The 169,742-nt window shown below is 73.4% G+C and carries 142 protein-coding genes and 1 riboswitch; of the genes, 73 read left to right on the top strand and 69 right to left on the bottom strand.

Features of this window, described 5'->3' with window-relative positions:
• Positions 1 to 191 precede the first annotated feature (191 nt).
• Positions 192 to 761: a hypothetical protein gene (locus ABTZ99_RS11350; protein WP_498778619.1), complete on the bottom strand. Its 570-nt coding sequence runs from the start codon at positions 759 to 761 to the stop codon at positions 192 to 194.
• A 112-nt stretch (positions 762 to 873) separates the two neighbouring features.
• Between ABTZ99_RS11350 and ABTZ99_RS11345 the strand changes: the two genes are divergently transcribed.
• Both ABTZ99_RS11345 and ABTZ99_RS11340 read left to right on the top strand, forming a co-directional pair.
• Positions 874 to 1,308 (top strand): Hsp20/alpha crystallin family protein, encoded by a 435-nt coding sequence (locus ABTZ99_RS11345; protein ID WP_498778620.1) that lies wholly within the window; start codon positions 874 to 876, stop codon positions 1,306 to 1,308.
• A 234-nt stretch (positions 1,309 to 1,542) separates the two neighbouring features.
• Positions 1,543 to 2,067, top strand: coding sequence for a DUF6886 family protein (locus tag ABTZ99_RS11340; RefSeq protein ID WP_499610506.1), 525 nt, complete (start codon positions 1,543 to 1,545; stop codon positions 2,065 to 2,067).
• Positions 2,068 to 2,132: 65 nt separating this feature from the next.
• Here the strand turns inward: ABTZ99_RS11340 and ABTZ99_RS11335 are convergent, their stop codons facing one another.
• Positions 2,133 to 2,960, bottom strand: coding sequence for an NmrA family NAD(P)-binding protein (locus tag ABTZ99_RS11335; protein ID WP_499610504.1), 828 nt, complete (start codon positions 2,958 to 2,960; stop codon positions 2,133 to 2,135).
• A 199-nt stretch (positions 2,961 to 3,159) separates the two neighbouring features.
• On the opposite strand from ABTZ99_RS11335, the gene ABTZ99_RS11330 reads away from it, so the two are divergent.
• The 5 genes from ABTZ99_RS11330 to ABTZ99_RS11310 all read left to right on the top strand — a co-directional run bounded on the left by ABTZ99_RS11330 (position 3,160) and on the right by ABTZ99_RS11310 (position 7,666).
• Positions 3,160 to 3,801, top strand: a complete 642-nt coding sequence (locus tag ABTZ99_RS11330; RefSeq protein ID WP_499610502.1) for an HAD family hydrolase — start codon at positions 3,160 to 3,162, stop codon at positions 3,799 to 3,801.
• Positions 3,798 to 4,805, top strand: a complete 1,008-nt coding sequence (locus tag ABTZ99_RS11325) for a phosphotransferase family protein (RefSeq protein WP_499610499.1) — start codon at positions 3,798 to 3,800, stop codon at positions 4,803 to 4,805. Before ABTZ99_RS11330 ends, ABTZ99_RS11325 begins: the two co-directional genes overlap by 4 nt.
• The gene (locus tag ABTZ99_RS11320) at positions 4,805 to 6,016 is read left to right on the top strand and encodes an acyl-CoA dehydrogenase family protein (protein ID WP_498778626.1); all 1,212 of its coding nucleotides are present in this window, start codon (positions 4,805 to 4,807) and stop codon (positions 6,014 to 6,016) included. The genes ABTZ99_RS11325 and ABTZ99_RS11320 overlap by 1 nt, the downstream gene beginning before the upstream one ends.
• A 3-nt stretch (positions 6,017 to 6,019) precedes the next feature.
• On the top strand, positions 6,020 to 6,454 hold the full coding sequence (locus ABTZ99_RS11315; protein ID WP_499610496.1) for a winged helix-turn-helix transcriptional regulator: 435 nt from the start codon (positions 6,020 to 6,022) through the stop codon (positions 6,452 to 6,454).
• Between the two features lie 390 nt (positions 6,455 to 6,844).
• Entirely contained in the window at positions 6,845 to 7,666 is an 822-nt protein-coding gene (locus ABTZ99_RS11310) for an SDR family NAD(P)-dependent oxidoreductase (protein WP_499610493.1), read from the top strand.
• On the opposite strand, the gene nikE is transcribed toward ABTZ99_RS11310, so the two are convergent.
• The 4 genes from nikE to ABTZ99_RS11290 are packed head-to-tail and all read right to left on the bottom strand — an operon-like array spanning position 7,621 to position 12,786.
• Positions 7,621 to 9,210 (bottom strand): nickel ABC transporter ATP-binding protein NikE, encoded by a 1,590-nt coding sequence (gene nikE / locus ABTZ99_RS11305; RefSeq protein WP_499610490.1) that lies wholly within the window; start codon positions 9,208 to 9,210, stop codon positions 7,621 to 7,623. The genes ABTZ99_RS11310 and nikE overlap by 46 nt on opposite strands.
• Entirely contained in the window at positions 9,207 to 10,091 is an 885-nt protein-coding gene (locus ABTZ99_RS11300) for an ABC transporter permease (RefSeq protein WP_499610487.1), read from the bottom strand. The genes nikE and ABTZ99_RS11300 overlap by 4 nt, the downstream gene beginning before the upstream one ends.
• Entirely contained in the window at positions 10,088 to 11,044 is a 957-nt protein-coding gene (locus ABTZ99_RS11295) for an ABC transporter permease (protein ID WP_498778631.1), read from the bottom strand. Before ABTZ99_RS11295 ends, ABTZ99_RS11300 begins: the two co-directional genes overlap by 4 nt.
• A complete protein-coding gene (locus tag ABTZ99_RS11290; protein ID WP_499610513.1) occupies positions 11,041 to 12,786 on the bottom strand; it encodes an ABC transporter substrate-binding protein in 1,746 nt (581 codons plus the stop codon). Before ABTZ99_RS11290 ends, ABTZ99_RS11295 begins: the two co-directional genes overlap by 4 nt.
• A gap of 130 nt (positions 12,787 to 12,916) precedes the next feature.
• Here ABTZ99_RS11290 and ABTZ99_RS11285 point away from each other — a divergent pair, with 130 nt between their 5' ends.
• The 4 genes from ABTZ99_RS11285 to ABTZ99_RS11270 all read left to right on the top strand — a co-directional run bounded on the left by ABTZ99_RS11285 (position 12,917) and on the right by ABTZ99_RS11270 (position 16,688).
• Positions 12,917 to 13,744: a M55 family metallopeptidase gene (locus tag ABTZ99_RS11285; RefSeq protein WP_498778632.1), complete on the top strand. Its 828-nt coding sequence runs from the start codon at positions 12,917 to 12,919 to the stop codon at positions 13,742 to 13,744.
• A complete protein-coding gene (locus tag ABTZ99_RS11280; RefSeq protein ID WP_499610484.1) occupies positions 13,737 to 15,023 on the top strand; it encodes a M20/M25/M40 family metallo-hydrolase in 1,287 nt (428 codons plus the stop codon). The genes ABTZ99_RS11285 and ABTZ99_RS11280 overlap by 8 nt, the downstream gene beginning before the upstream one ends.
• 127 nt (positions 15,024 to 15,150) lie before the next feature.
• Positions 15,151 to 15,798: a hypothetical protein gene (locus tag ABTZ99_RS11275; RefSeq protein WP_499610481.1), complete on the top strand. Its 648-nt coding sequence runs from the start codon at positions 15,151 to 15,153 to the stop codon at positions 15,796 to 15,798.
• On the top strand, positions 15,795 to 16,688 hold the full coding sequence (locus ABTZ99_RS11270) for a hypothetical protein (RefSeq protein ID WP_498778635.1): 894 nt from the start codon (positions 15,795 to 15,797) through the stop codon (positions 16,686 to 16,688). The genes ABTZ99_RS11275 and ABTZ99_RS11270 overlap by 4 nt, the downstream gene beginning before the upstream one ends.
• On the opposite strand, the gene ABTZ99_RS11265 is transcribed toward ABTZ99_RS11270, so the two are convergent.
• From ABTZ99_RS11265 to ABTZ99_RS11255, 3 genes are all read right to left on the bottom strand, one after another.
• Positions 16,669 to 17,097 (bottom strand): MarR family winged helix-turn-helix transcriptional regulator, encoded by a 429-nt coding sequence (locus ABTZ99_RS11265; RefSeq protein ID WP_498778636.1) that lies wholly within the window; start codon positions 17,095 to 17,097, stop codon positions 16,669 to 16,671. The two genes, ABTZ99_RS11270 and ABTZ99_RS11265, sit on opposite strands and share 20 nt — an antisense overlap.
• A 66-nt stretch (positions 17,098 to 17,163) precedes the next feature.
• The gene (locus tag ABTZ99_RS11260; RefSeq protein WP_498778637.1) at positions 17,164 to 17,796 is read right to left on the bottom strand and encodes an AAA family ATPase; all 633 of its coding nucleotides are present in this window, start codon (positions 17,794 to 17,796) and stop codon (positions 17,164 to 17,166) included.
• A 10-nt stretch (positions 17,797 to 17,806) separates the two neighbouring features.
• Positions 17,807 to 18,649 (bottom strand): helix-turn-helix domain-containing protein, encoded by an 843-nt coding sequence (locus ABTZ99_RS11255; protein ID WP_498778638.1) that lies wholly within the window; start codon positions 18,647 to 18,649, stop codon positions 17,807 to 17,809.
• 75 nt (positions 18,650 to 18,724) lie between these two features.
• On the opposite strand from ABTZ99_RS11255, the gene glyA reads away from it, so the two are divergent.
• The 4 genes from glyA to ABTZ99_RS11235 all read left to right on the top strand — a co-directional run bounded on the left by glyA (position 18,725) and on the right by ABTZ99_RS11235 (position 22,877).
• On the top strand, positions 18,725 to 20,044 hold the full coding sequence (gene glyA, locus ABTZ99_RS11250) for a serine hydroxymethyltransferase (protein WP_499610476.1): 1,320 nt from the start codon (positions 18,725 to 18,727) through the stop codon (positions 20,042 to 20,044).
• Between the two features lie 88 nt (positions 20,045 to 20,132).
• Entirely contained in the window at positions 20,133 to 21,188 is a 1,056-nt protein-coding gene (locus tag ABTZ99_RS11245; protein WP_499610473.1) for a winged helix DNA-binding domain-containing protein, read from the top strand.
• A 43-nt stretch (positions 21,189 to 21,231) separates the two neighbouring features.
• Positions 21,232 to 21,753 (top strand): TetR/AcrR family transcriptional regulator, encoded by a 522-nt coding sequence (locus ABTZ99_RS11240; protein WP_499610470.1) that lies wholly within the window; start codon positions 21,232 to 21,234, stop codon positions 21,751 to 21,753.
• The gene (locus tag ABTZ99_RS11235; RefSeq protein ID WP_499610466.1) at positions 21,750 to 22,877 is read left to right on the top strand and encodes an FAD-dependent monooxygenase; all 1,128 of its coding nucleotides are present in this window, start codon (positions 21,750 to 21,752) and stop codon (positions 22,875 to 22,877) included. The genes ABTZ99_RS11240 and ABTZ99_RS11235 overlap by 4 nt, the downstream gene beginning before the upstream one ends.
• Before the next feature lie 84 nt (positions 22,878 to 22,961).
• Here ABTZ99_RS11235 and ABTZ99_RS11230 read toward each other — a convergent pair whose 3' ends face one another.
• From ABTZ99_RS11230 to ABTZ99_RS11215, 4 genes are all read right to left on the bottom strand, one after another.
• A complete protein-coding gene (locus tag ABTZ99_RS11230) occupies positions 22,962 to 24,140 on the bottom strand; it encodes a hypothetical protein (RefSeq protein ID WP_499610464.1) in 1,179 nt (392 codons plus the stop codon).
• Between the two features lie 139 nt (positions 24,141 to 24,279).
• Positions 24,280 to 25,659 carry an aminotransferase family protein gene (locus ABTZ99_RS11225; protein ID WP_498778644.1) on the bottom strand — a complete coding sequence of 460 codons (1,380 nt, stop codon included), beginning with the start codon at positions 25,657 to 25,659 and terminating at the stop codon, positions 24,280 to 24,282.
• Positions 25,660 to 25,693: 34 nt separating this feature from the next.
• Positions 25,694 to 27,271 carry a GMC family oxidoreductase gene (locus tag ABTZ99_RS11220; protein WP_498778645.1) on the bottom strand — a complete coding sequence of 526 codons (1,578 nt, stop codon included), beginning with the start codon at positions 27,269 to 27,271 and terminating at the stop codon, positions 25,694 to 25,696.
• Between the two features lie 136 nt (positions 27,272 to 27,407).
• The gene (locus tag ABTZ99_RS11215) at positions 27,408 to 28,772 is read right to left on the bottom strand and encodes an FAD-dependent oxidoreductase (protein WP_498778646.1); all 1,365 of its coding nucleotides are present in this window, start codon (positions 28,770 to 28,772) and stop codon (positions 27,408 to 27,410) included.
• 219 nt (positions 28,773 to 28,991) lie between these two features.
• Between ABTZ99_RS11215 and ABTZ99_RS11210 the strand changes: the two genes are divergently transcribed.
• Entirely contained in the window at positions 28,992 to 30,173 is a 1,182-nt protein-coding gene (locus ABTZ99_RS11210) for an acyl-CoA dehydrogenase family protein (RefSeq protein WP_499610461.1), read from the top strand.
• Positions 30,174 to 30,268: 95 nt separating this feature from the next.
• Positions 30,269 to 30,724, top strand: coding sequence for an SgcJ/EcaC family oxidoreductase (locus ABTZ99_RS11205; RefSeq protein WP_498778648.1), 456 nt, complete (start codon positions 30,269 to 30,271; stop codon positions 30,722 to 30,724).
• A 316-nt stretch (positions 30,725 to 31,040) separates the two neighbouring features.
• Here the strand turns inward: ABTZ99_RS11205 and ABTZ99_RS11200 are convergent, their stop codons facing one another.
• The 6 genes from ABTZ99_RS11200 to ABTZ99_RS11175 form a co-directional block, all read right to left on the bottom strand.
• Positions 31,041 to 31,505, bottom strand: a complete 465-nt coding sequence (locus ABTZ99_RS11200; protein ID WP_230567897.1) for a peroxiredoxin — start codon at positions 31,503 to 31,505, stop codon at positions 31,041 to 31,043.
• A gap of 25 nt (positions 31,506 to 31,530) precedes the next feature.
• Positions 31,531 to 32,013 carry an SgcJ/EcaC family oxidoreductase gene (locus tag ABTZ99_RS11195; protein WP_498778649.1) on the bottom strand — a complete coding sequence of 161 codons (483 nt, stop codon included), beginning with the start codon at positions 32,011 to 32,013 and terminating at the stop codon, positions 31,531 to 31,533.
• 37 nt (positions 32,014 to 32,050) lie between these two features.
• A complete protein-coding gene (locus tag ABTZ99_RS11190) occupies positions 32,051 to 32,527 on the bottom strand; it encodes an SgcJ/EcaC family oxidoreductase (protein ID WP_498778650.1) in 477 nt (158 codons plus the stop codon).
• Between the two features lie 186 nt (positions 32,528 to 32,713).
• Positions 32,714 to 33,871 carry an epoxide hydrolase family protein gene (locus ABTZ99_RS11185; RefSeq protein ID WP_499610457.1) on the bottom strand — a complete coding sequence of 386 codons (1,158 nt, stop codon included), beginning with the start codon at positions 33,869 to 33,871 and terminating at the stop codon, positions 32,714 to 32,716.
• Positions 33,872 to 33,906: 35 nt separating this feature from the next.
• Positions 33,907 to 35,085 (bottom strand): acyl-CoA dehydrogenase family protein, encoded by a 1,179-nt coding sequence (locus ABTZ99_RS11180; RefSeq protein ID WP_499610455.1) that lies wholly within the window; start codon positions 35,083 to 35,085, stop codon positions 33,907 to 33,909.
• A 96-nt stretch (positions 35,086 to 35,181) separates the two neighbouring features.
• Positions 35,182 to 35,844, bottom strand: coding sequence for a winged helix-turn-helix transcriptional regulator (locus ABTZ99_RS11175; protein WP_499610453.1), 663 nt, complete (start codon positions 35,842 to 35,844; stop codon positions 35,182 to 35,184).
• A 132-nt stretch (positions 35,845 to 35,976) separates the two neighbouring features.
• Between ABTZ99_RS11175 and ABTZ99_RS11170 the strand changes: the two genes are divergently transcribed.
• The 3 genes from ABTZ99_RS11170 (at position 35,977) to ABTZ99_RS11160 (ending at position 39,701) form a co-directional block, all read left to right on the top strand.
• Positions 35,977 to 36,636, top strand: coding sequence for a DUF899 domain-containing protein (locus tag ABTZ99_RS11170; RefSeq protein WP_498778654.1), 660 nt, complete (start codon positions 35,977 to 35,979; stop codon positions 36,634 to 36,636).
• 68 nt (positions 36,637 to 36,704) lie between these two features.
• Positions 36,705 to 38,147 carry a DHA2 family efflux MFS transporter permease subunit gene (locus ABTZ99_RS11165; RefSeq protein WP_498778655.1) on the top strand — a complete coding sequence of 481 codons (1,443 nt, stop codon included), beginning with the start codon at positions 36,705 to 36,707 and terminating at the stop codon, positions 38,145 to 38,147.
• Between the two features lie 117 nt (positions 38,148 to 38,264).
• Entirely contained in the window at positions 38,265 to 39,701 is a 1,437-nt protein-coding gene (locus ABTZ99_RS11160) for an aldehyde dehydrogenase family protein (RefSeq protein ID WP_498778656.1), read from the top strand.
• Positions 39,702 to 39,886: 185 nt separating this feature from the next.
• Here the strand turns inward: ABTZ99_RS11160 and ABTZ99_RS11155 are convergent, their stop codons facing one another.
• The gene (locus ABTZ99_RS11155) at positions 39,887 to 40,522 is read right to left on the bottom strand and encodes a TetR/AcrR family transcriptional regulator (RefSeq protein WP_499610450.1); all 636 of its coding nucleotides are present in this window, start codon (positions 40,520 to 40,522) and stop codon (positions 39,887 to 39,889) included.
• A 107-nt stretch (positions 40,523 to 40,629) separates the two neighbouring features.
• Between ABTZ99_RS11155 and ABTZ99_RS11150 the strand changes: the two genes are divergently transcribed.
• Positions 40,630 to 41,412, top strand: coding sequence for an SDR family NAD(P)-dependent oxidoreductase (locus ABTZ99_RS11150; RefSeq protein ID WP_498778658.1), 783 nt, complete (start codon positions 40,630 to 40,632; stop codon positions 41,410 to 41,412).
• 6 nt (positions 41,413 to 41,418) lie between these two features.
• Here the strand turns inward: ABTZ99_RS11150 and ABTZ99_RS11145 are convergent, their stop codons facing one another.
• Genes ABTZ99_RS11145 through ABTZ99_RS11130 form a run of 4 tightly spaced genes read right to left on the bottom strand, consistent with a single transcriptional unit; the run spans position 41,419 to position 46,764 of the window.
• Positions 41,419 to 43,119, bottom strand: a complete 1,701-nt coding sequence (locus tag ABTZ99_RS11145) for an acyl-CoA dehydrogenase (RefSeq protein WP_499610446.1) — start codon at positions 43,117 to 43,119, stop codon at positions 41,419 to 41,421.
• On the bottom strand, positions 43,116 to 45,293 hold the full coding sequence (locus ABTZ99_RS11140; RefSeq protein WP_499610443.1) for a xanthine dehydrogenase family protein molybdopterin-binding subunit: 2,178 nt from the start codon (positions 45,291 to 45,293) through the stop codon (positions 43,116 to 43,118). Before ABTZ99_RS11140 ends, ABTZ99_RS11145 begins: the two co-directional genes overlap by 4 nt.
• Positions 45,290 to 46,285, bottom strand: a complete 996-nt coding sequence (locus tag ABTZ99_RS11135) for an FAD binding domain-containing protein (RefSeq protein WP_498778661.1) — start codon at positions 46,283 to 46,285, stop codon at positions 45,290 to 45,292. Before ABTZ99_RS11135 ends, ABTZ99_RS11140 begins: the two co-directional genes overlap by 4 nt.
• Complete coding sequence (locus ABTZ99_RS11130; protein ID WP_498778662.1) at positions 46,282 to 46,764, bottom strand: (2Fe-2S)-binding protein; 483 nt, start codon at positions 46,762 to 46,764, stop codon at positions 46,282 to 46,284. The genes ABTZ99_RS11135 and ABTZ99_RS11130 overlap by 4 nt, the downstream gene beginning before the upstream one ends.
• Before the next feature lie 189 nt (positions 46,765 to 46,953).
• Between ABTZ99_RS11130 and ABTZ99_RS11125 the strand changes: the two genes are divergently transcribed.
• Genes ABTZ99_RS11125 through ABTZ99_RS11115 form a run of 3 tightly spaced genes read left to right on the top strand, consistent with a single transcriptional unit; the run spans position 46,954 to position 49,615 of the window.
• The gene (locus ABTZ99_RS11125; protein ID WP_498778663.1) at positions 46,954 to 47,403 is read left to right on the top strand and encodes a GNAT family N-acetyltransferase; all 450 of its coding nucleotides are present in this window, start codon (positions 46,954 to 46,956) and stop codon (positions 47,401 to 47,403) included.
• A 38-nt stretch (positions 47,404 to 47,441) separates the two neighbouring features.
• Positions 47,442 to 48,530 (top strand): epoxide hydrolase family protein, encoded by a 1,089-nt coding sequence (locus ABTZ99_RS11120; protein ID WP_499610438.1) that lies wholly within the window; start codon positions 47,442 to 47,444, stop codon positions 48,528 to 48,530.
• Complete coding sequence (locus tag ABTZ99_RS11115; RefSeq protein ID WP_499610436.1) at positions 48,527 to 49,615, top strand: winged helix DNA-binding domain-containing protein; 1,089 nt, start codon at positions 48,527 to 48,529, stop codon at positions 49,613 to 49,615. Before ABTZ99_RS11120 ends, ABTZ99_RS11115 begins: the two co-directional genes overlap by 4 nt.
• A 56-nt stretch (positions 49,616 to 49,671) precedes the next feature.
• On the opposite strand, the gene rox is transcribed toward ABTZ99_RS11115, so the two are convergent.
• Complete coding sequence (rox, locus tag ABTZ99_RS11110) at positions 49,672 to 51,096, bottom strand: rifampin monooxygenase (protein WP_499610433.1); 1,425 nt, start codon at positions 51,094 to 51,096, stop codon at positions 49,672 to 49,674.
• A 249-nt stretch (positions 51,097 to 51,345) separates the two neighbouring features.
• Here rox and ABTZ99_RS11105 point away from each other — a divergent pair, with 249 nt between their 5' ends.
• The 4 genes from ABTZ99_RS11105 (at position 51,346) to ABTZ99_RS11090 (ending at position 54,448) form a co-directional block, all read left to right on the top strand.
• The gene (locus ABTZ99_RS11105; RefSeq protein ID WP_498778667.1) at positions 51,346 to 51,786 is read left to right on the top strand and encodes a MarR family winged helix-turn-helix transcriptional regulator; all 441 of its coding nucleotides are present in this window, start codon (positions 51,346 to 51,348) and stop codon (positions 51,784 to 51,786) included.
• 8 nt (positions 51,787 to 51,794) lie between these two features.
• Positions 51,795 to 52,757, top strand: a complete 963-nt coding sequence (locus tag ABTZ99_RS11100) for a zinc-binding dehydrogenase (RefSeq protein WP_498778724.1) — start codon at positions 51,795 to 51,797, stop codon at positions 52,755 to 52,757.
• An 85-nt stretch (positions 52,758 to 52,842) separates the two neighbouring features.
• Positions 52,843 to 53,199, top strand: a complete 357-nt coding sequence (locus ABTZ99_RS11095; RefSeq protein ID WP_499610430.1) for a YciI family protein — start codon at positions 52,843 to 52,845, stop codon at positions 53,197 to 53,199.
• A gap of 1 nt (position 53,200) precedes the next feature.
• The gene (locus ABTZ99_RS11090) at positions 53,201 to 54,448 is read left to right on the top strand and encodes an RNA polymerase sigma factor (RefSeq protein WP_499610428.1); all 1,248 of its coding nucleotides are present in this window, start codon (positions 53,201 to 53,203) and stop codon (positions 54,446 to 54,448) included.
• On the opposite strand, the gene ABTZ99_RS11085 is transcribed toward ABTZ99_RS11090, so the two are convergent.
• Positions 54,405 to 55,448 carry a threonine aldolase family protein gene (locus tag ABTZ99_RS11085; RefSeq protein WP_498778670.1) on the bottom strand — a complete coding sequence of 348 codons (1,044 nt, stop codon included), beginning with the start codon at positions 55,446 to 55,448 and terminating at the stop codon, positions 54,405 to 54,407. The two genes, ABTZ99_RS11090 and ABTZ99_RS11085, sit on opposite strands and share 44 nt — an antisense overlap.
• Before the next feature lie 97 nt (positions 55,449 to 55,545).
• Here ABTZ99_RS11085 and ABTZ99_RS11080 point away from each other — a divergent pair, with 97 nt between their 5' ends.
• From ABTZ99_RS11080 to ABTZ99_RS11035, 10 genes are all read left to right on the top strand, one after another.
• Positions 55,546 to 56,100 (top strand): antibiotic biosynthesis monooxygenase family protein, encoded by a 555-nt coding sequence (locus ABTZ99_RS11080; RefSeq protein WP_499610424.1) that lies wholly within the window; start codon positions 55,546 to 55,548, stop codon positions 56,098 to 56,100.
• On the top strand, positions 56,084 to 56,659 hold the full coding sequence (locus ABTZ99_RS11075) for a pyridoxamine 5'-phosphate oxidase family protein (protein WP_498778672.1): 576 nt from the start codon (positions 56,084 to 56,086) through the stop codon (positions 56,657 to 56,659). Before ABTZ99_RS11080 ends, ABTZ99_RS11075 begins: the two co-directional genes overlap by 17 nt.
• A gap of 64 nt (positions 56,660 to 56,723) precedes the next feature.
• Positions 56,724 to 57,227, top strand: a complete 504-nt coding sequence (gene ybiA, locus ABTZ99_RS11070; RefSeq protein ID WP_499610420.1) for a riboflavin biosynthesis intermediates N-glycosidase — start codon at positions 56,724 to 56,726, stop codon at positions 57,225 to 57,227.
• Positions 57,228 to 57,361: 134 nt separating this feature from the next.
• Entirely contained in the window at positions 57,362 to 58,645 is a 1,284-nt protein-coding gene (locus ABTZ99_RS11065; RefSeq protein ID WP_499610417.1) for a GlnX family signal transduction membrane protein, read from the top strand.
• Complete coding sequence (locus tag ABTZ99_RS11060) at positions 58,642 to 59,604, top strand: glutamate ABC transporter substrate-binding protein (protein WP_498778675.1); 963 nt, start codon at positions 58,642 to 58,644, stop codon at positions 59,602 to 59,604. The genes ABTZ99_RS11065 and ABTZ99_RS11060 overlap by 4 nt, the downstream gene beginning before the upstream one ends.
• Before the next feature lies 1 nt (position 59,605).
• The gene (locus ABTZ99_RS11055; RefSeq protein WP_499610415.1) at positions 59,606 to 60,667 is read left to right on the top strand and encodes a hypothetical protein; all 1,062 of its coding nucleotides are present in this window, start codon (positions 59,606 to 59,608) and stop codon (positions 60,665 to 60,667) included.
• Positions 60,664 to 63,213, top strand: coding sequence for a serine/threonine-protein kinase (locus ABTZ99_RS11050; protein WP_499610412.1), 2,550 nt, complete (start codon positions 60,664 to 60,666; stop codon positions 63,211 to 63,213). The genes ABTZ99_RS11055 and ABTZ99_RS11050 overlap by 4 nt, the downstream gene beginning before the upstream one ends.
• Positions 63,214 to 63,215: 2 nt before the next feature.
• Positions 63,216 to 64,184, top strand: coding sequence for a PP2C family protein-serine/threonine phosphatase (locus tag ABTZ99_RS11045; protein ID WP_498778678.1), 969 nt, complete (start codon positions 63,216 to 63,218; stop codon positions 64,182 to 64,184).
• Positions 64,174 to 65,454 (top strand): vWA domain-containing protein, encoded by a 1,281-nt coding sequence (locus ABTZ99_RS11040; RefSeq protein WP_499610409.1) that lies wholly within the window; start codon positions 64,174 to 64,176, stop codon positions 65,452 to 65,454. The genes ABTZ99_RS11045 and ABTZ99_RS11040 overlap by 11 nt, the downstream gene beginning before the upstream one ends.
• Positions 65,455 to 65,458: 4 nt before the next feature.
• On the top strand, positions 65,459 to 66,115 hold the full coding sequence (locus ABTZ99_RS11035) for an FHA domain-containing protein (RefSeq protein WP_498778680.1): 657 nt from the start codon (positions 65,459 to 65,461) through the stop codon (positions 66,113 to 66,115).
• Between the two features lie 212 nt (positions 66,116 to 66,327).
• Here ABTZ99_RS11035 and ABTZ99_RS11030 read toward each other — a convergent pair whose 3' ends face one another.
• A complete protein-coding gene (locus ABTZ99_RS11030) occupies positions 66,328 to 66,648 on the bottom strand; it encodes a hypothetical protein (RefSeq protein WP_499610407.1) in 321 nt (106 codons plus the stop codon).
• Between the two features lie 572 nt (positions 66,649 to 67,220).
• On the opposite strand from ABTZ99_RS11030, the gene ABTZ99_RS11025 reads away from it, so the two are divergent.
• Positions 67,221 to 67,706 carry a MarR family winged helix-turn-helix transcriptional regulator gene (locus ABTZ99_RS11025; protein WP_498778682.1) on the top strand — a complete coding sequence of 162 codons (486 nt, stop codon included), beginning with the start codon at positions 67,221 to 67,223 and terminating at the stop codon, positions 67,704 to 67,706.
• Between the two features lie 48 nt (positions 67,707 to 67,754).
• On the opposite strand, the gene hrpA is transcribed toward ABTZ99_RS11025, so the two are convergent.
• From hrpA to ABTZ99_RS11010, 3 genes are read right to left on the bottom strand one after another with little or no spacing between them, the layout of a single operon-like run.
• Positions 67,755 to 71,657: an ATP-dependent RNA helicase HrpA gene (gene hrpA, locus ABTZ99_RS11020; RefSeq protein WP_499610405.1), complete on the bottom strand. Its 3,903-nt coding sequence runs from the start codon at positions 71,655 to 71,657 to the stop codon at positions 67,755 to 67,757.
• A gap of 41 nt (positions 71,658 to 71,698) precedes the next feature.
• On the bottom strand, positions 71,699 to 72,490 hold the full coding sequence (locus ABTZ99_RS11015; protein ID WP_499610402.1) for a thioesterase family protein: 792 nt from the start codon (positions 72,488 to 72,490) through the stop codon (positions 71,699 to 71,701).
• Positions 72,491 to 72,525: 35 nt separating this feature from the next.
• Positions 72,526 to 73,284 carry an isocitrate lyase/PEP mutase family protein gene (locus tag ABTZ99_RS11010; RefSeq protein WP_499610400.1) on the bottom strand — a complete coding sequence of 253 codons (759 nt, stop codon included), beginning with the start codon at positions 73,282 to 73,284 and terminating at the stop codon, positions 72,526 to 72,528.
• A 260-nt stretch (positions 73,285 to 73,544) separates the two neighbouring features.
• Here ABTZ99_RS11010 and pdxR point away from each other — a divergent pair, with 260 nt between their 5' ends.
• Positions 73,545 to 74,906: a MocR-like pyridoxine biosynthesis transcription factor PdxR gene (gene pdxR / locus ABTZ99_RS11005; protein ID WP_499610397.1), complete on the top strand. Its 1,362-nt coding sequence runs from the start codon at positions 73,545 to 73,547 to the stop codon at positions 74,904 to 74,906.
• Here pdxR and ABTZ99_RS11000 read toward each other — a convergent pair.
• Positions 74,896 to 75,330 carry a YybH family protein gene (locus tag ABTZ99_RS11000; RefSeq protein ID WP_498778687.1) on the bottom strand — a complete coding sequence of 145 codons (435 nt, stop codon included), beginning with the start codon at positions 75,328 to 75,330 and terminating at the stop codon, positions 74,896 to 74,898. The two genes, pdxR and ABTZ99_RS11000, sit on opposite strands and share 11 nt — an antisense overlap.
• A gap of 107 nt (positions 75,331 to 75,437) precedes the next feature.
• Between ABTZ99_RS11000 and ABTZ99_RS10995 the strand changes: the two genes are divergently transcribed.
• The 4 genes from ABTZ99_RS10995 (at position 75,438) to ABTZ99_RS10980 (ending at position 78,854) form a co-directional block, all read left to right on the top strand.
• Positions 75,438 to 75,812 (top strand): YciI family protein, encoded by a 375-nt coding sequence (locus ABTZ99_RS10995; protein ID WP_498778688.1) that lies wholly within the window; start codon positions 75,438 to 75,440, stop codon positions 75,810 to 75,812.
• On the top strand, positions 75,809 to 77,014 hold the full coding sequence (locus ABTZ99_RS10990) for an RNA polymerase sigma factor (RefSeq protein WP_499610394.1): 1,206 nt from the start codon (positions 75,809 to 75,811) through the stop codon (positions 77,012 to 77,014). The genes ABTZ99_RS10995 and ABTZ99_RS10990 overlap by 4 nt, the downstream gene beginning before the upstream one ends.
• Before the next feature lie 117 nt (positions 77,015 to 77,131).
• Positions 77,132 to 78,106, top strand: a complete 975-nt coding sequence (locus ABTZ99_RS10985) for a hypothetical protein (RefSeq protein WP_498778690.1) — start codon at positions 77,132 to 77,134, stop codon at positions 78,104 to 78,106.
• A gap of 31 nt (positions 78,107 to 78,137) precedes the next feature.
• Positions 78,138 to 78,854 carry an MBL fold metallo-hydrolase gene (locus ABTZ99_RS10980; RefSeq protein ID WP_498778691.1) on the top strand — a complete coding sequence of 239 codons (717 nt, stop codon included), beginning with the start codon at positions 78,138 to 78,140 and terminating at the stop codon, positions 78,852 to 78,854.
• An 18-nt stretch (positions 78,855 to 78,872) separates the two neighbouring features.
• On the opposite strand, the gene ABTZ99_RS10975 is transcribed toward ABTZ99_RS10980, so the two are convergent.
• Complete coding sequence (locus ABTZ99_RS10975) at positions 78,873 to 80,159, bottom strand: hypothetical protein (RefSeq protein ID WP_499610390.1); 1,287 nt, start codon at positions 80,157 to 80,159, stop codon at positions 78,873 to 78,875.
• Positions 80,160 to 80,314: 155 nt separating this feature from the next.
• Between ABTZ99_RS10975 and ABTZ99_RS10970 the strand changes: the two genes are divergently transcribed.
• From ABTZ99_RS10970 to ABTZ99_RS10960, 3 genes are all read left to right on the top strand, one after another.
• Positions 80,315 to 81,223 carry a glycosyltransferase family 2 protein gene (locus tag ABTZ99_RS10970; RefSeq protein WP_498778693.1) on the top strand — a complete coding sequence of 303 codons (909 nt, stop codon included), beginning with the start codon at positions 80,315 to 80,317 and terminating at the stop codon, positions 81,221 to 81,223.
• A 6-nt stretch (positions 81,224 to 81,229) separates the two neighbouring features.
• Positions 81,230 to 82,903 (top strand): hypothetical protein, encoded by a 1,674-nt coding sequence (locus ABTZ99_RS10965; protein ID WP_499610387.1) that lies wholly within the window; start codon positions 81,230 to 81,232, stop codon positions 82,901 to 82,903.
• Positions 82,904 to 83,044: 141 nt separating this feature from the next.
• Positions 83,045 to 83,407 carry a VOC family protein gene (locus ABTZ99_RS10960; protein WP_498778725.1) on the top strand — a complete coding sequence of 121 codons (363 nt, stop codon included), beginning with the start codon at positions 83,045 to 83,047 and terminating at the stop codon, positions 83,405 to 83,407.
• Between the two features lie 7 nt (positions 83,408 to 83,414).
• On the opposite strand, the gene ABTZ99_RS10955 is transcribed toward ABTZ99_RS10960, so the two are convergent.
• Complete coding sequence (locus ABTZ99_RS10955) at positions 83,415 to 83,690, bottom strand: ArsR/SmtB family transcription factor (protein WP_230568548.1); 276 nt, start codon at positions 83,688 to 83,690, stop codon at positions 83,415 to 83,417.
• A gap of 119 nt (positions 83,691 to 83,809) precedes the next feature.
• On the opposite strand from ABTZ99_RS10955, the gene ABTZ99_RS10950 reads away from it, so the two are divergent.
• A complete protein-coding gene (locus ABTZ99_RS10950; RefSeq protein ID WP_499610384.1) occupies positions 83,810 to 84,964 on the top strand; it encodes a site-specific integrase in 1,155 nt (384 codons plus the stop codon).
• Between the two features lie 344 nt (positions 84,965 to 85,308).
• Here ABTZ99_RS10950 and ABTZ99_RS10945 read toward each other — a convergent pair whose 3' ends face one another.
• Genes ABTZ99_RS10945 through ABTZ99_RS10935 form a run of 3 tightly spaced genes read right to left on the bottom strand, consistent with a single transcriptional unit; the run spans position 85,309 to position 87,884 of the window.
• Positions 85,309 to 86,004, bottom strand: coding sequence for a histidine phosphatase family protein (locus tag ABTZ99_RS10945; RefSeq protein ID WP_498778696.1), 696 nt, complete (start codon positions 86,002 to 86,004; stop codon positions 85,309 to 85,311).
• Between the two features lie 9 nt (positions 86,005 to 86,013).
• The gene (locus ABTZ99_RS10940; protein ID WP_498778697.1) at positions 86,014 to 86,838 is read right to left on the bottom strand and encodes an undecaprenyl-diphosphate phosphatase; all 825 of its coding nucleotides are present in this window, start codon (positions 86,836 to 86,838) and stop codon (positions 86,014 to 86,016) included.
• On the bottom strand, positions 86,835 to 87,884 hold the full coding sequence (locus ABTZ99_RS10935) for an LLM class F420-dependent oxidoreductase (RefSeq protein WP_499610381.1): 1,050 nt from the start codon (positions 87,882 to 87,884) through the stop codon (positions 86,835 to 86,837). Before ABTZ99_RS10935 ends, ABTZ99_RS10940 begins: the two co-directional genes overlap by 4 nt.
• Positions 87,885 to 88,024: 140 nt before the next feature.
• Between ABTZ99_RS10935 and ABTZ99_RS10930 the strand changes: the two genes are divergently transcribed.
• A complete protein-coding gene (locus tag ABTZ99_RS10930) occupies positions 88,025 to 88,990 on the top strand; it encodes an aldo/keto reductase (RefSeq protein ID WP_499610378.1) in 966 nt (321 codons plus the stop codon).
• Positions 88,991 to 89,064: 74 nt separating this feature from the next.
• On the opposite strand, the gene ABTZ99_RS10925 is transcribed toward ABTZ99_RS10930, so the two are convergent.
• Positions 89,065 to 90,153, bottom strand: coding sequence for a M48 family metalloprotease (locus ABTZ99_RS10925; protein WP_499610375.1), 1,089 nt, complete (start codon positions 90,151 to 90,153; stop codon positions 89,065 to 89,067).
• 170 nt (positions 90,154 to 90,323) lie between these two features.
• Here ABTZ99_RS10925 and ABTZ99_RS10920 point away from each other — a divergent pair, with 170 nt between their 5' ends.
• Positions 90,324 to 91,286, top strand: coding sequence for a YncE family protein (locus ABTZ99_RS10920; protein ID WP_499610372.1), 963 nt, complete (start codon positions 90,324 to 90,326; stop codon positions 91,284 to 91,286).
• Positions 91,286 to 91,498 (top strand): DUF5703 family protein, encoded by a 213-nt coding sequence (locus tag ABTZ99_RS10915; RefSeq protein WP_498778726.1) that lies wholly within the window; start codon positions 91,286 to 91,288, stop codon positions 91,496 to 91,498. The genes ABTZ99_RS10920 and ABTZ99_RS10915 overlap by 1 nt, the downstream gene beginning before the upstream one ends.
• Before the next feature lie 411 nt (positions 91,499 to 91,909).
• Here the strand turns inward: ABTZ99_RS10915 and ABTZ99_RS10910 are convergent, their stop codons facing one another.
• Genes ABTZ99_RS10910 through ABTZ99_RS10900 form a run of 3 tightly spaced genes read right to left on the bottom strand, consistent with a single transcriptional unit; the run spans position 91,910 to position 96,297 of the window.
• Positions 91,910 to 93,007 (bottom strand): SWIM zinc finger family protein, encoded by a 1,098-nt coding sequence (locus ABTZ99_RS10910; RefSeq protein WP_499610370.1) that lies wholly within the window; start codon positions 93,005 to 93,007, stop codon positions 91,910 to 91,912.
• Positions 93,004 to 95,691 (bottom strand): SCO1167/SCO6262 family helicase, encoded by a 2,688-nt coding sequence (locus ABTZ99_RS10905; RefSeq protein ID WP_498778703.1) that lies wholly within the window; start codon positions 95,689 to 95,691, stop codon positions 93,004 to 93,006. Before ABTZ99_RS10905 ends, ABTZ99_RS10910 begins: the two co-directional genes overlap by 4 nt.
• A gap of 24 nt (positions 95,692 to 95,715) precedes the next feature.
• Positions 95,716 to 96,297 (bottom strand): PadR family transcriptional regulator, encoded by a 582-nt coding sequence (locus tag ABTZ99_RS10900; protein WP_499610367.1) that lies wholly within the window; start codon positions 96,295 to 96,297, stop codon positions 95,716 to 95,718.
• A gap of 76 nt (positions 96,298 to 96,373) precedes the next feature.
• Between ABTZ99_RS10900 and ABTZ99_RS10895 the strand changes: the two genes are divergently transcribed.
• Both ABTZ99_RS10895 and ABTZ99_RS10890 read left to right on the top strand, forming a co-directional pair.
• Positions 96,374 to 97,531 (top strand): winged helix DNA-binding domain-containing protein, encoded by a 1,158-nt coding sequence (locus ABTZ99_RS10895; protein ID WP_499610364.1) that lies wholly within the window; start codon positions 96,374 to 96,376, stop codon positions 97,529 to 97,531.
• Positions 97,528 to 98,451, top strand: a complete 924-nt coding sequence (locus ABTZ99_RS10890) for a GNAT family N-acetyltransferase (RefSeq protein ID WP_499610362.1) — start codon at positions 97,528 to 97,530, stop codon at positions 98,449 to 98,451. Before ABTZ99_RS10895 ends, ABTZ99_RS10890 begins: the two co-directional genes overlap by 4 nt.
• 3 nt (positions 98,452 to 98,454) lie before the next feature.
• On the opposite strand, the gene ABTZ99_RS10885 is transcribed toward ABTZ99_RS10890, so the two are convergent.
• The 5 genes from ABTZ99_RS10885 to ABTZ99_RS10865 all read right to left on the bottom strand — a co-directional run bounded on the left by ABTZ99_RS10885 (position 98,455) and on the right by ABTZ99_RS10865 (position 103,587).
• Positions 98,455 to 99,081: a TetR/AcrR family transcriptional regulator gene (locus ABTZ99_RS10885; protein WP_499610360.1), complete on the bottom strand. Its 627-nt coding sequence runs from the start codon at positions 99,079 to 99,081 to the stop codon at positions 98,455 to 98,457.
• A 4-nt stretch (positions 99,082 to 99,085) separates the two neighbouring features.
• Positions 99,086 to 100,636 (bottom strand): hypothetical protein, encoded by a 1,551-nt coding sequence (locus ABTZ99_RS10880; RefSeq protein ID WP_499610357.1) that lies wholly within the window; start codon positions 100,634 to 100,636, stop codon positions 99,086 to 99,088.
• The gene (locus ABTZ99_RS10875; protein ID WP_499610355.1) at positions 100,637 to 101,818 is read right to left on the bottom strand and encodes an FAD-dependent monooxygenase; all 1,182 of its coding nucleotides are present in this window, start codon (positions 101,816 to 101,818) and stop codon (positions 100,637 to 100,639) included.
• A 72-nt stretch (positions 101,819 to 101,890) separates the two neighbouring features.
• Positions 101,891 to 102,652: a putative protein N(5)-glutamine methyltransferase gene (locus tag ABTZ99_RS10870; RefSeq protein WP_499610353.1), complete on the bottom strand. Its 762-nt coding sequence runs from the start codon at positions 102,650 to 102,652 to the stop codon at positions 101,891 to 101,893.
• A 146-nt stretch (positions 102,653 to 102,798) separates the two neighbouring features.
• The gene (locus tag ABTZ99_RS10865; RefSeq protein ID WP_498778711.1) at positions 102,799 to 103,587 is read right to left on the bottom strand and encodes a TetR/AcrR family transcriptional regulator; all 789 of its coding nucleotides are present in this window, start codon (positions 103,585 to 103,587) and stop codon (positions 102,799 to 102,801) included.
• A 77-nt stretch (positions 103,588 to 103,664) separates the two neighbouring features.
• Here ABTZ99_RS10865 and ABTZ99_RS10860 point away from each other — a divergent pair, with 77 nt between their 5' ends.
• Both ABTZ99_RS10860 and ABTZ99_RS10855 read left to right on the top strand, forming a co-directional pair.
• Positions 103,665 to 105,926 (top strand): ATP-binding cassette domain-containing protein, encoded by a 2,262-nt coding sequence (locus ABTZ99_RS10860; protein WP_499610351.1) that lies wholly within the window; start codon positions 103,665 to 103,667, stop codon positions 105,924 to 105,926.
• Positions 105,927 to 106,280: 354 nt separating this feature from the next.
• The gene (locus tag ABTZ99_RS10855; RefSeq protein ID WP_498778713.1) at positions 106,281 to 108,158 is read left to right on the top strand and encodes a S8 family peptidase; all 1,878 of its coding nucleotides are present in this window, start codon (positions 106,281 to 106,283) and stop codon (positions 108,156 to 108,158) included.
• A gap of 87 nt (positions 108,159 to 108,245) precedes the next feature.
• Here the strand turns inward: ABTZ99_RS10855 and ABTZ99_RS10850 are convergent, their stop codons facing one another.
• Complete coding sequence (locus tag ABTZ99_RS10850; RefSeq protein WP_499610348.1) at positions 108,246 to 109,376, bottom strand: cellulose-binding domain-containing protein; 1,131 nt, start codon at positions 109,374 to 109,376, stop codon at positions 108,246 to 108,248.
• Between the two features lie 172 nt (positions 109,377 to 109,548).
• Here ABTZ99_RS10850 and ABTZ99_RS10845 point away from each other — a divergent pair, with 172 nt between their 5' ends.
• On the top strand, positions 109,549 to 114,048 hold the full coding sequence (locus ABTZ99_RS10845; RefSeq protein WP_499610345.1) for a tetratricopeptide repeat protein: 4,500 nt from the start codon (positions 109,549 to 109,551) through the stop codon (positions 114,046 to 114,048).
• Here ABTZ99_RS10845 and ABTZ99_RS10840 read toward each other — a convergent pair whose 3' ends face one another.
• The 4 genes from ABTZ99_RS10840 to ABTZ99_RS10825 all read right to left on the bottom strand — a co-directional run bounded on the left by ABTZ99_RS10840 (position 114,049) and on the right by ABTZ99_RS10825 (position 120,492).
• Positions 114,049 to 116,409 (bottom strand): PEP/pyruvate-binding domain-containing protein, encoded by a 2,361-nt coding sequence (locus ABTZ99_RS10840; RefSeq protein ID WP_499610343.1) that lies wholly within the window; start codon positions 116,407 to 116,409, stop codon positions 114,049 to 114,051.
• 22 nt (positions 116,410 to 116,431) lie between these two features.
• Positions 116,432 to 117,775 carry an MFS transporter gene (locus ABTZ99_RS10835; protein WP_499610341.1) on the bottom strand — a complete coding sequence of 448 codons (1,344 nt, stop codon included), beginning with the start codon at positions 117,773 to 117,775 and terminating at the stop codon, positions 116,432 to 116,434.
• Positions 117,745 to 118,692 carry an alpha/beta hydrolase gene (locus ABTZ99_RS10830; RefSeq protein WP_499610338.1) on the bottom strand — a complete coding sequence of 316 codons (948 nt, stop codon included), beginning with the start codon at positions 118,690 to 118,692 and terminating at the stop codon, positions 117,745 to 117,747. Before ABTZ99_RS10830 ends, ABTZ99_RS10835 begins: the two co-directional genes overlap by 31 nt.
• 144 nt (positions 118,693 to 118,836) lie before the next feature.
• Positions 118,837 to 120,492, bottom strand: a complete 1,656-nt coding sequence (locus ABTZ99_RS10825; RefSeq protein ID WP_499610335.1) for a fatty acyl-AMP ligase — start codon at positions 120,490 to 120,492, stop codon at positions 118,837 to 118,839.
• A gap of 293 nt (positions 120,493 to 120,785) precedes the next feature.
• Between ABTZ99_RS10825 and ABTZ99_RS10820 the strand changes: the two genes are divergently transcribed.
• On the top strand, positions 120,786 to 126,878 hold the full coding sequence (locus ABTZ99_RS10820; RefSeq protein ID WP_499610332.1) for a type I polyketide synthase: 6,093 nt from the start codon (positions 120,786 to 120,788) through the stop codon (positions 126,876 to 126,878).
• 52 nt (positions 126,879 to 126,930) lie between these two features.
• On the opposite strand, the gene ABTZ99_RS10815 is transcribed toward ABTZ99_RS10820, so the two are convergent.
• From ABTZ99_RS10815 to ABTZ99_RS10805, 3 genes are all read right to left on the bottom strand, one after another.
• Complete coding sequence (locus tag ABTZ99_RS10815) at positions 126,931 to 128,112, bottom strand: S8 family peptidase (protein WP_499610329.1); 1,182 nt, start codon at positions 128,110 to 128,112, stop codon at positions 126,931 to 126,933.
• Positions 128,113 to 128,226: 114 nt separating this feature from the next.
• A complete protein-coding gene (locus ABTZ99_RS10810) occupies positions 128,227 to 129,174 on the bottom strand; it encodes a DMT family transporter (RefSeq protein ID WP_499610326.1) in 948 nt (315 codons plus the stop codon).
• Between the two features lie 162 nt (positions 129,175 to 129,336).
• Positions 129,337 to 130,596 carry a cytochrome P450 gene (locus ABTZ99_RS10805; protein ID WP_498778946.1) on the bottom strand — a complete coding sequence of 420 codons (1,260 nt, stop codon included), beginning with the start codon at positions 130,594 to 130,596 and terminating at the stop codon, positions 129,337 to 129,339.
• 103 nt (positions 130,597 to 130,699) lie between these two features.
• Positions 130,700 to 130,812, top strand: a riboswitch (cobalamin riboswitch).
• A gap of 91 nt (positions 130,813 to 130,903) precedes the next feature.
• On the opposite strand from ABTZ99_RS10805, the gene ABTZ99_RS10800 reads away from it, so the two are divergent.
• The 5 genes from ABTZ99_RS10800 to ABTZ99_RS10780 are packed head-to-tail and all read left to right on the top strand — an operon-like array spanning position 130,904 to position 136,568.
• Complete coding sequence (locus ABTZ99_RS10800; RefSeq protein ID WP_499610322.1) at positions 130,904 to 132,205, top strand: peptidase; 1,302 nt, start codon at positions 130,904 to 130,906, stop codon at positions 132,203 to 132,205.
• Between the two features lie 37 nt (positions 132,206 to 132,242).
• Entirely contained in the window at positions 132,243 to 133,067 is an 825-nt protein-coding gene (locus ABTZ99_RS10795; RefSeq protein ID WP_499610320.1) for a hypothetical protein, read from the top strand.
• On the top strand, positions 133,064 to 134,140 hold the full coding sequence (locus tag ABTZ99_RS10790; protein WP_498778950.1) for a CbiQ family ECF transporter T component: 1,077 nt from the start codon (positions 133,064 to 133,066) through the stop codon (positions 134,138 to 134,140). Before ABTZ99_RS10795 ends, ABTZ99_RS10790 begins: the two co-directional genes overlap by 4 nt.
• Positions 134,137 to 135,738, top strand: coding sequence for an ABC transporter ATP-binding protein (locus ABTZ99_RS10785; RefSeq protein ID WP_498778951.1), 1,602 nt, complete (start codon positions 134,137 to 134,139; stop codon positions 135,736 to 135,738). Before ABTZ99_RS10790 ends, ABTZ99_RS10785 begins: the two co-directional genes overlap by 4 nt.
• Positions 135,735 to 136,568: an ECF transporter S component gene (locus ABTZ99_RS10780; protein ID WP_499610317.1), complete on the top strand. Its 834-nt coding sequence runs from the start codon at positions 135,735 to 135,737 to the stop codon at positions 136,566 to 136,568. Before ABTZ99_RS10785 ends, ABTZ99_RS10780 begins: the two co-directional genes overlap by 4 nt.
• Here the strand turns inward: ABTZ99_RS10780 and ABTZ99_RS10775 are convergent.
• The 3 genes from ABTZ99_RS10775 to ABTZ99_RS10765 all read right to left on the bottom strand — a co-directional run bounded on the left by ABTZ99_RS10775 (position 136,513) and on the right by ABTZ99_RS10765 (position 138,977).
• Positions 136,513 to 137,178: a hypothetical protein gene (locus tag ABTZ99_RS10775; RefSeq protein WP_498778953.1), complete on the bottom strand. Its 666-nt coding sequence runs from the start codon at positions 137,176 to 137,178 to the stop codon at positions 136,513 to 136,515. The two genes, ABTZ99_RS10780 and ABTZ99_RS10775, sit on opposite strands and share 56 nt — an antisense overlap.
• A gap of 99 nt (positions 137,179 to 137,277) precedes the next feature.
• The gene (locus tag ABTZ99_RS10770; protein WP_498778955.1) at positions 137,278 to 137,844 is read right to left on the bottom strand and encodes a hypothetical protein; all 567 of its coding nucleotides are present in this window, start codon (positions 137,842 to 137,844) and stop codon (positions 137,278 to 137,280) included.
• Positions 137,841 to 138,977 carry a sugar efflux transporter gene (locus ABTZ99_RS10765; protein ID WP_499610510.1) on the bottom strand — a complete coding sequence of 379 codons (1,137 nt, stop codon included), beginning with the start codon at positions 138,975 to 138,977 and terminating at the stop codon, positions 137,841 to 137,843. The genes ABTZ99_RS10770 and ABTZ99_RS10765 overlap by 4 nt, the downstream gene beginning before the upstream one ends.
• On the opposite strand from ABTZ99_RS10765, the gene ABTZ99_RS10760 reads away from it, so the two are divergent.
• Positions 138,952 to 139,098 carry a hypothetical protein gene (locus ABTZ99_RS10760; RefSeq protein ID WP_499610516.1) on the top strand — a complete coding sequence of 49 codons (147 nt, stop codon included), beginning with the start codon at positions 138,952 to 138,954 and terminating at the stop codon, positions 139,096 to 139,098. The two genes, ABTZ99_RS10765 and ABTZ99_RS10760, sit on opposite strands and share 26 nt — an antisense overlap.
• A 6-nt stretch (positions 139,099 to 139,104) precedes the next feature.
• Here the strand turns inward: ABTZ99_RS10760 and ABTZ99_RS10755 are convergent, their stop codons facing one another.
• The 3 genes from ABTZ99_RS10755 to ABTZ99_RS10745 form a co-directional block, all read right to left on the bottom strand.
• Entirely contained in the window at positions 139,105 to 140,724 is a 1,620-nt protein-coding gene (locus tag ABTZ99_RS10755; protein WP_498778958.1) for a methyltransferase, read from the bottom strand.
• 73 nt (positions 140,725 to 140,797) lie between these two features.
• On the bottom strand, positions 140,798 to 142,174 hold the full coding sequence (locus ABTZ99_RS10750; RefSeq protein ID WP_498778959.1) for an acyl-CoA reductase: 1,377 nt from the start codon (positions 142,172 to 142,174) through the stop codon (positions 140,798 to 140,800).
• Positions 142,171 to 143,238 (bottom strand): acyl-CoA reductase, encoded by a 1,068-nt coding sequence (locus tag ABTZ99_RS10745; RefSeq protein ID WP_499610314.1) that lies wholly within the window; start codon positions 143,236 to 143,238, stop codon positions 142,171 to 142,173. The genes ABTZ99_RS10750 and ABTZ99_RS10745 overlap by 4 nt, the downstream gene beginning before the upstream one ends.
• 398 nt (positions 143,239 to 143,636) lie before the next feature.
• Here ABTZ99_RS10745 and ABTZ99_RS10740 point away from each other — a divergent pair, with 398 nt between their 5' ends.
• A complete protein-coding gene (locus ABTZ99_RS10740) occupies positions 143,637 to 144,581 on the top strand; it encodes an ATP-binding cassette domain-containing protein (RefSeq protein ID WP_499610311.1) in 945 nt (314 codons plus the stop codon).
• Entirely contained in the window at positions 144,578 to 145,390 is an 813-nt protein-coding gene (locus tag ABTZ99_RS10735; protein ID WP_498778964.1) for an ABC transporter permease, read from the top strand. Before ABTZ99_RS10740 ends, ABTZ99_RS10735 begins: the two co-directional genes overlap by 4 nt.
• A gap of 142 nt (positions 145,391 to 145,532) precedes the next feature.
• Here ABTZ99_RS10735 and ABTZ99_RS10730 read toward each other — a convergent pair whose 3' ends face one another.
• Positions 145,533 to 148,616, bottom strand: a complete 3,084-nt coding sequence (locus ABTZ99_RS10730; protein ID WP_499610308.1) for an ATP-binding protein — start codon at positions 148,614 to 148,616, stop codon at positions 145,533 to 145,535.
• 384 nt (positions 148,617 to 149,000) lie between these two features.
• Between ABTZ99_RS10730 and ABTZ99_RS10725 the strand changes: the two genes are divergently transcribed.
• A complete protein-coding gene (locus ABTZ99_RS10725; RefSeq protein WP_499610305.1) occupies positions 149,001 to 150,803 on the top strand; it encodes a Crp/Fnr family transcriptional regulator in 1,803 nt (600 codons plus the stop codon).
• A 7-nt stretch (positions 150,804 to 150,810) separates the two neighbouring features.
• Here the strand turns inward: ABTZ99_RS10725 and ABTZ99_RS10720 are convergent, their stop codons facing one another.
• The gene (locus ABTZ99_RS10720) at positions 150,811 to 152,034 is read right to left on the bottom strand and encodes an FAD-binding protein (protein WP_499610301.1); all 1,224 of its coding nucleotides are present in this window, start codon (positions 152,032 to 152,034) and stop codon (positions 150,811 to 150,813) included.
• Positions 152,035 to 152,204: 170 nt separating this feature from the next.
• On the opposite strand from ABTZ99_RS10720, the gene ABTZ99_RS10715 reads away from it, so the two are divergent.
• On the top strand, positions 152,205 to 154,007 hold the full coding sequence (locus ABTZ99_RS10715) for an outer membrane protein assembly factor BamB family protein (protein ID WP_499610298.1): 1,803 nt from the start codon (positions 152,205 to 152,207) through the stop codon (positions 154,005 to 154,007).
• A 174-nt stretch (positions 154,008 to 154,181) separates the two neighbouring features.
• On the opposite strand, the gene ABTZ99_RS10710 is transcribed toward ABTZ99_RS10715, so the two are convergent.
• From ABTZ99_RS10710 to ABTZ99_RS10675, 8 genes are all read right to left on the bottom strand, one after another.
• Positions 154,182 to 154,589 carry a carboxymuconolactone decarboxylase family protein gene (locus tag ABTZ99_RS10710; RefSeq protein ID WP_499610295.1) on the bottom strand — a complete coding sequence of 136 codons (408 nt, stop codon included), beginning with the start codon at positions 154,587 to 154,589 and terminating at the stop codon, positions 154,182 to 154,184.
• Between the two features lie 71 nt (positions 154,590 to 154,660).
• Positions 154,661 to 156,178, bottom strand: coding sequence for a class I adenylate-forming enzyme family protein (locus ABTZ99_RS10705; protein ID WP_499610292.1), 1,518 nt, complete (start codon positions 156,176 to 156,178; stop codon positions 154,661 to 154,663).
• Positions 156,175 to 157,566, bottom strand: coding sequence for a CoA transferase (locus ABTZ99_RS10700; protein WP_498778973.1), 1,392 nt, complete (start codon positions 157,564 to 157,566; stop codon positions 156,175 to 156,177). The genes ABTZ99_RS10705 and ABTZ99_RS10700 overlap by 4 nt, the downstream gene beginning before the upstream one ends.
• Before the next feature lie 130 nt (positions 157,567 to 157,696).
• The gene (locus ABTZ99_RS10695) at positions 157,697 to 159,250 is read right to left on the bottom strand and encodes a class I adenylate-forming enzyme family protein (protein ID WP_498778974.1); all 1,554 of its coding nucleotides are present in this window, start codon (positions 159,248 to 159,250) and stop codon (positions 157,697 to 157,699) included.
• Positions 159,247 to 160,569 (bottom strand): protoporphyrinogen/coproporphyrinogen oxidase, encoded by a 1,323-nt coding sequence (locus tag ABTZ99_RS10690; RefSeq protein ID WP_499610289.1) that lies wholly within the window; start codon positions 160,567 to 160,569, stop codon positions 159,247 to 159,249. The genes ABTZ99_RS10695 and ABTZ99_RS10690 overlap by 4 nt, the downstream gene beginning before the upstream one ends.
• Positions 160,566 to 161,489 (bottom strand): UbiA family prenyltransferase, encoded by a 924-nt coding sequence (locus ABTZ99_RS10685; RefSeq protein ID WP_499610285.1) that lies wholly within the window; start codon positions 161,487 to 161,489, stop codon positions 160,566 to 160,568. Before ABTZ99_RS10685 ends, ABTZ99_RS10690 begins: the two co-directional genes overlap by 4 nt.
• Positions 161,490 to 161,500: 11 nt before the next feature.
• Positions 161,501 to 162,628: a DegT/DnrJ/EryC1/StrS family aminotransferase gene (locus tag ABTZ99_RS10680; RefSeq protein ID WP_499610282.1), complete on the bottom strand. Its 1,128-nt coding sequence runs from the start codon at positions 162,626 to 162,628 to the stop codon at positions 161,501 to 161,503.
• Positions 162,625 to 163,713, bottom strand: a complete 1,089-nt coding sequence (locus ABTZ99_RS10675) for a DegT/DnrJ/EryC1/StrS family aminotransferase (protein ID WP_498779140.1) — start codon at positions 163,711 to 163,713, stop codon at positions 162,625 to 162,627. Before ABTZ99_RS10675 ends, ABTZ99_RS10680 begins: the two co-directional genes overlap by 4 nt.
• A gap of 298 nt (positions 163,714 to 164,011) precedes the next feature.
• Here ABTZ99_RS10675 and ABTZ99_RS10670 point away from each other — a divergent pair, with 298 nt between their 5' ends.
• The 6 genes from ABTZ99_RS10670 (at position 164,012) to ABTZ99_RS10645 (ending at position 169,711) form a co-directional block, all read left to right on the top strand.
• Positions 164,012 to 165,034, top strand: coding sequence for a Gfo/Idh/MocA family protein (locus tag ABTZ99_RS10670; protein WP_498778980.1), 1,023 nt, complete (start codon positions 164,012 to 164,014; stop codon positions 165,032 to 165,034).
• A complete protein-coding gene (locus ABTZ99_RS10665; protein WP_499610277.1) occupies positions 165,024 to 165,842 on the top strand; it encodes a sugar phosphate isomerase/epimerase family protein in 819 nt (272 codons plus the stop codon). Before ABTZ99_RS10670 ends, ABTZ99_RS10665 begins: the two co-directional genes overlap by 11 nt.
• A gap of 31 nt (positions 165,843 to 165,873) precedes the next feature.
• Entirely contained in the window at positions 165,874 to 167,112 is a 1,239-nt protein-coding gene (locus ABTZ99_RS10660) for a M20/M25/M40 family metallo-hydrolase (RefSeq protein WP_499610274.1), read from the top strand.
• Positions 167,113 to 167,211: 99 nt separating this feature from the next.
• Positions 167,212 to 168,264 (top strand): Ldh family oxidoreductase, encoded by a 1,053-nt coding sequence (locus ABTZ99_RS10655; protein WP_499610271.1) that lies wholly within the window; start codon positions 167,212 to 167,214, stop codon positions 168,262 to 168,264.
• On the top strand, positions 168,261 to 169,292 hold the full coding sequence (locus tag ABTZ99_RS10650) for a Gfo/Idh/MocA family protein (protein WP_499610269.1): 1,032 nt from the start codon (positions 168,261 to 168,263) through the stop codon (positions 169,290 to 169,292). Before ABTZ99_RS10655 ends, ABTZ99_RS10650 begins: the two co-directional genes overlap by 4 nt.
• Positions 169,292 to 169,711, top strand: a complete 420-nt coding sequence (locus ABTZ99_RS10645) for a DUF6917 domain-containing protein (RefSeq protein ID WP_498778988.1) — start codon at positions 169,292 to 169,294, stop codon at positions 169,709 to 169,711. Before ABTZ99_RS10650 ends, ABTZ99_RS10645 begins: the two co-directional genes overlap by 1 nt.
• Positions 169,712 to 169,742 lie beyond the last annotated feature (31 nt).

Raw genomic sequence — 169,742 nt, 5'->3', positions numbered from 1 at the left:
CTTCGGGGCGCTCCCCCCCCCCCCCCCGCCCGGGCCCCCCCGGAGGGGTCGGCCGACCCCTCCACGGCGTCCGGCGGGCGGCACGAGCGCTGCGGGTGACGGCCGGTCGTCCGCCCCTGACGGCAGCCACCGGCCGATGTCAGGGGCGGCCAGTGGTCGCCACGTGGTGGTCAGCGGAGGTCAGGTGGTGGTCACTGGTTGTCGCGGAGCATCTGGTTGTCCCGCAGTGTCTGGGTGTCGCGTCGCACCTCCTCCGCCTGGTCGCCGACGGCCTGGATCTCCTGGGCCAGCTCCGGGTGACTGGTCCGCATCCTGCTCAGCGCCGCCATCAACGGCTCCAGCAGCGCCACGGCGTCGTCGGCCGCCAGCGCCTCGCGCACCACGACGTCCATCCGGCCGACCTGACCGGCCAGGCTGCGCAACGACGCCGCGTTGTCCCGGGCCCACTGCGACACCGCGCGGTCGGCCGCCCGCCGGTCCCGCTCGGCACGCACCCGGCCCTCGGCCGTCGCGCCCAGGTCGGACGGGCGCAGCCGCAGGTACCGGCGCTCCGCCGCCTGTCTGCTGGCCACCCCGAGCGCGGGCGCCAGCTCGGCCCAGCTGGTGCCCAACTCGCGTGCTGCGGCGATCAGCTGCGGTTCCCATCCGGCCAGCTCGTCGCGCAAGCGCCGCAGGAGGACCAGTGCGGACAGCACCTGCCCCGCACTGAGGTCTTCCCCGGTCGCCGCCGCTCGGACGGTCTCGTAATCCCCGATCGCCATGACGTCAACTTACCGACGACATCTGGTCTTGTCAACCGGATGACGACGTGGTACAACTGAATCGCAGCGCAATCACCAGCGCATTGACCACGTAGACCAGGAGGTGTTCCCGATGTTGATGCGCACGGACCCGTTCCGGGAGCTGGACCGGCTGGCGCAGCAGTTCTTCAGCGGGCCGGGCACCTGGTCGCGGCCGACGCCCATGCCGATGGACGCCTACCGCGCCGGGGACCAGTTCGTGGTGGAGTTCGACCTGCCCGGTGTCACGCCGGACGCCATCGACCTCGATGTCGAGCGCAACGTGCTCACCGTCAAGGCCGAGCGTCGCCCCAACCGCACCGACGACGTCGAGATGCAGCTGTCGGAACGACCGCTGGGCGTGTTCTCGCGCCAACTGTTCCTCGGTGACTCGCTCGACGTCGACCGGATCAAGGCGGACTACGACTCCGGCGTGCTGACGCTGCGCATCCCGATCGCGGAGAAGGCGAAGCCGCGCAAGATCGCCATCGGCCAGACCGACGACGCCCCGAAGGAGATCAACGCCTGACACGTCGACGCCGTCGGATACCGGATGTGCGCCGGGTCTACGGCAGGTAGGCCCGGCGCACGTCGTCCACCGACCACGACTTCACCCACACCACCGCACTGAGCCGACGGATCCACCGACGCGGTGCCGCCGCAACGCGGTCGACCGCCCGGTCAATCGCCGGCCCGGTAATCGGCGTGGCATCGGCGGAAATCGGTGGATCGTGCCGACCGGCATCCGACAGGATCGCCGACCATGCGACCGGCACAGGGGGAAGTGCTGCACTTCTCCGAAGACCCCGCGATCACCCGGTTCGAGCCGCACGTCGCCGCCACCGCCCGGCAACCCGAGGCGTACGTGTGGGCCGTGGACCAGGCACGGTCGCCCGACTACTGGTTCCCGCGCCAGTGCCCGCGCGCACTGACGTGGGTCGAACCCACCACCAGCGCCGAGGACCGGGCGTGGCTGGGCGCCGAGCGGGTCCACGCGATCGAGTACGGCTGGCTGCGCCGGATGCAGACCACCCGCCTCTACGCCTACCGGTTCGACGCCGGGGCATTCCGGCCGTTCGGTGAACCGACCAACGCCCACGTGGCCACCGAACCGGTCGAACCGCTCGGCGCGCCCGAAGCGGTCGGAGACCTGCTCGCGTTGCACGAGGACGCGGGCATCGAGCTGCGGCTGATGGCCAACCTGTGGCCGTTCTGGCGGCGGGTGGTCGCGAGCACGCTCGGGTTCAGCGGGATCCGGCTGCGCAACGCCCTGCCCGAACCGGACTGACGAACGCGCGGCCACCACCACCGGACCGGCGCGAACTGGACTGCCATCAGCACGACTGCCGCAGCTCAGCGGAAGTCGGCGGCGTGGTCGCGTGCCCACCGGTCGAACGTCAGGCCGGGCCGACCCAGCACCTGCTCGACGTCCGGCGACACCCAGCTGTTGCCCTCGGGATGACGGCCCATCTCCAGGAACCACTCGGCCACCACGGCCGGGTAGACGTCACGCCACAGCTCACGGGCCTGGGCCGGGGTCAGCTCCACGAACCGCACGTCACGGCCGATCGCCTCACCGATCATCCGCACCGCGTCCCGCCGACGCACGGGGGCCGGCCCGGTCGGCTGGTAGGTCCGGCCCCCGTGCCCGTCCTCCACCAGCGCCGTCACCGCGATCGCCGCGATGTCGTCCTCGTGCACCATCGCGCTGTGCCAATCACCGAACGGCGCTCGCACGACACCCTCGTCGCGGATCGACGGCGCCCACTCCCTCGTGTTCGCCATCAACTCGCCCGGGAACAGGTGCGTCCACTCCATCCCGGAGGCCTCGATCGCCCGGTGGAACACCCGGTGCCACGACTCCAGCGGATCGTCGTCGGACCGGCTCGGGTCGTTGTGCCCGAGATGCGTCACCCGCCGCACCCCGGCGCCCACCAGCGCGTCCACGATGGCCGGGCCGTCGCCTTCCATCGACACCAGGTGCACCCGTTCCACCCCGCGCAACGCCGCCGACAGCGACGCCGGGTCGGTGAAGTCGCCGGCCACCACCTCGACGGCCGCGGGCAGCCGAGCAGCCGCCGGATCACGGGTCAACGCCCGGACCGACCGCCCCGCGTCGAGCAGTCGACGCACCACGCATCGTCCGACGGTGCCGGTCGCACCGGTGACCAGAATCGGCATTGCTTCCTCCGGACAAGACAAGAAGGCACGACTCATAAGCCCTGGTGAGGACCATGGGGAGCACGGTTCGATCGCCGAGTCGGACGATGCCGAAACAAATGCCGAATTGTCAAACACGAACACGCTGTTCACGTTTTCCGGAAATGGGGGACAACGACGCGGGGTTGCCCACATACCGACCGGTCGGTACCCTCGCGACGTGGACGAACGGCGCATCGACGCGGTGGTGTTGGACTGGGGTGGCGTGCTCACGGTCTCCGTGCCCGCCTTCATCGAGGACTGGCTGACTTCGGAGAACATCGACCGGGACCACTACCGCCGGACCATGCGGGACTGGATGGGCCGCGACGCGCTGCCCGACAGCCCGGTGGCCCGACTGGAGACCGGCGAACTCGGGACCGGCGAGTTCGAAGCGCTTCTGGCCGCCGAACTCACCACCCTCGACGGACGCGAGGTGGCGTCGAAGGGCCTGCTGCGCCGCATGTTCGGCAGCGCCCACCCCGACCCGAAGATGGTCGACCTGGTCCGCGAACTGCGCGCCGACGGTCTGCGGACCGTGCTGCTGTCCAACAGCTGGGGCGAGGGCTACCCCGAAGAGCTGCTGCTCGAGCTGTTCGACACGATCGTGATCAGCGGGCGGATCGGGCTGCGCAAGCCCGACCCGCGCATCTTCCAGCACACGCTGGACCAGATCGGCCTGCCCGCCGAACGGTGCGTGTTCTTCGACGACGCGCCGGTCAACGTCGACGCGGCGCAGGCGGTCGGCCTGCACGCCCACCGGCACACCGACGCCGACACGACCCGTGCGGTGATCGCCCAGCTCAGGGGAGTCGCCGCATGACCGAACTACCGGGCCTGGACCTCGACCGGCTCGCCGCGCACCTGGGCACCGGCCCGTTGACCGGCGACCTGATCCCCGGCGGACGGTCCAACCTGACCTACCGCGTCACCGATGGCCACGAGCGCTGGGTGCTGCGCCGCCCGCCGCTGGGCCACGTGCTGGCCACCGCGCACGACATGTCCCGCGAACACCGGGTGATCAAGGCCCTGGCCGACACCGCCGTGCCCGTGCCGCGCGTCGAGCTGCTGTGCGAGGACACCGACGTCATCGGCGCGCCGTTCTACCTGATGGAAGAGGTGCCCGGGGTGGCGCTGCGGCACCGCGACCAGTGCCCCTGGCTCACCCCGGACAAGGCGCGCACCCTGTCCGAACGGCTGGTCGACGTGCTCGCCGACCTGCACGCCGTCGACCCGAAGGAGGTCGGCCTGGGCGACTTCGGCCGACCGGACGGCTTCCTCAAGCGCCAGGTCGCCCGCTGGGGCAAGCAGCTCGACGCCTCCCGCAGCCGTGAGCTGCCCGGCATCGACGAGCTGCGCGACCGGCTCGCCGACAGCGTCCCCGACTCCGCCCGCGCCACGATCGTGCACGGCGACTACCGGCTGGACAACGTCCTGGTCACCGAGGACCCGCTGGACATCAGCGCGGTGCTGGACTGGGAGATGGCCACGCTGGGAGACCCGCTCGCCGACGTCGGCCTGCTGTGCGTGTACTGGAACGGCATCGGCGCGCGCGAGGACGACCCGATCACCGGCACCGTGCCGACGCTGCCCGGGTTCGCCGGCACCGACGAGCTGGTGCGCCGCTACGCCGAGCGCAGCGGCGCCGACACCGGCGGACTGGCCTGGTACACGGCGTTCGCCTACTTCAAGCTCGCCGTGATCCTCGAAGGCATCCACTTCCGCTTCACCCACGGCCAGACCGTGGGAGCGGGGTTCGACCAGATCGGCCAACTCACCCTGCCGCTGGTGCGCCAGGGACTCGCCGCGAGCTCAGGGGAGCACTGATGGACTTCGCCTACGACGCCAAGACCGAGGAACTGCGCGAGAAGCTGCTGCGGTTCATGGACGAGTTCGTCTACCCCGCCGAGCCGGTCGCCGAACGGCAGCTGGCCGACGCCGCGGACCCGTGGGCGCGCCCGCCGGTGTTGGAGGAGCTGAAGGCGGAGGCGCGCAGGCAGGGCCTGTGGAACCTGTTCCTGCCCGACCCCGAGCACGGCGGCGGCCTGACCAACCTGCAGTACGCGCCGCTGGCCGAGATCACCGGCCGCAGCCCGCACCTGGCGCCCGAGGCGCTCAACTGCGCCGCGCCGGACACCGGGAACATGGAGGTGCTGGCGATGTTCGGCACCGAGCAGCAGAAGAAGCAGTGGCTGCGGCCCCTGCTGGACGGCGAGATCCGGTCGGCGTTCTGCATGACCGAGCCGGACGTCGCGTCCTCCGACGCCACCAACATCGCCACCAGCATCACCCGCGACGGCGACGAGTACGTCGTCAACGGCACCAAGTGGTGGTCGTCGGGCGCGATGAACCCCAACTGCGCGATCTTCATCGTGATGGGCAAGACCGACCCGGACGCCGAACGGCACCGCCAGCAGGCCATGATCCTGGTGCCGCGCGACACGCCGGGCGTGCACGTCAAGCGCGGCATGCACGTGTTCGGCTACACCGACGCCTCCCACGGCGGGCACGCCGAGATCGTCTTCGACAACGTCCGCGTGCCGGCCGACAACCTGATCGCCGGCGAGGGCGAGGGCTTCGCGATCGCCCAGGCCCGTCTCGGTCCCGGCCGCATCCACCACTGCATGCGGCTGATCGGTATCGCCGAGCGCGCGCTGGAACTGCTGTGCCGCCGCGCGATCTCGCGCGTCGCGTTCGGGCAGCCGATCGCGCGCCAGGGTGTCGTGCAGGAGTGGATCGCCGAGTCGCGGGTGCGGATCGAGCAGGCCAGGCTGCTGGTGCTCAAGACGGCGTGGCTGATGGACACCGTCGGCAACAAGGGCGCGCACACCGAGATCCAGGCCATCAAGATCGGCACGCCGCTCATGGCCGAGTGGGTGCTGGACAAGGCGATCCAGGCGCACGGCGCGGGCGGCGTGAGCCAGGACTTCCCGCTGGCCGAGCTGTGGGCCGCGGCGCGGACCCTGCGCCTGGCCGACGGCCCCGACGAAGTGCACCGGATGTCGTTGGCGAAGCGGGAGCTCAAGCGGTATTTGTGACTGGTGAGCGACTTCGACGTGTTCCTCGCCGACTGCCCCGCCCGCACGACCCTGGAGGTCGTCGGGCACACCTGGTCGGTGGTGGTCGTCGTCGCGCTGGGCGACGGGCCGCTGCGGTACGGGGAGCTGCTGGACCGGATCGGCGGCATCAGCAACAAGATGCTCACCCAGACCCTGGCCCGGCTGCGGGGCAACGGGCTGCTGACGAGCGTGGACGGGTGGCACGACCTGACCGACCTGGGCCGGTCGCTGCTCACACCCGTCCGCGCGCTCGCGGCGTGGGCCGAGGAGCACACCGGCGAGCTGCTCGACGCCCGGCGGGACGCCGACGTGGACGCGGGCGTAGACGCGGGCGTGGATGCCGACGTGCTCGACGCGGGGCACCAGGCCCCGCCACGGGACGAACCGCTCGACGTGCGGCGGCACGCGGTGCGATAGCAGGGCGGCAGCACGTAGTGCGGCGGGCGCGAGGGCGGCGGGGTCCGTGGGCGGGTAGGCAGGCGGCCGGTGTCCGATGTCCCGAGGCCCGGGGTGGTGGTCCCGGGGGATGTTCAGGGACGGGGTCTACCGGGGCGTCCCGAGGGCGAGTGTCCCGGCGCGACTGTTCTGAGGCGAGTGTCCCGAGGCGGCCTCCGGTGAGCTGGCGGGCCATGGGTTGGTTGCCGGCCTCGTTGTTTCAACCGACGTTCGAGTTCAATGATAACGCCGTATTCTTTGAAGGTCGCGAGCAGGTTCACCCGTTCGTGCACGACACGGGGCGTGAAAGCGCAGGTCAGAGCGATACGTGAGGAACCGATCGGTTCCTGGACCTGCGCGATCATGGCCGACATGACCCGCATCTCCGTCGTCACCGGCGCCAACCAGGGCCTGGGTTTCGCCCTCGCCGAAGGCCTCGCGCACCGCGCCGCCCCGTCCGACGTCGTCTACCTCACCGGCCGCAACGCCGGTCGGGTCGCGGACGCCGCCGCCCGCATCGACCACGCCGCGATCCGCACCCACGTGCTGGACGTCAGCGACGGCCACGCCGTCGCCGCCTTCGCCGACGACCTGCGCGAACGGCACGGTGGGGTGGACGTCATGCTCTCCAACGCCGCCGCCAGGCTCACCCCCGGCGCGCCGTGGGGCGACCAGGTCGGACCCTTCGTCGCCACCAACAACCTCGGCACCACCCACGTGCTGCGCGCGTTCACCCCACTGCTGCGCCCCGGCGGCGCGCTGCTGGTCGTGGCCAGCTCCTTCGGCACCGTGCGCCAACTGCCCCACCACCTGCACGAGCACTTCGCCGCACGGTCGCTCGACGACGTCGACGCCACGATGCTCGCCTGGCGCGACGCCGTGCTCGACGGCACCGCGGCCGCCCAGGGCTGGCCGGACTGGATCAACATCCCGTCCAAGGTCGGCCAGGTCGCCGCCGTGCGCGCGGTGGCCGCCGAACGCCGCGACGCCGACTCGGCCACCGGCACGCTGATCGCCGCCGTCTGCCCCGGCCTGGTCGACACCGACGCCTCCCGCCCGTGGTTCTCCGACATGAGCGGCGCGGCCAGTCCGGCCGAGGCGGCGAAGCCGTTGCTCGACCTGGCGCTCGGCGCGCGCCGCCCGGAGCACTACGGCGAGCTGGTCCAGTTCGGCCGGGTGTTGCGCTGGTCGTGAGGCACGGCCGCGAGCAGGGTGCGCGTGTAGTCGTGCCGCGGTGACAGCAGCACCTGCTCCACCGTGCCCTGCTCCACCAGCTCGCCCCGGTACATCACCGCGACCCGGTCGGCGATCGTCCACGCCAGACCGAGGTCGTGGGTGATCACCAGCGCCGCCAGGCCCAGCTCACGGCGCAGCCGCAGCAGCAGCGCCAGGATCTCCCCGCGCACGGAGGCGTCCAGCGACGCCACCGGCTCGTCGGCCACCAGCAGCCGCGGGCCCAGCGCCAACGCGCCCGCGATCACCACGCGTTGGCGCTGGCCGCCGGACAGCTCGTGCGGCAACGACGGGAAGAACAGCTCCGGCGGCCGCAGCTCGGCCTGCGACAACGCCTCGGCGACCCGCGCGGACTCGTCGCCGGGCACCCGGTGGATGCGCAGGCCCTCCGCGACCGCCTCGTACACCGAGTGCCGGGGGTTCAGCGCGCTCGTCGGGTCCTGCAGCACCAGCTGCACCTGCCGCCGGTACGCGCGCAGACCCGCCGCCGACCGGGGGAGTTCGACGCCCTCGAACAGCACCCGGCCCGCGGTCGGCTGCTGCAGTCCCAGCAACGTGCGGGCCAACGTCGTCTTGCCCGAGCCCGACTGGCCGACCAGCGCGACGATCTCCCCGGCCCGCACCTCCAGGTCGACCCCGGCCACGGCCTGCGTCGCGCCGAACGACACCCGCACGCCCTCCGCCCGCAGCAGCACCGGCCCGTCCGGGGCGACCTCCGACGGCGTCACGTGCCTCGACGCCGGATCGCCCACGGTCGGGAACGCCGCCGCCAACGCCTGCGTGTGCGGGTGGGTCGGCGCCGCGATCACCTCCCGCGCCGGCCCCTCCTCCACGACCTGCCCGTGCCGCATCACGGCCAGCCGGTCGCACGTCGAGGCCAGCACGGACAGGTCGTGGCTGATCATCACCAGCCCGATCCCGCGCTCGGCCACCAGCCGCTTGAGCACGTCGAGCACCTGCGCCTGCACCACGACGTCCAGCGCCGTGGTCGGCTCGTCGGCGATGACCAGGCGCGGCTCGCACGCCAACGCCATCGCGATCATCACCCGCTGCTTCTGCCCGCCCGACAGCTCGTGCGGGTAGGCCCGCGCCGCCCGCGCCGGCAACTCCACCTGGTCCAGCAGCGCCGACACCGACCCGGTCACGCCGTGCAGCCGCATCGGCTCGGCGATCTGCTCCCCCACCCGGTGCACCGGGTTCAACGCGTGCATCGCGCCCTGGAACACCACCGACGCCGCAGCCCACCGCACCGCCCGCAGCCGGCCCCACGACATCCCCTGCACGTCCTCGCCGTCGAGCAGCACCTGGCCCTCGACGCGGGCGTTGCGCGGCAGCAACCGCAGCACCGACATCGCCACCGTCGACTTCCCGCAGCCCGACTCCCCCGCCAACCCCAGCGTGCGCCCCGCCTCCAGCGCCAGCGACACCGACCGCACCGCGGTCGCCTCGCCGCGCGCGGTCCGGTAGTGCACGCTCAAGTCGCGCAACTCCAGCAGGCTGCTCACCGCTCCCCCTTCAGCCGCGGGTTGAGCACCGTCTCCAAGGCCCGCCCGCACAGCGTGAACGCCAGCACCACGCACACCACGCCCAGACCCGGCGGCACCAGGAACCACCACGCCCGCTGCGACACCGCGCCGTGCATGTTCGCCGCGTGCAGCAGCGACCCCCACGACACCAGCGTCGGGTCGCCCAACCCCAGGAACGACAGGGTCGACTCCGCCACGATCGCGCTGGCCACCGTCAACGTCGTGTTCACGAACACCAGCGGCAGCACGGCGGGCAGCACGTGCCGCCCGATCACGTGCCCGTGGCCGCCGCCCAACGCGCGGGACCGCTCGATGAACGGCCGCGCCTCCACCGCCAGCGTCTGCGCCCGCACCAGCCGCGCCGTCGCCGGCCACGACGTCACCCCGATCGCCAGCACGATCGTGCCGAGCCCGCGCGGCAGCACGGTCGACAGCGCGATCGCCAGCACCAGCGACGGCAGCACCAGGAAGAAGTCGGTGAACCGCATCAGCACCGCCGACAGCCACCCGCCGAAGTGCGCCGCCGCGATCCCGACCACGGTGCCGATCAGCACCGACAACACCGTGGCCGCGAGGCCCACGACCAGCGAGATCCGGGTGCCCCACCAGGTCAGCAGCAGCACCGAACGCCCGTTGTGGTCCGTGCCCAGCCAGTGCTCCGAGGACGGCGGCTCCCACGGCCGCGCGGTCACCCGCGTCACGTCCAGCCCCGACGCGTCGGTCACCCACGGCGCCAGCACCGCCAGCACCGCGATCACCGCCAACCCGATCAGCCCCACGAGGCCGCCGCGCTGGGAGGCGAACTCCCGCCACGTCGCCCGCGCCGCGGCCCGCCGCCGCTGCCACGCGATCGTCGTCACGACGCACGCACCCGCGGGTCCAGGACCCGGTACAGCAGGTCCGCGAACACGTTCATGGTGATCACCGCTCCCGCCAGCACCACGAACGTGCCCTGCAGCAGCGGCAGGTCCGGGCCGGTCAGCGCCTCGTAGGTCAACAGCCCCAGCCCCGGCCAGGAGAACACCGTCTCCACCGTGATCGCGCCCGACACCACCAGCCCCAGGTGCAGGAACACCAGGGTCACGGTCGGCAGCAGCGCGTTGGGCACCGCGTGCCGCCGCCGCACCAGGTCGTCGCGCAACCCCTTCGCCCGCGCCGTGGTCAGGTAGTCGGCGTGCATCTCCTCCAGCAACGACGACCGCATCACCAGCAGGTACTGCGCGTAGACCACGGCGATCATGGTCAGGCACGGCAGCACCATGTGGTGGGCCACGTCGACCGCCTGCGACAGGAAGTCCGGCGGCGTGTCCGGGTAGCGCATGCCGCCGCTGGGGAACAGGTCGCCGGTCGCCAGCGACAGCAGCATGCCCAGCCAGAACGTCGGCATCGCCCACTGCGCCAGCGCCAGCCCGGTGGAGATCCGGTCCGACCGCGACCCGCGCCGCCACGCGCCCCGGATGCCCAGCCACAGCCCGATCACCACGGCCAGCACGGTCGACGTGCCGGTCAGCAGCACGGTCGGCCACAGCCGTTCGCCGATCAGCTCCAGCACCGGCCTGCTGTAGACGTAGGAGGTGCCGAAGTCGCCGCGCAGCGCCGCGGTCAGGTAGTCGAGGAACTGCTCGTCCAACGGCTTGTCCACGCCCAGCCGCGCGCGCAGCTCGGCGAGCTGGTCGCCGGTCACCGGCCGGCCGCGCGTCATCGCGACCACCGGGTCGCCGGGGATCACCCGGAACAGCAGGAACCCCAGCGCCACCACGAACAGCAGGCTGACCAGCGCGCCGCCGACCTTGCCCGCCAGGTGCCGGATCACTCGCGGTCCTCCGCGCGCAGCCCGCGCCGCCGGCCGATCAGCCACGCGCCGCCGACCAGCACGATCAACGCGCCGCCGACCACGCCGAGCACCAGGCCCGTGCCGGACCCGGTCGGCTCCCCGGTCGGCGCGACCGGCGTCGCGCCGTAGTAGCCCCACACGCCGTTCTGGGCCATGATCACGCCGCCCGGGTCGGGCTGCACGGGGAACGAGGCGAACTTGTCGCTGCGGTAGGCCTCCAGCGCGTTGTCGTAGCCCAGCACCACGGCCGGCACCTGGTCGTAGAACCGCTGCTGCATCTGCCGCACGAGCTCGCGCCGCTTCGCCGGGTCGAACTCGGCGCGCTGGCGCGCGTAGAGCGCGTCGTACTCGGGGTCGCAGAAGAACGTGTCGGTGGTGCCGCCCTTGCCGTCGGCGTTGGGCCGCTGGCCGCACGTGTGCAGCGACAGGATGAAGTCCGGGTCCGCGTTGGTGCCCCACCCGGAGAACACCAGGTCGAACGTCCCGGCCGTGCTGGACTCGTTGAGCTGGTTGTCCGACACGATCTGCACGTCGACCACGATGCCCAGGTCGGCCAGCGACCGCTTGACGAACTCGCCGGCCTGCTCGTCGTAGGCGCGGCTCGCGTGCCCGAGCAGCCGCAGCTCCATCCGCCTGCCCTGCGGCGAGACGCGGATGCCGTCCGCGCCGCGCGCGTAGCCCGCCCGGTCCAGGTCGGCGTTGGCCGCGGCCGGGTCGTAGGGGTGCGCCTGCTCCGGCGTGAAGTGGTAGTCGCCGAACACCGGCGGGATCGGGCCGGTGCCGCGCTGCGCGTAGCCGCCGTTGACCTTGGCGATGATCCCGTCCAGGTCCAGCGACTTGGCGATCGCCCGGCGCACCACCACGTCCTTCAACGCCGGGTGGCCGTCGCCGATCGGCTCGCCGGTGCGCGTCGCCGCACCCGAGTTGATCACGATCTCGTTGAAGCGGCGGCCCTGCGCCTGGTTGCGCGTGATGCCTTCCTTGTCCTTGAGCGAGTCGAACTGCGCCGGCCCCATCCGGTTGACCAGGTCGACCTCGCCCTTGCCCAGCGCCTGCACCGCGGCGTCGGAGGTCTTGTAGTAGGTGAACGTCAGCTCGTCGTACTTGGGCGCGCCGCGCCAGTAGTCCTTGTTCGCCTTGAACCGGATGAACTCGTTGGCCCGGTACTCGGTCAGGATGAACGGCCCGCTGCCCACCACGGGGGTCTGGTCGTTGCGGTACTCGCCGATGTCGGTGACCTTCGACCACACGTGCGCGGGCACGATCGGCACGTCCAGCGCCAGCATCGTCGCCTGCGGCTGCTTGGTCTTGACCACCAGCGTGCGGTCGTCGGTCGCGGTCACCGACTCGAAGTCGGCGGTGAAGCTGCCGTTGGCCGTGGCGGCGGTCTCGTCGCGCATCATCAGGTCGTAGGTGAACGCCACGTCCTTGGCGGTGATCGGCTGCCCGTCGGACCACTTCTTGCCCTCGGGCACGTGGAAGGTCCACGTCAGCCGGTCCTCGGAGGACTCCCACCGGTCGGCCAGGCCCTCCACCGGGCGCTGGTCCTTCACGTCGTAGGCGGTCAGGTAGTCGTACATCAGCCTGCCGACCTCGGTGCCCGCCTGGAAGACTGACAGGAACGGGTTGAGCGAATCCACCTGCTGGGTGATCGCCACCCTCAAGGTCACCGCCTGTTGCGCCTGCGCCGGTGTCGGCGCGAGCACTACCACCATCGTCATCGCCGCCGTGACCGCGCCGAACCGTCGGATACCCACAGTGACCGCCTCCCGCCCGTGCGTGGAAGTCAAGAAGTAACCACTACGTTGTGGCGCGCGTCAAGAACCGACATCACCTCGGTACGGTGAACGCATGCGGATCTTGATCTCGGCCGACATGGAAGGGGCGACGGGGGTCACCTGGACCGCCGACGTCGTCCCGCAGACCGAGCAGTGGCAGCGGTTCCGGCGGCTGTTCACCGGCGACGTCAACGCCTGCGTCGCGGGCGTGCGCGCGGGCGGCGCGACCGACGTGCTCGTCAACGAGGCCCACTCCTCCCAGCGCAACCTCCTGCTGGAGGACCTCGACACCGGGGCGCGGCTGCTCACCGGGCGGCACAAGCCGCTGTCGATGATGCAGGGCGTCGACTCCGGCGTGGACGGCGTGGTGTTCCTCGGCTACCACGCGGGCGCGGGCCAGGAGGGCGTGCTCGCGCACACCTACCTGGAGAACTCCATCACCGGCGTGTGGCTGGACGGCGTGCCCGCGAGCGAGGGCAGGCTCAACGCCGCGCTGGCCGCCGAGCACGGCGTCCCCGTGCTGCTCGTGACCGGCGACGACAAGGCGTGCGACGACGCCCGCGACTACGCGCCCGACGCCGGCGTCGTCGCCGTCAAGGAGTGCGTCAGCCGCTACGCCGCCGTCTGCTCACCCCCGCAGGTGACCTCCGGGCTGATCACCGAAGCCGCCCGCGCCGCCATGGGCCGCGCCGGACGCGGACCGGGCGCCGTCGCGCCGCACCGGGTCGAGGTCGAGTTCGACGCCACCCACCTGGCCGCCGCCGCGGCCGTGGTACCCACGGTGGAGCAGGTCGGGGCACGCCGGGTCGGGTTCGACGCCGCGTCCATGACCGCGGCGATGCAGGCGTTCAAGGTCGTCACCGCGATCGCCGCGGGAGCAGTGGAGGGCATCTATGGCTGAGGACGTCGTCGACCTGTGCGCCGCGCTGCTGCGCTTCGACACCACCAACCGCGGCGGCGGCGAGTCCGCCGGCGAACGGGAGGCCGCCGAGTTCGTCGCCGCGCACCTGGACGCCGTCGGCGTGCCGGCCACCGTGCTCGAACCCGCGCCGCGCCGGGCCAACGTGCTGGCCCGCGTGCCCGGCACGGAACCCGGGCTGCCCGCGCTGCTCGTGCAGGCGCACCTGGACGTGGTGCCCGCCGACGCAGCCGAGTGGAGCGTGCCGCCGTTCGCCGGGATCGAGCGCGACGGCTACCTGTGGGGCCGCGGCGCGGTCGACATGAAGGACATGATCGCCATGGTCCTCGCCGTGCTGGGCGCCTGGTCCCGCGAGGGGCGACGGCCGCGCCGCGACGTCGTGCTCGCGTTCGTCGCCGACGAGGAGGACCGCGGCGAGTTCGGCGCGCACTGGCTGGTCGACCACCACGCCGACTTCTTCGCCGGCTGCGCCACCGCGATCGGCGAGTCCGGCGGCTACTCCTACCCCGTCGGCGACCGGCGGGTCTACCCCATCGGCACGGCCGAGCGCGGCACCTCCCACCTGCGGCTCACCGCCACCGGGCGCGCCGGGCACGGCTCGCGCCGCAACGACGACAACGCCGTGGCCAAGCTCCTCGCCGCGCTCGCCCGCGTCGCCGCCATCGAGCACCCCGTGCGGCTCACGCCCACCGTGCGGGCGTTCGTCGAACGGGTCGGCGCCGCGCTCGACGTGCCGGTCGACCTGGCCGACGTCGACGCCACCATCGCCCGGTTCGGCCCCGCCGCGAAGCTGGTCGAGAACACCGTCCGCAACAGCGTCACGGCCACCGTGCTGCGAGCCGGGTCCAAGGTGAACGTCATCCCCGGCAGCGCCACCGCCGAGCTGGACGTGCGCACCCTGCCCGGCGCCGCGGACGAGCTGCTGGCCTCGATCGACGTCGCCCTCGGCGCGGACGTGCGACGCGAGTTCATCGCCGACGAACCGCCCGTGCAGGCCCCGATCGACTCGCCCTGGTTCGACGCCATGGCCGCGGCGCTGCGCGCGGAGGACCCCGAGGCCGTGGTCGTGCCCTACTGCATGGGCGGCGGCACGGACGCCAAGGCGTTCAGCCGGCTGGGCATCGACTGCTACGGCTTCGCCCCGCTGTCGCTGCCCGCCGGCTACGACTACCGCGCCATGCCGCACGGCGTCGACGAACGCGTGCCCGTCGACGGGCTCCGCTTCGGCGCCCGCGTCCTCGACCGGTTCCTGTCCTCGTAACGCCCCTTCACACGATCGGGTGCACCGGCCCGCGTATCCCCACCCATCGGCTCACCCTCCTAGCTCGGGGAGTGATGGTGAAGGAGGCCGGATCGTGTGGGCGCGAATCACCAGAGGAGCAGTGGCGGTGGCGGTCGCCGTGGGCGTCGCCTCGTGCGAGAGCGGGGTGTTCGACCGCCCGGGCGGCGACACCACGACCGACCCGACGACGAACACCCGGACCACCGGCAGCGGTTCGGGTACGGACAGGACGACCACCACGGGCAACGGGGGCACCCGGTACGGCTGGTTCCTCCCCGAGGGACCGGACTCGCCGAGCTTCTCAGAGGACAACGTGTACCGGCCACTGAAGTCGCACGACTGCGGCAAGGCCCAGACGACCCTGGACGACGAGTGGAGCGCCATGACGTCCCCGCGCAACGTGCTGCTCTACCAGGCCGGGGTCCACCTGTGCCGGGGCGAGGGGTCGGCCGGCCGCGCGATGTACGACCGCGCCTCCCGCTACGGCTGGGCGGTGAACCGCGGCCCCGACGGCAGCGGCGAGGTCGACTGCGCGACCTACCAGGCCGTGCGCAGCGTCCTGGAGCAGCAGGCGCACGACGCGTTCCCCTGCACCGAGGGCCGCCCGCCCGGGTGGCCGACCGACACGGACCGTGACGACCCGCGCACCGACCCCACGACGACCACGAGGACAAGCACGACCACCGCGACCACCACCCGCACGACGACGACCACCACCACAAGGACCACCACGACGACCACGACCACGCCATGACCACCCCGGCCGACCGGGACGCGCCCGGCAAGGGCCCCGACCAGCCGGACGCGGTGCAACGCGTCGGCGAGGCGCTGGCCAACGTCACCGTGCTCACCGGGCTGCTGGTGTACTTCGGCTGGCGGCGCAGCGACGTGCAGGCCCGTGAGCTGGGCATCGACAGCTCCGTGCTCGGCATGACCACCACGGACTACGTGCTGCGCAGCGTCGGACCGGTGTTCCTGCTGCTGGCCGTCGTCGTGGGGATCGCCCTGGTCTGCCGGTGGCTGGAACCCCGCGTCCGCGCGGCGGGCGACCGGCCGGGCAGGCGCGCCCGCGCGCTGTCGGTGACGCTGTCGCTGGCCTGGCTGATCCTGCCCGCCCTGACCGTGGCGCTCGGGCTGCTGTTCCCGATCACCAGCTTCTACGCCTTCCCGCTCGCGGTCGGCGGCGGGATCCTGCTGTCGCTGTACGCGAGCCGCCTGCGCCGCCCCGACGCGCACCCGACGTGGACCAGGGTGCTGGTCTTCGCCGTCGTGTCGCTCTCGCTGTTCTGGTCGGCGGGCAACTACGCCGAGGTCCGGGGCGTCGAACTGGCCCGCGCCTACGCCGCCGACGTGCACGGGCAGACCGCCGTCGTCGTCTACGCCGGGGAACGCCTGCACATCACCGCGCCCGGCGCCTGCGAGGAACCCCTGCCCGCCGACGGCTCCCGCTACCGGTTCCGCTACCTGGGCCTGCGCCTGTTCGCCAAGGTCGGCGCCAAGTACTTCCTGGTCTCCGACGGCTGGACCCGGGAGCGCGGCACCGTGGTCGTGCTCGCCGACAACGACGACATCCGCGTCGAACTGGGCCACGGCGGACAGGCGCGCGCACCGGGCTGCCCGGGCGCTACAGGTCCGGGTCGGTGATCTCGCGCAACCGGGCCAGCGCGTCCAGCAGCGCCACCATCCTCGGCCGGCCCAGGTGCGCGGTCCACTCCCGCTGCACCTCGGCGATCGCGGCCAGGCAGACCGGGATCGCCCGGCGCCCGCGCTCGGCCACCCGGATCAGCCGGGCCCGCGCGTCGGTCGGGTCCGGGCCGCGCTCCACGTAACCGGCGCGTTCGAGCTGGTCGACCAGGAAACCGGCGGTCTGCTTGGTGATCCGGGCGGCCTCCGCGAGCTCCGTCAGCCGCGACCCGTCCCGGGCGATCCGGTGGAACACCCGCGCCTGCGCGGGCGTCACGTCGTCGAACCCCGCCTCCGCCAGGGCGGCGAACACCCGGTTCTCGAGCTCGCGGTGCGGCAGGTACAGCAACAGGCCGAGGTCGTCGGGCACGTCACTCCTTGACATCGGTCAGAGAAGTTGATCACCCTATCGTGTCGCGCCCGTCGGGTGACGCCGCTAGTCGAAGCGGATGTGCTTCACCGAAGTCCACGTCCGCCGCACCCGGCCGCGCAGCCTGCCGTCGGTGTTCGGCGCCAACGTGAGCCCGGCCGACGCGGCGACCCGGTCGGCCACCTGCGCCACCGTGAGGTGATCGGTCCACACGTGCTCGGCGAACTCCGGCTCCCGCAGCCGTTCCAGGCAGCGGTCCAGCACCCGCAGCGCGAAGCTCTCCCGCCGCAGCGGCACGTCCTTGCCCAGCACGACCTGCGCCGCGTGCCCGAGAACGCGTTCCCGCAGCCGCCGCACCACCGTCTCCCGCTCGGCCAGCAACGCGAAGTGCCGCACGTCGTGCCCCCGGTCGCGCAGCCCGCCGACGATCTCCCGGAAGTACTCGGGCTCCACCACCGTCATCGGCACCACGATCACCCCGTCGTGCCCGGTCGCCGCCCGGTCCAGCACCTCGACCACGCCCCGCCGCCACGACGCCAAGTCCTGGAAGTCGCCGCGCAACGCGGGCGGCGTCATCCGGTGCAGGGCGAACCCGACGTGCTCCGGGTCGCTCAGGAAGCTGCCCGGCAGCCGCCGCCGGAGCTCGTGCGCGGTCTGGGTCTTGCCGCCGCCGAACGGGCCGTTGATCCACAGGAGCACGACACCGACCTTACGGACGCCGCGCCAACCGGACGAGCTTGAGCGCCAGGTGCAGCTCCAGCCGGGCGCCGCCGTCGGCCAGGTCGCGGCCGGTCAGCTCGGCGATCCGCCCCAACCGGTAGTACAGGCTGGTGCGGTGCAGGTGCAGGCGTTCCGCCGCCGCACGCACCTCGCACCCGCAGTCCAGGTACACCTCCAGCGTCCGCAGCAGCACCTCCGACAACCCCGCCACCACCTCGTCCGGCGACGCGCCCAGCAGCAGCCGGTACGCGCCGAGTTCGGACCACCGCACCCGATCCGGCAACGCCGGGTCCAGCCGCGCCAGCTCCGCCGCCGCCAACGCCTGCTGGTAGGCCGCGGCGGTCCGGTCGGGCGGGTGCGGGTCGCTCACCCCCACGTGCCCCGGCAGCTCCGGCACGGCCTCCGCGGCCGGCACCGTGCGCACCACCCGCGGCTCCAACGCCACCACCACCCGCACCGGCGCCCGCTCACCGGCCGGCACCTGCGCCGCCAACGCCGCCAACCGCCCACCCAGGTCCAGCTCCGGCACGTCGCCGAGCACCCACAGGTAGCCGACCAGCACCCCGTTGTGCCGCAACGGGAAACCCACCCGCTGCTGGAAGCCCAACGCCGCGTTCGCCGGCACCCGCACCGGCCCCGTCGCGGTCGCCACGCCGTGCTGCTCCTGCCACGCGGCGACGTCCGCCGGCACCCGCCGCGCCAGGATCGCCCGCACCCGCGCCTGGTCCACGTCGTCGGTCTGGGCGCTGTGCGCGACCACCCGGCCCGCCACGTCGTCCACCGACACCCCGCGTCCCAGCACCCGGGACAGCTCGTCCAGCAGCTCCTGCATTCCGACAACTGTAGGAACAACTCCAGTCCCCGGACGGTCGCCCCACCCGACACCCACGCCCTAGCGTGATCGACCGTGACGAACAGCAGGATCGCACCCTGGGCCTCACCGCAGGCGCAACGCAGGCTCGCCGAGGTCGAGGCCGCCGTCTCCACCGACCTGACCGCCGCCGGCGTCGCGGGCACCGTCCGCAAGGCCCTCGAAGCGCACGCCACCCAGGTCGACGACGACGGGATCGTGCTCTACGCGGGCACCAACGTGCTCAGCCCCACCGCCGCGGCGGCCGTGCGGGCCACCGTGTCCAGCCGGCCGAGCATGGGCTGGCCCGGCGAGAAGTACCAGGTCGGCCTCGACCACCTGGACACCCTCGAAGTCCTCGCGCCGATGCTCGTCGCCTCCCTCATGGAAGGCCGGTTCGCCGAGGTCCGGCTGCAGAGCGCCACCCTGGCCAACCTCGCCGTCTACACCGCGTTCGCCCGCGCCGGCGACAAGATCGCGGTGCTGCCCGAGTTCGCCGGCGGCCACGCCAGCCACCACGCGCAGGGCGTGCCCGCCATCCGCGGCCTCACCGTCGTCGACCTGCCGTACCTGCCCGACGAGCTCGACCTCGACTACGGCACGCTGCCCGGGTTCCTCCGGGTGCACCGGCCGCGGATCGTGGTGATCGGCGCGAGCCTGATGCTGTTCCCGCACGACGTCGCCGCCGTGCGCGCGGCGGCCGACGAGGTCGGCGCGATCCTCGTCTACGACGCCTCCCACATGGCCGGGCTCGTCGCCGGCAAGGAGTTCCAGCGGCCCCTGCACGAGGGCGCGCACCTGATGACGTTCTCCACCTACAAGTCGTTCGGCGGACCGTCCGGCGGCTGCGTCGTCACCCGCGACCCCGAGCTGGCCGAACGCGTCTCGAACGTCGCCTACCCCGGCATGCTCGCCAACTACGACGCCGGACGCCTCGGCGCGCTCGCCGTCACCGCCGCCGAACTGGCCGAGCACGGCCCCGACTACGCGCGCGCGTGCATCGCCAACGCCCGGGCGCTCGGCGCGGCGCTGGCCGACAACGGCTTCGACGTCGCCCGCCACGACGGCGTCCACACCCGCTCCCACCACCTCGCCATCGACGCCCTCACCCTCGGCGGCGGCGACGCGGCGGCCGTGCTGCTCGGCGAGGCCGGCGTCTACCTCAGCGGCATCAGCCTGCCGTGGCAGCGCATCGACGAAGGGCTGCGCGGCCTGCGCATCGGCACCCAGGAGATCACCCGCCGCGGCTTCACCCCCGCGCACCAGCCCGCCATCGCCGCCCTGATGCGCCGCGCCCTGATCGACCGCGAAGCACCCGAACGCGTCCGCGCCGACGCCGTCGCCCTCCGCCGGGAGGTCAACGCCACCGCTCCCTAGGCCCGGGTCGCCCGACGTCCCGGCGAGGACATGGACGTCCGCCGTATCGAGGACGGAAGCTGTCCTCGATACGGCTTACGGTGGCGTCGTGACCGAAACGCTGACGACCCGGGCGTTGAACCGGGCGACCCTGCACCGCCAGCACCTGCTGCACCGGGTCGACCGGACCGCCTGCGAGGTGGTCGAGCACCTGGTCGGCCTGCAGGCGCAGGAGCCGTTCTCGCCCTACTACGGCCTGTGGTCGCGCATCCGGTCGTTCCAGGCCGACGAACTGGGCTCGCTGCTGCTGGACCGGCGCGTGGTCCGGGCGTCGCTGCACCGCGCCACGATCCACCTGGTCACCGCCGCCGACCACGGCCGGATCGAACCGCTGCTGCGACCGTTCCTGCACCGCCGGTTCGCCTCCTCGCCGTTCGGGTTCGTGCTCGACGGGCTCGACGCGGAGGAGTTCGCCGACGCCGTCACCGCGCTGCTCGACGAGCCGCGCACCCGGCGCGAGATCGGCGACCTGCTCGGCGCGCGGTGGCCCGACCGAGACACCAACGCGCTCGGCTACGCGGGCAGCTTCCTGGTGCCGACCGTGCAGGCGACCCCGCGAGCGGTCTGGGGCCGGTCCGGGGCGGCGAAGTGGACGACCGCGGCCCGGTGGCTCGGACCCGCCGGCCCCGCCGCGCCGATCGAGGAGTTCGTGCGCCGCTACCTGGCCGCGTTCGGCCCGGCCTCGGTCAAGGACGTGCAGACCTGGGCGGGCATGAGCCGCCTCAAGCCCGTGATCGAGGCGATGGACCTGCGGGTCTTCACCGACGAACGCGGCCGCACGCTCTACGACGTGCCGGACGCGCCGCTGCCCGACCCCGACACGCCCGCGCCGGCGCGGTTCCTGCCCGAGTTCGACAACGTGCTGCTCGGCCACGACGACCGCACCCGGGTCATCTCCGACGAGGACTACCGGCGCGGGATCGTCATCGGCGGGAAGCCGACGCTGCTGGTGGACGGCTTCGTGCACGGCACCTGGAAGGTGGCGGGCGACGGGCTCGACATCGAGGTGTTCCGGCCGCTGACCCGTGAGCAGCGGGCCGACGTGGAGGCCGAGGGCGCCCGGTTGCTGCGGTTCGCGGGCGTGGCCGGCGACGTCCGACTCTAGATTTGGACGATCGTCCAGTACGATCGTCCAGTACGATCGTCCAATGACGGTTCGGGAAAGGCTGCTGCACGCGGCCGCGGAACTCATCGCCGAGAAGGGCTGGGGTGCGGTGAGCACCCGGATGCTCGCCGAACGCGCCGGCGTCGGATCCGGCGTCGTGCACTACCACTTCGACTCCACGCAGGCGGTGCTGGTGCAGGCCGCCGTCGGCGCGCTGCGGTCCGCGGTGGACGGCCTCGCACCGGTGCTGGAGCGCGCTTCGACGCCTTCGGAGGCGTTGGCGCTGCTGCTGGGCACGTTGGACGGGCACGGCGGGCAGGAGCTGTTCACCGAGACGTTCCTCGCCGCCACCCGCAACGACGAACTGCGCCACGCCGTCGGCGAGGTGCTGGTGGAGTTCCGCCGCACGCTCGCCGCGTGGCTGGAGTCGCGGGACGTGCCGACCCCGGCGGCGACGGCCGCGGTGCTCGCGGCGGCCGTGGACGGCGTGCTGCTGCACCGCGCCCTGTCACCGGACCTGTCCGCGGACGTCGTCGTGCCCGTGCTCGGGAAGGTGCTGCGATGAAGGTCGTGATCAGCGGCGCGGGGATCGCCGGACTGGCGCTCGCGCACCGGCTGGGGACGCTCGGGCACGAGGTCGTCGTGCTGGAGCAGGCGCCCGGACCCCGCACGTCCGGGTACATGATCGACTTCTTCGGGCCGGGCTACGACGCGGCCGAGCGGATGGGCGTGCTGCCACGCCTGCTCGGCCTGGGCTACCGGGTGGAGGAGGCCGCGTACGTCGACGCGCGGGGGCGGCGCGTGGCGGGGCTGCGGTTCGACCGGATGGCACGGGCGGTGAACGGACGGCTGGTGAGCATCATGCGGCCGGACCTCGAGCGCGCGTTCCGCGAGGACCTGCCCACCGGGGTGGCGCTGCGGTTCGGCGCCCGCGTGGTCGGCGTCGAGGACGGCCCGACCGGGGTGGACGTGCGGCTGGCCGACGGGTCCACGGTATCCGGCGACCTGCTCGTCGGCGCGGACGGCGTGCACTCCGCGGTGCGGCGGCTGGTGTTCGGCGACGGGCACGTGCGGTACCTGGGGTTCCACACGGCCGCGTTCACGTTCGACGACCCCTCGGTGCACGACCTGGTGGCCGGGCGGTTCTGCGTCACCGACACCGTCGGCCGCCAGGTCGGGTGCTACGGGTTGCGCGACGGCCGGGTGGCGGCGTTCACCGTGCACCGGACGCCGTCACCGGACCTGCCCGCCGACCCGCGGGCGGAGGTCGTCCGGGTGTACGGGTCGCTGGGGTGGGTCGTGCCGCGGGCGCTGGACCGGTGCCCCGAGGACGTCTACTACGACCAGGTCGCCCAGGTGGAGCTGCCGAGGTGGTCGTCCGGGCGCGTGGTGCTGGTCGGTGACGCGTGCGGCGCGGTGTCGTTATTGGCCGGGCAGGGCGCGTCGCTCGGCATCGGCGGCGCGTACGTGCTGTCCGGGCACCTGGACGACCTCGCCGCGTACGAACGCGCGTGGCGGCCGGTCGTGGAGGCGAAGCAGCAGGTGGCGCGGTCGGGCGCGCGGTGGTTCCTGCCCTCGTCGCCGTGGCGGCTGCACGCCCGGCGGGTGGCGATGAGGCTGTCCGGCCTACCGGGTGTCGACCGGGTGGTGGCGACGACCCTGGTGGGCAAACCGGTCACCCTCGGCTGAGCCGGAAGGCCGGGACAACACGCGACACCGCCGGTGATCGTGGATCCGACCACCCGCGCCTGGGCCGTCCTCCGCTGACCCGCCTCAGGGTCGTTCCGCGCGCAGCGCGTCCAGTTCGGCTTGCAGGCGGTCGAGTTGGGTTTCCGCGCGTTCGGCCCGGACGAGCGTCTGGGCGCGGGCTTCTTCCAGGGCGGCGAGGCGTTCGCGGGCGGCGCGTTCGGCTTGGTCGAGTTGGGCGCGGTGGGTGTCGCGCTGGTCGGTCAGCTCGGCTCGGGCGCGGTCGAGTTCGGCGCGGGCGTCGTGGGCGGACTGCTCGGCGCGTTCGGCTTTGATCCGGGCCTCGTGCGCGGCGGCGGCTTCGGCGCGTGCGGCGGCCTGGGCCTGCTCGACGCTCGCCTTGGCCTCGGCGACGGCTTGGTCGACGCGGCTCCGCGCGTCCGCTCGTGCCTGCTCGACCCGGGTTCGGGCTTCGGCCTCGATGCGGTCGACTTGGGCCTGCGCGTCGTGCCGGGCCTGGTCGATCTGGGCTTGGGCGTCGGCGCGGACCTGGTCGACTTCCCGCACCGCCTGCCGCCGTGCCTGTTCGGCGTGGGTGACCGCGTCGGCCTTCGCCTGGTCGACCTGCGCCTGGGCGTCCCGCCGGATCTCGTCCACGGCTGCCGCGGCTTCCACCCGGATGGTGGCGATCTCGTCCTCGGCCCGCTGGACGGCGGCGTCGGCTTCGGCACGTGCGGCGTCACGTTGCGCGTAGGCGGCTTCGGCGTCCTGTTCGGCCTGTTCGGCGGCGCGCACCGCGTCCTCGGTGGTCGCTTCGGCGGCCTGGCGGGCCTGTTCGGCGTCACGCCGCCGTCGTTCCGCCTTCGCGACGGCGGCCTCCGCCTCGGCGACCCGCCGTGCGGCCTCGGCCTCGACCGCCTGCACCTGGCTCTCGGCCACGCTCGGGTCGGCGATCGCGGACAGCTCCGCCACGGCCCCGGTCAACGTCGTCGACAGCTGCTCGGTCAACACCCGGAACCGCTCCAGCAGTTCCTCGGCCCTGATCTTGCCCGCAGTGATCCCCTGCGGGCCTTTCGTCACGGTGACGATCTCCTGCTCGCCCTCCGCCGCCTGTGCGAGCCGCTGCCGTTCCCGCCACGCCCGCCACCGGGTGTGTTCCGGCAGGTCGCAGTACTCGGCGGGCCGGCCAGGCCCGCTGCCCCGGAACACCGGTCGCGTGCAGCCGGGGTAGTTGCAGGTCAGCGCGGAGGTATCCGTCGTCGTCACGGCAATATCGTAGCACTATTTCGTTGGGACAAACGTTATAGGCCACAACGCAACGCTATCAACGGAAAAATCCTGGCTTCCGATAAGTGAACCTTATCGGAAGCCAGGATTCCGGACAGGTGCCGCCCGTGCGCTCCGGTCACTCGGCGATGGTGCCGTCCGGGCGGAGGTGGGTCAGCACGTCGACCACGGCGGAGGTGGCGCGGGCCATCTCGTCCTCGCTGATCACCAGCGGCGGCGCCATGACCAGCATCGAGCCGTAAGGACGGGCGATGACGCCGTGCCGCTTGCGGATCTCGAAGGCCACCTGCTCGACCGGTCCCCACGCCATCGGCTCGCGGGTGGTCCGGTCGGCCACGAGCTCCATGCCCGCCAGCGAACCCACGATGCGCAGGTCGCCGACCGCGGGCAGGTCGACCGCGGGAGCCAGGCCGGCGCGGGCCCAGCCGGCGATCAAGCCCGCCTTCGACAGCAGGTCCTCGCGCTCGATGATGTCGATCGTCGCCAGACCCACCGCGCAGGCCACCGGGTGGCCCTGGTAGGTGTAGCCGTGGAAGAAGCCGCCGGTGCTCAGCAGCGTCTCCGACACCTCGTCCGACATGACCGTCGCACCCAGCGGCACGTACCCGCCGGCGATGCCCTTGGCCAACGTGATCATGTCGGCCTGCATCCCCCGCCCCGGCGAGTCGAACCACGAGCCGAGGCGGCCGTACCCGGTGACCACCTCGTCGGCGATCAGCAGGATGCCGTGCCGCGTCAGCAGTTCCCGCACCCGCGGCCAGTAGTCGGCGGGCGGTTCGAGCACGCCGCCGGCCGCCATCACCGGCTCGCCGATCATCGCGGCCACGTTGCCCGGACCGAGGCGCTGGATCGTCTGCTCCAGCTCGTCGATCAGGAAGTCGGTGGTGTCCCGGCCGCCGTAGAGGTCCGCCGCCCGGTAGGGGTAGGGCGGCGACACCCGTTCGACGTGCGGCAGGTTCGGCCCGACCCCCAGGTGCACGGGCGGGAAACCGGTGGCGGTGCCGCTGCCGTACGCGGTCCCGTGGAACGAGTAGTTCCGCGAGATGATCCACGTGCGGTCCGTGTCGCCTCGCCGGTGGTGGTAGAGCCGTGCGGCCTTGATCGCCGTCTCCACCGCCTCCGAACCGCCGCTGGTGAAGAACACGCGGTTGAGGCCCTCGGGCGCCAGGTTCGCGATGCGGGTCGCGAGCTTGATCGCCTTGTCGTTGGTGAATTCCAGTAGACTGGTGAAGTACTCGATCTCGCCCATCTGCTGGGCGGCGATCTCACCGAGCTCACGGCGTCCGTGGCCGAGGTGCGAGTGCCACACGCCGCCACCGGCGGCGTCCAGCATCTCGTTGCCCTTGGCGTCCCACACGGTGCAGCCCTGGCCGCGGACGATCACCACCCGGTCGGTGATGTCGCCGCGCTGCATGGAGCGGAACAGGTGCCTGCGGTCGAGGTCTTCCAGTTCGGTCGCCACGTCGGATAACGCCGGGACCTCAGGGGTTATGGTCAAGACTCCTCCTCAACTACGGTCGGCGGGTGCCGTCTCACGCCGTGGCGAATGCCTGGCCCTCGGTCAGCGGCGCCTTGCCCAGCACGAGGTCCGCCGCCTTCTCGCCGATCGCGATGGCCGACGCGTTGGGGGCGCCGCGGCCGACCGTCGGCATGACCGACACGTCCGCCACGCGCAGGCCCTCGACGCCGATCACCTTCAGCTCCGCGTCGACGACCTTGCCGATCGCGCAGGTGCCGGAGCCGTGGAAGATGGAGTGGGTGTAGCCGCGGACGTACGCGCGCACGTCGGCGTCGGAGTCCGACTCCGGGGCGGAGTACCAGTCCTTGGTGAACCGGGCCAGGGCCTTCTGCCGCGCGATCTCCATGCCGATCTTCGTCGCCGCCACGGCCGTGACCAGGTCGTCCTCGGTCTGGTAGTAGTTGTGCTGGATCTTGGGCTTCGTGGTGGGGTTGCTGGAGTCCAGCGTCACGGCGCCCCGGGCCTGTTGCGTCAGCAGCACCGGCCCGTAGGTGATGGCGTGGCCGGTGGGCAGGCCGAGGCCGCTGTCGGCGAACATCATGGGACCGGAGAAGAACACCGCGTCCGGCGCGGCCAGGCCGGAGCGGGTGCGCACGTAGCCGCCCGCTTCGGGGCCGTTGGAGGTCATGGGCCCGGTGCCCTCCTCCTCGAACTGCTTGCGGTACTGCGGCTCCTCGGCGATCAGGGTGCTGACCGGCTCGTCGTGGGCGAAGATCAGCGGCACCAGCGGGTGGTCCTGGAGGTTGGCCCCGACCTCGTCGTTGGCGTGCACGACCGGGATGCCGAGCAGGCCGAGGTGGTCCGCGGGCCCGATGCCGGAGTGCATGAGCAGGAACGGCGAGTTGTACGTGCCGGCCGAGAGGATGACCTCGCGGTTGGCGCGGACGGTGAGGTTCTCGTCGAACCGGCGGCCGGCGACGCCCACCGCGCGGCCGTTCTCGATGACGATGCGGTGCACCTGGAAGTTCGTCTGCACGGTCAGGTTCGGCCGGTTCATGGCCGGGTGCAGGTAGGCGACCGCGGTCGAGCACCGGCGGCCGTTGCGCTGGGTGAGCTGGAAGTAGCCGAAGCCGTCCTGCGACTCGCCGTTGAAGTCGTCGTTCGAGGCGAACCCGGCCTGGGCCGCGGACTCCAGGAACGCCTCGGACTGGGTGTTCTTGCTGCGCCCGTCCGACACGCTCATCGGGCCGCCGGCGCCGTGGTAGTACGACGCGCCGCGCTCGTTGTCCTCGGAGCGCTTGAAGTACGGCAGCAGTTCGTCGTAGCTCCAGCCGGGCTGGCCCCAGCCGTCGTAGTCGAGCTTGTTGCCGCGCAGGTACAGCATCGCGTTGATCGAGCTGGTGCCGCCCAGGACCTTGCCGCGGGGCAGGAAGATCCGCCGCCGGTTGAGCTGGGGCTCCTCGTGCGAGTCGTAGTCCCAGTCCACTGAGGTCCGGAACAGGTCGCCGAAGGCCACCGGGACGTGGATGGTCTCCAGGTCGTCCGTGGGACCGGCCTCGATCAGGCAGACGGTGACATCGGGGTCTTCGGACAGCCGGGAGGCGAGCACGCAGCCCGCCGAACCCGCTCCGACAATCACATAATCGTACATCCGGTCCTCCAGACATCCGCCGTGCGGCGGCTTTGGGGTGTGCGAGGGTCGTCCAGGCGCGGTGAACCTCAAGAGCTCGGCCGGACTCACGTCGGAACGGCCGATGTGGACGTACCTGCTTGCGGCGGTGACGCCCCTAGCGCAACCGCTCCAGGGAAGAGGGAGCGGAGTCGGGTGCGGGGGTGCGGGGGGTGCGCAGCACCCGCAGCACCATCGCGGGTTTCATCAACGCCTGCGGTGGGTCGACCAGACCCGCGACGCGCAGGAACGCCTCCGAGAGGCCGGCGTCGTGCGTCGCGGCCACCTGGAGGCGGGCCATGAAGGCGTTGCTCATCCGGACCTTCAGCGTGCGCTTGCCCGCCACGCCGGGGAACGCGAGGTCGCCGCCGGCGGCGATCTCCCACGGCACGTCGACGACGGACTCGATGTCGCCGAAGTACTCCAGCGGGTTCGGCGCCCGACCGGTCGACAGGTGTTCGGCGAGGACCAACGCCTGGAGCGCGGCCACCGCCATGCCCTGCCCGTAGACCGGGTTGAACGAGCACACCGCGTCGCCGAGGACGAGGAAGCCCTCGGGGAAGCTCTCCATCCGCTCGTAGCGGCGGCGCTGGCTGGCCGGGAACTGGAACATCACCGGGTCGCTGAGGGGTTCGGCGTCCCGGATCGCGTCGTGGATGTCGGGCACCGGCAGGGACTTCGCGAAGGCGAGCATCCCGGCCGGATCGGTCGGCGGGTGGTCGCCGAGGGTGCCGGTCAGCGACAGCAGGCCGATGTCGCCGCCGAGGGTGTGCAGGAAGGCGCCGCGCGGGTGCCGCGGGGTGGCCACGGGGTTGATGGACATGTCGCCGCGCAGCGGGTCGGTGTGCCAGCGGTACTTGCGGCTGGTGTAGGCCAGGCCGACCTTCACGCGCTCTTCCGGGACCCGCGGGTAGCCCATCGACTCCAGCCACGCGGGTGCGCGCGAGCCGCGGCCGGTCGCGTCGACGACGAGGTCGGCGTCGATCACCTCGGGCTCGGCGCCGGGTTGGCGGCTCTGCACGCGGGCACCGCGGACCGCGCCGCCGTGGGCGACCAGCCCGACGACGTCGTGCCCTTCGCGGAAGGAGACGCCCGGGATGGCCTGGACGCGTTGCCGCACGTGGTGCTCGAGCACCGGGCGGGCGATGCCGACGAGCCGCAGGCCGGTCGGCGCGGCTTTGATGCGGTAGCCGTTGAAGGACCACCGGACGTCGCCGCAGAGGTCGCCGACGGGGATGCCGGCGTCGACGAGGCCGGCGAGGAAGCCGGGGAACAGCTCCTCCAGGATCTCCTGGCCCCGGGCGAGGAGGCCGTGAGCGTGACGTCCCTGCGGCACGCCGCGCCGTGGGTCCCGCACGTCGGACAGCTCGTCGCGGTCGACGATCACGACGCTCTCGTAGGCGTCGGACAGGACCCTCGCGGCGAGCATGCCCGCGATGCTTCCGCCCAACACGACCGCGCGACCACCCATGTAGTTGCCCATCTGGACATCGCTCCTCGTCAGGCGGGGCGGGACGAGAACATGCTCACAGCGGCGGCGTGACCTGCGCATCTTCGACGTTGCGGAGGCCGGCCTCCGGAAGAGGGCAATCCGAGAGATGCCGCACGCGCGGGCCCGCGGCCAGGATGGTCGTCGACCGTCGCCTGTCCGTCGATGGCGGACTCACGATGCGCCTGTGCGGGTCTTATCGAGGAGGACAAGGTGACCCTCGTGAAAACACCTACCCATACCGAGCTCGTCCAACGCGCCACCGACCTCGTTCCCTTGCTGCGCAAGCATTCCCGGTGGTCAGAGGAAAACCGCAGGCTGCACGACGACGTCATCGCGGGTCTCGAGGAGGCGGAGTTCTTCAAGCTGCGCAGGCCGGCTCGCCTCGGCGGGTACGAGTCGCCCGCGCGGACGCTGGTCGCCGTCTCCACCGAACTCGCCCGCGGGGACGCCGCGGTGGCTTGGAACGCCCAGGTGTGGTGGATTCCCATCTGGATGGTCGGTCTTTTCCCCGACCACGTCCAGGACGAGGTGTTCGCCACCGAGCACGTACGGGTGTGCGGGACTCTCAGTCCGAGCGGCATGCTGACCCCGGTTGACGGCGGCTACCGGGTCAGCGGTGAGTGGAACTTCATCAGCGGGGCGCTGCACAGCCACTGGCAGGAGCTGATCGCGCTCGCGCCGACGCCGGACGGCGGCATGCAGCCGATGCTGGCGCTGGTCCCGATCCAGGACGTGCGGATCGTCGACGACTGGAAGACTTCGGGACTTCGCGGTACCGGCAGCGTCTCGACCGTGGTCGACGACGTCTTCGTGCCCGCCGATCGGGTGCTCCCCCTGTCGGCGGCCATGACGTTGCAGCACGCTTCCGCGGCCAACGCCTCGTCGCCGGTGTGGAAGGCCCCCCTGAACGCGGTGGCGGCCGCGTCGACGGTGGGTGTCCTGATCGGTCTGGCACGTGCGGCCATCGAGGTGTTCCTGGACCGCCTGCCCGGCCGCCGCATCACTTATTCGAGCTACGAGAGCATGCGAGAGGCCCCGATCACCCACCTCCAGCTGGCGAAGGCCGTGCTGAAGACGGACCAGGCGGAGTTCCACGCCCGGCGGGTGGCCGACCTCGTCGATTCCAAGGGCGCCAGTGGCGAGCCGTGGACGATGGAGGAGCGCGCGCAGTGCCGTGTGGACGTCAGCGCGGCGTGCGAGCTCACCACCGAAGCGGTCGACGTGCTGTCGCGCGCGGGTGGCGGCTCGTCGATCTACGACGACGTCCCGGTGCAGAAGATCGCGCGCGACATCCACGCGGTGGGCCTGCACGCCCTGGTCTACCCGCCGACCGCCTACGAGCTGTACGGCCGGATCCTCAGCGGCCTCGAGCCCAACACCCTGTACGTCTGATCCGCCGGGGTGTGCCGATGTTCGGCCGGGTGTCCCCGCCTCGCGTCCGTCAGGTCGCCTGACCAGTCCCCACCTCTACACAGAAAGGCACAGCAATGACGGAGAAGGCATCGTTACTGGTCGCCCAGGCCAAGCAGTGGGCGACCAACTACGGCGACTACACGCTCGGAGAGGAGGGGACGGCGCTGACGGTGGCGCTCCGCTTCCGGGGCGCGTGGGACTCCAACGACCCCGCGGCGGTCGCCGGCGTCTTCGCCGAGGACGGCGTGATGATCATCGGCGACCTGGCGCTGGCGGGTCCCAAGGACATCGCCGCGTACCTGGAGGAGGTGTTCGCCGGCGGCTACAAGGGCAGCACGCTGGTCGAGCAGCCGGTCGAGGTGCGCATCATCGCGCCCGGTGTCGCGTTGGCGATCCTGGAGGGCGGCGTGCTGCTGCCCGGTGAGACCGAGGTCCCGCCGGAGCGGGTCATGCGCTCCACGTACGTGGCGGTGCGCCGGGACGACGAGTGGAAGCTGCTCAACCAGCAGACCAGCCCGATGAAGGGCTGATACCGGCGACTGCGACCGCGCTGTCCCCCGTGGTGGGGGCGGCGCGGTTTCGCTTTTCCGGGGGTGGTTGGGTTTCGCGGGTTGCGAGGCCGGTGCAGTTCGCCCGTCCGGCGGCGCGGTTTCCGCTTGCAGCGGGACGGTGCGGTTCGCTGACCGCCCCGGGGAGCTCGGGAGTCCGGGCGGCCTCAGCGGTTCGGGAGTCCGAGGGGCCAAGGGGTTCGGGAGTCCGCGCATCCCGGCCGTTGCGCGGCACGCAAAACGCGTCGCCGACCACCTTCGGGTGGCCGGCGACGCGTCGGGCGTTCCGGGCGTGGGATCAGGCGGTCAATTCCGCCACCGCCTTCTTCCACTTGGCCTGGTCGCGCACCTCGCGGGGACCGTTGATCTCCGCGAAGCGCACGACACCCGATGTGTCCACCAGGAACGTGCCGCGCATCGCGATGCCGGCTTCTTCGATGAGGACGCCGTACTTCCTGGCGACCTCGCCGTGTGGCCAGAAGTCCGACAGCAGGGGGAAGTCGTAACCCTGCTGCTCGGCCCACGCCTTCAACGCGAACGGTGTGTCGGTGGAAACACCGATGACCTGCACGTCGTTGTTGGCGTACTCGCCGATGTCATCCCTGACCCGGCACATCTCGTCCTGGCAGATCGTGCTGAACGCGAACGGGTAGAAGACCAGGAGCACGTTCTTCTCCCGCCACAGCGACGACGCCGTCACCACCTCGCGGTTGTGATCGCTCAGGGTGAAATCCGGCGCCGGCGAACCGACCTCGACCGCCATGGCTCACCTCTCGTCGTGCGGGTCCTCAGCCCTTGAGGGGGCTGCTCTGGTGGGAGAACAGCTTCAGGCCGCCGTCGGCCTGCTTGACGATCACCCAGGTGACGCGCACGGCGCGCTCCGGTGAGGTCGTCGATTCGCCGGCGAGCTGGATGCCGCCCTCGCTGATCACCATCGCGGCGGTGTCACTGAGGAACTTGATCTCCAGTGGGCCGCCGCGGACCCGGGCTCCCTTGAGACCGCCGCGGAAGCCCTCCGCCATGTACTGGCGGATCTCCTCACGACTGGTGAGCTGGGTGTCCTGCATCAGCAGGCTCCCGTTCTCGGTGAACGTGTCCGCGAACATGTCGGCGTCGTTGCGCTCCCATGCTTCCTGGATGCGCATCGGCACGGTCAGCACCGCCTTCTCGTCCTCGGCGGTGAAGCCCCGGTAGTAGGACGTGTCCTCGCGGATCCCCGCCTCGGCGAGGAACTGTGAGGCGTTGCCCCACCCCTTGGTCGCTGTGGGCATTTATGGCACTCCTTGGTTCGCTCCGACTACCGGCTGGTTACCAGCGCAGGGTCGCGCCGTCGCCCCGAGGGCTGTTCTGGTAGCCCGCGAGCCGCCACTCGCCGTCCTGCTTCACGCACACCCACGTCGACCGCACCGCGAGCTCGGGCGCGATCTCGGTCTCGCCGGGGGCGAGGATGCCGCCGTGGGTGCGCAGCAGCGCGACGTCGTCGGACACGAAGCGGACGTCGACCGGGTTGCCGGTGACGCCGGTGCCCTTGAAGGGACCGGAGTAGGCCGCCTGCATGAAAGCGCGGATTTCCTCGCGCCCCTTCTTCAGCACGTCGCCCGGCAGGATGAGGATGCCGTCCTCGGTGAACGTGTTCGCCACGCCCGCGGCGTCGTTCTTGGCCCACGCGCCGACGAGGCGCAGCGGAACACCGAGGACTTCCTTCTCCTTCTCGCTGGTGAACGGACCGTAGTACGAATTCAGCATCGCCTCGCGATCGACGACACTCGATGCCGTGCTGGTCATCGGTGACTCCTTGTTGCTAGGTGGACGGCGGAAGGAACAGGTCCCGAACTGGGGCGGGACCTGCCGCCCACGAGGGTGGAAAGAGCGACACGCCGCTGGGTCACGACCGTCCGTGCCAGTTCGGCAGCCGCCCTGTCAATCATCTCCGCATCCTTGTGGACTGCCATCTCCACGCTTGCGCAGACCTCAACCTTGCTTCAGCTTGCGGCGGAATGACCGCACGTCCTCGATGAACAGGTCGGGTTCCTCCATCGCGGCGAAGTTCCCGCCGCGGTCGAATTCGTTCCAGTGCACGATCGTGGCGAACTCGCGCTCGGCGAACCGGCGCACCGGGACGAACGGGGGCTCCGGGAACACCGCCACGCCGACGGGGACCGACAGCGGGAAGTACCGGCCCGCGTTGGGCCCGATGGGCAGGAAGTCGAAGCTCTCGTAGTAGAACTGCGCGGACGAGCCGCCGGTGCCGGTGAGCCAGTAGATGGTGACGATGTCGAGGATGCGGTCGCGGTCGACGGCGTCCTCGGGGGCGTTGGTGGTGTCCGCCCAGTCCATGTACTTCTCGACGATCCACGCCAGCTGCCCGACGGCGGAGTCGTGGATGTTGTAGGCAACCGTGTGGGGTCGCGTGGCCTGCAGCTTCATCGACCCGGACAGGATGTCGACGAACCGCTGGGAGCGCGCCATGCGGCGGCGGTCCTCGTCGGTCAGGCCTTCCAGGTCCGCGGGGTCGTCGCTCGGACCGGTCACGAGGGTGTTCACGTGCACGCCGAGCACGTGCTCGGAGTCCTGCAGGCCCTGGACCAGGGCGACACCGGAACCGAAGTCGGCGCCCTGCGCGATGTAGCGGTCGTAGCCCAGCTCGCTCATCAGCTGCGCCCACGCGGCGGCGACGCGCTGGGTGTTCCAGCCGGCCTCGGCGGGTCCGGAGAAGCCGAAGCCGGGCATCGAGGGGATCACGAGGTGGAAGGCGTCCGCGGGGTCGCCGCCGTGCGCGCGGGGGTCGGTGAGGGGGCCGAGGACGTCGAGGAACTCCACGACCGAGCCGGGCCAGCCGTGCGTGATGATCATCGGCACGGCGTCGGGCTCGGGTGAGCGGACGTGCAGGAAGTGGACGTTCGCCCCGTCGATGGTGGTGGTGAACATCGGCGTGGAGTTCAGGCGCTCCTCGATGCGCCGCCAGTCGTACTGGGTGAGCCAGTACTCGGCGAGGTCCTTGAGGTAGTCCACCGGGACGCCGCGGTCCCAGCCCGCCTCGGGCAGCCCGACCGGCCACCGGGTGTTGGCGATCCTGGCCTTCAGGTCGTCGAGGGCACTCTGGGGGATGTCGATCTGAAACGGCTTCATACCTGCTCCACAGCGGTTCGTTGTCGACTGGTCGATCACAGGTAGGGAGTGTTGGGTTCCAAACCGCACAGGACGCGGCCGTACAGCTCGATGTTGGTGCCGGGGTGGGTCAGCGCGTGGATGGAGATCGCGTGCACGTCGCGCTGGACGCGCGTGATCGGCACCTCGCGGAAGATCGACGAGCCGCCGCTGGCCATCGCGATGATGTCGACGGCCTGCTTGCACAGCTGGGCCACGCGGCCCAGCTGCACGCGTGAGCGCACGCGCTCCTCCTGCGTCCACTCCTCGTTGGCGCGCATCTTCGCGGTGATGAGGTCGGCGAACAGGTGCGCCCGGGTCTCGGCTTCCTCGATGAGCAGTGCCGCCTCGCCGACCTGGAGGTGGGTGACGGGGGCCTCGCGCTGGCTGGTGTAGTCGGTGTAGGTGATCGAGCGGCCGTCGAGGCGCTCGAGGAAGGTCTCGAGGACGTGCTTGGCCGAGCCGATCAGCTGGCCCGCGGTGGCGGCGGTGGAGGTGACGAGCATGGGCACCTGGTAGCCGGGCTTCACCTTGTTGGTCTCGGACTTGCACTGGTCGGTGAAGAAGTCCATGGTCGCGATGACGCGTTCGGCGGGCACGAACACGTCCTCGGCGACGGTGGTGACGCTGCCCGAGCCCGGCAGGCCGTTGGTGTGCCAGTCGTCGACGATGCGGAAGTCCGACACGGGGATGAGGGCGGTGACCGGGCCGCTGCCGTCGTCGGACATGGCGGCGGTGATCTTCCAGTGGCTGTGCAGGACGGCGCTGTTGAAGCGCCAGCTGCCGTTGAACAGCCAGCCGCCGTCGACCCGGGCCGCGGTGCCGCCCAGGGCGAGGGTGCCGCACACCCGGGCGTTCGGGTTGGCGCCGAAGACCTCTTCCTGGACCGAGTCGGGCCACAGGCCGGCCATCCAGTTGAGCAGGGCCCACACCGAGACGCAGAACGCGGCGGAGTTGTCGCCCTTGGCCAGTTCGGCGTGGACGTCGACCAGGCTGCGGGCGTCGCTCTCGTAGCCGCCGTACTGGACGGGGAGCTGCATCTTCAGCAGGCCCGAGTCCTCCAGGGCGGCGATGACGTCATCGGGCAGCCGACGGTTCTCGTCGATCCACAGCGATCGCTCCCGCAGCAGTGGCACGACGTCGGCCGCCCGCTTGACGAGTTCGACCCGCGACGGCGTCTTGGTCTGCAACACCATGTCCTCCCGAGTGCCTCGGCCCGACCAGCCGGTGACGCAAGGAGCATGTGCCGCAAGGGGTCTATAATGCATCTCCCAAATTGCGGGGATCGTTGGTCACGCCACGGACACGTCGGTCCCGGAGACGGCGGTCAGCAGGGCGCGGCCGGCGGCCTCGTCACCGCCCAGGACCACCCGCCCGGCGGCGATCGCGGAGGCCGCGTCGTCCTCGCCGGCCATCAGCGCGCCCAGGGTGTTGCTGTCGGTGTCCACGGTGGCGTCCAGCGGGCCCGTCGCCTGGCCGCGGGTCACGCGCACCGCGTCACGGACCGTGACGGTGAACGTGTCCTGGCCCAGGCGGACCTCGAAGACGCCGCCGTCGGGCCCCAGCGAGGTTGGGTCGAGCCCGCCGAGCACCGACAGCATCAGCGAGTCGGCGCGCAGTTCGCCCTCGGGCCGCAGCACGGGCGACCGCGCGCCCCACATGCCCAGCGCGATGACGATGGGCTCCAGTTCGGCGCCCCACTCGGTCAGCTCGTAGACCCGCGAGCCCGCCGGCGGGGGCAGCGTCCGCTTGCGGACCACGCCAGCCGCCAGGAGGGCGTTGAGGCGGGTCGTCAGGACGTTCGGTCCCGCGCCGGTCAGGCCGGTCTGGATGTCGGTGAACCGCTTCGGACCCAGCAGCAGGTCACGGACGATCAGCAGCGCCCACCGCTCACCCAGCACGTCCAACGCGTGCGCGACACCACACCGGTCACCGTACCTGCGCCTGGTTGCCACACGGGCGAGTGTACCCCGTTCACTCCTGAGAGGGAGTGTATCTACTCCTTATTTAGGAGTAGCTGCTACTGTGTCCCCGTCCACGCCTCGCCGGCGTGCGCCAGTCGAAGAAGCCGAACCACAGGAGTGCTCATGAAGCTGCCGCCGATCGTCTCCGCGCGGGAGTGGGAAGCAGCTCGGGAGGAGCTGCTCGTCGAAGAGAAGAAGATGACCCGCGCGCTGGACGCCCTCGCCGCGCGCAGGCGTCGGATGCCGATGGTGGAGTTCGACAAGGACTACGTCTTCGAAGGCGTCGACGGGAAGAAGGACCTCGTCGGGCTGTTCGACGGGCGCCGTCAGCTCATCGTCTACCACTTCATGATGGAGCCGGGTTCGGACCACCGCTGCCCCGGCTGCTCGGCCACCGCCGACAGCACGCCCCACCTGGCGCACCTGCACGCCCGCGACACCACGTACGTGCAGACCTCGCCGGCGCCGGTGTCCCAGTTCGAGCCCTACCGGGTGCGGATGGGCTGGGACATCCCCTGGTACTCGACCATGGGCACCGACTTCGACGCGGACTGCGGCATCCACGGCGGCGCGGGCCTGAGCGTCTTCCTGCGCACCGACGACGACCGCGTGTTCCGCACCTACTTCACCGCGGCCCGGGGCATCGACAACCTCCGCAACGACCTCGTCCTGCTGGACCTGACGCCCTACGGCCGGCAGGAGACGTGGGAGGACTCCCCCGAGGGCTGGCCGCAGACGCCCGCCTACCAGTGGTGGCGGCTCCACGACCAGTACGACGCCTGACCGCAGCACCTGAGAAACGGAGTTCCACATGACGCGCACCGCGTCTTACCACAGCCGGGAGTTACGCCATGAGGTCTGATTCAGCCGCAACGCAGCGCCCGGCCCGCCCGGGCTGGACGCTGGCGCTCGTCGCGGTGTGCGCCTTCCTCACGTCGCTGGACGTGATGGTGGTGGTGACGGCCATCCCGACGATCCGGCAGGACCTGAACGCCAGCCTGGCCGATCTCGAGTGGACCATCAACGCCTACAACCTGGCGTTCGGCTGTCTGATGCTGACCGGTGCGGCGCTGGGCGACCGGTACGGCCGGATGAGGGTCTACGTGGTCGGCCTGGCGGTGTTCACCCTCGCCTCGGCGATGGCCGCCCTGGCGCCGACGGTCGGCATCCTGATCGTCGCCCGCGTCCTGCAGGGCGTGGCGGCCGGCATCGCGATCCCGGTCAGCCTGACGCTGCTGTCCGACGCCTACCCGCCGGAGAAGCGCGGTATGGCGATGGGCATCTGGGGCAGTGTCTCGGGTCTGGCCGTCGCGGCCGGTCCGGTGGTCGGCGGTCTGATCACCGAGGGCCTGTCGTGGCACTGGATCTTCTGGCTGAACGTGCCGTTCGGCATCGCCGCCACCGTGCTGTCCGCGGTGCTGCTGCGGGAGAGCTACGGCCCGCGTCCCAAGCTGGACCTCGTCGGCCTGGCGCTGGCGTCGATCGGTCTGTTCGGGCTGGTGTGGGCCGCGGTCAGGCAGCCCTCGCTGGGCTGGGGCAGCGCGGAGGTCCTGCTGTCGATCATCATCGGCCTGGTGCTGATCGTCGCGTTCGTGGTCTGGGAGAAGCGCGTCGAGCACCCGCTGCTGCCGATGGAGTACTTCCGCATCCGCGGCTTCACCATCGCCAACATCTCGGCGTTCTTCCAGCACTTCGCCCTGATCGGCGCGCTGTTCATGCTGGGGCAGATGTTCCAGGAGGGCCTGGGCAACGGTCCGATGGGCACCGGTCTGCGGCTGCTCGCGTGGACGGCCATGCCGCTGCTGGTCGCCCCGATCGCGGGTGGGTTCGCCGACAAGCTGGGCAACCGGCCGTTCATGATCATCGGCCTGCTGCTCCAGGGCGCCGGCCTCGCGTGGATCGCCGCGGTGGCGGCGCCGGGCACCGGGTACGGCTCGTTCATCGTGCCGCTGATCCTCGGCGGTGTCGGCATCGCGATGTGCCTGCCGACGACGATCAACCTGGTGTTCGCGTCCGTGCCGCAGAACGACGTCGGTGTCGCGTCCGGTGTGAACAGCTCGGTGCGCGAGATCGGCGGCGTGTTCGGCGTCGTGGTCCTCGGCGCGGCGTTCGCCACCTACGGCGGCTACGGTGACGCGTCCACGGCCATGGACGGCTTCCAGGCCGCCTTCGTGGTCGGCGCGATCGCCTCGGTGGTCGGCATGGTCGCCGCGCTGTTCGCGCCGGGCAAGAACCCGTCCGGCCAGGCGGCCCCGGCGGCGGCCGAGCCCGTCGGCGTGGAGACCGCCAAGTAAGCACGACGGTGTGCGGTGGTTCCGCCTCCCGCGGAACCACCGCATTCCCGAAGAAGCTTCCGCCTCCGTCCGTGGGGAGACTGTGCTTCCGATCGCGACGGACTGCGGAGGCGCGGCATGGCGACGAGGGACTCCCTGTACATCGGAGGGGAATGGGTCCCCTCGGGCGGAGGCACGGCGGCGGTGCTCTCCCCCGCCACCGGTGAACCGGTCGGCGCCGCACCCGTGTCGACGACGTCCGATGTGGACGCCGCCGTCGCCGCGGCGCGCCGCGCGCTGCGCTCGCCGGAGTGGGGTGGGCTCACCCCCGAGGAGCGGTCCGAGTCGCTCCTGCGCTTCGCCGACGAGCTGGAGAAGAACGCCCACGACCGCGCCGCGCTGACCAGCGCGCAGAACGGTCTCCCGATCACCGTGGCCACGATGGCCGAGGGTTTCGCGCCGATCAGCATCGTGCGCTACCACGCGGGCCTGGCGGCGAGCACGCCCGTGGAGGACCGCCGGCCGCGCGTCGACGGCGAGGGCGAGACCGTGGTGCGGCGCGAGCCGATCGGCGTGGTGGCCGTCGTCGTCCCGTGGAACTTCCCCCAGCCGCTCGCCATGTTCAAGGTCGCCGCCGCGTTGGCGGCGGGCTGCGCCGTGGTCCTCAAGCCCGCCGAGCAGACACCGCTGGGCGCCTTGGAACTGGCCGCCGCGGCGGATCGCGCCGGTCTGGGCGGCGCGCTGAACGTGGTCACCGGCGGGGCCGACATCGGCCGCCACCTGGTCGCCCACCCCGGGGTGGACCGCGTGGCGTTCACCGGTTCGACGCCCGTCGGCCGCGAGGTGGGCGAGGTGTGCGGGCGGTTGCTGCGCCGGGTGTCCCTGGCGCTGAGCAGCCGTTCGGCGGCCCTCGTCCTGGACGACGCCGACATCACGGCGGTCGGCCGGTCGCTGGGCGGCTCGATCTTCATGACCAACGGCTACACCTGCTACGCGGGCACTCGCGTGCTGGTCCCGGCGCGCCACCACGACGAGCTGGTCGAGGTCCTGGCGGGGGTGGCGTCGTCGTTGACGATCGGCGACCCGCTGGACCAGGCGACCCAGATGGGCCCCATGGTGTCGCAGGCGCACCGCGCCCGCGTGGAGTCCTTCGTGTCGGCGGGCAGGGCGTCCGGCGCGACCCTGGCGGCCGGCGGTTCGCGCCCCGACACCGACCGCGGCTGGTACGTCAGCCCGACGGTGTTCGGCGACGTGGAGGGCTCGTCGCCGATCGCGCGGGACGAGATCCTGGGCCCGGTCCTGACCGTGACCCCGTACCGCTCGCTCGAGGAGGCGGTGGCGATCGCGGAGGATTCGGACTACGGGCTGAGCGGCACCGTCTGGACGTCCGATGTGGACCGCGGCCTGGAGGTGGCGCGGACCGTCCGAACGGGAGCGATGGGCGTCAACTTCGTCGACCTGGACCTGGGCGCGCCGTACGGCGGGTTGTCGGCCAGCGGCCTCGGTTACGACCTGGGCCCGGAGGGTTTCGCGTCGTACTCGACCCTGAAGTCCATCTACCTCCCCCGCCGCTGAGCCCGTCCACTCGGGACGGTCCCGCCACGCGGCGGGACCGTCCTATCACGCGTTTGAGGAACATCGGAACGAAACCACCGCTAAGCACTGATCGTGCTGGTCAGGCGGCTGCTCCTTGTGGCCGGGGAGCCTGTTGGCGCGCCGGCCGGCCCGCTGACCAACGTTCAAGCACGGCACCTGCCGCTTCAGTTGGTGGTGTTCGCGACGCCGTATCTGGCTTCCATCATCAGTACGGCCTCGTCCACGACGTGTGCCGTCGATGCGTCGTCGGGAGACCAGTTCATGAGCAGCATCCGGGGCCAGAAGACGTAGTTGGAGATCATCCCGAGGAACTGGGTCGCGGCCAGCTCCGGGTCGTCCAGCTTCGCCGTTCCCAGGGCGTTCTCGGTGTCGAGATAGCGGCGCACCGAGTCGAAGTAGGGCATCTTGCCGTGCTCGAAGTGGGCCTCGCCCAACTCGGGGAAGCGCGGCAGTTCGGCGATGACGATGCGGAACAGGGCGGCCATGCCGGGCCGGGTGAGGAGGGCGACGTACCGGCGGCCGATGGCCGTCAGGCCCGCCCGCAGGTCGCCCGTCGGTGGGCGGAGGTCGCCTTCGTCCTCGAGCTTCCAGGACTCCGTCACGATCGCGTCGAACAGCGCCGCCTTGGTCGGGAACTGCTTGAACAGGGTCGCCTTCGACACCCCGGCCGCCTCGGCGACCTTGGCCAGTGACGTGCCGGCGTACCCGGCATCGAGGAACAGTCGGGTGGCGGCGTCGATGATGGCTGCCCGCTTCTGCTCGGCGACGCGCCGGTGATAGGTCGAGGGCTCCGTCGTCATGGACCTCATCCTACGCGAGGCGAGTCACTTGACTCACCATCTGTCGCGACCATAGCCTGATGGCGAGGTGAGTCACTCGACTCACCAATGTCAGGGAGGACCGCGTCATGGGACGCTTCGACAAGCAGACCGTTCTCGTCACCGGCGGCACCGGCGGGCAGGGCGCCGGCCACGTCCGGGCCTATCACCAGGAGGGAGCGAACGTCGTCATCGCCGCGCTCTCCGACGGGCCGGGCAAAGAACTCGCCGCCGAACTCGGCTCGCGGGCACTGTTCGTCCGCCTGGACGTCACCGACGAGGACGCCTGGGTCGCGGCGGTCACCGAGACCGAACGCCATTTCGGGCCGATCGCGGTGCTGGTCAACAACGCCGGCGTCCAGAACCCCGCGGCACCGATCGAGGCCGTCGAGCGGCTGGTCTGGGACCGCATCCTCGACGTCAACCTCACCGGCACGTTCCTCGGCATCAAGGCCGTGACCCCGTCACTGCGCCGCAACGGCGGCGGAGTGATCGTCAACATCGCCTCCACGATGGCCCACGTCGGCACCCCGCTCTACGCGCCCTACGTCGCCAGCAAATGGGCGCTGCGCGGGCTCACCAGGACCGCCGCGCTCGAACTGGGCCGGGACGGCATCCGGGTCAACTCCATCCACCCCGGCGTCATCTCCACCCCGTTGATCAACGAGCCGATCGCGGGCCGGCCGCCCATCGCCGACTTCTACTCGCCCGAGCCGTACGCCATCCCGCGGCTGGGAACCCCGGCCGACATCACCGCCCTGCTCCTCTACGTCACCTCGGCCGACGCCTCGTTCGTCACGGGCTCGGAGTTCGTCGCGGACGGCGGACTCCTGCTCGGCCCCGCCCTGCAACCCGACACGACGGCGGCATGACTGCGATCAGGCCGTGTCGGGGAAGTCGCCCAGCAGTCCTTCCGGGACCTCCAGCAGCCGGTCCAGGGCGTCGGTGTGCCGGAGCAGGCGGCGGCAGATCTCGTTGGCGCGTTCGGGCAGCCCGAGCACCTGCTCGGCCGTGAGCAGCCCTCGGGCGAGGTACCAGCCGGCGTGCTCGCCCACCTGCTCGACGCAGTGCAGCTCGTACAGGTCGGCGAGCAGCGGCCGGGACTCCTCGGGGAGCGTCGGGGCGTGCCACTCGGCGTGCAGGATCTCGGCGGCGCCGCGTGCCGCGTGGGTCTCGGCGTAGCGCTGGGCCAGTTCGGTCCGGTCGTTCCAGACGTCGAAGGGGACGGTGCCGTCCACGCGGTCCGCGCGCAGACCGGCGGTGAGCTCGGCGTGCAGCAGCCGTTCCCGGCCGCGCAGCAGCCTGCCCCACTCGTCCGGCGCGGCCTGCTCCTGCGGCGGGAGGTGGTCCGGGTCGGTGGCCATCGCCCAGGCGGCGTCCATCAGGATCAGCCGGTTGTCGCCGCCGGCGGACTGGAAGGCCATCGTCAGCCCCTGGTAGCCGATCAGCCGGTTCTCCGAGAAGAAGCCGACCGCGCCGCTCGCCGACCGGCACCGGTTCACCGCCGCGTCGGCGAGCACGCTGACCGTGACCTTGTTCAACCCCAGCTCGCGCTGCTCGGCGGCGGACAGGCCGGCGCCCGCACCGGCTCCCGGGATCGTCCAGCACCGCTCGGTGTCGCGGCGGGCGATGGCGGTCGCCGCGAGGGCGGCGGCCAGGGCGCCGAACAGCAGGCGTTGCTGGTTGAGGTGGTCGATGGCGGCGACGTTGCCGGCCAGCCGGTCGAGGGTGCGGCGGCGACGGGCGCGGGTCAGCGCGAGCGAGGAGCTCGCGCGGGCCACCGCCGCCAGCCCGGCGGTGATGGCGCCCCAGCCGAACCGGCCCATGCTCATGCTGCGGCGGCTGCGGGCCTCGGGCCCGCCCAGCGGGTCGTGGAACGAGCCGTCCTCGGCGATGGTCGCGCCGTCGGCGAGCCACCGCCGGTACGGCACCCGGACCCGGTCGAACCGGACGGTCGCGTAGTCCAGGGGCAGCAGCGCGGTCGGTGGCCGCGGCTCGATCGTGACGCCGGGGCACGGGCCGTCCTCGTCGCGCAGGGCGACGAGGAACAGCGCGGTCCCCCGGTCCGTGCCGTCGACCAGGAGCCTCGCGCTGACCACGGCGAGCCGGGCGATGCCGGCCGCGCCGGCGGTGGCGGGGTACTTCGCCGCCTCCGCGACCGGGGTGGACAGGACGAACTCGCGGGTGGCCGGGTCGTAGACCGCCTGGGTGTGGGTGCGGGAGTTGCTGTTGCCGTGGCCGAGCTCGGCCAGCAGCGCGCCGCCGATCCACCGGCCCGAGGCGAGCTCGGCCACGTCCGCCTGGTCCGCGCCCTGGTCCAGGGCGGCGCCCATGGCCATGCAGTGGTGCAGGAACATCGCGAAGAACAGGCTCGGGTCGGCCATCGCGGACAGTTCCAGCAGGGTGCGCAGCCGGGCGTGGTCGGCCAGCAGCGGCGTGTCGTCGCCCCGCTCGGCGTGCAGGCGACGCAGCCGCAGGTACGGCGAGGCCAGGTCCCCGGCGGGCGGCGACGGGGTCGGCGACGGGTCGGCGACCAGCGCGGCGAGGTCGCGGTCGGAGCGTTCGGGGACGCCGGTCACAGCAGCTTGTCCAGGGTGATCGGGAGGTCGCGGACGCGCTTGCCGGTGGCGTGGCGCACGGCGTTCGCCACCGCGGCGGCGGCGCCGGTGATGCCCACCTCGCCCGCGCCGCGGATGCCGAAGGGCATGGTCGGGTCCGGTTCGTCCAGGAAGGACACGTCGATCGGCGGGACGTCGGCGTGCACGGGGACGTGGTACTCGGCCAGGCTGGGGTTCATGATCCGCCCGGTGCGCGGGTCGACGAGCGCCTGCTCGGACAGGGCCATGCCCAGCCCCATCACGATCCCGCCGCGCAGCTGGCTGCCCGCCGTCTTCGGGTTGACCACGGTGCCGATGTCGAACACGCCGACCCACCGCGACACCCGCACCTCGCAGGTCTCCGGGTCGACCCGCACCTCGCAGAAGTGCGCGCCCGTGGCCGCCCTCACCAGGTGCTGGTCGCGCATCATCATCGCCATGAACCGCTCGGAGCCGGTCATGCGGCCGGCCGGGGTCTCCGGTCCGACGGCGGCCTCGACGTGCGGCACGCCGGCGTTGCGGATGATCTCGGCGGGGCTGTCGCCGCCGGTCCGCTCGGCCAGGGCGCTCAGCGACCGCTTGATCTCCGCGGTCGCCTCCAGCACCGCGCCGGCGATGCTCGCGGTCTGGATGGACACGTTCGCGCCCGGCGACGGCGGCAGCGCCGAGTCGCCGTACTCCACCCGGACGGCGTCGACCGGCACGCCGAGCGCGTCGGCCGCGACCTGGGCCTGCGCGGTCGCCGCGCCCATGCCCATCTCCTGGAAGCCGCAGCGCAGCAGCACGGTCCCGTCGGCCGACAGCCGCACCGTCACGTCCGCCGGGAACTGGTACGACGGGTGGTAGGCGGACGCCACACCGGTGCCGACCAGCCACCGCCCGTCCCGCGTCGTGCCCGGCCGCGGGCTCCGCTCGTGCCAGCCGAACCGGGCCGCGCCCCGCGCGTAGACCTCGCGTTGCCGCCGGCGGGCGAACTCCCTGCCGTCCAGCGGGTTCACGTCCGGTTCGTTGCGCATCCGCAGCTCGACCGGGTCCACGTCCAGCTCGTAGGCGAGTTCGTCGATCGCGGACTCCAGCGCGAACGAGCCGATCGCCGCGCCCGGCGCCCGCATGAAGGCGTTCGACACCAGGTCCACCTGCACCAGGAGCTGGCGGGTGAGGAGGTTGTCGGCGGCGTAGGCGTGCCGGGACTGCTCGGTGATCTGCTCGGGGATGCCGCCGACGTGGCCGATGCGGCTGGTGCTCGTGTGCACCAGCGAGGTCAGCCTGCCGTCCCGGGTCGCGCCGAGGGCGACCCGCTGGATCGACGGAGTCCGGCCGCCCACGGTGCGGTACACCCCTTCGCGGGTGAGCGCCAGCCGGACCGGCCGGCCGGTCGCGCGCGCCGCCAGCGCGGCGAGGACGGTGCCGGGCCAGATCGAGCCCTTGCCGCCGAACGCGCCGCCGACGAAGGGCGCGAGCACCCGCACGTTCTCGGTGGGGACGCCGAAGCTGACCGCGAGGTGGGTGCGGAACCAGTCGATCGACTGCGTGGAGTCGTGCACGGTCAGCCGGTCGCCGTCCCACACCGCGGTCGTGGCGTGGGGTTCGATGGCGTTGTGCTGGTGCTGCGGGGTGGTGAACCGCAGGTCCACCGCGACCGGCGCGACCGCCAGCGCCGCCTCCGCGTCGCCCTTGCCCGCCTCGCCCTGCGTCAGCGGGCTGTCGGGTTGCGGCCACGCGCCCGGCTCCGCCGCCGCGAAGTCCACGGCGGCGTCGGAGGTCTCGTACTCGACGCGGACGAGGGCGGCGGCCTCCTGCGCGGCGGCCAGGGTCTCCGCGACGACGACCGCGATCGGCTCCCCGTCCCAGTGCACCTCGTCGGTTCCCAGGTAGCGGACGAAGGTGCCGGTGAACAGCGTGTTGAAGTCGAGGGGGTTGATCTCGGGCGGCGGTTGCAGCGGCGGCGCGTTCCGGTGGGTGAGCACGGCCACCACGCCGGGCACCGCGGTCGCCGCGGCGGTGTCCAGGGCGGTGATCCGGCCCCGGGCGATCGTCGCGTGCACGAGCGCGGCGTGCGTGAGGCCGGGGTGGGAGTGCTCGGCGGCGAACCGGGCGGCGCCCGTCGTCTTGGCGTCGCCGTCGACGCGGTCGAGCGGTTGTCCGATGACGGTCATGCCGCGCTCCCGCCGGTGAGCAGTCGCCGCAGCGTTGTCACGACGGTGCGCCGCGCGAGTTCGACCTTGAAGGCGTTCTGGGCGGTGGCGGTGGCCGAACGCAGCTCCACGTCGGCCGCCAGTCGGAACGACTCGTCGGTGGCGGGGCGGCCGAGCAGCGTGCGCTCGGCCTCGGTGGCACGCCAGGGTTTCGTGCCCACGCCGCCGAGCGCGAGCCGGACCTCGGTGACCACGCCGTCCTCCACCCGCAGCGCCGCGGCGACCGAGACGAGGGCGAACGCGAAGGCCGCCCGGTCGCGCACCTTGCGGTAGCGCGAGTTCGCCGCGACGGGCGCGGGCGGCAGCTCGACGGCCGTGATCAGCTCGTCCGCGGCGAGCGCCGTCTCGACGTGCGGCGCGTCGCCGGGCACGCGGTGGAACTCGGCGATCGGGATGCGCCGCGTGCCGCGCGTGCTCTGCACCTCGACGGTCGCGTCGAGCAGCACCAGCGCGACGGCCATGTCCGAGGGGTGGGTCGCGATGCAGTGCTCGCTCACGCCGAGCACGGCGCTGCCCCGGGAGAACCCGCCGATCGCGTCGCAGCCGCTGCCGGGGGCGCGCTTGTTGCACCGCGCGGCCTCGTCGTAGAAGTACAGGCACCGGGTGCGTTGCAGCAGGTTGCCGCCGACCGTGGCCATGTTCCGCAGCTGCGGGGACGCCCCGTTGAGAATCGCCTGCGCCAGCACGGGATAGCGGGTCCACACCAGCGGGTCGGCGGCGACGCCGCTGTTGGTCGTGAGCGCGCCGATGCGCAGTCCGCCGTCGGGCAGTTCCTCGACGCCGGACATCGGCAGCCGGCTGATGTCCACCACGGTGTCGGGCTGCTCGATCCGCTCGCGCATGAGGTCGACCAGGTTCGTGCCGCCGGCGAGGAACTTCACGCGGTCCCCGTCCGCGACCGCCCGCAACGCGGTGGCCGTGTCCGGCGCGGCGACGTAGGCGAACGACTTCATTCCGCGACCTCGCGGATCGCCGCGACGATGCCGTTGTAGGCGCCGCACCGGCACAGGTTGCCGCTCATCCGCTCCCGGACCTCCTCGTCGGACAGCTCCGCGCCGGGCAGCTCGTCGGTGACCGCGCTGGGCATGCCGTTCTTGTGCTCGTCGAGCATCCCGATCGCCGAGCAGATCTGGCCGGGCGTGCAGTAGCCGCACTGGAGCCCGTCGGCCCGCACGAACGCCCGCTGCAACGGGTGGTCGACGCCTTCGATGGTGGTGATCTCCCGGCCCGCGTACTGCACCGCGAGCGCGAGGCACGAGTTGATCCGCTCGCCGTCGGACAGCACCGTGCACGCGCCGCACGCGCCCTGGTCGCAGCCCTTCTTCGTGCCGGTCAGCCCGAGGTGGTCGCGCAGCGCGTCGAGCAGGCTCACGTGTGGCTGGATGTCCAGCCGGTGCTCGGATCCGTTGATCCGCAGCGCGATCTCGACCATTTCTTCCCCTCCGGGCCGCTCGTCGCCCGAAGCTAGTTCGCGGCGCCTGAGGGGGTCTACTCGCAGCTTGCGCAATCCGGGAGTAGCCCCCGGGCGACCAGAGCGCCGCCGCCGGCCGCCGAACACGGCGTTCCGCGGCCGATCGGACCGGGTAACCGGCGGATCACCTCGTGGGAAAGGATGACCCGCATGATCGTTCCCCTGGACCTCGCCGACGACGAGACGGCGAAGGCGGTGCACCGGATCGCGACGCTGTCGTACGCGGTCGAGGCTGAGTTGATCGGCAGCACGGCGATACCCGGGCTGCACGACTCGGTGGAGGACATCCGGAGACTGCCGCTGCGGTGGCTGGGCGGGTACGTCGACAACGACCTGGTGGCGTTCGTCGGCTACGCGAAGGTCGACGGCGTGCTGGACATCGACCGGCTGTGCGTGGCGCCGAGCCACTTCCGGCTCGGGTTCGCCAGGCGGCTGGTGGAGCAGGTGCTGGCCGAGGGCGGGCCGGCGATCGTGTCGACGGGTGCGGCGAACGCGCCCGCCATCGCGTTGTACGAGGGGCTGGGGTTCCGGTTGGTCGACACGGTGGTGGTCGAGGGCGGGTTGCGGATCGCCCAGTTCGGGCATCCGGGGTCGATCTAGGACGGATCCTGTCCTACCCGGGTCCTAGGGTCGGTGGTGTGACCGAGATCGAAGAGTTCCGCATCGCCCTCCCGCAGGCCGACCTGGACGACCTCGCCGACCGCCTCGCCCGCGCCCGCTGGGTGCGGCCGCTGCCCGGCGAGGGGTGGGAGCGCGGCGTGCCGGTGGACTACCTGCGGGACCTGGCCGAGTACTGGCGCACGGGGTTCGACTGGCGCGCGCACGAGGCGCGGCTGAACGCCTTCCCGCAGTTCACCACCGAGGTCGACGGGCTGGACGTGCACTTCCTGCACGTCCGCAGCGACAACCCCGACGCGTTGCCGCTGCTGCTGGTGCACGGGTGGCCGAACACGTTCGTCGAGTTCGTGGACGCGTTGGCGCACTTGCGGGACTTCCACGTGGTGGTGCCGAGCATCCCGGGCTTCGGGTTCTCCGGGAAGCCGACCGGTCCGTTCGACGTCGCCCGCGCGGGCCGGATGTTCGCCGGGCTGATGGCGCGGCTGGGGTACGGGCGGTACGGGGTGCAGGGAGGTGACCTCGGCGCCTACCTCGCGCCCGAGGTGGCGAAGGCCGCGCCGGAGCACGTGGTCGGCGTGTTCGTCAACGGCGGTCTGGGGTTCCCGACCGAGGCGGACCTGCCGACGTTGACCGAGGACGAGCGCGAGTTCTACTGGCAGGTGCAGGGTTGGGCCCGCGCCGGGGTGGACCACCACGCGTTGCTGCGCGCCGCGCCGCAGACCTTCGCGCTGGGCTGGCACGACTCGCCGGTGGCGCTGCTGGCGTGGTTGATGCAGAAGTTCCGGGAGTTCACCATCGCGGTCGACTCGCCGGAGCAGGCGATCGACCGCGACCTGCTGCTGGTCAACGCCACGCTGTACTGGCTGACCGGCACGGCGGGGTCGTCGTCGTGGTTCATGTACGACAACGAGCGGTTCGGGTGGCCGGAAGGGCAGAAGCTGGTGCCGACGGGCGTCTACAGCGGTCCGCCCGCGATCCGGCGGCTGGCCGAGCGGCACAACGACATCGTGCACTGGCCGCAGGCCAAGCCGGGCGGGCACTTCGTGGCGCTGGAGGTGCCCGGGGCGTTCGCGGCCGAGGTGCGCGCGTTCTTCGGGAAGGTGCGGTGAACCGCGTGCTCGGCCGGCGGTTGCGCCGGCACTCGCTGCTGGCGCGGTCGGCCGACCCGGTTGAGGTGGTGCGGGCGATGTGCGGCGCGCACGCCCAGGTGATGTCGGCGGCGGAGTTGTCGATCGGGCTCCGCACGACGCTGACCCGGCAGCAGGTGCGGGACGCGGTGTGGGTGGACCGGACGTTGGTGAAGACGCGCGGGCCGCGCGGCACGGTGCACCTGCTGCCCGCCGCGGACCTGCCGATGTGGACGGGCGCGCTGGCGGAGCTGCCGCAACGGCTGAAGCTGCTGACCGAGGAGCAGACGGCCGAGGTGGTGGCGGCGATCGCGGACGCGTTGCGCGACGACGAGCTGACCGGTGACGAGCTGACGGAGAGGGTGGTCGCGCGCACCGGCGCGTGGGCGGGCGACCGGGTGATGGAGGCGTTCGGCGGGACGCCGTGGCCGCGGTGGGTGGAGGCGATGGGCGTGGCGTCGAACCTCGGCGCGATGTGCTTCGCGCCGAACAAGGGCCGCAAGGCCGCCTACACGAGCCCGCAGCGGTGGCTGCCGGGTTTCGCGCCGGCCGCGAACGGCGCGGTCGAGCTGCTGCACGCCTACCTGCGGTCCTACGGGCCGGCCACGCCGGCGCACTTCGCGAAGTGGCTGGCCGCGCCCAAGCGGTGGGTGGACGAGCTGTTCGAGCGGGCCGACCTGGAGCAGGCGGACGGCGGGTGGGTGGTGCGCGGCGACACGTCGTGGCCGGACGAGCCGCCGGCCGGGGTGCGGCTGCTCCCCTACTTCGACGCCTACGTGGTGGGCAGCCACCCGCGTGAGGTGGTGTTCCCGGGTCGGGCGTCCGAGCGGGCGCTGTCGGGCGGGCAGGCGGGGAACTTCCCGGTGCTGCTGGTGGACGGCGTGGTGGCCGGGGTGTGGCACCAGAAGCGGTCGGGTCGGCGGATCGCGGTCACGGTCGAGCCGTTCGCGCCGCTGTCGCCCGCGCACTCGGCCGAGCTGGACCGCGAGGTGGCGTGGGTCGGCGAGTTCCTGGAGGGGCGGCCGGAGCTGACCGTCGGCACGGTGTCGGTCGGCGGGCACGCCTGACCGGACGCCGGGCGGGCCACCTCGCACAGGCGAGGGCCTGCCCGACGTCCGGGTGCTCAGGCGGCGGCGCCGAACCACGTGGGCAGGTGCCCGACCAGGTCGTCCTGGTCCTCGCCGACCCACGCCACGTGCCCGTCCGGTCGCAGCAGCACGGCGGGCGCGTCGAGTTCCTCGCTGACGTCGACGACGTGGTCGACGCGGTCCGCCCAGCCCGCGACGGAGAGCCGGCCGGTCTGGTCGAGCAGCAGGCCGCGGCCCTCGTGCATCAACCCGTACAGGCGCCCGTCCTCGAGCCGCACGTCGCGCAGGCGTCGGCCGAGCAGCTCGTGCCCCTCGCCGAAGTCGTAGCGGATCGCGGTCGCGGTGATCTTCTCGGTCAGGTGGCGGTTCACCTCGTCGAAGTCCATCAGCTCCGCCACCAGCCGGCGCACCGCCCGTGCCCCCGGTTCGAGGGACATCAGCTGCATCTGCGCGCGCGTGTTGTCCAGCACCGCGGCCGCCACCGGGTGCCGTTCGGCGTGGTAGCTGTCCAGCAGGCCCTCCGGAGCCCAGCCGTCGACCTCCGCGGCCAGCTTCCAGCCCAGGTTGAACGCGTCCTGCAGGCCCAGGTTGAGGCCCTGACCGCCGACCGGCGGGTGGACGTGCGCGGCGTCGCCCGCCAGCAGGACCCGGCCGGTCCGGTAGCGCTCGGCCTGCCGGGTGGCGTCGCCGAAGCGGGAGAGCCACCGCGGCGAGCGCACGCCGAAGTCGGTGCCGGCGACCACCCGCAGCCGGTGCTTGAACTCCTCCAGGGTCGGCGGGACCGTGCGGTCCTCGGCCACCCCTTCGGCGGGCACGACGACGCGGTGCGTCCCGTCCCCCAGCGGCATGAGGCCGAACCGGGTCTGGGTCTTGCGGACCTCCGCCATCACGGCGGCCACCGTCTCCGGTGACGCGGTCACCTCCATCTCGCCCAGCAGCGTCTCGACCCTGCTCGGCTCGCCGGGGAAGTCCACGCCGAGCAGCTTGCGCACCGTGCTGCGGCCGCCGTCGCAGCCGACGAGGTAGCGCGTGCGCAGCCGGGCGCCGTCCGCCAGCTCGACGGTCACGCCGTCGTCGTCCTGGCTCAACCCGACCACTTCGCCGCCGCGTCGGATCTCCGCGCCCAGTTCGGTGGCGCGTTCGGCGAGCAGGCGGTCGGTGACCGGCTGCGGGATGCCGAGGACGTACGGGTGGGCGGTGTCGAGCCCCTGCGGCGGCGGCTTGGGGATGCCGGCGAAGAACCCGCCGATCGGGTGCTGCTGCCCGAGGGGCAGGAACCGCTCCAGCAGACCGCGCTGGTCCATCACCTCCACGCTGCGGGCGTGCAGGCCGAGCGCCCGGACGACCTTCGTCGGCTCGGGCTCCTTGTCCAGCACGAGCACGTGCACGTCGTGCAGCCGCAGTTCGCCGGCCAGCATCAGGCCGGTCGGTCCGCCGCCCACGACGATCACGTCGATCATGAAACCCCCTGTTTCCCCACCCGGGTCGCCTGTCGGCCGGCCGTTCCACCGCTCGTGGAACCTCCGCGTTTCCGCAGGTCCCGGCTTCGAGGGGAGAGTGTGCGGCACGACGGGGGCCTTGCCGCAAGACCCCCGGTGCGCTATACGTTGAGAGTGGCAAGGAGTGGTGTTCCTCCTTGCCTTCGTCATGTGCGGGGTCCGCGACCGGTCAACGTTGGCCTGGCCAACAAGTCGGTAGAGTGCGGTCATATGGAGACCTCAGGCGCGCCCCGGCGGCTGCGCGGCACGACGAGTTGGCTGCTCGGCCAGGCCACGACGCACGCGGCCCGGCTGGTGTCGGAGGCGTTGGGCGCGGTCGGCGCGCGGCGCTACCACTACTCGCTGCTGGCCGCGCTGGACGAGTTCGGCCCGGCCAGCCAGGCGGAGCTCGGGCGGCGTGGCGGGCTGGACCGCAGCGACGTGGTGGCCACCGTGAACGAGTTGGCCGAGAAGGGCGCCGTGGAGCGCCGCCCGGACCCGGACGACAAGCGGCGCAACATCGTCAGCATCACCCCGTCGGGTGTGGCCCACCTGCGTCACCTGGACCGCGTGGTGGGGCAGGCTCAGGAGACGCTGCTGGCCCCGTTATCCGCGGCGGAGCGGGAGGAGTTGGTGCGGGTGCTGAACGTGGTCCTGGAGCACCAGGGATGACCGGGTCGATGCGCGCGGTCGTGTTGAGCGGGCCCGGTCCGGTGGAGAACCTGGCCGTGGCGGAGCTGCCGGTGCCGCAGCCTCCGCCGGGGTGGGTGCGGGTGAAGGTGGGCGCGTTCGGGCTGAACCGGTCCGAGCTGCACACCCGCTTGGGCCTGGCGGAGGGCGTGACGTTCCCGCGCGTGCCGGGCATCGAGGCGGTGGGTGTCGTGGACAGCGACTGCGACCTGCCACCTGGGCAGCGGGTGGCGGCGATGATGGGCGGCATGGGGCGGGTGTTCGACGGCGGGTACGCCGAGTACACCGTCGTGCCGCGCGAGGTGCTGATCCCGTTCGCCTCGGACCTGCCGTGGGAGGTGCTGGGCGCGGTGCCGGAGACGTTGCAGACCGCGTACGGCTCGCTGACCACGGGCCTGGACCTGCGGGCGGGGCAGTCGCTGCTGATCCGAGGCGGCACGTCGGCGCTCGGTTTCGCCGCCACCGCGCTGGCCGTCGACCTCGGCGCGACGGTGCTGGCCACGACCCGCCGCGCGGACCGGCTCGACGTGCTGCGCGAGCACGGCGTGGCGCACCCGCTGCTGGACGACGGCACGGTCGCCGGCCGGGTGCGCGAGCTGTTCCCCGACGGGGTGGACGCGGCGTTGGAGCTGGTCGGCACGCCCACGTTGCCGGACACGCTGGCGGCGACGAGGGTGCACGGCACGGTGTGCTTCACCGGGATGCTGTCGAACGAGTGGATCGTGCCCGACTTCTACCCGATCGGGTACCTCCCCAAGGGCGTGCGGCTGACCGCGTACGGCGGCGAGAGCTCCGACCTGCCCGCGGAGGTGCTGCAACGGTTCCTCGACCAGGTCGCGGGCGGCGAGGTGTCGCTCGGCCCGACCACGGTCTACCGGTTGGAGGAGATCCGGCAGGCGCACGACGACCTGGAGCACGGCCGCCGGGTCGGCAAGCTCGTCGTGCTGCCCTGAGAATCTTTTTTCCCGCGTCGTGTCGATGTGGTGCTCCGCCGTTCGTGTAGGGGGTGCGGAGTCACCCCGACCTGAGGAGCACGAGATGACCCAGTACCTGATCAGCGTGATCGAGCCGACCGGCTACGACATCCCCGAGCCGGAGGTCCTGGAGCGGATCATGAAGGACGTCCAGGCGGTGGACGCCGACATGCGGGAGGCCGGTGTGTGGGTGTTCGCGGGCGGTCTGCACGCCCCGGAGACGGCGACCACGCTGCGCCCGGACGCGAACGGCGAGCTGGTCGTGACCGACGGGCCGTTCACCGAGAGCAAGGAGCACATCGGCGGGTTCAACATCATCGACGTGCCGGACCTGGACGCGGCGCTGGAGTGGGGCCGGCGGATGAGCGTGGCGTGCACGCTGCCGGTCGAGGTGCGGCCGTTCCAGGACTTCGCCGGCTGACGTGACGGCGGTCGAACGGGTCTTCCGGGCGGAGTACGGCCGGTCGGTGGCGGTCCTGGTCCGCGTCTTCGGCGACATCGACGTCGCCGAGGAGGCGGTCCAGGACGCGTTCGCCGAGGCCGTGCGGCGGTGGCCGGAGACCGGTGTGCCGCCGAGCCCGGCGGGCTGGATCATCACCACGGCCCGCAACCGGGCGATCGACCGGCTGCGCCGGGAGTCCACGCGGGACTCCCGGCAGGCCCAGGCCGCGCTGCTGCACGCCCGTGACGAGCACGTGGAGGTGGACGCGGTGGGCGACGACCGGCTGCGGTTGATCTTCACGTGCTGCCACCCGGCGTTGAACCAGGCGGCACGGGTGGCGTTGACGTTGCGGCTGCTCGGCGGGCTGTCCACGGCGGAGATCGCGCGGGCGTTCCTGGTGCCGGAGCCGACGATGGCGCAGCGGCTGGTGCGCGCGAAGGCGAAGATCCGGGACGCGCGGATCCCGTACCGGGTGCCGGGCGAGGCGGAGCTGCCCGACCGGCTGCGCGCCGTGCTGGCGGTGGTGTACCTGGTGTTCAACGAGGGGTACTCGGCCAGTTCGGGTGCGGAGCTGGTGCGCGGGGACCTGTGCGCGGAGGCGGTGCGGCTCGGGCGGGTGCTGGCGGAGCTGATGCCCGACGAGCCGGAGGTCGTCGGGCTGCTGGCGCTGATGCTGCTGGTGCACGGTCGCAGCCCGGCGCGCACCGACCGCGACGGCCGCCTGGTGCGGTTGGCCGACCAGGACCGCTCGCTGTGGGACCGGGCGATGGTGGCCGAAGGGCGGGAGCTGGTGCGGCGCTGCCTGCGCCGCGGCCGGCCCGGCCCCTACCAGGTGCAGGCGGCGATCAACGCGGTGCACAGCGACCCGCCGCCGACGGACTGGCGGCAGGTCGTGCGGCTGTACGACCACCTGTCCTCCTTGACACCGAGCCCCGTGGTGGCGTTGAACCGGGCCGTCGCGGTGGCCGAGGTCGACGGGCCGGAGGCGGCGTTGGCGCTGGTCGACGGCCTGGCGCCCGCCGGCGGGTCGGGTCGCTCGGGCATGGCGGGCTACCACCTGTTCCACGCCGTGCGCGCGGACCTGCTGCACCGCCTCGGCCGGGGTCCGGACGCGGCGCGGGCGTACCGGCGGGCGTTGGCGCTGGCGGGCAACGACGCCGAGCGCGACCTGCTGCGCCGTCGGCTCAGCGCAGTCGCCGGATCAGATCGGCCACCTCCCGCGGGGTGAAGTCGAGCGACACGACGCCGACGGTCAGCTCGATGCTGCACCGCGTCGGGTCGGACGAGGCCCTGGGCCGCCGCGGCAGCTCGACGCCGCTCTCGGCGAGGATCCGCTGGGCCGCGGCGACGACGGCGTCCTTGGGCGCGGGGATGTGGACGTGGAACATCGGGGTCTGGGGCACGAGCGGGCGGGTGGTCGCGTACCCGTCGGCGTTGATCGCGGCGGCGAGGGCCACGGCGTGGTCGCGGAACTCGGCCATCCTGGGCAGCACCTCGTCCAGCCCCATCAGGGCGGTCACGGCGGCCGGCCACGAGTCGGGGGTCGCGCCGCCGAGCCTGCGCCGCCACACGGACGCGGCGTCGATCGTCGCCCGGTCACCCGCGAGGACCGCGCCGCGCACGCCTTCGAGGCCTTTGTAGAGGGAGACGTAGACGGTGTCGAACAGGTCGGCGATCTCGGCGAACGGCCGCTCGTAGTAGGTCTGCGCCTCCCACAGCCGGGCGCCGTCCAGGTGCGTCGCGGCGCCGCCGTCGCGTGCCCACTTCGTCTGCGCGACCAGGTCGTCCCAGGTGGGCAGGAGGCCGCCGAGGTCGCGCTGGGGCAGTTCGAGGAGCAGGGCGGCGATCGGTTCGCGGACCTCGGCGAGGTCGTCCAGGGTGATCAGGTCCTCGCGGTCGCCGACGGTCCGGTGGCGCAGGCCGTGCACCGCGCTGTAGCCCTGCTCCTCCCAGACCGCGAGGTGGCTCTGGGGGTGTGCGGCGAACGTGCGGCGGCCGGTGCGTTCGGCGTGCACGCGCAACGCGGTCTGCTGCGCCATCGTGCCGGTGGGGAAGAACAGGGCGGCGGGTTTGCCGAGCAGGTCGGCGATCCGTTGTTCCAACCGCGTGGTCGGCTCGTCCGGCGGGAGGCCGGGCTCGACGCGGTCGAGCATGCGGCGCAGCACCGCGTGCGGGTCCTGGCGGAGCCGGGAGTGCTGGACCAGGGAACGCCGGATCTCGGAGGTCATGGCGGGAGTCTGGGTGTTGCCGCCAGCTGTGTGCAACAACGTTCCCCAGTCGGCTGACTGATTCGGGCGCCGGTGCGCCGCGCCTAGCGTCGCCGGCATGGAACTGACTCGACCCGACGCCGAACTCGTCCTCCTCCACCGCGGCCGCGTGCCGTTCGAGCCGCGGCCGGGCGCGTTGCTCGACGCGCGGTGGCTGGAGCAGGTGGACGGTGCCGGCGTGGTGACCTATTCGCAGTGGTCGGGCCCGGTGGAGGCGGGCGACGCGGTCGCCTACCGGCGCTACCGGTCCGGTCGGGAGGCCGCCGAGGACCGGACGGTCGGGTGCGTGGTGCTGGTGTCGGTGGAGTTCGACCGGCCGGGGGTCGCCGAGGAGTGGGTCGACCTGGTGTTCACCGCGCTGGCCGCCGAGGGGGACCTGCACCCCGGCGGGATCTCGGCGCACTTCCACGTGAGCCTGGACGGGCTGCGGGTGCTGAACTACGCGGAGTGGACGTCGCCGGAGGCGCACGAGGAGGCGATGGCCCGCGGCAACGGGTCGGTGGGCGTGTCGGAGCCGTGGGAGCGTGTGCACTCGTTCACCGGTCTGACGCGGAGCGACGTCCGGCGCTACCGGGTCGTCGGCGATACTGGCGGCCATGGGGAAGACCTATGAACGGATCGAAGGACGCCTGCGCGAGTTCATCGAGCAACAGCCGGTGTTCTTCACCGCCACCGCGCCGCTGGCCGCCGACGGGCACGTGAACCTGTCGCCGAAGGGCCGCCGGGGGACGTGGCGGGTGCTCGACGAGCAGCGGGTGGCGTACCTGGACTTCGGCGGCAGCCACGCCGAGACCATCGCCCACCTGCGGGAGAACGGGCGGATCACGCTCATGTGGTGCGCGTTCGACGGTCCGCCGAACATCGTGCGCGTGCACGGCACGGGTGAGCCGGTGTTCCGGGACGACCCGAGGTTCGGCGAGCTGGTGGCCGGGTTCGGTGACGCGGACGGGCCGGCGTTGCGCGCGGTTGTCGTGGTGACCGCGAAGCTGATCAGCGACACGTGCGGCTTCGCCGTGCCGTTCATGGACTACCGGGGCGAGCGGACGCTGCACGAGGAGTACTTCGGCCGCAAGACGGACGAGGAGTTCGCCGCGTACTGCGAGGGCAAGGACTTCAACGCGGTCAGCATGGACGGCCTGCCCGCGCTGCCCCTCCCCCTGCCGCCGCGCTAGTCCCCGTCGCCCGCCGCCGGAAATCGTGCCGTCGTCGGGAGGAGGCTGTGGCACCGTCTGCGCCGTGACCAAGTACCTGTTCTTCTGGGGCCACGAGGCGCGGCCGGGCGCGCCGGTCGGCAAGCAGTGCCTGAGCCAGTGGTGGGAGGCGCCGTTCACCGTCGACGGCCGCACCTACCGGACCGCCGAGCACTTCATGATGTGCGGCAAGGCGCTGCTGTTCGGCGACGAGGACGTCGCGGAGCGGGTGCTCGCGGCGCGCACGCCCGGTGAGGCGAAGGCGCTGGGCCGCCGGGTGCGCGGGTTCGCCGAGGACCGGTGGGTGGCGCACCGGCTGGACATCGTCGTGCGGGGCAACCTGGCGAAGTTCGGCGCGCACGACGACCTGCGCGCGTTCCTGCTGGCCACCGGGGACCGGGTGCTGGTGGAGGCGAGCCCGCTGGACCGGGTGTGGGGCATCGGCCTGGCCGCCGACGACGAGCGGGCGGCCGACCCCGCGTCCTGGCTGGGGCTGAACCTGCTGGGCGAGGCCCTGATGGAGGTGCGCACCCGGCTCCGTCGGGGGTGACCGCGTCACCCGATGAGTGCGAACCGGTGGGCGCGGGCCGGCCGGTTGGGTCGGTTCGCGTCCCGATTGGTGGAATTTCGATCTACGCTGTCTGAGCGGCGAGTGGCGCCGATCACCTCGGGAAGGGGGCGGTCGTGCTGGTCGAGGCTCGGCGGAACCGCGGCGCCCTGCGCCGGGTGACGGGTCTTGCGCGCAGCACGCCGGGCAGGTTGAGCCTGCTGGCCCTGCTGCTGGTGGTGGTGAGCCTGCTGGTCGGGGCGTTGACCGCGACGTCGGTGCAGCGCCGGTCGGACGCGCTGGAGGCGTTGGCCGACCGCAGCGAGCCGCTGGCGTTCGCCGCCCAGGAGGTCTACCGGGCGATGGCGGACGCGGACGCCACGGCGTCGAGCGCGTTCCTGTCCGGCGGGGTGGAGTCGGCCGCGCTGCGCGGCCGGTACGAGGCGGACGTGGCGAAGGCCGCCGCGGCGTTGTCGGCGGCGACGAGCGAGATCACCCGCTCCCCCGAGCTGACCGAGGCGCTGTCGACGTTGTCGGGCCAGCTGCCGGTGTACACGGGCCTGGTCGAGACGGCCCGCGCGCACAACCGGCAGGGCAACCCGGTGGGCGCGGCGTACCTGCGCGAGGCGTCGGCGTTGATGCAGACGCGGCTGCTGCCCGCGGCGCGCGAGCTGTACGGGGTGGAGACCGGCAAGGTGATGGGCGACCTGGAGGACGCCGGGTCGCTGCCGTGGCTGGAGCTGCTGCTGGGCGTGCTCGTGCTGGTGGTGCTGGTGTTCGCGCAGCGGTACCTGACCCGCCGGACGAACCGGGTGCTCAACCCGGGGCTGGTGGTGGCGACCGCGTTGACCGCGGTCTCGCTGCTGTGGGTGCTGGCGGCGAGCCTGCTGGTGGTCTACAACGCCTCGGCGAGCAAGAACGAGGCCACGCTGGTCGACCTGCTCGCGCGGGCCCGGATCGCGACGCTGACCGCGCGCGGCGACGAGACGTTGACGCTGGTGGCGCGCGGCAGCGGCACGACCTACGAGGCGGAGTACGTCGAGGCCGACAAGGTGCTGGACGACCTGCTGGGCCGGGTGCGGGTGCTGAACCCGACGCCGCCGGTCCTCGAGGCGGCGGAGCACCACGGGCGGTGGCGGGAGGCGCACCGCGAGGTCCGCCGGGCCGACGACGAAGGCGACTACACGGCGGCCGTGGCGTTGGCGCTGGGTCGCGACGGGCAGGGCGCGGCGACGGCGTTCGACGCGTTGGACTCGGACCTGGTGGAGGCGATCGGCGCGGCGCGGGCGGAGTTGACCGAAGGGATCGGACGGGCGCGGGCCGCGTTGGGCGGGGTGGTGCCCGCGGTGGTCGTGCTGGCGCTGTTGGCGGCGGCGGCCTCGGTGTTCGGGTTGTGGCAGCGGCTGAAGGAGTACCGATGAGACGGCTGCTCGCGGTGCTCGTGGTGGTGCTGGCGGCGGCGTGCGCGCCGGTGCCCAGTGGCGCGCCGCCGATCGGCGGTGGTTCGCCGGTGCCGCCTCGGCCGGCGGAGGCGGTGGAGCTGACCGAGCCGCCCAGCACCGCGGACGTGCCGCCGGCGTCGTGCGACCCGACGGCGAGCCTGCGCCCGACCGGGCCGCTGCCGCCGCCGGGGCAGATGCCGGCGGGGTCGACCATGGCGCAGATCCAGGCGCGCGGCCGGCTGGTCGTCGGCGCGGATCAGAACTCGTACCTGATGGGGTTCCGCAACCCGTTCTCGGGCGAGTTGGAGGGCTTCGACGTCGACTTGGCGCGCGAGGTGGCGCGGGCGATCTTCGGCGACCCGGGCGCGATCCAGTTCACGGTGCTGACCTCCGAGCAGCGGATACCGACGTTGGAGCGGCACGAGGTCGACATCGTGGTGCGGACCATGACGACGACGTGCGAGCGCTGGCAGAAGGTGAACTTCTCGACGGTGTACCTGCAGGCGGGGCAGCGGGTGCTGGTGCCGTCGAACTCCGACGCCACGGGCATCGAGTCGCTCGGTGGCAAGCGGGTGTGCGCGACGAAGGGGTCGAGCTCGCTGGCCAACGTGGCCGCCGCGGCGTCGAGGCCGGTGCCCGTGTCGGTGACGCACTGGACGGACTGCCTGGTGATGCTGCAGCAGGGCCAGGTGGACGCGATCTCCACGGACGACACGATCCTGGCCGGGTTCGCCGCGCAGGACCCGTACACGAAGGTGGTGGGTCCGCAGTTCGCCGCCGAGCCGTACGGGATGGCGATCCCGAAGGCCGACGAGGACTTCGTGCGGTTCGTCAACGCGCTGCTGGAGCGGCTGCGGGCGGACGGCACGTGGGCGCGGATCCACCAGCGGTGGCTCGGTGATCCGCCGGCCCCGCCCGTCGCGGTGTACCGGGACTGACGTGGACACCCTGGACGAGGAGCTGGCGGCGTTCCGGCGGGAGAGCGACCGGGTGGCCGAGTCGTTGCTGGCGATGGAGGACCACCCGGGCCACCGGTTGCTGCGCGGCGCCGAGCTGACGGGTGCGTCGGCGCGGCGGTGGGAGGCGGCGAACGCCGGGATGGTGCGGCTGTGGGAGTGGTTCGACGCCTACCGGGCGTTGCTGCGGCAGGCGTCGGACGCGCATGACCCGGCGGAGCTGGCGCGGTTGCTGCGGGGGCCGGCGATCGCGCTGCCGGAGGCGTCGGTGCGGACGTTGACCGGGCCGGTGGCGCGGCAGGTGACGTTGCGCGCGCTGGTGGAGCGGATGAAGGCGGAGTACGCGCAGGTCACGGCGGTGTTGACGGAGGCGCACGAGGCGTGGGGGCGGCGGTTGGCGGTGCTGGAGCCGTTGGCCGGGCAGGTGGCGGGGATCGACTCGCCGGCGGCGGAGGGGCTGCGCGCGGAGGTGGCGCGGGCGCGGGCCCGTGCGGCGGCCGACCCGTTGACGCCCGATCCGGCGGTGGCGGACCTGGTCGGACGGGTGGCGGCGGTGGACGCGCTGCACCGGACGTTCCCGTCTCGTGCGGCGGCCCTGTCGCGGCTGGTCGCGGAGGTGGAGTCGGTGCGGGCGCGGGCGGCCGAGGTGCGGGTGGAGGTGGTGGCGACGATCGCCGGCGACCACCCGCCGGTGCCCGCCGAGGACGTGGCCGGGGCACTCGACGGGCTGCGGGGACGTTTCCCGGACGTGGCGGAATCGGACGTGGCGGCCGTGGAGGCGGCGGTGGGCGCGGCGGTGACGCGGGCGCGGGAGGTGGTGGCGCACCTGACCGGGTCGCTGGACCGGCGGGCGGAGCTGCGCGGCCGGTTGGCCGCCTACCGGGCGAAGGCGGCGGGGCGTGGGTTCGCCGAGGACGCGGAGCTGCTGGTGCTGCACCGGCGGGCTCGTGACGTGCTGTCCGGCGTGCCGTGCGACTTGACCGCGGGGACGGTGGCGGTGCTGCGCTACCAGCGTGCGGTGCTGGCCAGGACGGAGGCCCGATGAGGACGTGTCCACGTGCCGGCTGCGGCGGGGCGATCGACGACGACGGCTTCTGCGACGTGTGCGGCCTGGAGGCACCGGTGCTGGCACCGACCGCGCCTGCCGCCGGTCCGGGGCGCGGTCCGGGGCAGGGTCCCTCGGCCGGTGAGGCGGGCGCAGGCGGGGGCGGGCAGCGGGCCGGTGCGTTTGGAGCCGGTGCGGTTGGGGGTCGGACCACCGGCCCGGGCGGTGGGGCGGTCGTCGGTGCGCCCGAGGTCGGCGCGGACAGCGGAGCGGCCACCGGTGCGTACCCCGGGCCGGATTCCGACAGCGGGCCCGACCGTGCGTCCCACAGTGCGCCCCGCAGTGGGCCTGACCGCGGAACCGACAGTGGTCCTGCCACGGGCGCGTACCGCGCGACCGGTCCCGCCACGGGGCCGGGCACGGCGCCGTGGTCGCTCGTGGGGTCGTCGTCGGCGGCACGGGCGCGGCGGGCGTCGGCGTCCACCCGGTCGTCCGGGCGCGGGCGGTTGGGCGCGGGACTGGTCGAGGTGCCCCGGGTGCCCTACCGGGATCCGAAGACCGCCGTGCTGACCGATCCGGAGGTGCCGGAGGCGAAGCGGTTCTGCTCCAGCTGCGGCAAGGAGGTCGGGCGCGGCCGGGACGGCGGGCCCGGGCGGGTGGAGGGGTTCTGCGCGCACTGCGGTCACCACTACTCGTTCACGCCGAAGCTGGCGCCCGGCGAGGTGTTGCACGACCAGTACGAGGTGCTGGGTTGCCTGGCGCACGGCGGCCTCGGCTGGATCTACCTGGCCGCCGACCACGCGGTCAGCGACCGCTGGGTGGTGTTGAAGGGCCTGCTGGACTCCGGTGACGCGGACGCGATGGCGGCGGCGATGGCGGAGCGCCGGTTCCTGGCCGAGGTGGAGCACCCCACCATCGTCAAGATCCACAATTTCGTGCGGCACGCCGACCGGGTCAGCGGCGAGCTCGTGGACTACATCGTGATGGAGTACGTGGGCGGCACGTCGGTCAAGGACATGATCAAGCAGTTGCGGGCGGACGGCACGGGCACCGAGTCGCTGCCGGTGGCGCAGGCGATCGCCTACGCGCTCGAGGTGCTGCCCGCGTTGGGCTACCTGCACGACGTGGGCCTGCTGTACTGCGATTTCAAGCCGGACAACGTGATCCAGACCGAGGAGCAGCTGAAGCTGATCGACCTGGGCGCGGTGCGGCGCATCGACGACCGGCACTCCCCCATCTACGGCACGATCGGCTACCAGGCGCCGGAGATCGGCACGGACGGCCCGTCGGTGGCCTCCGACCTGTACACGGTGGGTCGGGCGTTGGCGGTGATGAGCTTCCAGTTCGACTTCCGCGGCCGCTACAAGGAGTCGTTGCCGTCGCCGGAGGAGCAGCCGCTGCTGCGCCGGCACGACTCGTTCCACCGGTTCCTGCTGCGGGCCACGGACCGTGATCCGGAGCAGCGGTTCGGGTCGGCGGAGGAGATGGCCGAGCAGTTGACCGGTGTGCTGCGGGAGGTGTTGGCGCAGCAGGACGGCACGCCGCGGCCGGGGGTGTCGCGGCAGTTCACGCCGGAGCGGCGGGCGTTCGGCACGGAGGACGGGCTGGACGTGCGGGCGGCGGCGACGGGGCTGCCGGTGCCGCAGGTGGACACCTCCGACGCGGCGGCGGGTTTCCTGGCGACGGCGGCGACGACGGGTGACCCGGACCAGGTGGTGGCGGCGTTGCGCGCGGCGCCGGTGCAGACGGTGGAGGTGCGGTTGCAGGTGGTGCGGGCGTTGATCGAGGCGGGTCGGGTGCGGGAGGCGGTCGGCGAGTTGGACGCGCTGGCGTCGCCGTTCGACCCGGACGACCCGTGGACGCCCGCGCCGGACGACTGGCGGCCGGGCTGGTACCGGGGGGTGGCCGCGTTGGTGGACGGCGGGGGTGATCGGGCGCGGGCGGCGTTCGAGCGGGTGCGCGACGCGTTGCCGGGCGAGGCGGCGCCGAAGCTGGCGGTGGCGGTGTGCGCGGAGGCGTCGGGCGACGCGGAGGCGGCCGCGGCCGGGTACGAGGTGGTGTGGCGCACCGATCACGCGTTCGTGTCGGCGGCGTTCGGGCTGGCCAGGGTGCTGGTGGCGCGGGGCGAGCGGGAGGCGGCGGTGGGGGTGCTGCACTCGGTGCCGGACACGTCGATCCACCACGTGGCGGCTCAGGTGGCGGCGGTGCGGGCGCAGCTGGGCGCGGCCCGGGAGTGCGCGGCGGACGACGGGGCGGAGGCGTTGGCGGAGGTGATGGCGGCCGGTGCGAGGCTGTCGGGGTTGGAGTTGGACGTGGCGAGGCGGGCCGGGTTGACCGTGGAGTTGTTGGGTGTGGCGTTGGAGTCGTTGCCGGGCGCCGGCGCGGCGCCCGGCGGGAAGCTGCTGGACTGCGAGGTGAGCGACTCGGGGCTGCGGTCGGGCCTGGAGCGCTGCTACCGGCAGTTGGCGCGGCTGGCCGACACCCCGGAGGAACGCATCGCTCTCGTCGACCGCGCGAACGCGGTCCGGCCCAGGACGTTGGTGTGATCATGGAATCCTGTCCCGAGTGCTCGTCGCCGGTGGCGTCGCAGGACCGCTTCTGCGAGGCGTGCGGGCGCAACCTGCGGTTGCAGCGGACACCGGTGGGTGGTCCGGGGTCGCAGTGGCCGCCGATGTGCGCGTGCGGCGGTGAGGAGTTCGACGCGGACGGGTTCTGCGAGCAGTGCGGTCGGGCGCGGCCGTCGGCGCGGGACCGGGTGGAGTTCGTGCTGCCCGGGGTGGCCGGGGTGAGCGACCGCGGCAAGCGGCGGCAGCGCAACGAGGACTCGATGGCGTTCGGGCGGGTGCGCGGGCGCGGGGTCGCGGCGGTGGTGTGCGACGGGGTGGCGTCGTCGGAGCGGGCGGAGCAGGCGTCGCAGACGGCCGTGGACACGGCGGCGGACGTGCTGTTGACGGGGTTGCAGGCGGGGATGGACGCCGAGTCGTCGACGACGGACTCGGTGGTGGCGGCGAACGACGCGGTGGGCCGGTTGGCGCGGCCGGAGGCGGCGGAGGTGGCGCCGTCTTGCACGTTCGTGTCGGCGGTGGTGACCGACGATTCGGCGACGGTGGGGTGGGTGGGCGACAGCCGCGCCTACCTGGTGGCCGAGGCGGGGGCGGCGCGGTTGACCACGGACGACACGTGGGCGGCGCAGCTGGTCGCGGAGGGCGTGCTGACGGAGGAGGAGGCGCTGACCGACCGGCGGGCGCACGTGCTGTCGCGGTGGTTGGGCGCGGATTCCGGGGTGGAGGCGCCGCAGACGGTGACGTTCAAGGTGGAGACGCCGGGGCTGCTGGTGCTGTGCAGCGACGGGTTGTGGAACTACGTGCCGGAGCCGGAGGACCTGCTGGAGGTGCTGCCGCGCGGCGTGCCGCCGATCGAGGTGGCGCGGGAGCTGGTGGAGGTCGCGCTGAAGGCCGGCGGGCACGACAACATCACGGTGGTCGTCGTCCAACTGCGGGGTGGGCATGGCGCTTGATTTCGCGGTCGAGGTGTTCCAGAACGAGTACCTGCCCGAGGGCGCCGCGGACGTCGACGCGATCGTCACGGTGACCACGACGGGCGTCGCGGCGGAGGTGGTGTCGGCCGACGCCGCCGAGGTGGTCATCGTGGACACCTCGGCGTCGATGGCCTACCCGCCGTCGAAGTTGACGGCGGCGAAGCAGGCGACGGTGGCGGCGATCGACGCGTTGCGCGACGGCGTGTGGTTCGCGGTGGTGGCGGGCACGGACACGGCGCGGGTGGTCTACCCCCGGTCGCGGAAGTTGGTGGTGGCGGACTCGCGGTCGCGGGCCGCGGCGAAGCAGGCCGTGCGGGCGCTGCGGGCGGACGGCGGCACGGCGATGGGCCGGTGGCTGGCGTTGGCCGACGACCTGTTCGCCGGGTTCGAGGGCGGGCCGAGGCACGCGATCCTGTTGACCGACGGCGAGAACCAGCACGAGTCGCCGCGCCAGTTGACGAAGGTGCTCGACGAGGTGGCGGGCCGCTTCACGTGCGACTGCCGCGGGGTGGGCACGGACTGGCGGGTGGCGGAGCTGCGCCGGATCGCCGAGGCGATGCTGGGGACGGTGGACATCGTGGCCGACCCGGACGGGTTGGCCGCGGACTTCCGGTCCATGGCGGCGTCCGCGATGGGCAAGGCGGTGGCGGACGTGTCGCTGCGGTTGTGGACGCCGGAGGGCGCGCGGGTCGTGTCGCTCAAGCAGGTGTCGCCGGGGTTGCGCGACCTGACGGGGCGGCGGGTGGAGTCGGGGCCGCGGACGGGTGAGTACCCGACGGGCGCGTGGGGTGGCGCGGAGAGCCGCGACTACCACCTGCGGGTGCGGGTGCGGCCGGCGGGAGTGGGCGACCGGATGCTGGCGTCGCGGGTGAGCCTGGTGGGCCCGTCGGGTGAGGTGCTGGGGCAGGGTCGGGTGCTGGCGGTGTGGACGGAGGACTCGGCGTTGTCGACGCGGATCAGCTCCGAGGTCGCCCACTACACGGGGCAGGCGGAGCTGGCGGAGGCGATCCAGGACGGTTTGGAGGCGCGCAAGTCCGGTGACGTGGGCCGGGCGACGGCGAAGCTGGGCCGGGCGGTGCGGCTGGCGCACGAGTCGGGCAACACCGACACGGCGAAGCTGCTGGCCAAGGTGGTGGAGGTGGAGGATCCGCGGACGGGGACGGTGAAGCTGCGCGCGCGGGTGGCCGACGCGGACGAGATGACGCTGGACACCCGCTCCACGGTGACCAAGCGGGTCGGGAAGGGCTAGGCGGATGGCGACCTGCCCGGCGGGCCACGACTCGGCGACCGACGACTACTGCGACGTGTGCGGCACGCCGATGCCGTCCGGGTCCGGGGCATCCGAGGTTGACTCCGAGCCGGTGGTGTCCGTCGAGGAGACGTGCGCGGCGTGTGGCGCGGTGCGGGTGGGCCGGTTCTGCGAGGAGTGCGGGCAGGACTCGTTGAACCCGGTCGTGGCGCCGTCGCCGCCGGTGTCGTCGCGGCCGGTGCCGGTGTCGTGGCACGTGACGGTCGAGGCGGACCGGGCGTACTTCGAGCGGGTGGTGGCGGTGGGCGGGCCGGACGCGGGTGCGATGGCGTTCCCGGAGTTCTGCCCGCCGCGCCGGTTCGGGTTGGCGGGGCCGCAGGTGTCGATCGGGCGGCGGAGCCGGTCGCGGGGCATCTTCCCGGGGATCGACCTGGTGGGCCCGCCGGAGGACCCGGGCGTGTCGCACCACCACGCGGTGCTGGTGGCGTCGGGTGACGGGTGGGCGGTGGTGGACCTGGGCTCGACGAACGGGACCACGGTGAACGAGGGCGACACCCCGTTGGCGCCCCACCGGCCGCACCCGTTGGAGCCGGGCGACCGTGTCCACGTCGGCGCGTGGACCACGATCACCCTGCACCGCTCGGCCGGCGAGCACGCCTAGCGCGAGCGTGACGGCGGCAAGCATCCCGAATGCCGAAGGTGGGCCGATTACCGCGACCCAGCGTGATAAATGACCCTGAACGCAGGGCCCGCGGCGCTACCGGTGAGGTCGCCGCGCGGGGCCGGATTGGTCCCGGTGCGCAATTCCACACCGTTCAGCCCGGCGATATCGCTGATTTCCGCGGCTATCGTGCGCCGTGTCGGGACTTCGACTCAGACCCCGTCGCGGGTACAGACGCTGGGAATGTAGCCGGACCAGCCGGGCCCTTCGCCGTACTCGTTGTTGAAGTCCTGGATCAGGATCCAGCCGTTGGCGTCGTACACGCCGCACGCGTCGTAGACCTGACCCGTCACGATCTTGCGGCAGGTGCGGGGTTCGCCGGTCACGACGGAGAACAACGCCCTGGACGTGGTGTTGGGCTCCGCGCGAACGGTCGCGAACCCGGTCACGGTCACCCACGACCCGGCGCAGGTGCCGCCGACCAGCAGGTCGGGCTGTGGTGCTCCGTTCGCGAGCGAGGAGGTCGTGGCCATCGTCGCGAGACTTGCGACCAACAGGCCGAGTGCCTTCAACTTGCGCATTGTCTCCCCTGTGGGCAGTCGGGAATTTTTGCGTCAGCGGCTCGGGCGACGCTACCAGTCGGCGAACGGGACGCACATTCCGTTCAACCGTTCGCAGTAGCAGTCGGTCCGGCATCCCACAATCACCTGGAATACGAATTGGTTCCCGTGAGCGGCGCGCCGGATCGGGCACTGGACGATTCTCGACGGCAGGGACTCGCGCTGGCCGAGGAGCTCCCCCCGCGCGGGAACGCGACCCGGACGCGGCGGACCGGCGTGCGGTGGCGGTGCGCGCGGTCGAGGACCGCGGCGTTCGGACGCACGGCGACCGACGAGTCGGCGCAGGGGCGGGTCGGGCGGGCGGAGTCCGCGACTGGGCCGGGCGCGCGGGCGCCGGTGGGCCGGGACGCGGGTTTTCGCCGGGACGCCCGCACACGTTGTCGATCACGAATACGGTGGGGGGTGCGGATCGAAGGGGGACCGCGGTCGGTGCGGCGTCGGGCGGTGGGTCGTCCGGCACGGCGCCCAGGGGGTCAGGAGGGGTGATGGCGGACGCGGTCGACCTGGTGTTGGCGCAGTGGTCGGTGCAGCGGCCGGACGTGGACACCTCGCCGATGGCGGTGCTGACGCGGGTGACGCGGCTGGCGCGGCTGCTGGAGCGCGAGTTGCGGGAGTTCACCGGCCGGTTCGAGCTGGAGCCGGGCGAGTTCGACGTGTTGACCACGTTGCGGCGGGCGGGTTCGGCGCAGGGCATGACGGCGGGGGCGTTCCTGTCCGCGTCGCTGGTCACGGCGGGCGCGATCACCAACCGGATCGACCGGATGGAGGCCAAGGGCCTGGTGGAGCGCGTGCCCGACGCCGCGGACCGGCGGCTGGTGCGGATCAAGCTGACCGACCGCGGCGGCCGGCTGGTGGACGGGATGCTGGCCGAGCACATGCGGCAGTACGCGCGGCTGCTGGAGCCGTTGGACGAGGACACCAGAGCGGTGGTCGCCGACGCGTTGCGGGCGTTGTTGGAGCAGTGCGAGTAGCACCGGGCGCCGGCGGGTCGACGCGGGTCGGCCGGAACCCGGCGCGGGCTAGCGGGGCACGGCGTCGAGGGCTTTGAAGATGCGCTTGTCGGAGACGGTGTAGCGGGTGCCGATGGTCTGGGCGAAGTAGCTCAGCCGCAGTTCCTCGATCATCCAGCGCACCTCGTCGAGTTCGGGGTGCGGTTCGTCGGCGGGCAGGGCGGCGCGCAGTTCCCGGTACTCGGCGTGCACGGCGTGGACGCGGTCCATCCACTCCTGGTCGCGGCGGACGTTCTCGGGCAGCTTCTCCAGCCGGCGGGCGATGCCCTGCAGGTAGCGGTGCACGTCGGCGAGCCGGTCGGCGCCCGCCTCGGTGACGAAACCCTTGTGCACCAGGCCGGTGAACTGGGCGCGGACGTCGGCGGCGGATTCGTCGAACACGGCGCCGCGCAGGCCGTTGAGGCGCAGTTCGACGTCCTGGGCGGCTTCCAGGACGCGGCGGACCTTGTGCACGACGTCGAACGTGGTCTCGCCGAGGCCGCGGCGGACGTGGTCGGTGAGCTTGGTGAACGCGGACTCGGTCCACACGGGGCCGCCGGCGTCGCGCAGGAGCTTGTCGACGGCGGCGGAGATGCAGTCGGCCAGCAGCGGCGCGACACCGCCGTGGGGGTTGCGGGTCAGGGCGAGCTTCTCGGCGTTGTTCAGGCCGCGTTGCAGGGTCTTGACCGGGGACGGGGTGTTGAGCAGGAGCAGTCGGCGGGTGCCGCGCCACATCGCCTGCGCCTGCCGGCCGGGGGTGTCGAGGATCTCCACCGCGACGGTGTCGCCCTTGTCGACCAGGGCGGGGTAGGCGGTGACGACGATGCCGGAGCGCTGCCGCTGCACGGTGCGCGGCAGGTCGCCGACGTCCCAGGTGGTCAGGCCGGTGCGGGCGAGGTTGCTCGCGGCGGCGGCGAGGGTTTCGCGCAGCTGTCCGCGCAGGCGGGCCTTGAGGGCGGAGAGGTCCTTGCCGCGGGCGAGTTCGCGGTCGTTCTCGTCGACGATGGTGAAGGTGAGCTTGAGGTGGTCGGGCACCTGGTCGAGCTGCCACTCCTCGCGGGGCACGACGACGCCGGTGAGGGTGCGCAGTTGGCGTTCCAGGGCGGGCAGCAGTGGTTCGTCGGGGTCGATGCCGGTCAGGGCGGCGGCGGCGACGTCGGGCACGGGCACGAAGTTGCGGCGCAGCGGTTTGGGCAGCGACCGGATGAGCGCGACGACGAGTTCGGTGCGCAGGCCGGGTACCTGCCAGGACAGCGAGTCGTCGGGCAGGGCGGTGAGCGCGGGCAGGGGCAGGGTGACGGTGACGCCGTCGACGGCCGCGCCGGGTTCGAACCGGTAGGTCAGCGGCAGGGTGAGGCCGCCGCGGCGCAGTTCGTCGGGGTAGGCGTCGGGGGTGACCGCGGCGCGGTCGTTGACCAGCATGGCCTTGTCGAAGGTGAGCAGGTCGGGCTGGGTGTGGCGGGTCTTCTTCCACCAGGTGTCGAAGTGCCGGACGGACACGACGTCGGCGGGCACGCGCCGGTCGTAGAAGTCGTAGACGGTCTCCTCGTCCACGACGATGTCGCGGCGGCGGGCCCGGTTCTCCAGTTCCTCGACCTCGGCGAGCAGGTCGCGGTTGTGGTGGAAGAACTTGTGGTGGGTGCTCCACTCCCCCTGCACGAGGGCGTGGCGGATGAACAGCTCGCGGGACAGCTCGGGGTCGATGCGCCCGTAGTTGACCTTGCGCGAGGCGACGATCGGCACGCCGTAGAGGGTGACCTTCTCGAGTGCGACGACGGAGCCGCGCTTGGCTTCCCAGTGGGGTTCGCTGTAGGTGCGCTTGACCAGGTGCTCGGCGAGCTTCTCGGCCCACTCGGGTTCGATCTTGGCCACGGTCCGGCCCCACAGCCGGGACGTCTCGACCAGTTCGGCGGCCATCACCCACTGGGGTGGTTTGCGGAACAGGGCGGAGCCGGGGAAGATCGCGAACTTCGCGTTGCGGGCGCCGAGGTACTCGGTGGCCGCGCGCTTGCCCGGGTCGCGCTTCGGGACGTCCTTGACGCCGATGTGGGACAGCAGCCCGGACAGCAGCGAGACGTGGACGGCGCGCGGGTCGGCGGGCTGGTCGTTGACGTGCACGCCGAGGGTCTTCGCGACCTGCCGCAGCTGCTGGTAGATGTCCTGCCACTCGCGCACGCGCAGGTAGTTGAGGAACTCGGCGCGGCACAGCCTGCGGAACTGGTTGCTCGACAGCTCCTTCTGCTTCTCGCGCAGGTACTGCCACAGGTTGAGGAACGCGGTGAAGTCGGAGTCGGGGTCTTTGAAGCGGGCGTGGAACTCGTCGGCGGCCTGCTGCTTGTCCGAGGGGCGTTCGCGGGGGTCCTGGATGGACAGCGCGGAGGCGATGACCATGACCTCGCGGACGCAGCCGTTGCGGTCGGCCTCGATGACCATGCGGGCCAGGCGGGGGTCGACGGGCAGCTGGGCGAGCTTGCGGCCCAGCGGGGTGAGCTTCTGCTCGGCGGGCAGGATCGCGCCGAGCTCCTGCAGCAGCTGCACGCCGTCGGTGATGTTGCGGGCCTCGGGCGGGTCGATGAACGGGAACGCGGCGATGTCGCCCAGGCCGATGGAGGTCATCTGCAGGATGACCGAGGCGAGGTTGGTGCGCAGGATCTCCGGGTCGGTGAACTCCGGGCGCGCGTCGAAGTCGTCCTCGCTGTACAGGCGCACGCAGATGCCTTCGGACACGCGGCCGCAGCGGCCCTTGCGCTGGTTGGCCGACGCCTGCGAGACGGGTTCGATGGGCAGCCGCTGCACCTTGAGGCGGTGGCTGTAGCGGGAGATGCGGGCGGTGCCGGGGTCGACGACGTACTTGATGCCGGGCACGGTCAGCGACGTCTCGGCGACGTTGGTGGCGAGCACGACGCGGCGGGCGGTGTGCGGCTGGAAGACGCGGTGCTGCTCGCCGAACGACAGCCGCGCGTACAGCGGCAGGATCTCGGTGTTGCGCAGCTCCAGGGCGGCGAGGGCGTCGGCGGTGTCGCGGATCTCGCGTTCGCCGGAGAGGAACACCAGCACGTCGCCGGGTCCTTCGGCCTGCAGTTCGCGCACGGCGTCGCAGACGGCCTGGGTCTGGTCGCGGTCCGGGTCGGCGTCGGGGTCGTCGGGGTCGACGATCGGGCGGTAGCGGACCTCGACGGGGTAGGTGCGGCCGGAGACCTCGATGACGGGCGCGTCGCCGAAGTGCCGGGAGAACCGCTGGGGGTCGATGGTCGCGGAGGTGATGACGACCTTGAGGTCGGGGCGCTTGGGCAGCAGCTGCTTGAGGTAGCCGAGCAGGAAGTCGACGTTGAGGCTGCGTTCGTGGGCCTCGTCGATGATGATCGTGTCGTAGCGCGACAGCATCCGGTCGGTCTGGATCTCGGCGAGCAGGATGCCGTCGGTCATGAGCTTGACCAGGGTGTCCTCGCCGGACTGGTCGGTGAAGCGGACCTTGTAGCCGATGGCGCTGCCCAGCGGGGTGCCCAGTTCCTGGGCGACGCGTTCGGCGACGGTGCGCGCGGCGAGGCGGCGGGGCTGGGTGTGCCCGATCTGGCCGAGCACGCCGCGGCCGAGCTCCAGGCAGATCTTGGGCAGCTGGGTGGTCTTGCCGGAGCCGGTCTCGCCGGCGACGATCACGACCTGGTGCTCGCGGATGAGCGCGGCGATGTCGTCCTTGCGGTTGCTGACGGGCAGCTCGGCCGGGTAGGTGATCTTCGGCACGGTGTCGCGGCGCAGGGCGACGCGCAGCTCGGCGGCCTCCAGCTCGGCCTCGATCTCGGCGAGGACGGCGGCGCGGGCGCCCTCGTCGCGGACCTTGCGCGCGCCCTCGAGCCTGCGTGCCAGCCTCCGCTGGTCCCGCGACATCAGTTCGGACAGGCGTTTGCGCAGGTCAGCGTGCGACATCTGGTTCATTTGGGTCAAGGATATCGAGGGTGGGCCGGCGGGGCTGCCGATTATCGGCCGGCGGCCACGGCGAGTTGGCGTGACTGGGCGACCAGCTGCCCGGTCGTGTCCCACAGGTCGACGTCCTCCTCGTGGTAGCCGCCGGCGAGGTGCCGGGTGGTGACGCGGGCGGCGAGCCAGTCCGACGCGGGCCGGGCGCGCACGTGGACGGTGAGCTCGACCGTGGCGGAGTCGGTGACGCCGAGTTCGAGGACGGCAGGCGCGGCGCTGTCGACCAGGGTGGGCAGGCAGGCGGTGTCGGCGGGGCGGCAGTCGGCGAAGCGGAGCCAGAACTCGGCGCGCGGCGTGCCGGTGGGCCGGCCCCGGGCCCAGCCGTGGGGTTCGGGCGCGCGCAGGTCGACGCGGTCGGCGACGGTGACGCCGGGCAGGCGCAGGCCGCCGTAGACGTCGACGCACTCGTCGGGCGGCGGCAGGTCGGGCGCCCGGTCGAGGACGTGGGTGCGGCCGGTGGGGCCGCCGAGGTCGGCGTAGGTGGCCACGACGCGGAGCACTTCACGCTCGCCGCAGGTCAGGCGCGCTTCGCCGGTGGACAGCCGTCGGCCGGCGCGCACGACGTCGGTGTCGACGCGGGCCGGTCCGACGACGCCGGGGCGCAGGTAGTGGGCGCCGACGACGAGCGGGTCGGGGTGCGGCAGCACCTCGCCGAGCGCCCGCAGGCAGAACGCGACGAGGTAGCCGCCGTTGGGTCGTCCGCCGGCGCTCGCCCAGCGGTCGGTGAGGTGGGTGGTGAACCGCCCGTCCCCCGTCGCGTCCACCCGCGTGTCGGTGTCCCACTCGTGCATGGGATTCACCCTAGTGGGCGTTACCGGCGGGTAGGTCAGCCGCGGTACGGGCTGCCGCCGTCGAGCATGTCGGTGGCCGTCTTCTTGAGCTGCTTCATCATCAGCACGTTGTGCAGGCCGGGGCCGAAGCTGACCCGCGCCACGCCCAGCGGGGCCAGGTCGTTCGGGGTGGGCGAGCCGGGCCCGTGCGCGATGTTCACCGGACGTCCGCCGACCGCCTCGACGAACGCGGCCACCTGGTCGCCGGGCAGCCGCATCGGGTAGACGCAGTCCGCGCCCGCCTCGAAGTAGGCCTGCGCGCGGCGCACCGCGTCGTCGAACGACTTCCCGCCGTGGAGGAACTCGTCGATCCGGGCGTTGAGCACCACGTCGGCGTCGGCGGCGCGCACCGCGGCCAGGAAGTCGGCCTGCTCGGCGACGTCGACCATCGCCTTGGTGCGGGGGTCGGAGTCCTCCAGGTTGCAGCCGGCCGCGCCCGCCTCGGCGAGGCGCCCGGCGATCTCGGCGGGCGGCAGGTCGTAGCCGCGCTCGATGTCGGCGGTCACCGGCACCCCGACGGCGGCGGCGATGCGGCGCACGGCGTCGAACGCCACCTCGGCGGGCATGTCGTGCCCGTCGGCGAAGCCTAAGGCGGCGGCCACGGCGACGCTGGTGGTCGCCACCGCCGGGTGGCCCGCCTCGGCGAAGACCCGCGCGGAGGAGACGTCCCACGCGTTGGGCACCACCAGCGGCTTGCCCGGCACGTGCAGCGCGCGCAGCGCCTTGGCCGCCTCGGTCACATCGGTCCTGGTCACATCGACTCCCGTTCACGACTCGGGCCGCGGCCGCCCGGCGACCCCGCCCCCGTTGCAGCGGTGATCACCGTGATCACCCGTGCCGATACTGCCAGTTCCCCGCGCACCCCGAACACCGCGCCCGGCTGCCCGCGAAGGCCCCGTGACGTCGGTTTTCGGGGGTCTCGCGAGGTTTGTCCGCCCTGGCTCGGCGGGTGGCGCGGCGGCCGTGCGCGCTCGGGGTCCGGTGGCGGGGCCGGCTCGTGGTTAGGGTCCGGTCCGTGTCGAACGAGTGGGCCGTCGCGGGGGTGGACCTGCACCTGGAGCTCGATCCGGCGTCGTCGCGGCGCGGCGGGCTGGAGCGCGCGTTGCGGGAGGCGATCCGGGCGGGGCGGTTGGCACCGGGCGCCCGGTTGCCCGCGACCCGGAGGCTGGCCGCGGAGCTCGGGTTGGCCCGCAACACGGTGGCCGCCGCCTACGACCAGCTGGTCGCGGAGGGCTACCTGACCGCGCGGCGGGGTGCCGGCACGCGGGTCGCCCCGCTGCTGCGGGCCGATCCGCCCGCCGCGGCCCCCGCGCCGGTCGCGCCGAGGCCGCGGCACGACCTGACGCCGGGCAGCCCGGACGTGTCGGCGTTCCCGACCGCGGCCTGGTTGCGGGCGACGCGTCGGGCGTTGGCCGCGGCGCCGGCGAGCGCGCACGGGTACGGCGATCCGCGCGGCCGGGTGGAGCTGCGCACGGCGTTGGCCGAGTACCTGGGCCGCACGCGCGGTGTGCGGGCCTCGCCGGAGCGGATCGTGGTGACATCCGGGTACGTGCAGGCGTTGGCGCTGCTGGCGTCGGTGCTGGACGGGCCGGTGGCGATGGAGGACCCCGGGCTGCCGTTCCACCGCGACGTCGTGGCGCGGACCGGGCGCCGCGTGGTGCCCTTGCCGGTGGACGAGCGGGGCGCGACGACACCGGCCGACGACGTGGCCGCGGCGGTGGTGACGCCCGCCCACCAGTACCCCACCGGCGTGCCGCTGCACCCGTCGCGGCGCCACGCGTTGACCGCGTGGGCGCGCGAGTCCGGCGGGGTGCTGGTGGAGGACGACTACGACGGCGAGTTCCGCTACGACCGGCAGCCGTTGGGCGCGGTGCAGGGCACGGCGCCCGATCACGTGGTGTACGCGGGCAGCGCGTCGAAGACGGTGGGCCCGGGCGTGCGGTTGGGGTGGCTGGTGCTGCCGCCGCGCTGGGTGGACCCGGTGGTGGACGCGAAGCTGCACGCCGACCACCACACCGAGGTCGTGGGCCAGCTGGCGCTGGCCGACCTGATCGGCACCCACGCCTACGACCGGCACATCCGGGGCTGCCGGCTGCGCTACCGGCGTCGCCGCGACCTGCTGGTGCGGCGGCTGGACGACCTCGGCGTGCCGGCGCACGGCGTGTCCGCGGGGCTGCACGTGCTGGTGGAGCACCCGGACGAGGCGGCCGTGCTGGCCCGCGCCGCCGGGCACGGGCTGGCGCTGTCGGGGTTGCGCGACCACTGGCACGACCCGGACAGCGCGACGCGGCAGGGCGTGGTCGTGGGGTACGCGACCCCGGCCGAGCACGCCTACCGCGCCGCGCTGGACGCGTTGGCCCGCGCCCTTACGGCGTGAGGTCCAGGGCCGCGCCGAAGCTGCCGTCCATGTAGAACGGGGTCGAGGTGTGCTCGTGGGCGATGCGCCACGCGCCGTCCACCCGCCGCAGGCACACCGTGGAGCGGAACCACAGGTCGAACGCCTCGTGGTGGCCGCGCGGCACGGCGGACATGCGGTTGAGGCTGCGGCAGAACGCGAGATCGCCCTCGGCCGTGACGTGGAGGTCGCGGATCTCGTAGTCCACGGCGGAGTCGAACGTGGCGAACCAGGCGCGCATCGCCTCCGGGTCGACCACTTCGGGCGCGGTGTGCGCCAGCGGCGGCGCCAGGGTGAAGGTGACGGCGTCGGGCAGGTAGTCGGCGACCAGGCGGTCCGCGTCGCCGGCGCGCATCGCGGCGGCCCGCCGGTCGAACAGGTCGGCGATGTCGGTGTGCTCGGTCATGGTGGTTCCTCTCCGGTGGGGCACCCCGCTCGGGCGCCCGTCACGGGGGACGTAGAAGCTGGACGTCCGTTCTCGACATCCCCGGACCGGTTTTCCCGGAGGTTCTGGTGAAGTACCTCGTCCTGATCTACAGCAACCCCGACTCGCGCGCGATCTGGGACCGGATGGCCGAGGAGGACCGGGCCGCCGGCCTGGACGCCTACGCGGCGTTGGACGAGGAGCTGGCCGCCTCCGGCGAGCTGATCGTCTCCGAGGCGCTGGCCGACCCGGCCCGGACGACGCGGGTGACCGTGCGCGACGGGCAGGCGCTGACCACCGACGGGCCGTTCGCCGAGGCCAAGGAGCTGCTGGCCGGGATCTACCTGGTGGACGTCGAGACGCCGGAGCGGGCGGTGCAGATCGCGGCCCGCGTCCCCGAGGCGGCCTTGGGCCTGGTGCAGGTGCGGCCGGTGCGGCCGTCGCTGGAGGACTTCCTCCGGTGACCGCGATCGGCCCGCTGCTGCGGGAGCTCGCGCCGCGCGTGCTCGGCGCGGTGGTGCGCCACCACGGCGGCTTCGACGCGTGCGAGGACGCCGTGCAGGAGGCGCTGCTGGCCGCCGCCACCCGCTGGCCCGTCGACGGCGTGCCCGACAACCCCGCCGGGTGGCTGATCACGGTCGCCTCGCGGCGGCGGATCGAGCTGTGGCGCGCCGACACCGCCCGGCGGCGCCGCGAGGAGGCGGTGTTCGCCCTGACACCGCCCGACCCGGAGCCCGCGCCCGGGGTGGACGACACGCTGACGCTGCTCCTGCTGTGCTGCCACCCGTCGTTGACGCCGCCCTCGCGGGTGGCGCTGACGCTGCGCGCCGTGGGCGGGCTGACCACCGCCGAGATCGCCCGGGCGTTCCTGGTGCCCGAGGCCACGGTGGCGCAGCGCATCAGCCGCGCCAAGCAGCGCATCAAAGCCGCCGGCGCCCGCTTCGACCTGCCACCCGAGGACGAGCGCGACGACCGGCTCGACGCCGTGCGGCACGTGCTGTACCTGGTGTTCACCGAGGGCCACACCGCCAGCTCCGGCGCCGACCTGCACCGGGTCGACCTCTCCGGCGAGGCGATCCGCCTGGCCCGCGACCTGGCCGCCCGGCTGCCCGGCGACGGCGAGACCACCGGACTGCTCGCGCTGATGCTGCTCACCGACGCCCGCCGGCCCGCCCGCACCCGACCCGACGGCGCGCTCGTGCCGCTGGCCGAGCAGGACCGCGCCCTCTGGGACGCCGACCTGATCGCCGAGGGCACACGGCTGGTCCGCGACGCGCTGACCACCACCGCGATCGGCCCCTACCAGCTGCAGGCCGCGATCGCCGCCCTGCACGCCGAGGCCCGCGACGCCGCCGACACCGACTGGAAGCAGATCCTCGGCCTGTACGACCTGCTGCACTCCATCACCCCCGGCCCGATGGTGGCGCTCAACCGGATCGTCGCCGCCGCCATGGTCCACGGACCCGCCGTCGGCCTGGCCCGGCTGGCCGACGCCGAGGCGGACCCGGCGCTGGCCGGGCACCACCGGCTCGACGCCGTGCGCGCGCACCTGCTGCACCTGGCGGGCGACCACGACACCGCCCGCGACCACTACGCCCGCGCCGCCCGCGCCACGCTGAGCCTGCCCGAACGCCGCTACCTCGAAGAACGGGCCCGACCCGGGTAGCCGGCGTGCCGATGCGCCAACCACAACCCGCCGTTCGGCGGCTGGCGCGCCGGCACCCCGGCCGATGAGCTGGATCACGCGATGAGTCGGGGGACGACCCATCGAGGGGGAGTTGGTTTGTTCCTACCCGTGCCGGTGCCCGCGCTGCCGCCCAGCACCGCACTGGCCGAGCTGGCGACCGCGGGCGAGCACCACGCCTGGCTGGCGGGCACCACCGGCGTGTTCACCAGCCGCGCGTCCGCGCCGCTCGTGCTGAGCTGGACCGGCGAGACCTGGCGCGAGGAGCCCCTGCCCCACCTGCCCGCCGCGGCCAGCCTGTCCGGCGTGTCCGCCGCCGCGCCCGACGACGTCTGGGCGGTCGGCAACAGCGCCGGCCGCCCCCTCGTGCTGCACTACGACGGCACCACCTGGCAGGTCGTCGCCACACCCCGCATCACCTGGGCCAAAGCCGTCACCGCCGTCGGCCGCGACGACGTCCACGTGGTCGGCACCGGCCGCGACGCCCTGCACTACGACGGCACGACCTGGCGACTGCGCGCCGCGGTGTCCTCCGCCCGCGAAAGCCTCCACACCATCGCCGCCGCCGGACCCCACCACGTGTGGGCGGGCGGCGGCGGCCTCGCCGGCGCCGGACCCGCCACCTACGAGTACCCCGTGCTCGTCCGCTGGGACGGCACCGGCTGGACCGAGGTCGCCGGACCCCGCGTCGAACGCGGCCACGTCGCCCGCCTCGCCGCCACCGCCCCCGACGACGTGTGGCTCGGCCACGCCCGCGACACCGAGGGCCTGCGCGTGCACCGCTGGGACGGCGCCCAGTGGACCAGCGTCCCCCCACCCCGCGACACCGGCCGGCTCAGCGTGCACGGCGTCGCCGCCGGCTGGACCTGGGGCGTGCGCGCCACCCGCGGCTCCTTCGAGACCCGACCCGCCTTCCACCGCTGGACCGGCGCCGGCTGGACCGCCGTGGCACTGCCCGAGGACCTCGCCCGCGCCTCCGCCTCCCACGTCGGCCTCGCCACCACCGGCGCCACCACCTGGGCCTACCTGAAAACCGCCGCCGGCGTGCACGTGCTGCGCCACACGCTCCCGTGACCTCCCACCACACCCTGGGTCACACTGTCGCGTGACCTTCCGCCTCACCGTCCTGGGCACCGCCACGCCCTACCCCCGCCCCGGCAACCCCTGCTCCGGCTACCTGCTGCGCACCGAGCACACCGCCGTGTGGGTCGACGCCGGCCCCGGCACCCTCGCCGAGCTGCAACGCCACCACCGCCCCGACCTCCTCGACGCGGTCTGGATCTCCCACACCCACGCCGACCACGCCGCCGACCTGCTGCCCTACTACTACGCGCTGCTGTTCGCCGACCGACAACCGCACGCGCCCATCCCGCTCTACGGCCCACCCGGACTCGCCGACCGCCTGGAGACCTTCCTCGCCGGCGCGTCGCCCAACCCGGCCTCCGCCGCGTTCACCGTGCACGAACTGCACGACGGGCACCGCGCCGAGATCGGCGACCTCACCCTCACGAGCCGCGCCGTCGAGCACGGCCTGCCCGCCTTCGGCCTGCGCGCCACCCACGGCGACGCCGTCTTCGCCTACTCCGGCGACACCGGCCCCTGCCAGGCCCTCGACGACCTCGCCGACGGCGCCGACCTGTTCCTCTGCGAAGCCGACGGCGCCGGACCCCACCACTGCTCCCCCGAGGACGCCGCCGCCGCGGGCCGCCGCGCCCGACGCCTCCTGCTCACCCACGTCGGCCACACCATCGGCACCGTCCACGCCGCCGAACGCGCCCACGCCCCCGTCGCACGACCAGGTGAAACATTCACGATCAGGTGATCCCAGGCGGGTGAAGTCTCACGCCTCCCGGACCGCGCCCACCCGCGCCAACCGACGCGCCAACGCCACCCCCATCCCCGCCGCCACCAGCAACGGACCCGCCAACTGCGCCACCGTCGCCACCACCACCGGCGACCCCGGCAACACCAACACCACCAACAACACCACCGTGCCCACCACCCACGACACGGTGATCGCCGACCGCGCACCCAACGCGATCAACGCCGGCTGCAACACCTGAGCCACCATCAACAAGATCGTCCCCACCCCCAACGCACCCATCAACACCCACGACAACTCCGCCTCCGCCCCGAAGAACACCCGCACCGCCCACGGACCCAACACCGCCGACCCCACCGCACCCACCACACCCACCACCAACACCCACACCGTGATCCGCCGCAACACCGACCGCACCGCACCCAGATCACCCCGCGTCGCCGCCTCCGTCAACCCCGGCAACAACAACGCCTGCACCGGCGAGAACACGAACAACGGCACCCTCACCAGGATGAACGCCGACGAGAACGCCAACGCCAACGCCGCGTCCTGCGGCAACCGCGCCGTCACCACGATCGGCGCCACGTTCGCCACCGCCTGCACCAACAACCCCGCCAACACCAACAACGCCAAACCCTCCACACCCTCCCGCGGCCCCTCCCCGGCCACCACCCCACCCACCACCGGCGCCGACCTCGACCGCAACCACACCAACCCCGCCACCACACCCACGACCGTCCCCAACGCGAACGTCAACCCGAACACACCCGCACTCGCCACACCCACCGCCACCACCACGACCGCACCGAACAAACGAGCGAATCCCTCACCCGCCAAAGTCGCCGCATAACCCGAGAACCGCTGCATTCCACCCAACACACCACGCGCCAGGTAAATAGCCGCCGAAGTCACCACCGCCACCACCACCGCCACGAACAACGGCCACGACCCTTTCAACGACCGATCCACCAACACCGGCGACACCAACACCAGCACCGCCACCACGCCCAACGTCAGCACCACACCCTCACGACCCACCCGACGCACCGCCCCACCAGGCCGTTCACCCCTCGCCAACGCCCGCGACGTCGCATGACTCGCCTGCTGCTCCAACGCCGAGAAGATCCCCGGACCCACGATGTTCGCCAACAGGTAGAACGCCGCCACCGCCGCCGCGTCCACCGCCGACAGCGAATGACCCGCGATCGCCACGAACGCGTAACCGGACGCACCGAGAACCAACGTGCCCAACCCCACGACGACAGCAGGGCTCAACCGACGCGGGGGCATGATGTCTGCGCTCACCGCCAACACAGTAGGCTGCCTCGTCGCCACCTCCTGATAGCCGGTATCCCCGGTGCTCGGGTGGAACCACGAGGGGCAGCGCGCAAGGGGAAGGGTCGTGGCAAGGGGATGGGCGTTCCGCACCGCAGCCTGATCGTCGGTCGTGCGAGGTGACCATGAACGGCATCGACATCATGCTCCCCCACTACGGGGACATCTCGTACCTGAAGACCGCCGTGCGCAGCGTCATCGCCCAGGACGACGGCAACTGGCGCCTCACCGTCGTCGACGACAGCGTCACCGACAACGAACTCCCCGAGTGGTTCGACTCGCTGCGCGACGACCGCGTCCGCTACCAGCGCAACGACCACAACATCGGCATCAACGCCAACTTCCAGAAGTGCCTCGAACTCGCCGAGCGCGACTTCCTCGTGGTCATGGGCTCCGACGACGCCATGCTGCCCAACTACGTCAGCACCGTCCGCCGCACCACCCAGCGCTACCCCGACGCCGACGTCGTCCAAGCAGGCGTCGAAGTCATCGACAGCGCCGGCCAGGTCGTCCGACCCCTCACCGACCGCGTCAAGCGCAACCTCTACGCCCCCGACACCACCACCCCCAAGATCATGGGCGGCGAAGACCTCGTCGTCAGCCTCCTGCGCGGCAACTGGACCTACTTCCCCTCCCTGTGCTGGCGCCGCGAAGCCCTCAAAGACCTCAGCTTCCGCCCCGGCCTCAGCGTCGTCCTCGACCTCGCCCTCATGCTCGACCTCCTCGAACGCGGCGGACAACTCGTCGTCGTCCCCGACCTCTGCTTCCAGTACCGCCGCCACGACGCCAGCGTCTCCTCCTCCCTGGCCTCCCTCGGCGGACGCTTCACCGAAGAACACGACTTCTTCCTCGACGTCGCCCGACACATGGACGACATCGGCTGGCACCGCGCCGCCAAAGCCGCCCGCCTCCACCTCTCCTCCCGCCTCCACGCGCTGCTCCTGCTCCCCGGAGCCGTCAGCTCCAGGCAGACCGCCAGCGCCAAACTCCTCGTCCGCCACGCATTCGGAACCACCAAACCCGTGAGGAAGTGATCGACGGTGCTGTCGACCGCGCCAGAACACACGCCGCGGCCCAGCCCCGAGCACACCCCGCCGCCGCCCCACACCGCACAACCCCGCCGAGGATGGCTCTTCGCCGCCGAAGCCGTCGTGTCCGTGGCCGCCGCCGCGCTGATGGTGCTCCTCGCCCGCGGCATCGAGGTCAACCCCCTCGACCGGATCGGCCAGATCAGCGGCCTCGCCGCACTCCAACTCCGATTCGCCCTCATCGCCGTCGTGCTGCTGGCCCTCGCCATCGTCACCGCACGCGTCCGCTGGGTCGCCCACGCCCCACTCGCCCGCAGGATCGCCGCCGCCACCGCGGCCGGCCTCTACGGCGGACTCGTCGCCGGCGCCGTCCTCGTCGCCCTCCGCGGCGCCTCCTGGGGCCTCAACGCCAACGGCGGCGACTCCGGCGCCCTCACCCGCTGGGCCCAGACCCTCATCGACACCGGCACCATGCAAGCCGACTACCCACCCGGCTGGGTCCACGCCCTCGCCTGGTACTCCCAGCTCACCGACACCTCACCCGGCTACAGCCTCAAAGTCCTCCAGATCGCCGGCACCGCCCTCTTCGGACCCGTCGCCTACCTGTCCTGGCGACTGCTGCTCTCACCCCTGTGGGCACTCGGCATCGGCGTCGTCCCCGCCATGGTGCTCATCGACCCGTACAAGCCCTACACCAACCTCATGCTCGTCGCGATGGTCCCGCTCCTGCTCGTCCTGCTGCGCCGGCTCCGCCGCGCCGGCGACACCCCCTGGCGCGGCATCGTGCTGCACGGCATCGGCGCCGGCATCGCCCTCGGCCTGGTGTTCCTCCTCTACTCCGGCTGGTTCGTCTGGTCCGCACCCGGCGTGCTCATCTCGGCCCTCGTGCTGTTCCCCTGGCGCACCGGCCCCCTCAAGGGCCTCGCCCTGATCGCGATCACCGCCGCCGTCTTCGTCGCCGTCTCCTTCCGCCACCTCTTCGGCCTGCTCACCGCCTCCGGCTCGGTCAAGGACCGCTACTTCTACTGGGACACCTGGACCGAACCCACCTACCTCGCGATGTGGCGCAGCGACCTGCCCGGCAACACCGGACCCTGGCCACCACCCGGCGAACTCGGCGGCGTCGGCCTGTTCACCATCCTCGCCCTCGTCGGCCTCGCCGCCGCCATTGCGGTGGCACGCCACCGCACCGTCGTCATCGTCCTGACCTCGGTGTTCACCGGCGCCTGGCTGCTGCGCTTCTACTTCGGCTCCCAGATGTACGCCGCCGACGCGGTGCAGCTCTGGCCGCGCAGCACCGCCGAACTGCTCTACTGCCTGCTCCTGCTCACCGGCTTCGCCGGCTACTACGCCGTGCGCCGCTTCGACGGCGTCGCCCGCGTCCGCGACGCGATCGCCTCCCCGTCGACCGGCATCGGCGTGCTCGCCGCGCTGCTCCTGCTCATCGCCTCCGCGGGCTCCTCCACCGGCGACCGGTACATGCCGCGCACCGACAACTCGCTCGGCTACCTCGCCACCAGCGCGCACCTGATCAAGCAGCCCGACGGCAGCTGCTCGGCCTACGCGCACACCCTGGGCAAGGGCTGCTTCGAGTCGACCGACCCCCGGTTCGGCGAGACGCTGCTCGAACTGGCCGAACTCGGACCCAAGCGCGGCGAGCTGCCGCACCCGCCCCCGGGCGGCTGATCACGGCACGTGACGGTGGGGGCGGTCGGGGAGTGATCCGGCCGCCCCCCGTCGTGTCGGCCCCTGTCCGCGCCGGGTCGGTCCGAAGAATCGCGGCCGGACATGCGGAAGTCACCCGGCGAGGTGAAAATCAAGATCGTGCTGAAGCTGACCGCGACGGTGCTCGACGCACCAGACGCCCAAGCCCTCGCCCGCTTCTACCGCGACCTGCTCGGCTGGTCCCCCGGCGCCGACGAACCCGGCTGGGCCACGCTGCGCCCGCCCGACGGCGGCGCCGGGCTGTCGTTCCAGACCGAATCCCGCTACCACCGCCCCACCTGGCCCGCGGCCGACGGCGACCAGCAGATGATGGCGCACCTGGACATCGAGGTGGACGACCTGGAGACCGCCGGCGCGCACGCGGTCGCGACCGGGGCCACGCTCGCCGAGTACCAGCCGCAGGAGAACGTGCGCGTCTACCTCGACCCGGCGGGCCACCCGTTCTGCCTGTACGTGGACGCCTGAGCCGGGATCACGGCGGCCCGATCGCCCGGGTGATGGAGTCCAGCACGCCGGGGAACCGGTGTTCCATCTCCGCGCGCCGCAGCTCGTGGGTGCGGTAGCTGCCCTGGGGCGTCACGCGCAGCACCCCGGCCTCGCGGAGCACCTTGAGGTGGTGCGACAGCGTCGACATGCTGACCGGCACGTCGAATTGGCCGCACACGATCCCGCCCGATCGGGCCAGCTCGGCCACGATCCGCAGTCGCACCGGGTCCGCGAGCGCGCTGAGCACGGTCGCGAGACGCATGTCTTCCACGTCCGGGTGTTGTAGGGCGCGCACGGTTTCGCATAGTAGCGACCACGGTCAAGTGGTCTATTAATCCACACTGAAGATATTAAGGCTATCGACGGTGTTAGGGTGACAAGGTGACCTTGCCGGAGCCGGTGCGCGCCGAACTCGACCGCGTGCGGCATGCACCGCTGGTGGACTTCGCCGCGCTGGCGCAGGTCCGCCGCCGGTTCGACGAGGAGCAGGCCGACGCGCTGTCGGGCTACCTGCGGGCCGCGCAGTCGGCGAACACCCTGCGCGCCTACCGCTCGGACTGGGTGGGCTGGGCGGCGTGGTGCGAGGCCGAGGGCCGGGTGGCGCTGCCCGCGGACCCGGTGGACGTGGCGGTGTACCTGGCGGTCGCGGCGGACACGACGAAGGCCGACGGCTCCCCCGCGTTCGGTCCGTCCACACTGGAGCGCAAGGCGGCGGCGATCGCCGCCGTGCACGCCGCCGGCGGGCTGCCCTCGCCCACGCGGTCGGACGTGGTGCGGTTGACGTTGCGCGGCATCCGCCGCACCCGGCAGACGCAGCCGCGGCGCAAGCGGCCGGTGCTGCTGGGCACGTTGGAGGCGTTGTTGGCGGAGCTGCCGCCGCCGGGCTGGCCGACGGGCGTGACGCGGCGGCGTGACGCGCTGCTGCTGCTCGTGGGGTTCGCGGGCGCGTTGCGGCGCAGCGAGTTGGCGGCGGTGGGGTTGCAGGACGTCACGGTGGACGTGGACGCGCGCACGCACGAGCCGCTGCTGCTGGTCGAGCTGGGCGTGACGAAGACCGACCAGACCGGCGCGCACCGGCAGCGCGTGGTGCTCCCCCGCGGCGCGCGCAGGCCCACGTGCCCGGTGTGCGCGTACGCGGACTGGGTGGACGTGCTGACGGCGCCGGAACCGCGGGCGTTGATCGAGGACGAGGGTGATCCGTCGGCGACGCACCGCTGCCACTCCTACCGGCCCGGTCCGCTGCGGGGCCCGTTGTTCCCGTCGGTGAGCCGGCACGGGCGGCTGGGCGGCCGGTCGATGTCGGACCGGGCGGTGTCGGACGTGGTGAAGCGGTACGCGGCGCGGGCCGGGCTGGACCCGGCGCTGTTCGGCGGCCACTCGCTGCGGGCGGGGTTCGCCACGCAGGCGGCGCTGGGCGGCGCGAGCGACCGGGAGATCATGCGGCAGGGCCGCTGGACGAACCCGCGCACGGTGCACCGCTACATCCGCACCGCGAACCCGTTGGAGGACAACGCGGTCACCCGCCTCGGACTGTGATCAAGGGCGCACCGCGGGTTGTTAACTTCTAACACGCCCGGTTCTTCCGGGCGGGACCGGACGGGCTAACCGGTTAGGGCGTCGGCCCGCTTGCGCGGTTTGTTTCCGCGGTGTTTCCACGTGCGTTGAGCTGCGGTTTTGGTCGCTTCATCGGCGTGGGTGTGCGTGCTGACCTGCGCAGGCGACCCGACGCCGCCGGACGTCCAGCCCGCGGGAGGGCGTTCACCCGCGCCGTCGCGCCAATACGATCGTCTTCACGAGGCCGCCCGCCCCGGCCAAGCGCACCGTGGCCCCCGGACTACCCTGCACTGTCCGGGGGCCACGCGCTGCTCGCACCGCCCGCGTCAGGCGCCGGTCGCACCGCCCACGACGGCGTCGGAGGACGGCGGCTCCTCGGTCTTCTCCGGCGGTGGCGCCAGCACGGACAGGTCGCCGCCGTTGTCGTTGACCCGCAGCACGAACGGCCGGGTCTCGGTGTACTGCACGACCGACACCGAGGCGGGGTCGACGACGATGCGCTGGAACCCGTCCAGGTGCACGCCGAGCGCGTCGGCGAGGACGGCTTTGATGACGTCGCCGTGGCTGCACGCGAGCCACACGGCGCGGGGCCCGTGCTCGGCGGTGACGCGGGCGTCGTGCGCCCGGATCGCGGCCACGGCGCGCGCCTGCACGGTCGCGAGCCCTTCGCCGTCGGGGAACACCGCCGCGGACGGGTGCTGCTGCACGACCGACCACAGGGGTTCGGCGACCAGCTCCTTGATCTCGCGCCCGGTCCACTGGCCGTAGTCGACCTCGGCGAGGTCGGGTTCGACGACCGGGTCGAGGCCGAGCCGGTCGAGCAGGGGCGCGAGGGTCTGCCGGCAGCGTTCCAGCGGGGAGGTCACCACCGCGGCCACGGGCACGCCGGCGAGCCGGTCGACCAGGGCCGCGGCCTGCTCCACGCCCCGGTCCGAGAGCGTCACGCCGGGTTGCCGGCCCGCGAGGACGCCCGCTCCGTTGGCGGTGGAGCGGGCGTGTCGCAGCAGGATCACGGTAGCCACGTGGCCACCCTATGTCGGGTTGATGAGCCCCATCGACAGCAGCCCCATCAGGACGATGCCGAGCAGCAGCCGGTACCACACGAACGCCGAGTAGCTGTGCTTGGAGACGTAGCGCAGCAGCCAGGCGATCGTGGCGTAGCCGACGACGAACGCGACGATCGTCGCGGCGATCATCTGCGGCACCGACGCGGCGTTGGGCTCGGAGCGGTCGAGCACGTCGGGGAGGCTGAACAGCCCGGCGCCGAACACGGCGGGCAGGGCCAGCAGGAACGAGTAGCGCGCGGCCGAGGCGCGGTCCAGGCCGAGGAACAGGCCCGCGGTGAGGGTCCCGCCGGAGCGGGACACGCCCGGGATCAGCGCCATCGCCTGGGCCAGGCCCATGCCGACGGCGTCCTTGAGCTGGAGCTTGGTGCGCAGGTGCTGGGCGAACTGGTCGGCGAGGCCGAGCAGCAGGCCGAACACCACCAGCACGGTGGCGGTGATCCACAGGTTGCGCAGCGACGAGCGGATCTCGTCCTTGAACAGGTAGCCCAGCACGCTGATCGGGATGGACCCGATGATCACGTACCAGGCCATGCGGTAGTCCTCGGTCTTGCGCGCGGCCTTGCTGAACAGGCCGCGGAACCAGGCCGCGATGAAGTTGCCGATGTCCTTGGCGAAGTAGATCAGCACCGCGACTTCGGTGCCCAGCTGGATCACGGCGGTGAACGACGCGCCCGCGTCGTTGCCGAAGAACAGCGTGGAGACGATCCTGACGTGCGCCGACGAGGAAATGGGCAGGAATTCCGTGAGTCCTTGGACGAGTCCTAGGACAAGGGCCTGCAACCAGCTCAACTACCCACTCCTGCCAGATCCAGAGCTTCGGTCGCCGTGCGGAGCGCGGCGATCCCCTGCTCGAGATCTTGCAGCATGGGCGAAAGCGTCAGCGTGGTGACCCCCGCTTCGGCGTAGGCGCGCATCTTGTCGGCGATGCGCTCCTTGGTGCCGAGCAGGGACGTGCCGTCGAGGAAACCGAGCGGCAGGGCGGCCATCGCGCCGTCGTAGTCGCGGGCGAGGTAGCGGTCCTGGACCTCCGCGGCCTCGGCGGCGAAGCCCATGCGCACGGCGTTGTCGTTGTAGAAGTTCTTCTTCCGGCTGCCCATGCCGCCGACGTAGAGCGCCGCGTAGGGCCGGATCCGGTCGGCGCAGGCGCGCCAGTCCTCGCCGACGACCATCGGCACGGTGGCGGCGATGTCGTACCCGTCGAGGGTCTTGCCCGACTTGTCGCGGCCCGCCTTGAGCGAGGCCAGCGCGTCGCCGGAGTGCTCGGGCGAGAGGAACAGCGCGAGCCAGCCGTCGGCGATCTCGCCGGCCAGCTCGACGTTCTTCGGGCCGACGGCGGCCAGGTAGATCGGGATGTGCTCGCGCACGGGGTGCACGGTCAGCTTGATGGCCTTGCCGGGGCCGTCGGGCAGCGGCAGCGTGTAGTGCTCGCCCTCGTAGGAGAGCCGCTCGCGGCGCAGGGCGGTGTTGACGATGTCGACGTACTCGCGGGTGCGGCCCAGGGGCTTGTCGAACCGGACGCCGTGCCAGCCCTCCGACACCTGCGGCCCCGACACGCCGAGGCCGAGCCGGAACCGGCCGCCGGACAGGGAGTCCAGGGTGGCGGCGGTCATCGCGGTCATCGCCGGCGTCCGCGCGGGGATCTGCAGGATCGCGCTGCCCACGTCGACGCGCTGGGTCTGCGCGGCCACCCACGCCAGGACCGTGGGCGCGTCGGAGCCGTAGGCCTCGGCGGCCCACACCACCGAGTAGCCCAGCCGATCGGCTTCCCTGGCCAGTTCGAGGTTCGCGGCGTCGTTGCCCCCGCCCCAGTACCCGAGGTTCAGTCCCAGTCGCACGAACCGAGACCCTACCGGTCGGTAACCTGGTTGGCCAGGTGACACCCCCGGCGGGTGCGTCCCGATCGTGACGGGATTAGGCCTTGACCGGCGCGTGCCACGAGCCGCCGGAATGTCGATCACCCTTTAGGCTCCCCCGCGTGGAACAGCGATACCTCGGGCGCAGCGGACTGCGGGTCTCCCGGATGGCCCTGGGCACGATGACCTGGGGCCGGGACACGGACGCGGACGAGGCGGCCACCCAGCTGCTCGCCTTCACCGAGGCGGGCGGCAGTCTGGTGGACACCGCCGACGTGTACGTGGAGGGCGAGAGCGAGCGGATCCTGGGCGGCCTGCTGGGCGAGGTCGTGCCGCGGGAGGAGCTGGTGATCGCGACGAAGGCGGTGGCGCGGCGCAACGACGGCCCGTTCGGCGGCGGCGCGTCGCGCGGGGCCCTGCTGCACGCGTTGGACGGGTCGCTGCGCCGGTTGGGCGTGGAGCACATCGACCTGTGGCAGCTGCACGCGTGGGACCCGAACGTGCCGCTGGAGGAGACGCTCTCGGCGCTGGACACGGCCGTGGCGTCGGGCCGGGTGCGCTACGCGGGCGTGTCGAACTACTCGGGCTGGCAGCTGGGCACGGCGGCGGCGCTGCCGGGGCACACACCGCTGGTGTCGACGCAGGTGGAGTACTCGCTGCTGGAGCGCGGCGTGGAGCGGGAGGTGGCGCCGGCGGCGCAGCACCACGGTGTCGGCCTGCTGCCGTGGGCCCCGCTGGGGCGGGGCGTGCTGACCGGCAAGTACCGCAACGGCACGCCGTCGGACTCGCGGGGCGCGTCGGCGCACTTCGCCGGGTACGTCGAGCAGCACCGCACGGAGCGGGCGGCGCGGATCGTGCAGGCGGTGGCGACGGCGGCGGACGGGCTGGGCACGAGCGCGTTGTGCGTGGCGCTGGCGTGGGTGCGCGACCGGCCGGGCGTGGTGGCGCCGGTGGTGGGCGCGCGGGACACGGCCCAGCTGCTGGGGTCGTTGGCGGCGGAGGAGCTGACGTTGCCGCCGGCGATCCGGGCGGCGTTGGACGACGTGAGCGCGGTGGAGTTCGGCTACCCCGAGCGACCGCTCGGCTGAGTCGCCGGCCGGCCCGTAGCGGAAGAAGTCGCACTGCTCGATCGTGGTGCCGATGAGGTTGGCGTGGCCCGGTGTCACCCGTGTGACGTGGAGCCGCCGAGCAGGGTGTCGTCCACCAGCCGGAACCACTCGCGGACCCCGTCGAGCCGGTCTTCGAGCCAGGTGGCGACGTCGGCGGCGAGGTCGAGGGCGCGGGGCGTGCGGACGTGGCCGGCGAGGTGCTCGACGAGGGTCTGGATGCGCCGCACGGGCGGCGGGTGGTTGCCCGCGAACGGGACGGTGAGGCCGAGCTGGTCGGCGAGCCGGTCGGTGACCTCGTGCAGGAACAGCACCAGCAGCACCGCGCCGACCACGTACGGCTCGTGCGCTTCGAGCTCGCGGTGCCCGAGGCCGTCCAGGGTGCGCAGCATGATCGTGGCGGCGACGCGGTCGGCCTCGTGCTCGCGCGGCCAGCCGACGGACTGCGCGTCGAGCGCGCCGACCGGGGTGTGGGGGTCGGTGCGGCGGCGGGCGTGCCGCAGGTGCCCGGCCAGCACGTGCCCGACCTCGTGCGCCAGCGTGAACTGCGTGCCGCGGCGCGCCATCAGCGAGACCAGCGCGGCGCGTTGCCCGGACAGCTCCGGCAGCCGCCGCGCCTGGACCGCGCCGTTGCCGTACAGGTGGGCGTTGACGGCCTCGGCCAGGGCGTAGGTCGCCTGGTCGGTGCTCAGCAGGGGCGGGGTGCCGTAGTTCGGCAGCGCCCCGGTCATGATCTTCAGCACGGTGCCGAGCAGGTCCAGCAGCGAGGTGTTGACCAGCACGAGCACGCCGCGGCCGGGCACGGGGACGCTGAGCGCGTCGAGGGTGCCGGTGGGGAACACGCCCGCCAGCACCGGGATGGTGACGTCCCAGCCCGCGGTGCGGGCCAGGTGCAGCACCTCGGGTTGCAGCGCGTCGAGGGTGTGCTGCTGTTCGCGCAGGTGGGCGGGCCGGTAGGCGGCGGGCCGGACCCGCACCTCGACCAGCCGGGCGAGCAGGGCGGGCGGCGGCTCGGCGGCCACCTGGGTCCACGTGTGGTAGCGCGCGGCGGTGTCGCCGGGGTGCGCCGGCGGGTCGAGTCGGTCGGCCACCCGCCGGTCCCGCAGCAGTTGCACGTGCCGATCCCGCAGCTCCTCGACCGTCATCGCGACGCCTCCCCGTTCACCTGGGATAGTCGCCGGGAAGGGCTCGGAGGTACGGGTGCGGCGCGACTATCACCTTCCCAGACCAACGACAACACCCGCCCCCTGCGTGACGATGGGGGTTCGGTGATGGATGCTGGGAGGGCTGAACGGGTCGACTGGGAGGTCCGACGTTGCGCCGACTGGCGGCGGTAGTGCTCACCGGGGTCGCGTTGGTCTCGGGCTGTGCGACGGAGGAGAACCCGGCGGATCCGTTGCAGCTCGCGGCCACGTTGGAGCCCGCGCGACCCGCGGCGTCACCGGAGCAGGCGGGCGTCCCGCAGGGCCGGGTGGTGCCGCTGGGGCGGGCGACGTCGGTCGCGGTCGCGGGTGGTCGGGTGGCGGTGGCGCTGGCCGATCCGCCGTCGGTGGCCCTCTATCCCGCCGACACGCTGGGTGACCCCGTGGTGGTGCCGTTGCCCGGTCCGGCGGAACGGCTCGTGACCGTCGGTGACGCGGTGGAGGCGGTGGTGCCCGCCGGTGTCGTGGTGACGGTCCGGCCGGACGGCTCGACCTCGCAGCGCGCGGTGGACGGCGCCCCGGTGGACGTGGCGCGGGTGGGCGACCGGACGTTGGTGGCGCAGCGCGACCTGCGGCAGGTGTCGGTGGACGGGCACGTGGTGCGCGGCATCTCCAGCCCGGACCGGGTCGTCGCGGTCGGCGGCGCGGCGGTGGTGCTGGACCGGCCGCGCAGCGCGGTGTTCGACCTCGACCCGGGCGCCGACGGGCCGGGCGCGGGGTTGCGCGCGGGCGAGGGCGCGACGAACGCGGTGGCCGACCGGTTCGGCCGGGTGCTGGTGGTGGACACGCGCGGCGGTGAGCTGATGGCGTTCTCCGCCGACCCGTTGATCATGCGGTTGCGCTACCCGGTGCCGGGTGCGCCGTACGGGATGGCTTACGACGGGGCGCGTGACCTGGTGTGGATCACGCTCACGGAGCGCAACGAGGTCGTGGCGTTCGACGTGGCCGGCGCGGAGCCGGTGGAGAGGCACCGGTTCGCCACGGTCCGCCAGCCGGACTCGGTGGCGGTCGATCCAGGCAGCGGGCGCGTGTTCGTCGCGTCCGGGGACGGCGCAGGGATGCAGGTGATCGGATGATGGGCGATGGGGTGGTCGACGGGGACTGGGAGTACCGGCCGCTGCGGCTGCCGGCCGGTGTCTCCCGTCGCACGGCGACGACGCAGCTGACGATCCACGCGGAGTTCGCCGGGTGGGAGCTGTCGCGGACGTTGTTGTTCGGTGACGGTTCGCGCAAGGTGTGGCTGCGGCGCAAGCGGTCGGCCGCCGTGATGCCGGGTGTGATCACCTAGGGCCGGTCCGGCGCGGGGTTCCCGGGCGCGACCGTCGCGGCGGTCGCGGCGGACCCGTTCGGCCGACCACCACACCTGTGGTACCACAGGTGTGGTGAAGCGGGCTCCACCTGTGGTTTTCTCCTGACTCCATCCGCTGTGGACGGTGTGACTCAGGTCGGTGGCGGCGGGTCGGTGGCGGCGGGTTTCGATGAGCCAGCCGCCGAGTCGTAGCGCGCCCCGGTGGCGAGGCGGGCGGGGTCCGGCCTTCGTCGCGGGTGACCGGTCGTCGCGGGCCGCTCAGAAGTCGCCGTTGCGGGCCGCGCGGCTGGTCCACGTTGGACGGATTACCGCGTTCGAGGCCTGTCCCCCGTGGCGTCTTCCCCCGCCTCGGAACCCTGGCCGAGGGACGACCGTTGTGCCGAACCCCGGTCAGTCGGTGTCGGTGAGGGCGGCGGTGGGGTCGCGGTGCGGGGTGCCGGTGGGCCACCAGTCGCCGTCGGCGGCGCGGTAGGGGTACCAGCGGCCGTCGCGGCCGTAGCGGAGCTGTCGGTCGTGGACGGTCCAGCGGTTGCGCCACACGGTGGGTTCGGGCAGTTCGCCGCTCTCCCAGGCGGCGCGGGCGCGGGCGGTGTCGGTCTTGCCGGGTGTCCAGGGTTGTTCGAGGACGTCGAGGGCGCCGGCGCCGCCTTGTTGCCAGGCGCGGACGGCGCGCGGGTCGGCGTCGAGGCGCTCGCGCAGGGCGGGGTGGGTGGCGGCCATCCGGATGTGGTCGCGGCGGTCGTCGGGCGCGGGCCACCGGCCGGTGGCGAGCACCTCGCGGGCCTTGGCGGCGGCGTCGGCCACGAGCAGCCGCAGCACGTCGACGTCGAGGCCGGGCGCGGGTTCGAACTCGGGCAGGGGGCCGAGTTCGCCGGGCGGCGGGTCGTCGGGCAGGTCCGGGACGGGTCGGGCGTAGGCGGTGGTGGCGAGGACGCCGGTGGTGGGTCGGGCGCCGGCGACGACTTCGTCCTGGTCCCGCCCGCGCAGGAGCAGCAGGACCCACGGGTCGGCGTCGAGCAGCCAGGACGCCTGGTGGCACAGGGCGGCGGCGTGGCGGCAGGGCAGTTCCCAGCCGGGGCACGTGCACTCGGGGTCGAGGTCGCCGATGCCGGGCAGGAGCGGCACGCCCGCGTCGGCGGCGGCCTCGGCGAGCTCGCGGGGCATCTCGCGGTCGAGCAGCGCGGCGAGGTGCCCGGCCTTGGCGGCGATCTGGCCGAGGAACCGGTCCCACTCGGCGTCGGTGAGCGGGGTGAGGTGGACGGAGGTCTGGTAGGTGTCCTCGGTGTCGTAGACGGTGGCGGCGAGGCGGCCGGGGCTCACGGTGATGGTGCCGACGAGCCCGGCGTGGGCGTACTTGCGTCCCTGTCGCAGCGGCGCCTGGTCCAGCGAGGTGTCCTCCAGGGCCTGCAGCCACGCCTTGCCCCACCAGGAGCCGGCGCGGCGCACGCCCTTGCCGAACGCGGGGAAGCCTTTGACGCGATCGCTCATGTGCCGCTCCGGAGTTCGACGAGGTTGCCCAGTTCGTCGTCGGACAGTTCGGTGAACGCGGCGTCGCCGCGGGACAGGACGGAGTCGGCGAGGTCGCGCTTGGCGCGCAGCATCGCGGCGATGCGGTCCTCGATGGTGCCTTCGGCGATGAGCCGGTGCACCTGCACGGGCCGGGTCTGGCCGATGCGGTGCGCGCGGTCGGTGGCCTGGTCCTCCACGGCGGGGTTCCACCACCGGTCGTAGTGCACGACGTGGTCGGCGCGGGTGAGGTTGAGGCCGGTGCCCGCGGCTTTGAGGGAGAGCAGGAACACCGGGCACTCGCCGTCCTGGAAGCGGCGCACCATGTCCTCGCGGGCGGGGACGGGCGTGCCGCCGTGCAGGAGTTGGCTGGGGATGCCGCGGCCGGCGAGGTGGCGTTCGATGAGGCGGGCCATGGCGACGTACTGGGTGAACACGAGCACCGCGCCGTCCTCGGCGAGGATGGTGTCGAGCAGTTCGTCGAGCAGTTCGAGCTTGCCCGACCGGCCGGCGAGCTTCGGCGAGGTCTCCTTGAGGTACTGGGCGGGGTGGTTGCAGACCTGCTTGAGGCCGGTGAGGAGTTTGACGATCCGGCCGCGGCGGGCGATGCCGTCGGCTTCGCGGACCTCGGCCATGAGCTCGCGCACGACGGCCTCGTAGAGCGCGGCCTGTTCGCGGGTGAGGGCGACGGGCTGGTCGGTCTCGGTCTTGGGCGGCAGTTCGGGCGCGATGCCGGGGTCGGTCTTGCGGCGGCGCAGCAGGAACGGCCGCACGAGCCGGGCGAACCGCCGCGCGGCCTCCTGGTCGTGGTCGGCTTCGATGGGGCCGGCCCAGCGCGCCTTGAACTGGGCGGCGGTGCCGAGCAGGCCGGGGGTGGTCCAGTCGAGGATCGCCCACAGCTCCGAGAGCGTGTTCTCCACCGGGGTGCCGGTGAGGGCGACGCGGGCGCGGGCGGGGATGCGGCGCAGGGCCTTGGCGGTGTCGGAGGCGGGGTTCTTCACGTGCTGGGCCTCGTCGGCGACGACCAGGCCCCAGTCGACGTCGGCGAGCCGGTCGGCGTCCAGGCGCATGGTGCCGTAGGTGGTGAGCACGAAGCCCTCGTGCGCGACCTCGCGGCGGGGGCCGTGGAAGCGGCGGACGGGCACGCCGGGCGCGAAGCGCTCGATCTCGCGCTGCCAGTTGCCCATCAGCGACGCGGGGCAGACCACGAGGGTGGGTCCGGGGTCGCGCCGGTCGCGGTGCAGGTGCAGCGCGATGAGGGTGATGGTCTTGCCCAGGCCCATGTCGTCGGCCAGGCAGGCGCCGAGGCCGAGCGAGGTCATGCGGTCCAGCCAGCGCAGGCCGTGCAGCTGGTAGTCGCGCAGGGTGGCGCGCAGTGCGGGCGGCGCCTCGACGGGGTCGTCGTCGAGGTCGGCGAGGCGGGACTTCAGCTCGTCGAGCCAGCCGGTGGCGGCGACCTCGACCTCGACGCCGTCGACGCTGGTGGTGCCGGTCAGGGCCGCGCCGAGCGCGTCGATCGCGGTGACGGGTTTGAGGTTGCGTTCGCGGGCGCGGCGGGCGAGTTCGGGGTCGACCAAAGTCCAGCGGTCGCGCAGCCGCACGACCGGCCGGGTGGACTCGGCGAGCCGGTCGAGCTCGTCGGGGGTGAGCGGGTCGTCGCCCAGGGCGAGCTGCCAGTTCACCGACGTGAGCTGGTCCGGGCCGAAGAACGCGGGCCGGTCGGCGGGGCGTTCGCCGATGACGACCTTGGCCGACAGGTCCCGCACGAGGTCCTTGGGCCAGTGCACGTCCACGCCGGCGGCGGCGAGCCGGACCGCGCCGGTGGCGAGCAGGTGCTCCACGTCGGAGTCGAGGAGGGCGACCTCGTCGGGCACGGGCTGGTCGAGCAGCCGTTCCAGCGGCGACCAGGCGCGGGCGGCGCGGCGCAGGGCGACCGTGGCCTCGGCCCGGGACCGCTGGTTGGCCGACGCCCAGAGCTCCGCGGCGTCGACCACGCGGGCGGGGTCGGCGAGGCTGTGGACCTGCACGACGGCGCGGAACGGGCCGAAGCCCTCGATCCGCAGCGAGATGCGCACGCCCTGGTCGGCCCAGTCGCGCAGGTGCGGCACCCGCTGCGGCGCGGTGGCGGCGAAGGCGGGCGCGCCGGCGGCGTGCACGGCCGCCGCGCCGCGCGGCATGGTGTCGGCGACGGCGTCGAGGAACGCGCGCAGCAGCGGTTCGGCGTCGGGCAGTTCGAGCGGCTCGCGGCCCGGCAGCGGCACGGCCCGGGCGTGCGCGGGCATCGCGTCGGCCAGGTCCCGCACGCGGGCGTGGTCGGCGGCGTCGAGCGGACCGAGCAGCCAGGCGTCGAAGTCGCCGTCGGTGACCGCGGGCCGCACCCGACCTCGTGCGACGAGCTGCAACGCCACGACGACGGCCGCGCCCCAGAACGCCGCGGCGGGGTGGGCGTGCGGTGTGCGGCGGGCGCGGCTGAGCAGCGGCACGGCCTCGGCCACGGGCAGCCGCAGCGCGGGCACGGTGCGCGCGGCGCCGTCGGGGGTGGCGACGGTGAGCCGGTCGGAGCCGGGTGCGCCGTCCGGTCCCGGGTGGTCTTGAGCGGGGTAGAAGGCGACGGTGGACGTGCGTGGCGGGTCGGCTGCCTCGAAGACGGCCGCGTACCGCTCCAACCCTGTGTTCAGCGTTCCCCCTCGCTACTCAAGTTTGAGTATAACCCAGCTGCCGGGTGCGCCGGGCGATCCCGGCTCGCCCGCCATGGGGTAGGCGCCCGCTTCGAGGCGTTCGACCAGGCCCCGCGTCCACTCCGCCCCGCTGGACGCGGTGTGCTCCCACAGCCCGAACAGCTCCTTGACGTGCGGCGGTTCGCCCCACTCCCCCGCCTGCCCGCGTGCCGCGTCCCGCCGCGCCTCCAACGCGGCCAACCGCTCGGTGAGCAGCCCGACGGCCTCCTCCCGCGACAGCGACGGCAGCAACGCCAGCCCGGCGGCCAGCAGGTCGGGCCGCGTCTCCGGGCGGCGCAGCGCGTCGCGCAGCAGCCTCTGGTACTCGGCCTCCCCCTTGGGGGTGATCTCGTAGTCCGTGCGGCCCGGCGGCACGGAGTGGTCGGTCAGGCTGCCGTCCTTGGTGAGCTGCTTGAGCGCGTGGTAGATCGAGCCCCACTTGACGTTGGCCCACTCCCCCGCGCCCCACGACATGAGGTCGTTGCCGATCAGGTAGCCGTGGGCGCGCCCGTAGCCGCGCACCACCCCGAGCACCAGCAGCCGTGTTGCCGACATCGCGTCCTCGTCCAGCGGTGTCCGGGTTCCGCGATCCCGGTTTCGCCGATCAGGGTAGAGCGCCGAGGATGGGCCGGTGACCCTCGCCAAGATCGACGACGCCGGGCGGCGCGCCCGCCTCGGCGTCCGCCACCTGCTGTCCACCCGTGCCGCCGAGGTGGAGGACGTGGTCGACGCGGTCGTGGGCCTGCACGCCACCGATCCCGCCACGGTGTTCCTGTCCGCGTGCGCCCGCCTGGAACGGCCTTCGGTGGAGGCGGTGGAGGCCGCGCTCTACGAGCGGGGGACGGTGGAACGGCTGCTGTGCATGCGCCGCACGATGTTCGCCGTCACCGCGGCGACCGCCCCCGTGGTGCAGGCCGCCGCGGGCGCCGCCGTCGCCGCGGCGGAACGGCGGAAGCTGCTCGGCTACCTGGCCGAGGGCGTCGGCTGGGACGCCGACCGGCTCGCCGCGGTCGAGGACGCCACGCTGGAGGCTCTGCGGCAGCGGGGTGCGGCCACCACCGTCGACCTCACCCGCGACGTGCCGGACCTGCTCGACCAGGTCGTCGTCGCGGCCGGCAAGCCCTACGAGACCCGCCAGAACGTGTCCAGCCGCATCGTCCGCGTCCTGGCCGCCGAGGGCCGGATGCGGCGTGGTCGTCCCCTCGGCACGTGGCTGAGCACCCGGTTCCGCTGGGAGCCCGCCACGCCGTGGCCCGAGGTCGAGCCCGACGCCGCGCGCGCCGAACTGGCCCGCCGCTGGCTCGCCTCCTACGGGCCCGGCACCGAGGCCGACCTCAAGTGGTGGACCGGCTGGAACCTGGGGCACACCCGCAAGGCCCTCGCCGCGGCGGGCGCCGTCGCGGTGGAGCTGTCCACCGGCCCCGGCTACGCCCTGCCCGAGGACCTCGACCCCGTCGAGGACCCGCCGCCGTGGGTCGCGCTGCTGCCGGCACTGGATCCGACACCGATGGGGTGGCAGGCTCGCGGCTGGTACCTCCCCGACCGGCACCGGCCACGCCTGTTCGACACGGCGGGCAACGTGGGTCCCACCGTGTGGTGCGACGGCGCGGTCGTCGGCGGGTGGGCCCAACGCGCCGACGGCGGACTGGTGTGGGAACTCCTCGAGGACGTCGGCGCGGATGCGGAGGCAGCGATCGCCCGGGAGGCGGACCGGTTGGCGTCCTGGCTCGGCGGGGTGCGCGTGATCCCCCGCTTCCGGACACCGTTGGAGAAGGAGTTGGCGACATGATCCTGTTGCGGAAGGTGGACGACTGCGCGGTGGAACGGCTGCTCGGACTCGCGGTGGCCGACACCGACCCGGGCGACGTGATGCCACCGGGCTGGACGGTCGACCGGCCCGACGAGTTCCGCGAGTTCTACCGCGGTTTCCAGGACGACGCCTACGAGATCGTGGAGGACGACCGCACCGTCGGCATGGTCCGGCTCACCGCCAAGGGCGAGACCGGCATCTGGGTCGCCCGCTGCGCCCGGGGCAACGGCATCGGTCTCGCCGCGCTGCGCCGCGTGGTCGAGGAGGCCTCCAGACGCGGCGTCACCACGATCGTCGCCGACACCACCACCGACAACGTCGCCGCCACGACCCTGCTCCGCAAGGCAGGCGCCACCCTGGAGGTCGACGGCGCCCGCGTCTGCGCGCGCATCGCCGTGCCGACCGAGCCGTCGCCCGACCTCGCCGACACCGGCGAGCTGCTCGTGGCCTACCTCGACTTCTACCGCGACGCCGTGCTCCGCAAGATCGACGGCATGTCGGAGGAGGAGCTGCGCACCAGCCGCCTGCCGACCGGCTGGACGCCGCTGGCGATGGTCAAGCACCTGGCGCACGTGGAACTGCGCTGGCTGCGCTGGTGCTTCCGCGGCGAGGAGATCGCCCACCCCTACGGCAACCCCGATGTCAAGCGCGCCGAGTGGGTCGTCGAGGACGACGACACCACCGACCGCGTCCGGGCGTTCTACCTCGAGCAGTGCGCCCGGTCGCGCGACATCGCCGCCGAGGCCGCCCTCACCGACCGCGCCGCCCGCTGGAACCGGCCGGAGGTGCCGCCCGCCACGCTCGCCTGGATCCTGTTCCACCTGCTGCAGGAGTACGCGCGCCACGTCGGCCACCTCGACATCGCGCGCGAGCTCAGCGACGGCGTGGTCGGGACCTGACCGTCACGTCGCGGACCGGCGGAGCTTGGCGGCCAGCGCGCGGCGGGCGACCGGGCCGAGCTCCTGCACCACGTCGACCAGCGCCGCCACGCGCTCCAGGGCGTCCAGCGCGGCGTTCGCGCCGGCGGGGTCGACGCCCTCGAACAGCTCCAGGCCGATGAACCCGGCGCACACGGCGCGGGCGAGCCCGGCGGTGTCCACCAGGTCGGCCACCGGCGAGTCGGCCAGCAGCCGGTCCAGGGCACGTTCGACCGGCCGGACCCACAGCTCCAACGCCGCGGACGTCGCCTTGGCCAGCGCCGGGTCCGCCTGCGCGCCGGCGAGCACCTGGGCGAGCACCATGACGTTGCCCAGCGAGCGTTCCTCGGCGTGCAGCCGCCGGCCGAGGTCCAGCAGCTGCCGCAGGTCGGCGACCTCGTCCAGCCGGGCCGCGAACGGCGCCACCCTGGCCTCGGTCGCGGCCAGGCACGCCGCTTCCAGCAGCTCGTGCACGCTGCCGAAGTGGTAGAACACCAAGGCCTGGTTGACGCCGGCGGTGGCGGCGATCGTGCGCGCGGACGTCCCGGTGATGCCGTGCCGCCGGATGGTCTCGATCGCGCCGTCGATCAGTCGCTGTCGGGTGTCGGCCATGTCATCACGGTAGGGGCGCGGCCGCGCGGACCTCCGCCGGGCGTGCGCACAGGTAGGGCCGGGCGAGGGCCAGGGCGGTCGCGGTGAGGCCGATCCCGACGAAGACCGGCGCCAGGTGGCCCACGTCGGTGTAGCCGATGGCGCCGTGCACGACGACCGCGGGCTGGAACCCCGCGGCGGCGGCCAGGGCGAGCGACCACCACACCCACGCCTCGCCCCGACGCCAGCCCCACGCGCCGAGCAGCGTGATCGCGGCGGCCGCGGACATCAGCGCCCCGCCGAAACCCGCCCGGTCGTGCGCGACGAACCCCGGCAGCCGGGGGTTGGCCGCCCGCAACGCCTCCGCCCCGGTCCGCAGGAACTCCAGGTCGGAGGTCACGAACACGTCCGACAGACCGACCGCCGACACCACCACCCCACCCGCGAACAGGCCGACCCCCGTGCACACCAGGAGCAACTGCCCGACCAGCGCCCGGCGCCACTCGTGCTCGGGCCCGTCCGGGCGCGCGGTCCACCGGGGGTCGTGCGGACGACGCCGGGTGGCGGCCAGGAACATCGGGAACAGCACCACGGCCGCCGCGGTGTGCAGCGGCTCCACGAACCCGACCCCGAGGAAGTAGAGCACCGTCGGGAACCCGACCCACCCGGAGACGAGGAACGCCTCACGGGCCCACGGCCGGCCCGTCCGCATGCCGCCACCCGCCAGGCCCACGTAGAGCACGCCGATCGCGATCATCGTGCCCGCCATGGTGATCCGGTCGTGCTGCAGGAAGTGCACCAGGTGGTGGTTGATCCCGTGCAGCCCGGCCACGTCCGCGCCGAGGAAACCGCGGTCGTACCACAGCAGCACCGGACCGAGGGTGATCGCGGCGGCGCCCGAGCCCGCGACGATCATGCCCAGCCCGACCAGCACACCCCACCACCACGCCGGCCACCGCCGGGGATCACGGCCGACGTCGCGCACCGACGGCGCCGGACCGGTGGGCGTCGCCGCCTCCACGACCCGCGCGAAGAACCCCGGACCGGCCCGCACCAGCACCTCGGGCGTGACCAGGACCGCCTTGGCCGGATCGACGAGGAGGTCGGCGGCACCTGCCGTGGACGTCGACGCCAGGTGGACCACGTGCGGATCGGCCCCGACCCGGACCGCGTCGACGTGCGGCGACAGCGCCTCCACCACGGCCTGCTCCGTCGCCCGCACCACCACCGGCACCCGTCGGCCCGCGACGGCCTCACGCACCACGTCGACGTCCGCGGGCCCGACCGGCGCCACCTCGACCACCCCCGCGCCCAGCAGCGGCAACGCCCGCACCGCGTCCCGCGCCGCACCCGGCGGCACCACCGCGCCCAGCCGAACGCGCACCGGGACGCCGGCGACCACGCCGGCCAGCCGCGACGGCGGATGACGGTGCCCGAACCCCCACGACACCAGCCGGCCGCCGCCAGGCCACGACCCGACCGTAGCCAACGTCCGCAACGCGACCCGCCGGGAGCGAGGGGTCCCCAGCAGCGCGGCGGCGATCCCGCGCAGCGGGTGGTAGGTCCAGTCCGGCATTCAGCGCCCCGCGCCCGCCGGCACGCCGGGTGGCGTCCACCCGAGGACCGGCGCCATGGCCCGCAGCGTCACGGAGGCCGGGGTCAGCCTGGCGGCGAGATCACGCGCCGCCACCGCGGGCGGCCACGACCACCGGGCCAGCCGGCCCAGCCGCGCCGAACGCCGCACCACCCTCCGGGTCCGCGGCCCCCGCACCCGGTCGTAGCGCACCAGCGCCGAACCCACGCTCGCGTCCTCGGAGACCAGGCAGTCGGCCAGCACGACCGCGTCCTCCAAGGCCTGACCCGCGCCCTGCCCCAAGGCCGGGTCCATCGCGTGCGCCGCGTCCCCCGTCAACACCACCCGGCCGCGCACGCAGCTCGTCAACGGCGGCAGGACGTGCACGTCGTGGCGGACCACACCGCCCTCCGGCACCGCCGCCAGCAGCGCGGGCACCGGGTCCGGCCAGTCGCCGAACCGGTCGCGCACGGCGGCCAATTCACCGTCGGCGGCGACCCCGCCGGCGGGCACCGCCGCCGTCCCGAAGCAGTAGAACCGCCCACCCGGCAGCGCGGTGAACCCGAACCGCTCACCGCGACCCCAGATCACCGCGCCCTCCCCCGGCGGCTCGGCGACGGGCTCGGTGATCATGCGCCACGCCGTGCACCCCGCGTAGCGCGGCGCCCGCGCGTGCGGCCACCACTGCCGCCGCACCCCGCTGTGCACACCGTCCGCGCCGACCACCAGGTCCGCCCGCACGACCCCGCCCCGGTGCTCGACCACCATCGCGTCACCGTCCGACCGCACCGCGGACACCTCGCTGTCCGACCGCAGGCACCCCGGCGGCAACGCCTCCGCCAACGTGCGGACCAGGTCCGCCCGGCGCACCACGACCAGCGGCACGCCGTGCCGCCGCGTGATCTCGGCGTTGTCCAGCCGCGACAGCCACCGGCCGGAGCGGCCGCGCACACCGCCCGCCGTCTCCACCGCGCCGACCGCCCGGACCCGCTCCGCCACCCCGAGCGCCCCGAGCGCCCCGAGCGCGCGCATCGCGTTCGGCCACAGCGAGAGCCCCGCGCCGACCTCGCCGAACCCGGCCGCGCGTTCCAGCACCACGACCCGCCACCCGGCCCGGCGCAGCGCGACCCCCGCCGCCAGACCACCGATACCGCCACCGACCACGACCACTGTTCGCCCGACCACCGGCCACCCCCTGTTTTGAGCGAGTGCTCAAAACGGAGGGTAGCCAGTTTTGAGCACTCGCTCAATGCCGGATCAGGACGACACCGAACCGATCACCACGGTCGCCGACAACTCCTCGTCCGACACGACCTCCGCGCGCAACCCACCCGCCGCGAACGCCGCCACCGTCCCCGCCGCCTGCCGCGCGCCCGTCTCCACCAACAACCGCCCACCCGGCGCCAACCAGCGCGCCGCACCCGCGATCACCCGCCGCTGCACGTCCAGACCGTCCGTCCCGCCGTCCAACGCCACCCGCGGCTCGTGCTCACGCGCCTCCGGCGGCATCAACCCGATCGCCCCGGTCGGCACGTACGGCGCGTTCGCCACCAGGACGTCGACCCGCCCCGCCAACGACACCGGCAACGGCTCGTAGAGATCACCCGCGTACACCCGATGCGAACCCACGTTGCGCCGAGCACACGCCACCGCCACCGGATCCACGTCCACCGCGTGCAACTCCACCCCGGCCACCCGATCGACCACCGCCGCACCCACCGCACCCGACCCGCAGCACAGGTCCACCACCACGCCCCTCGCCCGCGCGGCCCCCACCGCCACCCGCACCAGGAACTCCGTGCGGCGGCGAGGCACGAACACCCCCGGCTCCACCACCACCCGCAACCCGCAGAACTCCGCCCACCCCACCACGTGCTCCAGCGGCAACCCGGCCACCCGCCGGGCCGTCAACGACTCCAACTCCTCCGGCCCACGCGCGGCCGCCACCAACACCCGCGCCTCGTCCTCGGCAAACACACACCCGGCCGCACGCAACCGTGCGACGACATCAACATCCATGGGAACGAACGCCTCTCGTGAAACCCGAGGGCGCCCCTCACACCGCCACGACGCGGCCGGGAGCGACCCGATGCACACCAGCAGAAATGGGTCCCACCTCCCTCGTCCGCGCCAACCGGCACACCGTATATCACCGCCCACCGACCTCAACCCCCGCCGGCGCGCGCACGCGCCACCGCGGCCTCCACGCCGTCCAACAACACCTCCAACCCCGTCACGAAGTTCCCCACCGCGTCCCGTTCCAGGTACGGCACGCAGTCGTCCCCCTCCACCGGCGGCGGCTCCTCGGCGCCCAGCCACGCCGACAGCGGGAAGCGCTCGGCGAAGTCCGGGGCCACCTCCTCGAACACCGCCGAGCGCGAGAACCACCACTCCTCGTCCGTCATCCCCGTCTCCCGCGCCGCCCGCCGCGCCTCCGCGATCACCCCCGCCGCACCGCGCACGAACTGCACCAGCGCACCCACCACACCCCGCAACACCGACACGTCCAACCCCGTCGGCCGCAGGATCCGCAGCAGCACCTCCACCATCAGGAACTCGTTCGGCCCCAACACCGGCCGCGCCTGCGACACCTGCAACACCCACGGGTGAGCCAGGAAGAAGTCCCGCGCGTCCCGCGCCCACGCCCGCAACGCCACCCGCCACCCGCCCTCCGCCGGGTACTCCGACGGCAACTCCCCCAACACCCGGTCGTACATCAGGTCCAACAACTCCGCCTTGCTCGGCACGTACGTGTACAACGCCATCGCCGAACGCCCCAACCGCTCCCCCACCGCACGCATCGACAACGCCGCCATGCCGTCCCGGTCCGCCACCTCGACCGCCGCGTCCACGATCACGTCCACCGACAGCCCCGACCCCGCACCACCACCCGGCGCACGCCACAGCAGCCGCATCGACCGACGCGCGTCACCCTGCCCGGCGAAGACCGCCACTTGCCCACCCCTTACAGCGTAAAGTACCGTGCCGCGAGCACCTTACGGCATAAACAAAGCAGGGGGAAAGCCAGGCGATGGCCGCACCAGCAGACAGCCACGACGTCATCCAAGTACGCGGCGCCAGGGAGAACAACCTCGCCGACGTCTCCGTCGACATCCCCAAACGACGACTCACCGTCTTCACCGGCGTCTCCGGCTCCGGCAAGTCCTCCCTCGTCTTCGGCACCATCGCCGCCGAGTCCCAACGACTCATCAACGAGACCTACACCGCGTTCATCCAGTCCTTCATGCCCAGCCTCGGCCGCCCCGACGTCGACGCCCTGCGCAACCTCAGCGCCGCCATCATCGTCGACCAGGAACGCATGGGCGCCAACTCGCGCTCCACCGTCGGCACCGCCACCGACGCCCACACCATGCTCCGCATCCTCTTCAGCCGCCTCGGCCAACCGCACGTCGGCACCTCCGGCGCCTTCAGCTTCAACCTCCCCGAAGGCATGTGCCCGCGGTGCGAAGGCCTCGGCCGCGTCTCCACCGTCGACGTCGACCAGCTCGTCGACCGCACCAGATCCCTCACCGAAGGCGCCATCACCGTCCCCGGCTTCACCGTCGACAACTGGTACGTCCAGACCTACGTCCAATCCGGCTTCTACGACCCCGACAAGAAGCTCCAGGACTTCACCGACGAAGAATGGGACGCCTTTCTCAACCGCGAAACCACCAAAGTCAAAATCGGCAAGACCAACGTCACCTACGAAGGCCTCCTGGTCAAAGTCCAACGCCTCTACCTGGGCAAGGACCGGGAATCCATGCAACCCCACATCCGCGCCTTCGTCGACCGCGCCGTCACCTTCACCGACTGCCCCGCCTGCGGCGGCGCCCGCCTCAACGCCGCCGCCCTCTCCGCCAAGATCGACGGGGTGAACATCGCCGACTGCTCCACCATGCAGATCAGCGACCTCGCCGACTGGGTCGCCAAGATCACCGACCCCTCCGTCGGCCCCATGCTCACCACCCTCAAAGAACTCCTCGACAACCTCGTCGAGATCGGCCTCGGCTACCTCAGCCTCGACCGACCCGCCGCCACCCTCTCCGGCGGCGAGGCCCAACGCGTCAAGATGGTCCGCCACGTCGGCTCCGCCCTCACCGACGTCACCTACGTCTTCGACGAGCCGACCGTCGGCCTGCACCCCCACGACATCCAGCGCATGAACGACCTCCTGCTCCGCCTGCGCGACAAGGGCAACACCGTCCTGGTCGTCGAGCACAAACCCGAGGCCATCGCCATCGCCGACCACGTCGTCGACCTCGGCCCCGGCGCGGGCGCCAACGGCGGCCACATCACGTTCACCGGCACCGTCGACGAACTCCGCGCCTCCGGCACCCTCACCGGCCGCCACCTCGACCACCGCGCCCGACTCCGCGACCAGGTCCGCACGCCCACCGGCCTGCTCCCCATCACCGGCGCCACCCTGCACAACCTCAAAGGCGTCGACGTCGACATCCCCCTCGGCGTCCTCACCGTCGTCACCGGCGTCGCCGGCTCCGGCAAGAGCTCGCTCATCCACGGCTCCCTCGCCCACCGCGACGACGTCGTCACCGTCGACCAGGCGCCCATCCGCGGCTCACGACGCTCCAACCCCGCCACCTACACCGGGCTGCTCGACCCCATCCGCACCGCCTTCGCCAAGGCCAACGGCGTCAAACCCGCCCTCTTCAGCGCCAACTCCGAAGGCGCCTGCCCCAAGTGCAAGGGCATCGGCCTCGTCTACACCGACCTCGCGATGATGGCCGGCGTCGCCTCCGTCTGCGAGGAGTGCGAGGGCAAGCGGTTCACCGCCGAGGTCCTCACCCACACCCTGCGCGGCCGCAACATCAGCGAGGTGCTCGGCATGTCCGTCACCGAGGCCCGCGACTTCTTCACCGAGAAGCAGGCCAAGGCCGTCCTCGACCGGCTCGTCGACGTCGGCCTCGGGTACCTCTCCCTCGGCCAACCCCTCACCACGCTGTCCGGCGGCGAGCGGCAACGGCTCAAGCTCGCCATCCACATGGCCGAGAAGTCGTCCACCTACGTCCTCGACGAGCCGACCACCGGCCTGCACCTCGCCGACGTCGACCAGCTGCTCGCCCTGCTCGACCGGCTCGTGGACGACGGCAACACCGTCATCGTGATCGAGCACCACCAGGCCGTCATGGCGCACGCGGACTGGATCATCGACCTCGGTCCCGGCGCCGGGCACGACGGCGGCCGGGTCGTCTTCACCGGCACCCCCGCCGACCTGGTCGAGAACGGCTCCACCCTGACCGCCCGGCACCTCGGCGCCTACGTCGGCCGCTGACCGTCCCGGCTGCTTTTCACCGAGCCTTCTCCCGGTGCCACGTCCGGCGCCGGGAGAAGGCTCGGTTCAGCTGACACTGAAGTTATTAAGATTATTGGCCAATGGGGCGTGGGTGCCCGATCGTGGTCGTCGTTCGGAATACCGCAGGTCGTTCCCACTGCCGGCCGATTGTCCGGTACCGAGCGGTCCTCTAACGTTGCCGATCACGTCCGCGCGAACGTGATCGCAGAACCTCCACTCCCCGGCCGACCCGCGCCGCTATGGGTCTGCCGGAACCCCTGCACGAGGGAGAACCCTGCAATGGGAGACGTTCGCGGATCCAGACGAGCCCTGCTCGCGTTAGCCGCGGTGGCGATGACCACCGCGGCACTGGCCACCGGCGCCACACCCGCCGTGGCCGAAGCCGACATCCTCGGCGCCGACAACCCGACCGCCATCGCGGACAGCTACATCGTCGTGTACAACGAGCTGTCCACCCAGAGCGTCGACGCGCTCACCGCCGACCTCAGCGCCAAGTACGACGCCAAGGTCGACTACACCTACCGCAACGCGCTGAAGGGCTTCGCGGGCACGCTGTCCGAACGGGACGCGCGCCGCCTGGCCGCCGAGCCCGGCGTGGCCTACGTCCAGCAGAACGGCGAGGTCAAGGCGACCGCGACCCAGCCGAACCCGCCGTCGTGGGGCCTGGACCGCATCGACCAGCGCAACCTGCCGCTCGACTCGTCCTACACCTACCCGAACGACGGCACCGGCGTCACCGCCTACATCATCGACACCGGCATCCGGACCACGCACTCCGACTTCGGCGGCCGGGCCACCTGGGGCACCAACACCGTCGACACCAACAACACCGACTGCAACGGCCACGGCACGCACGTGGCGGGCACGGTCGGCGGCACGGCCCACGGCGTCGCCAAGGGCGTGCGGCTGATCGCGGTCAAGGTGCTCAACTGCTCGGGCTCCGGCTCGTTCGCCGGTGTCGCCGCGGGCATCGACTGGGTCACCGGCCACCACACCTCCGGCCCGGCCGTGGCCAACATGAGCCTGGGCGGCCAGGGCAGCGACGTGACCGGCGAGACCGCGGTCCGCAACTCCATCGCCGACGGCGTGACCTACGCGATCGCGTCGGGCAACTCCAACGCCAACGCGTGCAACTTCACCCCGGCCCGCGTCGCCGAGGCGATCACGGTCAACGCGTCGACCAACACCGACGCCCGCGCCTCGTTCTCCAACTGGGGCACGTGCACGGACATCTTCGCGCCCGGCCAGAACATCACCTCGGCGTGGATGACCAACGACACCGCCACCAACACCATCAGCGGCACGTCCATGGCCGCGCCGCACGTCGCCGGCGGCGCCGCGGTCCTGCTCGGCGCCACGCCGTCGTTGACGCCCGCGCAGGTCGCGAGCGCGATGATCGGCAACGCCACCCCGGACAAGATCACCAGCCCGGGCACCGGCTCGCCGAACCAGCTGCTGTTCGTCAACACCGGCGACCCCGGGCCCGGCAACCCGTCGGTCACCCCGCCGGGCAACCAGACCGGCAGCGTCGGCACGGCCACCAGCCTGCAGCTCAAGGCCTCCGGCGGCGCGCCGCCGTACACCTGGTCGGCCACCGGCCTGCCGCCCGGCCTCGCGATCGCGGCGTCCACCGGCCTGATCTCCGGCACGCCCACCGCCGCGGGCTCCCACACCGTGACCGCGACGGCGACCGACAGCGCGGGCAAGTCCGCGAGCACCACGTTCACCTGGACCGTCAACCCGACGGGCGGCACGTGCGCCGCGCCGGGTGAGAAGGCGGTCAACGGCGGCTTCGAGAGCGGCACCACCGGCTGGGCGAACGCCACCCACACCATCGCCGCGTGGACCGGCGAGGGCTCGCCCCGCTCCGGCACCCGCTCCTCGTGGATCAGCGGCTACGGCTACAGCAACACCGAGACGCTGACCCAGACCGTCACCGTCCCGGCGGGCTGCACGAACACCACGCTGTCGCTGTGGCTGAAGATCAGCACCGACGAGTACGAGCCGGAGGTGTTCGACACCTTCACCGTCGCGGTGGCCGGCACCACCCTGGCGACCTACACCAACCTCAACCCGTCCGGCTACGAGGTGCGCACCTTCAGCCTGGGCGCGTACGCGGGCCAGACCGTCACGCTGAGCTTCTCCGGCGTGGAGGACTGGTCCTACCAGACCTCGTTCGTGGTGGACGACGTCTCGGTGAACGCGGCCTGAGCCGAACGTGGGGAGGGCCGGCGCACCGGCCCTGACCCCCGCCACACCTCACCCCCCGATGGGGGAGGGGCCGCTGGCCCCGTCGGGCTAGCCGAGGGTGTTCGCGCCGTCGCCGTAGCTCTCCCAACCCAGCCGCAGGTCGGTGACCGCCGGACGCCAGTTGGTCTTGCGCAGCCACTGGCCGTCGACGTCGGGGGTGGACACGCCGTCGGCCACCAGGCCCTCGACCACCGCGCCGTTCAACGAGGTGGAGATCCGGCCCGCCGGGTCCACGGTGAACTGCACGCAGTTCCACTGGCCGGTGGGCAGCGGCTTGCTCTTCGACACGCCGACCGGGCTCTGCTCGGGCAGGGTCGCGTCGTCGGACTCGCGGTTCCACTGCAGCGCCGAGTTCTGGCCGCCCATGCGCAGGTCCTTGCCGCCGTCGGCGGAGTCCTTCATGGCCATGAACGTCACGTGCGCCATCGGCAGGGCCGTGGTGTGGCGGACGTAGAAGCGGCCGTGCACCACGCTCGTGCCGGTGAGCGGGGTGCCGAAGAAGATGTGGTTGCAGTAGCCCGACGCGCCGTTGACCCGCACCGACTTCGAGCCGCTGCGCGCGACCGAGTTGTCGATGCTGACCGTGCCCTGGCCGGTGCAGTTGGCCGCGCCGACGGTCCACCGGCCGCTCGGCGCGGACCCGGTCTGCTGCTCGAAGCCGTCGCACAGCGTCGCCGTGCCGCAGTCGCCCGGGGGCACGTCGGTCGTGGTGGTCGTCGTCGTGGTCGACGTCGTGGTGCTCGTGGACGTGGTGGTCGACGTCGTCGTGGTCGTGGTCGGGTCGCCGCTGCACGAGACGCCGTTGAACGCGAAGTCGGTCGGCGTCGCGTTCGAGCCGCTGTAGGTGGCCTGGAAGCCGAACTGGGCGCTCGCGCCCGTGGCCAGCGAGCCGTTCCACGGCATGTTGGACGCCGTCACCACGGCGCCGGACTGCTTCACGTCGGCGCTCCAGCCGGAGCTGACCACTTGGTTGCCGGTGAAGGTCCAGGTGAGCTTCCACGAGGTGACCGGAGCGGACTGGTTGGTCACGGTCACGTTGGCGGTGAACCCGGTGGCCCACTGGTTGAGCTTGTAGTCCACGGCGCAGACGGGAGCAGCACCCGCCGTACTGGTCCCGCCGATCACCACCAACCCGGCTATCGACACCACAGCGGCCACCGCCGCCAGCAGATTTCGCACAACAACCCCTTCGTTGTCGTATCTGGGAGCGTTCCCAGAAACTGACTGTAACGATTCCGTCACCCCGATGGAATACTCCGGCTGCCGCAACGGCGATTCCGGCGAAGGCGTCCGGCGTCGCGGACTACCGTGCACTGTGATCCACAACGGACCGGGCCACCGAGGGGGACCAATGCCCACCGCCGCCGAGATCGACCGGCTGCGCCGCCAGGGTGAACTGGACCGGGCCGAGGCCCTGGCCGGGCACGACCACTCCGCCGACGACACCGACCTGCGGATCGTGCGTGGCCGGTTATCGCTGGCCCGGCACCGGTACGACGAGGCGCTGGCGCTGTTCGCGGACGACGACGACCGCCTGCTCGCGTGGCGCGTCGCGACCCTGTCCCGCACGTATCGCGACGACGAGGCGTTCGCCGTGGCCGCCGAGGCGATCACCCGGTACCCGGACAGCGTGCCGCTGCGCCTGGCCCTCGGCCGGGCGCACCTGGACGCGTGGCGGCCGCGCGAGGCGCTCGCGGCCTTCACCGAGGCCCGCCGCCTCGCACCGGACGACTGGCGCACCACCGGCTGGCTCGCCGTCGCCCTGGCCAACCTGACCCGCCTTGACGAGGCGAAGGCGACCGCCGCGGAGGCGGTCCGGAGCCACCCCGGCACGCCGAAGGCCCACTACGTCCTCGGTCGCGTCCACTCGGCCTCCTACGAGTTCGCCGAGGCGGTGGCGTGCTACGACGCGGCACTGGACCTCGACCCGCGCTACCCGGACGCGTTCGAGTGGAAGATCACCGCGCTGCGCCTCCAGCACCGCTACGACGAGGCCGAACGGGTGGCCGGAGCCGCGGTGGCGGCGGTGCCCTCCGTGCCCCGGCTGCACGTCGAGCACGCGTGGGTGCTCAGCGACCAGCACCGCCACGACGAAGCCCTGGCCGCCGTCGACCGGGCGCTGGCGCTCGACCCCGCGCACCGCTGGGCGTTGGAGAGCCGCATCGACCTGCTCCAGTCGCTCGGTCGCACCGACGACGCGCTGGAGCAGGCGGCCGACGCGGCGGACCGGCACCCGTCCGACGTGATGTTCCTCGTCTCCACGGCCTGGCTGCACGCCGCGCGCGACGAGCACGACCGGGCGATGGAGCACCTGGACCGCGCCGCGGCGATCACGCCGACGCACGAGTCGGTGGTGCGGAGCCGGATCTCGATCCTGGTCTCGGCGGACCGGTACGACGAGGCCGAAGCGGCGGCGGGCGTGGGCCTGGCGCACTACCCGGACGACCCGGACCTCCAGTTCACCCTGGCCGGCGTGCACCTGGGCCGCGGCGAGACCGACCTCGCCGTCGCGTGCTGCGACCGGGCGTTGGCCGGTGTGCCGCGGCACGCGCCCGCGTTGCGCCGCAAGATCATGGTCCTCCGCGACGCCGGTCGGTCCGAGGAGGCGCTGGAGACCGGCGAGCGGGCGCTGGCGTGGCACCCCCGCGACCCCGCGATCCACCTCGCGCTGGCGCGCCTGCACGCCGACGAGGGCCGGCACGGGGAAGCCCTCGACCACGTCGAGCGCGCCTTGGTGGTCACCCCTCGCGACACCAACGCGTTGCAGGCGCGGATCGACTGCCTCGGCCACCTCGGCCGGCGCGAGGAGGCCGCGCAGGCGGGGCGGGACGCCGTGGCGCTGCGCCCGGACGATCCCGACCTGGGCGTGGAGCACGCGTGGGCGTTGAGCGCGCTCGACCTGGAGGACGAGGCCGTCGAGGCGGTCACCGGCGCGCTGCGCCTGTCCCCCGACCACGCCTGGGCGCTGCGCAGCCGGGTCAGGTTCCTGACCTACGCGAAGCGGTTCGACGAGGCTGCCTCCGCGGCGGCGGACGCCGTGCGCCGGCAGCCCGACGACGCCGAGCTGCACGTCACGATCGCCCGCCTGCACATCGCCCGCGGCCGGCTGGACGAGGCGGTGGCGTCGGCCGAGCGGGCCCTGGCGCTCGAACCGCGGCACTCCGGGGCGCACAGCGCGCGGATCGTCGCGCTCGACGCCCTGGGCCGGGTGCCGGAGGCCCTGCTCGCGGCGGAAGCCGCCGCCGAGCAGCAACCCGAGGACGTGTCCACGCTCCTGCGCCTGGCCGACGCCTACAGCCAGGCCGGACGGCACGACGACGCCGTGACCGCGACCGAACGCGCGCTGGCGATCGAACCCGAGGACCGGGACGCCGTGCGGAACCTGATCGGCCACCTGCGCGAAGCCCGCCGGTTCGACGAGGCCGGCCGCGCGGCGGAGGAGGCGCTGGCCCGGATCACCGACGACCCCGACCTGCACGTCACCGTCGCCTGGCTGCACGCCGACCGCCACCGGGTGCCGGACGCCCTGACGTCGGTGGACGCCGCGCTGGCGCTCGACCCGGAGCACGAGTGGGCGTTGCGCAGCCGGACCGCGCTCCTGCACACCGCCGGTCGGGTGGACGAGGCGCTGGAGACGGCGGCCAGGGCGGCGGCGCTGCACCCCGACTCGTCGAGCCTGCACGTGACCGCCGCCGAGCTCGCCGCCGCCCGGCACCTCGTCGACGAGGCGCTGACCCACCTGGACCGGGCGTCGGCGGTCGACCCGGCCGCCGCGCTGCCCCACCGCCGGAGGATCCGCGTGCTGCGGCTCGCCCGCCGGTTCGACGAGGCCGGGCGGGCGGCCGACGAGGCGTTGGCGCGCTTCCCCGACGACGCCGACCTGCGCGTCGACATCGCCTGGCTGCACTCGGACCTCGGCCGCGGCGAGGCGGCGTTCGCCGAGGTCGAACGCGCGCTGGAACTGCGGCCGGAGCACGAGTGGGCGTGGCGCACCAAGGTGAGCCTGCTGCGCGCGGCCCGCCGGTACCCCGAGGCGCTCGTCGCCGCGGACCGGATGCTCGACGTGCGGCGCGACGAGCCGGACGTCCTGGTCACGGCCGCGTGGCTGCACGGCGACATGGGTGATCTCGACCGCGTGCTGGTGGTGACCGGGCGCGCCCTCGAACTCGACCGCGGGCACGTCGCCGCCTACGAGGCGCGGGTCGCCGCGTTGATCCTCCTCAACCGGTTCGAGGAGGCGGAGGAGACCGCGCGGCAGGCGTTGGTGAACGCGCCGGGCGTGGTGGACCTGCACGTGCTGCTGGCCAAGGTGCACGACCACGTCCGCGCGTTCGACCGCGCCGAGGAGCAGTTCGCCGCCGCACGCGCCGTCGACCCCTTCGACGAGGACCTGGTGGTCGCGCAGTCGGCGACGTTGCGCACCCTGCGCCGCCTCGGTGAGGCCGAACGCCTGGTCGCCGAGTTCTGCGCCCGGGTGCCGCACCTGCGCGGGCCGAGGTTCGAGCTGGGGTGGATCCACCACGACGCCCGCCGGCTGGGCGAGGCGCGTCGGGTGTTCGCCGCGCTGCTCGCCGACGCCCGCGACGACTACGAGCGCGCGGCGTCGCACCACGCCCTGGGCTGGGTGGCGTTCACCGGCGACGACCTCGTGACCGCCGAGAAGGAGTTCCGGGCCGCGCTGGTGGACCGCCCGGAGGACTACGACTACGTGCTGGCCCTGGTGTGGGCGCTGGCGCGGCAGGACGGCGAGCGGCGGTGGCGCGAGGCGGAGGGCCTGGCCGGCGGGCTGCTCGACCGGCGGGTCTCCGCGGCCGTGCACGTGTGCCTCGGCGTGCTCGCCTTCCGGCGCGGCGCCCTGGCCTCCGCCGAGTACCACCTGCGCCAGGCGTTGGAGGTCGACCCGCACCACGGCAGCCACGCCGACCTCGGCGCGCTGTACGTCCAGATGGGGCGGTACGAGGAAGCCGAGGTCGAGCTGGGCAAGGCCGTCGAGCGGGACTGGTACGACGTGAACGCGCACGTCGAGCTGGGCGCGTTGTTCCTGCAGCTGGGCGAGGAGCGGCTGTCCGACGCCGAACGGGAGTTCCGGCAGGCGGCGGCGATCGACCCGGCCTCGGGCGCGGCGGCGATCGGGTTGGCGCAGGCGCTGGCCAGGGCCGGCGACGAGGCGGAGGCGGAGTCCGTGCTGCGGCAGGCCGAGCAGCGGCAGGACGCGTCGCGCAAGTGGCGCACGCACCTGGCGCTGGCGCGGCTGCTGGTGCAGCGCGGCGACAAGCAGCAGAACCCGGACCTGCACGCGGAGGCGTACGCGCAGGCGCAGTCGGCGATCGAGACCGCGCCGGACGCGGAGGCGGACCCGCACTTCGTGGCCGGTGTGGCGCACCACCGCATGGGGTCGCTGGCCGCCGACGCGCGCGGCCGGTTCGGCTACCGGCTGCGCGCCATGCACCACCTGCGGGAGTGCCTCAAGCGCAGTCGCGGTCACGTCGAGGCGCAGCGGAACCTCCAGCTCCTGGAACGGGAGCTGAAGGCGGTGGCGCCCGCGATCTGGGGCGGCTACGCGGTGGCGACGATCTCGTTGCTGCTGCTCGGCACGATGTGGACGGCGTTCTTCTTCTCCAGCAAGGTGACCGCGGTGATGCTGACGGCCACCACGCCGGTGCTGGTGGGGCTGTTCACCGTGGCCGTGCTGCTGCCCGCGCTGATCCGGCTCAAGCTGCCCGGTTTCGAGGCCGACCTCCAGGCGGGCGGCGCGACGGTGTCGCCCGGTCCGACCGGGCAGGTCACGTTCGGTCCCGGCCGGTTGACCGTGACCAGCGGGCCGACCGGGCAGCTGCCCCGCCGGGAGTGATCACCCCAGCACGGTCACGGCGCCGCGCCCGCCGTCCACGCGGACGCGGTCGCCGGTCCTGATGCGGGTGGTGGCGTTGCCGCAGCCGACGACGGCGGGGATGCCCAGCTCGCGGGCGACGATCGCGGCGTGCGACAGGGGCGCGCCGACGTCGGTGACCACGGCGGCGGCGCGCGGGAACAGCGGGGTCCAGCCGATGTTGGTCACCGTGGTCACCAGGACCTCGCCGGGCTGGAGGGCGGCGCCGTCGGCGACGTCGTGGATCACCCTGGCGACGCCTTCCACCACGCCCGCCGCGCCGGGGAAGCCGGACACCGCGTCGCCGAGGGGCGCCGCGGCGGCGTCGTGCACGTCGGTCCGGCGGTTCGGGTCGGCGGCCCACGCCTCGGGGTCGAACCGGCCCCGGATCACGGTCGGGTAGGGCGGCAGCGCGCGGTAGCGGTCGTAGGCGGCACGGCGGGCCGGCACCGACGCCAACGGCGTCTCGTCGCTTTCGAGGACGCGCAAGGTCTCCTCGATCGGCAGGAAGAACACCGCGTCGCCGTGTCCGGTGACCTCGCCCGCCCGCACCAGGAACGCCCGCAGCACGGCGAACGTGCGCGCGAACTCCGACCGCGCCCGCTCCCGCTCACGGGCCAGCGCGGCGAGCCCGTCCACCTCGCGGCGCAGCCGGTCGACCTTGCCGGGGTGCGCGGCGCGCAGTCGCGCCCACGCCGCGTCGCGCACGGCCGCCTGCCTGGCCAGCAGCTCTTCGGGCTCGACGCCGACGTCGTCCGGGCGCGGCCACTCCGGGTCCTCGGCCGGGCGCGGCGCGGACACCTCGAACTCGTCGGCGAACCGGTGGCCGTACTGCCGGGCGTAGGCCTCGCGGGTGATCTCGCCGCGCTTGAGCCGCGCGAGGCCGAGCACCGGGCCGAGGCTCTCCAACTCCCCCGCCGCGCCGTGCGCGCCGGTCAGCAACGCGGTGGTGTCGTCCTCGCCCACGAGCGCGGCGAGCTTGCGGCGCACCTTGGCCGACGACATCGAGCCGTTGCGCGCGCCGGCGTCGAACACCTTGGCGTCCACGTGCAGCACGTCGTGCACGTCGGACCGCCACAGCGCGAGCAGGTCGGCGGGCGTCGAGGCGGCGCGGAAGGCGGCGTGCAGCCGTTCGGCCCGACCCGGCGCGGAGGCCAGCAGGCCGTCGATCCTCGCCCGGAACTCCCGGTTCTGCCGCAGGAACGGCAGCGCCGCCCCGATCGCCGCCCGCAGCACCGCCAGGCGGGACAGCGGCAGCGGCGGCACCTCGACACCGGCCGGGACGCGGCCGAAGTACAGCTCGACCGTCCGCCACATGAACCGGCTCAGGCCGAGCGCCCGACCGACGGCCAGCGCGGCGCTGAGGTTGAGGTAGAACCGGCCGCCGATGTTGCCCGACGTCGGGTGGCCGGCGATCGGCGGCTGGGCGAGCACCTTCGCGAACGACCAGGTGGCGGGCGACATCACGCTCGGCACGGCCTCGCGAAGGTTCGCGCACGTCCACAGGTAGTCGCCGCGCAGGGTGTCGTTCCAGACCTCGGCCAGCGCGGTGATCGGCCTGGCCTGCAACACCGCGATCCGCCCGCCGGCCACGGCCCACTCGACGTCCATCGGCACGCCGTACAGGTCCTGGACGCGTGAGCCCAACGCGGCCAGTTCCCGCACCTGCGCGTGGGAGAGCAGCGAACCGGACCCGCGCACCGCGCCGTCGGCGGACACGACGTACTCGTCGGGGGTGACCGTGCCGCCGACCAGCGCCTCGCCCAGGCCGGGCGCGGCGTTGACCACGGTCTCGGTCCGCGCGCCGGTCACGGGGTTCGCGGTGAACAGGACACCGGCCGCGTCGGCGGCCACCATCTGCTGCACGACGACGGCGATCGCCACGTCGGTGATGCCGTTGCGGGCGCGGTAGGCGACGGCGCGTGCGGTCCACAGCGACGCCCAGCACCGCTTGACCGCGTTCAGCACCTCGTCGCCGGACACGTCGAGGAAGGTGTCGTGCTGTCCGGCGAACGACAGGTCCGGCAGGTCCTCGGCGGTGGCCGACGACCGCACCGCGACCGGTCCCGGCGGCAGGGCGGCGCGGATGGCGTCGGCGATGTCGTCGGGCAGGTCCAGGCGCTCGAACGCGGCGGCGATCGCGGCCTCGCCTCCCCGGCCGGCCCGGATCTCGGCGTCGAGGCCCGCGGTGGCCCGGCGGTAGGCGTGCGTGGTCAGGTGGAAGCCGTCCGGCACGGGCAGGCCCGCGGCGGCGAGCCTGGCCAGCGAGGCGCCCTTCCCGCCGACCGCCTCCAGGTCCGCGGCGGGATCGGCGAGCGGCAGCACCAGCGCGGTGGTCCCCATGTGCCGATCTTCGCACCGGCGACTACGCCCCGTGGCGGGAACGCGCCGAACGCGGGCGCGCGGCCGGGTCGAGGGCGATCGCGATCCCCAGCCCCACCGCCACCACACCGGCGGCGACCACGAGCGCCGCGAAGAGCCCGGCCGCGGTGAACGCCAGACCGATGACCGCCACGCCGAGACCGCCCGCCAGCTCACGGCTCGAGGTGACCGCGGCCGAGGCGACTCCGGCGACCCGCTCGTCCGCGGCGTCCAGCACCGCGGTGGTCAACGGGGTCGTCAACGCCGAGCCGAAGCCGATCACCACCAGGCACGCGAGCACCACCGGTGGCCGCGCGAAGGACATCGCCACCAGCCCGGCCGTCACCGCGCCGAGCCCGCACGCCGCCGTCCGCCACGGTCCGAGCCGGGACACCAGGACGGGCACGACCGGCGCGCCCGCGATCACGGCCAACGCGGCGGGCACGAAGAACAGGCCGGTGGCCAGCGGGGTGAGGCCCTCGGCGTGGTGCAGGTGCAGCGGCAGCACGAACAGCACACCGCTGACCGCCAGCCCCCACAACGCCTGCGCGACCGTGCCGCCGACGAACCCCGACCGGGCCAGGCCGGCGGGGAACAACGGGTGCGCGGCCGACCGCTCCACCGCCACGAACATCAGGCACGCCGCGCCGGACAACGCGGCCAAGGCCGCCACCGGCCCTTCGCCGCCGACGCTCAACACGGTCGCGGTCACCGTGAACACGGCGGCCGTCAACGCCGCCGTCGACCGGATCGGCAACGGTGTCGGCCGGGTGATCCGCCGGGACGGCAGGGCCAGGAAGGCGAAGGCGGCCACCGCCACGCACGCCGGGACGTTGCCGAGGAAGATCCACCGCCAGTGCGCCGCCTCGCTGAGCAGACCGCCCAGCGCGGGCCCGACCGCGAGTGCCATGGCCAGCGCGCCCGTCCACGCCGCGATCCCCGTGCGACGTCGGGCGGCGTCCAGTTCGGTCCGCAGCACGGCCAGCCCGGTGGGCACGATCGCCGCCGCCGCCGCGCCCTGGGCCGCCCGCCACAGCGCCAGTTCCCAGCCGCCGTGGGACGTGCCGCAGCCCAGTGACGCGGCGGCGAAGCCGAGCAACCCGACCAGCAGCACCCGCCGGTGCCCGAACCGGTCCCCCACCGCGCCGGCCGCCGGCATGAGGCTCGCGAACACCAGCATGTAGCTGACCACGGCCCACTGCAGGTCGTTCGTGGACAGGCCGAGGTCGCGGCCGATGGTGGGCAGGGCGACCATCAGGACGCTGTTGTCCAGCGCCGTGACGAAGGCCGCGAAGCAGGCCACCAGCAGGACGCGCTTCACGCGAGCGCGGCCGTCAGCATCGGCCACGACGCCCGCAGCTCGCGTTGCCAGTACTTCCAGGTGTGCGTGCCGCCGCCGTAGGCGTTGACCGTGATCGGGATGCCCAGCGACCGCATCCGGGCCACGAAGTCCGGCGACGTGGTGCCCACGATCGTCTCGAACGCGTCGTAGGACCACCAGTCCTGGTCCAGCACGCCTTTGAAGCCGTTGCCGTAGGACATGTAGAGGGACATGCCGCGCAGGTTCGCCGCGAGCTGCCGGGGGTTGTGCGCGGCCCACACGGCGGGCACGAGGGTTTCGCGGCCCCACGGCCCGTACGGGTCGAGGCCTTCCCGCAGCACGGTGGTGTAGATGAACTGGGGGACGCCGACGAACTGCGTCGACAGCAGACCGCTGTAGGAGGCGGCGGCCCGGAACATGCCGGGGTGCTTGGCCGCGTACCCGAACGCGCCCGTGCCGCCCGCCGACAACCCGGCGACGGCGCGCGCCGTGCCGCCCCGGTAGTTCCGCTCGACGAGCTGCGGCAGCTCGCCGGTGTGGAAGGTCTCCCACTTGGGCGTGCCGCCGCGTCCGCCGTTCCACCAGTCGGTGTACCAGCCGGCGCGTCCGGCGTCGGGCATGACGACCAGGACGTCGCTCGACGCGCTGAGCTCCTCGACGTCGGTTTCCCTGGTCCACGAGGTGTAGTCGTCGCCGACGCCCTGGAGCAGGTAGAGGACCGGCCACGTCCTGGACGCGGTCGGCGACCAGCCCGGTGGGGTGAGCACGCGGACGGGCACGTGCCCGCCGACCGCGGGCGAGGACACGGTGAGGTCGACGGTGCGGGCGTCGAGCCACCTCTCACCGACGACCACCGCCCCGTCGTCGGCCGGGACGGGCGTGGCCTGCGCGGGCACGACCGCGAGGGCGGCAGCGGACAGGACCGACAGCAGCACGCGCATCATCACTTCTCCCGAAATTGTCAGACCCCGTCGGTAAAATCGAGAACAGGGGTCCCCCTGGGCGGGGACCTCCGCGACGCGTCCGGGGCGGTGATCACGAGGTGGGCGCCGGACCGGCCGGCGGCGAAACCCGCGACCCGTCCACGGTCACGAGGTGGGCAGCAGACCCGCGAGGTAGCGGTCGCGGCAGGCGGCGCGGGAGAGCTTTCCGCTCGACGTCTTCGGCACCGAGCCCGGTTCGACCACCAGCACGTCCCGCACGCGCACGTCGTGGTGCCGGGACACGGCGGCGCGCACGCGGGCCCGGACGCGGGCCTGGTCGACGGCCGCGCGAGGCACCTTCGAGGACCGTTCGGCGACCACGACCAGCGCCTCGCCGTCGACCGAGGGCACCGCGAACGCCGCCACGTGACCGCGCCGGATCACGTCGTCGGCCCCCTCCACGACCGCCTCCACGTCCTGCGGGTAGTGGTTGCGGCCGTCGATGACGATCAGGTCCTTGATCCGGCCGACCACGTACAGCTGGCCGTCGTGCAGCACGCCGAGGTCACCGGTGCGCAGCCATGGCCCCGGCGGCGAACCCGGCAGCCGGGCGCCGAAGCCCTCGCCACCAGACCAGTAGCCCGGCGAGACGTTCTCCCCGCACACCCAGATCTCGCCCACCCGGTCGCCCTCGACCCGCTCCCCCGTCACCGGGTCCACGATCGCGAGGTGCTGGTCGACCGCGCCGCCGCAGCCGACCAGCACGCTCGCCCGCTCCGGGTCGTCCTGGCGGACCGCGCGTCCTCGGGCGAGCGCGGCGCGGTCGAACCCGGTGGTCGTGGGCCGGGCGGCGGCGGTCACGAACACCGTCGCCTCGGCCAGGCCGTACGAGGGGCGCTGGGCGTCCGGCCGCAGCCCGCACGGCCCGAACGCCTCCTGGAACCGGGCCAGCGTCGCCGCGTGCACCGGTTCGCTGCCGTTGATCAGCGCCACCACGCCGCTCAGTTCCAACCCGGACCGATCGGCCGCCGACACCCGCCGCGCGCACAGGTCGTAGGCGAAGTCGGGCGCGGCGCTGAGGACGTCGCGCCGCCCGTGCATGGCCCGCAGCCACCGCGACGGCCGGTAGAGGAACGCCGACGGGTCCATCAGCACCGCCTCGGCACCGGTCGTCAACGCCACGCCGACGCCGAGCACCAACCCCATGTCGTGGAACAGCGGCAGCCAGCTCACCGGCGACGCCACCGCGTCGGCCAGGCCGTAGGCGGTGAGCGCCTGGCGCACGTTGACCTGGAAGTTCCGGTCGGTCACCACCACACCGGCCGGCGTGCGCGTGGAGCCGGACGTGTACTGCAGGTAGACGGGGCCGCCGAGCCGTCGCACGGGCGGTTCGTCCGACGGCGGCACGCTGCCGACCACCACCACGTCCAGGTCGAGCGCGGCCGGCGCGTCGGTGAGCGCGACGGTCGGCGCGCAGTCGCGCAGGATGCCGTCGAGGCGTTCCCGGTGGCCGTCGCCGGTGATCGGGAACAGCGGCACGGCGAGCACGTCGGCGTACAGGCAGGCGACGAACGCCACCACGTAGTCCAGCCCTTGGGGCAGCAACAGCAGCGCGCGGTCGCCGGGCGCGCACCGGCGCCGCAGCTCGGCGGCCACGCCGCAGGCCCGTGCGTCCAGCTCGGCCCAGGTGATCGGGACCGGCACGCCGCGGGGGTCCGCCTCGTGGTCGAGGAACGTGAAGGCGGTGCGGCCGGGCCGTTCGCGGGCCCAGCGCCGCACGGCGTCCACGACCGTGCCGGTGGTGGTCGCGGTGACCGTCATGAACACCCTCTCCTCTGCGCGATGACAAAATTCGGAAATAGGTTTTGTGCGGTCGTCACAACTTTTGTCGAAGTGATTTCCAACACGCCGGGCGCAGAAGCTACCGGCGAGTAGAAGAACTGTCAACGACTACTTCACGCGACCGGTCATTGACCCGATCGGCCTATTGTTCGCAGGCGTTCGACCAGGCCACGATCGTTCGCACGCCGCAGGCACCCCGATCGCGGACGTGTCATCCGCCGCCTCGCAAATACTTCACGGCGTTTTTGTGGGAATCGTACGAAAGGTGACCCATGACCGGCTTCGGCACGTCCGCGGAAGCGGAGATCCGCGCTTGGTTGGTGCGCGGCGTCGCGGAACTCGCCGACCTGGCGGAGGGCGAGGTGGACGTCGACCAGCCCCTGGCCGAACTCGGCCTGTCCTCGCGTGACGCCGTGGTGCTCGCGGGCGCGTTGGGCGAGTTCCTGGACGTGCCGCTGCCCCCGACCCTGCTCTACCAGCACCCCACCATCGCCCGCCTCGCCCGCCACCTCGCCGGGCCCGCGCCCGCGCCGGACGCCGCGCCCGGCCGACCCGTGGACGAGGGCATCGCGGTGGTCGGCGTCGGCTGCCGGCTGCCCGGCGGCGTCGACGGCCCGGACCGGCTGTGGGACTTCCTGCGCTCGGGCGGTGACGCGGTCACGCCCGCGCCGCCGGACCGCTGGCCCGGCCTGCCCGACGGCACGCCCCGGTTCGGCGGCTTCCTGGCCGACATCAAGGGCTTCGACGCCGAGTTCTTCGGCATCGCGCCGCACGAGGCCGCGTTGATGGACCCGCAGCAACGGCTGGTTCTGGAGGTGTCGTGGGAGGCGCTGCACCACGCGGGCATCGCGCCGGACGCCTTGCGCGGCAGCCGGACCGGGGTGTTCGTCGGCATCTCGACCGGCGAGTACGGCACGGCGAGCGCGGCGGACCTGAGCCGGGTGGAGCCGTGGACGGCGACCGGCGGAGCGTTGAGCATCGCCGCGAACCGGTTGTCGTACCTGCTGGACCTGCGCGGGCCGAGCCTCGCGGTGGACACGGCGTGCTCGTCGTCGCTGGTCGCCGTGCACCACGCGTGCCAGAGCCTGCGCGCGGGTGAGACGGACGCCGCCGTGGTCGCCGGGGTGAACCTGCTGCTCGGGCCGGCCGTCACGCTCACGTTCCACCGGGCGGGCCTGTTGTCGGCGGACGGTCGCTGCAAGCCGTTCGACGCCTCCGCCGACGGCATCGCGCGGGCCGAGGGCTGTGCGGCGGTCGTGCTCAAGCGCCTGTCGGACGCGAGACGTGACGGCGACCGGGTGCTCGCGGTGATCCGGGGCAGCGGCGTGAACTCCGACGGGCGCTCGAACGGGCTGATGGCGCCGAACCCGGAAGCCCAGGCCGACCTGCTGCGCCGGGTGTACGCGGACGCGGGCGTCGACCCGTCCCGGGTGGACTACGTGGAGGCGCACGGCACCGGGACGCTGCTCGGCGACCCGATCGAGGTGGGCGCGCTGCGCGAGGTGCTCGGCCGGGACGAGGCGGCACGCGACGGTGGGCCGTTGCTGCTCGGCTCGGCGAAGGCGAACTTCGGGCACGCCGAGTCGGCCGCCGGGGTGATCGGGCTGGTGAAGGCGGTGCTGGCGGTGCGGCACGGCGAGATCCCGCCCAGCCCGCACTTCCGCGTGCCCAACCCGCACATCGACTTCACCGGCGTGCGCGTGGTGACCGGGCCGACGCCGTGGCCGCGGTACTCGGGCCGGATCACGGCGGGTGTGTCGTCGTTCGGGTTCGGCGGCACGAACGCGCACGTCGTGCTGGAGGAGCCGCCCGCGGCCGACCCCGCCGACCGGCCCGACGGCCCGGCGTTCCTGGTGCTCTCGGGCACGTCCGAGGGACGCGTGCGGCGGCACGCCTCGGCGTTGGCCGAGTGGCTGGCCACGACGCACGCCGACCTGCACGACGTGGGCGCGACCTTGGCCCGACGTCGTGGACGTGAGCCGCACGCCGCGGTGGTCGCCGGGTCCGACCGGGCCGCCGTGGTGGCCGAGTTGCGCGCGTTGGCCTCGGGGGAACGCCCGGTGGGCACAGCGGACCGGCACGGCGACGCGGTGTGGGTGTTCTCCGGCTACGGCTCGGGCTGGGCCGGGATGGGACGTCGGCTGCTCGACGCGGAACCGGTGTTCGCGGCGGCGGTGGACGAGGTGGACCGGCTGATCGCGCCGCACTCGGTGCGGTCCTTGCTGGAGACGCCGTCGGACACCTTGGGCGACGGCCAGATCGCGTTGTTCGGCGTGCAGATCGCCCTGGCGCGGCTGTGGGAGTCACGCGGGCTGCGGCCGGCGGCGGTGATCGGGCAGTCCGCGGGCGAAGTCGCCGCGGCCGTGGTGAGCGGCGCGTTGTCGCTCGCCGACGCCGCCCTGGTGATCACCACGCGGGCCCGGCTGCTGGACGTGGTCGACGCGGCGGGCGACGGCGGGATGGCGGCCGTCGCACTGCCCGCCGACGAGGTGGACGACCCCGCGCTGTCGGTCGCCGTGCACGCCGCACCGCGCCGCTGCACGGTGTCCGGCCCGGCGGACCGGCTCGCCGCCCTGGTCGCCCGGGTCGAGGCGGACGGCGGGATGGCGCGCGCCCTGCCGCTGCGCACCAGCGGCCACTCCCCCGCCGTCGAGCCGGTGCTGGACGAGCTCGCGTCGGCCCTGCGCGAGGTCGCTGGACGACGCGGCGACGTGCCGCTGTACGGGACCGTGCTGGCCGACCCGAGGCACGCGCCGCCGTTCACCGCCGCCTACTGGGCCGCGCACATGCGCCACCCGGTGCGGTTCACCCAGGCCGTGACCGCCGCGCTGGAGGACGGCTTCACCGCATTCCTGGAGGTCTCGCCGCATCCCGTGGCGCTGTCCGCGATCGCCGAGCACGCGCCGTCCCTCGCGCTCGTCGGCTCGCTGCGCCGCGACACCGACGACGTGCGGACCTTCCACGACAACCTCGCGTCACTGCACCTGCACGGCCTGGTGCCCGCCCGAGGCGTCACCGACGTGCCGGCCGCACCGTGGGAGCACCGCCCGCACTGGACCGCTCCCCCGACCCGCCGGGCCGGCCACCCGCTGCTCGGCGACCACGTCGAACTGCCCGACGGCACGCACGCGTGGCAGGCCGACGTGGGCCTGGCGGCGGTGCCGTGGCTGGGCGACCACCGGGTGCAGGACACCGCCGTGCTGCCCGGCGCGGCGTACGTGGAGATCGCCCTCGCCGCCGGCGCGCAGGTGGTGCCCGGTCCGCTCGCGGTGCGCGACGTGGTGTTCGAGGCGCTGCTGCCGCTGGCCGACGAGGTCCGGCTGAGCACCACGTTCCGGGCCGGGCGCGTCGAGGTGCACGCGAAGACCGCCGACGGGTGGGCCCGGCACGCCACCGCCACCGTCGTGCCGGGCGAGGAGCGCGGCGCCCCGCCACCGGTCGGCGGTGGACTCGAACCTGTCGCCCTGTACGACCGGCTGGCCGAGGTCGGGATGAACTACGGCCCGGCGTTCCGGGGCGTCCGGTCCGCGCTGGCCGGCGCGGGTGCGGCGAGGTGCCTGGTCGACCGCCCGGACGGCCCGGACCGCGCGTTGCGGCTGCCGCCGACGCTGCTCGACTCGTGCCTGCACGCGCTCGCCGCCGCAGCGCTCGACGTCGCCGCCGGTGGGCCGTACCTGCCGGTCGGCATCGGGGCCGTGCGGCTGCACGGCGACCCGCGCCGCGCGGACCGGTGCGAGGCCGTGGTCCGCGAGAGCGGCGGGGGTGAGCTGACCGGGTCGGTGTGGCTCTACGACGACGCCGGCACCCTGCTGGTGGAGGTCGTGGACGTGCGGGTGCGGCCGGCGTCGGTGGCGTTGTCCGGGCTGGCGTTGGAGACCGCCTGGGAACGGCACGACCTGCCCGCCGTCGAGGACGCCTCGCGCACGTGGCTGCTGCTCTCCGACTCCCCGACCCTGGCCGGTGTCCTGATCGACGCCGGGCAGCGCGTGACGACCGATCCCTCGGACGCGGCCGACGGGATCGTGTTCGTCCCCGGTGACCTGGAACAGGACTTGGCGCGGCTGTCGTCGTTGGCGCACGACGCGCGGCGGTTGTGGATCGTCACGCGGAACGCGGCGTGCGTCGTGGACGGTGAGGCGGGTGTGCCGGAGCAGGCCGCGTTGCGCGGTGCGGTGCGGGTGTTGGCGTTCGAACGGCCGCAGCTGCGGGCCACGATCGTGGACGTCGACGACGTCACCGTGCTGCCGCGGGAACTCCTCGCCGACCGGGCCGACGACGAGGTCGCCTGGCGTGGTGGCGCGAGGTACGCGGCACGGCTGCGGCGCGCGGAGGTCGACGTGCCCGCGACGGGGTCGGTGGTCGACTCGGGCGCGTACCTGATCACCGGCGGGTTGGGCGCGTTGGGGCTGGTCATGGCCCGGTGGCTGGCCGAACGGGGCGCCGCGCGGATCGTGCTGTGCGGTCGTCGTGGGCCGTCGCCGGACGCGCGGGCGGAGGTGGCGAAGCTGCGGGCGCTCGGCGCGGACGTCGTCGTGGTGACCGGCGACGTCGCCGCACCCGGCGTGGCCGAGCGGGCGGTGACGGCGGCGGTGGACGGCGGGCTGCGGCTGTGCGGAGTGGTGCACGCGGCCGGTGTGCTGGCCGACGCGCCGGTCGACCGACTGGACCCGGCCGACGTGCGGCGCGTGCTGCGGCCCAAGGTCGACGGCGCGCTGCGGCTGCACGAGGCGACGGCCGGGCACCCGCTGGACTGGTTCGTGGTGTTCTCCTCGGCGGCGGCCCTGCTCGGTTCGCCAGGTCAGGCCGCGTACGCGGTGGCCAACGCCTGGTTGGACGGGTTCGCCCGGTGGCGGCGGGCGTCGGGGCTGCCCGCGACCACGATCGACTTCGGCGCGTGGAGCCGGGTCGGGTTGGCCCGGGACAACGACAACCCGCTGCTGCGGCCGATCTCGCCGGCCGAGGGCGTGCAGGCGGTGGAGGCGTTGCTGCTGTCCGGACGGGTGGCGACCGGCGTGGTGAGGTTCGACCGGCGGCGGGTGGTGGAGCTGTTCCCCGGGCTCGCGCACCGGCCCTTCTTCTCGTCGTTCCTCCGGCCGCCGTCGGAGGTGCCCGCGGCGGACCGGCTGAGCGCGATCGTGGCGCGGGTGATGGGTGGTGCGCCGGACCCCTCGCTGCCGTTGACGTCGCTGGGGTTGGACTCGTTGATGGCGATGCGGTTGCGCAACGCGGTCGAGCACGACCTGGGGGTGGAGCTGCCGGTGCCGTTGCTGCTGCGCGGGGCGAGCCTGCGTGACGTGGAACGCCACATCGCCGGGCTCGAACCCGAGGCGCCGAGCCGGGTCGAGCCGCGCGACCCGACCGAGCGGTGGGTGTTCGGGCTGTGGGCGGAGGTGTTGGGGCGGCGGGACTTCGGCGTCCACGACGACTTCCTCGCCCTCGGCGGCTCGCGGGAACGACTGCTGGCGCTGGTCCGCCGCCGGGTCGCCGTCGACGACTCGCTGTTCGCGTCGCCGACCGTGGAGGCGATGGCCGAACGGCTGCGCGCGGCGTTCGAGGACGCGGGCGGGCCGGTGCGGGTGCTGCGCGCGGGCGGGTCGCGGCGGCCGTTGCACCTGTTCCACCCGGCGGGCGGGCCGACCAGCGTGTACGAGCCGTTGGTCGGGTTGCTGGAGGACCGGCCGTGCTACGGGTACGAGCGGATCGACGAGGTGCCGGACATCCCGGCCAAGGCGGCGCGGTACGCGGAGCTGGTGCGGTCGGTGCAGCCGTCCGGGCCGTACGTGCTGGGCGGCTGGTCGTTCGGCGGGTGCCTGGCGCACGAGGTGGCGTGCCTGCTGCGGGACCAGGGCGCCGAGGTCGGGCTGGTGGTGATGATCGACACGGTCCGACCGCTGCCCGCGCCCGAGGTCTCGCCCGCCGACCTGCTGCGGCACCGGTTCGCCCGCTACGTCCGGCACGTCGAGGAGGTCTACGGCGCGTCGGTCGAGCTGCCGTGGGAGTCGTTGTCCTCGTTGGACGACGTGGGGCAGATCGACGCGGTGCTGGCCGCCGTCGCCGACCTGGGCATCAGCCCGGGCGCGCTGCGCCACCAGCGGACGTCCTACCTGGACGCGCGGGCGGCCGAGCGGTTCACGCCGCGGCACTACCCGGGGCGGGTCGTGTTCTACCGGGCGACCGACCGGGAGACGCTGACCACCGTGCTCGACCCGCGCTACCTGCGCCGGCAGGACGACGACGACCTCGGGTGGGCCGACGCGTGCGGCTCGTTGGAGGTCGTGCCGGTGCCCGGCGACCACCTCTCGATGGTGGACCTGCCGCACGTTTCCGCGGTGGCGCGGCACCTGTCGTCCGTGTTGGACGCGTAGGGTTCCCCGGCGCGCGGGGTGAGGGCGCGAAACCCCCGCGCGCCGGGGAGGTTCACAGGCCGTTGGTGAACAGCAGGCGGTTGACCGTGCCGCCGGTGCCGCCGCCGCTGACGACGTTCGGCGTGGCGGCGGAGTTCAGCCAGTTGTGCACGGTGGCCGAGGACTGGTCGCCGAACCGCTGCTTGTAGAGCGCGGCCACGCCGGCCACGTGCGGCGTCGCCATCGACGTGCCGCTCATCGTGCCCGAGCCGCCGGTGCGGACGGTGGAGACGATCGAGCTCCCCGGCGCGTAGAGGTCGACGCACGCGCCCGTGCTGGAGAACGACGACCGGGCGTCGGTGTTCGTGGAGGACGCCACCACGCTGGCCGTCTCCACCTTGCGCGGCAGGCGGTCGCACGAGTTGCCGCCGGTGTTGCCCGCCGAGGTGGCCAGGAAGACGCCCGCGGCGATCATGTTGCGGATCGCGGTCTCCAGGCTGGCCGACGCGGTGAAGTTCCACGACGTGTTGGCCACGGCCGGCTTCGTGTGGTTGGCGGTGACCCAGTTGATCGCGTTGAGCGCCGACGTGGTGGTCGCGCCGCCGGAGCAGTTCATCATCTTCACGCCGTGCAGCCGCACGCCCTTGGCGATGCCGTAGGTGTTCGAGCCGATGGTCCCGGCGACGTGCGTGCCGTGGCCGTGGCAGTCGGTGTTGTTGGTGTCGATGCCGTTGTAGTCGAACGTGGCCCGGCCGCCGTAGTCCGCGTGGCCCGGCGTGATGCCGGTGTCGATGATGTAGGCGTGCACGCCCACGCCGGTGTAGTTGTAGGTGTAGCTGCTGGACAGGGGCAGGTTGCGCTGGTCCACCCGGTCGATGCCCCACGACGGCGGGTTGGCCTGGGTGGCGTCGAGCGCGTCGGTGACCAGCACGTCCTGCTCGATCGTGGTGACCGCGGGGTCGCGGCTGAGCTTGCGCAGCTGCGCCGGGGTGAGCTTGGCGGCGAAGCCGTGGAACGCCGCGTCCCAGACGTGGGTCGGCGTCACGCCCGCCGCGGCGGCCACGCCCGCGCCGCCGCGGGCCGTCGCGCCGAGGGTGACGATGTAGGAGTCCTTGATCGGGTGGACGGTCGCGGACGCCGTCGCGGTGACGATGTCGGCCTCGTGCAGGGGTTCGGCCGAGGCGGTGGTGGCGGTGAGGCCGACGGCGGTGGTCGCGACGGCCAGGACGGTGAGCGTTCGACGGAAAGGACGCACGGGTTGGCTCCTTCTGGTGAACCCGGGCGAGTGCGCCCCGACGCAGGGTTGACGGAGCGAACGGTCACTCGTCCGAGGTCCAGACCAGCAGCCTGACCAGCGCTTATGCCATGGTCAACGGAGGTCGGCCGAACGGCCGCCGCCCCCGTCACGCTCGGTGGAGATAACCGACAACTGGTAACGCCCGGTTCGCTCTCCCGGCCGCTTGGCCGGGGCCAACCGGGTCAGGGCGACACCGACCAGCACCACGGCCATCCCGGCCACGATCCGCGCCGTCAGCGGCTCGTCCAGCACGATCGAGCCCAGCGCGACGGACACGACGGGCAGCAGGTAGCCGACCGTGGCGGCGCTGGTCGGGCCTTCGTCCTCGATGATCCGGTAGTTGAGGACGAACGTGACGCCGGTGCCGAAGACGCCGAGTACCACCACGGCGACGATCGCGGTGGCGTTGGGCGTGGCCGGGGTGTGGTCGAACGGGAGCATGACGGCGGCCAGCCCGGTGGCGGCGGTGAGCTGGGCGGCGGACACCGCGATCGGGCCGCCCTGGCCGACCAGCTTGCGTCCCATGTAGGCGAACGCGACGGCGTAGCCGGCCGCCGCGCCGAGCAGGACGAGGGCGCCGACGCCGGCCAGGCCGTGCCGCTGCCAGGGCGCGAAGATCAGCAGGACGCCGGCGAAGCCCAGGACGAGCCCGGCCACCCGGACCGGCGTGACGCCGCGGTCCGTGCCGATCGCCAGTCCGATGAGGAGCGAGAACAGCGGGGTGGTCGCGTTGAGGACGCCCGCCACGCCCGAGTCGACGGTCTGCTCGCCGATCGCGAAGAGCAGGAAAGGCAAGGCGTTGCAGAAGAACGCCGCGACCACCAGGTGGCCCCACAACCTCGCCGGGAACCTCTGCCGCCCGACCCGCGCCATGACCACCAGCACCGCCGCGCCGAGCGCGCACCGGATCACCGTGATCTGCACCGGCGACAACCCGGTCAGGGCCACCTTGATCCACAGGAACCCCGAGCCCCACAACAGGGCCAGCACACCCAACCGCAGCACACCACGTCCGGTCATGGGACCACCGTCCCGCACGACCGCCTTCAAGAAAAGTGAAACATCATGACGCCATGTTAAGCAGAGCTACAACGTCGCGGGCACGTCCGCCGTCCGAACGGAGAACTCGGGTACCCGAACGACCGCGTCCTGCGTTCGGGACACCCGAGTTCGACGCTCAGGTCAGCGGGTGTGCACGTACAGCGACTCGACGCCGTGCACGATCGACGCGGTCCGGAACGCCGGCCGCTCGTCGGCCAGGCGCAGGTTCGGGAAGCGGCGCAGCAGGGCCGGGTAGGCGGCGCGCAGCTCCAGCCGCGCCAACTCCGCGCCGACGCACCGGTGCGCGCCGTACCCGAACGCCAGGTGCGACGACGACGAACGGCCCGCGTCGAACTCCGAGGCGCCCTCGCGGTTCGCCGCCGACAGCGACACCACGACCACGTCGCCTTCCTCGATCTGCTGGTCGCCGACCCGCAGCGCGTGCCGCGCGAACCGCGGGAACGCCACCTGCACCACGCTCAGGTGCCGCAGCAACTCCTCGACCAACGGCGCGGCCGCCGCGTCGTCGTCACGCATCGCCGAACGCGCGGCGTCGTCCTTCAGCAGCACGATCGCGCCCAACGCGAGCATCGACGCCGTGGTGTCGAACCCGCCGGTCAGCACGCCGTCGGCGAGTCCGGCCAGCTCGACGTCGCTCACGTCGTCGCCGTGCTGCCGGATGATCGAGCCGATCAGGCCGTCGCCCGGGGACCGGCGCTCGCGACGCACGATCTCCTCCATGTAGGACAGCGACTCGGAGATCGCCCCCAACGCCTGCCCCGCGCCGCTGAACACGTCGAACCGGGCCGCCGCCAGCTCCTGGAACCGGTCGCGGTCCTCGTAGGGCACGCCGAGCAGCTCGCAGATGGTCAGCGACGGGACCGGCAGCGCGAACTCCCGCACCAGGTCGACCGGCCCGTCCGCGGCCTCCATCGCGTCCAGTCGCTCGGTGACGATCGCGTCGATGCGCGGCACGAGCCGCGACAGCCTGCGCATGGTGAACTCCGGCGTGAGCAGCTTGCGCAGCCGGGTGTGGTCGGGCGGGTCGGCGAAACCGAGGCCACCGGGCGACTGCTCCAACCGACCGACGGCGGCGCCGAGCCGCGCGTAATCGTTACTGAACGCCCCTGTGTCGGAAAGCACGTTCTTCGCCTCGTCCTGACCGGTGACCAACCACACCCGCAAGCCGAACGGCACCGGGATCCGGTGCACCGCGCCGGACTCCCGCATCCGCTCCAACTCGGGCACCGGCACCACCCCGTCCCGCTTCAGCGGAACCAGCGCGCGGTCCGGGAGCAGCGCAAACGCCCGTGAACCGATCTTGCCCAACACCCACCGCGTCGCCGAACGCCGTGCGACCCACGCCACCAAACCGTCGCGCACGGACGCCAGAGTCGTCATCGAACACCCCTCTTCCCCAGACTGGATCGCCCGACGGTAACCGTACGTAGGGGTGAGCAGCATCGCGCTAGAGGCGGATTGACACGCCAAGGTCCGTGACAGACGATCGGCAATCGCGCGCGATACGGGGGAAGCCGGTCGAAATCCGGCGCTGACCCGCAACGGTAGGTCCCACCCGGGACGAGCCCGAACACCCGTCGCGCGTGCCACGCTCCTGACACCGTCGAGGTCCACGGGTCGGAGCCCGGGGGAAGTCGGTCACGGCTGTCCGGGGTCCGCTCACGCCTTGCCCCCGGAAAGGCCGAACATGTCGTTGAGACGGACCGCCGCCGTCATCGCCACCGCCGCGGTCGCCGCGCTCGCGGCCGCTCCCGCAGCCTGGAGCCAGGAACGGGTCGCGCCCACCGCGGACGTGAGCGACGCCGCCGCCGGCTGGCTCGCCCGGCAGCTCGTCGACGGCGACCACTTCGAGAACGTCTTCGACGGTGTCGCCTACCCCGACCAGGGCCTCACGCTGGACGCGGTGTTCGCGTTCACCGCGGCCGGCGTGGCGTCCGCGAGCTCGGACAAGGCCACCGCGTGGCTCGCCGAGCCCGCGATCATCGCCAACTACCTGCACTCCGGCGACCCCGCCGAGTCGTACGCGGGCGCGCACGCCAAGCTGGCGTTGGCGGCCCAGGTGCGCGGCCAGGACCCGACGGCCTTCGGCGGCGAGGACCTGATCGCCGGTCTCACCGCGCTCCAGGCGCCGTCCGGCCGGTTCCAGGACAAGTCGCAGTGGGGCGACTACTCCAACGGCTTCACCCAGGCGTTCGCGGTGCTCGCGCTGGACCGCTGGGAGGGCGCGCCGCAGGCCGCCGTCGACTACCTCGTCGGCACGCGGTGCCCGGACGGCGGGTTCCCGCTGGTGCTGGAGGCCGAGGCCTGCGAGTCGCACGTGGACGCGACCGCGATGGTCGTGCAGGCGCTGCTGGCGGTCGACCGGACCGCCGAGGCCGGCACGGCGCTCGACTGGCTGACCGGCGTGCAGCAGCCCGGCGGCGGGTTCCGCGACGCGGGCCAGGCCGGCGAGGGCAACGCCAACAGCACCGGGCTGGCCGCGCAGGCGTTGCGCGCGGGCGGTCGGACGGCCGCGGCGGACCTGGCCGCGAGGTTCCTGACGTCGTTGCAGGTCGGCTGCACGGCCGCGGAGGCGGGGCGGGGCGCGATCGCGTTCGACCAGACCGGGTTCACGCACGCCACCTCGTTGCGCGCGAGCGCACAGGGCGTGCTCGGCCTGGTGGGCGTGAACTTCGCGGACCTCAAGGCGGAAGGCGGCACGCCGGACGCTCCGGTGCTCGACTGCCCGGTCACCACCACGACGCCGACGTCGACCTCGTCGTCCACTCCGGACACCACGACGACCACCACGGACGCCACCACCACCTCGGACCCCGCTGCCACCAGCACGACGACGGCCCCCGTGGTGACCGTGGCGGGCAACCGCGGCAACCTCGCCCGCACGGGCGCGGAGGTCGGTCCGATGCTGTGGATCGGCGCGCTGCTGCTGGTGGCCGGCGTGCTCGCGGTCGTCCTGGCGCGTCGGCGGTACGCGGAGGCGCGGAAGTGACGGCACGTGATCGCGGCACGGCCGCGCTCGTGACACGATGACCGGCCGGTTGCGGCGCGGCCTGACGGCGCTGGCCGCCGTGGGGCTCGTCCTGACGTCCGCACCGCCGACCGCGTGGGCGGCCGACTGCTCGGGCGTCACGGTGGTCGTGGACTTCCGCTCCCTGGGCGGTGGCGTGCAGACGGGCTGCGCGCCGGGCGATCCCGCCTCGGGCACGGCCGCGCTGACCGCTGCCGGGTTCGGCTACACGTTCGCGTCCCGGCAGCCCGGTTTCGTGTGCCGGATCAACGGCAAGCCGAGCAGCGACCCGTGCGTGAACACGTCCCCGACCACCGCGTACTGGGGTTACTGGCACGGCCGACCCGGCGGTTCGTGGGTGTACGGCAGCACGAGCGCCGGCGCGTACGACCCCGCTCCGGGAAGCGTCGAGGGCTGGTCGTTCGGCGCGGGTGAGCCGCCGGGCATCGCACCGCCGGCCCCCGCGCCCGCGCCGCAACCGACCCAGCCCGCGCCGCAACAACCCGCGCCGGGTCAGACCGGTCAGCCCGCGCAACCCGGGCAGCCGGCGCAACCCGCGCCACCACAACCGGGTCAGCCGACGCAGCAGACCACCCAGCAGTCCGAGACGTCCGCGTCGACCACGGCCGGGACGACGACTCCGCCGCCCTCGTCGGTGACGACGTCTGGCAGCACGACGTCGGGTTCCACCGCGCCGACGGGCGAGACGTCGGTGGCCGTGGAGCCGACGGCGGGCACGTCGTCCGGCGGCACGGTCGGCCTGGTGGTCGGGATCGTGGTGATCGCCGCGTTGGCCGGTCTGGGGCTGTGGACCGCGCGCCGGCGCGCCAAGGCGACGGAGTGAGCCTGCACCCCGGCGCGTGGTGGCTCTGGGCGCTGTGCCTCGCCGCCGTGGCGGGCCGCACCACCAACCCGGTGCTGTTGGCGCTGGTGATCGCGGTCGCGGGGTACGTGGCCGTGTCCTGCCGGGAGGACACCCCGTGGGCCGGCGCCTACGGGGTGTTCCTGAAGTTCGCGTTGGTGGTGCTCGCCATCCGGGTCGTGCTGCACGTGCTGCTGGGCGGGGTGAGCGGGCCGACGGTGCTGGTGACGTTGCCGGAGATCCCGTTGCCGGAGTGGACGAAGGGCATCAGGCTGGGCGGCCCGGTCAGCGCCGAGGGGCTCGCGTTCGCGTTGTACCAAGGGCTCCAGCTGGCGACGTTGCTGTGCTGCGTCGGCGCGGCGAACGCGTTGGCCAACGCCAAGCGGCTGCTGCGGTCGTTGCCGGCCGCGTTGTACGAGGTGAGCGTGGCGGTGGTGGTGGCGTTGACGGTGGCGCCGCAGTTGGTGGCCAGCGCGCGGTCGGTGCGGCGGGCGCGGGCGTTGCGGGGTGACGTGGTGCGCGGCGTGAAGGCGATGCGGGTGCTGATGGTGCCGGTGTTGGAGGACGCGTTCGAGCGGTCGCTGGTGCTGGCCGCGGCGATGGACTCGCGCGGGTACGGCCGGACGGCGGGGCTGCCGAGGCGGACCAGGGTGGTGACCGGTGCGCTGGTGCTCGGCGGGTTGCTGGGGCTGTGCGTCGGCGCCTACGGGCTGCTCGGCGGCGGCGCGCCGGGCGTGGTCGGCACGCCGATGCTGGTGGTGGGCTCGGCGCTGGCGATCACGGGCTTGTGGACGGGGTCGCGGCGGGTGCGGCGCAGCCGGTACCGGCCGGACCGGTGGGGCCCGCGCGAGCTGGTGATCATCGGGTCGGGGCTGGTCGCGGCGCTGGCGACGTACCTCGCGCCGCAGGACCTGGGCGGCGGCGCGTTGACGCCGAGCACCGTGCCGCTGACCGTGCCCGAACTGCCGCTGCTGCCCGCGGCCGGTCTGCTGTGCGCGCTCGCGCCCGTCATCATCGCCAGGAACGTCGGCGCCAGGAGCAAGGTGAACACGTGATCCGGTTCGAGAACGTCTCCGTCACCTACCGCGACGCCGACGCGCCCGCGTTGGCCGCGGTGGACCTGCACGTGCCGGAAGGCGAGTTCTGCCTGGTGGTCGGGCGGACGGGGTCGGGCAAGTCGACGCTGCTGCGCGCGGTCAACGGCCTGGTGCCGCACTTCACCGGCGGCACGCTCACCGGCCGGGTGCTGGTGGCGGGCCGTGACACCCGCACCCACCCGCCGCGCGAACTGGCCGACGTGGTGGGCCTGGTGGCGCAGGACCCGCAGGCCGGGTTCGTCACCGATTCGGTCGAGGAGGAGCTGGCGTACTCGATGGAGTCGCTGGCGCTGTCGCAGCCGGTGATGCGCAAGCGGGTCGAGGAGACGTTGGACCTGTTGGGCCTGGCGGACCTGCGGCACCGGCCGCTGGCGACGTTGTCGGGCGGGCAGCAGCAACGCGTGGCCGTCGGGGCCGCCCTGACCGCCCACCCCCGCGTGCTGGTGCTGGACGAGCCGACCTCGGCGCTGGATCCCGGTGCGGCGGAGGACGTGCTGGCCGCGCTGCACCGGCTGGTGCACGACCTGGGCATGACCGTGCTGATCGCGGAGCACCGGTTGGAACGGGTCGCGCAGTACGCCGACCGCGTGGTGTGGCTGCCCGGCGGTGGTCTGCCGCCGGTCGCGGGCGAGCCCGGCCCGGTGCTGGCGGACGCCCCGGTCGCGCCGCCCGTGGTGCGGTTGGGCCAGCTGGCCGGGTGGGAGTCGGTGCCGGTGTCGATCCGCGACGCGCGGCGGTTGGCCGGTCCGCTGCGGGACCGCCTGCCCCGGCCGCCGGCGGCGTCACCGCCGCGGTCGGCGGAGTTGGTGCACGCGCGTGACCTGCGCGTGCGCTACTCCGCTGTGGACGCCCTGCGCGGTGTGTCGTTGCGCGTCGGCGCGGGTGAGCGGGTGGCGGTGATGGGTCGCAACGGGTCGGGGAAGTCGAGCCTGCTGTGGGCGGTGCAGGGCACGGGCAAGCGGTCCGGCGGCGAGGTCGCGGTGGACGGCGTGGACCCGGCGACGCTCAAGCCGGGTCCGCGGCGCAAGGCCATCGGCCTGGTGCCGCAGCAGCCCGGTGACCTGCTGTACCTGCACACCGTCGGCGGCGAGTGCGCGCAGGCGGACCGCGAGTCGGGCAAGGCCGGGGGCACGTGCCGCGAGTTCCTGGACCGGCTGGCGCCGGGCATCCCGGACGACCGGCACCCGCGTGACCTGTCGGAGGGGCAGCGGCTCGCCCTGGTGCTGGCCGTGGCGCTCACCCCGTCGCCGCGGGCGGTCCTGCTGGACGAGCCGACGCGTGGCTTGGACTACCCGGCGAAGACGCGGCTCGCGGCGGCGTTGCGCGAGCTCGCCGACGACGGCCACGCGGTCGTGCTGGCGACGCACGACGTGGAGTTCGTGGCGGAGTACGCGAGCCGGGTCGTGGTGCTGGCCGACGGCGAGGTGGTGGCCGACGGACCGACCGCCGAGGTGGTCACCGCGTCCCCGGTCTTCTCGCCGCAGGTGGCGAAGGTGCTCGCCCCGCTGCCGTGGCTGACGGTGGCGGACGTCCGCGCGGCCTTGGCGGCCCGGTGAACCCCCCGGTTCGGATCCGGCCACGCGCCACCCTCGCCCTGGCCGTGGCGGCGGCGATCAGCGTGGTCGCCTTCGGGTGGCCCTTGCTGGTCTCCGCGGACGCCGGCATCGCGCAGGGCGCGACGGCACCGTGGACGTTCGCCCTCCTCCTGCCGCTCGTGCTGGCCGTCGTGCTGGCCGAGATCAGCGAGGGCGGCCTGGACGCGAAGGCCGTGGCGATGCTGGGCGTGCTGTCCGCGTTGGGCGCGGCGATCCGCCCGCTCGGCGCGGGCACGGCGGGGATCGAGACGGTGTTCTTCCTGCTGATCCTCGGCGGCCGGGTGTTCGGGCCCGGGTTCGGGTTCGTGCTCGGCAACACCGTGCTGTTCGCCTCCGCCCTGCTCACGGGCGGTGTGGGGCCGTGGTTGCCGTACCAGATGCTCGGCGCGGCCTGGGTGGCGTTGGGGGCGGGTCTGCTGCCGTCGGCGCGCGGCAAGGCCGAGCTCGCGCTGCTCGCCGCGTACAGCGGCATCGCGTCCCTGGTCTACGGGCTGCTGCTGAACCTGTCGTTCTGGCCGTTCGCGTTGAGCGCGGGCAGCACCACGCTGTCCTTCCAACCCGGCGCGCCGATCCTGGACAACCTGGTGCGCGTGGTGGCGTTCAGCCTGGCCACGTCCCTGGGCTGGGACGTCGGCCGCGCGGTCACCACCACGATCCTGGTGCTCGTGACCGGTCCGGTGCTGCTGCGCACGTTGCGCCGGGCCGCCCGCCGGGCGTCGTTCGGCGATCCCCGGTTCACCGGGGCAGTTGCGCCGCCACCTCCGCCAACGCGTCCAGCACCTCCGGCGTGACGTAGCCGGTCGCGATCTCGGCCTCGGCGACGGTGACCGTGGTCCGGTCGCGGTCCGAGCCGTAGTTGGCGCCGGTGAACGCCACGTCGGCGAGCCCGACCTGGGCCGCGCCCAGCGCCTTCACGTCACCGGTCCCGGGCGCGTCCATGAGGGCCTGGAACTCCTGCGCGTCGCCCCGCGAGCCGAACGCGACCCAGGCCACCGCGATCACCGCCGAGTTGCCCACGTCGTCCCCCACGGTGAACAGCACCCGGTCCATCGACGTGCACCCGGTCCTCCGCAGGAACTCCCGCACCGCGCCGAACGCCGCGTCCACGCACGCGGCCTGCTGCTTCTCCGTCCGCTTGAGCCCGTGCAGCCCCATCCGCCGCCACGCGCCGTCGGCGTCACCCCGCCGGGCGAGGTCGCCGCCCTCGGCCTTGCGCTCCTCGACGCTCGGCCCCGGACCGCCACCGCCACCGGAGCCGCCCGCGCTGAGGCCGACCGCTCCCCCGTACCCGACCGCGCTCAGCGCGATCAAGCCGGCCAGCAGCACCGACCTGCTCCGCCCGCCCCCGCCGGCGACCGGCCGGACCCGGCCGCGGTCGTCGGTGTAGAAACCCTTTGGCACCGTGACCTCCTCCCCCTGAGGAAGGTCTAGCAACGCCGAGGGCCCCGAGACCCGAATTTCGCGGAGAACCGCTCGAAGAGCGCAAACCAAACGGTCGGTTCACTGACCGTGCGTGACCCGCCACCGGTCGTAGTCCCCGGGTGTCCGCACGCCGTCGTCCAGCACCGCTCGGTAGAGGTCGAAGCTGCGGTAGTCCGGACGCGAGTGCTTGATCAGCAGGATCGCCGCCCGGGCCGCCGGCGTGATCCGGTCGGGCAGGGTGCGCACGTGCCCGAGGTCGGGCTGGCGCTCCGGCTCGTCCACGAACCAGATGTCCGCGTTCCACTCGGGCCCGGCGCCGTCCCGGTACTTCACGCCCACGTACAGCCCGTCGGGGTAGGCGTCCGGTTCGGCGTTCCAGTGGCGGTCGTCCTTGCGGAACTGCACCACGCGCACCCGCTCGTGCCGGGCGAGCCGGGCGGCGACCCCCACGACGGCGTCCCGGTCCAGCGACGGGCACGCGACCGTGATGTCGATGTCGGGCACCACCATCAGGCCCAACGCGGAACTGCCCGTCCGGACCGGCTCCCCCAGCGCCGAGAGCAGCACGGGCAGCCCGAGGTCGGCCACCACGGCGTCCGCCTGCGCCTGCAAGTCGTCCTGGCGCCGCAGCAACTCGTCGATCACGTGGCCAGTATCGCCGACTTGGGACGTGCGGCGAGCAGCATCGCCAACCCCAGCACCGACATCGCCAGCCCCATGCCGTACGCGGTGCGGTAGCCGAGGTGCTGGGCGAGGCCGAGCAACGGCCCGACGAGCATCGCGCTGGTCTTGTAGGTGTTGGTGAACAGTGTGCTGGCGTACCCGGGCCGGTCGGGCGCGAGGTCCTGGAAGTAGGAGATGCCCAGGCCCATCACCGCCGAGATGACCACGGCGTGCAGCACCTGCGCGGCCATGACCTGCCAGGTCGCCTCGGTGAGGAGCATGATCGTGTAGTACACCAGCGCGACCGCGCCGCCCCCGAGCACGAGCAGCCTGAGGTTGTGCCGCATCGCCAACGCGCCGAAGCCGAGCATCAGCGGGATCTCCAAGGCCGCGCACAGCCCGAGCACCAGGCCCGCGTCCCGGGTCGTGCCGCCCAGGCTCTCGGTCACGAACAAGGGCATCGCCGTCACGCCGAGCGATGTCGCGCACTGCAGCAGCACGAACGCCGCCGCCGCGAGCACGACCTCCCGCCGCAGCCCCGACTGCCGTGCCACCTCGGGCGACGGCGGCGCGGACGGCCCCAGCTCCGGCAGCCACACCAGGATCACGACGACGGCGACCACGTACACCGCGGCGCTGACGGCGAACAGGCCGGTGAACCCGCTGCCCGCGAGCACCAGCGCGCCCAGCGGCGGACCGCCGACCCACGCGATCGACATGGTCGTCCGCAGGCCGCTCATCACCAACGGCGCCTTGGTCGAGCCACTGCGTTCGAGCAGCTGCCGCGCGTAGGCGTACATCTGCGGGATCTGCGCGGACGCCACCGCCCACACCGTGACCGCGACGACCAGCAGCAGCCAGTAGTCCCGCAGCACGGCGAACAGCACCCACGCCAGCCCGCCCGACACCCCGGCCGCCACCAGCAGCGCGCGGCGGATCGCCCGCGAGTCGGACAACCGCCCGAGCAGCGTGCTCACCACCATCGACACCAGTGAGGCGATCAGCAGGAACGCCCCGACCGCGACCGGGCCCGCCCGGACCTCCTTGATCAGGAACAACGACAGGAACGGGCCCGCCAGCGCGTACCCGATGCCCGTCAGCAGGCTCACCGACATCAGCGGCACGAAGGGTCGGGACCTGGGTCGGACCGGGGTTTCGCTCAGCGCGGGCACGGCGGCGATCCTCGTCGCCGGGGTGGGCGACGAGGAAGCCGATTTCCAGCATGCGGACCGGTGAGAGCGCTCACACCGTGGCGCGGGCGACCAGCACCGCCATGTCCAGCGGCAGTTCGCGGATGTCCTCCAGCGCGAAGCCGTTGGCGGCCAACAGCCTCCGGTGCTCCTCGGTGGTCCGCTCGCCGCCCTGCACGGTGTTGACCATCATGTGCACGTTGAACGCCAGCGGCAGCAGCGTGCGCGGGTCGTCCCGGATCGGCCGCTCCACCACGGCCAGCGTCGCGCCCTCCGGCATCGCCGCGCGCACGTTGCGCAGGATCACCGAGCACCGCTCGTCGTCCCAGTCGTGCAGGATCCGGGACAGCAGGTAGAGGTCGCCGCCCGGCGGCACGGGGTCGTGGAAGAAGTCGCCCGCGACGACCGACGCCCGTGCGCCGTGGCCGGCCAGCACGTCGGCCGCGGCGCCGACCACGTGCGGCCGGTCGAACAGCACCCCGCGCAGGCCGGGCGCGGCGGTCAGCACCAGGTCGAGCAGCCTGCCGTCGCCGCCCGCCACGTCGACCACCGTGCCGGTGGCGGGCAGGTCCAGCAGGCCGGGCACCAGTTCCAGGAAGGTCGTGCCCGCCGCCATCGCGCCCTCGAACAGCCGCGCGTCGGCCGGGTGGGCGGCGAAGTGCTCGAAGGGCTGCGCGCCGTACACGTGGCTGAACCCGCTCTCACCGGTGCGGACGGTGTGCTCCAGCCCGCTGAACGACCGGTAGAACAGGCCGCCGTAGATGCGCGCGAGGTCCCGTTGCGAGCCGGGCGCGTCGGCGCGCAGCATCGTGCCCACCTCGGTCAACGACCACTGCTCGCCGGCCCGGCGGAACACGCCCAGCGCGGCGAGGAAGGCGAGCACGCGGCGGAGCTTGTCGGCACGGCAGCCGGTGCGCGCGGCCAGCTCGGCGGTGCCGAGCGGACCGTCGGCGAGCAGGTCGGCGATCCCGAGCTCGGCGACCACGGCCACCGCACGGGTGCGCCACGCGCCCGTCATCAGGTCGAGCATCGAGCGCCGCGGCTGGTCGGGCCGCCCGACGTGGCGCTCCAGCAGCGCGGTGCGCCGGCCGGGGACCCTCAGCTCCAGCCGCGCCGAGGTCGGGCCGCGGAAGTAGAGCATCGTCGCGTGCTCGTGGTCGTTGTAGCCGCCGCCGTCCGCGGTGAGGCCCGCGTCCTGCAACGTCCCGCACACCCCGCGCAGCAGCACGTCGTCGTCGCCGGTCACGCGGAACGCCACGTGCGACTCGGCGTCCCGGTCGGCCTCGGACAACGCCGATCCCCCGGGCACCACGAACAGCTCCACCTCGCGCGCGCTGCCGGCGACGGCGCCGCGCACGATCAGCAGGTCGAGATCCCGCCCGGTCCGGACGCGCAGGCGGTCGCGCACCACCACGCTCGGGCACGGCTCCCGCGCGTCCACGCCGAGCTCGGCCAGCGCCCCGACCACGTCCGACGGCTCCGCCACGGCGACGAGCACCGCGGCGTGCGCGAACTCCAAGTGGCGCAAGACGGACGCGGGTGGATCGCCGCCCAACACCGCGGCCAGCGCGTCGCCGGTGCTCCGGTCCCGCACGAAAGCCACGGTTTCCGCCAACCTGCGGAGGTCTCTCTCCCCCAGCGCGCCGGGCGCGCCGCCCACCGTCACCGACATTGCTGATCCTCCCAGAGGATGGCCGCAGCCCACCCGCGAGCGGGGCACGGCGGATTCGTCACCCCGGGCGGGGCTAAGGTCTGCCGAGCTCCGGGTGGAGCTCGACGTCGCACCAGCGCACGAGGCCGGCGATGCGCGGCTGCCCGTCGTGCCGCCACACCATCGACGGCTTGGTCATCTCGCCGGGCGCGGTCACCCGGCTCGCGCCGAGCACGGCGAGTTCGCGCGCGGTCCGCCGGAACTCCTCGCCGACCGCGCCGAGGCCGACGTTCTGGAAGTGCCCGGCGAACGGGCGCATCGCGTCGACCGCCGAGGCCACGTCCGGCACGGACACGATCCGCGCGACCCGGTTGCCCGCGCCGCTGAGCGGCCGCAGCGCGTCGTCCAGCACCACCGTCCACTCCAGACCCTCGGGCGCCCACACCTCGCTGTCGTCCGAGGTGGCCGCGCGCCACTCGGCGACGAGCCTGCGGTGCTGCAGCACGGTGGCGTCCTGGGCGTCGATCGTCCCGGGTGGGCTGTCCCGCGCCTCCCGCCGCATGGCCGCGGCCAGGTGCTCGGCGATCGCGCGGGCGTGCTCCCGCTGCACCAGGTAGACCTGCGGCGAGAGGCACGCGTGCTGGTCGAAGTCGCTGCAGTCGGCGGCGATCCGGCGCGCCACCTCGGCGGCGCCGAGCCGTGCCGCGTACTCGGCGCCGACGATGCCGAACGACAGCTTGTGCCCGTGCTCCTCGTAGAGCTGGTGCGGCCCGACCTTGGCCCGGATGGCCGCGCACGCCTGGTCGCCGCCGTAGGCGATCACGGCGTCGGCCTGGCCGAGCGCCGCCTCCAGCGTGGCCTCGTCGGCGCGGTCCCAGTAGGTGGCCACGACCGCGTCGGCCAGCACCGGCTCCACGTCGTGCAGGGTGCGCAGGAACGCGGCGGTGAAGTGCGGCTCCTTGGCCGGGACCTTGGCGATCACCGAGGCCTTCACCAGCAGGGCGCGCACCAGCGACCGCGCGGGCAGGCCCGGCACGTTGCCGGAGAACACCGCCAGCACGGTGCGCGGCCCGATCGCCGTGGTGCCGCCGCGGAAGCCGTCGAGCACCTCCGGGTCGCCCAGCTCCCGGGTGAGCGCGGCCAGCAGCGAGTCGGCGCGCAGGGTGCCCAGCTCGGCGTCCAGCGCCCGGTCGATCGTCTCCTCCGACATGCCGGTGACCAGGGCCGCGTTGCGGACCGCGGCGCGACGGGCGGTGAAGTCGCGCTTGGCCCACAGGTCCGCGACCGCGTCGACGGCCTCGACGATCCGCCGCACGGGCAGCCGTCGCAGCTCCTCGTGCGCGGTCCGGAGCCCGTCGCCGACCGCGGCCCAGTCGGCGGGTCGCACGCCGCGCCACTCGTGCGGGCCCGACGTGAGGGTGAACGGCACACCGCCGGCCGTCAGCCACCCGGGCGTCCACGACACGCTCATGCCGCGCCTCCCGTCATCTCGTCCAGGGTCAGCGAGCACCCGCGGCTGCTGCCCGCGATCCGGCCCGCGATCGCCACGCCCTCCGGCCCGGCGATGCCGACGTCGCCGGTGAGCAGCACGTGCGGCCGGTCGAGCAAGGACAGGTCGGTGATCTCCAGCAGGCCGCGGCCCTCCGCGAGGTGCTCGCGCGTGCGGGGGTCGCGGACCTTGGGACCGCCCGCCGGGTGGCTGCCCTTGGGGCGTTCGCCGAGCGGACCGACCGGGGTGTCGGAGGCGTCGAAGAGCTGGTTGGCCAGCTCGGTCATGCCGAAGATGTTGCCGTGCCGCTCGATGCCGAAGACCCGGCGCACGGCCGCGTGCAGCTCGTCCACGCGCATGACCCGCGAGCGGCCCTTGAACCCGCCGCCGTCCCACATCTGCGAGCCGGGTGGCAGTTCCCAGCGCCTGCCCTGCGCCTCCAGCGCGTCGCACACGTTGACGAACGCGAAGGTGCCGCCGATGAGCACCACCGGCAGGCCTTCGGCCACCGCGGCGTCCAGGCGCCGCGCCAGCAGGTCGAAGTCCACCCCGTTCGCGCCGATCACGGCCGTGCTGAGCCGGGGGTCGCCGCACGTCCGGGCCATCCGCACCATGTCGAACGCGATCGCCATCTCCGGCGCGGCCTCCTCGGACGGCACGAACGCCAGGACCACCGGGCGCACGCCGTCGACGGGCCGCAGGTGCCGCCGGGCGTTGGCCTCGACGGCGAGCCCCTTCAGCTCCAGGCCGAGCGCGGAGTAGCGGACGGTGCCGCGGGTGCTCCCGGTCGTTCCGCTGGTGCGGAACACCCGGACCGCCGGCGCGTCCGGGAACAGGTGCGGACCTCCGTCCTTGTACGCGGTGTCGGGCACGCCGACGCCCACGCCCACCTGCTTCCAGTACCGGGCGACGTCCGGCGAGTTCGCCACGGCCAGCTCGACCAGCTGCTCGTGGAGGTCGAGCGGGTCGCCGACACCGTCCTGGACGAGCCGTGCCATCTGTTCGAAGAGCCGCGCGACGTGGGGATCGTCGTGGGCAACGGTCATCGAGGAGTCCTCCTGCGGTGAAGATCGGGCTCGGGACAGGTCAGCAGCGGACGGGCGCGTCGACAAGGTCGGTCCCCGGAACGGATCACCGCTGACCGGGGGTTTCGAGGGGCACAGGATGACCCAGCGACGGCCTGCGCAGAACCGAACGAGCGCGTTCCGCTACGGGAAGTGGAACGTCGACCGGTCCTGTCGGTGCCGGCGGGCGGAGGCGGAACGGCCCGGAACGCCTGCGAACGTCTGTGAACGCCTCGGTGCCGCCCGACCGGTGTGCCGGACCGGCGTGCGACCACCGCCGGCCGGCACGTCCGTGACATGCGTCGTGACACGCGTCTGCACGCCCGATGACATGTCCGTCCCGGACCGTCGTCCCCGGACAACAGGGAAAGGGAACGGACATGGAGTACGCATTCGAGGCGGAAGGCCTGGTCAAGCGGTACGGCAAGACGACCGCGCTGGCCGGCGTCGACCTCGCCGCGCGACCCGGGACCGTGCTGGGGGTGCTCGGGCCGAACGGCGCGGGCAAGACGACCGCCGTGCGGATCCTGGCCACGCTGCTGCGGCCGGACGGCGGACGTGCCGCCGTCGGCGGGCTGGACGTGGTGTCGGACGCGGCGCGGGTGCGCCGGCTGATCGGGTTGACCGGGCAGTACGCCTCGGTGGACGAGGACCTGACCGGTGTGCAGAACCTCGTGCTGATCGGGCAGCTGCTCAACCTGCGGACGTCGCAGGCCAAGGCGCGGGCCGCCGAGCTGCTGCGCGACTTCGAGCTCGTCGAGGCGGGCGGGCGGCCGGTCAAGACCTACTCCGGCGGCATGCGGCGGCGGCTGGACCTGGCCGCGAGCCTCGTCGGCCGACCCGACGTGATCTACCTCGACGAGCCGACCACCGGGCTCGACCCGGCCAAGCGGGACGACATCTGGAACGTGGTGCGCACGCTCGTGGCCGATGGCGCGACCGTGCTGCTGACCACGCAGTACCTGGAGGAGGCGGACGCGTTGGCCGACGAGATCTCGGTCATCGACCACGGGCGGGTGATCGCGCACGGCACGCCCGCGGCGCTCAAGCGGATCGTCGGCGGGCAGACCGTGCTGGTGCGGCCCGCGGACCCGGCCCGGCTGGCGGACGCCGCCGCGGTGCTGGCCGAGGTGTCCGGGCACCAGCCGGAGTCGACCGCGCGGGGTGTGGTGACCGTGCCGGTGGCCGGCGACGCGGCGTTCACGGAGGTCGTGCGGCGGCTGGACCAGCGGCGGATCTCGGTGACGGAGCTGTCGTTGCGGCTGCCGAGCCTGGACGAGGTGTTCTTCACGTTGACCGGTGAGCACACGGAGGTGGCGGCATGACGACGGTGACGACTTCACCGGTGGTGGCTCGTCCGGCGGAGGCGCCGCGGCCGTTCGCCCTCGTGCGGCACAGCGCGGCGTTGGCCCGGCGCAGTCTGATCAAGACGATGCGGTCGCCGGAGCAGCTGCTGGACGTGACCTTGCAGCCGGTGATCTTCGTGGTGCTGTTCGTGTACCTGCTGGGCGGCGCGGTGTCCGGGTCCACGCACGAGTACCTGCAGCTGCTGCTGCCCGCGATCATGGTGCAGACGACCATGTTCGGCGGGATGGCGACCGGGGTGAACCTGAACACCGACATCGGCAAGGGCGTGTTCGACCGGTTCCGGAGCCTGCCGATCGGCCGGTCCGCGCCGTTGATCGGGTCGGTGCTGGGTGACCTGATCCGGTACGTCGTGGCGGTGGTGTCGCTGCTGGCGTTCGGCACGCTGATGGGGTTCCGGGTGGAGACCGGCGTGCTGCCCGCGCTGGCGGCGTGCCTGCTGGCGATCCTGTTCGCGTTCTCGGTGAGCTGGGCGTTCGTGCTGGTGGGGATGCTGGTGCGGACCTCGGGCGCGGTCCAGGGCATCGGGTTCCTGGTGATGTTCCCGCTGACGTTCGGCACGAGCATGATCGCGCCGGCGGAGACGTTGCCGGGGTGGTTGCGGTCGTGGGTCGAGATCAACCCGGTGACGCACGTGATGGACGCGGCGCGCGGCCTGATGGTGGGTGGCCCGGTGGCCGGTCCGGTGGCGTGGACGGTGGCCTGGTCGGCGCTGTTCGTCGCCGTGTTCGCGCCACTGGCCGTGCAGGCTTACCGCCGTCGTGCCTGAACCGCGGACTCCGTCTCGGGCGTCCTGAGCGTTCGACCCGGGTGTTCCGAACGCAGGGCACACCCGTTCCGGAGGTTGGCACGCGGGCGGTGGGTGTGGGCTTTCGTGGTCCGCGTCCGGCGCCCGCGTGCGCCCGTGAGGGTCAGGTGTCGGGTTGGATCAGGGCGATGGCGTCGGCGCGGTCGAGGGCCGCGCCGGTGGCGTGGGCGAGGTCGTAGGCGGCGTCGCCCACGTCGGCGCGCAGGCGGGCGACGAGGCGGGCCACCTCGGGGTTGCGGGCGTCGGGCGCGCCGCGCAGCTGCTCGGCCGCGCCCAGCGCCCTGGCCGCGTCGGTCGGGTTGCCGAAGTGGGCTTGCACGGCCGCTTGGGCGACCGCGACCCTGGCCAGGACCGGCATGTCCTTGGCCGACATCGCCTGCTCGAACGCCTCGCGGACGGCCACCACGGCCGCCTCGCGGTCACCGCGTTCCACGGCGAGGTGCGCACGGGATGTCAGGATCCGCGCGTGGAACTGCGGTACCACCAACGGCTCGCCCCGCAGCGACTCCCGCGCGGCGTCGTACTGCCGTTCCGCGTCGGCCAGGTCGCCCTCGTACCGGGCCAGGTCGCCGAGCACGAGCCAGGCGAACGCGACACCGCGCGCCGACCACGGCCGCGACGTCGGCTTGGTCAACGCCAGGCACTCGGCCCGGGCCCGCGCCACGTCGCCCAGCTGCACGCGCGCGGTGGCCAGCAGGATCCGTTCGTGGGCCGCGTCGTCGTCGGCGTCCAGTTCGGACAGCAGCCGGATCGACTCCTCCAGCGCCGCGATCGCCTCCTCGGGCTCGCCGAAGCCCAGGTGCGCCTCGGCCGCGCCGGTCAACGCCTGCGCCAGCGCGAACCGGTCGCCCACCTCGCGCAGCCCGGTGATCGCGGTGGTGACGTCCTCCCGCGCGCCGCGCAGGTCGCCCTCGTTCTCCCGCACCGCGCTGCGCACCATCCACAGCACGGCCCGCGCCCACGGGTCGGGCACCTCCAGCCGCCGGTCCACCGCCGCCAACGCCCGTTCCGCGTCGTCGAGGAACAGCCCGAGCATCGGCTCCAGCAGCACGAGCACCGGGTGTTCCTCGCCGGTGGACTCGGCGACCAGCTCGGCGAGCCGGGCGATGTGGTGGTCGATGTCCGTGAACCCGCCCGTGACCGCGTTGTTGACCAGCAGGAACGCGGACGCGACCTGCCGCGCCGGCGCGGGCGCGTCGCCCGGCACGGACAGCGCGAGGCGCAGCCACGGCACCGACTCGGCCCGGTTGCCGCGCATGGTCCAGAACATGCCCATCGCGGCGGCGAGCCGCACGGCCGTGTCCGCGTCGCCGCTGTCGGCGGCGAAGTGCAGCGCGGCGATCAGGTTGTCCCGCTCGGCTTCCAGCCGGGCGATCCAGGTCAGCTGCTCCTTGCCGCGCAGGTGCGGTTCGGCGGTCTCGGCCAGGTCGCGGAAGTACTCGGCGTGCTCGGCCCGCGCCGCGGCGACCCGACCTCCCTCGGCCAACCGTTCCAGGCAGTACTCGCGGATCGTCTCCAGCATCCGGTAGCGGGCGCCGTCCACGACCTGCACCAGCGACTTGTCGACCAGGGCCGCGAGCAGGTCGAACGCGTCGGCGCCGGCGAGCCGTTCGGCGGCCTCCAGGTCGAGCCCCGCCGGGAACACGGCCAGCCGCCCGGCGAAGTCCCGTTCCGGCTCCGACAGCAGGTCCCAGCTCCACGCCACCACCGCGCGCAGCGTCTGGTGCCGGGGCATGGCGGTGCGGCTGCCGCCGGTGAGCAGGCGGAACCGGTCGTCCAGGCGGGCGGCCAGCTGCTCGACCGACAGCGACCTCAGCCGGGCGGCGGCCAGTTCGATCGCCAGCGGGAGCCCGTCCAGCCGCCGGCACACCTCCGCGACGGTCCCGGCGTTGTCCGGGGTCACGGCGAAGCCGGGCCGCACCGCCGCCGCGCGTTCGGCGAGCAGCCGCACGGCCGCGTCACCGTCCAGCGGCGGCACCGGGCTGACCACCTCCCCGTACACGCCGAGGGGTTCGCGGCTGGTGGCCAGCACGCGCAGCCTCGGGCACCGGCCGAGCAGCTCCTCGGCGAACCGGGCCGCCGCGTCGACCAGGTGCTCGCAGTTGTCCAGCACGATCACGGCCTCGGTGCGCGACAGCACGTCCACCAGGCGGGTCATGGTGTCGACCGGCGCCACGGGCCGGTCGACGGCGCGCTGGTCGCGCAGGCCGAGCGCGCCGAGCACGGCGGGCGCCACGTCGTCCGGGTCGGTCACCGGGGCCAGCTCGACCAGCCACGCGCCGCCGGGCAGCCGGGCCGCGACCGTGGTGGCGAGGCGGGTCTTGCCCGCGCCGCCCGGTCCGACGAGGGTGACCAGCCGGTGGCCCGCGAGCTGCCCGGCGACCCGTTCGACGTCGGCGGACCGGCCGACCAGGCTGGTCAGCGGCAGCCGCAGGTTGCCGGCGCGCGGCTGGTCGGCGGGTTCGGCGCGGAGGATCTCCTGGTGCGTCTCGCGCAGTTCGGGGCCGGGGTCGGCGCCCAGTTCGTCGGCGATCCGGCGGCGGACCTCCTCGTAGGCGGCCAGGGCCTCGGCCGGGCGGCCGGTCGCGACGAGGGCGCGCAGCAGCAGGGCTTGCAGCCGTTCGCGCAGCGGGTGGCGGGCGGCGAGGTCGGTGAGCTCGGCGACCAGGTGCTCGGCCCGGCCGCACGCCAGGTCGGCCGCGGCCCGGTCCTCCACGACGGCCAGCCGCGTCTCGTCGAGGCCCGCGACGTAGCCGACCGCGAACGGCGCGCCCGCCGCGTCGGCCAACGCCGGTCCGCGCCACAGCGCCACCGCCTCCGCCGCCAGCCGGCGCGCGGTGGACGGGTCGCCCGCGGCCAGCGCGGCCCTGGCCTCGCGGGCGAGCCGGTCGAACCGGAGCGCGTCGACGGCGTCGGCGGGCAGGTCGAGCCGGTAGCCGCCGTGCGCGGACCGCAGCACGTCGGAGGGCAGGGCACGGCGCAGCCGGGACACCAGCGACCGGACCGCGGCCACCTCGTCGGCCGGGCGGTCGTCCGGCCACAGCGCGTCGGCGAGTTCCTCGGTGGTGACGACCCGGCCGGCGGCCACCGCCAGCCGGACCAGCAGCGCGCGCACCCTGGCGCCGCCGACCTCGATCGCCGTGCCGTCCGCCGTGACCTCCAGCGGCCCCAACACCCCCACCCGCATGCGATCACTGTGCCACGGCGGCCGGCGCGCGGCGCCGCACCCCACGGCCATTCCCGGCCGCCGGACGCGCGTCGGCACGGCCGGAAATCCGAGCGGTCCTCCCGTAGGGCGGGTCGATCTCGCCCAAGACCGGTCGCACGGGGTTCACTACGACAAAAAACTTGCACGGTTTTCCGCAATAGTGCGGATAACACTCGGACATCCGACCATTCGTACCGTAACAATGTCAGGGATGCGCTAACGAATGCCCGGAGCAACCGATATCGCCGCTATGGACGAGGATTCCACTCCGGCGGCACGAGTCCCCGCGGCCGAACGCCGGAACACGGCGTCCGAACGCAGGAACCGCGCCACCGCGGACCGAGCAACCACCTGGGGTGCCGGATGAACAGCCGAATGGTCGAACTCGAAGCAGTACTGGCCCGGTCCGCGCCGGACCGGCAGGCGGCCCGCCGCCTCGCGGTGGACCTGGCGCGGTCGCTGGACGCGCTCAGCGCGCGCCGCGACGTGGACCGCCTGCTGCGCTGCGCCGCCGCCCTGACCCGGATCGGCTCCGCCGACGCCGCGGACGCGTTGCTGATCGCCATGCTGGCGCTGGTCGACCCGACCGGGCCGGAGGCGTCACGGGTGCGCGACCTGCAGGCGCTGGCGTCGGTGGCCCGCGGTCGGCGCGAGCCGGGCACGACCGCGCCGCGCCAGGTGCGCCGCAGGCCCCCGACGACGGCGTTCGGCCGCGGCGCGCCGCTGCGCCAGGTGGTCGGCGACTTCCTCGACCCGCTGCCGGTGGCCGACCCGGTCCCGGTGGGGTCGGTGGCGGTGGCCGTGGAGCGGGCGAAACCGAGCGAGACGGGCGCGCTGGAGCTGGCGTTACAGCGCAACGCGGCGGTGCTCGGGTCGAACCACCCGCAGACGTGCGTGCTGCGGCTGAACCTGATGTGCGCGCGGTTCCGGATCGCCCGCGACCACGGTGACGCCGAGGAGGTCGCCGAGTCGTTGACGGATCTGCGCGACGCGACCGACCGGGCGCTGAACGCGCTGGGCGCGCACCACCCGCGGGCGCTGGTGGCGCAGGCGAACCTGGCGTCGGCGGAGTTCGAGCTGGCCAGGGTGCGGCGGTCGGCCGAACGGGCCCGGCTCGCCCTGCCCAGCCTGCGGTCGGCCGCGGACCGCACCGCCACCCGGCTCGGCGCCGACCACCCGCACTCGGTGATCGCGACGTCGAACCTGGCCTCGGCCGAGCTGGAGCTCGCCCACCTCGACGGCACCCGCGGCCAGTCGCAGCGGCTGCTGGACGTGGTGCGCGACGCGTCGATGCGGGCGGTGTCGGCGCTGGGCGCGGACCACCCGGCCGTGCGGGCGCTGGACGAGCAGCGGCGGGCGTGCGAGGCGTTGCTGTCCGGGGTGGGGCCCGATCCGTCGTTCGAGCGGGGGTACGCCTCGTTCGCGGACGCGGGCCGGTCGCTGGCCACCGCGAAGCCGAGCACGCCCGCGGCGCGGCAGCACGTGGCGACGCCGGAGTGGCCGCCGGGCACGTTGCTGGCGCGGCTGCGGGAGAGCAGCCGCCAGGAGCTGATGTCGCTGGGCACCACGGTCCGCTACGCCGCCGACCGGGAGCTCATCGTCCAGGACGCCACCGACACGCACGTGTTCCTGCTGCTCGAAGGCGTGGTGAAGGTGCTGGTCAACGACGCGAGCGGGGACACCGCGGTGCTCACCGTGCGGGTCGCGGGCGACCTGGTGGGCGAGCTGGCCGCCCTGGACCACAAGCCGCGGTCGGCGACCGTCGTGACGTGCGGTGACGTGTCGGCGAAGCTGATCACGAGCGCCGAGCTGCACGGGTTCCTGCACCGCCGCAACGACGGGTTCGTCGAGCTGATCGGCGTCATCGACGACCAGCTGCGGTGGGCCAACCGGCGGCGGCGCGACTTCCTGTCGCACACCGCCGCCGAGCGGGTGGCCCGCGTGCTGGCCGAGCTGGTCGGCGCGCACGGCCGCCAGGAGGTCGGCGGGTGGGTGCTCGGCATCCCGTTGACCAAGGTGGAGCTGGCCTCGATCGCCGGGATGAAGCCGCGCACGGCCGAGAAGGCGTTCGCCGACCTGCGCAAGGCCGGTGTGGTGGTCAGCCACCTGCGGCGCGACGTGGTCGTGCCCGACCTGGAAGGGCTGCGGCGGTTCGCGCGGTTGTGAGCGGCGCTTACGCGGTGAACCAGCCGTCGATCAAGGGGTTGCGGAAGGTGCGGGTGGGGTCGAGCTCGTCGCGCAGCCGCGCGAACCGCGCCCACTGCGGGTACCGCTCGCCGGGGTCGGCCAGCTCGAACAGCTTGCCCCAGTGCGGGCGGGGGCGCCACGGGCTCAGCGCCGCCTCGATCTTGCGGAGCACGGCGCGCACGGCCGCGTCGTCCGGGTGCCAGGTGAAGTGGAACGCCACGCTCGGCCGGTCGTGCACCGGGCTGAGCCACTGGGTGTCGGCGGCGATCGTGCGGACCTCGGAGGTCAGCAGCACGGGCGCGATCTCGGCGGACAGGTCGTTGAGCGCCCGCAGCGCGTCGGCCGCGTGCTCGCGGGCCACGAAGTACTCCGACTGCAGCTCGCGGCCGACGCTCGGGGTGAAGTCGGCGCGGAAGTGCGGCAGCCGTTCGTGCCACGGGCCGGGGACGCCGAGCTGGGTCGTGCAGTGCAGGGCGGGCTGGCCGGGCACCGGGTGCACCGGCTCGGTGGCGGGCGTCGCGCCCGTCCAGGTCAGGTCGTGCCTGGTGTCGGTCGTGCGGTGCTTGGCGAACACGTGGGCCACGCCCTGCCACGTGGTGAAGGCGCTGACGCTGTAGGCGCTGCCGAACACGGCGTCCACGTTCTCGACCAGGGCGTCGAACGGCATGTCCCGGTACACCCGCTGCTCGACGTCGAAGGTCGGCACGACGTCCAGCTCGACGGCCACCACGACGCCGAGCGAGCCGAACGCCACCACGGCGCCGTCGAAACCGGCGTCTCCCCTGGTCAGGGTGTGGATGGTGCCGTCGGCCGCGACGAGGTCGAGCGAGCGGACCAGGCCGGCGAGCGAGGGGATGTCGTTGCCCGAGCCGTGGGTGGCGGTGGCGCACGCGCCGATGATCGTGATGTGCGGCAACGACGGCATGGCGGGCAGGGCGAGGCCGGCGGCGTGCAGCCGTTCGGCGAGGCGGGCCAACCGCGTGCCGGCGCCCACCCGCACCGCCCCGTCGCCGACCTCGAACACCTCGGGCATCCGGTCGAGGCTGATCAGCGTGCCGTCGGTGTCGGCGATCGTGCTGAACGAGTGCCCCGCGCCGACCACGCGTGCCGCCCCGGCCGACCTGACCACGTCCTGGATTTCGTCGACGGACGTGGGGTGCGCGGTGCGCGCGGCGGAGAAGGTGAAGTTGCCTGCCCAGTTGGTGCTCACCGGGCAGATTCTGCCCCATCGCCACCGGGACGCCGCCGGTCGACCAACTCCACCTCGCCCGACTCCCTCCGCCCGCAGCCACCGCCCGCGATCACCGCCCACCGTCCCGATTACCGGGCGGGGCGGAACGGAATCCGGGTGCTCGCCGTCCCACGCGGGGAGGTGCCGAGATGCTGCGCTACCTGACGGTCGTGGGTGCGTTGTGCGCCGCGTGGGCGCCGTTCCGGTCGGGCGGGGTGCCCCGGCCGGAGGCGGACGTGACGGTGATCGGGTTGGCGGTGGGCGTCGTGCTCGCGGCCGCGTTGGCGGTGGGCGGCGGACGGTCGGCCCGGGTGTTCGCGGCGGTGGCGGGTGCCGGGTCGGCGGGCGCGGTGTGGTGGCTCCTGGTGTCGGATCTGCTGATCGGCTTGACCGGCGACGACCTGCCGGTGTTGGCGGTGGGTTCGCTCGCGGTGGCGGTCGGCGCGATCGGGTTGGCAGGACAGCGCCCGCAGCCGGTCGACGGCCCGGTGAACCAGCCGGCGCCGGTCGGCTCAGGGCAACCTGCCCCGCCGATCCGGAGTTCAGCGGAACACCAAGCGCCGGTCGCGGATGCCGCAGAGCACCCAGCCGGATCAGCCGGAACCAGGCCAGGACCGCAGGCCCAGCCGGCCGAAGACGATGCAGCGCAATCGACCGAGGGTGAACCGGCGGCGTCCGGCGATCACGTGACCCGGCAGGCCCGGTCCGGTGGGTGGCGGGTTCGGCCCGTCGGGGTGCTCGCGGTGGTTGTCGTCGTGGTGGCGGCGTTCCTGGCGCCGGTGGGGGCGCAGGCGGTGATCGTTCGGTCCGAGACGCGGGATGCTCGGGGGTTTCCGGCCGAGCCCTTGGTGGAGCAGCCCGGTGGGCGGCAGTGGGCTTGGCAGCCGCCCGCCGACGTGGTCGAGGTCGTGCCGGTCCTGCACGGGGTCGCCGTGGCCACGCGGGACGGGGCCGTGGTGGCGTTGAACGGCGCCGACGGGCGGGTGGAGTGGCGGTACGCGCGGCCCGGCGCGCCGATCGGCTCGTTGGTGGCGTCGATCGACCGGCGGACCGTCGTGGTGTCCTTCCGGTCCGTGCACGACACGAGGGCGCGGTCGGTGGTGGTGCTGGACGCGGACACCGGCGCACCCCGGTTCGAGATGGTGGTCCGGTCCGTGCTGGTGGAGACCGACCAGGTGATGCCCGGCACGCGGGTGTTGACGGTGCGCGACCAGGAGGTGATCACCGGCTACGACCTCGGCGACGGCGGCTCACGGTGGCACTGGTCGCCGCCCGCCGGTTGCACGTCGTGGTTCGGGCAGGTGGCGTGGGGCCGCACGACCGTCCTGGTGCCGGTGGAGTGCGCGGGCACGTTGGGTGTCACCGCCCTGGACGAGGTGACCGGTCGGGAGCGGTGGCGGCACGAGGTCCGGCGCGGTGACGCGAACGGCGAGCGGCAGGACATCCGGCTGCGGGCCACGCCGGACGGCGCCGTCGTGCTCTTCCAGACGTTCGGCGCGCGGGACACGCCGGACGCGGTGCCGAACGGACTGCTCGACACCGAGACCGGACGGGTGCTGACCCGGCCGGAACGACCGTGGACCGTGCGCGCCGATGCCGGAGTCACGCCCTTGGTGGAGCAAGCGGAAGCCGGTCAGGTCACCGACCTCCTCGCGCTCGACCCGACCACCGGCGCGACCACACCGCTGTCGATCGAGGCCTGTCCCCGGCGCACGGCGGACCTCACCACGCGCACCACCTACGTGCGCGCGTGCGAGGACAACGGCCGTGAGCTGACCGTGGTGACGCAGCCGTTGGACGGCTCGCCGCCCACGTCCACGCCGGTCCGCCTCGACGGCTCGGGCTCGCGTGGCCGCCGGGACGTCCGGCTCGTCTCCGCCCCCGGCGCGATCGTGGTCACCCGCACGACGTTCGGCGGCACGCCCGCCCCTGTGGTCGGCCTGAGGGGCTGACCACCATCACGCGAGCCCACCGCTGATCGCCAGCCGATTGCAGACGCCGACCACCGCCGCGACCCACACGACCGTCAGCGGCACGCCCACCCCGCACGACGGTCGGCGGCACACCCTCCCCGCACGTTCAGCAGCACGCCCGGCCCGATGGACGGTCTGAAGGGCTGACCAACGTCACCCGAGCCGGGCGCTGATCGCCAGCCGGTTGTAGGCGTTGACGACGGTCGCCACCCATACGACTTGCTGTGTTCGCACCTCGCCCACGGCGTGGATGGCCGCGTCGAGGACGGAGTCCGGCACGTGCCCGTCGTGCACCAGGGTCACCGCCTCGGCCAACGCCACCATCGCCCGTTCCGGCTCCGTGAACGCCGGGTCGGTCCGCCACGAGGAGACGTCACGCGTCTCCCCCGCCGCCACGGCCGCGTCGCCGTGCAGCCGGATGCAGTAGGTGCACCCGTTGAGCTGCGAGCACCGCAACCGCAGCAGTTCGACGAACCCGACCGGCAGGTCCACGTCGCCCACGGCCTTGGTCAACGCGCCCAACGCCGCGAACCCCGGCCCGGCGAACGGATCAAGTCTCATCGACACCACCTTTCAAGAGAATCCCGGAACATCCCTCACCCCGGCCGCGTGCCGACCGACCGCCGGCCACGTCAACCCGGAAGGCCCAGCGCCTCGCCCCCCGGCCGTTCGGCACCGTGCCGTTCGGCCGCCAGCCGGGTGACGGTGGCGAGGCAGACCTTCCCCGTCCGGCCCAGCGGCAGTTCCGGCACCACCACCAGGCGTTCGGGCAGCTTGCGGCGGCTCAGGCCGCGGTCGAGCAGGAACGCGGTCAGCTGCCCGAGCGACGGCGCGGGTCGGCCGGGGCGCACGGCCACGCACGCGCACAGCCGCTCACCGAGGTCGGCGTCCGGCACGGGCACGCACGCCACCTCGGCCACCTCGGGGTGCCCGTCCAGCGCCCGTTCCACCTCGGCCGGGCTGATGGTGTACCCGCCGCGGATCACCACCCGCTTCAGCCGGCGCACCACGTGCAGGGTGCCGTCGGCGTCGATGAACCCGGCGTCGCCGGTCCGCACCCAGCCGCCCGGCAGGCGGTGCCGCCGGTCCAGCTCGGGCGCGTCGACGTAGCACAGCGGCGTCATCGGCCCCAGCGCGCAGATCTCGCCGTCCACCAAGCGGATGTCGGTGACCGCCGGGTCGGGCCTGCCCACCCCGTGCTCCGGCGTCGCCGTGTGGCAGTTCACGCCGTCCGACGACCCGTAGATGTTGATCACCGGGCAGCCGAACGCCGACCGCACCGCCGCCGCCGTCCCCGGCGTCAGCACGTCGCCGCTCGACACCACCGCCCGCACCGACGTCGTGTCCACAGTGGACGCCAGCGCCGCCATCCGCCGCAGCATCGTGGGCACGCCGAACACATGCGTCGGCCGGTGCTCCGCCACCACGCGCAACGCCGACGCCGCGTCGAACCGCCGCACGAGCAGCACCGTCCCGCCCAACCGGCACAGCGTGATCGCCGCCCCGAACGACCCGAACGCCGACGCCAACGGCACCAGCACCAGGTCGCGCGGCACCGCCGTGGCGCCGTGCACCGCCCGCACGTAGTTGCCCCGACCACCGGCGAACGCGTTGTGCGAGTAGGCGACCAGCTTCGGCGCGGACTCCGACCCCGACGACACCAGGATCCGCGCCGGAGCCTCCGGGTCGACCGCCACCGGCGACCACGGCGGCGCCTCCCGGACCGGGTCGGAAGCCGCCAGCAGAGCCTCCGACACGTCCGTGATCACCGTGCTCACCACCGGCGAACCCGTGCCCGCCACCGGCGACACCCCGTCGGGCAGGTGCACCGCCACACCGCCGACCGCCGCCACCGCCAGTTCCGCCACCACCCCCTCTCTCCCGTTCGGCACGTCGACACCGATGATGTCGGACGGGCCATAACCACGGAGTAACCTCGCCTGCCACCTCACCGCCCGGTCCAACGACGCGTAGTCCAACGAGCCGGCGGAGTCGATCACCGCCGTCCGCCGGGGGTGCGCGGCCACCCGCTCCCGGAACAACGAGTACAGGTCCCGGTCCGGGCAGTGACCGGCCGCCACCCAGGACCGGCGCAGCGCGGCGGGCACCAGGTCCCGCACCACCACCCCGGTCGACGACGTCCACGTCATCCGAACTCCCAAGCCGACCTCGGCACCACGCACCCGTCCGCCACCAGGGCCCGCGAGAACCGCCGGTCCCGCGCCAACCCCGCCAGGTCCGTGCACACCGGCACGCTCAACGGCGCCGTGCACCGCCGCGTCGCCCGCGCGTTCAGCCGCGAGGCCGCCGACAGCAGCGACGACGCCACCGACTGCCCCGTCCCCGACCGGATCCGCCCCGCGAGGGCGTCCACGACACCGCGGGCGCACACCACGCCGCCGAACACGTCCACGATCGTCATCAACGACGGCGGCACCCCGGCGTGGGCCTGCACCACGAAGTCCGTGCCCAACGGCGGTCGCGGGCCCAGGGCCTCACCCCAGCCGGACGCGTGCGCGTACACGATCCCGGGCCGCACCCTGGCCACGTCCCGGGCCCGCAACGACCAGGCGGCGGCCTTCCCCGGCCCCCAGTTGTGCAGGAACACGTCCGCGCCAGAGGCCAGCTCCAGCAGCTCACGCCGCCCGGCCACGGTCGCGAGGTCCACGGTCACGACCCGTTTGCCGCGGTTCAGCGCGTGGAACCGGGCGGACACGTCACCGGCCATCGGCGGCACCCCGCGCAGCGGGTCCCCGCCCGGCGGCTCGACCCGCACCACGGACGCGCCCAGCTGCCACAGCAGGTGCCCGGCCATCGGCCCCTGCACCCGGCGGCACGACTCCAGCACCACCATCCCCGACAACGGCAACGCGCCCGCGCGCGGCGACCCGACCGGCCCCGCACCCGCGCCCAACGGCCGCACGACGTACGGCGGCACGTCGTCGACCGCCCGGTGCGCGACCCGCACCAACGTCATCCCGGTCGACGCGGCGACCCGTTCCAGCCGCACGATCGGCAGCCGCGCGGTCAGCCCGGTCAGCTCCGGCGGCAACGGGCACGTCGCCGTGGCGAACCGGTGCTGGAAGGGCCGCCACGCCGACGCCACCACTCCCGCGTCGGCGTCCAACGCCGCCCAGAACCGCCGCCACACCTCGGCGTCCAGCGCCTCGACCTCGAACGCCACCCCGTCCGCGGACAGGAACGGCGGCCCGCCGACACCCGCCGGCACCGGGTCCGGCTCGTCGGCGGTGGCCGCCGCCAGGTACTGCGACACCGCCAGCAGCGCCGCCTGCGCGACCGACGTGGACACCGCCTCCAGCGGGACACCGCGCGACCGCGCCACGTCCAGCGCCGACACCCCGATCGCGTCGAGTTCGGCGGCCACGATCGAGGCGTAGTCCAGGCCGAGCGCCGTCGGCCGCCCGAACCGCCTGCCGTGCACGTGCATGATCCCGCACGCCGCCTGCACGTCCAGCTCACCGCCCAGCGGCAGGTCCACCGGCCCGGACCACGGCACCGCCGTCAACGTCGACGTCATGCCGACCGCCCGGGAACGGCGCGGACGACCGCCGTGGGCGGGAACCCCGACGCCCGCCACCGGTGGAGGTCACCGCGCTCGTGGACCGGGGACACCTCGGTGACGTGCGCGTGGCCGAACGCGGAGGTGGTCACGTCCACCGCCCGCTGCCGTGGGTCTCGGCGGTGCCGGCCAGCCGGGTGAGCAGGTCGAGCCTACGCACCTTGCCGGTGCCGGTGCGCGGCACCTCGTCCCAGGCCAGCACGTGCGGGTCGGCCATCGGCGGCAGGTCGGCCACCGCCCGCCGCCACGCCACCGGGTCCAGCGGACCGGACGTCACCAGCACCGGGATCGGCGGCCTGCCGGGCGTGCCGAGCACCACGCACTCGACCACCTCGGGCAGCCGGTCCTCGACCAGGTCCTCCACCCGCAGGCAGCTCAGCCCCGGCACGGCGTCCACCTCGCGGTCCAGCAGCCGCACCGCGCCGCCGCGGGTCAGCACCCCGAGGTCGCCGGTGTTCCACCACGGCCCGGTGTTCTTGGCGTGCCACCGGTCCTGCTCGCCGACGTACCCGGCGCAGCGGGCCGCCGTGCGGGCCAGCACCAGGCCGCTGTGCCCGCGCGGCACGGGCGTGAGCGTCACCGGGTCCACCACCCGCAGCCGGGTCCGGCCGGGCACCGGACGTCCCAGGTCGCGGGCGTCGGGCGAGCGGTCGAGCGCGCGGCGGGTGAGGAAGCGGAACGTCAGCGGACCCGTCTCGGTCTGGCCCCAGCCCTGCATCCACAGTGGACGCCTGCGCCGGGAGGCGTGCAGCATCGCCCGGATCGCCGGCGGGTGCATGGCGTCGTAGGTGCTGACGAACAGCCGCACGTCGCGGAACGGGTTGTCCGGTCGCGCGGCCGGCGGCTGCCACCGCACGTAGGCCGACGGCAGCGCCTCCACGGTCGTCGGCCGGTGCCGGGCCAGCACCGGTGCGGCCGACTCGGGGTCGCTGAGCAGCACGACCTTGCGCGGCGCGAGGCAGAACACACTGGCCGTCCAGCAGAACGTGCGGCCGTGCGCGTAGGAGCTCGCGTTGGCGACCACGTCGTCACGGCGCACGCCGATCACGGGCCAGCGCACCGCCTCGAACCGGGCCAGCCGGTGCACGATCGTGCGGGTCGTGTGCACCACGAGCTTGGGCACACCGGTCGTGCCCGAGGTGTGGTTGATGATCAACGGGTCGTCGTCGTGCCTGCGGCGGGGTGCGGGCACGCGCGCGCCACGCACGTCGTCCAACGTCAACGCGCCCGGCACGGGCGAGCCCAGCGACAGCACCCGCCGCGCCAGTCCGACCGGCGGCACGCGGTCGGTGACCAGCACCGCCGGGTCGAGCCGCTTGAGCAGGATCTCCAGCACGTCGTCGGGGAGGTGGCCGGACAGCAGCGCGGGCACCGCGCCGATCCGCACCGCCGCGCACGCGAGCAGGTCGTAGTCGTAGTGGTTGCGCTTCACCACCGCGACCCGGTCGCCGCGCCGCGCGCCCGCCTCGTACAGCCAGGCGGCGGCCTCGCGGACCAGCCCGGCCAGCTGCGGCACGGTGTAGTCGACCCCCGGCCCGTACCCGGCGGGGAGGATGTCGAACGGCCGGTCCAGGTGCACGGTGGTGTGCGTGCCGCGCGCCGCGACCTCGTCGAACAGCGTGCCCATGTCGTGCGGCTTCATGCGGGTTGCCTCCTCGTGCCGGTCCCCGGGGACGCGGCGTGGACCCGTGCCGCGGCACGGCGGCCGGCTCGCACCGCCGCCTCGCTGCACGGGGTCAGGGTCACCCAGTCGCCCGCGTGGTCCACGACCCCGCCGAGACGGGACGCGAACTCGCCGCGCAGCGCCAGGGCGTGCGGTGTGGCTTCGGGCAGGCCGTGGCGGAACCGGTGGACGACCGACCCGGTCACGGCGGCACGCAGGCCGGGCACGAACCGCTCGGCCTCGGCGGCGAGCGCGGACACCACGTCGTCGTCGGTCGCGTCCAGCAGCGCCGGTGCGACGGCCGGGGCGGCGATCACGGTGACCAGGCCGCGGCCCTCGGGCGCGCGGTCGGGGTGCTTGAGGTGGTCGAACAGCACCACCGACACCGACGTGCTCTCCGACCGCGGCACGGCCAGGAGGTACACCTCCGACTCCAGGCGGCGGTCGAGCATCAGGTGCAGCTTCACCATCGGGGTGAACGTGCAGGCGTCCAGGAACGACCGCTCGTGCTCCGGCGGGTTGACGTAGAGCCGGCGGGCGACGGGCGCGGGCACGGCCAGCACCACCGAGCGGGCCCGCCACTCGGCGCCGTCGCCGGTGATCCGGGCGTACCCCGGGCCGGCCAGGACCTCCCGCACCGGGAACGACGTGGTCACGTCGAGCGGTGCGGCCAGCGCGCGGGCCACCACGTCCATGCCGCCGTCGTAGGTGCGCCACGCCGTGGCGGGGCCGATCGCGCCGAGCAGGGCCAGGAACGGCGCGGCGGCCGAGCGTTCCGGCTGCCACCCGAAGAACCCCGACACCACCGGCTGGCACAGGTACTCCAGCACGTCGGGGTGCTGGGGCGCGCAGAACTCGGCGACGGTGGCCGTGCCCACCCGGGACGCCTCGGGCCGTTCGGTGTCGAGCCCGCTCCTCTTCGCCAGGCCGCGCGTGGCGCGCGCGAAGTCCAGCCGGGCCCGCACGGACAGCCCCGCCCCGGTGACCAGGCCCGACGGGTGCGCCAACCCCCGCCGCACCCGCCCGCCGCGCCACACGCCGAGCTGCCGTCCGATCCTGGGCACGTCGTCGAGGCCCAACCGCCGCAACAGCTCCCACGTGTGCGGGTAGCCGCGGCCGGAGATCTGCTCGGCGCCGGTGTCGACCACGAACCCGGACTCGTGGCGCGTGGCCATCCGGCCGCCGACGTGGTCGGCGGCCTCGAACACCCGCACCTCGCGCCCCGCCCGCGCCAGCTCGTGCGCCGCGGCCAGCCCGGCGATCCCCGCGCCGATCACCGCCACGTCGAGGTCGATCACCGCACCACCAGGTTCACCACGACCAGCGTCACCACGGTGACCCGGTGCACGTCGATGCCGATCCGCCGGGCGCGCAGGATGTCGCCCTCGCCGAACCCGACGCGCAGCTGCCTGGCGCGCAGCAGGATCGTGGGCAGCAGCGCGAGCGGGAACCACCACGGGCCGCCGACCAGCGGCAGGGCCAGGACCAGCAGGAACTCGCACGCCGAGACCGCGCGGACGAAGCGCCGGTTGCCGGCGGGCGAGGTCAGCGCCGCCACCGTGGGCCGGCCGACCCGCCGGTCGCCCGCCACGTCGTTGGTGTTGGAGTAGACGCCGAACAGCAGCGGCCCGAGGCCGAAGATCAGGGCCTGCACGACCACCACGCCGTCGATCCGCCCGGTGACCAGGCCGTACGGCGCGAGCACCAGGGCCCACCCCAGCGCGGCCAGGAAGAACTCCTGGAAGCCGTGGTAGCTCAGCTTCACGCCCCACGAGTACTGCAGGGCGAAGAAGTAGGTGACCGCCACCAGCACGACCGTCCACACCGGACGGTGCGGCGCGAGCGCCAGGGCGCCGAGCCACACCGCCGCGCCGACCGCGGCGGTGATCAGCGCGAACCGCAGCACCTGCGGTTCGGTGAGCGTGCCCGCGACCAGCGGTTTGCGGTCGAGCTTGCGGGCCGGCGCGTCCGGCGCGTAGTTGACGGTGTCGCTGCCGTCGCGGTAGCCGGTGAGGTCGTCCAGCGCGACCATCGCGACGATCACGAACACCTCGCCGACCAGGAACACGCCCATGGTGGTGAGCACGCCGACGTCCAGCCGCAGCGCGGGCGCGAGCAGCGCCCACACCACCAGGACGCCGAGGTAGTAGTCGACGATGTCGAGCTTGGCCAGCTTCACGTACGCGCCCCTGGACCCGGGCGCGATGGCGGTGGTCATTCGAGGTCTCCTCAGCCGTGTGCGCCGGACGCGGCCGCGAACCGGCACACCTCGTCGGCGATGTGTTCCACCTGCGCGTCGGTCAGGTGGGGGTGGATGGGGATGGCCAGTTGGCGTCGTGCGGCGGACGCGGCGGCGGGCCAGTCGCGGCCCGGCTGGGCGTGCCCGGCGAACGCGGGCTGGCGCGGCAGCGGCGCCGGGTAGTAGACGTGCGAGCCGATGCCGTGCGCGGCCAGGTGGTCGCGCAGCGCGTCACGCCGGTCGGCCAGCAGCGAGTAGACGTAGAAGCAGCGCCCGTCCCGTCCCGGCGGAGGGGCGAGCACGCCGCGGCCGGCGAGGTCGGCGAACCGCGAGGTGTAGTACTCGCCGATCCGCGCCCGCCGTGCCAGCCGGTCGGGCAGGGTGGCGAGGCGGCGCAGCTGGAAGGCGGCCATCACCTCGTCGAACCGGCTGTTGTAGCCGATCCGGTGGTGCACGAACCGGTGCACGCCGTCCTGGCCGTGGTTGCGCAGCATCCGGACCTCGCGGGCCAGCGCCGGGTCGCCGGTGACGACCATCCCGCCCTCGCCGGGCATGCCGAACGTCTTGACCTGCACGAACGAGAACACGCCCGCGTCGCCCCAGGTGCCGGCGGCGCGGCCGGCGAGCACACCGCCCTGCCCGACCGCGGAGTCCTCCAGCAGCCGCGCGCCCGCGTCGGTGGCGATCCGCCGCAACGCGGGCATGTCCGCCATCACCGAGAACACGTGCGCGGGCATGATCACCTTGGTGCGCCCGGTGACGAGCTTGTCCACCTCGGCCGGGTCGACGACCATCGTCCACGGGTCGACGTCGGCGTAGACCGGCGTCGCGCCCAGGACCGACGGCGCGGACGCCAGCGGCGCGCACCCGTAGGCGGGCACGATCACCTCGTCGCCCGGACCGACGCCCATCGCGTGCAGCACCAGCGTCAACGCCGCCGTGCCGCTGCCGCACGCCACCGCGTCGGCGACGCCGAGCGAGTCGCGCAGCACCGCCTCGAACTCCGCGGTGCGCGTGCCGAGGATGAACCGCTGGTCCGGCGTGAGGCCGACTTCCTCCACCACCTCCAGCAGCAGGTCGCCGTCGAACAGGTCGGGCGGGAAGAACGGGATCGTCACGCACGCTCCCCGAGGTAGAAGGAGCGGATCGCGGCGCACACCCGGTCGACGTCGCCGAGCGGCAGGTCCGGGTACAGCGGCAGCGCGAGGGTGCGGCGGCAGGCCTCCTCCGCGCGGGGGAAGTCGCCGGGCCGGTGGCCGAGGTGCGCGAAGCACGGTTGCAGGTGCAGCGGCGTCGGGTAGTAGGTCTCCGTGCCGATGCCGTGCCCGGCCAGGTGCGCGGCCAGTTCGTCGCGCCGGTCCACCTCGACCGCGTACACGTAGAAGACGCCGCGCACGCTCCCCCGCCGCGGCAGCACGGACGGCAGCTTCCGCACGCCCGGCACGCCGGCCAGGCCGTCGGCGTACCGGCGCGCCAGCACCGCGCGGCGGCGGATGTCGGCTTCCAGCCGGTCCAGCTTGGCCAGCAGCACGGCGGCCTGGACGTCGTCCATCTTGCTGTTCACCCCGACCGCGCCGGCGCCGGTGGAGATGCCGGGGAAGTTGTCGATCGTGCGGCCGAACCGGCCGTGGTGGCGCAGGGCGCCCGCGGTCTCGGCGACCACCGGGTCGTTGGTGATCACCGCGCCCGCGTCGCCGAGCGCCCCGAGGGTCTTGGTCGGGAAGAACGACAGCACTCCCCCGGCGCCGAACAGGCCCGCGTGCACCCCGTCGTGACGCATGCCGATCGCCTCGGCGCTGTCCTCCACGACGGTGAGGTCCAGCCGGCGGGCCACCTCGGCCAGACCGGTCAGGTCGGCGAGGTGGTGGAACAGGTGCACCGGCATGACGAACCGGGCGCGCGGACCGGCGACGGCGGCGACCGACGCCGGGTCGAGCCCGTAGCCGTCCGGCTCGATGTCGGCGAACACGGGTTCGCCGCCCGCGAGCACCACCGAGGACGCCGACGCGATGAACGAGAACGCGGGCACGACCACCTCGTCGCCGGGACGCAGCCCGCACGCCCTCAACAACAACACCAGCGCGTCCGTGCCGCTGTTCACGCCGACGACGTGCGCGGCCCCGGTGTACGCGGCCAGCGCCCTTTCCAGCTCCAGCACTTTCCGCCCGTGCGAGTACTTGCCGTTACTGATGACTTCCACAATGTGCCGTCGCGTTATCGGCCACAATCCGGAAAATGTCGCCGATTGCGTGAAGAATGGCACGGTCAGCGCACTCACCTCCGCGGTCACCGCTTCCGGGGGTGAGCGTATGGCAGGTCACCGGGCCGGCGGCCGACCACCGGCCAGTTCACTCTTCCTGGTCAACTCGCCCTCGTGGAGTTGACATACCTTCGCGATTGGGACAACGTCGGGGCCATCAATTGCGAGCTGACATCGCTCATTCCCGATGCCTTCGAGACCGGACGAGACAAGACGGGGCTCAATAGTGCGCACACTCGTCGTGGGACTGGGCCGAGCCGGTGCGGAACTGCACCTGCCGGTGCTGGCCAGGGCGCGGACCTCGGTCCGACAGCTGTTCGACGACCGACCCATCGTGGCGTGCGACCCGCGGCGGCTGCCCGCGGAACGACCCGGCCTGGCGATGGTGGGCAGCCTGGCCGAGGCCGCCACCCTGCTGGACCCGGGCGACACGGTGGCGCACGTGTGCACACCGCCGTCCGTGCGCGCCGAGGTGATGACCGAGCTCGCCGAACGCGGGTTCCGCAACCTCGTCGCGGAGAAGCCGCTCGCCGCCGACACCGACGACCTGGCCAGGGTGATCCGGCTGCGCCGCAAGTACGGCCTGCGGATCGCCGTCGTCGAGCCGTGGCTGACCAGCTCGCTGACCTCGCGGCTGATGGAGCTGGTGCGCGGCGGCACGCTCGGCGAGCCGAAGTCGATCTCGATCGTGCAGAACAAGCCGCGCTTCCGCCGGTCGCTGACCAGGCCGAGCCACCTGACCGCGTTCGACGTGGAGCTGCCGCACGGCGTGGCCCTGGCGCTGCGGCTGGCGGGCAGCGCGCGGGTCACGCACGCGGCAGGCTACGACCTGACCGTGGGCGACGTGGTGGTGCCGCGGATGGGCGGCGCCCGGATAGGGCTGCGGCACAACAGCGGCGTGCGCACCGAGATCAGCTCGGACCTCACCTCGCCGGTGCGGGAGCGCCGGATCACGGTGGAGTTCGAGAAGGGCAGCGCGGTCGGCCACTACGCGGTGAGCGACGACGACGACCACGCGCAGCTCACCGTCACGCTCAACGGGCGGCGCGAGCACGAGGTGCTGCGCGACGACTCGCTCACCGAGTGGGTGCTGCGCGCCTACCGGCTGTTCCACGCGGCGGGCGACCAGCACGCGCGGGGGTTCTCGTTCGCCACGGACGTGGTGCAGCTGCTGTCGGTGGCCAAGAACATCTGCGCCGAGCCGGTGATCCCCGCCGCGCGCGGCGAGGTCTCACCCGGCCCGGTGGCCGCGCATGTCCGCTGAGCCGGTGCTGGCGGGCATCGCGGACGAGGCCGCGCCGGACCTGGCGGGCCAGTTGGCGGTGCTCGCCGAGCTGGGCTGGACGCACCTGGAGCTGCGCACCGTGGACGGGCGGGCGGTGGCGGACCTGGACGACGACGAGTTCGCGGTGGTGGCGAAGGAGCTGGCGGCGCGGGGTGTGGGGGTGGTGTGCCTGGCCTCGCGGATCGGCGGGTGGGCGCGGCCGATCAGCACGCCGTTCGAGGACGACCTGGCCGAGCTGGACGTGCTGCTGCGCCGCTGCGCCGCGCTGGGCACCCGGTACGTGCGGATCATGTCCTACCCGAACGCGGGCCTGTCCGAGCGGCGGTGGCGCGACCGGGTGATCACGCGGGTGTCGATGCTGGCCGAGCTCGCCGGGGCGGCGGGGGTCGTGCTGCTGCACGAGAACTGCTCCGGCTGGGCGGGCGCGAGCGCGGCGCGCGCGCTGGACCTGCTCGACGCGGTGGACAACCCCGCGTTGAGGCTGCTGTTCGACACCGGCAACGGCGTCGCGCACGGCTACGACGGGTACGCGATGTTGCGCGAGGTGGTCGCGCACGTCGAGCACGTGCACGTGAAGGACGCGTCGGGTGACCGGTTCGTGCTACCCGGTTCGGGTGACGCGCGGGTGGCCGACTGCGTGGAGTTGTTGCGCGCGAGTGGTTATCGGGGCGCGTGGTCGTTGGAGCCGCACGTGTCGCTGCGCCCGCACGAGTCGGGCGCGCTCGCACCGGACGCGGCGCCCGCGTTCGTGGCGGCCGGTCGGGCGATGGCCGGGCTGGTGCGGTGATCGGACCCTGGGCGGCGAGGGGAGCCGTGCGGTGATCGGCGAGGACCGCGACTTGTTGCTGCGGCTGCTGGCGATGCCGACCGCGGGTCCGCTGGAGACCACCGACGAGGTGTGCCTGTGGGACGCGGTGCACGCGTACTCGGAGGCGGCCGAGTGCTTCGGGATGCGCACCGTGCACCTGGGTCCGGCGCGGGAGGCCGACGTGCTGCGGCACGACGTGCCCTCCGTGGTGCGGGAGGCGATCGCCGAGGACCCGGACTTCCTGGCGCGGCAGCCGAACCTGGTGCTGCGGGTCGGCCAGGCCGAGCCGGTGGTGATGTTCAACGTGCACCTGGACACGGTCGCGCCGTTCGAGCCGGCCGGGTTCGACGGCGTCCGGTTCCACGGCCGCGGCGCGATCGACGCCAAGGGGCCCGCGGTGGCGCTGCTGGCCGGTGTCCGTGCCGCGATGACCGATCCGGCGGTCGGGCGGGACGTGAGCGTGCTGATCCAGGCGGTGTCCGGCGAGGAGGGCGGCGCGATGGGCGTGTTCGGCACCCGTCCGCTGGTCGAGGCCGGGTACCACGGCAGCCTGAACGTGTTCTGCGAGCCGACCGGCCTGCGCTACCTGCCCCGCTCGACGGCCGCGATGACGGCGTGCGTGCAGGTGCGCGGCGAGGACGCGATCGACGACCAGCCGCAGGCGGGGCACAACGCGTCCGTGCTGCTCGGGTTCCTCGCCCAGCACCTGGCGGGCGCGCTGGCCGGGCGGGTGCCGGACGGCCAGGTGTGCGTGGCCGGGCTGCACACGGGCCGGATGCACAACCGCGTGTACGGCGGCGGCGAGCTGCTGCTGAACCTCTCCTACGGCAGCACGGCGTCCGCGCGGGTGCTGGCCGTGGCGCTGGACGCCGCGCTGCGGGAAGGGCTGGCCGAGTTCACCGCCCGCTTCCGCGGCGTGCCGCCGTTCCACCGCACGGCCGTCGACGCGGCCCTGATCACCCGGCTGGTGTGGCGCAAGCGCGGGCTGCCCGCGCTGCCGCCGCAGGACCTGCCGCTGCTGGACGGCATCGTGCCGCGCTGGCCCGCGCACGAGCCCGCGTTCACCTGCGACGCGATCTGGCTGGCCGACGTGCCGGGCGCGCACACCGCCGTCCTCGGCCCCGGAACGCTGGAGGGCAACCAGGCCCACGCGCGCGGCGAGCACGCCGACGTCGCCGACCTCGACCGGTTCGCCGACGTGGTGCGGGACATCGTCGTGAGGTTCGCGCGGAACGCAGGAGCGGCCTAGTGCCCGTTCGCCGGCCGTCGTCCGGTGGCGCGGTCACCGCTCCGCAGTGAGGGCCACGCGAACCCCGTCAACTCCGAACAAGGAACAGGAAGCTGGAACATGACCGTCCTGGTGCCGTATCCGACCCTGCTCGACACCGTCACGGGTGTCTTCCGGGCGCGGGGTGTGCCGCCGGACCGGGCGGCGGTCGCGGCGGAGGCGCTGTGCCACGGCGACCTGACCGGGTCGAGCACGCACGGGCTGGTGAACCTGACCCGGCTGTACCTGCCGCTGTTCGACTCCGGGCGGACGGAACCGGCGGCCGACATGGCGGTGATCGCCGACCTCGGCGCGTCCGTGCTGGCCGACGCGCGTCGGGCGCTCGGGTTGTGGTCGGCGTCCCAGGCGGTGGAGCTGGCCTCGGCGCGGGCGGCGCGGTACGGGATCGGGATGGTGACGTTGCGCGGTGCGACGCACATCGGCTGCGCCGGGTACCACGCGGCACGTGCGGCGGCGCACGGCATGGTGGGGCTGATCGCGTCGAACTGCGGTGGGCAGCGCATCGCACCCGCGCCGGACGGCCGGGAGCCGTTGCTGGGCACGAACCCGCTGGCGCTGGCCTGCCCGGCGGGCGACCGGCCGCCGTTCGTGCTGGACATGAGCACGACCGTGGTGCCGACGGGCCGGGTGCGGGCGGCGGCGAGGGCCGGTGAGCCGATCCCGCCGGGGTGGCTGGCGGCGGACGACGGCACGTCGGTGACCGACCCGGCGGCGTTCGACCGGGGTGACGGGCGCCTGCTGTGGCTGGGCGGGACGCCGGAGACGGGCGCGTACAAGGGTTTCGGGCTGGGTCTGCTGGTGGAGGTGCTGGCGGCGCTGGTGCCGGGTGCGGCCATGGGGCCGTTGTCGTCGGTGTCGCGGGATGACGACATCGGCGTGATGGCGCTGGTGTTCGCGCCGTCGGCGCTGCGGCCGGGGTTCTGGGAGGACGCGGCGGCGTTGTTCGGCGCGGTCGCGGGCGCCAAACCGGTCGATCCGCGCAAGCCGGTCAGCTACCCCGGTTGGCACGAGGGCGAGCGCGCCCGGTGGCGGCAGGTGCACGGCGTCCCCCTGCCGGACGAGCTGTACGAGGAGCTGCGCTCGATCGCACCTGCCCTGCGGGCCGCCGGATGACCGGGCCACAGGCGCCGGAGTCGAGCGGTTCGCGGGCGGACGAGCCGGGATCGAGCGGTTCGAGGGCGGCCGAGGGGGCGGCGGGCGGTTCGCAGGAGGGTGAGCCGGGATCAGGCGGTTCGCCGGAGGGTGAGCGGGCGGCGATTCGGGTCGGTGTGGTCGGGTTGGGGGTGATCTCGCGGTTCTACCTGGCCGCGATCGCGGCCTCGCCGCGCTTCGAGCTGGCCGCCGTGTGCGACCTCGACGAGCGGGCGTTGGCGGGTCACCACGTGCCCGCCTACCGGTCCCACCGGGCGATGCTCGACGCGGGCGGGTTGGACGCGGTGGTGGTGACGGCGCCCAACGACGTGCACGCCGCGGTCGCGTCGGACGCCGTCGAGCGTGGCCTGCCGGTGTGCGTGGAGAGACCGCTGGCCACGACGCTGCGTGACGGGTTGGCGGTGGCCGAGGCGGCACGGGCGCGCGGAGTGGCGTTGTTCACCGCCTTCCACCGCCGGTACAACGCGAACGTGCTGGCGTTGCGCGACAAGCTCACGGGCGCCGCCCCGATCGTGGAGCTCACCGTGCGCTACCTGGAGCGGATCGAGGAGCACGTGGGCGAGGACCGCTGGTACCTGGACCCGGCGCGGTCCGGCGGCGGGTGCGTGGCCGACAACGGGCCCAACGCGCTGGACCTGGCACGGCTGTTCCTCGGCGAGCTGACCCTGGAGTCCGCGCGGGTCACCCGGGTGGACGGCATCGACCGGCAGGCGGTGCTGCACGTGCGGGGCTCCGCGCCGGCGGTGGTGGAGTTGGACTGGTCGCACCCCGGCGAGACCAAGGACGTGACCGCGAGGCTCGCCGACGGGACCGTGCTGCGGGCGGACGTGCTCGAGGGCTTCGAGGAGTTCAAGGGCTCGCTGTGGCACGAGTACGAGGCCGTGCTGCGTGACTTCGCGTCGGCCGTGGCGGCGCGGTCGGCGTGGCGCGACGGCGGGTTGGCCGCGCTGGACCTGGTGGACGAAGTGTACCGACGAGAGGGTGAGTGATGCTGGAGGACGGCGAGAAGCGGGCGGTCGGCAGCCGGGTCGTCAAGGTGCTGGCGCACCGCCGCGACGACCGCGGGATGAGCCTGGAGCCGTTCGCGAGCCGCTGCGTGCGCCGGGGCGAGGTACACGAGCTGGTGACCACCGACCACGAGGACACGGCGGCGGGCGCGCGGATCGACCGGGTGGCCTTCCTCGGGTTCGTGGAGATCGTCAACGCGGGCGTGATCGACCGCGGAGACGAGGTGTGGTGCGACGGCGAGCTCGTCGGCGAGGTGCTCGGGTTCGACGCCTGCCACCACCCGAACCACTACAACATCCTCATCACCACCCCCGTGCCGCGCACCGGGCCGGAACTCGGCCTGCGCCCCGAGGTGGACGTCCTGTTCAGCCCGGCGGTCGTCGCGGTCCCCGCGTTCTGACCGACGACGACGGCGCCCCGGGAGATCCTCC

This window comes from Actinosynnema sp. NPDC002837, from assembly GCF_040295345.1.
Taxonomy (GTDB): domain Bacteria; phylum Actinomycetota; class Actinomycetes; order Mycobacteriales; family Pseudonocardiaceae; genus Actinosynnema.
This window is presented reverse-complemented; position numbering and strand designations above follow the sequence as displayed.

Excerpts from the sequence above, each read along its gene's own strand:
- ABTZ99_RS11350 (WP_498778619.1), bottom strand. The coding sequence starts at position 761 with ATGGCGATCGGGGATTACGAGACCGTCCGAGCGGCGGCGACCGGGGAA.
- ABTZ99_RS11345 (WP_498778620.1), top strand. The coding sequence starts at position 874 with ATGTTGATGCGCACGGACCCGTTCCGGGAGCTGGACCGGCTGGCGCAG.
- ABTZ99_RS11340 (WP_499610506.1), top strand. The coding sequence starts at position 1,543 with ATGCGACCGGCACAGGGGGAAGTGCTGCACTTCTCCGAAGACCCCGCG.
- ABTZ99_RS11335 (WP_499610504.1), bottom strand. The coding sequence starts at position 2,960 with ATGCCGATTCTGGTCACCGGTGCGACCGGCACCGTCGGACGATGCGTG.
- ABTZ99_RS11325 (WP_499610499.1), top strand. The coding sequence starts at position 3,798 with ATGACCGAACTACCGGGCCTGGACCTCGACCGGCTCGCCGCGCACCTG.
- ABTZ99_RS11320 (WP_498778626.1), top strand. The coding sequence starts at position 4,805 with ATGGACTTCGCCTACGACGCCAAGACCGAGGAACTGCGCGAGAAGCTG.
- ABTZ99_RS11310 (WP_499610493.1), top strand. The coding sequence starts at position 6,845 with ATGACCCGCATCTCCGTCGTCACCGGCGCCAACCAGGGCCTGGGTTTC.
- ABTZ99_RS11290 (WP_499610513.1), bottom strand. The coding sequence starts at position 12,786 with ATGACGATGGTGGTAGTGCTCGCGCCGACACCGGCGCAGGCGCAACAG.
- ABTZ99_RS11285 (WP_498778632.1), top strand. The coding sequence starts at position 12,917 with ATGCGGATCTTGATCTCGGCCGACATGGAAGGGGCGACGGGGGTCACC.
- ABTZ99_RS11280 (WP_499610484.1), top strand. The coding sequence starts at position 13,737 with ATGGCTGAGGACGTCGTCGACCTGTGCGCCGCGCTGCTGCGCTTCGAC.
- ABTZ99_RS11270 (WP_498778635.1), top strand. The coding sequence starts at position 15,795 with ATGACCACCCCGGCCGACCGGGACGCGCCCGGCAAGGGCCCCGACCAG.
- ABTZ99_RS11255 (WP_498778638.1), bottom strand. The coding sequence starts at position 18,649 with ATGCAGGAGCTGCTGGACGAGCTGTCCCGGGTGCTGGGACGCGGGGTG.
- ABTZ99_RS11240 (WP_499610470.1), top strand. The coding sequence starts at position 21,232 with ATGACGGTTCGGGAAAGGCTGCTGCACGCGGCCGCGGAACTCATCGCC.
- ABTZ99_RS11235 (WP_499610466.1), top strand. The coding sequence starts at position 21,750 with ATGAAGGTCGTGATCAGCGGCGCGGGGATCGCCGGACTGGCGCTCGCG.
- ABTZ99_RS11220 (WP_498778645.1), bottom strand. The coding sequence starts at position 27,271 with ATGTACGATTATGTGATTGTCGGAGCGGGTTCGGCGGGCTGCGTGCTC.
- ABTZ99_RS11215 (WP_498778646.1), bottom strand. The coding sequence starts at position 28,772 with ATGGGCAACTACATGGGTGGTCGCGCGGTCGTGTTGGGCGGAAGCATC.
- ABTZ99_RS11205 (WP_498778648.1), top strand. The coding sequence starts at position 30,269 with ATGACGGAGAAGGCATCGTTACTGGTCGCCCAGGCCAAGCAGTGGGCG.
- ABTZ99_RS11200 (WP_230567897.1), bottom strand. The coding sequence starts at position 31,505 with ATGGCGGTCGAGGTCGGTTCGCCGGCGCCGGATTTCACCCTGAGCGAT.
- ABTZ99_RS11195 (WP_498778649.1), bottom strand. The coding sequence starts at position 32,013 with ATGCCCACAGCGACCAAGGGGTGGGGCAACGCCTCACAGTTCCTCGCC.
- ABTZ99_RS11190 (WP_498778650.1), bottom strand. The coding sequence starts at position 32,527 with ATGACCAGCACGGCATCGAGTGTCGTCGATCGCGAGGCGATGCTGAAT.
- ABTZ99_RS11185 (WP_499610457.1), bottom strand. The coding sequence starts at position 33,871 with ATGAAGCCGTTTCAGATCGACATCCCCCAGAGTGCCCTCGACGACCTG.
- ABTZ99_RS11180 (WP_499610455.1), bottom strand. The coding sequence starts at position 35,085 with ATGGTGTTGCAGACCAAGACGCCGTCGCGGGTCGAACTCGTCAAGCGG.
- ABTZ99_RS11170 (WP_498778654.1), top strand. The coding sequence starts at position 35,977 with ATGAAGCTGCCGCCGATCGTCTCCGCGCGGGAGTGGGAAGCAGCTCGG.
- ABTZ99_RS11165 (WP_498778655.1), top strand. The coding sequence starts at position 36,705 with ATGAGGTCTGATTCAGCCGCAACGCAGCGCCCGGCCCGCCCGGGCTGG.
- ABTZ99_RS11160 (WP_498778656.1), top strand. The coding sequence starts at position 38,265 with ATGGCGACGAGGGACTCCCTGTACATCGGAGGGGAATGGGTCCCCTCG.
- ABTZ99_RS11155 (WP_499610450.1), bottom strand. The coding sequence starts at position 40,522 with ATGACGACGGAGCCCTCGACCTATCACCGGCGCGTCGCCGAGCAGAAG.
- ABTZ99_RS11150 (WP_498778658.1), top strand. The coding sequence starts at position 40,630 with ATGGGACGCTTCGACAAGCAGACCGTTCTCGTCACCGGCGGCACCGGC.
- ABTZ99_RS11140 (WP_499610443.1), bottom strand. The coding sequence starts at position 45,293 with ATGACCGTCATCGGACAACCGCTCGACCGCGTCGACGGCGACGCCAAG.
- ABTZ99_RS11135 (WP_498778661.1), bottom strand. The coding sequence starts at position 46,285 with ATGAAGTCGTTCGCCTACGTCGCCGCGCCGGACACGGCCACCGCGTTG.
- ABTZ99_RS11130 (WP_498778662.1), bottom strand. The coding sequence starts at position 46,764 with ATGGTCGAGATCGCGCTGCGGATCAACGGATCCGAGCACCGGCTGGAC.
- ABTZ99_RS11125 (WP_498778663.1), top strand. The coding sequence starts at position 46,954 with ATGATCGTTCCCCTGGACCTCGCCGACGACGAGACGGCGAAGGCGGTG.
- rox (WP_499610433.1), bottom strand. The coding sequence starts at position 51,096 with ATGATCGACGTGATCGTCGTGGGCGGCGGACCGACCGGCCTGATGCTG.
- ABTZ99_RS11105 (WP_498778667.1), top strand. The coding sequence starts at position 51,346 with ATGGAGACCTCAGGCGCGCCCCGGCGGCTGCGCGGCACGACGAGTTGG.
- ABTZ99_RS11100 (WP_498778724.1), top strand. The coding sequence starts at position 51,795 with ATGCGCGCGGTCGTGTTGAGCGGGCCCGGTCCGGTGGAGAACCTGGCC.
- ABTZ99_RS11095 (WP_499610430.1), top strand. The coding sequence starts at position 52,843 with ATGACCCAGTACCTGATCAGCGTGATCGAGCCGACCGGCTACGACATC.
- ABTZ99_RS11085 (WP_498778670.1), bottom strand. The coding sequence starts at position 55,448 with ATGACCTCCGAGATCCGGCGTTCCCTGGTCCAGCACTCCCGGCTCCGC.
- ABTZ99_RS11080 (WP_499610424.1), top strand. The coding sequence starts at position 55,546 with ATGGAACTGACTCGACCCGACGCCGAACTCGTCCTCCTCCACCGCGGC.
- ABTZ99_RS11075 (WP_498778672.1), top strand. The coding sequence starts at position 56,084 with ATGGGGAAGACCTATGAACGGATCGAAGGACGCCTGCGCGAGTTCATC.
- ABTZ99_RS11060 (WP_498778675.1), top strand. The coding sequence starts at position 58,642 with ATGAGACGGCTGCTCGCGGTGCTCGTGGTGGTGCTGGCGGCGGCGTGC.
- ABTZ99_RS11050 (WP_499610412.1), top strand. The coding sequence starts at position 60,664 with ATGAGGACGTGTCCACGTGCCGGCTGCGGCGGGGCGATCGACGACGAC.
- ABTZ99_RS11045 (WP_498778678.1), top strand. The coding sequence starts at position 63,216 with ATGGAATCCTGTCCCGAGTGCTCGTCGCCGGTGGCGTCGCAGGACCGC.
- ABTZ99_RS11040 (WP_499610409.1), top strand. The coding sequence starts at position 64,174 with ATGGCGCTTGATTTCGCGGTCGAGGTGTTCCAGAACGAGTACCTGCCC.
- ABTZ99_RS11035 (WP_498778680.1), top strand. The coding sequence starts at position 65,459 with ATGGCGACCTGCCCGGCGGGCCACGACTCGGCGACCGACGACTACTGC.
- ABTZ99_RS11030 (WP_499610407.1), bottom strand. The coding sequence starts at position 66,648 with ATGGCCACGACCTCCTCGCTCGCGAACGGAGCACCACAGCCCGACCTG.
- ABTZ99_RS11025 (WP_498778682.1), top strand. The coding sequence starts at position 67,221 with ATGGCGGACGCGGTCGACCTGGTGTTGGCGCAGTGGTCGGTGCAGCGG.
- hrpA (WP_499610405.1), bottom strand. The coding sequence starts at position 71,657 with ATGAACCAGATGTCGCACGCTGACCTGCGCAAACGCCTGTCCGAACTG.
- ABTZ99_RS11015 (WP_499610402.1), bottom strand. The coding sequence starts at position 72,490 with ATGCACGAGTGGGACACCGACACGCGGGTGGACGCGACGGGGGACGGG.
- ABTZ99_RS11000 (WP_498778687.1), bottom strand. The coding sequence starts at position 75,330 with ATGACCGAGCACACCGACATCGCCGACCTGTTCGACCGGCGGGCCGCC.
- ABTZ99_RS10970 (WP_498778693.1), top strand. The coding sequence starts at position 80,315 with ATGAACGGCATCGACATCATGCTCCCCCACTACGGGGACATCTCGTAC.
- ABTZ99_RS10955 (WP_230568548.1), bottom strand. The coding sequence starts at position 83,690 with ATGCGTCTCGCGACCGTGCTCAGCGCGCTCGCGGACCCGGTGCGACTG.
- ABTZ99_RS10925 (WP_499610375.1), bottom strand. The coding sequence starts at position 90,153 with ATGACGGTCGAGGAGCTGCGGGATCGGCACGTGCAACTGCTGCGGGAC.
- ABTZ99_RS10915 (WP_498778726.1), top strand. The coding sequence starts at position 91,286 with ATGGGCGATGGGGTGGTCGACGGGGACTGGGAGTACCGGCCGCTGCGG.
- ABTZ99_RS10910 (WP_499610370.1), bottom strand. The coding sequence starts at position 93,007 with ATGAGCGATCGCGTCAAAGGCTTCCCCGCGTTCGGCAAGGGCGTGCGC.
- ABTZ99_RS10900 (WP_499610367.1), bottom strand. The coding sequence starts at position 96,297 with ATGTCGGCAACACGGCTGCTGGTGCTCGGGGTGGTGCGCGGCTACGGG.
- ABTZ99_RS10890 (WP_499610362.1), top strand. The coding sequence starts at position 97,528 with ATGATCCTGTTGCGGAAGGTGGACGACTGCGCGGTGGAACGGCTGCTC.
- ABTZ99_RS10885 (WP_499610360.1), bottom strand. The coding sequence starts at position 99,081 with ATGGCCGACACCCGACAGCGACTGATCGACGGCGCGATCGAGACCATC.
- ABTZ99_RS10880 (WP_499610357.1), bottom strand. The coding sequence starts at position 100,636 with ATGCCGGACTGGACCTACCACCCGCTGCGCGGGATCGCCGCCGCGCTG.
- ABTZ99_RS10870 (WP_499610353.1), bottom strand. The coding sequence starts at position 102,652 with ATGGATGTTGATGTCGTCGCACGGTTGCGTGCGGCCGGGTGTGTGTTT.
- ABTZ99_RS10860 (WP_499610351.1), top strand. The coding sequence starts at position 103,665 with ATGGCCGCACCAGCAGACAGCCACGACGTCATCCAAGTACGCGGCGCC.
- ABTZ99_RS10855 (WP_498778713.1), top strand. The coding sequence starts at position 106,281 with ATGACCACCGCGGCACTGGCCACCGGCGCCACACCCGCCGTGGCCGAA.
- ABTZ99_RS10845 (WP_499610345.1), top strand. The coding sequence starts at position 109,549 with ATGCCCACCGCCGCCGAGATCGACCGGCTGCGCCGCCAGGGTGAACTG.
- ABTZ99_RS10840 (WP_499610343.1), bottom strand. The coding sequence starts at position 116,409 with ATGGGGACCACCGCGCTGGTGCTGCCGCTCGCCGATCCCGCCGCGGAC.
- ABTZ99_RS10830 (WP_499610338.1), bottom strand. The coding sequence starts at position 118,692 with ATGATGCGCGTGCTGCTGTCGGTCCTGTCCGCTGCCGCCCTCGCGGTC.
- ABTZ99_RS10825 (WP_499610335.1), bottom strand. The coding sequence starts at position 120,492 with ATGACGGTCACCGCGACCACCACCGGCACGGTCGTGGACGCCGTGCGG.
- ABTZ99_RS10820 (WP_499610332.1), top strand. The coding sequence starts at position 120,786 with ATGACCGGCTTCGGCACGTCCGCGGAAGCGGAGATCCGCGCTTGGTTG.
- ABTZ99_RS10810 (WP_499610326.1), bottom strand. The coding sequence starts at position 129,174 with ATGACCGGACGTGGTGTGCTGCGGTTGGGTGTGCTGGCCCTGTTGTGG.
- ABTZ99_RS10805 (WP_498778946.1), bottom strand. The coding sequence starts at position 130,596 with ATGACGACTCTGGCGTCCGTGCGCGACGGTTTGGTGGCGTGGGTCGCA.
- ABTZ99_RS10800 (WP_499610322.1), top strand. The coding sequence starts at position 130,904 with ATGTCGTTGAGACGGACCGCCGCCGTCATCGCCACCGCCGCGGTCGCC.
- ABTZ99_RS10795 (WP_499610320.1), top strand. The coding sequence starts at position 132,243 with ATGACCGGCCGGTTGCGGCGCGGCCTGACGGCGCTGGCCGCCGTGGGG.
- ABTZ99_RS10760 (WP_499610516.1), top strand. The coding sequence starts at position 138,952 with ATGCCCGTCAGCAGGCTCACCGACATCAGCGGCACGAAGGGTCGGGAC.
- ABTZ99_RS10765 (WP_499610510.1), bottom strand. The coding sequence starts at position 138,977 with ATGTCGGTGAGCCTGCTGACGGGCATCGGGTACGCGCTGGCGGGCCCG.
- ABTZ99_RS10755 (WP_498778958.1), bottom strand. The coding sequence starts at position 140,724 with ATGTCGGTGACGGTGGGCGGCGCGCCCGGCGCGCTGGGGGAGAGAGAC.
- ABTZ99_RS10750 (WP_498778959.1), bottom strand. The coding sequence starts at position 142,174 with ATGAGCGTGTCGTGGACGCCCGGGTGGCTGACGGCCGGCGGTGTGCCG.
- ABTZ99_RS10745 (WP_499610314.1), bottom strand. The coding sequence starts at position 143,238 with ATGACCGTTGCCCACGACGATCCCCACGTCGCGCGGCTCTTCGAACAG.
- ABTZ99_RS10740 (WP_499610311.1), top strand. The coding sequence starts at position 143,637 with ATGGAGTACGCATTCGAGGCGGAAGGCCTGGTCAAGCGGTACGGCAAG.
- ABTZ99_RS10735 (WP_498778964.1), top strand. The coding sequence starts at position 144,578 with ATGACGACGGTGACGACTTCACCGGTGGTGGCTCGTCCGGCGGAGGCG.
- ABTZ99_RS10730 (WP_499610308.1), bottom strand. The coding sequence starts at position 148,616 with ATGCGGGTGGGGGTGTTGGGGCCGCTGGAGGTCACGGCGGACGGCACG.
- ABTZ99_RS10725 (WP_499610305.1), top strand. The coding sequence starts at position 149,001 with ATGAACAGCCGAATGGTCGAACTCGAAGCAGTACTGGCCCGGTCCGCG.
- ABTZ99_RS10715 (WP_499610298.1), top strand. The coding sequence starts at position 152,205 with ATGCTGCGCTACCTGACGGTCGTGGGTGCGTTGTGCGCCGCGTGGGCG.
- ABTZ99_RS10710 (WP_499610295.1), bottom strand. The coding sequence starts at position 154,589 with ATGAGACTTGATCCGTTCGCCGGGCCGGGGTTCGCGGCGTTGGGCGCG.
- ABTZ99_RS10705 (WP_499610292.1), bottom strand. The coding sequence starts at position 156,178 with ATGACGTGGACGTCGTCGACCGGGGTGGTGGTGCGGGACCTGGTGCCC.
- ABTZ99_RS10700 (WP_498778973.1), bottom strand. The coding sequence starts at position 157,566 with ATGACGTCGACGTTGACGGCGGTGCCGTGGTCCGGGCCGGTGGACCTG.
- ABTZ99_RS10695 (WP_498778974.1), bottom strand. The coding sequence starts at position 159,250 with ATGAAGCCGCACGACATGGGCACGCTGTTCGACGAGGTCGCGGCGCGC.
- ABTZ99_RS10685 (WP_499610285.1), bottom strand. The coding sequence starts at position 161,489 with ATGACCACCGCCATCGCGCCCGGGTCCAGGGGCGCGTACGTGAAGCTG.
- ABTZ99_RS10665 (WP_499610277.1), top strand. The coding sequence starts at position 165,024 with ATGTCCGCTGAGCCGGTGCTGGCGGGCATCGCGGACGAGGCCGCGCCG.
- ABTZ99_RS10655 (WP_499610271.1), top strand. The coding sequence starts at position 167,212 with ATGACCGTCCTGGTGCCGTATCCGACCCTGCTCGACACCGTCACGGGT.
- ABTZ99_RS10650 (WP_499610269.1), top strand. The coding sequence starts at position 168,261 with ATGACCGGGCCACAGGCGCCGGAGTCGAGCGGTTCGCGGGCGGACGAG.
- ABTZ99_RS10645 (WP_498778988.1), top strand. The coding sequence starts at position 169,292 with ATGCTGGAGGACGGCGAGAAGCGGGCGGTCGGCAGCCGGGTCGTCAAG.